185 protein-coding genes, 1 tRNA gene and 2 pseudogenes (1 of these 188 running past the window's edge) are annotated in these 230,686 nt (G+C 43.9%); 95 read left to right on the plus strand and 93 right to left on the minus strand.

Features of this window, described 5'->3' with window-relative positions:
- Both BK026_RS06100 and BK026_RS06105 read left to right on the plus strand, forming a co-directional pair.
- Positions 1-498 carry the end of a TonB-dependent receptor domain-containing protein gene (locus tag BK026_RS06100; protein WP_071815034.1) on the plus strand. The gene continues 1,866 nt to the left of window position 1, outside the view, so the window shows 498 of its 2,364 coding nt (coding positions 1,867-2,364); the start codon falls outside the window, past its left edge; it ends in the stop codon at positions 496-498.
- Between the two features lie 182 nt (positions 499-680).
- Positions 681-2,957, plus strand: coding sequence for a CehA/McbA family metallohydrolase (locus BK026_RS06105; protein WP_083575151.1), 2,277 nt, complete (start codon positions 681-683; stop codon positions 2,955-2,957).
- A gap of 76 nt (positions 2,958-3,033) precedes the next feature.
- Here the strand turns inward: BK026_RS06105 and BK026_RS06110 are convergent, their stop codons facing one another.
- Entirely contained in the window at positions 3,034-3,906 is an 873-nt protein-coding gene (locus BK026_RS06110; protein WP_071815036.1) for a sterol desaturase family protein, read from the minus strand.
- A 204-nt stretch (positions 3,907-4,110) separates the two neighbouring features.
- On the opposite strand from BK026_RS06110, the gene BK026_RS06115 reads away from it, so the two are divergent.
- The 4 genes from BK026_RS06115 (at position 4,111) to BK026_RS06130 (ending at position 10,523) form a co-directional block, all read left to right on the plus strand.
- A complete protein-coding gene (locus tag BK026_RS06115) occupies positions 4,111-4,689 on the plus strand; it encodes a GrpB family protein (protein WP_071815037.1) in 579 nt (192 codons plus the stop codon).
- A 161-nt stretch (positions 4,690-4,850) separates the two neighbouring features.
- Entirely contained in the window at positions 4,851-5,828 is a 978-nt protein-coding gene (locus BK026_RS06120; protein ID WP_071817520.1) for a DUF1852 domain-containing protein, read from the plus strand.
- Positions 5,829-5,931: 103 nt separating this feature from the next.
- On the plus strand, positions 5,932-6,972 hold the full coding sequence (locus BK026_RS06125; protein WP_071815038.1) for a methionine synthase: 1,041 nt from the start codon (positions 5,932-5,934) through the stop codon (positions 6,970-6,972).
- Positions 6,973-7,682: 710 nt separating this feature from the next.
- Complete coding sequence (locus BK026_RS06130; RefSeq protein ID WP_071815039.1) at positions 7,683-10,523, plus strand: TonB-dependent siderophore receptor; 2,841 nt, start codon at positions 7,683-7,685, stop codon at positions 10,521-10,523.
- A gap of 52 nt (positions 10,524-10,575) precedes the next feature.
- Here BK026_RS06130 and BK026_RS06135 read toward each other — a convergent pair whose 3' ends face one another.
- Entirely contained in the window at positions 10,576-11,418 is an 843-nt protein-coding gene (locus BK026_RS06135; protein ID WP_071815040.1) for a hypothetical protein, read from the minus strand.
- Between the two features lie 217 nt (positions 11,419-11,635).
- Complete coding sequence (locus BK026_RS06140) at positions 11,636-12,136, minus strand: GyrI-like domain-containing protein (RefSeq protein WP_256253695.1); 501 nt, start codon at positions 12,134-12,136, stop codon at positions 11,636-11,638.
- A gap of 149 nt (positions 12,137-12,285) precedes the next feature.
- Here BK026_RS06140 and BK026_RS06145 point away from each other — a divergent pair, with 149 nt between their 5' ends.
- The 3 genes from BK026_RS06145 (at position 12,286) to BK026_RS06155 (ending at position 14,392) form a co-directional block, all read left to right on the plus strand.
- On the plus strand, positions 12,286-13,170 hold the full coding sequence (locus tag BK026_RS06145; RefSeq protein WP_083575031.1) for a DMT family transporter: 885 nt from the start codon (positions 12,286-12,288) through the stop codon (positions 13,168-13,170).
- Between the two features lie 375 nt (positions 13,171-13,545).
- Positions 13,546-13,764, plus strand: a complete 219-nt coding sequence (locus BK026_RS06150; protein ID WP_071815042.1) for a DUF2945 domain-containing protein — start codon at positions 13,546-13,548, stop codon at positions 13,762-13,764.
- A 28-nt stretch (positions 13,765-13,792) separates the two neighbouring features.
- The gene (locus tag BK026_RS06155) at positions 13,793-14,392 is read left to right on the plus strand and encodes a DNA-3-methyladenine glycosylase (protein WP_071815043.1); all 600 of its coding nucleotides are present in this window, start codon (positions 13,793-13,795) and stop codon (positions 14,390-14,392) included.
- A gap of 16 nt (positions 14,393-14,408) precedes the next feature.
- Here the strand turns inward: BK026_RS06155 and BK026_RS19415 are convergent, their stop codons facing one another.
- The 4 genes from BK026_RS19415 to BK026_RS06175 form a co-directional block, all read right to left on the minus strand.
- Positions 14,409-14,744 carry a hypothetical protein gene (locus BK026_RS19415; protein ID WP_083575152.1) on the minus strand — a complete coding sequence of 112 codons (336 nt, stop codon included), beginning with the start codon at positions 14,742-14,744 and terminating at the stop codon, positions 14,409-14,411.
- Between the two features lie 37 nt (positions 14,745-14,781).
- Entirely contained in the window at positions 14,782-15,162 is a 381-nt protein-coding gene (locus tag BK026_RS06165; protein WP_071815044.1) for a VOC family protein, read from the minus strand.
- A gap of 39 nt (positions 15,163-15,201) precedes the next feature.
- Complete coding sequence (locus BK026_RS06170; RefSeq protein WP_071815045.1) at positions 15,202-15,540, minus strand: nuclear transport factor 2 family protein; 339 nt, start codon at positions 15,538-15,540, stop codon at positions 15,202-15,204.
- An 84-nt stretch (positions 15,541-15,624) separates the two neighbouring features.
- On the minus strand, positions 15,625-16,245 hold the full coding sequence (locus BK026_RS06175; RefSeq protein WP_071815046.1) for a LysE family translocator: 621 nt from the start codon (positions 16,243-16,245) through the stop codon (positions 15,625-15,627).
- A gap of 257 nt (positions 16,246-16,502) precedes the next feature.
- On the opposite strand from BK026_RS06175, the gene BK026_RS06180 reads away from it, so the two are divergent.
- Positions 16,503-17,930 (plus strand): PLP-dependent aminotransferase family protein, encoded by a 1,428-nt coding sequence (locus BK026_RS06180; protein ID WP_071815047.1) that lies wholly within the window; start codon positions 16,503-16,505, stop codon positions 17,928-17,930.
- 107 nt (positions 17,931-18,037) lie between these two features.
- On the plus strand, positions 18,038-18,445 hold the full coding sequence (locus BK026_RS06185; RefSeq protein WP_071815048.1) for a hypothetical protein: 408 nt from the start codon (positions 18,038-18,040) through the stop codon (positions 18,443-18,445).
- Between the two features lie 55 nt (positions 18,446-18,500).
- On the opposite strand, the gene recD is transcribed toward BK026_RS06185, so the two are convergent.
- The 3 genes from recD to recC are packed head-to-tail and all read right to left on the minus strand — an operon-like array spanning position 18,501 to position 28,288.
- On the minus strand, positions 18,501-20,684 hold the full coding sequence (gene recD, locus BK026_RS06190) for an exodeoxyribonuclease V subunit alpha (protein WP_071815049.1): 2,184 nt from the start codon (positions 20,682-20,684) through the stop codon (positions 18,501-18,503).
- A gap of 33 nt (positions 20,685-20,717) precedes the next feature.
- Positions 20,718-24,668: an exodeoxyribonuclease V subunit beta gene (gene recB, locus BK026_RS06195; RefSeq protein WP_071815050.1), complete on the minus strand. Its 3,951-nt coding sequence runs from the start codon at positions 24,666-24,668 to the stop codon at positions 20,718-20,720.
- A complete protein-coding gene (recC, locus tag BK026_RS06200) occupies positions 24,665-28,288 on the minus strand; it encodes an exodeoxyribonuclease V subunit gamma (RefSeq protein WP_071815051.1) in 3,624 nt (1,207 codons plus the stop codon). The genes recB and recC overlap by 4 nt, the downstream gene beginning before the upstream one ends.
- A 634-nt stretch (positions 28,289-28,922) precedes the next feature.
- Between recC and BK026_RS06205 the strand changes: the two genes are divergently transcribed.
- On the plus strand, positions 28,923-29,576 hold the full coding sequence (locus tag BK026_RS06205) for a dUTP diphosphatase (protein ID WP_071815052.1): 654 nt from the start codon (positions 28,923-28,925) through the stop codon (positions 29,574-29,576).
- Positions 29,577-29,759: 183 nt separating this feature from the next.
- On the opposite strand, the gene BK026_RS06210 is transcribed toward BK026_RS06205, so the two are convergent.
- From BK026_RS06210 to BK026_RS19630, 6 genes are all read right to left on the minus strand, one after another.
- Entirely contained in the window at positions 29,760-31,439 is a 1,680-nt protein-coding gene (locus BK026_RS06210) for an AMP-binding protein (RefSeq protein ID WP_071815053.1), read from the minus strand.
- Between the two features lie 205 nt (positions 31,440-31,644).
- Complete coding sequence (locus tag BK026_RS06215) at positions 31,645-35,823, minus strand: EAL domain-containing protein (protein WP_071815054.1); 4,179 nt, start codon at positions 35,821-35,823, stop codon at positions 31,645-31,647.
- A 116-nt stretch (positions 35,824-35,939) separates the two neighbouring features.
- Positions 35,940-37,322, minus strand: coding sequence for a ribonuclease J (locus BK026_RS06220; protein ID WP_071815055.1), 1,383 nt, complete (start codon positions 37,320-37,322; stop codon positions 35,940-35,942).
- Positions 37,323-37,452: 130 nt separating this feature from the next.
- Entirely contained in the window at positions 37,453-37,803 is a 351-nt protein-coding gene (locus tag BK026_RS06225) for a DUF2750 domain-containing protein (protein ID WP_071815056.1), read from the minus strand.
- 38 nt (positions 37,804-37,841) lie between these two features.
- Entirely contained in the window at positions 37,842-38,672 is an 831-nt protein-coding gene (locus tag BK026_RS06230; protein ID WP_071815057.1) for a LysR family transcriptional regulator, read from the minus strand.
- A gap of 124 nt (positions 38,673-38,796) precedes the next feature.
- Positions 38,797-38,964 carry a hypothetical protein gene (locus tag BK026_RS19630; RefSeq protein ID WP_177247885.1) on the minus strand — a complete coding sequence of 56 codons (168 nt, stop codon included), beginning with the start codon at positions 38,962-38,964 and terminating at the stop codon, positions 38,797-38,799.
- Positions 38,965-39,371: 407 nt separating this feature from the next.
- On the opposite strand from BK026_RS19630, the gene maoP reads away from it, so the two are divergent.
- Positions 39,372-39,728, plus strand: a complete 357-nt coding sequence (gene maoP / locus BK026_RS06235; RefSeq protein WP_071815058.1) for a DUF413 domain-containing protein — start codon at positions 39,372-39,374, stop codon at positions 39,726-39,728.
- 153 nt (positions 39,729-39,881) lie between these two features.
- A complete protein-coding gene (locus BK026_RS06240) occupies positions 39,882-40,664 on the plus strand; it encodes a PRC-barrel domain-containing protein (protein ID WP_256253697.1) in 783 nt (260 codons plus the stop codon).
- Between the two features lie 44 nt (positions 40,665-40,708).
- On the opposite strand, the gene BK026_RS06245 is transcribed toward BK026_RS06240, so the two are convergent.
- Positions 40,709-41,029: a helix-turn-helix transcriptional regulator gene (locus BK026_RS06245; protein WP_071815059.1), complete on the minus strand. Its 321-nt coding sequence runs from the start codon at positions 41,027-41,029 to the stop codon at positions 40,709-40,711.
- A gap of 409 nt (positions 41,030-41,438) precedes the next feature.
- Between BK026_RS06245 and BK026_RS06250 the strand changes: the two genes are divergently transcribed.
- Positions 41,439-42,359 carry a LysR family transcriptional regulator gene (locus tag BK026_RS06250; RefSeq protein WP_071815060.1) on the plus strand — a complete coding sequence of 307 codons (921 nt, stop codon included), beginning with the start codon at positions 41,439-41,441 and terminating at the stop codon, positions 42,357-42,359.
- Positions 42,360-42,365: 6 nt separating this feature from the next.
- Here BK026_RS06250 and BK026_RS06255 read toward each other — a convergent pair whose 3' ends face one another.
- On the minus strand, positions 42,366-42,971 hold the full coding sequence (locus BK026_RS06255) for an exopolysaccharide biosynthesis protein (RefSeq protein WP_071815061.1): 606 nt from the start codon (positions 42,969-42,971) through the stop codon (positions 42,366-42,368).
- Between the two features lie 474 nt (positions 42,972-43,445).
- Here BK026_RS06255 and BK026_RS06260 point away from each other — a divergent pair, with 474 nt between their 5' ends.
- The 13 genes from BK026_RS06260 to BK026_RS06320 all read left to right on the plus strand — a co-directional run bounded on the left by BK026_RS06260 (position 43,446) and on the right by BK026_RS06320 (position 53,263).
- The gene (locus tag BK026_RS06260; RefSeq protein WP_071815062.1) at positions 43,446-44,777 is read left to right on the plus strand and encodes a sigma-54 dependent transcriptional regulator; all 1,332 of its coding nucleotides are present in this window, start codon (positions 43,446-43,448) and stop codon (positions 44,775-44,777) included.
- A 15-nt stretch (positions 44,778-44,792) separates the two neighbouring features.
- Entirely contained in the window at positions 44,793-45,017 is a 225-nt protein-coding gene (locus BK026_RS06265) for a hypothetical protein (RefSeq protein ID WP_071815063.1), read from the plus strand.
- A gap of 3 nt (positions 45,018-45,020) precedes the next feature.
- Entirely contained in the window at positions 45,021-46,535 is a 1,515-nt protein-coding gene (locus BK026_RS06270) for an ATP-binding protein (protein WP_071815064.1), read from the plus strand.
- Positions 46,525-46,977 (plus strand): response regulator, encoded by a 453-nt coding sequence (locus tag BK026_RS06275; RefSeq protein ID WP_071815065.1) that lies wholly within the window; start codon positions 46,525-46,527, stop codon positions 46,975-46,977. The genes BK026_RS06270 and BK026_RS06275 overlap by 11 nt, the downstream gene beginning before the upstream one ends.
- Positions 46,978-46,988: 11 nt before the next feature.
- Entirely contained in the window at positions 46,989-49,055 is a 2,067-nt protein-coding gene (locus BK026_RS06280; protein WP_071815066.1) for a response regulator, read from the plus strand.
- Between the two features lie 175 nt (positions 49,056-49,230).
- Positions 49,231-49,560 (plus strand): DUF883 domain-containing protein, encoded by a 330-nt coding sequence (locus tag BK026_RS06285; RefSeq protein WP_071815067.1) that lies wholly within the window; start codon positions 49,231-49,233, stop codon positions 49,558-49,560.
- A gap of 15 nt (positions 49,561-49,575) precedes the next feature.
- On the plus strand, positions 49,576-50,100 hold the full coding sequence (locus tag BK026_RS06290) for a hypothetical protein (protein ID WP_071815068.1): 525 nt from the start codon (positions 49,576-49,578) through the stop codon (positions 50,098-50,100).
- 40 nt (positions 50,101-50,140) lie between these two features.
- Positions 50,141-50,398, plus strand: a complete 258-nt coding sequence (locus tag BK026_RS06295) for a hypothetical protein (RefSeq protein ID WP_071815069.1) — start codon at positions 50,141-50,143, stop codon at positions 50,396-50,398.
- Between the two features lie 33 nt (positions 50,399-50,431).
- Positions 50,432-51,001, plus strand: a complete 570-nt coding sequence (locus BK026_RS06300; protein WP_071815070.1) for a hypothetical protein — start codon at positions 50,432-50,434, stop codon at positions 50,999-51,001.
- Positions 51,002-51,147: 146 nt separating this feature from the next.
- Positions 51,148-51,792, plus strand: a complete 645-nt coding sequence (locus BK026_RS06305) for a phosphoribosyl-AMP cyclohydrolase (protein ID WP_071815071.1) — start codon at positions 51,148-51,150, stop codon at positions 51,790-51,792.
- Between the two features lie 168 nt (positions 51,793-51,960).
- Positions 51,961-52,608: a DUF2490 domain-containing protein gene (locus BK026_RS06310; RefSeq protein WP_256253698.1), complete on the plus strand. Its 648-nt coding sequence runs from the start codon at positions 51,961-51,963 to the stop codon at positions 52,606-52,608.
- A gap of 245 nt (positions 52,609-52,853) precedes the next feature.
- The gene (locus tag BK026_RS06315) at positions 52,854-53,030 is read left to right on the plus strand and encodes a DUF1328 domain-containing protein (protein ID WP_014949832.1); all 177 of its coding nucleotides are present in this window, start codon (positions 52,854-52,856) and stop codon (positions 53,028-53,030) included.
- 38 nt (positions 53,031-53,068) lie between these two features.
- Complete coding sequence (locus tag BK026_RS06320; RefSeq protein WP_014949833.1) at positions 53,069-53,263, plus strand: hypothetical protein; 195 nt, start codon at positions 53,069-53,071, stop codon at positions 53,261-53,263.
- Positions 53,264-53,400: 137 nt separating this feature from the next.
- Here BK026_RS06320 and BK026_RS06325 read toward each other — a convergent pair whose 3' ends face one another.
- The 12 genes from BK026_RS06325 to malQ all read right to left on the minus strand — a co-directional run bounded on the left by BK026_RS06325 (position 53,401) and on the right by malQ (position 71,368).
- Positions 53,401-53,616, minus strand: coding sequence for a hypothetical protein (locus tag BK026_RS06325; RefSeq protein WP_071815073.1), 216 nt, complete (start codon positions 53,614-53,616; stop codon positions 53,401-53,403).
- Positions 53,617-56,463, minus strand: coding sequence for a DUF349 domain-containing protein (locus BK026_RS06330; RefSeq protein WP_071815074.1), 2,847 nt, complete (start codon positions 56,461-56,463; stop codon positions 53,617-53,619).
- On the minus strand, positions 56,453-56,746 hold the full coding sequence (locus tag BK026_RS06335) for a YeaC family protein (RefSeq protein ID WP_071815075.1): 294 nt from the start codon (positions 56,744-56,746) through the stop codon (positions 56,453-56,455). Before BK026_RS06335 ends, BK026_RS06330 begins: the two co-directional genes overlap by 11 nt.
- On the minus strand, positions 56,747-57,073 hold the full coding sequence (locus BK026_RS06340) for a zinc ribbon domain-containing protein (protein WP_014949837.1): 327 nt from the start codon (positions 57,071-57,073) through the stop codon (positions 56,747-56,749).
- A gap of 219 nt (positions 57,074-57,292) precedes the next feature.
- Positions 57,293-58,951 (minus strand): sodium:alanine symporter family protein, encoded by a 1,659-nt coding sequence (locus BK026_RS06345; RefSeq protein WP_071815076.1) that lies wholly within the window; start codon positions 58,949-58,951, stop codon positions 57,293-57,295.
- Between the two features lie 113 nt (positions 58,952-59,064).
- Positions 59,065-60,201, minus strand: a complete 1,137-nt coding sequence (locus tag BK026_RS06350; protein WP_071815077.1) for a M14-type cytosolic carboxypeptidase — start codon at positions 60,199-60,201, stop codon at positions 59,065-59,067.
- A gap of 191 nt (positions 60,202-60,392) precedes the next feature.
- Positions 60,393-61,838: a glyceraldehyde-3-phosphate dehydrogenase gene (locus BK026_RS06355; protein WP_071815078.1), complete on the minus strand. Its 1,446-nt coding sequence runs from the start codon at positions 61,836-61,838 to the stop codon at positions 60,393-60,395.
- A gap of 593 nt (positions 61,839-62,431) precedes the next feature.
- The gene (msrB, locus tag BK026_RS06360; protein WP_177247935.1) at positions 62,432-62,836 is read right to left on the minus strand and encodes a peptide-methionine (R)-S-oxide reductase MsrB; all 405 of its coding nucleotides are present in this window, start codon (positions 62,834-62,836) and stop codon (positions 62,432-62,434) included.
- A 122-nt stretch (positions 62,837-62,958) separates the two neighbouring features.
- The gene (gene gndA, locus BK026_RS06365) at positions 62,959-64,512 is read right to left on the minus strand and encodes an NADP-dependent phosphogluconate dehydrogenase (RefSeq protein WP_071817525.1); all 1,554 of its coding nucleotides are present in this window, start codon (positions 64,510-64,512) and stop codon (positions 62,959-62,961) included.
- Positions 64,513-64,713: 201 nt separating this feature from the next.
- The gene (gene glgX, locus BK026_RS06370; protein ID WP_083575033.1) at positions 64,714-66,804 is read right to left on the minus strand and encodes a glycogen debranching protein GlgX; all 2,091 of its coding nucleotides are present in this window, start codon (positions 66,802-66,804) and stop codon (positions 64,714-64,716) included.
- A gap of 30 nt (positions 66,805-66,834) precedes the next feature.
- Positions 66,835-69,024: a 1,4-alpha-glucan branching protein GlgB gene (glgB, locus tag BK026_RS06375; protein ID WP_071815081.1), complete on the minus strand. Its 2,190-nt coding sequence runs from the start codon at positions 69,022-69,024 to the stop codon at positions 66,835-66,837.
- Positions 69,025-69,166: 142 nt separating this feature from the next.
- Positions 69,167-71,368 carry a 4-alpha-glucanotransferase gene (malQ, locus tag BK026_RS06380; protein ID WP_071815082.1) on the minus strand — a complete coding sequence of 734 codons (2,202 nt, stop codon included), beginning with the start codon at positions 71,366-71,368 and terminating at the stop codon, positions 69,167-69,169.
- Positions 71,369-71,606: 238 nt separating this feature from the next.
- On the opposite strand from malQ, the gene gap reads away from it, so the two are divergent.
- Both gap and BK026_RS06390 read left to right on the plus strand, forming a co-directional pair.
- Positions 71,607-72,602, plus strand: coding sequence for a type I glyceraldehyde-3-phosphate dehydrogenase (gene gap, locus BK026_RS06385; protein WP_071815083.1), 996 nt, complete (start codon positions 71,607-71,609; stop codon positions 72,600-72,602).
- A gap of 188 nt (positions 72,603-72,790) precedes the next feature.
- Entirely contained in the window at positions 72,791-73,642 is an 852-nt protein-coding gene (locus BK026_RS06390; protein WP_071815084.1) for a D-hexose-6-phosphate mutarotase, read from the plus strand.
- A gap of 89 nt (positions 73,643-73,731) precedes the next feature.
- Here the strand turns inward: BK026_RS06390 and BK026_RS06395 are convergent, their stop codons facing one another.
- Genes BK026_RS06395 through zwf form a run of 5 tightly spaced genes read right to left on the minus strand, consistent with a single transcriptional unit; the run spans position 73,732 to position 79,356 of the window.
- A complete protein-coding gene (locus tag BK026_RS06395) occupies positions 73,732-74,376 on the minus strand; it encodes a bifunctional 4-hydroxy-2-oxoglutarate aldolase/2-dehydro-3-deoxy-phosphogluconate aldolase (protein WP_071815085.1) in 645 nt (214 codons plus the stop codon).
- Positions 74,377-74,379: 3 nt separating this feature from the next.
- A complete protein-coding gene (locus tag BK026_RS06400) occupies positions 74,380-75,333 on the minus strand; it encodes a glucokinase (RefSeq protein ID WP_071815086.1) in 954 nt (317 codons plus the stop codon).
- On the minus strand, positions 75,333-77,159 hold the full coding sequence (gene edd, locus BK026_RS06405) for a phosphogluconate dehydratase (RefSeq protein WP_071815087.1): 1,827 nt from the start codon (positions 77,157-77,159) through the stop codon (positions 75,333-75,335). Before edd ends, BK026_RS06400 begins: the two co-directional genes overlap by 1 nt.
- 9 nt (positions 77,160-77,168) lie before the next feature.
- Positions 77,169-77,861 (minus strand): 6-phosphogluconolactonase, encoded by a 693-nt coding sequence (gene pgl, locus BK026_RS06410; RefSeq protein WP_071815088.1) that lies wholly within the window; start codon positions 77,859-77,861, stop codon positions 77,169-77,171.
- 1 nt (position 77,862) lies between these two features.
- Positions 77,863-79,356: a glucose-6-phosphate dehydrogenase gene (gene zwf, locus BK026_RS06415; RefSeq protein WP_071815089.1), complete on the minus strand. Its 1,494-nt coding sequence runs from the start codon at positions 79,354-79,356 to the stop codon at positions 77,863-77,865.
- 283 nt (positions 79,357-79,639) lie between these two features.
- Between zwf and BK026_RS06420 the strand changes: the two genes are divergently transcribed.
- The gene (locus BK026_RS06420; RefSeq protein WP_071815090.1) at positions 79,640-80,491 is read left to right on the plus strand and encodes a MurR/RpiR family transcriptional regulator; all 852 of its coding nucleotides are present in this window, start codon (positions 79,640-79,642) and stop codon (positions 80,489-80,491) included.
- 262 nt (positions 80,492-80,753) lie between these two features.
- A complete protein-coding gene (gene pyk / locus BK026_RS06430) occupies positions 80,754-82,190 on the plus strand; it encodes a pyruvate kinase (RefSeq protein WP_071815092.1) in 1,437 nt (478 codons plus the stop codon).
- A 125-nt stretch (positions 82,191-82,315) separates the two neighbouring features.
- Here pyk and BK026_RS06435 read toward each other — a convergent pair whose 3' ends face one another.
- Positions 82,316-82,693, minus strand: coding sequence for a hypothetical protein (locus BK026_RS06435; protein WP_071815093.1), 378 nt, complete (start codon positions 82,691-82,693; stop codon positions 82,316-82,318).
- Between the two features lie 617 nt (positions 82,694-83,310).
- Here BK026_RS06435 and BK026_RS19770 point away from each other — a divergent pair.
- A pseudogene (locus BK026_RS19770) lies at positions 83,311-84,405 on the plus strand (polysaccharide lyase family 7 protein); the annotation flags it as partial.
- A gap of 1,335 nt (positions 84,406-85,740) precedes the next feature.
- Positions 85,741-86,916: a hypothetical protein gene (locus BK026_RS06445; protein WP_071815094.1), complete on the plus strand. Its 1,176-nt coding sequence runs from the start codon at positions 85,741-85,743 to the stop codon at positions 86,914-86,916.
- 496 nt (positions 86,917-87,412) lie between these two features.
- Here the strand turns inward: BK026_RS06445 and BK026_RS19945 are convergent, their stop codons facing one another.
- Both BK026_RS19945 and BK026_RS06455 read right to left on the minus strand, forming a co-directional pair.
- Positions 87,413-87,622 (minus strand): transposase, encoded by a 210-nt coding sequence (locus tag BK026_RS19945; RefSeq protein ID WP_083575035.1) that lies wholly within the window; start codon positions 87,620-87,622, stop codon positions 87,413-87,415.
- Between the two features lie 161 nt (positions 87,623-87,783).
- Positions 87,784-88,392, minus strand: a complete 609-nt coding sequence (locus BK026_RS06455) for a BON domain-containing protein (RefSeq protein WP_071815095.1) — start codon at positions 88,390-88,392, stop codon at positions 87,784-87,786.
- Positions 88,393-88,783: 391 nt separating this feature from the next.
- Here BK026_RS06455 and BK026_RS06460 point away from each other — a divergent pair, with 391 nt between their 5' ends.
- A complete protein-coding gene (locus tag BK026_RS06460) occupies positions 88,784-89,767 on the plus strand; it encodes an endonuclease/exonuclease/phosphatase family protein (RefSeq protein WP_071815096.1) in 984 nt (327 codons plus the stop codon).
- Between the two features lie 15 nt (positions 89,768-89,782).
- On the opposite strand, the gene BK026_RS06465 is transcribed toward BK026_RS06460, so the two are convergent.
- Positions 89,783-90,331, minus strand: a complete 549-nt coding sequence (locus tag BK026_RS06465; protein WP_071815097.1) for a hypothetical protein — start codon at positions 90,329-90,331, stop codon at positions 89,783-89,785.
- 542 nt (positions 90,332-90,873) lie between these two features.
- Here BK026_RS06465 and BK026_RS06470 point away from each other — a divergent pair.
- Positions 90,874-91,857 carry a glycosyltransferase family 2 protein gene (locus tag BK026_RS06470; RefSeq protein WP_071815098.1) on the plus strand — a complete coding sequence of 328 codons (984 nt, stop codon included), beginning with the start codon at positions 90,874-90,876 and terminating at the stop codon, positions 91,855-91,857.
- Positions 91,858-91,989: 132 nt separating this feature from the next.
- Here BK026_RS06470 and BK026_RS06475 read toward each other — a convergent pair whose 3' ends face one another.
- The 3 genes from BK026_RS06475 to BK026_RS06485 form a co-directional block, all read right to left on the minus strand.
- The gene (locus BK026_RS06475) at positions 91,990-93,702 is read right to left on the minus strand and encodes a hypothetical protein (RefSeq protein ID WP_071817529.1); all 1,713 of its coding nucleotides are present in this window, start codon (positions 93,700-93,702) and stop codon (positions 91,990-91,992) included.
- 64 nt (positions 93,703-93,766) lie between these two features.
- Positions 93,767-95,605, minus strand: coding sequence for an alkaline phosphatase PhoX (locus tag BK026_RS06480; protein WP_071815099.1), 1,839 nt, complete (start codon positions 95,603-95,605; stop codon positions 93,767-93,769).
- 450 nt (positions 95,606-96,055) lie between these two features.
- A complete protein-coding gene (locus BK026_RS06485; RefSeq protein ID WP_256253701.1) occupies positions 96,056-97,288 on the minus strand; it encodes a DUF4861 family protein in 1,233 nt (410 codons plus the stop codon).
- 175 nt (positions 97,289-97,463) lie between these two features.
- Between BK026_RS06485 and BK026_RS06490 the strand changes: the two genes are divergently transcribed.
- The 11 genes from BK026_RS06490 to BK026_RS06540 all read left to right on the plus strand — a co-directional run bounded on the left by BK026_RS06490 (position 97,464) and on the right by BK026_RS06540 (position 109,379).
- Positions 97,464-98,222, plus strand: a complete 759-nt coding sequence (locus tag BK026_RS06490) for an SDR family oxidoreductase (protein ID WP_071815101.1) — start codon at positions 97,464-97,466, stop codon at positions 98,220-98,222.
- 93 nt (positions 98,223-98,315) lie between these two features.
- Complete coding sequence (gene kduI / locus BK026_RS06495) at positions 98,316-99,161, plus strand: 5-dehydro-4-deoxy-D-glucuronate isomerase (RefSeq protein WP_071815102.1); 846 nt, start codon at positions 98,316-98,318, stop codon at positions 99,159-99,161.
- 30 nt (positions 99,162-99,191) lie between these two features.
- Positions 99,192-100,175, plus strand: a complete 984-nt coding sequence (locus tag BK026_RS06500) for a TRAP transporter substrate-binding protein (protein ID WP_071815104.1) — start codon at positions 99,192-99,194, stop codon at positions 100,173-100,175.
- 2 nt (positions 100,176-100,177) lie between these two features.
- The gene (locus BK026_RS06505; RefSeq protein ID WP_071815106.1) at positions 100,178-100,663 is read left to right on the plus strand and encodes a TRAP transporter small permease; all 486 of its coding nucleotides are present in this window, start codon (positions 100,178-100,180) and stop codon (positions 100,661-100,663) included.
- Complete coding sequence (locus tag BK026_RS06510; protein WP_071815108.1) at positions 100,663-101,958, plus strand: TRAP transporter large permease; 1,296 nt, start codon at positions 100,663-100,665, stop codon at positions 101,956-101,958. Before BK026_RS06505 ends, BK026_RS06510 begins: the two co-directional genes overlap by 1 nt.
- A gap of 146 nt (positions 101,959-102,104) precedes the next feature.
- A complete protein-coding gene (locus BK026_RS06515; RefSeq protein ID WP_071815109.1) occupies positions 102,105-103,121 on the plus strand; it encodes a LacI family DNA-binding transcriptional regulator in 1,017 nt (338 codons plus the stop codon).
- 190 nt (positions 103,122-103,311) lie between these two features.
- A complete protein-coding gene (locus BK026_RS06520) occupies positions 103,312-104,802 on the plus strand; it encodes a UxaA family hydrolase (protein WP_071815111.1) in 1,491 nt (496 codons plus the stop codon).
- 11 nt (positions 104,803-104,813) lie between these two features.
- On the plus strand, positions 104,814-106,229 hold the full coding sequence (gene uxaC / locus BK026_RS06525; protein WP_071815113.1) for a glucuronate isomerase: 1,416 nt from the start codon (positions 104,814-104,816) through the stop codon (positions 106,227-106,229).
- Between the two features lie 2 nt (positions 106,230-106,231).
- Positions 106,232-107,773 (plus strand): mannitol dehydrogenase family protein, encoded by a 1,542-nt coding sequence (locus BK026_RS06530; RefSeq protein ID WP_071815116.1) that lies wholly within the window; start codon positions 106,232-106,234, stop codon positions 107,771-107,773.
- On the plus strand, positions 107,773-108,411 hold the full coding sequence (eda, locus tag BK026_RS06535) for a bifunctional 4-hydroxy-2-oxoglutarate aldolase/2-dehydro-3-deoxy-phosphogluconate aldolase (RefSeq protein WP_071815118.1): 639 nt from the start codon (positions 107,773-107,775) through the stop codon (positions 108,409-108,411). Before BK026_RS06530 ends, eda begins: the two co-directional genes overlap by 1 nt.
- A complete protein-coding gene (locus BK026_RS06540) occupies positions 108,408-109,379 on the plus strand; it encodes a sugar kinase (RefSeq protein ID WP_071815120.1) in 972 nt (323 codons plus the stop codon). The genes eda and BK026_RS06540 overlap by 4 nt, the downstream gene beginning before the upstream one ends.
- A gap of 144 nt (positions 109,380-109,523) precedes the next feature.
- Here the strand turns inward: BK026_RS06540 and BK026_RS06545 are convergent, their stop codons facing one another.
- Both BK026_RS06545 and BK026_RS06550 read right to left on the minus strand, forming a co-directional pair.
- The gene (locus BK026_RS06545) at positions 109,524-110,459 is read right to left on the minus strand and encodes a rhamnogalacturonan acetylesterase (protein ID WP_071815122.1); all 936 of its coding nucleotides are present in this window, start codon (positions 110,457-110,459) and stop codon (positions 109,524-109,526) included.
- A gap of 202 nt (positions 110,460-110,661) precedes the next feature.
- Positions 110,662-113,361, minus strand: coding sequence for a TonB-dependent receptor (locus BK026_RS06550; RefSeq protein ID WP_071815124.1), 2,700 nt, complete (start codon positions 113,359-113,361; stop codon positions 110,662-110,664).
- A gap of 681 nt (positions 113,362-114,042) precedes the next feature.
- On the opposite strand from BK026_RS06550, the gene BK026_RS06555 reads away from it, so the two are divergent.
- The 4 genes from BK026_RS06555 (at position 114,043) to BK026_RS06570 (ending at position 120,186) form a co-directional block, all read left to right on the plus strand.
- Positions 114,043-115,248, plus strand: coding sequence for a glycoside hydrolase family 105 protein (locus BK026_RS06555; RefSeq protein ID WP_071815125.1), 1,206 nt, complete (start codon positions 114,043-114,045; stop codon positions 115,246-115,248).
- Positions 115,249-115,281: 33 nt separating this feature from the next.
- Complete coding sequence (locus BK026_RS06560) at positions 115,282-116,748, plus strand: glycoside hydrolase family 28 protein (protein WP_071815127.1); 1,467 nt, start codon at positions 115,282-115,284, stop codon at positions 116,746-116,748.
- Positions 116,749-116,761: 13 nt separating this feature from the next.
- The gene (locus BK026_RS06565) at positions 116,762-117,949 is read left to right on the plus strand and encodes a pectinesterase family protein (RefSeq protein ID WP_071815129.1); all 1,188 of its coding nucleotides are present in this window, start codon (positions 116,762-116,764) and stop codon (positions 117,947-117,949) included.
- A 113-nt stretch (positions 117,950-118,062) separates the two neighbouring features.
- On the plus strand, positions 118,063-120,186 hold the full coding sequence (locus tag BK026_RS06570) for a response regulator (RefSeq protein ID WP_071815130.1): 2,124 nt from the start codon (positions 118,063-118,065) through the stop codon (positions 120,184-120,186).
- 20 nt (positions 120,187-120,206) lie between these two features.
- Here the strand turns inward: BK026_RS06570 and BK026_RS06575 are convergent, their stop codons facing one another.
- From BK026_RS06575 to BK026_RS19775, 3 genes are all read right to left on the minus strand, one after another.
- A complete protein-coding gene (locus BK026_RS06575; protein WP_071815131.1) occupies positions 120,207-121,091 on the minus strand; it encodes a WYL domain-containing protein in 885 nt (294 codons plus the stop codon).
- Positions 121,092-121,208: 117 nt separating this feature from the next.
- Positions 121,209-123,128: a methyl-accepting chemotaxis protein gene (locus BK026_RS06580; RefSeq protein ID WP_071815132.1), complete on the minus strand. Its 1,920-nt coding sequence runs from the start codon at positions 123,126-123,128 to the stop codon at positions 121,209-121,211.
- Positions 123,129-123,326: 198 nt separating this feature from the next.
- Positions 123,327-123,578 (minus strand): hypothetical protein, encoded by a 252-nt coding sequence (locus tag BK026_RS19775; RefSeq protein WP_071815133.1) that lies wholly within the window; start codon positions 123,576-123,578, stop codon positions 123,327-123,329.
- A 168-nt stretch (positions 123,579-123,746) separates the two neighbouring features.
- Here BK026_RS19775 and BK026_RS06590 point away from each other — a divergent pair, with 168 nt between their 5' ends.
- Positions 123,747-124,151 carry a phosphate ABC transporter substrate-binding protein gene (locus BK026_RS06590; protein ID WP_071815134.1) on the plus strand — a complete coding sequence of 135 codons (405 nt, stop codon included), beginning with the start codon at positions 123,747-123,749 and terminating at the stop codon, positions 124,149-124,151.
- A gap of 46 nt (positions 124,152-124,197) precedes the next feature.
- On the opposite strand, the gene BK026_RS06595 is transcribed toward BK026_RS06590, so the two are convergent.
- Entirely contained in the window at positions 124,198-125,106 is a 909-nt protein-coding gene (locus tag BK026_RS06595) for a LysR family transcriptional regulator (RefSeq protein WP_071817531.1), read from the minus strand.
- 109 nt (positions 125,107-125,215) lie between these two features.
- On the opposite strand from BK026_RS06595, the gene BK026_RS06600 reads away from it, so the two are divergent.
- From BK026_RS06600 to BK026_RS06615, 4 genes are all read left to right on the plus strand, one after another.
- Positions 125,216-126,082, plus strand: a complete 867-nt coding sequence (locus tag BK026_RS06600; RefSeq protein ID WP_071817532.1) for a type 1 glutamine amidotransferase domain-containing protein — start codon at positions 125,216-125,218, stop codon at positions 126,080-126,082.
- A gap of 14 nt (positions 126,083-126,096) precedes the next feature.
- Positions 126,097-127,251, plus strand: coding sequence for an iron-containing alcohol dehydrogenase (locus BK026_RS06605; RefSeq protein WP_071815135.1), 1,155 nt, complete (start codon positions 126,097-126,099; stop codon positions 127,249-127,251).
- Between the two features lie 96 nt (positions 127,252-127,347).
- A complete protein-coding gene (locus BK026_RS06610) occupies positions 127,348-128,454 on the plus strand; it encodes an NADH:flavin oxidoreductase/NADH oxidase (protein ID WP_071815136.1) in 1,107 nt (368 codons plus the stop codon).
- Positions 128,455-128,645: 191 nt separating this feature from the next.
- Positions 128,646-130,514, plus strand: a complete 1,869-nt coding sequence (locus tag BK026_RS06615; RefSeq protein WP_256253705.1) for a bifunctional diguanylate cyclase/phosphodiesterase — start codon at positions 128,646-128,648, stop codon at positions 130,512-130,514.
- Positions 130,515-130,524: 10 nt separating this feature from the next.
- Here the strand turns inward: BK026_RS06615 and BK026_RS06620 are convergent, their stop codons facing one another.
- Entirely contained in the window at positions 130,525-131,196 is a 672-nt protein-coding gene (locus BK026_RS06620) for a nitroreductase (RefSeq protein WP_071815138.1), read from the minus strand.
- Positions 131,197-131,424: 228 nt separating this feature from the next.
- Between BK026_RS06620 and BK026_RS06625 the strand changes: the two genes are divergently transcribed.
- The 6 genes from BK026_RS06625 (at position 131,425) to BK026_RS06650 (ending at position 137,487) form a co-directional block, all read left to right on the plus strand.
- Positions 131,425-132,927 (plus strand): catalase, encoded by a 1,503-nt coding sequence (locus tag BK026_RS06625; RefSeq protein ID WP_071815139.1) that lies wholly within the window; start codon positions 131,425-131,427, stop codon positions 132,925-132,927.
- Between the two features lie 177 nt (positions 132,928-133,104).
- A complete protein-coding gene (locus BK026_RS06630) occupies positions 133,105-134,631 on the plus strand; it encodes a DUF3369 domain-containing protein (protein ID WP_071815140.1) in 1,527 nt (508 codons plus the stop codon).
- Positions 134,631-135,980 carry a sensor histidine kinase gene (locus tag BK026_RS06635; RefSeq protein ID WP_071815141.1) on the plus strand — a complete coding sequence of 450 codons (1,350 nt, stop codon included), beginning with the start codon at positions 134,631-134,633 and terminating at the stop codon, positions 135,978-135,980. The genes BK026_RS06630 and BK026_RS06635 overlap by 1 nt, the downstream gene beginning before the upstream one ends.
- A 142-nt stretch (positions 135,981-136,122) precedes the next feature.
- Positions 136,123-136,740, plus strand: coding sequence for a peptidoglycan DD-metalloendopeptidase family protein (locus tag BK026_RS06640; RefSeq protein WP_071815142.1), 618 nt, complete (start codon positions 136,123-136,125; stop codon positions 136,738-136,740).
- Between the two features lie 207 nt (positions 136,741-136,947).
- Positions 136,948-137,199: a type II toxin-antitoxin system ParD family antitoxin gene (locus BK026_RS06645; protein WP_371264962.1), complete on the plus strand. Its 252-nt coding sequence runs from the start codon at positions 136,948-136,950 to the stop codon at positions 137,197-137,199.
- Positions 137,200-137,487 carry a type II toxin-antitoxin system RelE/ParE family toxin gene (locus BK026_RS06650; RefSeq protein ID WP_071815143.1) on the plus strand — a complete coding sequence of 96 codons (288 nt, stop codon included), beginning with the start codon at positions 137,200-137,202 and terminating at the stop codon, positions 137,485-137,487.
- 562 nt (positions 137,488-138,049) lie between these two features.
- Here BK026_RS06650 and BK026_RS06665 read toward each other — a convergent pair.
- From BK026_RS06665 to BK026_RS06680, 4 genes are all read right to left on the minus strand, one after another.
- The gene (locus tag BK026_RS06665; protein WP_071815145.1) at positions 138,050-138,595 is read right to left on the minus strand and encodes a hypothetical protein; all 546 of its coding nucleotides are present in this window, start codon (positions 138,593-138,595) and stop codon (positions 138,050-138,052) included.
- A gap of 131 nt (positions 138,596-138,726) precedes the next feature.
- Entirely contained in the window at positions 138,727-139,686 is a 960-nt protein-coding gene (locus BK026_RS06670; RefSeq protein WP_071815146.1) for an alpha/beta hydrolase, read from the minus strand.
- A 132-nt stretch (positions 139,687-139,818) separates the two neighbouring features.
- Entirely contained in the window at positions 139,819-140,271 is a 453-nt protein-coding gene (locus BK026_RS06675) for an NfeD family protein (RefSeq protein WP_071815147.1), read from the minus strand.
- Positions 140,272-140,273: 2 nt separating this feature from the next.
- On the minus strand, positions 140,274-141,218 hold the full coding sequence (locus BK026_RS06680) for an SPFH domain-containing protein (RefSeq protein ID WP_071815148.1): 945 nt from the start codon (positions 141,216-141,218) through the stop codon (positions 140,274-140,276).
- Between the two features lie 288 nt (positions 141,219-141,506).
- Between BK026_RS06680 and BK026_RS06685 the strand changes: the two genes are divergently transcribed.
- Positions 141,507-142,364, plus strand: coding sequence for an alpha/beta fold hydrolase (locus tag BK026_RS06685; RefSeq protein ID WP_071815149.1), 858 nt, complete (start codon positions 141,507-141,509; stop codon positions 142,362-142,364).
- 1,320 nt (positions 142,365-143,684) lie between these two features.
- Here BK026_RS06685 and BK026_RS06695 read toward each other — a convergent pair.
- The 3 genes and pseudogenes from BK026_RS06695 to BK026_RS06705 all read right to left on the minus strand — a co-directional run.
- A complete protein-coding gene (locus BK026_RS06695; RefSeq protein ID WP_039218518.1) occupies positions 143,685-144,158 on the minus strand; it encodes a (2Fe-2S)-binding protein in 474 nt (157 codons plus the stop codon).
- A gap of 3 nt (positions 144,159-144,161) precedes the next feature.
- Complete coding sequence (locus BK026_RS06700; protein ID WP_071815151.1) at positions 144,162-146,483, minus strand: molybdopterin cofactor-binding domain-containing protein; 2,322 nt, start codon at positions 146,481-146,483, stop codon at positions 144,162-144,164.
- A gap of 493 nt (positions 146,484-146,976) precedes the next feature.
- Positions 146,977-147,510: pseudogene (locus BK026_RS06705) on the minus strand (IS3 family transposase); the annotation flags it as partial.
- A gap of 35 nt (positions 147,511-147,545) precedes the next feature.
- On the opposite strand from BK026_RS06705, the gene BK026_RS19635 reads away from it, so the two are divergent.
- The 4 genes from BK026_RS19635 to BK026_RS06720 all read left to right on the plus strand — a co-directional run bounded on the left by BK026_RS19635 (position 147,546) and on the right by BK026_RS06720 (position 149,609).
- Positions 147,546-147,686, plus strand: a complete 141-nt coding sequence (locus BK026_RS19635; protein ID WP_177247886.1) for a hypothetical protein — start codon at positions 147,546-147,548, stop codon at positions 147,684-147,686.
- A gap of 84 nt (positions 147,687-147,770) precedes the next feature.
- A complete protein-coding gene (locus BK026_RS06710) occupies positions 147,771-148,595 on the plus strand; it encodes a helix-turn-helix domain-containing protein (RefSeq protein WP_071815152.1) in 825 nt (274 codons plus the stop codon).
- 48 nt (positions 148,596-148,643) lie between these two features.
- Positions 148,644-149,096, plus strand: coding sequence for a carboxymuconolactone decarboxylase family protein (locus BK026_RS06715; protein WP_071815153.1), 453 nt, complete (start codon positions 148,644-148,646; stop codon positions 149,094-149,096).
- Between the two features lie 180 nt (positions 149,097-149,276).
- The gene (locus BK026_RS06720; RefSeq protein ID WP_071815154.1) at positions 149,277-149,609 is read left to right on the plus strand and encodes a hypothetical protein; all 333 of its coding nucleotides are present in this window, start codon (positions 149,277-149,279) and stop codon (positions 149,607-149,609) included.
- 290 nt (positions 149,610-149,899) lie between these two features.
- On the opposite strand, the gene BK026_RS06725 is transcribed toward BK026_RS06720, so the two are convergent.
- Entirely contained in the window at positions 149,900-150,463 is a 564-nt protein-coding gene (locus BK026_RS06725; RefSeq protein ID WP_071815155.1) for a hypothetical protein, read from the minus strand.
- Between the two features lie 961 nt (positions 150,464-151,424).
- Positions 151,425-151,931, minus strand: a complete 507-nt coding sequence (locus BK026_RS06735) for a hypothetical protein (protein WP_071815157.1) — start codon at positions 151,929-151,931, stop codon at positions 151,425-151,427.
- A 527-nt stretch (positions 151,932-152,458) separates the two neighbouring features.
- Here BK026_RS06735 and BK026_RS19485 point away from each other — a divergent pair.
- From BK026_RS19485 to BK026_RS06760, 4 genes are all read left to right on the plus strand, one after another.
- Entirely contained in the window at positions 152,459-152,662 is a 204-nt protein-coding gene (locus tag BK026_RS19485) for a hypothetical protein (RefSeq protein ID WP_143142092.1), read from the plus strand.
- Between the two features lie 23 nt (positions 152,663-152,685).
- Positions 152,686-153,057 (plus strand): hypothetical protein, encoded by a 372-nt coding sequence (locus BK026_RS06740; protein ID WP_071815158.1) that lies wholly within the window; start codon positions 152,686-152,688, stop codon positions 153,055-153,057.
- A gap of 100 nt (positions 153,058-153,157) precedes the next feature.
- The gene (locus tag BK026_RS06745) at positions 153,158-154,177 is read left to right on the plus strand and encodes a phage major capsid protein (RefSeq protein WP_071815159.1); all 1,020 of its coding nucleotides are present in this window, start codon (positions 153,158-153,160) and stop codon (positions 154,175-154,177) included.
- A gap of 1,649 nt (positions 154,178-155,826) precedes the next feature.
- Positions 155,827-156,264, plus strand: a complete 438-nt coding sequence (locus tag BK026_RS06760) for a hypothetical protein (protein WP_071815162.1) — start codon at positions 155,827-155,829, stop codon at positions 156,262-156,264.
- 64 nt (positions 156,265-156,328) lie between these two features.
- On the opposite strand, the gene BK026_RS06765 is transcribed toward BK026_RS06760, so the two are convergent.
- The 6 genes from BK026_RS06765 to apbC form a co-directional block, all read right to left on the minus strand.
- The gene (locus tag BK026_RS06765; protein ID WP_071815163.1) at positions 156,329-157,264 is read right to left on the minus strand and encodes a hypothetical protein; all 936 of its coding nucleotides are present in this window, start codon (positions 157,262-157,264) and stop codon (positions 156,329-156,331) included.
- 180 nt (positions 157,265-157,444) lie between these two features.
- Positions 157,445-158,815 carry a DUF6538 domain-containing protein gene (locus BK026_RS06770; RefSeq protein WP_071815164.1) on the minus strand — a complete coding sequence of 457 codons (1,371 nt, stop codon included), beginning with the start codon at positions 158,813-158,815 and terminating at the stop codon, positions 157,445-157,447.
- 100 nt (positions 158,816-158,915) lie between these two features.
- A tRNA-Pro gene (locus BK026_RS06775) sits at positions 158,916-158,992 on the minus strand.
- Positions 158,993-159,128: 136 nt separating this feature from the next.
- Positions 159,129-160,565: a DASS family sodium-coupled anion symporter gene (locus tag BK026_RS06780; RefSeq protein ID WP_071815165.1), complete on the minus strand. Its 1,437-nt coding sequence runs from the start codon at positions 160,563-160,565 to the stop codon at positions 159,129-159,131.
- 138 nt (positions 160,566-160,703) lie between these two features.
- A complete protein-coding gene (gene dcd, locus BK026_RS06785) occupies positions 160,704-161,297 on the minus strand; it encodes a dCTP deaminase (protein WP_071815166.1) in 594 nt (197 codons plus the stop codon).
- 215 nt (positions 161,298-161,512) lie between these two features.
- Positions 161,513-162,619, minus strand: a complete 1,107-nt coding sequence (apbC, locus tag BK026_RS06790) for an iron-sulfur cluster carrier protein ApbC (protein WP_071817534.1) — start codon at positions 162,617-162,619, stop codon at positions 161,513-161,515.
- Between the two features lie 108 nt (positions 162,620-162,727).
- Between apbC and metG the strand changes: the two genes are divergently transcribed.
- Entirely contained in the window at positions 162,728-164,755 is a 2,028-nt protein-coding gene (metG, locus tag BK026_RS06795) for a methionine--tRNA ligase (protein WP_071815167.1), read from the plus strand.
- Between the two features lie 186 nt (positions 164,756-164,941).
- Here the strand turns inward: metG and BK026_RS06800 are convergent, their stop codons facing one another.
- Entirely contained in the window at positions 164,942-165,775 is an 834-nt protein-coding gene (locus BK026_RS06800) for a class I SAM-dependent methyltransferase (protein ID WP_071815168.1), read from the minus strand.
- Between the two features lie 86 nt (positions 165,776-165,861).
- Here BK026_RS06800 and gloB point away from each other — a divergent pair, with 86 nt between their 5' ends.
- From gloB to BK026_RS06815, 3 genes are all read left to right on the plus strand, one after another.
- Complete coding sequence (gloB, locus tag BK026_RS06805) at positions 165,862-166,653, plus strand: hydroxyacylglutathione hydrolase (RefSeq protein WP_071815169.1); 792 nt, start codon at positions 165,862-165,864, stop codon at positions 166,651-166,653.
- Positions 166,654-166,717: 64 nt separating this feature from the next.
- Positions 166,718-168,382, plus strand: coding sequence for a LysM peptidoglycan-binding domain-containing protein (locus tag BK026_RS06810; RefSeq protein WP_071817535.1), 1,665 nt, complete (start codon positions 166,718-166,720; stop codon positions 168,380-168,382).
- Positions 168,383-168,461: 79 nt separating this feature from the next.
- Positions 168,462-169,493 (plus strand): hypothetical protein, encoded by a 1,032-nt coding sequence (locus BK026_RS06815; RefSeq protein ID WP_071815170.1) that lies wholly within the window; start codon positions 168,462-168,464, stop codon positions 169,491-169,493.
- A gap of 63 nt (positions 169,494-169,556) precedes the next feature.
- Here BK026_RS06815 and BK026_RS06820 read toward each other — a convergent pair whose 3' ends face one another.
- Complete coding sequence (locus BK026_RS06820; protein WP_071815171.1) at positions 169,557-169,991, minus strand: Lrp/AsnC family transcriptional regulator; 435 nt, start codon at positions 169,989-169,991, stop codon at positions 169,557-169,559.
- Positions 169,992-170,206: 215 nt separating this feature from the next.
- Between BK026_RS06820 and ctlX the strand changes: the two genes are divergently transcribed.
- Positions 170,207-172,213 (plus strand): citrulline utilization hydrolase CtlX, encoded by a 2,007-nt coding sequence (gene ctlX, locus BK026_RS06825; RefSeq protein WP_143142093.1) that lies wholly within the window; start codon positions 170,207-170,209, stop codon positions 172,211-172,213.
- A 116-nt stretch (positions 172,214-172,329) separates the two neighbouring features.
- Here the strand turns inward: ctlX and cysS are convergent, their stop codons facing one another.
- The gene (gene cysS, locus BK026_RS06830; protein ID WP_071815173.1) at positions 172,330-173,712 is read right to left on the minus strand and encodes a cysteine--tRNA ligase; all 1,383 of its coding nucleotides are present in this window, start codon (positions 173,710-173,712) and stop codon (positions 172,330-172,332) included.
- Between the two features lie 188 nt (positions 173,713-173,900).
- Between cysS and BK026_RS06835 the strand changes: the two genes are divergently transcribed.
- The 9 genes from BK026_RS06835 (at position 173,901) to BK026_RS06875 (ending at position 183,797) form a co-directional block, all read left to right on the plus strand.
- A complete protein-coding gene (locus BK026_RS06835; RefSeq protein WP_071815174.1) occupies positions 173,901-174,392 on the plus strand; it encodes a peptidylprolyl isomerase in 492 nt (163 codons plus the stop codon).
- Between the two features lie 128 nt (positions 174,393-174,520).
- Positions 174,521-175,258, plus strand: coding sequence for a UDP-2,3-diacylglucosamine diphosphatase (gene lpxH / locus BK026_RS06840; protein ID WP_071815175.1), 738 nt, complete (start codon positions 174,521-174,523; stop codon positions 175,256-175,258).
- 157 nt (positions 175,259-175,415) lie between these two features.
- The gene (locus BK026_RS06845) at positions 175,416-176,018 is read left to right on the plus strand and encodes an OB-fold-containig protein (RefSeq protein WP_071815176.1); all 603 of its coding nucleotides are present in this window, start codon (positions 175,416-175,418) and stop codon (positions 176,016-176,018) included.
- Between the two features lie 21 nt (positions 176,019-176,039).
- Complete coding sequence (locus tag BK026_RS06850; RefSeq protein WP_071815177.1) at positions 176,040-177,800, plus strand: flotillin family protein; 1,761 nt, start codon at positions 176,040-176,042, stop codon at positions 177,798-177,800.
- Positions 177,801-178,329: 529 nt separating this feature from the next.
- Positions 178,330-178,512: an oxidoreductase-like domain-containing protein gene (locus tag BK026_RS06855; RefSeq protein WP_071817536.1), complete on the plus strand. Its 183-nt coding sequence runs from the start codon at positions 178,330-178,332 to the stop codon at positions 178,510-178,512.
- A 323-nt stretch (positions 178,513-178,835) separates the two neighbouring features.
- On the plus strand, positions 178,836-180,335 hold the full coding sequence (gene gtfA / locus BK026_RS06860; protein ID WP_071815178.1) for a sucrose phosphorylase: 1,500 nt from the start codon (positions 178,836-178,838) through the stop codon (positions 180,333-180,335).
- Between the two features lie 645 nt (positions 180,336-180,980).
- On the plus strand, positions 180,981-181,394 hold the full coding sequence (locus BK026_RS06865) for a phosphate ABC transporter substrate-binding protein (RefSeq protein ID WP_256253709.1): 414 nt from the start codon (positions 180,981-180,983) through the stop codon (positions 181,392-181,394).
- Between the two features lie 10 nt (positions 181,395-181,404).
- Entirely contained in the window at positions 181,405-182,547 is a 1,143-nt protein-coding gene (locus tag BK026_RS06870) for a topoisomerase IV (RefSeq protein WP_083575039.1), read from the plus strand.
- Between the two features lie 155 nt (positions 182,548-182,702).
- Entirely contained in the window at positions 182,703-183,797 is a 1,095-nt protein-coding gene (locus BK026_RS06875) for a hypothetical protein (protein ID WP_071815180.1), read from the plus strand.
- 721 nt (positions 183,798-184,518) lie between these two features.
- Here the strand turns inward: BK026_RS06875 and BK026_RS06880 are convergent.
- Together BK026_RS06880 and BK026_RS06885 are read right to left on the minus strand one after the other, a co-directional pair.
- Positions 184,519-188,217 (minus strand): PAS domain-containing protein, encoded by a 3,699-nt coding sequence (locus BK026_RS06880; RefSeq protein ID WP_071815181.1) that lies wholly within the window; start codon positions 188,215-188,217, stop codon positions 184,519-184,521.
- 206 nt (positions 188,218-188,423) lie between these two features.
- Positions 188,424-189,437 (minus strand): zinc-binding alcohol dehydrogenase family protein, encoded by a 1,014-nt coding sequence (locus tag BK026_RS06885; RefSeq protein WP_071815182.1) that lies wholly within the window; start codon positions 189,435-189,437, stop codon positions 188,424-188,426.
- Positions 189,438-189,534: 97 nt separating this feature from the next.
- Between BK026_RS06885 and BK026_RS06890 the strand changes: the two genes are divergently transcribed.
- Complete coding sequence (locus tag BK026_RS06890; RefSeq protein ID WP_071815183.1) at positions 189,535-190,467, plus strand: LysR family transcriptional regulator; 933 nt, start codon at positions 189,535-189,537, stop codon at positions 190,465-190,467.
- Between the two features lie 22 nt (positions 190,468-190,489).
- Here the strand turns inward: BK026_RS06890 and BK026_RS06895 are convergent, their stop codons facing one another.
- Together BK026_RS06895 and BK026_RS06900 are read right to left on the minus strand one after the other, a co-directional pair.
- On the minus strand, positions 190,490-192,076 hold the full coding sequence (locus BK026_RS06895) for a S10 family peptidase (protein WP_071815184.1): 1,587 nt from the start codon (positions 192,074-192,076) through the stop codon (positions 190,490-190,492).
- Positions 192,077-192,290: 214 nt separating this feature from the next.
- On the minus strand, positions 192,291-192,872 hold the full coding sequence (locus tag BK026_RS06900) for an ACP phosphodiesterase (protein WP_071815185.1): 582 nt from the start codon (positions 192,870-192,872) through the stop codon (positions 192,291-192,293).
- Between the two features lie 160 nt (positions 192,873-193,032).
- Between BK026_RS06900 and BK026_RS06905 the strand changes: the two genes are divergently transcribed.
- Both BK026_RS06905 and BK026_RS06910 read left to right on the plus strand, forming a co-directional pair.
- Positions 193,033-193,824, plus strand: coding sequence for a tRNA-(ms[2]io[6]A)-hydroxylase (locus BK026_RS06905; protein ID WP_083575043.1), 792 nt, complete (start codon positions 193,033-193,035; stop codon positions 193,822-193,824).
- A 250-nt stretch (positions 193,825-194,074) separates the two neighbouring features.
- On the plus strand, positions 194,075-194,674 hold the full coding sequence (locus BK026_RS06910) for a Yip1 family protein (RefSeq protein WP_071815186.1): 600 nt from the start codon (positions 194,075-194,077) through the stop codon (positions 194,672-194,674).
- Between the two features lie 80 nt (positions 194,675-194,754).
- Here BK026_RS06910 and purF read toward each other — a convergent pair whose 3' ends face one another.
- From purF to BK026_RS06965, 11 genes are all read right to left on the minus strand, one after another.
- Positions 194,755-196,278, minus strand: a complete 1,524-nt coding sequence (gene purF / locus BK026_RS06915; RefSeq protein WP_071815187.1) for an amidophosphoribosyltransferase — start codon at positions 196,276-196,278, stop codon at positions 194,755-194,757.
- Positions 196,279-196,292: 14 nt separating this feature from the next.
- Positions 196,293-196,781: a CvpA family protein gene (locus tag BK026_RS06920; protein ID WP_071815188.1), complete on the minus strand. Its 489-nt coding sequence runs from the start codon at positions 196,779-196,781 to the stop codon at positions 196,293-196,295.
- Between the two features lie 141 nt (positions 196,782-196,922).
- Positions 196,923-197,537, minus strand: a complete 615-nt coding sequence (locus BK026_RS06925) for an SPOR domain-containing protein (RefSeq protein ID WP_071815189.1) — start codon at positions 197,535-197,537, stop codon at positions 196,923-196,925.
- 46 nt (positions 197,538-197,583) lie between these two features.
- Positions 197,584-198,879, minus strand: a complete 1,296-nt coding sequence (gene folC, locus BK026_RS06930; protein ID WP_071815190.1) for a bifunctional tetrahydrofolate synthase/dihydrofolate synthase — start codon at positions 198,877-198,879, stop codon at positions 197,584-197,586.
- A complete protein-coding gene (gene accD / locus BK026_RS06935; RefSeq protein WP_071815191.1) occupies positions 198,879-199,724 on the minus strand; it encodes an acetyl-CoA carboxylase, carboxyltransferase subunit beta in 846 nt (281 codons plus the stop codon). Before accD ends, folC begins: the two co-directional genes overlap by 1 nt.
- Before the next feature lie 204 nt (positions 199,725-199,928).
- Complete coding sequence (gene truA / locus BK026_RS06940; protein WP_071815192.1) at positions 199,929-200,720, minus strand: tRNA pseudouridine(38-40) synthase TruA; 792 nt, start codon at positions 200,718-200,720, stop codon at positions 199,929-199,931.
- Positions 200,721-200,800: 80 nt separating this feature from the next.
- Positions 200,801-204,973 (minus strand): FimV/HubP family polar landmark protein, encoded by a 4,173-nt coding sequence (locus BK026_RS06945; protein ID WP_071815193.1) that lies wholly within the window; start codon positions 204,971-204,973, stop codon positions 200,801-200,803.
- A gap of 420 nt (positions 204,974-205,393) precedes the next feature.
- Positions 205,394-206,410, minus strand: coding sequence for an aspartate-semialdehyde dehydrogenase (locus tag BK026_RS06950; RefSeq protein ID WP_071815194.1), 1,017 nt, complete (start codon positions 206,408-206,410; stop codon positions 205,394-205,396).
- Between the two features lie 29 nt (positions 206,411-206,439).
- On the minus strand, positions 206,440-207,642 hold the full coding sequence (locus BK026_RS06955) for a 4-phosphoerythronate dehydrogenase (protein WP_071815195.1): 1,203 nt from the start codon (positions 207,640-207,642) through the stop codon (positions 206,440-206,442).
- A gap of 714 nt (positions 207,643-208,356) precedes the next feature.
- Positions 208,357-209,538: a hypothetical protein gene (locus BK026_RS06960; protein ID WP_071815196.1), complete on the minus strand. Its 1,182-nt coding sequence runs from the start codon at positions 209,536-209,538 to the stop codon at positions 208,357-208,359.
- Positions 209,539-209,704: 166 nt separating this feature from the next.
- The gene (locus tag BK026_RS06965) at positions 209,705-210,460 is read right to left on the minus strand and encodes a class II aldolase/adducin family protein (protein WP_071815197.1); all 756 of its coding nucleotides are present in this window, start codon (positions 210,458-210,460) and stop codon (positions 209,705-209,707) included.
- Between the two features lie 175 nt (positions 210,461-210,635).
- Between BK026_RS06965 and BK026_RS06970 the strand changes: the two genes are divergently transcribed.
- Both BK026_RS06970 and BK026_RS06975 read left to right on the plus strand, forming a co-directional pair.
- Positions 210,636-211,325 carry a Crp/Fnr family transcriptional regulator gene (locus tag BK026_RS06970; protein WP_071815198.1) on the plus strand — a complete coding sequence of 230 codons (690 nt, stop codon included), beginning with the start codon at positions 210,636-210,638 and terminating at the stop codon, positions 211,323-211,325.
- Positions 211,326-211,406: 81 nt separating this feature from the next.
- A complete protein-coding gene (locus BK026_RS06975) occupies positions 211,407-212,315 on the plus strand; it encodes an alpha/beta fold hydrolase (protein WP_071815199.1) in 909 nt (302 codons plus the stop codon).
- A 264-nt stretch (positions 212,316-212,579) separates the two neighbouring features.
- Here BK026_RS06975 and BK026_RS06980 read toward each other — a convergent pair whose 3' ends face one another.
- Both BK026_RS06980 and BK026_RS19645 read right to left on the minus strand, forming a co-directional pair.
- On the minus strand, positions 212,580-213,305 hold the full coding sequence (locus BK026_RS06980) for a hypothetical protein (RefSeq protein WP_071815200.1): 726 nt from the start codon (positions 213,303-213,305) through the stop codon (positions 212,580-212,582).
- Between the two features lie 437 nt (positions 213,306-213,742).
- Positions 213,743-213,886 (minus strand): hypothetical protein, encoded by a 144-nt coding sequence (locus BK026_RS19645; RefSeq protein ID WP_177247889.1) that lies wholly within the window; start codon positions 213,884-213,886, stop codon positions 213,743-213,745.
- A gap of 367 nt (positions 213,887-214,253) precedes the next feature.
- Between BK026_RS19645 and BK026_RS06985 the strand changes: the two genes are divergently transcribed.
- Together BK026_RS06985 and BK026_RS06990 are read left to right on the plus strand one after the other, a co-directional pair.
- Positions 214,254-214,838: an ECF-type sigma factor gene (locus BK026_RS06985; protein WP_071815201.1), complete on the plus strand. Its 585-nt coding sequence runs from the start codon at positions 214,254-214,256 to the stop codon at positions 214,836-214,838.
- Positions 214,839-214,969: 131 nt separating this feature from the next.
- Positions 214,970-217,642 carry a serine/threonine-protein kinase gene (locus BK026_RS06990; RefSeq protein WP_256253932.1) on the plus strand — a complete coding sequence of 891 codons (2,673 nt, stop codon included), beginning with the start codon at positions 214,970-214,972 and terminating at the stop codon, positions 217,640-217,642.
- Positions 217,643-217,707: 65 nt separating this feature from the next.
- On the opposite strand, the gene BK026_RS19490 is transcribed toward BK026_RS06990, so the two are convergent.
- The 4 genes from BK026_RS19490 to fabB all read right to left on the minus strand — a co-directional run bounded on the left by BK026_RS19490 (position 217,708) and on the right by fabB (position 221,590).
- Positions 217,708-217,959, minus strand: coding sequence for a hypothetical protein (locus tag BK026_RS19490; RefSeq protein WP_143142095.1), 252 nt, complete (start codon positions 217,957-217,959; stop codon positions 217,708-217,710).
- Positions 217,960-217,991: 32 nt separating this feature from the next.
- Complete coding sequence (locus tag BK026_RS06995; RefSeq protein ID WP_071815203.1) at positions 217,992-218,390, minus strand: AraC family transcriptional regulator; 399 nt, start codon at positions 218,388-218,390, stop codon at positions 217,992-217,994.
- 453 nt (positions 218,391-218,843) lie between these two features.
- The gene (locus BK026_RS07000; protein WP_071815204.1) at positions 218,844-220,034 is read right to left on the minus strand and encodes a hypothetical protein; all 1,191 of its coding nucleotides are present in this window, start codon (positions 220,032-220,034) and stop codon (positions 218,844-218,846) included.
- A 341-nt stretch (positions 220,035-220,375) separates the two neighbouring features.
- On the minus strand, positions 220,376-221,590 hold the full coding sequence (gene fabB, locus BK026_RS07005) for a beta-ketoacyl-ACP synthase I (protein WP_071815205.1): 1,215 nt from the start codon (positions 221,588-221,590) through the stop codon (positions 220,376-220,378).
- Between the two features lie 369 nt (positions 221,591-221,959).
- On the opposite strand from fabB, the gene BK026_RS07010 reads away from it, so the two are divergent.
- Both BK026_RS07010 and mnmC read left to right on the plus strand, forming a co-directional pair.
- Positions 221,960-223,234: a galactose oxidase gene (locus BK026_RS07010; RefSeq protein WP_071815206.1), complete on the plus strand. Its 1,275-nt coding sequence runs from the start codon at positions 221,960-221,962 to the stop codon at positions 223,232-223,234.
- 3 nt (positions 223,235-223,237) lie between these two features.
- Positions 223,238-225,301, plus strand: a complete 2,064-nt coding sequence (gene mnmC, locus BK026_RS07015; RefSeq protein ID WP_071815207.1) for a bifunctional tRNA (5-methylaminomethyl-2-thiouridine)(34)-methyltransferase MnmD/FAD-dependent 5-carboxymethylaminomethyl-2-thiouridine(34) oxidoreductase MnmC — start codon at positions 223,238-223,240, stop codon at positions 225,299-225,301.
- Positions 225,302-225,342: 41 nt separating this feature from the next.
- Here mnmC and BK026_RS07020 read toward each other — a convergent pair whose 3' ends face one another.
- From BK026_RS07020 to BK026_RS07040, 5 genes are all read right to left on the minus strand, one after another.
- Positions 225,343-226,023 (minus strand): FlgO family outer membrane protein, encoded by a 681-nt coding sequence (locus tag BK026_RS07020; RefSeq protein ID WP_071815208.1) that lies wholly within the window; start codon positions 226,021-226,023, stop codon positions 225,343-225,345.
- Positions 226,024-226,029: 6 nt separating this feature from the next.
- Complete coding sequence (locus BK026_RS07025) at positions 226,030-226,794, minus strand: FlgO family outer membrane protein (protein ID WP_071815209.1); 765 nt, start codon at positions 226,792-226,794, stop codon at positions 226,030-226,032.
- A gap of 4 nt (positions 226,795-226,798) precedes the next feature.
- Complete coding sequence (locus BK026_RS07030; protein ID WP_071815210.1) at positions 226,799-227,464, minus strand: FlgO family outer membrane protein; 666 nt, start codon at positions 227,462-227,464, stop codon at positions 226,799-226,801.
- A 721-nt stretch (positions 227,465-228,185) separates the two neighbouring features.
- Positions 228,186-228,641: a hypothetical protein gene (locus BK026_RS07035; RefSeq protein ID WP_071815211.1), complete on the minus strand. Its 456-nt coding sequence runs from the start codon at positions 228,639-228,641 to the stop codon at positions 228,186-228,188.
- Positions 228,642-228,718: 77 nt separating this feature from the next.
- On the minus strand, positions 228,719-228,985 hold the full coding sequence (locus tag BK026_RS07040; protein ID WP_143142096.1) for a hypothetical protein: 267 nt from the start codon (positions 228,983-228,985) through the stop codon (positions 228,719-228,721).
- A gap of 393 nt (positions 228,986-229,378) precedes the next feature.
- On the opposite strand from BK026_RS07040, the gene BK026_RS07045 reads away from it, so the two are divergent.
- On the plus strand, positions 229,379-230,608 hold the full coding sequence (locus tag BK026_RS07045) for a serine hydrolase (RefSeq protein ID WP_071815213.1): 1,230 nt from the start codon (positions 229,379-229,381) through the stop codon (positions 230,606-230,608).
- Positions 230,609-230,686 lie beyond the last annotated feature (78 nt).

Raw genomic sequence — 230,686 nt, forward strand, 5'->3', positions numbered from 1 at the left:
GATGTATCAGGTATCGACTTCTTAGAAGCCGCCGCCGGAGGCTTTATAAACGATGGAGGTATTGAATCTGATGGTATCGAAGCGTCAATCGACTACAGTATTTCAGATACCCTTGGCCTTTACGTTTCATATACGAAGAATGATTCAACCTATACGGATGAAGACTTTAGCGGAAATACCGTCATTGGCACACCTGAAGACATGGTTGTCGTTAGTTTTGATTATGCAAAAGACGACTTTTATGCGGGTTTCAGCACCAAATATGTGGGCGAACGCTTTTTAGACCAAGCTAATACACAAGAAACTGACTCTTACATTGTTAGCGATCTTTACCTTGGAAAGACCATTTACGACTTAGGTGAAGGATTAGATAGCATTGAACTAAGCTTCACCGTCAATAATGTGTTTGACGAAGAGTACCTTGGCTCTATAGCACCAAACGCAGGCTGGATAGGAGCACCTCGCATTGCGGCGTTGAATGTAAAACTCGTAATGTAATAAAACGTTGAAAAAAGGCCACGGTTAGCTAACTGACCGTGGCTTTTTATTATCACAAACCCTGTATTACATACCCAACACAAAAAGCCAGGCACTATTGCCTGCGTAAGGTAAGGTTCGTGCAAAAAATTTCGCTCAGTTCACGTCTTTTATGTGCATTTACGCTTCTTTCAAGCACTCTCATGGCCTCCGTATCCTTTGCCTCTGTAAGTATTGAAAAAGGCAAAACGAGTATTCCACACGGAAATGCAAGTGCGCCAAACGACTTAACGATAAAAAATGATAAGTTGGCTTTTTCTATCGCCGTGGGTTCTGCCCCACCATGGGGCGTTGCTCCAGGCTGTATTGTCGATATCGCTAATGTATTGCCAGACGGCTCATTAAGTAACGACCGAGTCGCTTTTGCCGACTTCATTCCTAACGCGTGGTCAAGCTGGCCTAACACTTTTCAGAACGTCGACATACTTAAAGACACTAAAGATGAAGCGATAGTTAAGATAACGCGAGATTTCTCTGACATTACAATAAGTACCCAATACACGCTTTCTTCAAATTCAGACTTGATCCAGGTCTCAACAACGATGACCAACCTAGGAGAACGCACCGTATCTTTGACCTCAGGCTATACTTTATGGCCCGATTCAGGGTTTAAATTTGGCGTGCCCAAATTCGCAACCACAGCAAAACAACACAACGAAAATGGCAAAGGCGCCGATCCGGCAAACGTCAGATGGATGTCTGATCGCTTCGTCGGCTACGATGAAAACTGGGCCATTGCGCTGCATGCGCCTTACATGACAGAAGCGCATAACCAATCTCGCGACCTTTATGCGAAACACAATCTTAAAAGCAACCAGAGCATCACCTTTTCTGGCGCCTATCAAGTGCTTAATAGCGGCGACCTAGCGCCCGTCATGGCAGCCGAAATAGCCCGAGAGAATATGCAAAAAGGCACAATCAGTGGCACTGTGTCTTCAGTTTCAGGCGAACCCGTTACATCGGCTGCAGTTGTAGTGCAAAAAGATAACGTTCCTTATATGTGGGCGCTGGCAAAAGAAGGGCGTTATAAGTTTGATTTACCCGTGGGTGAATACCAAGTGTACGCTACAGGAAAGCAATTTTCCGACAGTCCCCAACATGCTGTAAATATTGTAAAGAACAAAACCACATCTTTGTTCTTCAATGAACTAGAAGCACCAGGAACAGTCAAGATCCAAGTAACAGATGCGAGCAATCAATCTGCACTAGACGCTAAGATTAATATCGCAAAAGGCAATCAGCCGCTTATTCAATACTTGGGAGCGCCTTCATTTTTTACTGATTTGGACAATAAAGGAAATGCAGAATTTGCTCTAGCACCTGGCGATTACCAATTTAAAGTGTCGTATGGAGACGGATTTAACGCTCCCGCTCGATTGCTATCTGCTAAAGTTTCGGCGCGAAAAACTACAAGGCTGAATACCACTATTGATGTGATGACCTACCCTACGCGTAAGGGCTGGTATTCCGCAGATTTACATCACCACGCAGATGTACTTGAAGGCTCTACCTCACCTGAATATCTTGTTCGCTCGCAACTTGCTTCAGGCTTAGATGTTCTGTTCGTTAGCGATCACGACTCAACGAAAAACAACCTAGCGGTACAAGCACTTGCTGATGAAAGAGCCGTGCCGTTTATTCCTTCTATCGAGATTTCCCCTTCGTGGGGGCACTTCAATGCATTTCCTATTGATGAAGGTGCCTCGCTATCAGTAGATCCTGGCAAAGATGATATTTACAGCATAATAGAAGATGCCCGCCGTATGGGCGCAACGGTCATTGCATCCAATCACCCTTTTATTCCCTATGGATACTTCAGCAGCTTACACAAAAATACGGCGCCAGGTGGTTTTAATCCCACTATTGACCTACTAGAAATCAACGCGGTTGTGTCCAACGAGCCAACATTAAACAAAGCTTACGCGCTTTGGTCTGAAGGTCTGCCCTATTACCTTACTGCTGGATCAGACACCCACGACGTACTGAACGAAACAAGCGGCTTAAATAGAATGTTTGCCTATACCATCGATAAACCAAGTGCAAAGCACTATGCCAATGCATTAAAAAGGGGAAACGCTTACGTATCGTTTGGGCCAATTATGTACCCGAAAAACTTCATGTTCGGCGAGACACTGAAGCTAGCAACGCAACATCCTTATTCTATTACATTAGATGTTATCGCGGTAAATGGCCTTAAAAACATCAAGCTCATCGGCAATACATTCAGTAAAAAAGACGCTGATACGCAAGACGGCGTCAGTATCATCGAACAACGGGACTTAGCTGGCAAGCAACAAACCGTAACACTCCCTGTTCCATTGATATCTGGTTGGGTTGCCATTGAAGTAGAAGATAGTCAGGGAAGAAAAGCGTTCTCTAACCCAATTTGGCTAAAAATGGTCAAGGAAAGCCAGTTTTAGTTTTTTAGTATGCGTTATAAAACGTGAGTTTCAAAGCCGCCTAGCACTTACCTTTTGCTGCGGCTTTGCTAGCGCTTTATTGACGTTTAAAGGGCATAAGAATAAGCGCTTTATAACCAGGCTGAACATCGCCAATGCCCGTTTCTTTAGTGTCAGCGTCCTTAAATGTGCCAAATAGCCTATCCCAAACAATGCACACGCAGCCATAGTTAGTGTTACTCTCATTTATAACTTGGGAGTGGTGATGGATATGGTAGCGATTGGTAGTAAAGAACCAGCCAACCACCGCTGAGTTAAGGTTTATATTGCTGTGCGCTAATAACGCGGTTACTGACGCAAGTGAAACAAATGCAGCTCCAACTGCTTCCCCACCGAATAGAAAGCCAACAATAGCTCTTGGTAGAATAAGAAAAAAGGCTTCGATTGGGTGATTAGCCACTGCATTGAGACCACTTAATTTCTTAAATGCATGATGCGAACTGTGACCTGAAAGTCTCCATAGCCATTTCCAACGATGCGCCGCTCTGTGGTACCAATAGTTAACAAATTCAAACGCTACAAAGACAAGCAATACCTGCGCGACAACAGGCCATTGAGAAGGCCAAATATCTAAATGCCACGCTTCATTTAAACTTGCCATCCATTTAAAAAGTGATCTTTCATAAAGCGTTTCTATCATCGCATATGCTGTCCCCGCAAGGATCACAAATACCAAAAGTGCAGCAGTTTCACCCGCACTTTTTCGCCAATCTGGGCGCGCCGGAATAGCAATTTCAAAGAGCGTGATAATACAAAATGCTGCTGTGATAAATAAAACATGCGTATCAAGGGAGGCGTTAGTATGTGCTAAGTAAAGAGAAGCGGCTATTAAAACAGGCTGTAACAACCAATAGACTATTTGACGCATTGTGCGCATTAAAAACGTTCTAAACCTAATTTCAACACTCATATCAATTCCTTTTTCTCATTCACTTCCATCTGCGAAATTCGTTATGTGCAATTGCGTCACAAACCGCTCTGGGTTATCGCACCTTACTAGAACAAATTTGATCAATAAACGAGCGCCATGGTTTAAGTTGTTACAATTTGCTACCTTCTTGTTTCTAAATGAAAAACGAGCCGAGTTTTTCAACTAACGCATCAAGGTTGCACTGTGAAACACCGAGAGAGAGATAAAATTGAAATTGTTCCCTATAAAAAAGCGTGGCATGAGCAGTTTGAAATTGCTAAACGCTGCCTATTATCTACGCTAAGCGATATTTGCGTTTGTATTGACCACATTGGCTCTACTTCTATTCCTGACATGCCAGCGAAAGATCGTATCGATATTCAGATTGGGGTTAGAGAAATATCTCCTGCAATTTGCAACACGATAAATCAGCGAATAAGTAAATTAAACTTGCCTAACGCTTACATGAGTCAAGACCATTTACCGCCTAATGAATCATGCCGTGCGGACTGGCGTAAAATATACCTGCAAGGGGTCACAGAACAATGGTCGTTCAAAGCAAATATTCATATTCGAAAAATAGACGCAAAAAACTTTAAGTATGCGCTTTTGTTCAGAGATTATCTTAGCATTGATGACGATACCGCAAAGGCTTACGCGATCTTCAAGCAAACCCTCGCCACTCAAATTCCTGACGATAGAGACTTATATTCACAGCTGAAAGATCCGGTCTGCGACCTAATTATGATTAGTGCTCGACGCTGGCACGAGCAAACAAAGTGATCCTCTCGCCAAACCAAAACATGAGACAAATTCATAAAAAAATGAAATTAAGTCATTTTTATTCATATATAAAACCGCGTATAAATTATTCATGGCTTGTACAGCATGCACAGTACTCGGTTTAATTTTAGGAATAGAAGCGCACTCTCATGAACAACAACGTGAACCCAGATTTCTCTTTTACTATTAACAGCGTTCAGTTTAATGAAGATTATCGCCCTTCAGATAACACGCGAATTACCACTAATTTTGCTAATTTAGCGCGAGGCGAGCGCCGAAAAGAGAACTTACGTGATGCGTTAAGCATGATTAACAATCGGTTCAATGCGTTAGCTAGCTGGGACAACGAACGTGGCGATCGCTATACCGTAGAACTAGAAATAGTCTCGGTTGATATTGATGTAGAAGGTAACGGCAATACCTTTCCTACAATCGAGATTTTACAAACGAATATTATCGATAAACGAACAGGAAAGCGTACCCAAGGTATTGTGGGTAACAACTTCTCGTCTTATGTTCGAGATTATGATTTTAGCATTCGCCTTTTGAATCATAATCGTGGCCAATCTTCGTTCAGCGTACCCAACGATTTTGGCGATCTACACGGTAAATTGTTCCAGTATTTCGTTAACTCAGAAGCTTATAAAGCGCATTTCTCAAAACTCCCTGTTATTTGCTTAAGTGTCTCTGATAACAAAACCTATCGCAGAACCGAAAACCAGCACCCTGTTTTAGGCGTTGAGTATCAACCTAACGAGTCGTCGTTGACCGAGCAGTATTTCAAAAAGATGGGCTTAAACGTTCGTTATTTTATGCCGCCTAACAGTGCCGCGCCTTTCGCGTTTTACTTCTTTGGTGACTTACTGAACGACTACACAAATTTAGAGCTTATAAGCACTATCGCAACGATGGAAACGTTTCAGAAAATCTATCGCCCTGAAATCTATAACGCTAATGCTCGTGCAGGTTCAAGCTATAAACCGAATTTGCAAAATACCGATCATTCGGTAACGCCCATCGTGTACGACCGAGACGAACGCAGTCATCTCGCCGTCGAGCAAGGCAAGTTTACCGAAGAGAACTTTATTAAGCCTTATCAACATAAGCTGGAGCGCTTTACAGCAAGTTATGCCAGATGAATCCTCTGAAACAGATTGTTAGTAAATTGCTCGTTGTCATTGCAATCCACGTCTTGCCCCGCAGGCGTCCCTAAAAATTTTTGACTTAAAGAATACGAATCACATGAAAAAATTACTTCCCACCTCTATTGCAGGCAGCCTACCAAAACCGTCGTGGCTTGCGCAGCCTGAAACCCTATGGTCGCCGTGGAAGCTAGAAGGCGAAGCGCTTGAAGAGGGCAAAAAAGACGCACTGCGCGTCACGCTTCAGGAACAAACGATGTCAGGCATTGATATCGTGTGCGACGGTGAGCAAACCCGTCAGCACTTTGTAACAACATTTATTGAGCACCTTAACGGTGTAGATTTCGTAAACCGTAAGACCGTACGAATTCGCAATCGTTACGATGCAAGCGTTCCCGTTGTAACCCAGGCGGTTACGCGACCTAAATCAGTATTTGTTGACGACGCAAAGTTCTTAAGAAGCCAAACCGACCAGCCTATTAAGTGGGCACTACCGGGCCCCATGACAATGGTTGATACCCTGTACGACGACCACTATAAAAGCCGTGAAAAACTCGCGTGGGAATTTGCAAAAATTTTAAACCAAGAAGCGAAAGAACTAGAGGCTGCAGGCGTTGACATTATTCAATTTGATGAACCCTCATTTAACGTGTTTTTTGATGAAGTAAACGAATGGGGAATAGCAGCATTAGAGCGAGCTATTGAAGGGTTGAAATGTGAAACTGCTGTTCACATTTGCTACGGGTATGGCATTAAAGCCAATACAGATTGGAAGAAAACCTTGGGCTCAGAGTGGCGACAATATGAAGAGAGCTTTCCGAAACTAGCAAAATCTAACATTGATATGGTTTCGCTTGAGTGTCACAACTCTCATGTGCCCATCGAACTTATTTCGCTTCTTAAAGGCAAAAAAGTCATGGTGGGGGCAATTGATGTTGCAAGTGCCAGCATCGAGACACCAGAAGAAGTCGCAGCGACGTTACGTGAAGCGTTAAAGTATGTAGAGGCAGATAAGCTTTTTCCTTGCACAAACTGTGGTATGGCGCCACTTTCTCGAGATATCGCTCGCCAAAAACTGGAAGCTCTCTGTGCAGGCGCAGAAATAGTCAGGCATGAATTAGCACTCAAGCACACTGCCTAGCTACACTTTTGATAAAGCCCACATCGGCCTACCATTATAAAATAAAGCCTGTACTTACAGGCTTGTTGCGTCAACATTCACAGTATCCCTTACAACTATTGTAATTTCTCCGATCTGATGAGTCGTCGTATTTAATTATTTGCTAGTTAAAGTAAAATCATCGTTAATTTGTAACTAACTATTGAATAGATTACGCACTACAACAAGCATTCCGAGAATTTAAAAGAAAAAGACAACTTAACAAACTGGTAACAACTTAATTAACATCTTAATTGTGACGATAGAAAGCCAAATTATTGCGGCAATTTACAAAACAACATTCAAAGCGCTCATAATTTATTCTAAACCTTTTAAATAATAGAATTCTAATAAAAAATCGCAAAATAAATCTGCACATAAATCATTCTAATCATTCAAATTTCAACCATCACGCCTTTAAAAAAACAGTATTTGGATTTTTTTTGACCGCCGGTTTAAGCATATAAATAAAAGCTACTATTTAAATTTATGCTAACACTCTGTAAATCCCCAAAAAGCGGTCTTTAGTTCATCGCAAAAAATTGATTTTGCGTATTCTCGCTCATTAGAATGCGCGCCCCCTTTAGACAAAAGTATAAGTAAGCTCAAAAATTAACCAAAATAAGGTTTGCCTTAAATCTCGACCTTATTAAACAACAAGAAAATAAAATTCAATTTATTAGGAACTATCAATGAAAAACATTGCAACCGCTGTTCGATTAGCATTGGCAGGAAGTGTCGCGCTCAGTTCTGGCTACGCACTAGCACAAGATTCTACTGCCGAGAGCGCCGATGTTGAAAAAATTCAGGTCACTGGTTCACGCATTTCTCGTCAGGGCGCAATTGCTCCCTCACCTGTTACCGCTATTTCTGGTGAGTCACTTCTTAACACTGGAGCGATGAACATTGGTGAAGTGCTCAACGAACTACCATCACTTGCTAACACGTTCTCACTGAGTAACTCAGGTCAGTTCATTGGAACTGCAGGGCTGAACATATTAGATCTTCGCGGTATGGGTACAGACCGGACTCTCGTACTCGTTGATGGAAAACGCCATGTATCATCATCGGCCGGTACAGCGGCAGTTGACACAAATACCATCCCTACTTCTTGGATTGAACGCGTCGAAATTGTCACTGGCGGAGCATCTGCCGTGTACGGTGCCGACGCGGTTACCGGTGTGGTTAACTTTATTCTTAAAAAGAACATTGAAGGGTTTGACATTAGCGCGTCACACGGCTTTGCCCAAGAGAATGGTTACAAAAACAGTAAGTACCAAGCATCTTATGGCTTTAACTTTGATAACGATCGCGGGAATATTGCTTTTGCTGCTGAACATAGTTCACAAGAATCGCTAGATGCGCTTGACAATCCTTGGACGGCGACATCGTACAGCAACATGAGCTTTGAAAGCATAATGGGGTACGAACGTAGTGAAGACCAGCTCAATTCAACTGCATTTCCTGATAATTTCTTCACGCCTAATGCAGGCTACTTTGTATTAAACAACGCGGGTGTATTTGGTGATGGAACCAAAACGTTTAATGCAGACGGCTCAATACGCGATATATACATTGGTGATCAAGTTGATGGTGCGTTCTGTGCAAACTGTGACTTTTTCAATCTTCGCCAGTTTACCCAATTGCAGCCAGAATTTGACCGCACAAACCTGAACGTTAAGGGTCACTATGAGCTTAACGACGATACGACTATTTACGCACAGGCTAAATACGCCCGTACCCGCGCTATATCAATGGCGCAGCCGGCATTTTTCTTCTACAGCGATGAAACTACCATTTCTCGTAATAACGCTTTTTTAGACGAAAGCGTTGTTCAGTATATGGAAGCTAACGACCTAGATAGCATTCAGCTAAACCGTATGATGACCGACCTAGGACGTCGTACAGAAGCGGATGAACGTGAAACATATCGATACGTGCTAGGGATCGAAGGGTACATCGGCGATGAGTGGAATTACGAAGCGTTTGTAAATTATGGTAAGACAGAGTTAGAACGAGCCAATCGCAACAACCTTATTCTACAAAACTTTTATAATGCACTCGACGCGATTAAAGATGACAACGGCAATATCGTTTGCGCATCAGGTAGCGATGATGGCTGTGTACCGCTTAACATAATGGGCTTTGGACAGCCGTCACAAGACGCCATTAACTATGTGAACACCACCTCGGTGGGAACCAGCAAGATTGAGCAGTATAATGCAGGTGCTACGATAGCAAACTCAGGTATTTATGAGTTGCCAGCAGGCTATGTAGGCTTTGCTGCTGGTGTGGAATACCGCAAAGAGAAAAGCGAAATTAATGAGCCAGATAACGCCGCGGGTACCTTTTTTAATGCGCTAGGCGAAGATAAAGGCGAATATGACGTTTCTGAGGTGTTTACCGAAGTCACCATCCCACTCCTTGAAGGTCTTCCTGGTATTGATATGCTTACGTTTGACACAGCCGCGCGTATCGCCAACTACTCTTCTATTGGCAACGCAAAAAGCTGGAAGCTTGGCCTTGATTGGCAAGTTTTTGAAGATTTACGCATAAGGGCAACAAAATCGTCTGCTCTACGTGCGCCAAATATTAGCGAACTATACGGTGAAGCCAGCCAGACTTTTTTCAACGTTGACGACCCATGCCGTACAGACAACCTTGATGACCTTGCCAACGCTGACCAGCGTATTGCAAATTGCGCTGCGTTAGGCGTACCCGCCAATTTTAACTCTGAGTATGACTCAGCAACGTTGGAAGGCGTTAACGGTGGGAACATCGACCTTCAAGCGGAACAATCTATCTCTAAAACCGTAGGTTTTGTATATACACCAAGCTGGTTTGAAGGTTTCACCGCTACCGTAGACTACTGGGAAATTGAGCTTACAGATGCCATCACCAACATCGATGGACAAACTATTCTGGACCGTTGCGTTGACTCTGAAACAGGTGTTAATAACCCATACTGTGAACTTGTCGATCGTGATTCAGAAACAGGCGAAATCACGCAAATTCGCAGCTATGCGCTCAACATCGCAGGGCAAGAAGCTAAAGGTATAGATTTCGAACTAGGTTACGACTTTGACGCAATAGAGGGTGCATTCCGCACAAGCCTAATTGCAACATACCTTAAAGATCGTAAAGAGTTTCCATTCCAGGACAACCCAGCGCTGTTTTATCAAAATGCCGGCACCGCTGGTGAATCTGATTGGCAAGGTGTATTTACCGTTAACTACAGCCGTGACGACTGGGAAGCAAGTTGGAAAACTCGCTACATTGAGCGCGCAAGCCTTTATGATAATCAAGATTTAGCTCGTAACCCTAACCCGAGTGATCGCATGGAACTGCCTTCATATGCAGTAACCGATGTTACCGCCGGCTATAACTTCGCAAACGGTGTGAGCCTAACCGTAGGTATTGATAACCTGTTTAACCGTGTTCTACCACTTGGTACTACGGGTACCGGGTCAACCGACGGTGCGTATGACAACATCGGCCGTTTTGGTTATGTGAACGTAGCATACAAAATGTAAGATTCGTCTTATATAGACAAAAGTAAAGGCCGGCGACGCAGCGCCGGCTTTTTTAAAGAATATCTGATAGTGGCATAAGCTGAACCTCTGCACAGAAAAGCGGAGATTCACTGTTTGCCCATCCAGCACAGGTGAGATGGCTTGAATCATCTTCAACAGCCGCCACCAATATGTTTAAACAGTCATTGCTTTTGAGTTGAGCTAACTGCTGGTTATCGATACACATTTTTTGCGAAACGTAGATCATTGCATTGCTTATCAAGTCATAGCCTATGGCTTTCGCTCTTTCTAACATCGCTGACGACATCAAAGAAAGCGGATAAAACTGCGGGAAGCAAACCTTATTCGCAAACTCATCAACGTACTGCCTTTGGTCGGCAAAAGCGCTCAACAGGTAATTTTTAGCATTGCCCACAATCATCCATTTTCGCTTTAAGAACATGTTCTCATCTAATAATGTACGGTCCGCCATCTTTGAAATCTGGTCTTTATTACACTTTAGGAGTTTTGACGACACAGACAAATAGTCTGACTGTCGATAGAAGCCCATTAAACTTGGTTTTCCCGATGCTTTTAATATCAAGCGTTGTGATTCTTGCTCCCCCATTGGAGTTGTAGAAACGCGTGCAGCTTTAAGCGTTAAGTTTAGTTCGTCCCCTTCTTTCGCAGGGTTCACAAAGTTAAACTCATAAACTGAATACCGCCTTGGCTTTATCGCAGACGCACCTTGTTTTATCTGTGTTTCTACGAACAGGCCGAGTTGAAAACCAAGCGCTATTGTACCTTGGAACGGATTACCAGGAATTTGCTGCCACCGCATGGGGTCGTGAAATAGGTTAAAATCATCCGTCGCATTTCGAGCGATGTCGATATGTAATTGAGTAAGAATATACAATTGCTTTCCTTAAGTAGGAAACTTCAACCGTTAATAGTGACTTAAAACACGAGCACTGAGCACTGAGCACTGAGCGCTTAAAAATACATGGGTTACGTAGCGCAGTACATTAACTCACCTTTTTGTTTATGTTCTAGTATAGAGTAAAAAAAACAAAAACAATGCTTTCTCTCATCGCGCTTTTACGCTATTTGCGCGTTACCCCTTATTCAAAGCGCTACTTTATCGCCATGTATACATCAATATGATTACCATTCACGTAGTGCTCGAAGTCTACGGTAAATGCCCGTTCGTACTCTGTATTTTCTTGCGAAAAATAGCGCCAAATATCTTGCCACGCATCGATAGCTATCTGCGGCATATCACCATATTTAGAGAAAACAAGATATTTGCCTGAAGGAATGGTGATGTGCTCTACTGCTATGCGTTCGGGCACTGACTTACCATTAAACCCTGCTAGTACTGTAAAGTCACCGGTATGATCGGATTCGTAGTTGAAATACACGCCATATACACGCTCGCCGGCTTTGTAATCAACAGGTATCGCAGTGTCAAATCTTTGCCAAAGCGCGGGGATCTTGCCCTGTGGTGAGAATTCAGTGTGGTTATTTGTCACCACCGAAAAGCCTTGAATTTCTATCGGTGAAGAGAGGTATTTAACTTCCATATTCTTATTTCCATTAACCGTTGAAAAAATTGATGGCTTGCCCCAAGCCATAGTACACACCTAACTATTATTTGGCACCTTATGTTCAAAAAAATACACGGTGATAACACGTATCTATTGTAGATTTTTCGTTTTCAACGCGCATTTCATTTCAAGAACAAATATAATTTAGTTTTGGCGTAACAAAGTAGTAATACATTGTGAATCAACGTTTTTTACTCGCTATCGTCGCAGTGCTCTTAGCGATGATAACCATTCAATCTGGTGCATCATTTGCAAAACAACTCTTTCCAATTGTCGGCCCTGAAGGTACCAGCGCACTACGTGCATTTTTCGCCGCATTAGTGTTAACGATAATTTTTAGGCCCTGGCAAGCACGTTTGAGTGCAAAAGGGTGGCGTAACGTTATATTCTACGGCGCTTGCTTGGGCGCAATGAATATCATCTTTTATCTTGCGATTGAGCGCATTCCCCTTGGCATAGGTGTCGCGCTTGAATTCACAGGGCCATTGGCCGTGGCATTTTTTAGTGCCCGAAAAAAACGAGATTTTGCGTGGGCTATTTTAGCTGTTGCAGGCGTTTGTATGCTGCTTCCCGATATTGGCGGCGCTTCGGCTGATAGCTTAGATCCGGTCGGCGTTATTCTAGCACTTATAGCTGGCGCGTTTTGGGCCGGTTATATTGTATTTGGAAACAAAACAGGCAGCGAAGGTTCTGGCGGTATATCGGTAACACTAGGCATGCTAGTGGCAGCGATTTGTGTAGTTCCCATTGGCGCAGTTAGCCAAGGTGGTGCTTTACTCTCTTTGGATGTCATTCTAATAGGCTGCGCTGTTGGCATTTTTTCATCGGCAATTCCCTATACATTAGAGATGAGCGCTATGCGCAACATGCCAAAGCAAACTTTCAGTATTATGATGAGTGTTGAGCCTGCTGTTGCAGCCATAGCGGCATTTATCATTATTGATGAAAGCCTTACGCTTTCACAATGGTTTGCAGTGGCATTGGTTGTTATTGCAACCGCGGGTAGTTCCACTACGCAAAAACAAGCACCAAAAGAAAAACACATTGAAACCCTTTCCTAGGGCCTGTTGACCTTTGGTGTACGAATTTTGGTCTAAATGGAAGCCTTTTAATCGCGAAACAGTCCTGCAAGCCTAGCGGGCTAAGTTAAAGGACTGTGACAAAGAGTAAAAGGCTTTCATAACGACCCCTTCGGGCAGCGCCTTTGTGCCATCTATACTGCGTTGAATGTTCTCGATTTAGAACCACTAAACCGTCAAACATTCGCCTTGTCTAGATGGCACACAGACCGCTGCAAAAATGTACAACAAAGGTCAACAGGCCCTAGGGTTTCACGCTTACTTTCCCTTCTTATTATTCTGCTTTGTGAACTCATACCTTGCCCGTATCGTTTAACTGTTCAGTACATTGTTTAAATAACGCCACAAGGAGTAACGATGAAACACTACGCGGTGAACACCGAAGTGGAATGGGAATGGGGTAACGGCAGTGCCACGGGCAATATCAGAGAAAAATTTACTAGCGACGTGGAACGCACAATTAAAGGCTCATCAGTAAAACGAGAGGCAAGCGACAGCGACCCTGCCTATCTCATTGAACAGGACGACGGTAGCAAAGTGCTTAAATCTCACAGCGAAATTACGAAGTCGTCTTAATCTGTTTATTAATAAACCTAAACCAAAAATGCAGCGTTCTTTTTTCACCGATAGCGATGTCGTCAATATAGCGAAGTCGCTCATTGGTAACTACCTGTTTAGTAATGTCGACGGCGTACTAACCGGGGGAATGATAACAGAAACGGAAGCCTACCGTGGTCATCATGATCTTGCCATGGAGAAACACCTGTTGCGGCGCCCTTCTTCGATAACAACACTTAAAAAGCAAGGCGGCGTTGCTTACATCTACACCATTTATGGTTCTCACAGTATGTTGAATATTGTTACAAATGACGCTGACCACACTGATTCAGTTTTGATCCGAAAAATTAAGCCAACAGAAGGTGTCGACAAAATGCGTGAACGTCGCGGCGTGAACACATCATTGCGTAATCTATGTGACGGTCCGGCTAAGCTGACACAAGCTCTTGCGATAACACCTGCGCTTAATGGTGAGCCTGTAGTGAATAACACGTTGATTTGGGTTGAGGAAAGTGGCCATACCATTGCCAGTGAATACATTACTAGTTCGCCTCGCATTGGCATAGACTACGCAAAAGACGATCAAACTGGTAAGCAAGGTCCACGGGATGACACAACCTTGCCTTGGCGGTTCACGCTTAAGTAGCGCACCTAAATTGAAACTAATTCGCAAAAGCGAAGGTCAGCTTGCAGTCGATGTATTTGAGCAATTTATTTACCACCTTTGGTACAGCAATATCACCGTTAGCAGTTTTTGATTCAACATAAATATCGCAGTCATCATATTGAATTTGCTGGCGAATAACGTAGTCGTTGAGTTCGTCAAACAGGCTTTCTTTTAACGGCACCATACCAATGAACGCATCTGGGCCTTTTTTATCTACACATTCTTCACGCTTAATAAAATAAGCGCCTTCTATTTCTCGTTTTAGCGTGTACGCTTGCATGGCATCTAACGCTGTTAAGCGAAAGTGCACACTTATTTGGGGTTCTGTCACTGGTATTCTCGGTTTTTCTTGAAGTTTATCCAAATGGCTACTGCTTTATTTCCACTTTCCAAGGCGGGTTCACTCTATTCTCTCCTGCCCAGTACAGCTTTATTTTGTTGCCAGATGGATCGCTCAAAATGGCCTCTTTCCAAAGGTAGCGCTGCTGCATTGGCGGCTGCTCAAAACGAATACCTTTTTCCACAAGAGAGGTATACAGCTCATCTAGCGCCTCGTGTTCAAAATAAATCACACTGTGATTTCGAGTACTTTCGTCCTCTAATGACAGCGAAAACGTAGACGAGCCTTGAGGACACGTGAATCTGGCATAATGTGGTGTATCTACAATTTGAGTGAATCCCAGGGTAAGATAAAACTCCACCGCTTCGACCATGTTGGTAACGGGTAACGTAACTTGGTTCAATTCCATGAAGGCCTGCTCCTTGTATTTATATTGTTTGCGCTAGATTTAATCGTCGCGTCCTAGATAAGCGTGAATAGCGGTGATTTTGCCGTTTTCATTAAATGTTAAAACATCAACAACAAACAGTGTTTCAGACTTATCCACTACAATTTTAAGCTCACCACACACCATGTTCTCGTTTGCCATAGTAGACAGCACATCTATTTCTATCGAATCAGCGTTCTCAAAGTTCTTACGTGTTTCATCAACGGCTAACCGTTTACCTTTCACAGAGATTTTCCAGTCCCTTAATGAAATGTTATCGGCAAACATATCGGAGACACGCTCGAGGTCCTTTTGTTCATAGGCGCTTAAGTATTGAATAAAGACGTCGCCCCATTCCATTTTACGTGCTCCTTTTATCAGTTTGTTAAATTCACCAGCCTAGCGGTTTGTTCCTAAAAGGCCAATGTCGAGTTAATATAGTCGCTACACTATCAAAAATAACGTGGCTGCTGTGGCCGCGCCCATTGTCAGGTTAAACTGCCGTCTTCGAATTGGCGAACTCAACCACACGCGTATTTTTGCGCCTACCGCCGCCCACAGCGAGATGCTTGGGAAACCAATTACGGCAAAAGCGATAACAATCGCGACACCTGATTGGGTGTAGTGCTCGCCAGGCAGTGAAAACGTGCCTACACTGGCTAACGCCATCATCCATGCTTTAGGGTTAATTAACTGAAATAATGCCCCTTCCCACCACTTGAGCGGCCCTTGGCGTTTGGTCGAGTTAATTTTATTTTCTACCGGGTCTACTGGCTCATCTACGGGGCCAGTGGCAATTTTAAATGCTAACCATAACAGGTATCCCACGCCAAGTACTTTTAGCACACTGTACAGTACGGGAAATGTGTTGAACAGCGCACCCATGCCCAGCAGTGTGCTTATCATTAAACCTGCAACACCAATTACAATACCCAGCATGTGCGGCAGCGAACGTTTATAACCGTATTGTGCCCCAGAAGCCAATAGCATCATATTATTTGGGCCAGGCGTTACCGTACTGATGAATGCGAATGTCGCAAGTGCGATGAGTAGAGATGTTTCCATGACAGTCCTTATATGTTGAGGTGACCAATGCGTTTCTTTAAAAAAAGGCTCGGTTAACCAAACGCTTGTTTTTCACCAACACAATACAATCATATTTCTGTATGCATCATACCCAAACACGCTTAAAAACAGCCATACAGTTTAGTCATGGTAACGTCTGTATGGTAGTTATTTCACCAATCTGTATGGTTAAAAGCTCCTGTTAATTAAGATATAGTTATCTGTATGCAGATGACTTCATAAGAATAAATATTGCGATGACGCTTTACGAAACATTAGCCAATGAACTTAAAGCCCAAATCGAGCGTGGTGTTTTTGAGGTGGGAAACAAGTTACCTTCGGTTAGGCAGCTGTCAACGGAGCATAAAGTAAGTATAGCTACCGTGCAGGAAGCATATCGAGTGTTAGAGGCGCAGCAACTAATAGAGGCAAAACCTAAATCAGGTTATTTTGTTGCCCGTAGTATATTAATAGATAACACCCCTAGCATGACGAAGCCTCCGCAACGCCCTATGGATGTGTCTCAATGGGAAGATGTGCTAGACACCTTGCTAAATACCTTCAATAAAGATCATGACGCTAAAACCCTGTGTCAGTTTCAGCATGCCATGCCCAACATGACTGCCAAAACCCTTAAACCGCTTATAAAACGCCTGCATGAACTCACCAAACATCGAGCCTTGGACGGCATGATATACGGTGACGTAAAAGGTGATGAAACGCTGCGAAAACAGCTAAGCCGATTGGCCGCAGCATCTGGCTGTGTGTTACAAAGCGATGAATTCATTGTCACTTCTGGCTGCCAGGAAGCCTTATCTGTGTGCCTTCGCGCGGTGGCGAGCGCCGGCGATGTGATAGCGGTAGAATCCCCAGGGTTCTACGGTGCTATGCAAGCTATCAAGGGCGCTGAATTAAAAGCGTTAGAGATCCCCACCGACTCTGAAACAGGACTGAGTTTAGAGGCATTAAAGCTAGCGCTTGACCAATGGCCGATCAAGGCCATTTTAGTTGCCCCAACGGTAAATAACCCTCAAGGATTCGTTATGCCTGAGGCGAAAAAGAAAGCGTTATATGAATTGGCCAGAGAATACGACGTAGCCATTATTGAAGATGATATTTACGGCGATATTGCCTATGCCTACCCTCGTCCCAAAACCATTAAATCGTTCGATAAAGATGGACGCGTTTTGCTGTGTTCCTCGTTTTCGAAAACACTAGCGCCAGGCTTTCGTGTGGGTTGGATAGCGCCGGGAAGCTATAGAAATAAAGTGCTCCACGTTAAATACGTGAGTAGCTCTATGTGCCCGACTCTACCTCAATTAGCTATAGCCAGTTTCATTGAGCAAGGCGGTTATGACAAACATATTCGGGCAATGCGTCACCATTACCTTAGTGCACGAGACGCTCTACGTGCAGACATTAAGCGTTACTTCCCCGCCGACACCTGTATTAGCTACCCTCAAGGCGGCTATGTGCTTTGGGTAGAACTACACAGCCGGTATGACTCCGTGAAGCTGGCTGACGAAGCCAAGCAATTAGGCATTTATGTCGCGCCGGGGCAGCTATTTTCGGCAACGGGGAAGTATCGACATTGCCTGCGTTTTAATTTCATAGATAGCACGCAGGCTGCGCGCACCGAAGCTATTAAGTGCCTTGGCGAGATGCTTGTTGCGCAAGACGCCTAATTGTTTATACAAAAGGCGTAAACCCGAGTGCAGTTGATCCACATCAACGCAGGCTAGCCGTAAGTCCACCACAATGAAACCATCAAAACTAACCTGTGAAACTTTGTATGCTTACGTTGGTAAATAGTACAGATGCGAATGATGACATTGTGCCTGAAGCACACGGACTATACCGTCTGCATTTAAAGCCTAACACGCAAATGGCGATAGAGAACAAGCCCGTTTTCGGTGCGAATATTACGCTACATAGCAGCGTATTGAAGCACGATAATTTTGTGGCAACGCCCGATAATATATTAGGTTGGCTAGATCACTGCGGTTTGTCACACTTTGCAGTGAAAGCCGAGACCGACAATTCAGAAAGTGAAGACACGTCTGTACTTTTGCCTTCACAGTTTTTAAATGCTGAAGGCGGAATTTTGCGTGTCACTGCCCCCACCCGCATTTATCTGATCAGCAAAACCCCTATTGATATTAATAAACGTGGCCTGTGCCTTTTTACGCCAGTGAAATAACCACACAGAAATGTACTCTGACCCCAAAATTTTTGGGGTTAGAGTACATTTTCTTTTATTCGACTTCTGTGGTGGCGTTTGATGTGCTCTCTAGTTGCAAGCTTATTGCCTCAGAAAGCCCGGAATAACGCTTATCCACCCGCTGAACCATATGACTAAATGTTGCGTTGTCAGAGATGATTAAGCAGCCGTCTTTGGCACGGGTTAACCCTGTGTACACTAGGCCTCGATGAAATAAATTGGCGGCTTTCTCGCTATCAGGCTTAGGTAAAATAAGTACGACATGGTTAAACTCAGAGCCTTGAGATTTATGTATGGTCATGGCATACACAGTTTCAAACTGCGGTACTCTTGATAGCGATATGCTGCGCAACGCTTGTTTTTGCGCTAGCGTCTTGTCAGCAATGTCTCCAACGTTTCCCGAAGCTTTTTGACCTGAATCTTGATAAAACCACGCATATAGTTTTCCCTTGCTGTCAGGCCAGATTACACCAACCTCACCGTTTGATAGTCGTTGAGGATGATGATTTTTTACAATCATAATGGGCTGACCTTGATAGAAATGCCCTTCCCGCTTTCTGATCTTGTGCTTGATAGCATCGAACACCAAATTATTCAGGCCTTCTACGCCCATTCCGCCTTGGCGGACCGGGGTTAGCCACCTAACAACATTCAGGCGATTAAGCGCCTCTTCGGCACTACCGGCATCAAAAATAGGCAGGAAGCTTTCTTTGGCCAACTGGTGTAAATCACGGCCGCTAACCTGGTGCTCTGGCCATATGTGAACGCCAGATTGCAGCCGTGATGAAGTATTTGAAACAAGAGTTGAATCGATATTTGAATTAGGGCCAGCAGTTTTATCATTGTCGGTTGCTTTGTCGCTAATAGCGGTAAGTGCGCCGCTTGCATCACCTCGCTGTATGGCCGTTGCAACTTTAGCCACCTGTCCCTTAAAGCGCTGTGGTGCTTGCAGTGTTGCTACATAGCTTTTTGCCTGCTCATCAACAGGTAACAGAGGCAAATGCGGGCACAGCGTAGCAATGTGCTGACGCATTAACGATGGCACGCCACCTAAAGAAAACGCGTTGTCATTGCTGTTTAAGCTATTTGTGCCATTTGGCACATTCTCGTTGTCGTCAAAACTTGCTGTCTCGGTACTAACTAGCTGCTCTAACACGTTGCCTAGCTCAACTGCTGGAAGCTGGTCGGCATCACCGATAAAATAGAGCCGTGCATGGTCTGGCAATGCTCGTACTATACGTGTCATTAGCGCTAAGTCGACCATACTTGCTTCATCGACAATGAGTACATCTGCTGCCAATTGGTTGTGCTGATTGAACTTAGTCGATACACCGTGCTCGCGCAATCCTAGTAATCTATGTAGCGTCACAGCATCGGTAGGCACGTTGTTAAGCACTGCGTCGTCCAACTTGCCGCGAAGTCCGTCTATGCTGTTCATGATAGACTCCGTCATACGCTGTTGCGCTTTACCTGTAGGCGCTGCCAGCACAATTTTTAAGTTTTCATCACAAGCCTGTAGCGCCAGTAATAAACGCAATACGGTATAGGTTTTACCTGTACCTGGCCCACCGTTTATAACGCAAAAGCGCTGCATCAGGCTTTTCGCCACCGCAATTTGCTGCCAATCTTGCTGATCGGTTGTTTCAGTAGGAAAGATTGCGGGCCAAAGTTGCTTTACTTTTTCGCTAGCTTCATCACTTAACGGCGTAAGCGCTGCTCGTTTTACAACATTGCGGGCCACTTCTTGCTCAAATTCATAGTAGCGACGGCTGTACAGCTTGCCGTTGCTATAGACAAACAGTTGAGCCACCTGCTCGTTACTCAGCGCGCTTTTTACAATTCTAAGTAACGGCGTTAGTTGTGGCACGTCAACACCTGCTTTGGGCGTTTTTTCCTGCTCGGTTTGTTCAACCAGCGCCAGTGAAGCAGCGGCCGCCCCGTTGCTGCTATGCTCATTTGTTTCGGCCGTCAAGGCCGCCTCTTTTTCCGCTATTGGTTCTTTAAAAAGCGTCGTACCCGCTATGTCTTTAAGATAGATACAGCTGTGACCATTGCGCTGCATATACGACAAATACGCTAAGACCCCAGCCCAGATAAGCCTTTCTTCTTGATCTAGCTCGTCAACAAAGCCGAATTCTTTTGCGACAAATTTGTCGATCGCCTCGATGCCAAACAAATTATCAAAAAATGACGATACAGAATGTTGATTGTTATTCATTATTTTCCTTTGCTTTAGCCTCTATGATGTTGACTACTCGTCATCGAAACTAAACTGCTGCTGACCAGAAGACTGTTGCTCCAAAGGCTGGTGAAAACTGCCTGAATGCTTTGAACTATCGCTTTGCTGAGCATCGTCTTTGCTCGCAAATATCCCGTCTAGCCGGTTGAGTACAGACGATGGAATATCAGTGTAAAACACCCCTTCTCCGCGCTCGTTTTCTGGGTGCATGCCGCGTAAATACAGGTAATACACCCCACCGAAATGCATATCTGGGTCGTAGTTGGGCAGCGTATTTTTTAAATAGCGATGTAGCGCCAGGCAGTAAATTAAGTACTGAAGGTCGTAAAGGTGATGCTGGTTATTGTGAAACAGCGCTGTTGGCGTGTAGCTATCTAGGGTATCGCCAAGCCAAGTCGATTTGTAGTCTGCTACATAAAACTGACCGTCATGTTCAAAAATCAAGTCAATAAACCCGTGCATCATTCCCTGTAATTTAGCTGTGATTAGTTGAGGCGCTGTTTCCACCTCGCCACCAATAATGTCAGCCACGTTTTTTCGATGAGTCGCGAGTACTTCACGAAGCTGAGCCCATTGCGTGTCGTTCATTGGAAAATAGAATTCTGCTTCGCGCAGGGTTTGCGCTAAGGGTAAATCACTCATACTTAGCTGCATATTGGGATAAAGAGGCGTCTGCAGCACTTCCTCTAGCCACTCATACAGTAGCGGCGTACGCTTTTCATCTAACCCAAACCGGTTAACCAGTTCTTTGCCCGTTTCTTCCCATTCAGGCGCACTAAAGTCACTGTGCTCTAGGATATCGTGAAGTAAATTACCTGCACTCGCGCCTTTCTCAAGAGTAAAACGCAAGTCATGTTTACTTACCGTACTTTCAATACCTGCCGAGGAATTGATGTCTGCATCAATTGAACCCACCTCATCTATAAGGGTGTCGCTTACATACACTTCTTCATCTCGAATGGTTTGAAGCACGGGCACACTAGGAAGGGTTTGACCCAAGGGCTCTGTTGTTGCGCCGGACTCTGCTGCTGTGCCTGTTTCAACGCTTTGGTTAGCACCAACCGTGGTTAAACGGCTCATTGCAGAGAATGAATACAGTCGCCATTCTTCGCTTGCCGTGCCGGTAAATTGCAACGCGGTAAGCTGAGGAAGCTCATCTTCTTGTTCAAAGCCAGTATACAATTCCTCAAACTCATCGCCGTCGATATGGCTGGCATGGGACGCATCTTCTTCAGCAACGCGGGTTAACACACTCGACCAATCGTTGTTGCTGCCGTCACCACCTACACCAAGGGCTCGTGCTAGTGCACTTCTTTCATTGTTAGTTAACGGTACAACGCCCATGTAACAGCGATGGGCAGCTCGTGTTACTGCTACATAGGCCAGTCGCATGTCTTCCGCTTCGCTCTCGCTTTGAACGCGAGCTATGGCCTGTGGCGTCTGCCCAAGCTGCATTTGTAAATCTTGTTTTTCTTCGTCGTAATAGGTAAATATTTGCGACGTAGTGTTGCCGTTTTTAGCGGCGTCTCTGTAGCCGGTGGCAAATGGAACAAACACGATGGGGTACTCTAGCCCTTTCGAGCCGTGTTGAGTAATAAGCCGAATAAGTTGGCTGTCACTTTCAAGGCGTAATGTAAGCTCTTCATCGCTTTCAGGCTTATGAATTTGCTTATTCAACCAGTCGAGTAGCTGCTCTGGGCGCTGGTGAGTCGTGCTGGCTTTTTCCAGCACTTCAGCAAGGTGTTGATAGTTAGTAAGGGCGCGTTCCACGCTGTCAGCATGAGGTTGATAGCTATCTTGCATTAAATACAGCAGCACACTCATGCACCCTTTTTGAAGCCACATATCTCGCAGCGACAATACCTTGTCGATAGCAGCATCCCACTGCGCGTCATCTTCATGGTACAGCAGTTCAATAAGAGTTTGTGCGCTATATCCCCAAAGCGGAGACGCCAAGCTCGACGCCACTTTACTGGTGTCGTTAGCGTGCCAAATACCGTTAAGTAGCCGCAGTACGTCTTTGGCTTCTGCACTGGCAAATAAGTTACTGCGATCGCTTAAATAAACGCACGCCAAACCTTTTTGCTGCAGTACGCTTTTGATAGCGCCAGCTTCGGTCCTGTCTTTCACCAAGATAGCGATATCCTGAGGCTTAACAGGCGCGGTGCCACCATTAGCGGTTTGAAAGTGCGCTTCGTTCAATAAGCGGTAAATCTCTTGCGCAATCCACTGAGCCATTTTGCGACGCATAATGTGGGCGTTTTCTTTGTCTTCCAAACACATGCTAACGTAGTTCATTGCGCTGCGTTTCGTTACAGCACTTTTCATTACACCGCTCTTCATTAGACTATTTTGTTCGGCAGGGTCGATAAGTGGCGTTTTTGCCGCGGCCGCTTTAGGCGTAAATTCAACAGGGTTGTATTTGATATCAAAACCAAACACATCGGCAGGTTTATTTGATGCCACAGGCGCACCGTAGAATAACCGATTATAGGCTTTAACCATTCCCTCTACCGAGCGCCAGTTGGTATTCATCACCCAGCGGTAATCAGCCTGTCTACCCGCCTTTAAATAGGTAAAGATATCGCCGCCTCGAAAGCGATAAATCGCCTGCTTGGGATCACCTATCATTAACAACGCACTTTCGTTAGCATCCGCAAGATTAGGATAAACTGCGTCTAAAATCGCGTACTGCTTTGCATCGGTATCTTGGAATTCGTCGATAAGCGCTACGGGAAATTTTTTGCGAAGTTCAGGCACAAGAGTATTGTTTGGCTTCACCACTTCGTCGGCGAGCATACGAATAAGATCGTCGAAGTCGATAACGCCAAGCTGTTTTTTCTGCTTTTCAACGCGGGATTTGATGAACGCAATGGCTTCAACCACCAGCTTGAATACAAGCACCTTACTAAGCGCTTTGTCTTTTTCACCAAATGCTTTTTTAAGCGCCCCTGCAAAATCTTTTATAGGCGTTAAAATCTCTTTTACACCAGATGAATTTCGCGCATATCGGTTACCTTTAACAAAGGCTTCCGCTTCGGGCGGCGGAAGATAATAACTTTGTTCATCTACACAAGAACGCAACCAAGCTTTAAGTGCAGCCAACTCCTGCGGCCGTTCTTTTTTATGGGCCGGTGTTTTGATGAGCTGTTCTACCAATAGCCCTTCATTGTCTTCTACGCTTTGAAGTAGAGACTTCACGTAGGCTAAAGACGTGTGCGGCACTTCATCTAACTGCTTTTTACACGCCGCCTCAATATCCTCCTCACTAAGCAATATTGGGGTCAGCGTACTTTTAATGCTGGCGTTAAACTCTCGCAGCAGTCTGTCAGGTGTATGCCAACCTGACTCTGCCAGTAGTCTAAACTCGTCCTCGCTTTTGCTAATTTTTCGAATGAAGTCTTCGGCAGCTTCAAGATATAAATCGCTGGTGTCATTGCCCAAGTTAAGTGACATGGCAAAGCCACTGTTAAACGCTAGCTGGGTAATAACATGCTGACAAAAGCCGTGAATAGTAAACACCGAGGCTTCATCAAGTTCGAGCTGCGCCGCTTTTAAAAGGGCCAGACTCTCGTCAATATCACAGCTATTGAATAAATACTGATAAACCGGGTCACAGCCACTGTCTATTTCATTGCCGTTATCTTTGGCTTGCTGCCAAATAAGTAGAGCTTCTCTTAGTGTTGCCGCAATACGCCCCTTTATTTCTTCGGTCGCGGCTTTGGTGAAGGTCATCACCAATATTTCTTTGACGGTGAGTTTTTTTTCAAGCAATAGACGCAGGTACAAGCGCGTAATATTAAAGGTTTTACCTGTGCCAGCGCTGGCCTCAATAAGGTGGCGCCCTTTTAACGGCATAGTGACGACATCGAGTAACTGCGCTTCAGTGCCGCTGTGGTCGTCGGTTTGCGGCTGAGATTGTTCGTCTATAGGGTTATCAGAGGATGTAGGGTTGTAACTCATAGCTTCTCCTCCTGAGACGCATTGTTGACCATGGCGAGCAGCACAAAAGCACTTAAATACGGCACATCGTTCCAACTCACGCCCTGAGGAAACAACCAATGTAAGTAAGGGTTGCTTGCCATATCGGCGCTGAACTGCCCGCTACTTTGCTGCCAGTCGGTTAATGCTCGCTGTAACTCTATCGTGTTAAAAAGTGCTGCGGCTTGATCCACCGCCTGTTTCGCTTTTTCATGTTTTTCATTTGTCGTTTCGCTAGCTAAAGCGTTGCCTTTATCAGTGAACGGGCACATCTCGTCAATTGCATGTTGAACTTGGCGAAGTATCGCTTTGTCGGTTTCACTAGTCCCGTCCGCACTCTCTAGCAGCTCACGCATGATGTCGTTAAACATCTCAGGTCTTACGCTTTCCACTACAGGCTTGGTGTCTGAATTTCTGGTTCCGGGCATAAACGTACCGAACAAACTTAAATGAATAGGTGTCGGCGCTGTATAAACTGCCATATAAAGCTGTTCAATAAATAAAAGTAATCGCACAGCAGTTTCCCTGTCATAAGCGGGGAAGCGCTGCTTTTTCAAAATGGTTTCACCTTTTTCCCAAGTGCACGAATAGATATCTAGCGGATAGTTGCTGTAGCTGGTTGCCTCATCGCTACTTGAAAAAACTAATTGGGAGATGAAGAAACCCAAGGCGCGGTGTGCGTCAATTTTGCCAGCACATAGCTCGACTAGCGCGTCACTGCCTAATAAAGCCGATGAAGTAAAGGTGATGTATTTGCCTTGAAAGTGCGCGTTTTTAGGCTCCGCGTCATGAGGGCCCATGGCCTGATTTAATGCCAACGCCCCTTCTTTCCACATGTCAACTTCATCTCTGGCAACAGGGTTATTGGGAATATCCCCTCTAAGCGACGCAAACGTGACCACTTTTTCACTATAGGAAAGCTGGGTAACATCATCTTTCTCTGGCGCAATGCGCTCCGCAGATGAAAAGATAGCGTCGAGCACCTGGTAACGCAGCAGTGCATTGGTTTCAAACGGCTCGCTATTTTCAAGTAGCGTAAACGATTGAGACAGATTTACGCCCAGCCGTTGGACAGAGAAATACTCCAGCGGATCTTTAAAAGCTCTCGCAATTTGAATACCTGATAGACGAAGCGATTGCGTTGATAGTGCGTCAGATGATGACGCTAACGTTGCCGTATCCGCATCATTGGTAGAGTCATTATCTGCTTCATCGGTATTTAATTTCGTTTTTTGTAACGCGTCAGCTAACCGTAGCCAGCCTGTCTCGTAGCTCGGCAAGGTTCCCGTAAAGCCTTCTTCACTGAACGGGTGTAGCGGCGCGTTAACGCTGTACTTTGATAAATCCAGTGCGTAGCTGTTTGTTAACATATCCATGAACTCAGCCAATACTAGACTGGGTTGTCGCTCACTATTATTGGTAACGTCGTTCCCTTGGTAACTTAAATATAAGCTGTCTCTGGTGGAAATAATGGCTTCTAGGAATAAATACCTGTCTTCCAAACGTCGTGAGCGGTCACCAATTTGGCGGCCAGCACCTGCCATTAAATCGAGACCCAGCGGGCTTGATTTTCTGGGGAATTCACTGTCGTTCAGCCCCAAAATGCACACTTTTTTAAACGGAATGCTTCGCATGGGCAGCATAGAACACACCGTAACCTGACCGGTCATAAAGTGGTTACCGGCATCTGGCGACGAGAATCGATTGAGTAGCAGGTCGCGAACCTGACGAAGGGTGAGTTCGTGTTCATAACCTGCCTCTTCGCATCGTGCAGCAAGATCGGCAGCAACTTTGGCAATAAGATCCCAGCTTTGCTGCTGCTCTTTTATCGGCATAAAACACGCATCTCTAAGCGATATCAAGGCTTTAGACCACTGCGCTGCCGTCCTTGGGGCTGTTAATACTTGGGCAAACTCACCCAACAGCGCCACAACGTCGATAAGCTTGCCTAGCGTAAGCGCACTTTGTCCTTCAACGTCGGGAATAGTGAGTAAGTCACTCACAATGACTTCACTATCTGGCGCAAGCATACCCATAAGTAATCGGCGTATTCCCCACCACCAGCTGTAAGTGTCGTCTAGATCAACGCCTTCTGAAACAGCCGTTTTATGGGCGCTATTAAGCCCCCAATGAATATGGGCTTGTTTTAGCCAAACCACCATTTGCTCTATATCATCTTGGGATACTGAGAAACGCTTTTGCACTGAATCTAGCTGCAGATAATCCATAATATCCGACACGCCAAAACGGCTATCGGGCAACTGTAACAACGCCATAAACGCCGCAATTAACGGCTCTGCATCCATTGGGCTTCTATCGGCAATGGTACAAGGAAGCCTGACCTGTCCCCTGCCAGCCAAAGCCTTAGTGCCTACCCTGTGAAATACGGCATCAACAAACGGGGCGTAGTTTTCGATGGCGGGACACATCACAAGAATATCTGATGGGGTGCGGGTTTTATCTTGAGATAACCAGTGCAACAAGTGGTCGTGTAATACCTGCACTTCGCGAAGTGCAGAATGGGTGCACATGATAGTAACGCTATCGTCTTTTTCTCTCAAAGCGCGAGTAAGTGGTTTAGGTTGAGCGGCTTGCAAGATATCGTTGTGAATATACTCGAGTAGACCACGATCATTGTCGCTGTCAGCGTTTTCGTTTGTTTCTTCAAAATCAGGTGAATCAAACGCACTAATCTCAAAGGTATCCAGTTCAGTGAGTAAGTTGAATAGCTCTCTACCCTGTTTACCTAAGTTTCCAAGCAGCGGGTTCGACTGATCTTCTTCCATCCATTTTTTGAGCCCTTCTAAACGTAATAATTTCGCCTGTTCGCTACTGCTTTTCGCTTCACCCCAATAATTAACGCTAGGATTTAAATGAAATATATGAATATCAATGTGCTGCGCGAGGGCGTCAAAAAACGCGATAAGCTGTGGGGCCATAGTGTTAATGGCAAACACTATGACACGAGTAGGCAACTTAGTTGATGGATCAGTTGGTAAATGACCAGCTTCTAACGCCCCTAAGGTCATTTGATGCAAACGTGCAGGGTGCAAAGGCTGCTCTTTGACCAATATGCGCCAAATTTCGCTTTGCCATATCTCCATGTCATCGAATACAGCGCGTTCGTTCGCTTCCCATTTAAACAACCAGTCTGGGCGGTACAGTAAGTATTGCTCGTACACGTCGGCCAGAGCGGTAGCAAGCTGAAGGCGCTGTAACCCTTGCTCTTGTTCACTTCCCGCATTCTGCCAATATCGGTTAACTTGCTCGAAGGCTTCTGCACTCATCAGCGAGCCATCTTGGAGAATATTGTCGATACGCCATGTCAGTACTTCACGACGATATGGAGATTGCTTGGGTACTTTGTCTTGTCCTAGTACAGTGCGTGCTGTATTCCACATAAAGCGCACTGGTAAAGGGTAATCAATATTCATTGCCACGCCGTGTTCTGTGGCAAGCTGCATGCTAACCCAGTGCTGCATTCCCGGGCTTTCAACCAAGATGGTTTCTGGCGTAAATACGCCCATGGGCTGCTGACGTAAAAGCGTGGTGAGAAGAAAACTTAAGTGTTCTAATTTATTAGAGGGATATAGCGCAAGCAATCGAAAAATCCTTTGTAGAGCGTGCTTTGAAATACTGTGTAAAGACTGTACAGGTATCGTCGACCTTATAATTTAGTGTATCGCATTGAGCTCAGTAGTTAAGTTATTTCTCCAAAATTTAGATAAGCAAATGTCTTAAATTAATAAAACAAATACCGGGGGCATGGCGAAAACAATATCCGGAGAGTTCTTAGCGACGTGATAGGGGTTATGGCGCAGTAAATGAGTGCAAAGAAGCATGTGAGAGCGTTTTTCAGACAAAAAAAACCCACACAGACCTCAGGACACGAAAAATCTGTATGGGTAAGGTTTACGGTCTATTCAGTAACAACGTGAATAAGCGTTGCCTGGCGCTCATTCACGTTAGCGCTACTGAGTAGCACTGTTAACAAATTGAGTTTTGCAGATTAAATGCCAACTTTTTATTCCATAAAATTCAATAACTTGAAAAATACCCAATACTTTAGTTGTAGCGATGCAGTTTTACAGTGGTGCAAGTGCACCACAAGCATGCACTTAACCGCCGAATTAATACTGAGATAATTCTGATGACAATTAGCGGTTTCTCCTGCAACGTCATTCAAGTACAATTTCCTTTTTAGAAAACTCAAATAAATTCACGGCAGGAGCACCAATGTTAACCGCGCAACAACTCGCCACTATGCTTTCTCTTCAAGACAAAATGAACGCCAAAGTAAACCCAGACTGGCTAAATGCTGGTTACGGATACTTACGTGCAGCAATGGTTGAGTCTGTTGAAGCCATTGAACATCACGGCTGGAAATGGTGGAAAGCGCAGCAGAAAGACTTGCCTCAACTTCAGATGGAATTAGTAGATATTTGGCACTTCGCGCTAAGTGCCTGCATCATCGAGTACAAAGGTAATATTGATGAGTCTGCGAAAAGTATTGCTTCTGAACTGGCAAGTGGCAACACCCTGGTGACTTTTGATAGCAAGGATTATGACGCGTCAAATCAGTCGCTTCTTGATAACTTAGAATTAATGACAGGCCTTTGCGCCGCCAAACGCTTTAGCGTTCCACTATTCATGTTTATCGTAAGTCAGTGTGAAATGTCAGCTGACGAACTATACCGACAGTACGTAGGTAAAAATGTTCTCAATTTCTTCCGCCAAGATAACGGCTATAAAGAAGGCACTTACGTAAAAGTGTGGGAAGGTCGTGAAGACAACGAGCACCTGGTAGAAGTAATGGATTCCCTAGATTTAACTAAGCCTGAGTTTAGCGACTTGGTCTATGAAGGCTTACGCTCTCGTTACCCGGCCTAATCGGCATTACGCCTTGCTTGCACAACAGTGTTTGCGCGTACACAAATAGTGCATGCATGCTGCGGTAACGAAACACCCCCGCTCTACTCTCAACGCGACTGTTTCATTCCTTTAAAAACAAAAAGCTCTGTCTGTGACAGAGCTTTTACGTTTTTTCATGACAAAATTAATCTAGCGTCAATTTTAAGCGTCAACCCAAACTAATTTGTCGCTATAGCTACCTTGAATGATATCTACAAAGCGGTCTTCTAAAACATGACGTTTTACTTTGAGCGTCGGAGTCAGCAAGTCGTTTTCAATGCTCCATTCGTTTTTCATAATGACAACGCGATCCATAACTTGATGGCTTTCCAGTTTTGCGTTGATAGCTTCGAATGTTTTCTTAAGGCTTGCTTCAATGCCTGCTTTGTCTTTTTTCTGCGCTTCTTCACTGAGCACGAGTAAAGCCACTGGCTGAGGCAAATTAGTTCCCGTTACGCAGACTTGCTCAACTATAGGGTTTTCCATGAATTTTGCTTCAATCGGCGCAGGCGTAACGTACTTACCTTTCGCAGTCTTAAAGATATCTTTCAAACGCCCCGTTATTTTAACGTAGCCATCTGCATCAATTACGCCTTTGTCACCTGTGCGCAGGTAGCCGTCTTCAGTAAAGACCTCTGCGGTTTTTTCTGGCTCTAGGTAGTATTCCAGCATATTGCACGGCGATTTCACCTGAATTTCGCCTTCCTCTGAAGTACGAATGTCTACACCGTCGTAAGGCTTACCAATACAACCAATTTTATCATGACGGAAAGGTACACTGCCGGTGCCATAAGCACTGTTCTCGGTCATTCCCCATCCTTCAGAAATGTAGATGCCGATTTTTGCGAACCATTCAATAACTGCTGGCGCAAGGGGCGCTGAACCGCTTGCCCACAAACGCGCGTTATTAATGCCTAGGCCGTTGCGTATTTTCTTCGCAACTATTTTGTTTAAAATAGGGATCTTGAGCAAGGTATCGAGTTTCTTCTGGGGCATTTTCGCTAGCACCCCCATTTGGAACTTGGTCCATAGACGCGGAACAGAGATAAACAAAGTAGGCTGGCAATGACCCACATCTCTTTGAAAAGTTGCAAGGTCCTCTACAAAATGTACTTTACAGCCACTGTAGTAGCTCGATAATTCTACCAAAACTCGCTCAGTGATATGTGCCAAAGGCAAATAGCTCATTGTCCGATCGTTCTCGTTTATGCCAAGCTGATCAAGCGAACGACGAGCAGCCCAGCAGGCCGTATTAAAGCTGTGCACCACTCCCTTTGGTTGCCCCGTACTGCCAGAGGTATAAATGATAGTCATCATACTATCCATATCTGGAACCGGTGAATCAGGAATAGGCGCAATATCAATAAACGAATCCCACTGTTGCTTAGTAGCGATATTTGGGTAGGGAAAGGCAACCGTCATATATTCCGTGGGTATAGACGCCACTTGCTCTGCCGTGTTGTCTAACTTTCCTACGAACAATAATTTTACGTCTGCATGTTTAAGTACATACTGTACTGTATCCGGTCCCGCTGTTGAGAAAATGGGAACCGAAACATGCCCTGCCATCATGATACCAAGGTCGCTGATGAACCACTCTGCACAGTTTTTTGAAAAGATACCTATTCGACTGCCAGCGGGTAAATCCATCTCAAGCAGACGGGCCGCTACTTTGCGTGCCATGACCGCAACTTGCGCCCATGTGTAATCGTGAAATTCACCATTTATAGGTTGAGTAAGAAATACGTCGTCCCCACGGCTTTTTTCCCAGTGGTATAACATACTCAATGGCGATGTTATTACTTCCGTAGTATTTGCGTTTGCTGTCATGTCTAGCGGCATAGTTCACTCATATGTTGTTATAATGTAGATCATTTTTACAATGATTTCACAGACTTCTAATAAGCCTTATTTTTTGATGAATGACAAGCTTTTTAAACACGTGTTTACATTCAATGCGATGAATAACGTGCTATACAGCCCCAAATTTAATTTTCTTATAGTTAGGGCTTTTGTTCTATTATGATCCGCAGACCTAGTGAATATGCTACCAATTTTTAAACAGTAAGGGTTTAATATCATTTGCATCAGACGGTTTTGCGTAAAAATACCCCTGATGAAAAAAGCATCCTTTTTCTTTTAACGCTTCAACTTGGTCAGCCGTCTCTACACCTTCTGCAATACACGTCATTTTTAGACTATCCGCCAAACTTATCGTGGTTGCGACCAGCGCTTCATTAGCATTCCCGGGCATCATTTCATTAACGAAACTTTTGTCAATTTTCAGCACAGCTAATGGATATCGGCGCAAATAACTCAATGACGAATAACCAGTACCAAAGTCATCCAGTGCCAATACGAATCCTTCCTCTACAAAGCGTTTAATTTGGCGAAGTGCATTATCACTGTCGTCCATCAAAACACCTTCCGTAATCTCAAATCGAAACGCCGTTTTAGGTAAAGCGAATTCTTCCAACAGCGATAGCACACCGTTTAAGTCAAACTCGGTTTTAAAATGCAATGCTGACAAGTTGATTGAAATGTACCCCTCAAAACCATCTGAGTACCATTCACTCAAGTCTATGGCGGCATTGCGCATAGCAATGCGTGTAACCTCAATAATGTACTTAAGCTCTTCTAAAATCGGGATAAACTGATCTGGATAAAGGGGCTCTTCGTCTAGCTTTCCTCTGAGCAACAACTCCACGCCCACCGTTTTTCCAGTACGAGCATCAATAATTGGCTGATAGTGGTTGAAGAAACAATTGCTCGAAAATGCACGCTTAACTTTGTTCTCAAGCTTCAGTCGGGATTTTGCGCGCTCATTCATGTCGGCGGTGAAATAGGTAAAGCCACTTAACGCATCTTTTTTAGCTGTGTACATCGCTACATCAGCCTGTTTAATAAGCTCTGCAGGTTCTGAGGCATCTTCGGGATAAAACGCGACACCGATAGAGCACGAAACACGAAGTACTTCCTCTGACAAAGAAATGGGCGTTTCTACAGCTTCAATAATCTGCGCTACAAACGAACTGAGATCGTCATCGCTCGTAACTTCCTCGATGACTATAACAAATTCATCACCGCCCAAACGCGCCACGGTACCGGCTTCAGCTACCAGATTACGCATTCTATTCGCAACGATGCGCAACAGTTTATCGCCGTAGTCATGTCCTAGACTGTCGTTGATTCCCTTGAACCTATCTAGGTCAACAAACATAACCGCCACGCGATGTTCGTTATGCCTTGCTAAGCCTATTGCATGCTCTAGTCGATCTAAAAGCAGAGTTCGGTTTACCAAGCCTGTTAAGCTGTCATAAGTCGCAATCTTAAGCAGCTTACGTTCGGCGCTTTTCTGCTCAGATATGTCGGATATGACAATTAAGTAATGCTCTGGAAGCGCAGATTCGCCGCTGACGGCAGTTATGTCGATTAAGACATCGTAACGTTTGCCATCCGCACCATCAATCACTGCTTCATCTTTCCAAAAGTCACCGCCTTGCATAGTAGGTAACTTGCTAGATAAATGCCTGTTTAAGCTTGGATACTTTAAATAGAGTCGCTCGAGTTGTTTTGGTAATGGCTCTTTACTGTTAAAGCCGAAAACCTGCTCAAATGTAGGGTTTGCAGCTACAAGTTGTTTATCTTTATCAAAAATTAAAACCCAATCTCTGGTTTGCCTGAAGGCATCGCTGAACAAAATGACTTGCTGCTGTGCTTGTTGCAAGCGGTCCATTTGTTTTCGCCGTGACATGAGATAAGCAATGAATAAGGCACTGATGAAGCAGGCATACAACGTATACGCTAAAGGAGAGCGCCAAGGTGCATAAGGCATAGACAGAGAAATTTCGGCCGGTATTGTTGTGAAATTAAAACTGCCTGGTGTTGGAGTAACAGAAAATACGTAATCACCCGGCTCTAAATTGGCGAGCGTTATCTTAGCGTCTTCTGTTAATCCTTCGGTGACAACTTTGGTGCCCCTCAGCAATTTAAAATAGTACTTCACTCTTCCCATACCTGACATAGTTAAAGACGAAAACTCAATCGTCAAACCATAGTCTTCGTGCTCTAGGTCAAAGTGCAATCCGTTGAGGTTACCTAAGGGTTGATTTAGCACCCTATTGTCCGTCGATATCGCAGTGATCGCAGTCTGTTTGCTAAGCAGCACAGAAACGGCCTCGTTCGCCTCTAACTGTGCGGCTGAAAACACAACAGCCCCACTCGTCGAACCGTAGACAAGACGGCCGTCTGCAAGCTTTAACGCTGCGCCTTGATTAAACTCAGAAACACTGAGCTCTCTACCATAAACAAAATTCTTAATAGTGCCTAACGAGGGTGAATATTTATGCAACCCTTTGTGAGAGCTAAACCAGATGTTGCCATTTTCATCTTTCTGAAGCCCATAGACGATATTTGAAAGTAAAATGTTGGTATCGTTTAAGTTATAGAGTGGTTCAAACGTATCAGCATCCACACCAATCAATCCAAAACCGTTGTGAGCGAGCCAAAGCACGCCAAGATCATCTATCACCCATGAAGAAATCGAGCGCTCGCGCGCGCGCTGCAATTCTGAAAATCGGTACACTAATTGATGCTTCATAGAGGAAGGATCTATTAACCAAAGCCCGCCCTCAGTTGCCAAGAATATCCGATTGTTATGGTAACTAGATGTACCTAGAAAGCTCACTGCAAAGTGCACGTCAAATACACGACGGTCTAGATTGAGTGTATTGATGTGCTTCGTACTCATGTCGTAAACATAAAAATCAGTCTCTCCGACAAAATAAAGCTTTTCGTCTGCGCTAACAGACAAACCGAAATTATATTGTTCGAAGGGATTGACCGGCACATCATTACTCACCGTTGGTAATGATACTTCTTCTTTCTTGGGGTTAAATACGCGAATTCCCTCATACGTACTTAATAATAGATTGCCGTCTGGCATGGCATAAATGTAATCGATGGCGCCCTCACCTGGGTAAGCAGCGCCATCCTCAATATAAAGAAAAGTGTTTGAAGACTTAGTGTTAAGATCGTAATGATTTAGGCCATTGCTTGTTCCAATCCAAAGCTTACCTTCCGGAGACTCTTCAAAAGACCACACTACATGAGTAGTTAGGGCTTTTTTGTCAGTAAATCTTTCATTTTGGATTAGAAAAATATCCGCGCTCTTAACGCCAAAATAGAGTGCACCAGCATATTCTGAACTCAGCCACAAGTTACCCGCCTCGTCTTTTTCAATATCTGCAATTTTTTTGTCTGCTAACTCTGTAAATCCATTGTGTGGAGCCAAAATGTACTCACTTTCCCATCCGTCTTTTTTTTCAGTGAGAAGGTATAACCCTTTATTCGTGCCCAACCAAAAAGCGTTATCATCTCGTTGGACAACTTTCCAAACATTCTGGTCAGTAATAAGCGGTTTAAATTGGTTTGAGGCTTTATCATCAAACGCAGAGAAAAAACCCTTTTTGTCAGTGACAAATGCACCTTTCACCGTTGAAATCCACACCCGGTCGTTGTTATCTAAAAGTAAGGATTTTGCGTTCGTGTTATCGGAATTCGCAGGTACGTTACCCAGGTAATTTATTTTTCTGTGTTCACTCAACGGCTCTAAGAGCGATTTAGCATAAACACCATTAGTAGTAGCGATGACTAATACATTGTCTATCGTCATTACTGCCCGAATTGATGTTCCATTTTTTAAATCTTCATCAGAAAGGGTCAGTACAGTTTGTAGGTCTTTTGTTGTGATGTCGTAAAGTTGAACTTCTTCAGAGAGCGCTATTAAAAGTTGGGTGTCGCGGTACCAATGAAAATCTATTCCATGTTGAATATAGTCATCAAAATTTCGATAGGTTGTGGACGGTAATTGCATTACCTCTTGAGTTGATAGATTTAATTGATATACGCCTCTTCCGTACACACTAAACCATAAGGCTTCATTGCCCTGAAGCGTTATTTTATTAACAAAAGCACCGGTAAAAGCACCGTCTGGACCGGATATAGGTTTCGCTCTTACGCCATCCCATCTGACCATACCCTCTTCTGTCGCAATCCATACAAACCCATCTGCACCGAGCTCAATATCCGTTACAATATCCTGAGGTAGGCCGTTTTTCGTAGATAAAGATTGGAAGACAGGGTTTGATATACGCGGCGACCCAAAAGCCAAGGAACCTTGGTAAAGAAACAAGAACAACAAGCTGTAGAAGAAATAACGACACATATCGCAAAGGCCACTGCACGATAATTTTTATTATGCCGTTGAGTGTATCAGATTGTTTACCGAAAGTGCATATACCTGCTCATTTACCAAACATTGAAGCATAGTGATGCACTCGCTCACTCCTGTTGAACAGCAATACGCCCTACTTTTATCACGCCCCTGCGAATACTAGGTTGAGGTGCTAGCCTGTACAAATCACCATTTTGTCCGACATAACTTTTAGTAACGCCAGTTTGTTTTGCAATTTCAGCATGCACTTGAAGGTGAATAGCTTCTCCGTGAACGGGTACCGCAATTTTAGGTTTCACCCAATGATACATGAGTTTTAATTCCTCTTGGCATGGGTGCCCACTGGCGTGTATCGGCAACGCACTATCTTCACTGTGCAAAACGTCTACGCCTTTTGCTGATAACGCTTTTGACAATTTCGCCACACTTTCTTCGTTACCAGGAATAACAATCGATGAGAATATAACCGCATCACCTTTGTCCAGCTGCAAATGCGGGTGTGTATCTTTCGCCAAACGCGATAATGCTGTATTTTTTTCACCTTGACTTCCCGTAGCAACAGCAAGCACTTCACGAGGAGGCAGATACCCTAAATGTTGAGGGTCGGCAACGGTTAAATCGTCAGGCCATATGCCTTGCTGTTTAGCAATACCGTACATATTAAGTAGCGACCGACCGTACAAACCCAGGTATCTATTAGTTTTTTTCGCGATTTTAGCAAGAGAGAGAAGGCGCGCTATATTGCTGCCAAAACAACCAACAACAACCCGGCCTTTTTTTGATTTGATGGTACTGAGTAATCCATCGTAACAATTGCGTTCAGAGATTGAGAATCCAGGCTTCGGAGCATTAGTAGAATCTCCCACTAAAGCTAAGATCTTCTCTTCGCCCAACTGTTTATAGAGCGCAGCGTCGAAAGGCTGCCCGGTTATTGGGTTTGCATCTATTTTCCAATCAGCGGTGTGCAGTACGTTACCCACCGCTGTTTCAATTTTCAACGCAAATGGCTCGGGTAAAGAATGCGTAATTGCCAACCAACTTACAGAAAAGGGGCCTATCTGGTGTGCAATCGTTGTATCAACTTCGATAATAGGAACTTTGTTAGCGAGTTTACTTCTGGCGAGCTTTCGTCTGAGCACTTCCGCCGTAAACCCAGTCGTGTAGATTGGTTTTTGAAAACGTTGCCATAAATAAGGTATAGCACCAACATGATCTTCATGTGCATGTGTAATGACAATACCTGCTAATGACTCCTTTTGCTCGGCAATAAAACTCGGATCGGGGGCAACAACGCGGTGGCGAGCGCCTTCACCTAAACGTTGTTCAGTGTCAGACTGCCTATAGAGAGGAACGAGTGGCTCATCAAACGAAACCCCACAGTCTACCATCAACCAATGTCCGTCATGTCCATATAGATTAAGGTTCATACCAATCTCGCCGGTTCCCCCTAGGGGAACAAACCACAAATCATCACTGCTGGGATTCAACAAACCTATCGCACCTCGTTTACACCTGTCTTATTTTCAATAGCACAGGCAAAATTCTTACTGTTCTTGCGTTTAATTCGATAAAGAAGAACACTAAGTCTGGATCACTGACCTGTCACCTAAATAAACGCACTTATAGTTGTTGTGCAAATTCCTCAGGACTAATGACCTCGCCTTCTTCGGCTGGCACAGGACACACAATCACCATCAAGTCATCTTGTGTCATTCCTGGTACCCATTTCTCTAAGAATTCAGACGTAGATATCGCCATTGCTTCACAATCAGACCAATCTTCCGTCGCCCATAGCAATGCCAAACTCGCCTCTGGCCATACTGGTACACCATCTTCTTCATCGGTTGTGAGCATGACACACCCATGCTCGTCTTTAAGTATGTATAGTGTTTGCGACGATTTAATAATGGCTAAGCTTTCTTCTAACCGTTGAAACGCATTTTTTTCAAGTAATGGATGATTCAATGACATATTTACTCTTTTTAAAATTGGTAGACCGTTTGGTGGATTTAGTAAGCACAAGACACGCTGTCAATAATTTGCGATAACCCAACGCGTCTTACTTGTTTCATAGTATGCACGTATACCTTCAATGATACTGAATCAATAGATTGAATTAACGTTAATTTAACTGACGTAGGTAGTTGTGTGGCAACGTTGGTAGGTAAAACAGCTAAACCGCCTTCCCTTTGGAGGTTATTTAATGCAAGGTTAAGCGAATTGGTCCGCAGCTTGGCGTCGCGCAATTGCGGATAAGTAGTCAACAGCCAATCTCGCGCCTTCGTTCCCCAATCTATTGCGACAAAATCATTTGCGTCAATATCATCTGATACATTCCCCACCCTAAATAGCGCAAGCCCCAATTCTAACATGACTTCGCTATTCACTTCTTCTGACTTGAGCGGCTCTGTAGAAAAAGATAAATCTGTAACGCGCTCGTGAAGTTGTCGAGACAAGGCATCAAGTGTTAACACTTCAGCTTTAACCGACCAATCAGGAAATGCGTTATGTAAATGACTTAATATTTTCGGTAACAGAAGTTCACTGGCCAATTGCGTGGCGCCGCACACAACATATTCAGAAGATTGAATCTGCAGCTCTTGTTTCGCTTCATTCAGCGTATCACAAAGCTGCCGTGCGTAGGGCAGCAATTTTTCGCCAGACTGCGTTAGTTGAATGCTATTACGTTGACGAATAAACAGCGTTGTATGGAAATACTCTTCTAGCAGTTTTATCCGCGCACTTACTGCAGATTGGGTGAGATATAAATTTTCAGCCGCTTTACCAAAGTGGCGCGTTTTTGCAACCTCGATGAAGGTGGTGAGAAAGCGTATGTCCATGCTTGTATTAAACCGGTCAGAATGAAATTAACGTGACCTCGATGATACGGCAACTTAATACAAAAGCACAGAAGCGCGCCGTCATAAACGGCACGCTTAATCAAATTTTCACCAACTCGACGGGTTAATAATCTTCGTGTTGCAATCGACGCTGCTTTTCACGTCGCTGCAAATCACGCTTTTGCTTTGCCTTAACATTATTCTGACGTTTGGCATTTGGCTTTCTAGCGTGAATGTCTTCCTCTTCTACCGGGTCCCATTCATCGCGCTGGTAACGATAGTCTTTACTCATTGACTTCTCTTGGTTGTTAACACTCTTCAATTATTGACTTTAGCTTAAAAATAGAAAACGATTTTTAATCATCGTTGCGATAAGAAATTTTGATGGATTGTAAATTTGAGTATAACGAACTCGCAAGGTTAACGTTCATCGGACGTATTTATAAAAAATCTATGTTTTGCCGTACAGCTGAAACACGCACCAGCTCAACTTAAGCCCTTAAAAAATCAACACTTTATTAAATATCAAATCAAAGATTAAGCTAATCGCGCATGCTTATTCCTAGCGCTTTTTGCTTGTTTTGTAAGCGTAACGTGCTAATAAAAAATTTTTTATTGATAAGGAAAAAAACTTTTGTTTTATCTTCCCTTTTATTTCTTTTAAAAGTGCGCTGAACATTACATTTCGTTGGGTACAACATGAAGACATTAGCAATTCGATTATCAGCAAAACCGTATATCGACCGCCAGAAATTTCCTTACGGATTTCGAAAGTCTGGTGACTTTAGTATAACCGAGGCTGATATCCTTACGAATTACGGCAGGACATTACTCGGGTTAGAAAGTGGAGAACTCTCGCCGGAAAGTGAAGATGAATCACATTTTGTAAGTTTTATCCAAGGCAACGTAGAGCCAAGTAACAATTTAGAAAAAGCGTGGGCTAAATATGTGCGGTTAGCTCGCGGTAAAAAACACTTTTACACGCTGCACAGCAGTGCAAGCAATCAGTCAGATTATGATGACGATTTCTCAGATGAAGAATTTGACGTAGCTTAGTATTTCTTTCGTAACAAGCGCTATCTTGTGAAAGCTCGCCGTTGGTGAGCTTTTTTGTTTGTACTGATTATTGATCTCTTACGTGACTCTGATAGAACAAAATGAATAAATGTTTAGGTATGGCTACACTTAACGCTATCAATGATAGCGACTATGCATTCATATTACTTTCAAACCAGCCCAAGCAACGGAGGCGTTGAGATGATAATCAGTTCAAAACAATTGACCCATTACTCAATTCAAGCAACGGATGACGCAATAGGTGGCGTAAGAGACATATTATTTGACGACCAAACTTTTGTTGTTCGTTATTTAGTAGCGGACACAAACACATGGTTGCCTCTCAGTAGAAAGGTTGTAATTTCTCCGATATCAGTATCAAAGATAAATGTCGACGATGAAATGGTACACATCAGCATGTCGGTAAACACGATTAAAAACAGCCCCTCGATTGATGAACACAAACCCGTCTCTCGCGAATACGAAGAAAGTTTGTTCAAGTATTTTGGTTATGGCTATTATTGGGTTGGTCCAGGTGCGTGGGGAGAATTTGCACATCCCAACGAATTGGTGGACGCGCAGCAAACTATTGAAACTAAAGACAATGTCAGCATGGAAAACCACCTTCGTGCTTGCAATGAAATAAATGGTTACGAAATCGCAACAACGAACGGCAACTTAGGTCACATAAGTAGCTTCATCGTCGACACAAAAAGCTGGAAAATCATTCTGCTCATTGTTGATACCAACAATTGGTTGCCAGGAGGGAAACGGCTAGCGCTTCTCCCGTGTGACATAAAACAAATAGATTGGGCTGCTCATTGTGTCGACATTGATTTAAGCCATGATGAACTTGAGGCGAGGCCCCAAATAGAGGAAGAGAAATTGAACGACGCTGATTACGTATCAACAATCTTGCAAGCAATTAGAGACTAATTGGTAGTTATAACCAACGCTCGTTAGCACGAGCGTTGGCGTTATCAATTAGCACCACTTACAAAAAATTCATACATAAGCGCGATTAGACGCTTGACCCTTTCATCGGCAAGACGATAGTAAATAGTCTGCCCATCTCGCCTCGTTGCTACCATTTTGGCTTCACGCAATAACGCAAGATGCTGTGAAATTACTGGCTGTGATACGCTTATAACCTCCAAGAGCTCTGTTACGGATTTTTCTTCCTTGAGCAAGGAACATAGCACCATCAGGCGCGTCTTGTTTGCAAACTGCTTAAGAAATATTTCAGCTTCCGCTGCATGCTCCATTATATCACCTGAACCTATTACCATATCCTCGGACATAAGCACTCCCTATCTGTAAAATAATCCAACAGCAAAATAACTCAGTTACTATACAAAAGTATAAGAAATATTGTTAACTTGCCAATTTATGCGATGAATTTAACGGTAGCGCGTTAAAAGGTTTCAAAAGCGAAGGAAAATGACAGACAGTGACGCTGCATAGAAATGTGAATTGTTGTAGTAAATACAATAGAGAATATCGAGGCAAACCTCAGTGTTGTCAGCCATAGTAAGGCATGCGGTGAGCCAACCATCAGTAACGGTTTAATTGGCTAAAATTGTTGAAATTAGAGCGCATAAGACAAAAACGGACCGCAGCTCGTTGCCGTGTGGTCAATGAAATTGCTGGTAAATAACATCAATTTTTTTTAATGTAGTGACGAGAAATACGTTAAATCAAGGGCGTAAGATGCTTAAGTCAACATTAGAACAGTGGCGAATGTTCAAAGCGGTTGTTGATGCTGGTGGCTTTAACCAAGCTGCCGCAGAAGTACACAAAAGTCAATCAAGCGTTCACCATGCCGTGCAAAAGCTTGAAAGCGCTATCGGTGTAACGCTATTTGAAAATGTTGGAAGAAAAGTAAAGCTTTCTGAACAAGGTGAGTTGATGTACCGTCGCGCCGATTTTCTGCTCAACGAAGCTCATAAAATTGAAGCCGTTGCGTCGAGTCTTCAGGCAGGTACAGAAACCACACTTCGAATTGCCGTTGACATCATTTTTCCATCAGAGCTACTTTATAATGTTCTTGCCAAAGTCTCTGCAGAATATCCTCTTCTTAGGATAGAAATAGAAGAAACGGTGCTAAGTGGAGCAAATTCACTTCTTTCGGCAGGTAAAGTAGATTTAGGGATTTCTCCTTTTGAATTTCCCAACGGCTTCAGCGAAGACTTATGTGAGATAGAGTTCGCGGCTGTAGCACATGCAAACCATCCTCTTCATCAGCTTGGTCGGACACTGACACTTGAGGACTTAAAATCACATCGGCAAATTGTAGTACGAGACTCGTCCGCAGAACGCAAGGCTGATGTCGGTTGGTTAGGCGCTGAGCAGCGGTGGACAGTAAGCCATGTTAGAACGTCTTTAGATATTATTGCTCAAGGGCTTGGGTTTGCGTGGCTCCCTATTGCGATAATAGGGAAACAAATCGAAGATGGAACACTGATCCCTTTGCCACTTGATAACAACGCTGCACTGCGAAAGGCGCTTCTGTACCTTTCATTTGAAGATGGTGATGCGTTAGGTCCTGCCGCAAGGGCATTTATTGGAGAGCTCCGCTATCAAACAATGAACCTTCCGACGTCTGCCTTTATGGATGGCTTAGGGCGCTAAAAAGGGTTAGGCAAGGACCGCAGCGAGCCTTTGCGCTCCGAACACAAATCCCAAAAGCGAGATAGAAACGCCAACCAACGCAACCGCACCATCATCTGTGGTCATTCCTATGGCCATAATAAGAACAGCAAACGCAGGTACCAGCCCCATAAAGGGAACTAACTCCAGCGGAACCATTACAAAACCACAACCAGCACAGCAAAGCGCAATCAGTGAACGAGAAACCGGTTGTTTCATAAAGAAACAGCGAGGTACTAGAAACCGGTCAATACGAACCGCAGTTGGCTTTACTTTTTCCACCATTACTCTCAGTTGGTCTGCGTCGCATTCTAGGTTTAGTACTTTTTGCGGGAGCCACGGATTACGACGGCCGAGTAATATTTGCAAAGCAATGAGTAAAATTGTCCCACCCACTAAAGAAGGAACCCCAGGAATAGCACCAATCGGTGTACACGCAATAAACGAAGGGAGTGCTAACATAGGCCCAAAACCCCGTTTTTCCATCACATCCCAAAACTGGGAGAATACAAAAACGTCTTGACGAGTGCGCGGCTGCATTTTGCCAAGCAGTTCGTACAGCGTCATTGAACGTTCGGATCTTCTAACCCACATGCCAATTCCCTTTCTATATTAAGATTTTAGTCACATAAATAGTTACCCAACAGACTCGCAGCCCTTTTGCAATTACACTTCGATTGAATGTGACTTGTCACCAAGTAACTCAACGCGTTATTGCTTTAAAAGCAAAACGAAAAGGCTAGATTCGCAAGACAGACGCACTGTCTTTGTAAAACAAATCAAAGCGAAATATATGCCACAGCACAATTCTTTGAATTATATAGAAAAAAGGAATGCTTTTTGCTGTACAAGTTTCACAGTATGGTGAAAGGTTTACAATATTCAATCTGAAAGGTTTGATATTTCGTATATTTTCTTCACTAAGTATTTTTTACAGCAAAGAACTAGCAACACCGTCAATAAATTGATTTACAATCAAAAGGTAATGTTAGCAAACGTATATAACAAATCAGACCTACCGGCACATTTACGGTGTGCCTTGGTGAATGTCTAGAAAAGGAAATCAAAGTGCTTACCGTATTATTAGTCGATGACGATACAGAATTTACTGAAGTTGCATGTACCATAATTGAATTTCTGGGCCATGAAGTACTTACTGCCGCGACACTTGCCGAAGCGAGAGATTGGCTAGAAAAAGAAACATTTGACCATGTGCTGCTTGATTTTATGCTACCGGATGGAAGTGGCGCACACTTGTTTAATGAGCTCGACGCACTTCCAAAGCGCCCCCGTATAACCCTTATCACTGGGCATCCGTCAGTAAAAGGGGTAATTAAAGGGCTTTGTGGCCCAAACATCGATTATTTAGTTAAACCGATCCAACGTGAAGAAATTGAAGCTGTTCTAAGTGGTAAGCCAAAGGAACATGCCCACGAGAAAGAAACGATAGAAAAACACTTCGATCTCCTCATTGGAGAATCTCCAATAATGAAAGAACTGTATAAGCTCATTTCTCGGGTGAGTAAAACCAGTGCTAACGTAATGCTTTTAGGGGAAAGCGGTGTTGGTAAAGAAGTTGTTGCAGCGGCTATTCACCGCGCGTCGGAAAGTGAGGGTCCTTATATAGCGACGAACTGTGGCGCTTTTTCAAAAGAATTGATAGGTAGTGAACTATTTGGTCACGAAAAAGGTGCTTTCACCGGTGCGGTAGGGCGCAAAGAAGGGGTATTTGAACAAGCTGAAGGTGGCACTCTTTTTCTCGATGAAATAACAGAAATGCCGATAGACATGCAGCCTAATCTTCTTAGAGTACTAGAAAATAAAGTGGTCATCCGAGTGGGGGGTACGAAAACAATTCCAGTTAACTGTCGCGTAGTCTCTGCGACAAACCGTACTATGGAAGAGATTGCGCAAAGCAAGGTGCTACGCGAAGACATCTATTTCCGCCTGGCAGTGTTCCCCATTACCATTCCGGCTTTAAGGGAACGTAAAGAAGATATTCCTTTACTAGCAAAAACGTTTATTGACGAATTTAACAAAGACAATGGTGCGAACTTTAAATGGAAAGAAGGTCAGCTTGATACCCTCCAAGCTTACGATTGGCCAGGTAATGTACGTGAACTTCGTCACTTTGTTCACCGCGCGGCAATAATGAGCGACCCTGAACAAAGTGATATTGAACTGCCAAAAACAATTGAGTCTCCTTTTGCACAAAAACAAAGCACGACCCCTGCCCTTCAGGCAGGTCGAACCATTGAAGATGTAGAAAAAGAGCTCATCTACGCGACATTGGAGAAAGTTAACGGAAACAAAACAATGGCAGCTGATATGTTGGGCATAAGCACTAAAACGCTCTATAACCGACTCCACGCTTACGGTGATTTAAGCAAAGAAGACTAGTTTGGCGAGGTGAGTATGACAAAAGACGAGTTTTCGAAAATGAGTGTTTTTGTGCATGATGCGCGAAAACCTCTTAATAGAATTTCGATGCAAGCTGAGCTGGTTAAGATGGCTATTAACGGCGAAGTACCGCCCGAGAAGGCGCTTGCGTCGTTAGATAAAATAATAAGTAGCGCTAAAGACTGCAGCAACACGCTGACGGAGATGACTTCAGTTTTCGCTGACAATATTTCGGAATAAACGATGATAACAAAGGTACTTTCATCCCTTTACAGCTGGATCATCTTAGTTGTCTTGGTGATAGTCGTCATTACCGCTAATTCGTTTTATGTGGTAAGTACACTTAACGATTTATCTGCCTTAGAGGCACGGTTGTTTACTACCAACCGTGTAATAAATGCAGTGAATCGTCTACATGTTGCGGTGTTAAGGGTTGAGTCTGGACAGCGTGGATATATGCTTACCAAGGACGATAATTATCTTGCTGATTATACCGAAACCCTAGGTGTAATCAGCGAATTGATGGATGAAGTAGAAGTGAGTTCATTTTCTTCTGATATCAACAATCAATCTGAACGCATAGGCGAACTTCTCTCTCTTACTAAGCAAAAAGTTAACGAGGTAATCGAAGTCGTCGAACTCATCAAAGAGGGAAAAGAGCAAACAGCCGTAAATTTGGTTCATAGCGATAAGGGCATTCAGTTGTATCGTCGATTTGAAACTTTGTTTCGCGAAATTGATGAGTCTGAAAGAGACATGCAGGGCACGCATTTAGCAAACTTAATGAGCCTTCGAAGGGATTCTGTCAACACGCTAATCATTTCTGCAGCAACAACTTTGTTACTTATCATAACGGTTTTTCTGTTGTTAAAAATAAATTCCAGAGAACATGAAAAGTACCAAGCAGATCTTGAGGCTATTAACGAAGATTTGGAATCCAGAATAGCGGAACGTACACAAGAGCTCAGCATATATTCCGATGAACTTGCCAGAAGTAACCGAGAGTTAGAAGACTTTGCGTTTGTCGCATCCCACGACCTACAAGAGCCTCTAAGAAAAATCCGTGCCTTTGGCAACCGCCTAGAGTCTGGATATGCAGATGTCATTGATGAAAGGGGCCAAGACTTCTTAGCCCGAATGCTCAATGCGGCTGAAAGGATGTCGATGTTAATTTCAGATCTTCTGGCTTTCTCGCGCGTGTCAACCCGTGGTAAAGATTTTGTTGATGTCGACCTCAATAAAGCGGTCGCAAGTGTCGTCAGCGATTTAGAGATTGCGATTGAAGAAAAATCGGCACAGGTAGACATTGACACACTCCCCCAACTGCGCGGAGACAAGTCACAGCTGGAACAGCTTTTTCTCAACTTAATTTCAAACGCACTGAAGTTTCAAAAAGAAGGTGTTACGCCCAAGGTTTTAATTACTCACTCTACTCCTAGTAACAAAGAAACGTCCGACGTTTTACTTTCAGAAGAATATCAATGGGCGAAAATACAGGTTAAGGACAATGGCATTGGGTTTGATCAAGCATTTGCAGAGAAGATTTTCGCGCCTTTTCAACGTCTACACGGGAGAGCGGAGTACAAAGGCACCGGAATTGGCCTCGCTGTGTGCAGAAGGATTGTAGAGCGCCACAACGGACAAATTACAGCTGCTAGCTCTCAAGGAGATGGCGCTACGTTCACTATCTTATTGCCTATCGATAGCGAACCTTTTGGAACAAACAATAATAATGGAGAAACACAAGATGACGCGTAAACAAACACAACCTATTAATATTTTAATGGCAGATGATGATGAAGATGATCGTTTGCTTACTGTTGATGCGCTTAAAGAAAGCCGCGTGCTGAACAATTTATTTTGTGTAGAAGATGGCGTTGAGCTACTTGAATTTCTGCGTCATGAAGGAAAATATTCAGATCCTGCTACAGCACCTCGTCCCAGTCTTATTCTTCTCGACTTAAACATGCCTCGAAAAGATGGAAGAGAAGCCCTTCAGGAACTTAAAAACGACCCGAAACTTCGCAGCATACCCGTAGTTATCTTGACGACATCGAAAGAAGAAGAAGACATGCTAAGAGGTTATGATTTAGGGTGTGCATCTTACATTACGAAGCCAGTAAATTTTGAAGGATTGGTCGAACTAATGCGCGCGCTGGGTCGTTATTGGATTGAATTCGTAGAATTACCGCACGAATAACGGAGTAGTGGATGTCGGAGGTTATAAAAGTATTATTGATTGAGGATGATGAAGATGACTACTTCTTAACCTCTGATTACCTTGCGCAATGCGAATCACCGAAGTTCGAACTAACTTGGGTGACCAACAGTCGAGATGCTGTGGAATCTCTCAAGACACAGCGCTTTGATTTATGTTTATTAGATTACTTACTGGGCGCCGAGAATGCGATTGACGTGCTAAGCGCACTAAAATCGAATCAGATAAACTTGCCAGTCGTTATTCTTACAGGGCAATCAGACGCCGCCGTCGACGAAATGGTCATGCGAGCTGGTGCAGCGGATTATCTGCAAAAAGCCGAAATTGAATCACCGCGTTTCATGAGAACTATTCGCTATGCGATGGTCAGACGCGACATTGAAAATGAAAGGATAGAACGCAATAAAGTTGAGCAAAAAAATAAGGCGAAAGATAAGTTCCTTGCTCATTTAGGCCACGAGTTAAGAACGCCGCTTACTTCAATACTAGGCTATACAGAGTTGCTTATTGACGATGCTCGCAACAGCCCGTTTCAGCAAGAGCTGTCAATTATTCACTCAAATGGTAAGCATCTGCTTAGCTTACTTAATGATCTTCTCGACATGTCACGCATTATGGCGGACAAACTCGAATTGAACATAAAATCTATAAATCTATCCGCGTTCTTAACTGATATTCATTCATTAATGCAGTTGAATGCCAAAGACAAAGGCCTCAGTTTACATGTTGTTTCAAAAACCAAAATCCCTGAGTTTATTAGCACCGACCCTACTCGACTACGCCAAGTACTGTTGAACCTTATTTCAAACGCCGTAAAATTTACCGACAAAGGCAGCATCACGCTTACCATTGAGCTGCATGAAATGAACCATCATCAGGGCACACCGCCGTTACTTCGCTTCTCGGTAGACGATACGGGTATCGGTATGCCACCTGACAAGCTGCAAAATATATTTCAACCATTCGAGCAAATTGAAGATGTAATGAGAGCAAATCACGGCGGCGCTGGTCTCGGGTTAGCTATTTGCAAAGAATTGGTTACAAAACTGGGTGGAGATATTGCTGTCACCTCTAGAATGGGAGAAGGCAGTACATTCACGTTTGACATACTACCAGGTGATATAACTGAGCAACCCAGAGTAGAGTTAGAACTTGGACAGTTACAGCCGGTCGAGTCGAGCAGCATAAACCTTGATGTGACTGGGCGAGTTTTGATCGTCGATGATTTACGTGAAATTCGGCGTTTAACAGGTCATTTGGTTAGTCAGTCTCAAGCAGAAATCAGTTACGCTGAGAACGGCGTTAAAGCGCTGGAAGCAGTATTGCAGGCAGACGAACATAATCAACCGTTCGACTTGGTGTTAATGGACATTCATATGCCGGTAATGAACGGTATTGAAGCGCTCCATGCTATTAGACGACATGGTAAAAATATTCCAGTTATTGCTGTTACCGCCGCCAGTCGAAAAGGTTTACGGGAGTCTCTCATTCGAGAAGGGTTTAACGACGTTATCGGTAAGCCAATTGACCGTTTTGCACTGGCTAACTTATTAGCACAATATTTGCCACCTGGTGACCATGTGACCTTTACTAATGTCGAAAATCAGATTGCCGATATGCCACTGGAAAAACCATATGCACCTGAATTAAACACACGCCGCTCGGGCGACAAAGACACAGCCTTAGAGAGTGCTCAGCAGGCATCTGTTAAGGAAAGAAACCAAGTTTTGGTCATTGAAGATGACGACGATGCTGCCGAACTGTTGCAGTTGTTTTTATCGCATTTAGGACATCAGGTAACAATTGCCAGCTGTGGCAGCGATGCGCTTGAAATTGCAGCTAACAGTGGTTTTGACAACATTCTAATGGATTTGACCCTACCTGACTATGATGGTTACTCACTCGCAGGGGAAATAAAAAAGGTGCAGCCTGACGCAAAGATTACCATTGTCAGTGGTCATGAAGCAGACCAGGAAAGCATGTCGAAAATAGGTATTCATAATGCGTTACTGAAACCCGTTACAAAAGATGACCTCGCTGAGATCATGAGCAAAGAATAGGTTAAGAAATATTTACAAAAGTATGAAAGAAACGGGCAGCGTTAGCCTCAATCTTTTTTAAAACAAAACACTCACCGAAAATTTATGCATAAATATCAAATCGTTAGGGTTATGGCGATGATTGGTATACGCGTTGCACCTTCTTACTTGAACCAACAATATTAAGGAGAGTATTATGGCTACGCAAACGTCATCGAAGAATCAATCAACGAAGACTAACAGTGCAAATGGTGTTAACCACCCTTCTCACCCTGTTACTGATCAACTCAAAGCTTCGCTCCATGCTTCGGTAGATAAACTTGCAGATAGTGCTGGTATTGCAGAACAGAACATTCGCGAATCTGCGTCTTCGTCGGCACAGAATATGTCAGCAAGGAAGCGTCTAGCCGAGCAAAAATGGCAAGCATCTAAAGTGCGTAAATACGCGATAGAAAATCCCGTTGCAACGGCAGGCATCGCGTTTGCCGCTGGCATGCTTGTAACGTCGTTGCTCCGTAAAAAGTAAGGCGAGTAGTAATCAATGGAATTACCTGATTTTCACAAGGCAAGCTTTAGCTTGAGTCATGAAAATCCCTTCCGCCTGACACCTCCAAAGGAGCAGGCGGAAGGCACAGGGTTTCATAAGGCGTCCGCGCGCGATCATGAGAACGCAGAGCGCGCGCCGTCATCACATGACAACGAATACCCAAACCCTAAATTCAGTGAACTTTTTGAATCAATAAAATACGCCGTAGACCAGCGAAAAGCACAGAGCATCGCATTTTTTGACCTCGCAAACAGCGAAGTTATGCTTATAAAGAAAAGTATTTGTATCACTGTTTTTGCATGCTTAGCAGCATTTGCGGTTGGCACAGTTTGCTGGCTACTTCTAAACTTCTTTATTGGCAGTATTTTGTATGAGATAGGCTTAAGCCTATCACTAACCGGAGCCAGCCTTTTAGTACTTAACTTTGCAACTGCTCTGTCGCTTTTCAAATTTGCAAGAAGCGCCTATCAATACGTTAGCCTACATCGAATAATCAGGCTAATCGAACGTGCGCTCTAGTCCATTTTGAATCACTTTTGCGTTAAGGGAGCAATACACTGTGAATATTTTTCTAACATCGGCTATGCACGACATCGCTCAAAAAGAACATGCTTATTTTGCACAAAAACATCATGCTGACGTTGCGCGTTTACAGGCGAAGCGCCAATGTAAGTTAGCCATGGGAAAACCTGAGGTACTGCTAGCAATTTCCGCTGCAGGTGCTTATAAAGGTGCTGTAGACGCAAAGCCTCGTGCTAAACGTAACCAGGCACTTCTGTCTTTAGGCAGAACCGCATTGTTCTCACTTTTTCAATAAAAATTTGTACCTACTGATGTAAAAGGATGCTTTATGAAGTCTTCACCAACAAAAATAAATGGCAAGCGACTGGCACTGTCTATCACTTTGGCGACCACGCTAGTTCTTACCGGATGCGTGTCGGCTCCTACCGCATCGCCCACCCCCTATAAGTCTGCCAGCACTAAGCAAGGTTATGGGTACTCAAGCGAAAAAATTAGCAAGAACCAATACCGAATTCAGTTTAAAGCAACCGACAAAACACCAGCCGATAAAGTACAGCAATTTACGCTATATCGCGCAGCAGAAATTGCGCAAAGCGAAGGCTTCTCTCATCTTTCAATTGTAAGAACAAACGTAGTTAGAAAGCCCGTCATTGCTAGAGAAATTGTTAACCGAGATAAGCCAACGGTTTCCCTTCCGAGTAATCAGCAGTGCACCATGTCGGGGTGTGAAGAGGTAGCGCAACCCATGGCAGCCAGTACCACCAATGACGTAATAACAAAACAGATAAATGATATTTATTTTTCTATTATTGTGGATATGGCTAACAGTGAAAACGCATTTACTAAGTCGGTATTTAGTGTAAATGAAGTTTTAGCGTCTCCTCCGAAGGAAAAGTAGTAATATTAATGTCCTGTTAATCTGTTTTTAATGTGGCACAAAAGTGCATTTCATCATTGATGTATATCCTTTAAAGCATGAATTGAAAAACATTGGTTTTTCGACATTTTCAACTTAGGCAATCATGCTTTTTAAGGAGTCATACTATGACAACGCTTAACAGAACAGCTAACAAACTAACCGTAGCAATCACTGCAATATTGATGGTGTCGGGATGCAGTGCTGTAGCTAAACCACAAGTAAACAGCGCAACATTGGCAGGAGCTCCAGTGCTCAAGGCAGACGCCTTAGACAATGCTCTGCTCTATTCAGACGAGTGCATTACCGAACGAGAAGTTGTCACAGCACAAAAAATGTGGGGCGACGGAATTGTTCGCATTGGTCAGGTGTACAGTGAAAAAGGGAATTACTCAAACGAAGCGGCTGACTTCATACAGGACATGTACGGATACGACTTAAGCAGTGTACTTTTCAAACCTACCCTAGCGGCTAACGACCAATTTAGATCGAGCTTTGACGCGGCGCTCTCGTACTTTGTGGGTGGAAACGATGCCTACGCGGAAGATAAAGGCTTTGCTATTAAACCTTACACCAACGTCAAATTCGACAACGTTGGTATTATAAACAATAGCTGTCGCATGGCGGTCGCGATGGGTAATTACTTTTTCACCGACACAAAAGGCAGTGAAACGAAGGTCGAATACACGTTTGCCTATGTGAAAGATAGCGACGGCGACTTACGCATTGTGGCTCATCAATCATCACTTCCTTACAACCCGAACGGCAACTAAATAGACTATTGCCCCTCTTTTTAAAGAAATGTGAGGGGCGACAACCTCTCCTTTTACAGGCAAGGCGTTCTTTTCCTTTTCGCCTTGCCTCTTTTTTATTTTCAATGAGAAAACATTATGTGCGCAAAACGAATTTTGACGCATTGCGTCTTACTACTTGTGGTGACAATGACAACTGGCATTGTTAAATCACATGCCGATTCAGATTTTCAATCGTGGAATGCCCTTGCACTTGCTGGAGATGCCGATGATGATGGCAAATGGCAATTTTGGTTTGACGGTCATTTACGCTTTAAAGATGACGCATCCCGTCTAGGCGTCTCTATTATTCGTCCAGGGGTCGGCTACAAATTATCAAGAGACACGACATTGTGGTTTGGTGTTGCAAGAGTAACAATAAACTCAGACAACGGTTCCATTGAAGAAGACAGGGTATGGCAGCAAGCTACTTATTCGTTAAACCAGTTTATGGGCGGAACCGTTTCTGGAAGGAGCCGTTTGGAGCAGCGATTCAGAAACGATGAGGGCGATGATACCGGCTATAGATTTAGACAATTTATACGATGGTCAAAACCGTTAAACGAGCAATGGTCAATGGTCATTTGGGACGAGGTATTTTTTGGTTTGAATGACACAGACTGGGGCCAAAATAGCGGGTTTGATCAAAACAGACTTTACGTGGGGCCGGCCTATCGCCTCTCCAAAAATTGGCGTGTCGAGATGGGATACTTAAATAACCACATTGCATTGCCAGGAAACAACCCCGACGCCATAACAAACCACAACCTCGCTCTCACGTTCTTCGGCAGCTGGTAAGAACTAAAATTCCCCACAAGGCCCTTAAGCACACTCTCAGCAAAAGTATGTGGCAAGAAGGGCCTTACTCAGTCATGTAAAAAATGCATTCGTACGTGTAATCGTGACGTTCACTTTCTGCAGACACAGCCTAATAAAAACCGTAAACTCATATAAATAACCATATATTTCAATCACTTGAAAAACAGGCACAGAGTTAGCATATTCTACTTCGACAGTAACGGAAGCAATACGAGGATTAAGTTATGTTAGGTTGGGCAATTACATTTTTTATCATCGCCATTATTGCAGCAGTTTTTGGCTTCGGCGGCATCGCAGGTGCAGCAACAGGTATCGCACAGTTTCTTTTCTTTGTGTTTATCGCGTTGCTAGTAATCTCACTTATCGCAAACGCGTTACGTGGTAGAGCACCAAGAGCCTAGGACATATACAGTTTTAAGTAGGAAAAAGGAGTAAGGATATGTTTTCATTTAAAAATCTTTCTAAAGTATTAGTGGCATCTGCATTTGCACTTTCACTTGCGGCTTGCGGAGACGGCGAGGCGGAAGATGCTGGTGAAGAATTAGACGAAATTGTTACCGATGCGGGTAACGCTGTAGAAGACGCTTGTGAAGATGTAAAAGAAGGCGTTGATGCAGAAGATAAAGATTGTTAAGCAATGCTAGATACAAAAAGGTCATACACTGACGTGTATGACCTTTTTTATTTGTATTCGCGCACCAGCGCTCTATTGGCCCGCGTAGATTATTGCCCACTCAAAAGAGCGAGTTGGAATACCTGTTCGGACTGTTTTCAGACCTCTTCCCCACCCAATTCTCTTGCCAAATCGTCGAGTGTAGACAGTGTACTGTCAAACTCACTAACCACGTATCGATATCTAATGGCGACATGATGATCTGTGCGTCCAAATTTTACTTTTAACCCATCAGCATCGATGTGTTTTACTGTATTTAAAAACCGATACGCCAACATTTCTGTGTCAAATTTAAACTCAACACTGTTCTCCATTTACGCTACCACCTCTGGATACTTTTCGATGACTGCGACCACGCGGCGCGCAAAGCTATCTTCAATGGTGTCTAGGGTGTCAACAGTTAACCATTGAAAGAGAAGTTCATCAGGCGCTAATGCCTCGCCTTTTTCTAACTTGGCGGTCATCATTTGCAGTTGAACACTTGAACGAAGTGATGTGTCTGAAGAAGGACTAGGTAAATCGACAGACGCTTCTAGCGCGACTGTCAACCAATGTCTGTCGTACCCATGCTGACTGGACGCTGTCGCTTGCGCAACGGCATTTGCCCAGCGTCGTCCAAGCACATCCTTTAACCCCTGACTTTCATCTACAATACTGTCATCACGGCTTAGAATTATTTGCGATAGTGCATTCACTCTTTCGCGTAAACTGCGCTTTTCTGTATTACTTTTAAGCTCGTAACGACGACTTTCAAGCCGCGCTATTTCTCTTTCTACTTTTTTATGTAGAGGTTTTGGCAGCGCTTCAAGCTGTGATTTAACATCATCAATCTTTGCTTCGTAGTTGTCATGTTCTTCATCTGGACTTATTGCTTTAACAGTATCAATTAAGCGTTCCACTAAATCATTTGTAGCTTTGTTGCGTTCGTTGCGCTCTAATTTTAATCGCGAGAACACATCATCGTTGGCACGCTTGAACGCATTCCAAAGCTGGCTCTCCTCGCGCTTTCCTGCATGTCCCACTTCTTTCCACTTAGTCTGAAGCTCTTGCGCCTGTGCTGCAGCAGAAACAATATCATCGTTTGATTTTAAGGCATTGGCTTGGTCGATCAGTTCACGTTTTATGCGTTGATTTTCCATTTGCCAATGGTTAATTTTCTTTTGGATGGGTAAAGAAACGGACTTCCAATCTTGCTTTAGTGACGCATAGTGTTCTTTGTCGACGTGCCCCGCGCTATGCCACTTTTTTGTTGCCCGATCGAACGCCTTCGCTAACTCAATCAATGGCTGTTCAGTATCGAGTCTTCGAACAGACTCAATCACACTTTTTCGGCTATCGATTGCTTCTTTACGTTGTGCATCAAGCATGGCGTAGTGCTCTCGGCAAGGCTCAAAGGCCCGTTCAAGCGCATCATCAAATTGCCTTTGCAATGCAATATCATTTTCGTCATTTAATGATACTGAAGTTAATGACTGCCACTGCTTACGCAATACTTTTATCGCGTCGCTACGCTGTTTAATATTCGCCGCGTTTTCTTGTGAAAGCGCATTAGCCTCTTCAATCAAGGCGGGTTTTCTCGGCGCAGCCAAATAAGTCTGCCACCCTTCTAGGCGCTCCACCGATTCTTTTGTTTGCTCATAACGCTTGGCCATTGCCTGCTTTTCAACGTCGCTTAACTGTTCATAGCTCTCGCTTAGTTTTGCAAACTTCGACAGTGCTATACGAAACTTTCCTTGTTCAATAAGTCTATCTACAACATTGATGTTCTTTCGAAACTGCTTTACCAACGCCTGGCTTTTCGCTTTTCTTGCGCGTACCACTTCGCTTACACGGTCAACTGCACTTTTAAAACGTCTTTTCAAGTCTTTTGGCACAACGAGTAGCTCTGCGCAAACACGGTTGTATTGCGCTTTTGCGCTTTCAAAGGCGTCCCACAAGTTTGCGTCCGGTTCACCATCGTCTTGTTCACTAGCTTCTACTATAGCTTGAGAAGCCTTCTCCAGCGCCTCTACCCCAAACGACAACTTTTGACCAAACTGCTGCTGCGCTGAAAAATCATCTAGCTTTTTATTTAACGCATTAATTGCTGTTGAAACACCGTCTATTGCTTGTTTAGCAAGTTTGTCGTCAGTCAAACTCAATAGACGCTCACACGTTGCTTCAAGCTCTCTTACCGTTTCATTGGCCATAGCGACATCGTTAAGCGTTGCCTCACACAACCTTTCATTGAACAGCCAATTTACTTGTTCTGTAGCATTAACTAGTTGTTGTTCACAGAGGGCTTTAGTAGTGTTAAGTTCAGCAGCTTTTTGCTCTGCTTGCCACTGGGGACGCAATCGCTCTACATATCGCGACACCTGTTCAGCAATGCGTTGATGCTTCTGGTCAAACTCCACGCGTTCAGCAGCAGATAGGATTGCGCTACGCTCATGAAGAAGGGTTAACTCTTTCTCGTATGCTTGCTGTTTTTCTTCTAATAAACCAATGTCAGACTTCTCCAACAACGCCTGATATTTCGATAAACATAGCGTAAATTGCTTTTTTAGCTCTATTGGCTGTTGCTGAAGCTGTTTAATGGCTTCTATTCTACTTGCAATGCTTTCAGCTAAACTATGCTCGGTCACTTTTTTAGCGAGTTTTGTAAGGAACGCGGCATTTGTTTCTTCATTCACCAACTTAAGATTGAAGTCGTTATTACCTACATTCAAGATTACCCACTGGGTAAAGCTCGGCTTATTTATCTTTGCTATTAGAGCGCTTAACAACGATTCATCGCTTGAAAGAAGCGAGTCATGTTCAAGGATCTTTGGCCCCCATTCACCCAAGATTTCGAGCGAAGCCGTTTCAGTTAAAAAAGAGACTTTTTCTTGCGACGAGAGCTGTAACGCCCCTTTTCCAATAAGAGCATCATAAACCCGACCTTCAGCCACTTTTTTTAACCTTGCGTTTTTAGCAAGCTGTGACATTTTTAGCCATAAAACGAAACTATTCAATTTATCTAGCGCAGCAATACTAACGTCTGCGTTGTCATCATTGAATGCCAGTTCGTGAAGGATAGTTTTTTCTTGGGCTTTGTCTGGCGAAAGTGTTTGTATTGCCTGCATCCGCTTTTCAGGCTTGGAACTCTGGTGTGAAGGCGTAAATATACGACTAAATATCATCCTGTTTAAACCGCGCTATTGTATTTTCACTGTCTAGCTCACTGTTAAGAGAGCGTTTAAAGTCGGCTTTACTTTTATGTACGATTTCGCCGCTTTCGCCTACCGTCATATGCTCAGAAGACTTTTCAATTTTTGCTTGATAAAGCATAACGGCCTGCATACTGCTTGCTTTCTGCTCTTCATTTAACGGAGTGCCGTCAGGCCACTTACCCGTTTCAACGGCCTGACGCAGACGCTCGTAAATCTCCGGCGTCATACTAGTTAATAATGCTTCTATATTCATTTAGGAAAAACGCTTAATGTAAACAATTCGCGCACGGTTTACTAAGTACCATACAAAGCCAACCACAGCGCCCAAAATAGCTAGATTGTGTTGCAAATCACCTGGGCGTGTTCCGCCCCAATACATAAAGCCAAAACTGGCAACGAATATAAGCATAGCAAGAAGAGATTGGTTCTGGATACTCGCTAACTTTTTAAATCTTTGTAAGCTTTGTTTACGCTCTATATCTTCTGAGGTTGCGTCACCGATTTTAAAATCGCAGTGAGGACATGTCTTCGCCTTGTCAGACGTTTTCTTGTTACATGAAGGACAGTCAACTAATGCCATATGTTGCTCCTATATTTCTTGGATGCGAGATGAAAATGCGCTATTGAGCGAGTGAGCATTTTTACGCGGACGGGTATCATACTTAAGTTCATCTCAACAATGAAGTCGATTCTGTGGATTATCCCTGTCGCTATAAAGCAAAAAATGCGCAGGGTGTTAACTTTTGTTCAAAGTGCACCGCTACGCATTTTTATAGAGCCTGTTTATCTATGGCCCACCTTATTTTTTATGTCGCGTCCAATAGTCGTTAACGGTCTCTTTCATCTCTTTGCAAAGTAACATAATGCCGAACAGATTTGGCAACGTCATTACTACAATAGCTACAGCTGAAAGTGCCCAAACGAGCGTAGTGTCAGAAAACGCAGCCCAAACAAAACCGGCAACGTAAATAACACGGTATGGCATTACTGAACGAGGACCAAACAAATATGTCATCGCGCGGTCGCCGTAATAAGACCATGCAATGGCTGTTGAAAAAGCAAACAGCATAAGGCCAATCGATACGATATACTGGCCGAAGTCGCCAAAGAAACCACGAGTAAAGGCAATGGTGGTAAGCGCAGCTGAGTGAACCAGCGACTTGCCGCTCACTTCAAGGTTCTCTTTGACTGGTTTACCATCTACAACTTTTAGCGTGCCGGTGAACAAATCTTCACTGCCTACTGCATACTTCACGTCTTCTGCTACAGAACGAGAATTAAGTAGCGTAAAGCCATCACTAACCGCTGTGCCGTTAACAACCGTAATCGAGCCAGTATAAGGCTCTACACTGTTACCTTCAATCTCGTTCAAATAACCATAAAGCTGATTTACATCGTCTTGGTTCGAATCGTCATATTGCCCTGCAACAAAGTACATGTCTGAACGGTCGAATACATTTTCGTGTTTTTCTTTCCACACGCCAGATGACAAAATAACTAAACCTGTAACAGTACAGATTAGAATAGTGTCAATAAAGGGCTCAAGCAGTGAGACCATGCCTTCTGACGCAGGCTCTTTTGTTTTTGCTGCAGCATGAGCGATAGGTGCCGAACCTTGACCAGCCTCGTTAGAAAACAGACCTCGGTTAACACCACGGTTAAACGCATAAGCTAGCGACGCTCCCAAAAAACCACCTGCGGCAGCCGAGCCTGTGAACGCATCACCAATAACTGCAGCGAATGAAGGCCCAATGTTTTCTAAGTTTGCAAAAATAACGGCAAGTGCACCTATAAGGTAGATAACCGCCATAACTGGTACAACCCGCGCTGTAAACGCTGCAATACGTTGAATACCACCAAGAATAACTAAAGCAAGAAGAATACCCAGCACACTGCCTACCATCCAAGGCTCGAAGCCAAAAGTGGCCTCTATACTTTGCGCGATACCGTTACTCTGCGGAAGGTTGCCTGTACCGAATGAACTTACTACAGTTGCAATAGCAAACGCGACGGCTAACCACTTCATGTTAAGACGACGGTCCATGTAGTACATGGGTCCGCCAGCCATAGTGCCGTCTTCTGTCTTCACGCGATATTTATGTGAAAGGGTAACTTCTACAAATTTGGTTGTCATACCCAAAAAGGCCGTTACCCACATCCAAAATAGTGCTGCTGGACCACCCAGAAAGATTGCAAACGCTACACCTGAAATGTTACCCGTACCTACGGTACCAGACAACGCAGTTGTGAGTGCACGAAAATGGGTGGTGTCGCCTGGATCGCTTTCTTTATCAAACTTACCGGTAACAACCTGCCAAGCGTGCTTAAAGAAACGAATTTGTGGAAATTTAAGATAAACCGTAAAGAAAAGACCTACGCCTAATAGAACGTAAGGAAACCAGAACGCGCCTCCTAAAAATCCATCGAGCATAGTTAGAAAACCATATAAACCTTCCAACGTTATTCCCCTTTTTTATTATGTTTAATTGTTGTTTTATTTTAAATAACTAAAAGGCCTCATGTTGTCGAGGCCTCTTACGCGAAAGCTTACGCTCTCTGTTTATACTTTTATTACGCTAACGTTGTCAGCTTTTTAACAACGGCATTTACACCAATGAGTAAATCTTCACCTAATTGACGGCTGCGCTGTACCGACCAACCGTATATATCGTCTGGTACATCTGCGTTGTCTTTAAATGGCATTTCAACCGTATATGCCATACATTTGAACTTCTCACCCACTGCATTTGACGCTACGGTTAGGTTAGCCTTGCCCGGCTCGTCTTTATCATAACCAAACTCGTCTTGGAACTCAGGCGTTGCATTTAATAACGCATCTTTAAACGTGTTTTCTAGCATTTTGATGGTGTCATTGTAGCTAGGATTACCTTCACTTCCTGCTACAAAGTTGTACGGCAATGCCTCATCACCGTGCAAATCAAGGTACATATCTACACCAATTTCGCTCATTGCGTTAAGTACGTAAAGTACTTCCGGGCTTTTTTCTTTCGATGGAGTTGCCCACTCGCGATTAAGATTAGTTCCTACAGCGTTAGTGCGCAGGTGACCGCGAGCACTGCCGTCAGGGTTCATGTTTGGCACAATGTAGAACACAGCGTTATCAAGCAACTGTCGCGCCAAACCATCTTGCTCATCAAGCAAACGGTAAATTATTCCCTCTGCACACCACTCGGCCATGGTTTCGCCAGGGTGTTGACGTGCCGTAATCCACACCTTTTTCTTTTCTGGTGTTTCTTCACCGATAACCAGCATAGACATATCACGGCCATCTAGCGTAAGGCCCAAAAATTTATGCTCACAAAGCAATGACATTTGTGCGTCGTGAACAAGATCGAGATGCCGTTCATAGCTGTAAGGAATGAAATACGCGAAGTAAACGCTGGGCTGCTCTAGTGTCAGTGAGAACGTAAGGTTATCACCATCAAATTCGCTTGGAATTCTAAACCATGTTTGACGGTCGTAAGACGCTAAAACATTATATCCCTTCCAACCTTCTGGATACGCTGATTTTGCCAGGTTACCAATAGTCATTGTGTGCGTAACAAACGTTTCACCCACTAAACGGAAATGGAACCACTGTGCAAATTCAGATTGGTTGTCATTAGGGATGGCTAGACGAATATCGTCAGGTGATTGTGCGCTAACTACTTCAATGTTACCGCTGTCGAATTGACTGGAAATATGCATAAACTGTCGTTTTCCTCATTATTTGCGCGCTAATTTAGCATAGACGTAAACACAAATTCCACGCACTCAGCGGTTTTATTCTATTTGAAGTATACTAAAAGTTTACACCACTAAAAAACCGACCACTTGGGTCGGTTTTTTATACAGCAGAAATTGCGCTGTCAGAGAGGCGTTACCAACACTGCGCTGCGTTATAGTGGTAAGGTTGGGAAACTTAACCCGGCCATATCACGAACCACGCGCAACACCTGACAGCTGTAGCCAAACTCATTGTCATACCACACGTATAACGTAAGTCGGCTGTCTGCAGCAATGGTTGCCTGAGAATCAACCACAGAAGCAGCGCGAGAACCGACTAAGTCTGTAGATACAATCTCTTTACTTGCCGTGTAGTCTATCTGATGCTGAAGTTTAGAGAATAACGCAGTGTCGCGTAAGAACTCGTTAACCGCAATGCGGTCTACCGGCGTTTTAAGGTTTAGGTTTAAAATCGCTAGCGATACGTTTGGCGTAGGTACGCGAATAGCATTACCGGTCAGTTTACCCGCCAATTTAGGATACGCTTTGGCTACCGCTTTCGCTGCGCCCGTTTCGGTGATAACCATGTTAAGCGGTGCGCTACGTCCACGGCGGTCGCCTTTGTGGTAGTTATCAATAAGGTTTTGGTCGTTGGTATAAGAGTGAACGGTTTCAACGTGACCGTTTTCAATGCCGTACTCTTCGTCTAGCGCCTTGAGCACTGGCGTTATCGCGTTAGTCGTACAGCTTGCAGCAGATACAATTGTATCTTCTGGTGTGACTTCTTCATCATTCACACCGTGCACGATGTTTTTAATGTCGCCTTTACCTGGTGCAGTAAGGATAGCTTTCGCCGCACCTTTGGCTTTAAGGTGAAGACCAAGGCCATCGCGGTCACGCCAAATACCCGTGTTGTCTACGATAATGGCGTTATCGATACCATATTGAGTGTAATCAACCTCATCCGGGCTGTTAGCATAGATAACCTGAATGTATGAGCCATTTGCTTTTAGCGCATTGCGTTCGTGATCCACGGTAATGCTGCCATTGAATGGTCCATGCACTGAGTCGCGACGCAATAAGCTAGCACGCTTTTCTAAGTCGCCGTCGCGTCCACCTCGAACTACGATGGCACGCAAGCGAAGCTTGTTGTTTTTCCCTTGACGCTCAATAAGCAAACGAGCGAGTAAACGACCTATACGGCCAAAACCATAAAGTACAACGTCCTGAGGTTTCTGATCGTCCTCTTTGTCGGCAACGTCGTTTAGTTTTTCGTTGAGGTAGGCCGTAAGGTCGTTGTTGTCGACCGCTGAACCGTAGTGAAAGTCGAATGCGAGTTTGCCAATATCAATTTGTGCAGGCGCAAGCTTCATGTTGCTTAACGCTTCTAGAATTGGAAAGCTTTCGCGTAGGCGTAACTTAATACCTTCATGCAGACGCACTTTGCGATGTGCTTTGATAATATCAATCGCACTAGCGTTCAGTAACGAGCGTCCGTAAACCGAAATTTCAACCGCTTTATTGCGGTACAGTTTACCAATAAGGGGCAACATCATTTCCGCGTATTCCTGACGCTCCTGCCAGCTACTTTGTAATTCCTGCTCAAACTGTTGATTCATGCTTCTGCCTTCATCGATATTAGTTAACTTTGTGGTGCTACTGCACCGCTAGTCCACGCCAGCTGTATTATTGTTGTAGGGCACATACGGTGAGTATCCGTCCGGCGATGACGAGCATTATTCTAGATAAACAACAGAAGATGACCAAATTGTTGATAAGTTTCAAAACCCTGCTGAGTTTGCGGTTAAGCTTCAATTTATTTGGTAATTTTCCAACAAATGTGAGTAGCAATGTCGTGGCCTGTTTTAAGAAACGGTCACAATGCAAATGAATTAATCATGTTCTACGCATTAATAAAAGTATATTAGGGACATTATTTTTCAATTTAGCGTATCGTGACGATACTGGCGTCACCGCTACGCCCTTATTGTCCGTCAAACATCGGTATAACCTTGGGAAGTAGCTTGCGCTCTCCATGTTTTATTTTGAAATGAAATTACACTTTTCTTTTATGAATAAAAGCAAAAAAGCCGTCATATTTAGACGGCTTTTCGCTTCAGGCTGAGTTTTACAGCCCTTAAAGGTTATTTTTTAATCAGATGTTTACCTTTGAATGAGCTCGGTTCTCTGAGGATCTACTATTGGCAAGCCATTAACCTTTAATCACTGAGTCATCCTCACCTTTAAACGTCATCGATAATGAATTTACGCAATAACGCTGGCCCGTTGGCGCTGGACCATCGGGAAAAACGTGTCCTAGGTGTGAATGACACTGCTTACAGAAAATTTCTACACGTCGCATACCGTGTGAGAGATCTTCTCTGTAGTCTACATTTCCCTCGTCAAGCTGCTTGTAAAATGAAGGCCAACCACAGCCAGCGTCAAACTTTGTCTCTGATGGAAACAAAGGCGCTTCACAACATTTACACACATAAATACCGTCTCGTTGCTCATCAAGCAGCACGCCAGTAAAAGGGCGTTCTGTGCCTGCTTCTCTACAAACCCGATACTCGTCATCAGAAAGTGTTGCTCGCCAGTTTTTATCTGTATCACTCATTGTAAGCCCATCAACTTTTGACATAAATTACCTCACATAACCAAAAAAGGTGTATTTGTTTTCAAATACACCTTTTCAACGTACTTTGGCACAGCGGTTCGCGTTTCGTCCGCTGCCAAATATTATTTTTTGATAGCAGTTTGAGGCCTTGCTGGATCACTCCATTCAATGTGATACTTTTTACCTGCCGGCTTATCTACACGCTGAAAAGTGTGAGCACCAAAATAATCTCGCTGCCCTTGCAATAAGTTAGCAGGCAATACCGCTGTACGATAAGAGTCGTAGTAACTTAATGCAGACATCATTGCAGGACACGGCACACCTGCAAGCGTCGCCTTGGCGATTGATTCGCGCCAATCCGCCTGAAACTGTGTAATTTGCTCGGCAAAGTAAGGGTCTAGAAGCAAATTGTCGAGCTCTTCATTTTTCTCGTACGCCTTCGATATAGATTGCAAAAAGACTGCGCGGATAATACAACCTGCTCGCCAAATTTTCGCTATCTCGCCAAAATCAAGTGTCCAACCGTGCTCTTTGCCGGCCATTGCCATCAGTTGAAAGCCCTGCGCATAGGCACATATTTTTGAACAGTAAAGAGCTTGCTCTAGTTTATTGATTATAGATACTTTTTCATCATCGCTAAACGTTGTTGCATCAGGGCCCGAAAGCACTTTGCTTGCAGCTAAACGCTCATCTTTCAAACTTGAAATACTGCGGGCAAAAACCGCTGAAGTGATAGTCTGAGCAGGGCTGCCTACCTGCAAAGCACTCACTGCGGTCCATAAACCCGTCCCCTTTTGGCCTGCCCTATCGAGTATCACGTCGACGAGTGGCTGTTGGGTTTCCGGATCCATTTGGTCAAGTACCTCAGCGCTAATTTCCATTAGGTAACTGTTCAGCTTACCTTCATTCCATCGGCGAAACACCTCAGCAATTTCTGCGGGTGCCATATGCAGCGCCTGACGCATTACGTGGTAGGTCTCGCATATGAGCTGCATATCGGCGTATTCAATTCCGTTGTGCACCATTTTCACGTAGTGTCCCGCGCCAACCGGTCCAATATAGGTTGCGCAAGACTCTCCGTCTGTTACAGGCTCTCCCGGTGTGTGGCTTTCTAACGGCTTGCCTGTTTCAGGGTCGACTTTCGCTGCAATAGATTTTAGCACCGGCTCAATACGTGTCCATGCATAAGGATTGCCTGACGGCATTAGCGATGGTCCGAACCGTGCACCTACCTCACCGCCAGAGACAGCGGTAGAGAAAAAGATAAATTTCCCTTTATACTGCTCTTCTCGCGCAACTGAGTCTGTCCATAGGCTATTACCCGTATCAACCACAATATCATCAGCATGAATGCCAGCATCGATTAAATGGTTACAAACGTGGTCAACCGGGTCACCGGCAGGGACAGAAATAATAATAAGATGAGGGGCTTTAAGTTTGCTTAACAACTCCGTGTAAGAACTACAGCCTTCGACTCGGGGCGCTCTGCCCTCTGCGCGCTCACTGGCATCTTTAGCTAGAATAGCGTCTACTTTATTTTGGTCTAAGTCGAAGCAAGCTACGCGATAGCCATGGTCGACAAGGTTCATGGTAAGGTTGCTACCCATTACCCCTAAACCAATAAAACCAATGTCACACTGCGTATTATCGTGCGAATTACCACCTTTGTTTTGCATAGGAACACCCTCACATTTCAGATGGCTGGGCATGATACCACCTGATAGAATAAAGAACAGTCATACCACTTAATTAAGCAAGGTATGCTGTAATTGCCATCACTGGTGAATGTTTACGCCCAAGATAGCCATGATTATCACTCTTCTTTAGCGACGACATTTACAGCCTGGTTAAAATTTAACCGCCGGTAAACGCAACACTCAATTGATGTATTCAGCAAAGCTAAACAAGGTAAGCGATTTGCTAGCTTGTAAAAATACTTTTTGGATACATATTGAAGGCTGCTCTTCTAAAGACGAATATCGTGTATCTAGATGCATTGTCCACCCCCCTTTTGTTTGCGAAGAGGGAAGATGAAAGCGAACATCACTGTCACTCGCATTCACACACAAAAACCAATGTTCTGGAGTCTGATCCGCAACGCGACACCCTTTGATCTCAACACCAAACGCTTTATTGTGCTGTGCATTCCAATCTTCAGATGCTTTATCTGAACCATCAGGCTTATACCAGTTAATTTCTTTTACATTGCGAGATAGAGTAAACCCGTCGTCGTGGAGCTTTAATTCGCTGAGTAACAATGATGACTGCCTCAAACGGATAACGTACTGGCAGTACTTTAAGAAGTCGTGTTTACGTTTATTGAGTTCCCAGTTTATCCAGCTAATCGGGTTGTCTTGGCAATAGGCATTGTTATTCCCATTTTGCGAACGACTAAGCTCGTCACCGCCGAGAACATGTGGTGTACCTTGCGAAAAAATCAGCGTAGCAAACAGGTTTCGCTTTTGACGTTCTCGCATCGATAAAATTGCTGGGTTGTTTGTCTCACCCTCAACGCCGTAGTTGGCTGAAAGGTTGTGACCGTGACCATCATTATTGTTTTCTAAATTATCCATGTTATGACGTTCGGCATACGTCACCAGGTCGTGCAAAGTAAAGCCATCATGATAAGTTATGTTATTCACGGACGTGCTTATATGACGCTTTCCTTTGTGAAATATGTCTCTAGACCCCATTAGCCGCGTAGCGAAGTCTGCTGTCACGCCGTCATCACCACGCCAAAATGCTCTAACCGTATCGCGGTATTTGTCGTTTACTTCTAACCACGGGACAGGAAAATTGCCTACTTGATAGCCGTCGGGTCCTATATCCCATGGTTCGGCAACTAACACTTTTCCACGCAATACCGGGTCACTATTTATCGCACGTAATAGACCCGATCTATTGTTATATGCGTGAGGTTCTCTGCCTAAACATACCGCCAAATCAAAGCGAAAACCGTCAACCCCAATAATCTCCACCCAATGGCGCATCGCGTCTAAAATTAGCGCCATCATAAATGGATGCGAAGTGTTGATTGTGTTACCGCACCCCGAGTAATTCGCATAAAGGAGTTCACCGCTTTTGGTTTGCTCAAGTAAATAAGCTTGATAGGGGCAAAAGCCCTTAAAAGATACTACAGGGCCGCCATCCCCTGCTTCCGCTGTATGATTAAAAACGACATCAACAATAACTTCCAAACCAGCCTCGTGATAGGTATTTACCATATTTTGAAGTTCTTGCAGTGCGTCTTCAACGCCATACCTTGGCTCTGGCGCAAAAAAATTAACCGGATTATATCCCCAGTAATTGGTAAGGCCTTTATCTGTAATAAAAGGTTCAGGCATAAAGGAGCATAGCGGCATAAACTGAACCGTAGTAACGCCAAGTGACTTTAGGTGCTCAATGACACTTGGGTGTGATGCACCTATGAACTTGCCTCTGTGCGGTGCTGGTACGTCTGGGTGTAACTGAGTCAGTCCCTTTACATGCGCCTCATAAATAATTCTCTTATGTTTAGGTATTGTTGGCGCTTTCGTTTTGTTTTCAGCGTATTGCGACTCATCAACGACAATACATTTTGGGATCATAAACTGGGAATCATGCTTGTACTGTCTGGGGTCCCACTTTATTGCGCGACTAATTTTTTTAGCGTAAGGATCGATGAGCAATTTATCCGTTGGCACGCTATGAAGCTCGTTCTTTCCTCGTTGTACACGATATCCGTAGTACTGCCCCGCTTTTATGTTTGCGAAGAAGCCGTGCCACACGTCACCAGTTTTCTCTGGCAAAGGGTATTCGTCGGTTGCTTCTTCCGTGTCTTGGTTAAAAAAACACAATATGACAGCCGTAGCGTCAGGCGCATAAACAGCAAAATTACAGCCACCAACGCTAGCGGCACTCCCTAAAGGAAATGGGCTTCCAGTGGAAATGAATCTCGAATTATCAGACGTCACTCGTTTTTCGTCCAAAATGGCCTCGTTCAACAAATCGGTTCATGCCTACTCTACGTTGGCGATGTAAAATAAGGTAGCAAGCGGAGGCAAATGAATTAATGCTGAATTTGGCCTCTCGTTCCACGGTAACAGCTCGGTCTCTACACACTGCTTCACTTGATAACCACTTCCCCAGAATTTTGAGTCATCAGTATTGAGTGCGAGTGAAAGCTGATATGCATCATCCACGCCGATCCTGTAATGTTCGCGGGGAATAGGCGTAAAATTACTTATCACATACACTTTTTGCTTTTTATTTTTAGACAGGCGAACAAATGAAACAACACTTTGTTCAGCATTGTTGTGATCAAGCCAAGCAAATCCGTCTGACACGTGGTCTTGTTCGAATAACGCTGGCGTTGACGTATAAAGTTCATTTAGCGCTTTGTATAACAACTGAATACCACTGTGGCGCTCGTAGTTGAGTAAATGCCAATCAATACTACTATCGTGATTCCATTCACTCGACTGACCTATTTCATTTCCCATGAAATTCAACTTTTTACCTGGATGGCCATACATAAAGCCTGCGTAGGCACGCAGATTTGCTGTTTGTTGCCATTCGTCACCCGGCATTTTCCGAATTAAACTGCCTTTTCCGTGAACTACTTCATCGTGAGATATTGGCAACACAAAATTTTCATCAAAGGCGTACACCATGCTAAAGGTAATATCATTATGATGGTAATGCCGATAAGCAGGATCTTTCGCAATGTAATGCAATGAATCATGCATCCAGCCCATGTTCCACTTAAAACCAAATCCCAAGCCTCCCTCAAATACAGGGCGAGACACCTTGGGAAATGATGTCGACTCTTCAGCAATGGTCATGGTGTCAGGAAAGCGGCCATACACTTCTTCGTTCATCCATTTTAGCAAACTTATTGCTTCGTAATTTTCATTACCACCGTCGACATTGGGGATCCATTCACCGTCATTGCGTGAATAATCGAGATAAAGCATAGACGCAACTGCATCAACCCGAAGCCCATCAATATGAAACTTATCTAACCAATATAGTGCATTTGCTACTAGAAACTGGCGCACGGTATCTTTGCCAAAGTCATAAATGCAAGAATTCCAATCCGGATGCCAGCCTTTTCTAGGATCCTCATACTCATAAACGCACGAACCGTCGAACCGGGCAAGCCCATGTCCATCCTCTGGGAAGTGCGCTGGCACCCAATCGATGATAACGCCTATTCCAGCTTGGTGGCACCGGTCAACGAAATACTTAAAGTCATCAGGATCACCAAACCGGCTTGTGGGTGCGAACATTCCCACGGGTTGATAACCCCATGATCCATCAAACGGAAACTCTGATATGGGCAGCAGTTCTACATGGGTATAACCCATTTCGCTCACGTATGAGATAAGGTCGTCAGCTAACATTCTGTAGGACAGGTAACGTGCATCAACATCAAGACCAGGTCGCTTCCATGAGCCTAAATGGACTTCATAAATGCTCATTGGATTGACATATTTGTCTTTTTTACGTTGCTGAAGCCACAGTTCGTCATTCCATTGATACGTGTCGTGATTGTAAATTATTGACGCATGAGAGGGGTATTGCTCAGCACTAAACCCCAAAGGGTCTGCTTTATGGGGTAATTCATGGCCACTCGCATCTTTTAATTGATATTTGTACCGCTCGCCTTTTTTTAATTCCGGTACAAACAGAACCCAATATCCCATTGATGTTTTTTGCATGGGATGACAGCGTCCATCCCATTGATTAAAGTCGCCAATTAACGAGACTGATTTTGCATTCGGAGCAAAAACACAAAATCGAACCCCTGTTACACTCTTCGCCCCTCTAGCTGAAAAATTAACGAGTTGAGCGCCCGCTTGTTGATACAGATTTTCTGGTTTTGCATCAATATAATGAACCGCGTGGAAAGCCTGCTCGTCAAACTGATACGGGTCGATATAACACGCTGTACCATTGTCTGTTTCAACATCTAGCCTGTATACAGCTTCTGCCTGTTGCGCTGACACTTCAGCCTCAAACAAGCCACTTTGCGTGAGTGCAGTCATCGCGATACTTTTTAGCGCGGGATCTTCCCATGACGCAGTAATAGCATTGGCACCTGGACGCCATACCCGGATTAACTTCGTCCCTTCTCCTTCCACTACCCCTAGCTGAGAAAATGGGTGTGAACTTAATACCTGTTCCAACTGCTGCGCTAAATGCATTCGCTACTCCTACTAAAAACCCGCTATAGAGCGGGTTGGTTCAAGGAGGTAGGTTTCTTCAATGTAAACCTGCCTCCACAAAAAGTACCGCCGAGGTACTTTATATTAACGGTTTGTGCCTACTAGGCAATAACTCTGACTATCACTTGTTAGCGCTTGCGTGCTTTCTCGACTGGGTTAGCTTAGCAGCAAGTTCATTGATATCTTTTCTTTCAAACAACGACTCAATGTTCTCAGTCAGCTTTCGCTTCCAATTAGGGTATTCGTTAAACGTACCCGGTACGTTTACAGGTTTATCCATTTCTAACCAATCTTCAAGTTGAAGGCTTAACAAAGCGCTGGAGCCACCGGCCATATGCACCTGCATACCATGGTTGAGCGCCTTATCCATCCCAGTATAGTTTACGTCTCGACCTACCTCGTGGCCTACGGAACCATGGCCGTGTAATGTATCCAGAATTGCCTGCTTATTTTCGTGACGGTCTGTATACAAGGTCTGTAAAATCTCTTCGGTCGGATACAATCCAATATCTTTGCCCAGTTCGAGATCGAGGCAGTGCCAATAGCCAATTAACGTGGGCATGTCATGTGTGGTGAGTGTTGACATAGACTGAACAGGATAGTGACTTGGTGAAAAGAAACCGCCATCTTCAGCCTGTTCAAAGAAAAACACACGATAAGAGTACACCCCGTTATCGGCCAACTTGCTTCGAATTTCCTCTGGCACAGTGCCTAGGTCTTCCCCTATGACCAAGCTTTGGTTGCGATGACTCTCAAGCGCTAAAATACCAAGCAAATCATCAACCGGGTAATATACATATCCACCGTCTTTCGCATTGTCGCCTTTCACAACCCACCATAAGCGCAACAAGGCCATAACATGATCAATACGAAGCGAGCCTGACGATGCCATGTTCGATGCAAATAAATCGATAATTGGCTGGTAACCTTGTTCGTAGAGTTTTCGAGGATCCATAGGAGGAAGGCCCCAGTTTTGTCCCAACGGCCCAAGAATATCGGGTGGCGCACCAACACTTGCATCAGTGCAATATAAATCTTTGTTACCCCAAATCTCTGCACTGCCCTCACTCACCCCGACGGCAAGGTCGCGATACAGGCCAATCGTCATACCGCACTCAATTGCTTTACTACTGGCATTTTCGAGTTGCTGTGAAGCAATCCACTGAAGAAAAAGATAAAACTTCACCTGACGCTTATTCGCCTTCTTAAATTTCTCGACCGCAGGGTTGTAGTAATCTTTATACGCTTCAGGAAAAACAGGCCAGCCCCAGCTCTCCTTCCCTTGTGCATGCAAATCGGATTGAAGCGCATCATAGGTAGCCAGCATGTCCAGGCTTTCTCCCCCCGCTTCGATAAACGCCTTGAATGCTTTATTTTGCTTAGTATTGTTACGAAGATACTTTTCTTCGTAAACGTCAAAAACGGCCTTGAGCGCTGTTAACTTAATGTGTGCAACAGCTTCATAATCGACGTAGTCTTCGCTTCGCGCGTGTTCAAGAGTTTTCTTAAACGTTTCATTATTTACGATTTCTTGTACAGGATCTGATTCATAGCCATCTACCGCAGTAACATCAATATAAAGGTAGTTAAGCCAACGACGTGAACTCGGTCCATAAGGCGAGCACGCATTAGGATTGGCCGGATAAAGGGCATGAATAGGATTTAAACCAACAAAATCAGCACCAACAGCAGCGGCTTTTTCGACCAACAACGCGAGGTCGGAAAAATCGCCTATTCCCCAATTCTTCTCGCTGCGAACACAATATAATTGAACGCTGAGTCCCCACGTTTTCTTGCCTTGTTGAATTTCACTAGGCGTGTAGCACGCTTGAGGTGCGACAATAATACGCGAAGTCCCAAGCTGGTCATTATCCGCAGAAAGCGTCACGTCGTGATAACCCAACGGCAACGAAAACGGTAACGTTACGACATACTCATGAAATTCCACGTCATCAATATGTGCCATCGTCATCATTTCTTGATCAACGGGTATAAAGTTATGTTCAATCGCTTTCCCGTCTTCGCACGTGATCGTAATCACGTGTTCATCGTTAACAAGTTCAATAGGAAGTCTTACAGGAAGGTTGATTTGTTCAGTACTTCTTACTACTGAGACAGGATTCAGCGGTGATAACCAAACGGATGCAATATCCGCAGATATTTGTGACTGAATCTTTTCGTCATTACTGGTGTCATAACCTAGAACGTTGAGCAATTTAGCCTTGCTTTTTTCTGCGATGGTTGCCGGATTTCCCCAAGCGTCGACATAACGGGTTTCAATGCCCCGCATTTCAACCAATTGTTGCAGAAGTTGTTGTGTCATCGTAAGTCGTTCCTGTTTTTTAGTGAAAGACGCATAGCGGCAAATCGCACCTATGGTCTACAAACAATTTTTTAACATTATTCTAGAAACAAAGGCTCGGCGAAATCTGAATACGATTGCAAAGGCAACTGTTTGTAATTTTGCAACACAATCGTAATTAATTTTGCTAATTATGGCATTTTGATCCATACTTTACGTAATTTATTTTCATTTTATTTAGAAATAATCGGGGTACGTTATGACAATTCGCATCGGTATCAATGGTTTTGGCCGAATAGGCCGTCTTGTAATGCGCGCGGCAGCAGAGCGCCAAGACATTGAAGTTGTTGCTATCAACGATTTATTAGACACTGACTACATTGCATATCTATTAAAGTACGACTCGACTCATGGTCTTTTCGATGGTGATATTTCTGTAGACAATAACAGTCTCATCGTAAACGGTAAAACTATTCGCATCACTTCTGAAAGAGATCCTGCGGCATTAAAGTGGGATGAAGTGGATGTTGACGTTGTCGTTGAGTCTACAGGACTATTTCTTACCAAAGAAACCGCAGCGAAACACATTGAAGCAGGGGCGAAGAAAGTTGTTATGTCTGCGCCTTCTAAAGATGACACACCAATGTTTGTTATGGGTGTTAACCAAGATAGCTACGCTGGCGAAACAATTGTTTCTAACGCGTCTTGCACAACGAACTGCCTTGCGCCACTTGCCAAAGTACTTAACGACAAGTTTGGCATTGTGGACGGCCTGATGACGACTGTTCATGCAACTACTGCGACACAAAAAACAGTAGACGGTCCTTCTATGAAAGACTGGCGCGGTGGTCGCGGTGCGGGTCAGAACATTATCCCATCGTCAACGGGGGCTGCAAAAGCAGTAGGTAAAGTAATTCCTGAGCTTAACGGTAAACTAACAGGTATGGCTTTCCGCGTTCCTACGCCAAATGTTTCAGTAGTCGACTTAACTGTTAACTTAGCGAAGCCTGCTAGTTACGAGGAAATTTGTGCGGCAATGAAAGAAGCGTCAGAAGGCGAGCTTAAAGGTATCATGGGTTACACTGAAGATGCAGTTGTATCTAACGATTTCCTTGGCGACGCGCGTACTTCAGTGTTTGACGCAACGGCAGGTATCGCACTTACCGATACATTTGTTAAACTCGTGTCTTGGTATGATAACGAGTGGGGCTACTCAAATAAGGTTCTTGACCTGGTAGCTCACATATCTAAGTAATTAACTAAAGCTTGCAAAAATAGTTAAACTATTTGCGCTAAAGTTGGGTTAATCTAAGGGTGTAAACACAGTGTTTGCACCTTTTTTGTTTTTCGTGGTCATAAACACGCAGAATAACGATATTCCAACGACGTCCGCTTCATCGTCGTGTACGCTTTTTTCCTTTATTATTCGTCCAAGGAGGGCTTATGCCATCTGTTAGTTCAGTCACTGTGAGTGAGTCCAACGGACTTACCTTTCTAGACGTTAGTAATGCGTTTGCTTCTGCACGCATCAGCCTATTTGGCGGTCATATTCTGTCGTTCATCCCTAACAGTGATGGCAAGGAAAGGCTTTGGGTAAGCCCTCACGCGTATTTGAATGGAGAACGTCCTATTCGCGGTGGTATACCGGTTTGTTGGCCTTGGTTTAGCGATGATCATGGCCGAGAAAAAGGTGCCCTTCCCGCTCACGGCTTTTTAAGAACCCAAGTATGGAAACTGATTAATTCAGCGGAAACGGAAAACAGTACTACCATCACATTGTCACCTAGTTTTACCCGAGCTGAAGGGTTTGAAAACGATTGTAGCGTGACCATGATAATTGCTGTTGGTAAGACGATGGAAGTGTCTTTAATCACTGAAAATACTGGCGTCGCACCGATTGAATTTAACTGCGCGCTGCACACTTATTTTCATGTAGATGACATACAGAACACGCAAATAAATGGTATTGAAGGCCAGTACAAAGATAAACTTGATGACTGGGGGCTAAAAGAAACACCACACCCCTACACCATTACTGGTGAAACAGATCGTATCCACCTTGTGCCCGTCAAAACGGCTGAAATTGAAGTAGACGGCACTATATATACTGAGGTGATTTCGAAGGGTAATGACTCGCTCGTAGTATGGAACCCATGGCAAAGCGCAGCGTCAATTTCAGACATGGACCCATTTGGCTACAAACATATGCTGTGTGTTGAAACCTCACTGACACAAGGAAAAACACTTGCTCCTGGTGAGAGTTTTGCACTTGAGCAAATTATTGTTCCACGATAGAGATTAATACATCGTGGCGTACTAACCTAATACCAAAAAAAAACCTGCCAACGGCAGGTTTTTTAATTGCTTTTAAATCGTTAACGTAATTACTGTTTAGCGCCTTCAACGGCCTCTTTTGCTAGCTGTGTAATACGCTCCCAGTCACCTGACTCAATAGCGTCATCCGGTGCCAACCACGAACCACCTACACATTTAACGTTGTTAAGCGCTAAATAGTCATTGTAGTTGTTTGGACCAATGCCGCCCGTTGGGCAGAACGTCACATCAGGGAATGGACCACTGATAGACTTGATAGCTTTAACACCACCTGACGCTTCTGCAGGGAAAAACTTCATGTGGGTATAACCCGCATCTTTACCTTTCATTAAGTCAGACGTTGAAGAAATACCAGGGATAAGTGGAATGTCTGAATCCATACCCGCTTTTAGCAAATCAGCCGTCATACCTGGGCTGATAGCAAACTTAGCGCCCGCTTCAACAACCGCTTTTAGCTGCTGTGCGTTGGTAACTGTACCTGCGCCAATCAGGGAATCAGGCACTTCGTCGGCGATACGCTTAATTACATCGATAGCAGCAGGAGTACGCAAAGTCACTTCAAGTACTTTAATACCACCTTCCATCAGCGCTTTTGCCAGAGGTACGGCCTTTTCCACGTCGTTGATTACCAACACAGGTACAACTGGACCGGCTGCAAAAATTTCCTCTGGAGAGGTTTTCCATTTCGTTGTCATAATTTAGCTCGCTGTATTTTGATTCAGATATGCAGCCGCACCTAATAAACCGTGATCAGGCTCTGCAATTAAATAGGTGGGAATGTCTTTCACGTAGTGCTTCATTTGCCCTTTTGCCTCGAAACGCGCTCTAAAATCGCTGTTTTGAATAAATTCGGGGAAACGATTAGCAATGCCACCACCAATGAAGATGCCGCCCGTAGTTGCCATATTTAGTGCTAAATTACCCGCAAAGCTTCCCATAATTCGGCAGAATTGGGTAAGCGTCGCCTCAGCAATTTTGCAGGTACCATTTAGCGCAGCATCAGTTATTTGAGCGGGTTCAGTAAATACAACCGGCGCTGATGCATGGTTAGCTAGCGCAGTGTAGATATTGTTCAGGCCGCGACCAGACATGACTTCTTCGGCAGAAGCACGTCCTAAGGTAGATTGAAGATGGCGCCATACAACAACGTCGGTTTCATCTACTGGTGCAAAGTCTACGTGACCGCCTTCTCCATCTAGCGTCTGCCAGCCAGATGAAGTCATCGTAATATGCTCAACACCTAATCCTGTACCTGGCCCGAAAACTGCGATATTGCCATTTTCTTTCGCTGAACCTTCGCCAATTTGTACGACTTGCTCTTCACCTAAAACCGGTAAAGAGTGTGCCACTGCGGTGAAGTCATTTATAACGAACAACGCATCGAGTTTAAGCTGCGAGCGCAGCGCATTTTGAGAAAATGCCCAACTGTGGTTTGTCATTTCGACTTGATCACCCAATACTGGACACGCTATTGCAATACAGCCCTGCGAAAAGCTGTGTTCAGGCATGTCACTAAAATATTGTGCGATAGCAAGGTCAATGCTGGCAAAATCGTTACACATATATTTTTTAATGTCGGCTATACCTGACTCGGTTACTCTCGCAACGCGAATGTTTGTACCACCAACATCAGCCACAAACTTCTGGCTCATTATGCTTGCTCCTGCGTGTAAAACAGTGAACATGCACCCTCTTCTGCACCGGTTAGAATAGCGCGCATACCCGCAAACATTTCACGTCCCATTCCAACGTGATGTTTCGCTAAGTTCGCAGGCGCTGCTTCACGTGCAGCCAGTGTTTCATCGTCAACATGCAGCGTTAGTGCACCCGTTTGCGTATTTAGCTCGATAATGTCGCCCTCTTGCACTTTAGCAAGTAGACCACCTTTGTATGCTTCTGGAGTGACGTGAATAGCTGCAGGCACTTTGCCCGACGCACCAGACATACGGCCGTCAGTAACAAGCGCGACTTTAAATCCGCGATCTTGAAGCACACCAAGAGGTGGCGTTAAACGGTGAAGTTCAGGCATGCCAATCGCTGATGGCCCCTGGAAGCGAACGACTACAATACAGTCTTTGTCTAGTTTTCCAGATTTGAACGCGTCGTCTAGCTCAAACTGATCTTCAAACACAACCGCAGGTGCTTTGATATTACAATGAGGCGTGCGAAGCGCTGACGTTTTAATAACACCACGACCAAGGTTGCCGTCAAGTACACTCAAACCACCATCCGGTTTAAATGGCGCATCAACCGTTGCAAGCACTTCTTTATCGAGCGATTCAGTTGGGCCGTCGCGCCATTCTAATTCGCCGTCTTTAAGCACAGGCTCTTTAGTGTAGAAATCTAAGCCTTCACCACAAATGGTCTTAACGTCGTTATGTAATAGACCCGCATCAAGCAACTGTCTAATTAGCAACGACATACCGCCAGCTGCAACAAAGTGGTTAATGTCAGCGGAGCCATTCGGGTAAATGCGAGTAAGAAGAGGCACTGCATTTGAAATATCTGAGAAGTCGTCCCAATTCACGATGTAACCTGCGGCCCGCGCTACCGCAATAAGGTGCATGGTGTGGTTAGTAGACCCCCCCGTGGCAAGAAGACCTACCAGGCCGTTCACAATGGCTTTTGCATCTACAATGTGGCCAATTGGCGTATAGTTATCGCCAAGATCAGTTAAGCGTGTCGCTTGAACCGCTGCAGCTTTAGTAAGTGCATCGCGTAGCGGTGTACCTGGGTTAACAAACGAAGAACCCGGTAGGTGCAGTCCCATCATTTCAACCACAAGCTGATTTGAGTTGGCCGTGCCGTAGAACGTACACGTCCCCGCCGAGTGATAAGATTGAGATTCAGCTTCAAGCAGCGCGTCGCGGCCAACTTTACCTTCTGCAAATTCCTGACGTACACGCGCTTTTTCTTTATTCGGTAAGCCTGATGGCATCGGACCGGCGGGAACAAAAACCGTTGGCAAGTGACCAAACGTTAACGCGCCCATTAGAAGTCCAGGAACGATTTTATCGCAAATTCCTAGCATTAGCGTACTGTCAAACATGTTGTGTGAAAGCGCAATCGCTGCACCTTGAGCAATGTTATCACGGCTCATTAGGCTTAAGTCCATGCCAGACTGGCCTTGCGTAACGCCGTCACACATAGCAGGTACACCGCCAGCAAACTGTGCAACGCTGCCAACTTCTTTCACCGCTTCTTTAATTAGCGCAGGATACGTTTCATAAGGCTGGTGTGCCGAAAGCATATCGTTATAAGCAGACACAATAGCCACGTTGGCTTTGGTCATTGAACGAAGGTCAGCTTTTTCGCTTGTTCCACATGCTGCAAAACCATGCGCTAGGTTGCCACATGACAACACACCACGATGGGGGCCTTGACGACGGGCAGCTTCAATCTTTTCTAAATACGCTTTACGCGTTTCTTTACTACGCTCGATAATTCGTTGCGTAACTTCAGCAATTTTTGGGTTCATTCTTGTCTCCTATGGCGCCCACATCAAAGTCACCGGTGCTCTATTTACAACGGCAGTGATGGGCTTTTGCGCTTCGGTAGCATTTTCAATAGCGTCTAGCAGTACTTGCTTTTTCTTTTCACCTGTTAAATGCAAAAAGATATTACGGCTATTGAGTAGCGCAGGTAGCGTTAATGAAATTCGTTGATGAGGTGCTGTTGTAGGTTGAACAGCAATGCAGGTTCTGCCGCTGCTCATATCTAAGCCGTCTAGCACTTGTTCTGAGCAAGGAAAAAGCGATGCAGTGTGACCGTCTTCCCCCATGCCAAGAATTAATGCGTCGAAGGGCTGCGACATGCTGGCTAAATTTGATTCTGCTGCATTAACACCTTCGTTTGCATCGTCAGCATCGCTTTTCAATTCGATAAAACGAGCCGCTGCGGCTTTATTTTGAATGAGATTTTTTTTAACTAAACTGGTATTGCTTGCCTCGTGACCTTCTTCAACCCAACGTTCGTCGGCAAGGGTAATATCAACCTTGTCCCACTCTAGTTCGGTTTCACTTAGCTGCTTAAAAAGCGCAAGCGGTGTACGGCCACCGCTCACCACAAGTGATGCACGACCGCGCGTTTTAATACCCGTGTTGAGAATACTCACTAAGTCTTGGGCGAAAGCGTCTGTCAGTGCTTCTGGTGTTTCAAATGATAATGTTGTTAAAGCCATATTACTTTTTCTTCGCTATTTTGCTTTCGTACCAGCTGCGATTTTCGCGAGCTAGAAGACCAATAGAATCTACAGGCCCCCACGTTCCAGCTTGATATGGTTCTGGCGGCTCACTTGATTGTTTCCATGCTTCTAAGATTGAGTCGACCCATGTCCACGCCTGTTCAATTTCGTCGCGACGTACGAAAAGTGCTTGATTACCTAGCATCACTTCAAGCAGCAATTTTTCGTATGCATCAGGAATTCGCTCATCGGCGAACGCTTCCGAGAAACTCAAATTGAGTTTAGATTTTTGAAGATCCATCGAACCAGAGCTGGTTAAGCCAGGGACTTTGTTCATTACCGTAATTTCTACGCCTTCATCTGGCTGCAGACGAATAACGAGCTTGTTAGGCGGAAGATTTTTGAAGCTGTCGCCGAATAAGTTGTGCGGCTGGCGTTTAAAGTAGATTACAACTTCACTCACCTTAGTTGGCATACGTTTACCTGTACGCAAATAAAAAGGTACGCCCGCCCAACGCCAGTTATCAATTTCCGCTTTAATTGCAATGAACGTTTCCGTCTTACTTTGCGTGTTAGCGCCCTCTTCTTCCAAGTATCCCGGTACTTCTTCACCTTTCACGAACCCAGAGGTGTACTGACCGCGTACCGTGCTCTCATTAATATTAAATGAGTTAATTGGACGAAGGGCTTTAAGTACTTTGAGTTTTTCGTCACGAATGCTGTCAGCGTCCAACGTGGTAGGTGGCTCCATCGCTACCAAACTCAAAATTTGTAACAAGTGGTTTTGTACCATGTCACGCATCTGGCCTGCATCGTCAAAGTAACCCCAGCGACCTTCGATACCTACCGACTCAGCAACAGAAATTTGAACATGGTCAATACAGTTGTGATCCCAATTGGTCGCAAAAATAGAGTTAGCGAAACGAAGCGATACCAAGTTAAGTACCGTCTCTTTCCCTAGATAATGGTCGATGCGGTAAATTTGTTTTTCATCGAAGTATTCTGCAACTTGTTCGTTGATAACTTTTGACGATGCCAAATCATGACCGATTGGCTTTTCAAGCACAACGCGTACGCTTGAATCTATGATTTTGCAGCTGTGTAGGCCGCGACAGATATCGCCATAAATGGCTGGTGGCGTTGCTAAATAGCATACCATGGTGCGAGTTGGGTCAACGTGATCGTCTAGAACGCAATAGCTCTCTACGTCTTTCATGTCTACGCATGCATAGTGCAAACGCGCTTTCATTTTCTCCCAAGTAGCTTCACACAAGTTCTTCTCACCAAATTTGATGAGATTAGCATGAACTTCTTCTATATAAGCATCTAGCTCCATCTCTTGACGCGCTACGCCTACTATAGTGGTGTCTGGATGCATTAAGTTCGCTTTTTCAAGCTGATATAAAGAAGGCAACAACTTGCGGCGTGAAAGATCTCCCAGTGTTCCGAAAAGCACAAAATCACAGGGTTCGTAGGAATTATCCAATACCATATTCATCGACCTTTTTAATTTAATTATTCGCGGAGTATTGTACAGCTATTTACAACACTAACGACTATTTTTACCGTATAGTTAACACCAAATGTAGTAAAATTACAACTTATACCCACTATACGAGGTTATTCTTTATTTTTCCCTTGATTTTACCTCGGTTTCCCTCCCCACTATCAACAAAAAATGTCAAAAAATTACATTTTTCTTGTCACAGCCGTCACATTGGGTACTATTACCCGTGTACCTTACAATTAGATGTGCGAATTAGTGTTATATTTGTATGAACATATTAGAAAAAATTACGCAAAACCAAGCAGCGTTCAGTAAATCTGAGAAAAAGGTGGCCGAAGTTATTCTTGCCAACCCGCAAACTGCAATACACTCAAGTATAGCAACCCTTGCTAAGATGTCGGACGTAAGCGAGCCAACGGTAAACCGCTTTTGCCGTCGACTGGACACAAAAGGATTTCCAGACTTTAAACTTCATTTAGCGCAAAGCCTAGCGAACGGCACGCCGTATGTTAATCGTCACGTTGATGAGAACGATAGCCCTGACGAATACACCAACAAAATTTTTGAGTCGACAATGGCTTCCCTTGAAGTTGCGCGTCAATCTGTAGATGTAAATGTGGTCAACCGTGTCGTTGACTTACTTACACAAGCTCAAAAAATTTCATTTTTTGGACTGGGTGCTTCGGCATCAGTGGCACACGATGCATTGAACAAGTTTTTTAGATTTAATGTACCCGTCGTGTATTTCGAAGATATATTGATGCAGCGGATGAGTTGTATGAATTGTTCTGACGGCGATGTGGTCGTATTAATTAGTCACACTGGAAGAACTAAAAGCTTGGTCGAAATCGCACAAATCGCGCGGATGAACGATGCCACCGTGGTTGGGATCACCTCTGCCGAAAGTCCACTTGCGCAAGAATGTACGTATGTTTTATCTCTTGAAGTGCCTGAAGATACCGACATGTATATGCCTATGGCATCACGCATAGCGCAGCTAACATTGATTGACGTTTTAGCAACCGGCTTTACACTGAGACGAGGAAACAAGTTCAGGGAAAACCTCAAGCGAGTAAAAGACACATTGCGTGGCTCGCGTTATGAAAAACGAAACGACTAGTTCCCTTGCCCTAACGATAATATTAAGGCAAAAGCGATTTTCAAGACGACTAGTAGATGGTTGGCTCTAGCGAAAAGCGTTTACAAATCACGCCTAACTGGTCGAGCCAGTTAGGCTTTTTTATTTGTTCCATTCACATTTTTGTCAAATTCAACTACTATTCTGTAATAAAATTACGTAAAACGATTACAGGCAGCGTTATTATGTTCACTGCCCCACACTTACTTATCTTTTATAACGAAAGAAATAGCGACGGAATAATATGACCAGAAGAACCAAAATTCTTGCCACTCTCGGGCCTTCAACAGACTCCCTTGAAAAAATTCAAGCGCTTATAGCCGCAGGCGCAAATACAGTGCGTATGAACTTTTCACACGGACAAGCTGAAGATCACATCGAGCGAGCAAAGCGCGTTCGCCAGGCTGCTAAAAATTTAGGTAAATACGTCGCTATTTTGGGCGATCTTCAAGGTCCTAAAATTCGGGTTGCTCGATTTGTAGAAGGGGCTGTTCACCTAAAGGTGGGTGCCAAGTTTATACTAGACGCCGAGCTAGGTCGTGATGAAGGTGACAGTGAAAAAGTTGGCATCGACTACAAAGCCCTTCCAGACGATGTTTCTGCAGGCGATATTCTTCTTCTTGACGATGGCCGGATCCAGCTTCGTGTAACCGGTGTCGAAGGGCGCAAAGTGCTCACTGAGGTTACTGTAGGTGGTAAACTTTCAAACAATAAAGGTATTAACCGACAAGGCGGTGGTCTATCGGCTGACGCACTTACTGAAAAAGACAAAGAAGATATTAAAACGGCAGCTAAAATCGGTGTCGATTACCTCGCCGTTTCATTCCCACGTAGTGGTGCAGACTTAAACTATGCAAGAGAGCTTGCTGAAGCTGCCGGCTGCTATGCAAAAATCTGCGCGAAAGTAGAGCGAGCCGAAACGGTTGCCTCCGACGAAGCCATGGACGATATCATTAGTGCTTCAGACGCAGTAATGGTTGCTCGCGGTGACTTAGGCGTTGAAATTGGCGATGCAGAACTGGTTGGTGTGCAGAAAAAACTCATCGCCCGCTCTCGCCAATTAAACAAGGTAGTTATTACTGCTACGCAAATGATGGAGTCAATGATTGACAGCCCGATGCCAACACGTGCAGAAGTTATGGACGTGGCTAATGCCGTACTAGATGGAACTGACGCAGTAATGCTTTCCGCTGAAACAGCGGCGGGTAACTACCCCATCGAAACTGTAGCCGCCATGGCCCGTGTTTGTGAAGGTGCAGAAACACACCCCAGCATAAAAATTTCTAAGCATCGCATGGACCAGCAATTTTCGTCGACTAGCGAATCTATAGCATTGTCGGCGGTATACGCTGCGAACCACCTTCCCAGTGTTAAGGCTATCGTAGGCTTAACAGAGAGCGGAAGTACGCCCACGCTAATGTCACGTATTACAACATCTTTGCCTATCATTGCGATGTCTAGACATGAATCGACGCTTAACACAATGGCGCTGTGCCGCGGTGTAAAGCCTATCTTCTTTGACTCTTCAAATAGTGAGCCTGGCAAGTTGAAATACGACGTTATTGCCTCGTTAAAAGATAAAGGTCTGATAAAAAGCGGAGACAGCATCATCTTGACGTACGGCGATGAAATGGAGAAAGTCGGCGCGACAAACACACTTAAGATAGTCGAAGTCGAATAATCACATGAAGATAAAAATGTTCCCCTAAATGTTCGTTGCTCCATAAGAACGTTTAGGCTGCACATAAACAAAAACGCCCCTATCGTTTTAAACGCTAGGGGCATTTTTTAAAGTTTATTCACTGTTTAAATTGCTTGTGCCGTATACGTTTTTGCTTCTTGAGCCGCGTCATTAGCATACTGGGTAAGGTGGTGGCTCAAAATATTTTCAGCGCGTTCAACAAATTCATCACGCTTAAATTTCCACCCCCTTAAATCTGCCTGTTTGGCTTGTGCAATATAGAAGTCTAATCGCGTTTTTCTAAGAAGGTGATTTTTTCTAGACATATCGAAATCGGCTAATAAAACAGATTTTTCAACATGAGCGATATCAGCATGCACGGGGCGTTCAACATCGTCGGCCGTTGCTTGACTCACAAACAGTTTACCTTGCCCTAGCGCACCAATTAACACAATAATAACTGACACAAAAATAGCCGAATAAACCCATTTTAAAACGTTCATGTCTCACTCCCTGAGCACCATTGAAATGCCCATAACTCCAGTTAAAGAATCAATATTAAAATTAACGCCTGCTTGTCAGATAACTACTTAGCTTTCACAGATTAACTTTCACAATCTACAAAATGCAGCTTCCGTACCAAAAAGCATTCTCTTTTTTATCAGGTACATACAAGCAATCGGGATTACTGAAATAAGCCAGTGGCAGTATTTTCTACACACTACAAGAGCAAATATTCCCGATATTTCTGATAGCGCTTGAACTGACTTTTAGGCACACCGTATGTGCTGTAGAGGCTTAACTCAGACGGAGAGAAGAATATAATAGGTATCGCATATCCGGTATTACCAAAAAGTTTATTTTTTGGGTCTACAGATGTCTTATTCATTGTTCTTTAGTCGAATAAAAAGAGCCTACAACAATTAAATTACGGCTTACGCACTAATCAAACCACGCCAAAAGCCATAAATATTAACGCTTTCGTAACATTTTGCTATTGTTTTACAATAATGATAGATTGGCATTACAAATAAAACTTAAAACCCAAAACTGGACTTACCAAAAACGCATACTTAAGTCTTTATTAGGTAAGTTAATGTTTGTTTATCAAGAGGTTTCGATGTTTCTAAAAAAAGCCACTGCTTCCCTGCTCCCCTTAAACAAAGGTACTCTCGATACAATTCCAAAGTATTTCATTGCTTTTCTGACACTTGTGTGCGGTTCAAACGTTGTTAATGCAACAGTATTGCCAGCAGAAAAGTTTGATTTAAGCGAATGGAAAATCACAATCCCTACCGATAAAGATAACAATGGGAAAGTTGACGAAGTTTCCGTCAAGGATATGCAAACCTTCGAGCACAAAGATTTTTTCTATGTTGACGATGAAGGTAATCTGGTTTTTGCCGCCCCTAATAAAGCACTGACGACAAAAAACTCATCTAATACCCGCAGCGAACTTCGACATATGCTCCGCGGTACCAACACTCGAATAAAAACCCATTCGCCCAAAAACAATTTTACGGTTGCCAGTAACCCAATTTCGGACCGCTTTGCTCAGGTTGGTGGCAAATTGAATGCAACACTTAAGGTTCAACATGTAGCAAGACGGGCAAAGTATCCAAATAAACCACCTGCTTTTTCGGTAGTTATTGGTCAGATTCATGCCAGCAAATGGGAAAAAAAAGTCAAAGGGTTTGGTTGGGGTAATGAACCACTTAAGATTTATTATAAAAAGTGGCCACAGCATGAAACAGGGTCCGTATTCTGGACTTACGAGCGCAACTTGCCCAAAAATGATAAGAACCGTACTGATATTGCTTATCCAGTTTGGGGAAATTTGTGGAACAACTCCGAAAACCCGGGTAGCGAGGGAATTAAACTTAACGAAAGCTTTAGTTACGAAGTGAACGTTCACGGCGATGTGATGTACCTAAGCTTTAAATCAGACGGACACAAAACTGTTAATTATGCTATCAATCTTGCCAATGGAGTGAATGCCTATGGTGAGTTGGACCAGCACGATCACCCTTACGGCTATACGCTAGATTGGAATTATTTTAAAGCGGGCGCTTATAATCAGTGCAGTACTAAAGATGATGACGGCTTTTGGTACGCTGCATGTATGGGCACGGGAAACTGGGAAGAAGATAAGAAGAATGGCGACTATGTACAGGTCGCGTTTTCCCACTTGACGGTAGGAGAAAGCAGCGAACCGACTGAAACCTTCAAAGCCAACCTTGTCATGCAAAGAGCTGTGGCAAAAAGCGTCAGTGTTAAGATTGGCGGCACGCTAAACGAAAAAGAAGCGATACCCGTAGATGCTATTCCTACTTCCGCGTTAACGGCAATAAAAAATGTTGATCCTAACTTTGTAGTACAAGACGTTGAGAAAGAATACAAACACGATCATGTATATCTTGATGTAGAAGGTAAAGACGCTAACGGAAGTGAGATAGAATTCGATATGCTGCTAGATGGCGAGCAGTGGAAAATTGTTGAAGTGCAGCGGGATATGGCTATGGAAGATTTACCGTCCGCTGTAAAAACACTTATCAAGAAGCAGGAAAACTCTGATCAAATTAGGCGTATTATTGAAAGTAAGCAATACGGAACTGACACAACGATTTATGAATTTTATTTTGTAGCAGAAAATGGCACTGAATTCCGTAAAGAAATTAAATCTGCAAACGATGATGTTGTTTTATTGAGTGAAGAGTGGAAACATTAGTTATGTCGATGTGCTGACAAGACGACCTTACTTAAAATAAGCAAGAAAAAAGGGGAGAATGCCCCTTTATTTGGTTAAGTTGTACAACACACGTTCAACTAGCCTTAAATACATCTGACACGGTGGGTAGTACATAGCGTTAATATTTCTTATACTCGCAAGTCATTTTCGAATATTATTGTTTATCGTAATTTTTATATTATTACCAAAGTGACTTACCCCGATGGTAAGACAACGATAACTGTCACTCCAGATGGCTCTGAAGCAATATACGGCGCCCCAACTGTTAGCTGGACTACTCAATAAGAACATAAGCGCACCACTTCGGTGGTGTTCTTTTTTGTATGTGTTGATGACCTTCTTTGACTTCGAATATGCTTGCATTGTGTAAGTACTTTTTGGTTAAGCTATCTATCGACAAGTCAAATGACAACAGGATTATTGCTGTTGTCAATTTCTTTGTTAGGGTATTTTTATGCACCCATGTTCAATTTTGCGGCGGCGTTTATTGGCTGTGGATTAATATTTGCCGGAATAAGTTGGTTTTGTGGCGTTGCTCGCATTTTAGCCATGGCACCGTGGAACAGATAAACGCTAAACTAACTGTCAAATTAAGGAGGGAGTCATTAATTACTTCTACCCTTCGTCTTCTTGCACCGCTTTTTCAACTAGACTAAAGTATTAATGTTGAGTAAGGAAAACTCACAACAACTTTATATTTAACTAATATTTCATTACCTGTAGCAAAGGATTACTCTATGATAAAAATCAGTTTTCTTAAATCAAATCAAATCAAATCGAAAAATTAAAAACCGTAAAATTATGATGTCAAATGCACAAGCTCTCATGCTGTGTTTGCTTTTCGCATTACTTGCTTATGATTCTCCTAAGGTGTGTGCACAAGTAAATTTTGATAATGGAGCAAACGCTACTGCGGTACATAAAGAACTCTTAATTTGTAACACGGCAGACCCAAATAATTCTGCATTATGCACTCAATATAGTGAAGAGCGTCTTAAAGAGCGCGCTACAACAATACTGTTTCAACAATCTTGCGGCGCAGGTGAAATGGGAATAGCTTGCTCAGACGACCGAGCAGTATCTGAAGTTCGTTATCTTGTAGTCGATGCGCAAAACGCCCATGGCGAATATTTTTCGATTTCAAAAGATGGTTTTGGTACCAGCTTGATATCTAACCGTATCTCGATTGGGACTACAGAGCGCTCTATTCTTGATTCGCTTTTAACGCTTGAAGAATTGTTTGAACAACTTCCCAACGAATTCAGATTTAGTATTTCAGACGATGGTGTCGTCACCAATGGGTTTTCTGAGGTAATACAGACAGAAAAATACATGCCGACAAAGTCTAATAACATTGAGATTGGTTCAGCACAAAAAATAAACAGCAGCTCAACGCCTGGTGGGAGGTTCAAAGAGGCCTGTCCTAGCGCCGTCGCTTTCGTTGTTAGTTCTCAGTGTAACGCAGAATTGGTAACATTTTTAGACGGCATGAATGAAAAATCTTCAAGTTCTTTTTTACGTAAGTTAACTGACGCATTAGATGGAACGAGCATTCAATTAACGGTTGGCGGATTTGCACTAGCGAGGGCGATATCGAATGAATTTCCTATTTCATTTACGTGGCCTGATGGTTCATATCTTTTGCTCGATTTAGATTTAGGCGAGGCTTTAGGGATAGCTCCAGATTATACTAAAAGTAGAGGAGCTAGAAATAAAGATGGGAAGAAACCTCTATTGTCTGTTGCAGCTAATGATCTACAAGCAGGTTCAGCATTACCAATAGCCGGTAGCGAAGTTCAGTCGTATTTAAGAGGCTTATCACAAAATTGCCGATCATTTTCGAATATCATTGGTTATCGTAATTTTTATATTATTACCAAAGTGACTTACCCTGATGGTAAGACAACGATAACGGTGACTCCAGATGGTTCAGAAGCGATACACGGCGCCCCAACTGTAAGCTGTACTACTCAATAAGAACATAAGCGCACCACTTCGGTGGTGTCCTTTTTTGTAAGTTTTTTTACTTAAAATTTCGAGCCCGTAGGCTTTTTCCTTTGACGCGGTTTTCGCGAAAATGCGCTAGGGCTTTTTGGACAAGCACAATTTCTTCACAAGCCTTTTCTTTTCGAGCACCTAAAACAACGGCTTCATCAATTAGAGAGGCGTAATGCTGCCTATCTGAGAGTGAGGTTAATTGTCCTCGTCTTCCCCCCAGTAGGCATTTAACTTTTTTCTTAGCACCAACAAGGCTGCTGTTTCAGCCAACGCGGCATCTTTGCGCTTCAATTCTTTTTCCAGCTCTTGATCCGTTTGCGATCTGCCTTTCGCTCTTGAGTTAGTTGCTTACGCTGCTGCGCCTGTGTTTGAATACCCGCAATACAACTGAGCATCCACTCTTTGATTTGCTCAGGGTAAAGACCTTTTACTCGGCAATACTCACTTAATTCGATTTCGCTTTATGCCGCTGTCTCTAGCACAATTGAGAATTTTGTTCTGGGGACCAACTATCTGCGTTAATGCTATCTTTCAAACTAGGGCCTACCTTTAAATACTTATCACGCCAAGAATACAAAGTAGATAAATTCATACCTTCTAGCTTTGCGAATTGACGTAATGATAAGCCACTTTCTATCAGCTTTCTAACAACTGCTTTTTTATGCTCTTCTGGGTAATGCTTCATTCATGACTAACTTACCGCTCCCTGTTTTACTCTTATGAAAACCTGAGGCGACAACTATCCTGACGCAGGGGGCCTGTCTTGATGACAAGACAACTTTACTTAAAATAAGCAAGAAAAAAGGGGCGAATGCCCCTTTTCCATTAAGTTCAATAAAGAAACTTTTAGTTCATTGCAGTTTCAGTAACTACGCGGAGATTACTTTCAACGTCTTTTACGTCAGACGCATTCTTTGCAATTTCTACAGCCAAATCGCGCTCCGCATCAGAGTCTACCTCACCCGTTAGCATCACTACACCGTTTTCTACGTCAACATCAATATCAAAACCTGAAATATCAGTGTCCATCAAAAGACGTGTTTTAATAACGGTGGCAATTTTGGCATCCGTCAGCTCGCTGGTACCCTCGTCAACCGAACTCTCTATGTCATCTGACATGTCGCCATCCATGTCGTCATCAGCAACAACAGTCAATTTGTTGTCAACAGACATTACGCCGTCGATATTTGCGACTAGCTCTTCTGCTAATTTTTTATCTACGGTGTTCTCTACCTTGCCCGTAAGAACAACGTTTCCGTCTTTCACGTCAGTATTAATGTCGAATGAATCAAGGTTGCCATTAAATAGCAATGTTGCTTCGGCTTTACCGTCAATCCATGCGTCCTTGGCACCTTTCTCCCATTTATTATCTGTGCTGTCAGTGTCCATATCACCTGCGTATGCAGCTGTAGTCAACGTGGTAGCAACAATCATAGAAATAAGTGAACGTTTCATAACATTTCTCCTTTGTCGAAACTCACAATGTATGATGCCAAATCCTTGCCACAACGTAAGCATTTGAATTTAAACATTAATATTCTATACGATTTTCATTACAACCAATGTCACCTTGCAATCTTTGCCTGTAATCGAGAATTTTTTACTTAATTTAATAAGCGTATAAGTGAGGACTTTTTTATTGCGGGTAAGCAGTCTGGTGCTTACACGTAGAAGGCACTTCACTCAACATATTGTGAGCGCTACGCTAAGGTTAAACTTAATTTAGAAAGCTGTCGTATTTAAGTACGGATTGTCTAAATTTGACAATTTTTTCGCCGTTATCAACGCAGCGATGGTTTCAGGCAAAGCGCTTCTTCATTAAATAAAATTCAAGGAACAACCGGACATGGACTCTGCACTCACTGTCGCTTCAGTTTTATTTATAGCCCTAAGTTGGGCGCCACTACTCCCCTCTTCTCATTGGCTGGTAAGAGTTTGGGAATTTCCACGTCTACAAATAGCCGTCGTTATTGCGCTATTACTTGCAGGGTATGTTTTTAAAGCCACCTATTACACACCATTAACTGGCTTCACAATTGCTATCGTCGCAGGATTAATAGTAAGCCTGATATACCAAGTCATTTGGATAATTCCTTACACGCCTTTATATAAACGCGAAGTAAAGCGCGTTGGCGTTGAAAATGCTACAAAAACACTCAGTGTACTTTCTAGCAATGTGTATATGCCTAATAATGACTTTCGCAAACTCATTGAGCATGTAAGAAATAAACAGCCTGATTTTCTGGTGACGTTGGAATCTAATGAAAAGTGGCAAAAAGGAATAAGTGAAATAGAGTCACAATACCCATATCGCAAATATTGCCCGTTAGAAAACCTTTATGGCATGCATCTTTACAGTAGAATTCCACTCAAAGAGGTCATGCTGCGATTCTTAATTGAAGACGACGTTCCATCTATGAAAGTGAAGATAAATCGTCACGGGCAAGATGTAACGCTATATTTTCTGCATCCGAAGCCTCCAAGCCCCACAGAAAACACTTATGCTAAGCCAAGAGATGTAGAGCTTACATTAGTGGGACATGAAATTGCGAAAACTAAAGGACCTATCATCGTAGCGGGTGATTTAAATGATGTGGCGTGGTCACCAACCACACGAAAATTTAAAAAGATAAGCGGACTGTTAGATCCACGAGAGGGACGCGGTTTTTTTAATACATTCCATGCTAAATACCCACTTGTGAAGTGGCCTTTAGATCACGTGTTTCATTCGAAACATTTTGCATTGGTGAACATAGAAAAATTAGAGAGTGTTGGCTCAGACCACTACCCGCTATACACAGAACTGGCACTAATTGAGAACGATGCATAGGCGGGTACGCACTTATTACCGAGAACCGCGGTGCTTTACACACCACATAAGGCTATCGCAAGCCTCTTCACGCTTTTTGAAATGAGCCAGTCCAATTAGGCTGCCTTCGCGTGGCCACACAGCTTGGTTGAGCACTTCTTGATCTTCTGGCGAGAGTTGCTCTTTGTCTAAAACGATTTCAACAGCTTTCTTGTTGGGCTTAATCAGCGCAGGTCTCGCGTCTTTGACCAAAGCCGAGCGAACGCAAATGTATTCACGCTTCATCGGGTCACGCACCACGCCAATATAGTCGTTATCACATATAATAGCTGGCCAACCTTCTGCTATTCTGCTCTGTCCGAACATGATCAAAGTAAAAGCAACAAGGACAAAAAGCGTTAAACCAATGAACTGCGCACTTAAATCTGGTGCCACACTTACAATCACACCAACTACAGCAACAAAAAAAATCCAGCCGCCAAATACTCTGCGCATAGCATTGGGTGATATACCTGATATAACGTCAACCACTCTTATTGATTGTTTGTCATAGTTTCGAATCATTACAGAAGATTGTGATCCCACAGCCTTTATCCACCAAAGAAAAATAAGAAATACATAAATTAATACGTTACGAGTAAGGCTGAAGATTTACTTACACGCTAGTAAAACAAACCCTCATCACAAAGGAGAGTTTTACGCTATTAAAACCGTGTTAAGTAACCATTGCAGGCACCTTTAAACCATTGAATTGTAATGTTTAACCTACCAAGTAAGCATAACAAAATATGTGGCCAGGGCAAAGCTATTACGCGCAAAATACGCGGTAACATATGAACAGCAATCGACCAGTTAACGTTTTCACAAATCAAGCCTTGTTATGAATAAAATGCGGTTCAGCTGCATAAGCCTCCCACTTCATTTTTCAATCTGTAAATTTTTCTCTCACCGTGCACCTCTTGCCCGATCTCAGTCTGAATCAGTCGACAACCTATGAGTAAATTATACAAAAACCAATAAAATCAAAAATTTAAAATTCAGGAACACTACTTGCTTAGACGAAAGTATAGAGTTCACTTATAGAGTAGAACACACCTTTAGTTAACGGGTATGCAAGGGAGGAAAGTATGCGTTCACCAATTAGTGCCGTCACTATTGTAAAAAGCCGGACGGAGAAGCTCAGCAATTTGATTGCTCAACTCGAACAATGCTTTCCAACGCCTGACGAGCTGGTAATAGTGTGGATGGCACCACCTTCTGATTTATCTCTCGTCCGCAGCGACAAATTTGACATCGTTCATAAATTTGTAACGCAAGACGCGCTTCCCATTGCAAAAGCGCGCAATAAAGGAATGTTAGCAGCTAAGCACGCAAGCTTAGTTTACCTAAACGTAGATGCAGTTGTTGCACCATCACTTTTTAAAGATGGTTTGTTAGCGCTTTGCGACAACACTGTTGTATTCACGTCAGTCGTTTTTTTACCCAACGACCGATGCGGTAAACCTTATCGGCAAATTTCAAAAGACGAAAAGGCAATTGGTTACTTAGCAAGTAATGACGATACGTTACCCGAAGACGACAACAACGAAATACCTTCAAGAGATCAGGAAATCAACCATGGAAAGTTTAGTAACGATAGTATTTGTTCTACAGTGTTTTTTATTCGTAAGGCAGACTTTCAGAAAACCGGCGGCTTCGATGAAAACTACGCGGGTTTCGGACTAAACGACGAGGATTTCTTTACTCACTGCCGATCGTTGGGATTTTCACTAGAGCAATTACCAACGCGCACATTTGCGCCACATCGCCCCAACTATCAATGCCCGATAAATCACCTTTTGGACTTTGTTCACAATGCGCAGCGCTTTCATTCGAAATGGGGTTTCTACCCGTGCACGAATGTACTGAATGCCTACGCGGACGAGGGCTTTATTAACGCTGATTACGAGCAAAACGGTATTAAAGTTAAGCAACTACCACATCAACAAGATGAAGACTTATCATCGACTATGGTTGAGAAATCATTGGTGAAAAGCGAACATAATACTATTTCATTCACCTCTTTTCGTTCCCCAGATAAAGAGTCGGGCCTCTTGAGCACCACAGCATAAGTCGCCCATTTTTGATACTCCGTATTCTAGCGGAAAAAACCATCACGCTAACGTCTCGCGAGCATTTGCACGCTCGCGAGCAAAGTGACAAAGAGTAAAAAACTTACGCTAGCAATAATCTGTAATCGGCTTCTAGTGACGCGCATCTGAAATGGCGCTTGGCTTTTCTCGTTGCCAATTGAGTCGCATATCCCATTCAAAACGATGTTCTGGCTTCAGCGGAGGCTGCTCGGCATCAATAGTACTTAACACATTAGTCGCCTTAGTCAGCGTTGCATCGCGGCCAAACAAATAGCTTTGTTCTTTCACTATGGTTAAGTATGCCTTATTTAACGCATAGGCGCGCTCTGGAGAAGGCGTGATGATATCGTACACTGACTTAGCACGCTGCACTTCTTTCGCCTTAATCATGCCGTTTTCATCGAACCATTTAGCCAGCATTTCGCCGTTTTGACGAAATTCATCACCACCACCCACGCGCTCCATGTAAGTAAGGAACTCGCCTTTTTCCTCATTAATATTTGGCACATCTTCAATTTCACGCAGGTTTATATAGCCCCAGCCCGCTTCTCCAGGTACTTTGCGGGCAAATGAAAAGGTCTGGTCGAAGGTTGACCCTACTGTCTTGTGACAGCCGTTACAAAACGCGAGTTCTTGATCGTGCTGCGCGCGAAGTTCGCCTTGTTCATTTTCAATAAAGCCGTTTATCGTCCAGCCAAAGCCGTTGTCTATCCCTTTTTCACCTAAATAGCGGGTTTGAGGCAGTTTTTCAAAATGCTTATCTTTTGCTTCAGCATAGTAGGCAGAAGCTAAGCTTTCTCTGCTTCTGAACACATGTTTTTTCATATAGCGCACTTCTTTCATACGCGGCGCATTGTATATATTCCCGTGTTCATCTACACCAATGTAGCGCACGGTATGTAAGAACTCTGTACCTTCGGGGTAAAGCATATGTGCCAACGGAATTTCACTTGCATCACCAATATAGTGAGAGGAACGGGCAATTTCAGTGACGGATTGTGACAGCCTACCATCTTGGTCGATGTCTATATTTAACGCAATCTCATTCACGGGTGCGACAGTTAACGAGTTTAGCTCTTTTAGCGCCATCTCAACCAAGCTTAGGTTCACTGTATAAACTGCTTTATTGTATTCACCATTTAGCGTTTGAAAGTTTTCAGGGAGCCTTATCATGGCGTCTCCCGTTGAGCCGTTAGTCGGCCAAAAAGTACTTGGGAAAGGCTTGTAATTGTATGACACCCACCCGCTTCCATCTTTAGCAAAACCTTCGCTATCAAACGCAGTGACCGCTGCGCCTAGATTCTCAATGCGCATATATTCTGGCATTACGTCATTTTTAAGCGAAGCGGTGTAGTTATCTTGTGCTACGTATTTTTTTATAGTGGCATCGTCAATACTCGCAATAAGCGATGTTCGGTCAATAAACAGGTTTTTCCAACTGTTGGTTAACCCTACGTCAGAAAATTCATAGTTGCCTTGCAATGTACCATCACCCATTTGGTTGGGGCGCTTTTGTGCTGAATCGTAACTTTGATGGCATGCATAACATGGGTTGTTAACGCCTTCTGTTTTGGTGTAGCACTGAGGAGGAATTACTGACTCAGGGTTATACACTTCATTGTGCTCAATGTAAGCCAATGCAGGGATATCATCTCCCTCCTTGTATGGGTAGGTGCGCGTGTTATCTGCTGCCTGCTGCGCCTCTGTATAAGCAACATCACTGGATACTTTGCTTGAAATATCATCTGTGTTTTCAGTACACCCTGCACTGATAAGTAGCGCAAGCAGAATGCCTGCACCTGAAGTAATTTTTAGCATTTTCATAATCGTCACAACGGCAAAAGCCGGGCACATAAGTGCCCGGAATAATTTTAATTCAAAAGAAAACTTACTTATCCGCTGGCTCATACATCCACAGCGTATTGTTTTCTTGGAAACCGTCTTCACCAATAAGAATACGGCCGTCATTCATCACCACAACGTTATCTGGTTGCGACAGCTGCTCAACATCACAACGCTCAGCACCAGTTAGGCTTGAACGATACGTGCCGCCCATCACCACAGGCTCAATGCGCGAAATGTTGTAGCCTTCTTCCAGCTTGGCACGGTATACACCACCACAGTCTTTAACACGTGTTGACAGCTGCATATCGCCCTCGCCATCCGTCATTGTGTTATCGATATCAGCAATGCCGATATACAGGTATGCATTTTCAACTACTTCACCTTCGATCGTATCAACACCTTCCACAGCTTCTTTCGCGCGCTTCTGGTTAATAGAAATACCTTCTAGCTTTCTCCACTCAGCAGTTGCTCCTTTTAAACGGGCCGCTGCACGACTTTCAAGAAACGCCACACGGTTATCCATTGGCTGTCCTGCTGTTACGCTGGAGCCACCTTCCTCTACCGTTGGGTATGTCGCATCACCATCGACCCATGCTTGAACATCGGCCATCGTGATGTAAGAACTTTGCCCATCTACGTAGTCGTCTGTACCAATACCATTGTATTCATCGATCCAAGCGCGAATGGTCAAGTTGTCGCCGCTGGCTAACTCAACCCATTCAACTGCAAAACCAGTGGTGGCGGGGTCGTTTTGACCTGCATCTTGGGTAAGCTTGGCTCCGTAAAGAGTACCTGCCGATAAATCTTCTGCTGTGTCTGCAACAAACTTAAACAGCACGCCACCTGTATCATCTTGCGAAAGATAAACCGTTTTTCCGTCAGGCATAACCGTTGAGTTTTCATGCTCGTAACGGCCCATCGTGAAATGCTTAACAATCACCGGCTCATCGGCCAACGGCTCTGTCACTTCTGCAATGTAGCCATAATTATAAGGGTTTGGCGCGTCTGGTGCGGTCATCTGCCACATACGCCCTAAGCGCGCATTTGTAGATACAGCTTCCGGGTTATTCCAGTTAGGTGATGTAGTCGTATTTACGGCCGAGTCAACCACCCACTCTTCAGAAGTAAGCGGAGTACCCCACGGTGACATTGAACCAAAGCAGTTTGCCGCTGTTCCCCACACAGGCGAGAAATCTAGCATCATAGCTTCTGTGACTTCCCACATGCCGAAGTCGTCTTTTTCTACTTTCATGCGGCTCATGCCGCCAGGCAGCTCTTCCCAGTTCGAGAAAAGATAACCTTCGCCTTCTGCGGTAGAGAGGAAACCGTTAAAATCTGGCATGTCATTTTCAAGAACTAGCTCTTCACCATCAAGCGTGTAGATATGGCCTAGGCCCTCAGGTAATTTCGTACCGAAGGTATCACCCGTTTGTCCTAGTACTTGGTATTGACCGATTGCAGAAGTAACTAACTGTTTTTCTTCCTCAGAGCTTGGTACCGGAGAGTTAGGTAATGTAACAGGAAGATTGTTGAAATTAGCGCCTGCAAGTACACCCACCGTGCCAGTGTTGATTGGCATTGCATTAACTGCTGTTGTGGCAGCATTTGTGCCAGACGGGTGCTGTACGTTGAAGAACAAATCGCCCTCGTCAGTTAAGAATATACCGGTTACTTCCGCACCTAGTGGAACTGTAGCAATACGTGTTAACGTGCCGGCCGTATCACCCACAGGCCCAGGTTCTCCCGCTGGCCCTTGTTCGCCTACTGGCCCTTGAACACCGTCTTCGCCGTCGTCACCTTCTAGTGAACAGGCAGTCATCCCTAGTGTTACAGCCAATGCTATCGCTGAATACTTAATTCCACGAAGAGTTTCGCTTTTCATTATGGTTCCTTGCTTATACTTGTTTTCGATGTTGAGTGGAGGTAAGCAGACGACTTACCTCAGTAACGGTCTTAGCGGGCGAAAGTCTGGAGGACATTTGTGACATTCCGGTGACAGTGAATTGACACCAAAATGAAGCTTTATTGACACAAGGGTCTGAAAAAACGAATAAAACAAATGCGAAGGTTTACGAAGGCGCTGTAATCATTGGGGTTATTGAATGCTCAATCAAGAAAACCTAAACCACTCAGTCAGTTTATGAATTATTTGTTGCACCGCACTGGTCGGAGCTTTAAGCGCGTGAACATCACAGGACATAATTGCTTAATAATTCGATAGAACAAAATGGCAATAGCGGGTAGTTGAGGAAGGCAATTAGCGAAAGTCATGTTATGAGCTAACGGGCTACGAATTTCGCCAAGGCCCGCTAGCCTAATCAATAGGTGATAATTAATCGACAACAGTAAGCGGTTGATTATACGCCTTTAACTTATTAACCAGATAATCTTCGAACTGTTTTGTAGTTTGTATATCGCTGCTGCGCTTCGGCCAAACCGCGAGAATTTTATAGTCTAACGCGGTTAAAGGTTTAAATAATGCAAGGTGGTCATGTTCACCCTCAAAAATCTTTTCGACCTGATCTAACCGGTAAACAAGAGCCAATCCTAGGTTGTCATTATCTGCCAAGATACTTTGAGCTCCCCAAGTAGCAATCACGCCCCACTCTCCGCGTTCAGCTTTAATCACCTGCATTCCATCATGCGCCACTAGACCTGCGACAATATTATCCGAAGGCTCTGATACAGAAACACTGATGTGGGTTGTGGGGTCGAACGCATCTATTCGATAGTGCGTGGTAACGTCGATGCTGTCCGCTTTCACATCAGACGATGACCACCCTTCGTAGTCAACCTCGAACTCAGCCCGCAACTGAGAATTCGATACTAATTGGTATTGCGTATTCTCTACATGCTGAAAATGCATGACTGTCTGCGTTGAGGAGTCTTGGGTTTCCTTTTCTATTAATCGACCTAGCGCACCCACGCCCAACGATTTACCAACTTTAAGCGCATCTCCTCCCCACGAAGATAAATTGTGATAGCTTTCGTAGCCGTCTTGCCCCACCTCAGGTAATACTACACTGTCGTTCGCTTTAACAAAGACATCAATAGCGTTACGCCAGTCAAGATAAAGGCGATACCCTATTTGATCAGACTCCCAGCCTGGTCCTTCATAACGCAAAAAGTAAGAATGATCGGTCAATTGTGGAGGCGATGTGAATGAGGTAATTTCTTCAAAAGAAAAACCCTCGGCGTGATATGCTGCGTCTTGCCACTCACCTCCTGTTCTTACCGAAAGTTCTGCGTGCGCTCTATCTTTAACGTTAGAATTTATTACTTGCTCCGGAGGAACAAGTTCTAGTGACATGCTTTCACCTGGCGCAATGGATGCGGCACCTAATAACACCGCTTGCCCTTCGCCATTTTCAATCCACTCTGATGGGTATTTCTTTAACTTCCAACCTGTATATTGTGGCGGCAAAGATATTTCGAAAACTTGCTCACCAGTGCCACCGTCTGCCGAATTTTTCACCTTAACAGAAAAAGCCGAACTTATATCCCCTTGTGAGCAACTTGCTAAAAACGGCACCAAAATTAGACCTATCTTACTAAATTTTTTCACTTTTATGCTCTCCATCGGTTGTTAACGTATTTAACTAATTAGCAATATTTTCAAACAATATATTGACAAATGCCACCGGTGGCAATTATTTTAAATTTTGTTAACGAGATTTTTCATTTTAGTATGTCGAAAAATTCGGCGTGCCAATGAACCATTTAGTAAAAAGGTAAATTACATGGTTAACTTTAGCCTAGAAGGTAAAACCGCATTAGTGACCGGAGCAAGCAGAGGTATAGGCCAAGCGCTAGCTTTAGCACTTGCCACTTCTGGCGCCTTTGTCATCTGCGCCAGTTCTCGACCAGGTGGATGTGACGAGACACTACGTAAAATTCAAAGTGAAGGTGGTCAAGGGATGGCTTTAGACGCCGACCTCGCCAATGCCGACGCGGCAGTTAAACTAGCCCAAGATGCGCTAGGCATTAAAGGGCACATCGACATCCTGCTAAATAATGGCGGCACTATTTTTAGAGCACCTGCTACCGACTTTCCTTTTGACAACTGGAAAAATGTGCTTGCGGTCAACATCGATTCAGCTTTCCTACTCAGCCAATCTATTGGCAAAACGATGGTAGAACGTGGGCAAGGCAAAATCATCAATATTGCATCAATGTTAAGTTATACAGGTGGCATCACCGTTCCTGCCTACACAGCGAGTAAACACGCCATTGCCGGCCTTACGAAAGCGCTCGCAAACGAATGGGGGCAATACAATGTGCAGGTGAACGCAATTGCGCCAGGTTACATCAAAACCGATAACACCCAAGCACTGCAAGATGATGAAACGCGCAGTGCTGAAATTTGTGCCCGCATTCCCGCTAATCGCTGGGGGGAAAGTGATGATTTAGCCGGTGCGGCGGTATTTCTTGCAAGCGCAGCGAGCAATTACGTAAACGGCCATATCCTTGCTGTCGACGGCGGCTTTTTAGCACGCTAATAACTAACAAGGGTCACAGCCCTGAGCGGTAATATAGCCCTGAGCGGTAATATAGCCCTGAGCAGCCAAACAACGAAGAATGAGAAGAAAGTCATGAACGAAAAAATAGACACACGATACGCCATCGGCCGTAAAGAGGCCAATGCTTACAACACGCAAGAACTGCGCGACGCCTTTTTGGTCGACACCCTTATGACAGAGGGTAAAGTCGTATGGATATACACCCATTACGAACGTTTTATGCTTGGAAGCGCCGTACCTACTGCACATGCATTGACACTAGAAACCATTGAAGATCAGTTAAAAATGCCTTTCTTTACCGCCCGTCGCGAAGTGGGTGTGATAAACATCGGCGGTCCAGGCACCATTACCGTTTCAGGCACGACTTACCATTTAGATAACGAAGAAGCCCTATACATCGGCCAAGGCAATGAAGACGTCATTTTTGAGTCAGACAACGCCTCTAACCCCGCCAAATACTACTTAAATTCAGCGCCGGCACATCACGCCTATCCCTGCAAAAAAATAGGTAGTGCCGACGCAAACGTACTCCATTTAGGTAGCCAAGAAACATCAAACCAGCGCGATATTAAACAGTTGCTTATCAATACTGTTGTTGATACTTGTCAGCTTCAAATGGGATTAACGCGTCTACATACCGGTTCAGTCTGGAACACCATGCCAGCTCATCAACATGACCGACGCAATGAAGTGTACTTTTACTTTGATATGGACAGCGAAAGCCGCGTGTGTCACTTCATGGGCGAACCTCATGAAACTCGCCATATTTTTGTAGCGAATGAAGAAGCCGTGGTATCGCCACCTTGGTCAATTCACTGTGGTGTCGGTACAGGAAGCTATGCATTTATCTGGGGCATGGCGGGTGAGAATTTAGATTACGATGATATGGATAAGTTTCCGCCGTCAGAGTTGCGCTAAGCAGCCCTGTTCTAAGTAGGTGTAAAGATTATGTTGCGGTATATAAAACTCACACTTTCTGCTACAGCCATGTTGCTTGCATCGGCGTGCTCTCAAAATGAATTGCAAGGGGAAATCACCGTATTGCGCTTAGGGCATACGCTGGATACGCAACACTCAGTACATAAAGCAATGGAATATCTTGGAGAGCGCTTAGATTACTATTCTGACGGTACAATGAGCGTGGTTATTTACCCGAGCAGCCAGCTCGGAACCGAAAGAGAGATGGTAGAACTGCTGCAGATTGGCTCACTCGCTATGACGAAGGTGTCCGCAAGCCCGCTAGAGGGGTTTGCTCCCGAGATGAAGATTTTTAGCATTCCCTATATCTTCCGCGATAACGAGCACTTCTGGCGTGTATTAAACAGCGATTTAGGCGATGAGTTGCTATCTGGTGTTGAAGACTTCCGACTTAAAGGTCTCGGCTATTACGATGCGGGAAGCCGTAGTTTTTACACCAACGACAAACCAATAGAAACACCAAGCGATCTGAACGGGCTCAAAATTCGCGTGTTGAACAGCCCTACTGCGGTTGCAACCGTTCGCGCACTTGGGGGAGCCGCAACCCCCGTTTCTTGGGGAGAGCTATACACGGCACTTCAGCAAGGCGTTGTGGATGGTGCTGAGAATAACCCGCCTAGCTACTACCTTTCACGTCATTATGAAATTGCCCGTTATTACAGCCTTGACGAGCATACTAGTGTTCCAGATGTCATGCTGGCATCGCTTCCGGTATGGGAAAGTTTGAATGAACAGCAGCAATCGTGGTTAACCAAAGCAATGAAAGACTCTGTTGAATACCAACGCGAACTTTGGAAAACATCTACGCAAGCCTCTTTAGAAAAGGTAAAAGCTGAAGGCGTCACGGTTATTACGCCTGACAAAGCGCCTTTCGTTGAAGCGGTAAAGCCTTTCCATAAGAGCTTTGAAGGCACGCCAATTGGCGACTTAATTACGCAAATAAAAGCGATGTAACAATGACAATAATACGCCTCATCGATAAAGCCTTAGCCGGCACCCTTATTATTGCCATGGTAAGTATTTTACTTACCGTAATTTGGCAAGTGGTCTCGCGTTATGTTCTTAAAGATCCAGCATCAATCACCGAAGAGTTGTCTAGATTCATACTTATTTGGATTGGCATCTTAGGTGCGGCCTATGCGTATCGTCAAAATGCGCATTTAGGCTTCAACTTAATTGTTGAGCGTCAGTCTCGTAAAGTGAAACGCCTTTTGCTCACCTGCGTTGAAATTATCGTCATTATTTTTTGTGTTTTAGTGATGGTATATGGTGGCGCCGAACTGGTTTCTCTTACATTAGAGCTAGAACAAATTTCCGCAGCGCTAGGTGTTAAAATGGGCTTTATCTACAGCGTGCTTCCTCTATCTGGAAGCCTTATCATTGCCTATGCACTGGTAAACATTACTGCGTTGTGGCGAAACAATAATAAGGAGTCAGCGTAATGGAACTGACCGGTATTATCTTAGTCGTTGCCTTTTTCGTACTCCTTCTTTTAAATGTGCCAATTTCAATCAGCATTGGTGTAGCCACGCTGCTTGCTATGGTAATGAGCATGGACATTGCACCGGCTACCATTACTATTGCCCAGCGTATGGCAGGTGGCCTTAATAGCTTTGCGCTGCTGGCAATTCCATTTTTTGTTTTATCTGGCCTTATCATGGGACGTGGCGGGATAGCCAAACGATTAATAGAGTGCGCAATGGCGCTTATTGGCGCCCTGCCAGGCGGTCTAGCCTTAGTTAATGTTGTTTCCTGTATGCTTTTCGGTGCAATCTCGGGGTCTGCGGTAGCAACCACATCTGCTATTGGCAGCTTCATGTTACCCGAAATGAAAAAAGCCGGCTACGAGCCGAATTTTAGCGCCGCGGTCACTGCCGCTGCATCAACTACGGGTATGTTAATTCCACCAAGTAATATCTTAATTGTATACGCAATCGCTAGCGGTGGCGTATCCATCGCCGCCCTCTTTATGGCTGGCTATATTCCAGGCATTATGGTGGGTCTAGCGCTCATGCTGGTGTGCTTTATCTACGCAAAAATGAAGGGATACCCGCTATCGCCGCGACTGCCTATTAAAATAGTTGTCGAAAAAACTATCGCAGCACTCCCTTCCCTATTCCTCATATTCTTAGTGATTGGCGGCATTGTGGGCGGCGTTTTTACCGCTACCGAAGCTGGTGCCATTGCGGTGGTTTACTCATTGCTGTTAGCTGTGGTGTTTTATAAAGAAGTGGATGCGAAAGCCCTACCTGATATTTTCTTGAAGGCGGCAGAAACGACGGCAATTGTAATGCTGCTTATCGCAGCCTCAACGGCGATGTCTTGGCTACTGTCGTTCGAGAACATTCCGCAAACCTTAAGTAACGCACTATTGTCGATAAGCGATAACCCATTACTAATTCTTCTCTTAATCAACCTATTACTTATCGTAGTTGGTGCATTCTTAGATATGACGCCTGCTGTACTTATTTTTACGCCCATATTTTTGCCGGTGGCCTTAGAACTTGGAATGAGCGAACTGCAATTCGGCATCATGCTCGTGCTCAACCTGTCTATTGGTTTGTGCTCACCGCCCGTTGGCGCAGTACTTTTCATAACCTGCGCCATTGCCAAAACCAAACTTGAGAATATTATTCGACCGCTAATACCTTTATATGTGGCTATGTTTGTTGTTCTTATGCTGGTCACGTATGTCGCTTGGTTCAGCGAAGCGCTGCCACGTGCACTTGGATTTTAATAAGGCAGTATCATCAAGGCTAAAAGGTGTGATCATGCGCTGTTTAATCACACCAACTTTTACTTTTTAATATCAGAAACATATTGTCCGTATTTGTATGGTAATATCGAAAGTAACGACACAATAGCGCGGAAAAACAGAGAATTATGAATAAGCGCCCGACTATCAATGATGTTGCAGCCCTAGCAGGGGTATCAAAACGTACCGTATCACGTGTCATTAACGGTGCTACCAATGTGGGTAAGGCAACCCGTGAGCGCATTGAAACTGTCATCCAAGAAACGGGGTTTGCCCCTGACAAACAAGCGCGAGGTTTAAGTACTAGCCGCTCTTACTTGATAGGTTTGATTTACGACAATCCCGATGCCTTGTATATCGACCAGGTACAAAGGGGCGTGTTAAGCATATGCTCTCAAAAGGGTTATGAGTTAGTTGTACACCCTTGTAGTTATAACGCCGAAGGATTTGTAGAAGACTGCGTCAACTTCGTCCGTCGTTCAAACATAGATGGTGTTATCATATTGCCACCGGTATCTGAATCTAAGTTATTAGCAGACGCGCTGCAGCAAAAGAGCATAAACTATGTTCGAATGGCGTCAGTAGATTTGGATGACCATCAAAATATAGTAGTGAGTGACGACAGAGCGGCGCTGAGCGATTTAGCGCGCTACATGGTGTCACTGGGCCATAAAGATATTGGTATTATCAGCGGTCCTCAACAGTATTATTCATCGAAAGAGCGTTTGGAAGGCTTTGTTGAAACGCTTAACGGTTTAGGTGTCGATGTTCCTAAAAACAGAGTAATTGAAGGTAAAAACAGCTTCGAAAGCGGTATTGAATGCGCTCGCCAATTACTCATCCAGTCGCCACGAGTTAAAGCTATTTTTGCGAACAACGATGAAATGGCGGCAGGTGTGTTAAAAGTGGCCCACGAGATGGGTATTACCGTGCCAGACGAATTGTCCGTCGCGGGGTTCGACGACAACTTACTCGCCGCTCGCGTCATCCCTGCCCTTACCACTGTTCAACGTCCCGTTGGGGACATGGCAGCTATTGCAGCACGTAAAATCATTGCTCATATTGAAGGCAGTGAAATCAGCGAATCCGAAACCTATTTGGTTAAGCCTCACTTAATTATTCGAGATTCCATCAAAAAAGTGTGATTTTTTACAATGAAGTGTTGCTTACACTTCTTTTTCGACCTATTATGCCACCGGTGGCACGACAATAAATAATTTGTAAACAGAGCGTAAAAATAAACGTTTTCTAATTTATCGCTCTTTTTAAATGCTCAGTGCTTATTTACCAACGCTTAGCGATTAAGTAAGCCGTAGAGATAAAGCAGGACTTGTAATGGACGTTAAAACACAACTAGTTAAAGTGCATAATAACGATAACGTTGCGGTTGCAACCTGCCCTATCGTGGCTGGCACTTACATCGCTGAATATGACGTTACCGTCAGCCAAGACATTCCTGCCGGCCATAAAGTTGCCTTAGTTACCCTGTCAGACGGTGGCGACATCGTAAAATATGGCTTCAGCATTGGTGCTGCAACAAACCAAATTAATGCTGGTGAACATGTTCACAGCCATAACGCAAAGACCAAGTTACAAGGCTCTGAACAATACGTTTACGCGCCGTCGAATATCCCATCGAAGCAAACACATGCTAGCTCTGGACTACAGTTTATGGGCTACAGAAGAGAGAATGGAAAAGTAGGTATTCGAAATGAAGTGTGGATAATCAATACCGTAGGGTGCGTAAATCGTACAGCAGACCGTATTGCCAACGAATGTAATCGTCGTTTCGCTAGCGAGTGCGACGGGTTCCGCGCATTTACCCACCCTTTTGGCTGTTCTCAGCTGGGCGATGATTTAGATGACACGCGCACTATCTTAGCTTCACTGGCTTCTCACCCGAACGCTGGTGCGGTGTTAATTGTAGGTTTGGGTTGCGAAAACAATCAGCTTAAGAGTTTACTGCCTCACGTTGATAAACCGGCAAATCGCGTTCGCTTCTACAACGCACAAGAAGTGGTAGATGAACTGGAAGAAGGCGTCAATGCGGTTTATGACTTGTTAAAAGTAATGGCTAATGACAAACGTGAGCCCATCGACGCTAGCGAATTAACGTTGGGCATGAAGTGCGGTGGTAGCGACGCTTTTAGCGGTATTACTGCCAATCCAACAGTTGGGCGCGTTACCGATTTAATGTGTAATCTAGGTGGCTCGGTCATTTTAACCGAAACGCCAGAAATGTTTGGCGCCGAACAGCTCTTAATGAATCGCGCTAAAAACAAAGACGTATTCGAGGCGTTTAACTCGCTGATTGATGAGTTTAAGAACTACTTTATCGCCCACAACCAACCTATTTACGAAAACCCGTCCCCAGGCAATAAGGCAGGCGGTTTAACCACGCTAGAGGAAAAGTCTCTCGGCGCGGTTCAAAAAGGTGGAACGTCTACTATCCAGTCCATCTTGCAGTATGGCGAGCCCAAGCAAGATAAAGGCTTAAGTTTATTACAAGCACCTGGTAACGATGCCGTTAGTTCAACGGCGTTGGCAGCATCGGGGGCACATATCGTTTTATTCACCACAGGCCGAGGCACGCCCCTTGGTTTTCCTGTACCCACAGTCAAGATATCGTCAAATTCAGATATCGCTAATAAGAAGCCACATTGGATAGATTTTAACGCTGGACAAGTTCTGGAAGGCGTCTCTATCGATAAGTGTGCCGAAGCGCTACTCCAACACTGTTTGGCAGTGGCATCTGGTCAACAAACCTGCAACGAGAAGAATGGCAGCCATGAGATTGCTATTTGGAAACGTGGCGTCACCCTCTAAAAGAGAGCGTTATGGAATCGATATTATTACATGAAGATAGACTTTTTCCTGCCGATGAAGCAACCCGAAGTGTTGCAAAGGCGCTGTATAAGGAAATTCGAGATCTCCCTATCATAAGTCCACATGGCCATACTGACCCACGTTGGTTTGCACAAAACAATAATTTCACCAATGCAACCGAGTTGTTTATCACCCCTGATCACTATGTGTTCAGAATGCTGTATAGCCAAGGTATTAAATTAACCGATATTGGTGTGCCACGTTGGGACGGCGGCGAAACGGAAACAGATCCACATAAAATCTGGAAACTTCTGGCAGATAACTATCACCTGTTTGCTGCCACACCATCGCGTTTGTGGTTAGACACTGTATTTCACGATGTATTTGGTTTGCGAGAGATGTTGTGTAGCGACAACGCAACGCATTATTACGACCACATCACTGCGCAGCTTCAAGGGGATGACTTTAAGCCCCGCGCACTGATGGACCGCTTCAATATTGAAGTGATTGCTACCACCGAAGGTGCGCTTGATGCCCTTCCCCATCACGCGGCGATTAAAGATACGCCGTGGGCAAAGCGGGTTATTACCACCTTTAGACCTGATGATGTAGTCGATGCTTCACGCGAAGATATTGTTTCAAACATTGAGAAACTTGGTAAGCTCACCGGTGAAGACACGGCAACCTGGCAGGGCTACCTGAACGCAATTCGTGCACGACGTGCCGTCTTTAGAGAACACGGTGCAACAGCAACAGATCACGGACACCCAACGGCGAACACAGCTGATTTAAGTGAAGCTGAGTGTATGGCTTTATTCGATAAAGTAAGAAGTGGAAACAGTAACCCTGAAGAGCAAGAGCTATTTAGAGCGCAAATGCTTACCGAATTAGCGGGAATGAGTGTAGAAGACGGCATGGTGATGCAAATTCACCCTGGTTCGTTTAGAAACCACAACAGTCAGCTCTTTACGCAGTTTGGTCGAGATAAAGGCCACGACATTCCAATGCAAACAGATTTTGTTAAAGCGCTTCGCCCGTTACTCGGTAAATACGGTAACGAGCCTAACCTTGACATTATTCTATTTACATTAGATGAAACCACGTACAGCCGAGAATTAGCACCACTTGCAGGCCACTACCCTTGCCTGAAACTTGGTCCTTCTTGGTGGTTCCACGATAGCCCTGAAGGCATGTTGCGCTTTAGACATCAAGTGACAGAAACCGCAGGTTTCTTCAATACTGTTGGTTTTAATGACGATACGCGCGCGTTCTTGTCTATTCCTGCACGTCATGATGTTGCCAGACGCATTGATTGTCGCTTCCTTGCCCAGCTAGTTGTGGAGCACCGCATCAGTGAAACAGAAGCGGCCAGCATTGCAAGAAAACTCACTTATGATTTTGCTAAACAAGCGTACAAACTGGGGTAATCATGACAAAGCCGTTATCAATTTCAACGCTACCTCTTTTAAGTGACAGCGTAAGTAAACCAAACTACGATCTGGAAGCAACCGGTTGTGGCATTGTGCATATTGGTCCAGGCGCCTTTCACCGTGCGCACCAAGCGTATTACACCGAAAAGGCGTTGGCTTACGGTGGTGACTGGCGTATTCACGGTGTATCAATGCGCAGTGCATCACTTAAAGAAGCGTTGAATACACAAGACAATCTCTATGCGCTGTGTATTGTTGATAACGAGCCTGAAACCCACATTATCGGCGCAATTAAAACCCTGTCTACATTAGCACATGATCGTGAAGACATTGTTGCTGCGCTGGTAAACAAGCAAACTAAAATAGTGACGCTTACCGTGACAGAAAAGGGCTATTGCCTTAATGCGCAAGGTCATCTGGATACCGACCATCCAGATATCAAAGCTGATTTAGTCACGCCTGAAACACCGGTAAGCGCTGTTGGCCTTATTGTGCAAGCGCTGTCTCAGCGAAAGCAGGCAGGCCACGCAGACATCACCATTATTAGCTGTGACAATGTGTCAGATAACGGCAAGAAGCTTCAAAAAGCGGTAACCGAATTTGCTAATAAAACTGACGAGTCATTGGGTCAGTGGATCAGCGACAATATTTCCTTTCCCTGTACTATGGTCGACAGCATTACGCCTGCAACTGAAGACAGCTTTAAAGCTAATGTTGCCGATGAACTGGGTCTAACCGATAACTGGCCTATTCAGCGCGAGACATTTACTCAATGGGTAATTGAAGATAAGTTTTCTGGCCCAAGGCCCGCATGGGATAAAGTGGGCGTTACCTTTACCCATGATGTAAGCTTCTTTGAAAAGGCGAAGCTTCGCATCTTAAACGGTAGCCACTCAACATTAGCCTATTTAGGCTTACTACTTGGCAAAGAGACTGTCTTTGATGCGATAAGCACCCCAGCCATCAAACAGCTGATTCAAACCATGTTACAAGAAGAAATCGTTCCATCTCTAAGTAGTGGTTGTGAAGATGACGCTCGCGGTACACAAAATTTCGACCTAAACGCTTATTCTCAAGATATTGTGAAGCGCTTCGAAAATAAGCATATCCGCCACCTTTTGTCGCAAATCGCTTGGGACGGCTCACAGAAAATCCCATTTCGTATTCTCGACACAATACGCGATAACCTAAAAGCAAAACGAAATATTGATTTGCTCTGCACTGCCGTTGCTGCTTGGTGCCTATTTGTAAACAACAAGGCACGTTTAAACGAAACTATCACCGACCCGCTAGATAGTATGTTAAGGGCTACAGCAAAATCGGTAGACTTTCAGGCAATAGAACTTGCAAAAAAATTGCTATCTCTTGAAACCATGTTCGCCGAACTGTCGGTAAACATTACGTTCAAAGAAAAAGTGCTCGAAAAAGTTAATCAGCTGCTTAACATTTTATCGCACGAAAACAGCAACGAAGGTCAGCAAGGTTCTGCTCCCACTACGTTAACAGAAAGTTCGCTAGATTCACTAAAAGGAACCGCGTGATGAAAAGTACCTTTTCTATGCTTAAAGGCGCTCCATTACTCCCTATTATTCAGCCTAAATCTGCTGACGAAGGGCTTCACCTAGCAGAAGCAATTGCAAATAGCGGTCTGTGCAACATAGAAGTAGTGAAACGCAGCGACGCTGCCTTTGAAGCCCTGTCAGCCATTAGAAAACAGTTTCCTGAACTCGTTGTGGGTATGGGCACATTGTTAAACCGCAACCACGTATTCGAGGCGCTAGATGCTGGCGCACAATTTTTGATAACGCCCACAAGCTCAGAGACTTTGCTCGATACACTGATTGCGTCTAATGCACCCTTTTTGCCGGGCGTCGCTACGCCTGCCGATATTCTTTTGGCGCACCAAAAAGGCATTCGCGAGATGAAGTTCTTTCCTGCGAGTCTTAGCGGCGGAACACCCTTTCTTAAAGCTATTTCAAGCGTATTTAGCGATGTTTGCTTCTGCCCTACCGGCGGCATTAATGGCGACAACGCGAATGAGTATCTCTCGCTTGGCAATGTTCGAGCAGTAGGCGGTACATGGATGATGCCCAAGGCAGCCATTGAAGCAAAAAATTGGCAAGCTATAACTTTGGCATGCCAGCAAAGCCTAACATTGTTTGATGAGGCGGCGGCATGAGCGTAGTTGATACCAAACAAAGAATGGTTATTTTTGGCGAGTGCATGGTAGAGCTTCGAAGCACTCAGCGTGAGTCATCAGTTACTACGCGCGAAGAAAAAACAGATAATAACCTGATGGCGAAAAGCTTTGCTGGCGACACGTACAACACTGCGGTTTATTTAAAACGCTGCTTGCCTTCATCTTCCATTAGTTACTTAACGGCTATAGGCGCAGACTTTTTAAGCGATGAGCTGCTGTTTAAAATGGGGGAGCACGAAATTAACACTGATTTAGTATTTCGCTCGTCGTCGCGTAACCTTGGCCTGTATATGATCCGCAACGACAACGAAGGTGAAAGAACTTTTGCATATTGGCGTAACCAGTCTGCGGCAACACAGACGCTCAACATTATGAAGGGCGCTGAATTTGCGTGTGATTGGTTTTATTTGAGCGGTATCTCTATTGCCATTTTAGATGACGAACAGCGCGCTTCACTTTTCGAACTGATTTCGTCCCTCAAGGCCAAAGGCAGTAAGATTGCCTTTGATCCTAATTATCGAGCTCGCCTTTGGTCATCTCAAGAAGATGCCAAATACTGGACGGGTAAGGCATATGCTGAAGCAGACTTGGCGTTCCCAGGTGCAGACGACCATTTAATGCTGTTTGGCCACACTAATGCTGATGAAATATTTAGCTATTTAGCCGACAAACAGATTGAAGAAATCGTGATGAAAAACGGGGCGGTTGGCGTTCATATACTCAGTCAACAAGAACAATGTATTGTGCCTGTTGAGCGTGTTGAACAGGTGGTTGATACAACGGCTGCTGGCGATGCATTTAATGGCGGTTATATGGCCGCTCGACTTGCAGGTAGAAAGCCTGTTGAGAGCGCGAGCTATGGGGCAAAAGTGGCAGCGACTGTGATTACCTACCCCGGTGCCATTATATCAGGTGATGCCTTCACTAATCACATACCGTCGCTATAGTCGGTATGTGACATTCCTCTTTCTTTTCTCTTCTATTTCCTGCCATTGTAACCATAAGCAAGCACGCTATTTAAGATGAAGGCGATCCCCCACTAAAGAACGCGGCACGCCCAGGTTAACGCGCCACTTCATTTTTAGGTAAGCTTACAACGTGTCTCGATATACGTATTTTGCCAGTGGATGCGCTGTCGCTTTTAGCTCTCGCACGAATATTTGCGCCATTTTAGCCGCCCCTACTACGTTCAAGTGAGTGTCGTCCGTTTTGCCTTCAGGGTAGCGCGCATAAAGGTCGGCGGGCACCTTAATGAAGTAATGGTTGCTGTTAGGCTCGCCTACCTGAGCAAGAAAATCGCAAGTTAAAGCGTTCATAGGAATAAATGGCACGTTATTTTGTGCTGCCACTTTCTTCGCTGCATCGGCATACGCCAGCAACGTCCGTTTTAACACACCTTCCTCGGTGAAATGACGCCTGCAAATACTACTTGCGATAATAACTGATGCGCCTCTCGCTTCAACGTCTTGCACAAACTGTTTCAAATAAGCAGGATAGGCATTTTCCGGGTCGGCATAGCGAGCGGGGTCTGACTGTTTTTGATCGTTATGACCAAACTGAATAACCACAAAATCACCTTCAGACAGTTCGGATAACAAAAGCTGCCAACGTCCCTCATCCACAAATCGCTTTGTGCTTCTTCCGTTAGCCGCGTGGTTTTTAATATTAAGATTGGGCAGCATGAATTCAGGAAGCAATTGCCCCCACCCGCGCTCTGGATATGACAACATTGGCTTGTCTGACATGGTTGAATCGCCGACCAAATGTAGGGTAACTGGCTTTTTGTAAGGTGGAGCTTTTACAGACTCTTCACCTCCTTTATTAGTAGCGCTTTGGATTGAAGCACTATGGGAACCCGAACTGGTAAGTGCATAAGCGCTTGAGTGCGCCGCGTAACTAATGTGAAGTGTACTTGTGCCTTTTTGGTCTGCCACTGCAAAAGTACTCGACACAGCAAAAACACTTGCAAGACTGTAGCGCAGCGCGGTGAATATTTTCCCTGTGGTGGGTTTACTTGAAGTTTTCACACCTTTTTCCTTTTCACTATTTCTATTGTTGCGATGCAAATTGCTCAAAAAGTCAGGTAGAGGCGTGCTGAACTCCTCCCGACCTACATTTTTTGCACATAAAAAAGGCCATCATTACGATGGCCAAACACACCCGACTTCACGGAACACAACATTTAATTATTATCTCAGGCCGGCCAACATAATTGGTCGGCCTGTTTTTTTACATAGTATAACGAGCGCCCAAGAAGAACTGACGGCCCGTGTGGTTGTACTCTCGTACCAAGTTCAAAGAGCCATCACCCGTGGTAAACAAACGCTCGTATTCATCGGTAAGATTAATGACTTCAAAGGTCAACGTTAGCTCGTCGTTTACGTTATAAAATGACGAGAAATCTACCTGCGTAGGTCCTGTCGTACCGTGCGCAACGTTACCATTGCTGCCAGTAAAGTCTGTCAGGTAATCGTCACGTTTGTTAACTGACACACGCGCACCGTATTGGTCTGTTTCGTAATACACCGTAAAGTTATACGATGTTTCACTCATACCTTCGATGTCGTCAGCATTAACGTGCGTATAGTTCGACACGATACCCATGTTTTCGAACAGGCCTGGTAGAAAGCTTAGCGGCTGCTGATAAATTAGCTCATACCCGCTTACACTTCTGTCTTCAGCATTAATTGGACTGCTATGCTCGTATGGAATAGTGCGTGGATCTAGCGCAATTACAGGGTCAAACTGTGCATCGTTGTCGATAAAGTCGTAGTAAGCGCTGTCGACTAGACGCTCTTCTGATGCGCGAACAATCCAGTTATCAATGTCTTTGTAGAACACGGTTGCTGCTAGTAGTGCTTCGTCGTCGAAGTACCATTCAACACCAAAATCTACGTTATCAGACGTGAACGGATCAAGGAATGGGTTCCCCACGCTCACCGAGCCGTTAATATAATCAAAGCTAGGGTTGCCAGGGTTTAAAGAGTTCAGGCTTGGGCGCGTCATAGACTGGGTTAAGCCAAGGCGAACAACCACGTCATCAGTTGCTTCAAGCGCTAAGTTAACTGCTGGTAAAAAGTTATTGTAGTCATTTTCAATTTGTACCGTTTCGCCTTGAATAAAGCCTTCAGAGGTGGTGGTTGTTTTCACATAGCGCACACCGTAGTTAGCGCGAAGCAGCATATCGCCAATCTCGTAGCTAGTATCCATCTCGATGTAAGCAGCAGAGGTTTCCTCACCTACTTGCCAGCTTTGTGCAGAGCGTGGTGTCCAAACAACGTCTAGCAATTGGCTGTTAATAGCGTCAAAGTCAGCCACAAGGAACGGTTCTAGTGGTCCATCAAAGCCGCTACCAAAGTCATCTACAGGCATCATTTCAGCAAATCCCACCGCCGAATCTTGGTCTGGGAAGCCATTAATTTGCTCTTCGCTGTAGGTTACAACACGATCGTTGTAGGCGAAGCCTGCCTTGATCGTCACTTCATCACCAAGATAAGTGGCATCAAATTTAACCGTGTCGTTTTCACGCAACACATCGGTGGCACGTAAGCGACCGTCGCTTAAATTATAGTTACTTGCATCGTTTACATCATAGCCGTATGTAAGTTGCGGAGCATTGATATTGTTGCTGAAATCAAAGCCATAGCTCGTTTCTTCAAGTAGCGTCATATTGTAACGATATTGCTCCGAGCGTGCGTCAGATTCAGCAGTACCAGCCATCATATCAAGTTTAAGGTTTTCACCGATAAACCACTCGCCTGAGATAACAAATTGGCTAAAATCAGTGGTTGATTCTTGTAAACGGCTCTCTATGCGAGATTTAATACCCTCGTAAGTACCAGCCAGCACCTGTTTGCCGTTTGGATGTACTGTAATAGAGGTAGGCGTAATTTCGTCGAATGTACTTCTAAACATGTGGAAGAAGTTATACATGGTACGGGTGTTATCAAGCTTAGACACTAAACCGTCTAACGTTAGTGTGAAATTGTCTGTTGCAGCCCACTGAATAGACCCCGTAAAACCAGTACGCTCTTGGTCATTGCCAAAGTAATCAGGTCTTGGAAGGCGAGGTGTCCATAAACAGTTAACAGGATCTACAGATTCGCCCTGATATTGGCAGTCGCCGACGTCTGGCGTGCCGTTCACAACAGTATCAGACGTGTCGGCAAAGATGCCGCCCCCGTCGCGAACCGGTGTTGTCCAACGAACCGTTCCGAAACCTTCCTGCCTTACTGTGCGCTCAGAAAACGCAGCAGAAAACAATACGCCCACTTTGTCATCAGCAAAGCGGTTGCTGATCATAAAGGCTGCACGTGGATCGGTCTCTTCAGTAATGCTGTTATATCCGCCCTGAAGAGACGATACGAATTTAAAACCGTCATAATCGAACGGTTTTGCTGAATAAAGATCAACGGTACCTGCAATGCCGCCTTCTTCCATTGAAGCTGTAGGCGATTTTTGAATATCTACGCGGTTGAACAATTCAGACGCGAAAATGTTAAAGTCAAAGCCACGTCCACCGTTTACGCCGCCACCTGAGTCTGTACCATCTGTACTTGCTGGCACTTCCATGCCATTAAGTGTTGTACGGGTAAATGAAGGGCTCAAACCACGCAAGGTAATTTGACGCCCTTCTCCACCTTCACGAGAAATGGCTACGCCGGGTACGCGTTGAATTGACTCAGCAATATTTAAGTCCGGGAATTTACCAATGTCTTGCGCAGCAATTGATTCTTTACTGTTAACTGATGTTCGCTTTTCCATCAGTGATTTATTAAGTGATCCACGAAAGCCTGATACTTCAATGACTTCCATATTTTGCGCTTCGGTTTCACTGGCTTGTTCGTCTGTGGCTTCCTGCGCATGAATATGTGCGCCTGACAACGCTAGCGTAACAAGAACAGCGAGTTGCTTTTTCTTTGGTAACATTGTTGTTTCTCCGGTTTTTATATTTATAAGAGACGCGCATACTGACAAAAAGTGAAAATGCTTTTGAAACGTGTGTGAACAATTCAAATTTACACAAATTCAACATTTATCGTATTTAACCATTTCACTCCCCTTTATGCCACCGGATAACATTTTGGTGATTAACACCTTAAATGCTTTACAGCTATCCGATAGCACGTCTTGGCTGTTAAGGAAGCGAAAACGCGTCAATGCTAATTCATTCTCTGTAGTGGTCTCGTAAACCACCAAAACCTTGAATAAGAAGCTTTGCAGGGTACAGCTATGTTTTCTAATTAACGCAAGACTTCTCTTCGGCATTAATGTAAACCTCGAAAACAACACTCAAGCTTTACATTTGATTTACATCCTAAACAGTTATGCTACCGGTGGCAACAAGTTTGTAGAAAAAATTTACAATAAGTAGAAATTTGGTAGTCAATAATGAGAAAGGAATATACTACTGGTGTTAACCTATCAAATAGAAAAAACAGGTATTAAACCATAAAATACAGTAACTTATTAAGTTCAAGACACTTTATTGGCACGTAAAAGAAAAGTTAAAAAATGTAAACAATACCATTGACATATGAGCAAATAAAAACCATTATGCTACCGGTAGCACAGAGTGTATTTACAATGTTATAAAAATAAGGGTTGGTTATGCTAAAAGGTATTCTACGCGCAGCTTCCGTTGTAGCTTGCACGGCGTTTGTTTCTTCCGCTGCTAATGCAAATGATTGGGTACAAATGCCTCTCGACAACACACAATCATGGTCAATGAGAATGATAGAGTCTGAGATGGTGCGTTTCCCAGAAGCTTGGCAAATCGATTGGGATGAGAAGCCCCAGTGGGATTACGTTCACGGTCTCAACCTCCTTGCCATAACAGAAGTCTATCAAGATACTAAAGATCCCCGTCTGCTTTCTTATGTAAAAGGTTACTACGACATGTTGGTTCAACAAGACGGAAGTATCAAAACCTATGATATCAATAAGTTTAATATTGATATGGTTAACCCTGGCAAAGTGCTGTTTTTCCTTTATGAAGAAACCGGCAACCCTAAATACAAAAAAGCCGCTGACCTACTTAGAACTCAGCTTACTACTCACCCACGTACCGAGCAAGGTGGGTTTTGGCATAAGAAACGCTATCCAGACCAAATGTGGCTTGACGGCCTGTACATGGGTGCTCCCTTCTACGCTGAATACATTGTTAAGTACGGCGATATGAAAGAGCTAGACGATGTATTTTTGCAATTTGAACTCATTGAAGAGCACCTTTACGACGAAAAAACAGGTCTCCCCTTACATGGCTGGGACGCATCTAAAAAGCAAAAGTGGGCTGATAAAGAAACAGGTCTTTCTCAACATCACTGGTCTCGTTCGCTAGGTTGGTATGCTATGGCAATGGTGGATGTGCTAGAAGTTGTCCCTGCCGAACACCCAAAAACACCCTGGCTACAAGCGCGCTTTAAAGCGTTTATCGACGCTACGCTTACCTATCAACATAATTCAGGCACCTGGTATCAGGTTACTGACTTGGGAAGCCGTGAAGGAAACTACCTTGAAGCATCAGGTACAGCTATGTTGACCTACGCTATGGCTAAGGGTGCAAGCCTTAAGTTTCTTCCAGAAGAATACAAAGCGCACGCAGAAAAAGGGTTTGCCGGACTTCTTGATCAAATGATATCGGTTAACCCAGAAACTAACGTTATCAGTCTTGAACAAGTTTGCGCTGTTGCTGGTCTTGGTGGAAATCCATATAGAGATGGTTCATTCGACTACTACATGAGTGAACCAATCAGAGCAAACGACGCGAAAGGCGTAGGTCCATTCATTCTGGCTGCACATTATTTGAATAAGTAAAAAGCGCTAAATTGTAAATAAAAGGGGTATATGATGGTCCGACCTAACTCACCGAATGCCAGACGTCACTTCTTAAAGTCTGGTCTCGCCACCACTGTTGCAGCTTCTGGGATGGCTGTAGGTGTTCCTACATTCCTGTCTGGATGTGCAAATGTGACCGAAACGGGAAGGACTCAACGCCAGTGGGACGCCGAAGCAAACCTTATTAAAGGGATGATAAAGCGCCCCACCTTTGCAAAGCGCGAAGCTAATGTTACCGACTTTTTAAAAGAAAATGGCAGTGACTTTAAGCAAGCGTTACATGCAGCTATCGACCAAGTCGCACGCCAAGGTGGTGGCAAAGTGGTTGTGCCAAAAGGCGACTGGCTATGCAGAGGCCCAATTCACTTACAGTCGAATATAAACTTGCATATTGAGGCAGGCGCAACCATTCGATTTTCTACCAACCCTGATGATTACAAACCATACGTTTTTACGCGCTGGGAAGGTATGGAGTTGATGGGTTACTCCCCTCTTATTTATGCTTTTGAGCGAACTAATATCGCAATTACCGGCAAAGGTACGCTTGACGGTAGCGCGGCAAAAGACAACTGGTGGCCATGGAAAGGTAAGTGGAAGGCTTCAACATGGGGTGACGACCCGGTTGAGAACCAAAAATATACCCGAGACACGCTGCAAGAAATGGTAGAAAACGGGACGCCTGTTAGTGACCGCGTTTTTGAAAATAATTACCTTCGCCCTCCGTTTATACAACCTTACCGCTGTGAAAATGTACTTATCGAGGGTGTTACCATACTGCGCTCTCCATTTTGGTTAGTTAACCCTGTGCTTTGCAAGAACGTCACCGTTAACAACGTGTACTGTAAAAGTTTCGGACCAAATTCGGACGGTTGCGACCCTGAAAGCTGCACGAACGTTCTTATCTCTAACTGCACGTTTGATACAGGGGACGATTGCATCGCCATTAAATCTGGACGCAATGCAGACGGCAGAAGGGTCAATGTTCCCTGCAGTAATATCGTCATAGAACATTGCGAGATGAAAGCTGGCCATGGCGGTGTTGTAATCGGCAGTGAAATATCCGGTGGTGTAGAGAATCTCTATGCTCAGTATTGCACCATGAGTAGCCCTGATTTAGACCGCGGCATTAGAATTAAAACCAACAGTATTCGAGGTGGTCACCTAAAAAACCTAAACTATCGCAATATCGATGTTGGGACGGTGAAAGACGCCGTTGTTGTAAATTTCTTCTACGAAGAAGGTGATGCTGGTAACTTCCCTCCTCTACTGGAAGATATCACCATAGAGAACTTAAACGTTGCGTCAGCTAACCGGGCCTTTGTGCTTCGCGGGTATGACCATACGCCTATTTCTGGGTTGACGTTAAATAACATAACGATAAAGCGTGCACTTAAAGATGCCGTTATCGAAAACGTAGCGCACCTTTCAACTAACAATGTGTTTATTAATAGCCAACCATTTAACAAGAACGGACTGTAGAAGAATAAATGCTATGGAATTTAATAAAGCACGTGTCAGTCTTCATTTAGCCTTTGTGTTGCTGGCGGGTATACTTTTAAGTGGATTAAGCGCGGCAATGCCAGCAACGACGGATATAGTGGTAGCTAAATCACATGACAGTGACGATGACAGTGGCGTAAGTACGGACGCTTTACCTCGTTTTAACTCTGTGTCCCAAGCTGTTGCTTATATCGAGTCTCACGAGCCACAAAAAGATAAAGTATGGACCGTCTTTATTAACGAAGGCATGTATCGAGAGCGTGTCGTCATTAACGTTGATAACGTTCACTTGATAGGCCAGTCGCAAGAAACAACGACTATCGTTTTCAATCGATATGCAGGTCAAAAAGTCGCAGAGAATTCTGATGAAAAATGGGGAACTCGTCGCACCGCCACTGTAGAGATTTTAGGTGATAATATCACTCTGGAAAATATCACTATCACCAATGATTTTGATTATCCCGGTAACGAGGTCAAAGCAAAAAACGACCCTACTCGATTATCAGGTACGCAGGCAGTAGCGCTTAAAACCGACGTGAATTCAGATCGCACTTACCTTAAAAATGTCGCACTCTGGGGTTACCAAGATACCCTCTATTTAAAAGGTGATCGCGCTCTTGTTGAAGGTGGAACAATTGCCGGACACATTGATTTCATTTTTGGTGAGGGCACCGCGTTTTTTGAAGGCGTTTCTATTGTTTCCCGTACACGTTATTCTGGCGGTGATAGCGAAGGACTAACAGGCTACATTACCGCCCCAAGCACTCATTTACAGCGTCCTTATGGATTAACGTTCAATAACTGCAGACTTGAAAGAGAAAACGGCGTTCCGGATGAAAGCGTGGCACTGGGAAGACCTTGGCATCCAACAACCACCTTTTCAGATGGCCGATATGCAAACCCTTACGCCGTAGGTAAATCTACATTCATAAATACTTACATGGACAGCCACATTGCAAACTTTCGCTGGGCTCCAATGAAGGGAAAAACAGCAGATGGAGTAACAAGGTTATTTAGTCCTCACACAGAGGCAAGATTTGCTGAATACGGCTCATACGGCCCTGGTACACCGCAACCTGCGGACTTACCGGATTATTCCTCCCACTTTTTATCTGCTCCCAGCGCTAGCTTTTATAGAAAAAGCTACATACTAAAAGGATGGGATCCCGTAACGGATTAATACCTTTATATCACCTTAACCTACCTTTATTGGCACAATTAAGCGTATACACTCATTGCGTAACGCTATGACATCTATTATCTTTTAATCACAACAAAATAACTTTTGTGGTTATGTCAATACGCTTTCGATACGTAATTGCACTATTCCTCACTGGCTCATTAATAACGCTTTCGTTTGTCGTTCTTTACGGGTTAATTGAAGAGCAAAAACAAGATGCGGAAATCATCAATATGGCGGGGCAACAACGAATGTTGTCCCAACGTATCACTCTGCTTGTCTCAACGCCAAACATCTGCGATGACGAGTCAAGCCGAACAATGCTCGAAAACGCGATAACTATTTTTCAAGCAAATCATACAACGCTTACTTCATTGGCAAAGTTGCCCCAAAAAGTTCAGGATACCTATTTTGGCGCTGGTAACTTGGATGAAAAAGTAACGCTGTTTATCGAAAATGCAAAGCGCGTAGCCGCGTTGGAATCTTGCGCAGAGCCGCCCATCACTATCACAGACGCCACGGTTCTGTTGGCCGCCCTAGATGATGTAGTGACTTTATTTGAAATTAACGCAATGACAAGCGTTGACAGAGTATTAAACATTGAAACCTATCTTTGGTTAGCCACCCTTGCTCTCTTACTCTTGGAGGCAATGTTTATTTTTACTCCTATGGAAAAATCAGTTAAAAGTGCCTTTGAAAAACTCACTTCACTAAAAGAGACCGCAGAACAAGCCGCATTACAAGCTCAAAAAGCGAGCAAATCCAAGTCTGAGTTTTTGTCCAGTATGAGCCACGAGCTTCGTACGCCAATGAACGGGTTATTTGGAATGATTGAACTTGCCATCGATCATCCTGAAAAAAGCAATATCTACCTCAAAAAGGCGAAAAGTGCTGGGCGTCAGCTGCTTGTACTAATTAACGACATACTCGATATATCAAAAATTGAAGCTGGAAAAATAAAAATTGAGCAAGCGCCGGTGGACTTGTTGCAAGTACTCGATGATGTTGTTTCTCTTCAACGTGTTTATTGCCAACGCAAAGGGCTCGCGTTTTTCTATAATAAAGATCCAGACCTCCCACATGTGATTAAGGGTGATGTGACACGGATTGCTCAAATTCTTCACAACTTGCTAAGCAACGCAATAAAATTTACCTCCAGCGGCTCAGTAACGCTTGAGGTTTTATACAAAAGCTCAGATGTTGGCAATGAAATTCGTTTTAATGTTATCGACACAGGTATAGGGATTGAAGCATCTAAAATAAACAGGGTGTTTGAAAAATTTGAGCAAGCAGACCAAACTACCACAAGAGAGTTCGGCGGTACTGGCTTAGGTTTAAGCATTGCAAAACAACTTGCCAAATTGATGCAAGGCGACATTACACTCGAGTCGGTGGTAGGTGAAGGCAGTGCGTTCAGCTTCAGAATGCCGGCACACAAATCCGAGCTCCCAAAAATAGAGGTTAAGCCTTGTACAAGTTTGCGCTGCGCCATAGTTGATGACCTGCAGACTAGCCGGGAATATTTTGACCATGTCGTCACTTCGCTTTCAATCTCTTCTGATTGTTACGAAAACGCACAATCATTTTTAGAGGGCGATCCACTCTCTTACGATATCATTCTCCTTGACCTTTCTATGCCGGAGGTAAGCGGAATAGATTTACTTAAAGCACTCAAAAAATTGAACCCTGAAAGGTTTCCGTTAGTCATTTTGATATCTGCAGAATTAGAAAGGCTGGAAGGAGAGACTGACGTTATGTCACTCGTATGGAAAACCCATGCGAAGCCAATCAACCGACGAGAGCTTGAGAACGATCTCAATAACTTGGTAGAAAATAAGCAGATTGAAGATAAACCAGATAGAATTCAGAACAAGAAAAAGCGGATTCTACTCGCTGAAGACAACGAAATAAACGCAGAAATTGTTAAGGCAATTCTACAAGAACAAGGTTACACGTTCTTGCACGTAAAAAATGGGCAAGATGCGATAACTGCATGTAAAAACCACCGATTTGACCTTATTCTGATGGATTGTAATATGCCGGTTATGGGGGGTATAGAAGCATCGATTTACTTGCGTAACACGCTTAAAACAAGCTTACCTATCGTTGCTCTTACAGCGAACGCTTTTGCAGAGGACAAGGAAGAGTGCCTAAAAGCAGGTATGGACGACTTCCTTGCAAAACCTCTCGAAAAAGAAACGCTGCTTCTATGTCTTAAGAAACACCTGACGGTATAAAGAAATAAAGCTTTCTACAATTATTGGTATATTGCATCGTCTACCGTGTAGCCTGGGGCAATGGCTAGATTGTCTGCATTTATCAAGCCTTGCTGGTTTCTCAACCAAAGCTGATATTCACCAGTGCGTAAACTCGCATGTTTTGTGCAATCAACATTCCAGCGGCGTAACAAATAACCTGCCATGGCAGCTCTAACACTGAGTGTTAATACCCCGCCCTCCATGTTGTAATCAAGCTCGATAGCCGTCGGGTATTTAACGTTTTTTGGATGAGGAACAACCTCCAGAGGGATCATACGCTGCCATTGCTCGTCATTATCTATGGTTTCGTGTTCATCAGGGTTTGACTTCAACGAAACTTTGCTAATGCGGGTTAACACAAAGTCACGAAAACTCTGTGATTTACGGTCAAAAGCTCTAACGTGCCAACGTTGACCGTTATCTACAATACTATGAGGAACAAGTTCACGCGCACCACTTCCGCTAGAAAGCGACGTATAAATAACGCTGATCGCTTTTTTGTTGACTATAGCTTGCACCACTTTAGCTACAACAAAGATATCTGGCACATTCAAAGAAGAAGCGCTTTCAACAGGAAAGTGAATATCTCCAATAGCATCAAAGCCATCAGAAATCTCATTTGCCAATTTTATAAGGGTTTTTCTAGCATCATGTTCAAAAACAGGGATGAAGTCTTCAGTTTGAAAATAACGCTTTTCTCTTGGATCATAAATAAGGTTGTAAGGGGCGAGCTCTTTATACAAGGTGAAATCACGTGAGCCCGCCGACAGGCCTACTTCAAAACGACTAATAAGATCCTGACGATATATTGCGCCTTTAAACATCAAGCAGAAGTCGATATATGCAAGCCGCTGACGTTGAGAAAAAGAAATGGTTTCAAGCATAGTTGTTTGTACTTATTAATTTAAGGTTAGTGTGGTTTAATTTAACTCACATGTAAACACTTAAATAAAAAGCACCCATCGGTGCTTTTCCATAAAACAGTAAAAAGCGTAATGCGCCTAAAAGTGAAACTTTCTCAGCTGCATTTGCATTTGTTTTATCTGCGAAACAAGTTCTTCGCAACTACTTGCTACCTCTTGAGCATACTCGCTATTATCAGCACCTACGCCCTGAATACTCGCTAAACCCGATGTAACATTATTGGTTACGGATTTCTGACCATCCGCCATTTCGGCTGCATCTTTATTCAACCTTGTGATAAGCGCAACTGCATTTAACGCCTCTTTTAAAGATTCGCCAGCATGCCTTGTAGACTCTACTGTTTTGTAGGCCGTTTCTTTGTTTTGCTGCATTTTTTCAGAAGCAACCCGACTCCCTTGCTGAAGCCGTTCAATCATTGTTCTTATTTCTTCAGTCGAACTTTGCGTTCTGCTCGCAAGCGAACGTACCTCATCGGCGACAACCGCAAACCCTCTACCCTGCTCGCCTGCTCGTGCAGCTTCAATTGCAGCGTTTAACGCTAATAAATTAGTTTGTTCCGCTATGTTGCGAATAACTTCCATCACGCCACTTATCTCTTCACTTGCTTGGGCAAGTTCGGTTATTACCTGTACTGACGTGTCTACGTCGTTTGCTTGTGACTCAATGTCTTTCATTGTCTCAGAGAGTACTTGCACACTTCGACGCGTATCCGTATCTGCAGTCAACGCGGCCTCACTCGAACTGCGAATATTCGTCGATACCGTCTCCGCGTTTTGTTGAAGCATTGTGATGGCACTATCAATATTTCGCGTTTCACTACTTAACCGTCTGACTGATTCATTGGCTTGGCCTGCAGTTGTATTTAAAGACTCAGATTTAGCGAGCATTCTATCGGTTGCTTCGTCAACGCTCTGTAGCGTTTCTTGTAATTGCGCTAAAAGAGCGTTGAACGCTTTAGCCATTGCCCCAAACTCATCTTTACTAGACGCTTGAAACCTAAACGTAAGGTCTCCATCACCGGAAGACAGGTTATTTACTACACCAATAAACTCTTCAATGGGCTTGCCAACAATATATTTGACAAGAAAGAAGACAGTTAGAAGGACACCCGCACTTGCTACCACAATTTTTAAAACTACGCCGAGAACAGCACTCGCCACCATTGACGATTTTTCGGACACAGACGCGGCAAGTACAATGTCGTAACCCCATGGCGAATAGCCAACAATTTCAATGTCCCAATTGCTGTTATTCGCTAAAGCGTCTGTGACGTCTTGACCATTTACGTGAGATGAATGCATGCGAATGTTGCCTTTAGCATCGCGTAATGCAACAAAACCATCTGTTAATACGTGGCTTTGCTCAATTGCATTTTCAAGCACGTTCAAATCTGCAGAATAACCTACGTACCAAATGCCAATGACTGAACCCGATGCATCGTACATTGGCTCATAGCCCGTTAAATAAGGGCTACCAAGAATGTCTACTGCACCATAGTATGCTTGCTGTTTAAGAATTTTTTGTATGGCTTTACCCGTGGGGGCGAGTTTGGTCCCTATCGCGCGTTGCTCATTTTTAATTACGTTTGTGCTAACACGTATAAAATCACTACCCGTTTTACTAAAAAGTGTCGCCGTCCCACCCATAATATCAGTTAACCCGTCAACCAAGGAAAACGCATTAGCTTGTGGAGTGTCACCTAAAAATAATTGATTAGCCTGGGTATCTTTTACAAATACAGCCTCTCCAAGTCTCGGTGTACCCAGCGCTTCTCCGCGCTGTTTTAGCAGTGCCATACTGCTCTTAACTCGCTCTAACATGATTGAGTCAGTTACGGTGAGAATATTTACCAGCCGATCAGCCGTATTCTTCTTTTGCTCGCTAATCTGAGAAGAAACATCTGAGGATGTTTTAAATACAGTGATAACAGCAATGATAAGCGCCAAAACACCAATGACTGCCGACGTGTAAATCAAAAACTTTCGCTGAATTGACATTGTAGCCCTCTAGAGACAAGTAAAGCGGTTAACACTTCCCTATTACTTTCATGCTTGTCGAGCATGAGCTACCACTTCCAGTTGAATGTGTAGTCCCAAACAAACCTTGAGTGATTCCATGTTCTTCTTAATTTAGGCTTTTTTTTTGATAGCGCAACTTTTTATTGGCTTTAATTTAATCAGAATCAAAACGTTATGTTATTTAAAGTACACTTTTTTACCTATTATTTTTAGTGAAGGAACCCCTCGAATCATTGTCGCTCTCGCAAAACTTTGATCACATGAAGGACAGATACCGGGCTCGCTTGTATTATCTTGTGTAATGCGTTCGATGAAACATTTAACAAGTGCGCCTTTGCCTCCTTTTCTATACTTCAACAAAAGGTATCGACACGAGGAACAATAAATTGAAATAGTTTGCGTTGGTCCTTTAGGGTTCGGTTTTGACATGAGCTCCTCGGTTGATTTACAAGCACAAGGTTGTTTGCGTTTATATCGTAACGCCTCAAACTATTGTGTAAATGCGACAAATGCGCAATCTTGGTTATACTTCAGCGTGAGTGGGAAAGACGGGCTTTCCAACACTGTGGATACGTTCAATTTTCAAGGCATCTAACTATGAAGACTCTTTTGGCACTTTGTTTTTTATTTCCAGCTTGCGCCTTCGCTGGTACCGCCGTTATTGTAAATTCGAATAACAGCTCAGGCATAGACATAGATACGGTAAAGAAAATATACCTTGGTAAAGCAAAAGCTTTTCCTGACGGAAGTAGAGCCATTCCCCTAACCTTCGAGCAGGGCAACCCAGTGCGCGATGCGTTTAACATGAACATCCTAGGAAAATCAGAATCTCAATACTCGGCATTTTGGTCAAAATTAGTTTTTACAGGCCGCGGCACACCGCCAGAAATGATTAGCTCAGAAGATGAAATGCTTGAGTTAGTTGCTAAAAATCCAAATACTATCGGCTTTATTGACGAGTCCAAAGTCAATGCAAATGTGAAAGTCATCGGTACTTTTTAAAGCGACAATAGAGGGAGTGTTTCTCCCTCTTTTTACGTTCTTTTTTCTAATCTGGATAGGTTGCCATGGCGTTTATATTAGCAAACGCCATAATAACATCTTTCGCAAAATCAATTCTTGGGTGGCGAAGCGCCCCTTTTTTCCACACCAAATATATTTCATTTTCCGGCCCATCAGGCCCTATTTGTATTAACTCACCCTGCTTTATACCGTCCTTGCACAGGTAATCAGGTAGCACAGAATACCCTATTCCAGCCTTTATTATACTGCTTATTGCTCTGATATCGGGGCATACTGCTGCCACCGTTGATTCGCAAGGCGCGTTGAAGACTTCAGAAAAATAACTTCGGATTAAAGGAAGTTGCTCGTCGTAGGTGACAACTTTAAAGTCATTTAAACGTGCTGCCGTTACGTCTTCACTAAGTAGCATTTTACCCTCAACACGGTTCATCACTAGAAGTAGACGCTCTTTGTCTAGTTTCAGGTACTCATACATCGGGTCAGTAGGTTCAGACGCAGTAATCGCAAGCTCAGCCACATCATTATTTAAAAGCTGATACGTATTGGTTTTATTCCCTGTATGGATGACAAGGTTTACTTTGTCTGCCTGCAGCAAATTGGCTAAAGCTGGCCCCGCAACAAAACTTAAATATTCAGCTGGACCTGCTAGATGTAGCGTACCGTGTACTGTTGAAGCTTTGCTGCGAATTGATGCTACTTTTTGCTCCAAGATATCTACATGGTGAGAAACCTGTAGGGCCAAATCGTCTGCTGTTGGCGTTGGCTCTACCCCTCTTGCTTTTCGAATAAATAGTTCCTTTCCAACAATAGCTTCCATTGCCTGAATGTGTGAAGTTACGGCTGGCTGAGACATATGAAGACGCGCAGCAGCCCGCGTAATGTTGCCGCTTCGATAAACTTCTACAAAGGTTTTTAGCTGTGTTAGGTAAGACATAATTCTCCACCCATCAGATTTTTGATGACTCATCATAATTTATCTGACTTCTGCTTTTAAACCAACAACTCTAAGATGCACGCACTTTCAATTGCGACAGGAAATGCACATGAAAACATCATCATCAATTCTATCACTTGCGATCATCGCGGGGTTATCACAGTCAGCGTATGCTGCAGACACTCAGTCGTCAAAAGCCAGTAAAGGTGAAATACTGGTACTCCTTTCCAGCGAAAATGTAATGCAGCTTGCAGAAGGAAAAACAGAACCAACAGGTTACTACCTTAACGAGTTTGGCGTGCCAGCTAAAGCGCTGGTAGACGCGGGTTACAAACTCGTATTAGCAACACCAAAAGGCAATGCGCCATCAGTTGATGAAAAATCCGTAATTCCGCAATACTTTGACGGTGGCGAGTCACAAATGCGCGATATTCAAACGTTTGTGGCGTCGATAGATGGCATTAACGACACGCTGTCACTAAGCCAAGTGATTGCACAAGGGCTTGATGAATTTGAAGGCGTATTTATTCCCGGTGGTCATGCACCGCTTATCGACCTGGCAAATAACCCTCAAGTAGGCGAGATTTTGTCTCACTTTCACAGTGAAGGAAAGCCCACTGCCGCTATCTGCCATGGTCCAATCGCCTTACTTTCTGGGCAATCCAACCCACAGGCATTTGAACTGGCATTGAAAACCAAAGAGCAGGCCACATCTGACAGTTGGATATACGAAGGCTACAAAATGACAATCTTCTCTACCCCAGAAGAGGAGTATTTTGAAAGCACATTAGATGATGCAACTCTTTTGTACTACCCAGCAGATGCCATGGCGCAAGCGGGCGGAGATATGGAATACAAAGAAATGTGGGCGCCTAACGTAGTGGTAGACCGTGAACTCATTACAGGCCAGAACCCCTTTTCTGATGAACTACTCGCTGAAAAGCTTTTACAACAGTTAAATTCACAAACTAATTAAGGACAGGCAACACGATGCTTAATTTTACATTTAAAAATCAAACCGAAATTTTGTTCGGCAAAGGTCAACTAAGTGAAGTATCTTCACGTTTGCCGAAACAAGCAAAAGTGCTCTTCCTATATGGCGGCGGATCAATTAAGAAAAATGGTATTTACGACAAAGTAAATGCCGCATTAGAAGGTGCCGACATCATTGAATTTCAGGGTGTTGAACCCAACCCAGAATTCGAAACATTGATGAAAGCGGTAAATGTGGCCCGTGAAAACGACGTGAACTTCATTCTTGCTGTAGGTGGCGGAAGTGTTATTGACGGCGCGAAATTTGTAGCTGCAGCAGTAAACTTTGAAGGCGATCCTTGGGACATATTAGTTAAAGGGGCTGCGTTTGAAAACCCATTGCCTATTGGCGCAGTGCTTACGTTACCTGCAACAGGCTCTGAAAGTAACGGCAACTCGGTAGTAAACAGAAAAGAGACGTCACAGAAACGCGCGTTTTCATCGGAAACTGTACAGCCAGTGTTTGCTGTGCTTGATCCTGAGTTCACGTATTCACTGCCGCCTCGTCAGGTTTCCAATGGTGTAGTTGATGCATTTGTACATGTCATTGAACAGTACTTAACTTACCCGGTAAACGCACCGCTTCAAGACCGCTTTGCAGAAGGTATTTTACAAACCTTAATTCAGGAAGGCCCTAAAGCCCTAGCGACACCTGAAGACTACGACGTACGAGCAAATGTAATGTGGTCCGCAACCATGGCGCTAAATGGGCTAATCGGCAAAGGTGTACCACAAGACTGGGGCACACACATGATTGGCCACGAGCTAACAGCACTACATGGTTTAGACCACGCCGTAACCTTAGCTATCGTATTGCCATCGTTAATGTTCGTTCAGCGTGACAAAAAACAGGAAAAAATACTACAGCTAGGCGAGCGCGTGTTCGGTATTCAAGAAGATGACAAAGAAAAAGCCATCGACTTAACCATTAAAGCCGTTCAAGACTTTTTCGAAACCATGCAGATAAAAACCCGTTTGTCTGATCACAACATAGAAAAGTCTGCAATTGATGGGCTTATCGACAACCTAGAGCGCAACGGTTTAACCGCGCTTGGCGAGCATGGTGATATCGACCTTGAAAAAGCGCGCGAGATTTTAACTCTAGCAGCATAAGCGTGGTTGCATATGGCACAACGCACCTATGCTATTTCAACATTTAAGTGCCCAGCATAGTCTGGGTACTTTTTATTAATTATATTAGAGAGAAATATGACTGCACTATTTGAACAGTTTTCGTTAAAAGACGTAACGCTTCGCAATCGAATTGCCGTACCTCCTATGTGCCAATATTCGGCAGAAGACGGCTTTACAAACCAGTGGCATGAAGCTAACTATCAGTCGTTCGCCCGCGGTGGCGCAGGACTTGTTATCGTTGAAGCAACAGCAGTCTCTCCAGAGGGTCGCATTACCCCTAATTGCTTAGGCATTTGGAAAGACGAACACGTCAGTGGCTTAAAGAACATCGCAGAGCGCATTAAAAGCCAAGGCGCGGTTGCCGGAATTCAAATCGCTCACGCAGGGCGAAAAGCCAGTGCTAACCGACCTTGGGAGGGCGATGACCACATTCAGCCAAGTGAAGAAAAGGGCTGGCAGCCTATAGGCCCTTCCGCAGAAGCGTTTGGCGCTCACTTACCAGTAACGCCTACCGAAATGACTAAAGCCGACATTGAGCGCGTTAAGGCTGACTTCGTTAAGGGCGCCGAACGCGCACTAGAAGCTGGGTATGAATGGCTTGAACTCCATTTCGCACATGGTTATTTAGCCCAAAGCTTTTTCTCGAAACACGCGAATAAACGCACCGACGAATACGGCGGTGATGCTCAAGGTCGCGGACGCTTCTTACTTGAGACACTAAGCGCAGTGCGTGAAGTATGGCCAGAAAACCTGCCACTAACCGTACGTTTTGGCGTTATCGAATACGACGGTGAAGACGAGCAAACACTTAGCGAATCTATTGAGCTTATAAAACAGTTTAAAGAAATTGGTGCTGATTTTGTAAGTGTTAGCGTAGGCTTCAATACCCCTGAGGCAAATATTCCTTGGGGCCCTGCTTTCTTAGCGCCTATCGCCAAACGTGTACGCGATGAAGCTGGTATTCCCGTTGCGACGGCCTGGGGTGTAGACACACCAGAGCTTGCTAACGAGACTATCAAAAACCAACAGCTTGATGTTGTTATGGTAGGCAGAATGCACCTTACTAACCCGCATTGGACGTACTATGCGGCAAAACAGTTAGGCGTTGAGAAACCATCTTGGGTAATGCCTGCCCCCTATGCACACTGGTTAGAGCGCTATGCACCATCAGATGAACGGTAAATTTACGCTTTGACAACAGCAGAGCTTGAAGCGCTCTGCTGTTAAACAATATTCGACTTGTATAACAGTACTGCACTGCTCTCTTATGCCCAAAAACTAACGTCAACAATTGGCTAAACTTGCTTTTTCACTCGTTATGTTTAAGTTTGTATTACAATAACCAACATTGTGAAAAAACATAGATTAACAACGTGAATTCTTCCGCCGTTGAAGCAAATGATTTAACCAAAATTCGCAGACGTAGAGTCATTCAAATAAGTGCAGTAACGGCTATTGGCCTTTTTGCATCGCTGCTTGTTGCTCGCGGCGTAACCTATGACATTTTTTTATTTGGTATCATAAGCTTAGCGCTCACGGCTGCGCTAGCCTACAAGCATTACGTGACTACAAGCAGTTATTTGCTGCTAAGCGCAATGTCATCTATGCTGTTTGCGCTTGCTGTTACCGGTGCAGGTGCGTTTGATATTGCCATGCTCGGCTATCCCGGCGTCATAATTTTTGCAGCATTGCTGGGTGGAAGAACGTTATTTGGTAGCGTGTTGTCCTTAGTTATCCTTCAGTGTGTTGCGCTAACATGGCTAATCATGCACGACATAATATCACCCAACCCACCCAATCTGACTTGGTCGCATGTACTATTTATTATCGTTATTTTCGTTGTTACAGGCTTCAGCGTTTTTATACTGGTGCAAGACATTCGACGCCTGATGCAATCACTGCAACAAGAAAATGCTAAAGTTGAAAAAAATCGTGAGTATATACATCACTTGGCACATCACGACCCTTTGACGAATTTACCCAACCGGATCAAGGGAGAGCAACTTTTCAATAAAAAGTTGCGCGATAGTGAAGCAGAGGGCCATCAACTTGCACTATTATTCATAGACTTAGATAATTTCAAACCGGTTAATGACGCCCTGGGCCACGCTGCCGGCGACAGGTTCCTTCAAAAAATATCGCAAACCATCAGCGATAACCTTACTTCAAACGAATCTCTGATAAGATTTGGCGGCGACGAATTTATCGTATTAGCCTCACACATTGAGCATAAGTCACAAATTGACACGTTGGGCAGCAACATTGTCGCTTGGTGTGCTACCGAGTTTGAATTACTTCGTTCAAAAATCGTAGTGTCGAGCTCTGTGGGCGTCGCATTAGCGCCGAAAGACGGCACAAACTTTAAGCAGCTTTGCCGAAAAGCTGACGTCGCTATGTATGAAGCCAAGCGAAATGGCAGAAGTAGAGTTGAATATTACGATGTTCAGCTTGATGAAGAAAGCGATGAAAAATTTACGCTTTTGCAGCGTCTTCGTCCTGCTGTAAAAAACAACGAGTTAGAGGTGTATTATCAACCTCTTGTTAATTTAAACTCGGGCGAGGTTTACGCGGCAGAAGCATTACTTCGCTGGCCGCAGAAAGATAATACAACCATCTTCCCTGACAAATTCATATCGATTGCTGAAAATAGCGGCTTGATTAATAACTTGGGTGCCTGGGTACTAAATGAAGCCTGTGCTTTCTGTGCCAGGCAGCAAAAAAACGGGCATGCTGAGTTTACCGTTGCAGTTAATTTATCGTTCGTGCAGTTCAAAGATGGATTGTTGCCCAGCATAGTAGAGCGCGCATTGGAGCGCGCCCAACTAGCGCCTCAGTATTTAGAGCTTGAATTAACAGAGACCATTCTTGCCGAAGAAGGCAGTAGTATTAACCAACAGCTTGAAAGTATTAAATTGCTTGGTGTTCAGTTTGCTATTGACGATTTTGGCACCGGTTATTCAAACTTAAGCTACTTACGAAGATTTAGTGCACGCAAGCTAAAAGTTGACCGCGCTTTTGTTCACAGTTTAGGCACTGATAACACCAATGAATCTCTCGTTTTAGCCATTATCAACATAGCAAAAAGTTTGGGTATGCAAACCGTCGCTGAAGGTATAGAAAATAAGGCAACGCTTGAGAAACTGAAGGAACTGGGATGCGAATTCGGCCAAGGTTTTTACTGGAGCAAGCCTATAACAGCTACCGAGACCGAGCATTTTTTATCTCAACATAGGGCGTCTTAGCCGAGCACCATCAAAAACCGTGATAGGTTACAAATTCTTCGTTATCGGCGCGTGTTGAACGAACGTCATTCGCGGGAAAGTCTGGATCGGGATATCCCAACGCTATACAAATCATTATAGCTTCGTCATCCGGAATGTTGGCATGCTTGTGCACAACGTCAGACTGCATTATGCCCTGGCCGTTAATAACGCAACCAAGCCCTAGATCCCATGCGGCTAACACAATGCCATATGCTAACGACCCCAAGCCAAATTGCGTAATCCCCGCAGGCTCTAAAGACTTGTCGTAAGTAAGCACAAGAGATACCGGCGCATCAAATTGCCTGAAGCCTCGCATCATCCAATCCATGCGCTTTTCTTTGTCTTCGCGGGTTATCCCCATCACGTCGAACAGCTGAATAGCTACATCAATTTGACGCTGACGGTGAATCCCCTCGTAGTCTTCTTTGTAAGGAAAATCTCGAACGTGCGGTTTGCCTTCGAGCGTGTTTTTAGTGTTGCCTTCACGAATTTTATCAAGCACATCGCCCGTGACTGCATGAATTTTCCATGTCTGCGTATTGTAAGACGACGGCGCCCACTTCGCTGCGTTGATAATTGCCTCTACCGTTTCTTTAGTAACAGGCTGGTCGGTAAACCCTCTTACACTCTTTCTTGATGCTGCAAACTCGGCAAAATTCATACACTTCCTTAAACGCTATTTAAAATTTTGTTAAATCAGATTAAACATGACGAGTTTGCTCTTCAATAGGGAGTACTGCGAATTCGGATTGTTTGTTTTTATAGATATATATACAAGTTTGTAAACCCTTTTATATAGCAGTGCGTAGCAAAAATAATTCATGAGTCAGGCACACATGATGTTTATGGAAGTTTGGCTTTCAAAAAAGCAAATGAAAGGAGTTTTATAATGGCTAAGAAACCGCAACTAACCACGTCGGCAGGCGCCCCTGTAGTAAGTAATGAAACGACTAAAACGGCCGGAGAGCGCGGCCCAGCCCTCTTACAAGATTATCAACTTATTGAGAAGCTTGCACACCAAAACCGCGAACGCATTCCAGAGCGCGTAGTACACGCAAAAGGCTGGGGTGCACAAGGTACGTTTACGGTCACTCACGACATTACCAAATACACATGCGCAGATCTATTCTCAGAAGTGGGTAAACAAACCGAAGTCTTAAGTCGCTGGTCTACGGTAGCTGGGGAGTCTGGTGCAGCGGATACTGAGCGTGATGTGCGTGGCTTTAGCTTGAAGTTTTACACCCAGCAAGGCAACTGGGATATGGTAGGCAATAATACCCCTATCTTCTTTATTCGCGACGGCTACAAATTTCCTGACTTTATTCGTACGCAAAAACGCCACCCGAAAACTAACCTGCGCTCACCAGAAGCCATGTTCGATTTTTGGGCTGCACAGCCAGAAAGCGTGCACCAAGTGACTATTTTAATGTCGGATCGCGGTATTCCGGTGTCTCCCATGCACATGAACGGCTATGGAAGCCATACATTCAGTATGTGGAATAAGGAAGGCAAGCGTCATTGGGTGAAGTTCCATTTTAAAACGCAGCAAGGCATTAAAAACTATACCAATGAAACGTCTGAAAAAATCATTGGCAACACCCGAGAAAAGTACCAAGAAGAGCTGTATAACGCCATTGAAGAAGGCAACTTTCCAAAATGGACCATGTATATTCAAGCTATGCCAGAAGAAGAGGCAGGTCAACAAAACTACAATCCATTTGACCTGACAAAAGTCTGGCCGCACGATGACTATCCGCTTATTGAAGTTGGCGAACTGGAAATGAATAAAAATCCAGAAAACTACTTTCAAATGATTGAGAATGCAGCCTTTAGCCCGTCAAATGTTGTTCCTGGTATTGGCTTTAGCCCTGACAAAATGCTTCAAGCGCGTATATTTTCTTATGCTGACGCCCACCGCTACCGATTAGGCACTCACTATGAAGCGCTTCCAGCCAATGCACCCAAAAATAGTAAGGTAAACCACTACCACAAAGACGGCGCAATGCGCTTCTTTACTAATGACTTTGGTAACCCTGACGCTTACTACGAGCCGAATCAGTACGAGGGGCCGGTAGCTGACTTTTCAATAAAAGAGCCACCGCTTCGCATTGATGGAGATGCCGACAGATATCATCAGGATGAAGCAGATGTGGATTACGTGCAGCCGCGAAAACTGTATGAGATGTTTTCTGATGAACAAAAAGAACGGCTATATAAAAACTACGCGGCTGCTATGGGCCCATGCTCAGACAGCGTTAAAGCGCGATGGTACGCCGTGCTGGAAAAGGTACATCCAGACTACGCCGCTGGTGTTAAAAATGCTGTAGAAAGCCTAGATACTGATGTAAACACTGTGCCAATTACAGAAAATACACCTATTGAAGACAGCTAATTGCGAAAAGCCCTCTGATAATTATAGGGTCAGGGGGCATGCTTTTGCAGGGCAAAACCATGCAAAAACATAATAAAATCCAAATATTAAACTTTAGGTCAAATGTCATGTTCTTAATTTGCTAATCGCTGATTTGTGACTTAACTTAAACTCACACAGTTGTGAGTTTTAATTACTATGTCGCTATTCAAAAAAACAAATTCGAGTGCAAAAACCCCTGCCCTTGCTCCATGGAAGATTGCCATCATTGACGATGAAAGTGGCATTCATGATGTCACCAAACTAACACTTCGGAAATTCAAATTTGAAGGACGTGGGGTTGAGTTTTTACATGCTTACAGCGGTAAGGAAGGGCTGGCTTTATTTAAAGAACACAATGACATTGCTCTGGCTTTTGTCGACGTGGTTATGGAGAACGACGAAGCAGGGTTAACCTTAATAAACGACATTAGAAACGAGCTTAACAATCACACATCTCGCCTAATTTTACGCACTGGGCAACCGGGCCAAGCCCCTGAAGAAGAAGTTATACGCCGCTACGACATCAACGACTACAAGGCGAAAACCGAGCTTTCGTCAATGAAGCTAAAATCATGCGTCTACACGGCAATCCGCTCTTACAGAGATATCCAGACTATTGAGAAAAGCAAGCGAGGAATGGAAGATGTATTAAAGTCTTCATCATCTGTACTGGCAAGCCAGTCACTTGTGCAATTCGGAAGCGCAGTGTTGAAGCAGATCCTCACTTTATTGAATTTAAACAACTCGGTGCTGTACCTTTCCACACAACACACCGATTTGTATGGCGACACAACCATGACAGTGCTTGGGGCAAGCGGAGATTTAATAGGTCTATGCGAGCCGGGTATTTCGTCAAAAATACCCGAAGCTATTGAGACCGAAGTAAAGCAAGTGTTGGAAAACAAAACGCACTTTCAATCTGACGAGCTTTTTATTGGCTATTACCCAACGGGAAAAAACAGCCACAACATTCTTTACGTAAAACTCGAGTCTCCCCTTGATAAAGTTCAATGTAAAACGTTGGAGATGTTTGCGTCTAACGTAGCCGTAATATTTGAAAACTTAACGCACAAAGAAGACATTCAGCAAACCCAAAAAGAATTGATAATGGTGTTAAGCGATGCCATTGAAATGAGAAGCAAGGAAACCGGTGGTCACGTACGACGCGTAATTCTCCTGTCAGAGTTTCTTGCTGAAAAGCTACATTTAAGCCAAGAGTTCATCGAAACCATACGCTATGCTGCCGCGCTTCACGATGTTGGTAAAATCAGTATTCCTGAATCAATTCTTCATAAGCCCGGCAAACTAGACGCTGAAGAGTGGGAAATTATGAAAACTCACGCTCAAAAGGGCTATGAATTGCTTGCTGGGTCGGATAAAACTGTTGCTAAAATGGGCGCTATTATTGCAAAAACGCACCACGAACGATGGGACGGAAACGGCTACCCTGACGGCCTAGCAGGCGATGACATTCCGCTTGAAGGACGCATTATGGCAATAGTAGATGTGGTTGACGCACTGCTGTCTACACGCTGCTACAAGCCAGCATGGAGCGCCGAACAAGTCATAGACTACTTAAAAGAAAACGCCGGTACACAATTCGACCCCGTAATCACTCACGTTTTAATTGAACACTTTGATAAAGTGTTAGAAATTCGTGCGCTAGAGCCGGATGAAGAATAATGAAAGAAAATCTAGAGAACATTCTTCTGCATGTAAGCCAAAGCCCTGATATTGATAAAGGGGAATTGGAAACAGCAACTCGCCTTATCATCAATTCAGTAAGTGAAGGATTGGCAATTACGCGCGCAGGCATTTGGCTTTATGATGAAGCGCATACCCTGGTTCAATGTAAGCTGTTAATTGATAAGGGAAACGATTTAGACAATGAAAGCCTTATTTTAACCAGAAAAGACTTTCCCCACTATTTTAAAGCATTAGATAGCGGCAGAACGATAGCCGCACATGACGCCATTACCGACCCAGCCACCTTCGAGTTTGCTGAAGTCTATTTAACCCCATTAGGCATTTCTTCAATGCTTGACGTTCCTATCAGGCACCGGGGAGAAATGATTGGTATCATATGCTGTGAACACCAGGGGCCGCAGCGGGTGTGGGATGCCGATGAAATAGTATTTGCAGCGTCGCTGGCTGATTTATACGGAAGAGCGGTAAGTGCAAACGAACGATCAGATTATGAAGCGCGATTGTTGGAAGCTAACCAAACGTTAGAAGAAAAAGTAAAAGCGCGAACTGAAGAGCTTGAAAACGCACAAGAAAAACTTGTCGAATCTGAAAAGATGGCAGCGCTTGGCAATTTAGTGGCAGGTATCGCTCACGAAGTGAATACACCATTAGGCATAGCGCTCACCTCAGTCAGTAATTGTAAAGAAGAACTTAAGCACATTTATCGAGACTTCGAAGAAGGAGAGCTTACGGAAGAAAGCTTTAAAGAATTCGAAGAAGTTTGCAGCGAAGGCCTACAACTTGCCGAATCAAGTTTAATGAGGGCCGCAAACTTGATCCAAGATTTTAAACGCACATCTGCAGACCAAACCTCTTTGGAAATAGAAGACATCGCGCTTGACGAGTACATACCGCGCATTTGTAATCCTTTAAAGCCGATGTTGAAGAAGGAAAACATTGCAATAGATATTGTCGTTTCCTCATCAGTTGTGCTGACTACGTGCCCTGGTGTAATAGCACAGCTACTTACCAATTTAATCTCTAACGCACAGCGACATGCGTTTAGTAAAATTGACGACACTCGACAAAACAAAGTAAAAATTGAGTGTCGTGAATTTGAAGGCGAGGTTATTATCAGTGTTTCAGATAACGGAAAAGGTATCCCACGAGCACTACACAAAAAGGTTTTCGAGCCATTTTTCACTACTGCGCGAGATAAAGGCGGTACGGGTTTGGGCTTAAACATTCTTTACAACCTTGTTAAGCAAAAGCTCAACGGCGACATTATGCTTGAATCTGAAGAAAATAAAGGCACTACAATAACCGTTGCAATTCCGTTGCACTGATGTGCACAACAAGTGAAATATAAAGCCACAAAACCGAAGTCGAGCGCATTTTATTGCTACGTTCGCTAGGCAATACTCAGCAAAGTAACTGCATGAGTTCAAACAATAAAAATATAATTCAATTAAAAAGAACAGGAATGTTATGGGTGTTTTAGATAAACGCATTTTCGACAAATTAGCGTTTGCTGACGTTGTCTCACTACCTTCAAGCTATCATGTATTCGATTTGTCATCAGGGCCAATGGTTATGCCTGAAGACCAGCAATATGCTGTAGGCAAATACAACGAACTTCGCCGTGATATATATAGCGCCGACCAATATAAAAATACTGACGACCCAGAGTCTGTCCGAAATATTCACATCGGCGTTGATATATTCGGACCGCGAGACACTCCCATTCACAGCTTTTATGACGGAGTAGTTTTTTCAAGAAAATATAACCACCTAGAGCTTGATTATGGTTATACGCTTATCATTGAATACGACATAGAAGGCCATAAGCTTTACGCTCTCTACGGTCATTTGAGCAAAGCGTCATTCGACAACAATCCACCCGGAAAAATTGTTTCAAAGGGCGAAGAGTTTGCCTGGATGGGCGGCGTTAACGAAAATGGTGGGTGGACTCCTCACCTTCACCTTCAGCTTTGCACAGAAAAGCCTAATGAATGCGATATGCCTGGGGTTGTTAGCCAAAAAGATATCGCTACAATGCTTGAGGTGTATCCAGACCCAAGGTTGGTTTTAGGTAATCTTTACTAGAGCGCGCAGGCCCTCAGCGTAACGATCCCGTGTGTATAGAAACGCCCTATGACTGGATCATAGTATCGTGCCTGCATATAAATTAGTACAAACTACGATCTTGAAGGTGTCATCATTCAAGTTGTCTGTGATAATTTCCGCCCTTGTCGTCTTTCAATTAAAAAATACTGATGCTGAACCGAATCTGGTGTAATACTGCACCACCTAATGTCTATTGGAGTAAATGTCATGCCTCGTCAAAGTATTACTCTGACTGAAAAAAACGATGCGTGGCTCAAGAGCCATGTTGACGATACGCGAGAATATGCAAACAAAAGTGAACTCGTGAATGATTTGATTCGCAGGGCCAGACGCGCTGAGGAAATAAATCAAAAGCTCGTCAGTGCAGAGAGAAGTGGGTTCATTGAACAATCGCCCGAAGATATGCTGAAAGAATTCAAGGCTGAGTTAAAAAGATAAATGGAAAGCTACAAGCTATCGCTCAATGCCAAGGAGGATCTCAGGCGTATTTATACATATGGATTTATAGAATTTGGCGAACTCCAAGCAGATAAGTATTTCGAAGGTTTTTTTCAGGCATTTGAAAAAATTGCAAGTAATCCATCCGCATATCGATCAGTTGATCATATTCGAGAGGGATATAGACGCTGCGCTTATGGCTCAGACAGTATTTACTATCGATACAGTGGTATTGAAGCTGAGATAATGGAAATTCTGGGTGGGCAAGACATCGTTGACTGGCTCTAAATCAAGCCAACTAACAAAAGCTAGCCTTTGAATAGCGGCTAATCGTTTCGTGGCGTTCTTCTTTAAGTAACCCTTTAATTTTTTTTTACGTAAAGCCTCAACTTGTTATTTCAGACTTAGGTACTGCGCTTTAAATTATGCCTGAGTATAAAGCGTCTACTCATTAACGACCATTGGCCTCGTTTTTTTGCAAACGTTCTCCCCCATTAGTCAACAAAGCCCAGCTTGATGGTGGGCTATATTTAAATGATATATAACGCTAAAAACAAACCACTTGGGCTGACATTCTCTCTTCATATCCAGTAAACGTAAATTTATACTTCGAGGCCGCTACACCAAACAAACCTGAGTTAGCGCTGACATTGAGAAACTCTCTAAGTTGCGCCATGGAAGCGAGCTCTATATTAAAAGACGCCGTAAACTCTGCCTTCAACCCATTGCTACCGTTACTATTGCCAGGTAGAGTAAAGTCGGTCACCGTTTTGAAATTTTCTTCGTTACTGTCCCATGCAAGAATAAACTTTGGCGCATCATTTTCATCAAGTACAAATGTGAAACCGCCTTAGTTTCTACCGCTTTGTGAACTCCCAAATGCCCCCATTAGCTCTGTAAGCTGAGCCCTAATATCTAGCGCACTCTCCGCATTATCTAAAGTGGCAGACCAGTCGCGACCATTATTTCTGTTGGCTCTACCACGTTGAGCGGTACCATTTAGCATCGTCAACGTTGACGTATACCCTGAATTTGCATAGGCAGAGGTCATCATCTCAACAATGCGAGATTTAACCTCACTAGCTGAGTTACACCCACCGTTACACCGAAGGGTAACGTTATTATGTTTATATTTTTTTATTCCATCGCCCGCTTGAATAATGTCTGTTTTAAATTTCAGAACGTCGCCAGATCGACTTTGAGCTTCAGTTTCAATGGTTTTATATGTAAACCCATACGGTGTACAGAAGTCGTAATCTTCGTCATTAAAATTCTCAAAACATCGGTCAATAATATTTAGAACAGTGTCAAATTCCTCTCCAAAACCCGAACCAAGTGCATGTGCGGGTTTTGCTAACATTAGTAAGCCTATAATAATCATTGCGATGTGCTTCATTTTATTCCCTTTAAATTGAAACGTTGCTTTTTTAACAGTACAAAAACTTCACAAACGAATATATCAAAAAAAACTATAAACAAGATAACGTGGTACTGAGCCATAGGCTGTTTCTCAAACCTATGCACATGCTAAAGAATATGGGTTCTATTTCTTTTATCATCTACGCTAACGCGACCGGTTTGAATGGACATAAACATGTGCTCAAACACTTTCCCCATCTGTCCATCATCTCCCGCTAAAAAGTACGAATGTCCTTTGGGATAATCATATCGATTATTCACATCATCACAGTCAATTGCATAAACATTTGATTGAGTTTTATGCATATCTTCTGGCCCAGAATGCCCCAAACGCCTAGACGCTATTTTGTTCTTTAAATTCGATGCTTTACTCGCCCGCAGTGCTAAGTCATCGCTTGCGTGGTAAATTGATACGTTACGCGATGACTGAGAAATTAAACGGCCCGCGCCCCCCTGCTCCATTGTTTCATTAACAACGTCCGCAGCCATCATTATGCTATTTCTAAAAAGCAGCGGTACGCCATTTGCTAAATCATATCGGTTCCATAGCGCCAGCGTTTCACGAAAAACACGATTACCCATGCTATGCGCAAGCACGTTAATTCGTTTAATACAGGGGCTGTCAGAGGCTTCTTGGTCGCGCCATCTCATGAAAAATTGTAGTGCACGCGAAAACGCAAAGGCGCTCATATCGGCAGATTTTTGATCGTCCCAATAGTCCTTTACTATGCCCGGGTCGTCATCGCACGGCCAAATAATAGGGACGACAAGCACGCATTTATCTTCTTTTTGATCAAAATACCTTTGCAGTTCTTGTGCACAGGGAAATATGTCGGGCTCTGGCAAATTGGAAAAACCGTGGATGTAAAAAAGAAGCTGTTTATAGTTACAATCTTTAAGCCTTCCTAGCCACTGTTTATGGCCGAGCTCTACGTAATTTGCATCGCCTATCCGCTCACAACAATAGATAGAGTTTGCAGGTGCATTTTTACGTAAGTCGAAGGTGAATTTGCGGTTTTTTTTAAATCGGATAGAGCCTAAAGGTTCGCGGTTGGTAAGAAATAACATGCCATGTTTTCCAATTTGCTATTGAGTTTAAGGAATACCTCAATGCACAACATTCCCTGATAATTTGGCCATTATGCGACCAAATCATCAACGAATGCAAAAGAAAACGCGACTCGCACTTAGCTTGAGGTGCTAATTGCTTGCTTGAACGTGAAGCACACCGACTTCCACTTTAACAACCTCAACCGTGGTTCCCTTTGCCAAGGTTGAAGCAGATTTAATGGTCCACATAACGCCAGAAAACTTTGCTTCGCCAGGCATACCCGGCGCCACATCTGTTTCCAAATCAAACTGTGTTCCAATCCAATCAGACTTCACCTCCTTTGGTGCTCTATCTCGCTGTAAAAGCTTCAGTGGTCGCCACAACACTAAAGTAAGTACGGCGTCAATCACGGCTATGGCAATGAACGCGTCTAATACCGCCTCTTCAAGCACACCAATATAGATAAGGCCAGACGTCAGTAACATCGACAGCCCTAACGTAAGTAAAAGAATGGTGGTAAAGCCCATTAATACTTCAATTATGAGCAGTACCAAACCGATACCCAAAAGGAAATGAGGTAGGTTGGTAAACATATTGTCCATAATTACGCCTTCTTACCAATTGAATTAGCGATAGTCATCGCTTGCGCAACCACGTTGCCAATTTCTGTGCCGCTGTCAGGCAGTAAAACCACAGATGACTCTTTTGCTATCTTCTCTTTTGCTTGAATAGCGCCTTTAGCCAATTCTAGCTGCACCGCTTTTTGCCCTTCATCTGTGGCGGCCGCTTTACCCACGGTTTCAATGGCTTCGGCCTCAGCTTTAGCCACGCGAATAATGGCCTGCGCTTCACCATCAGCTTTCAAAATTTGCTCTTCTCTATCAGCTTCAGCCGCAAGAACGATGGCTTGTTTGTCACCTTCAGCGCGGTTAATGGCAGCCTGACGATCACCTTCTGACTCAAGAATTTGCGCACGTTTTAGACGCTCTGCTTTCATCTGTTGTTCCATGGCGTCTAGTACAGAGTTTGGCGGATTAATATCTTTTAGCTCATAACGCAGTACCTGAACCCCCCACGGCGCAGCTGCTTCGTTCAAGGCTGAAACAATGTTTGTATTTAGCAAATCACGTTCTTCAAAGGTTTTATCCAGCTCCATTTTACCTAGCTCAGAACGCATGGTGGTTTGCGCTAATTGCGTAACCGCAAACACATAATCTTCTACGCCATAGGTCGCTTTGTAAGGGTCAACCACTTTAAAATACAACACACCGTCAACGCTTAACGTAATATTGTCTTTTGTAATAGCAGATTGCTCTGGAACATCACCCGCTTGTTCTTTCAGTGAACGGTCGGCTGCCACAGTATCGATAAATGGCACAATAAAATTAAGCCCCGCTTCTAAGGTTGTATTGTATTTTCCAAAGCGTTCGATAATGAATGCACGATTTTGAGGAACAAATTTTATCGACGACTTCAGGCCGATAACAATAAGAACCAATAAAATGATCTGATACGAGAAGATATAGCCAAATAACGTTTCTAATTCCATTTAGGTGCTCCTAAGCTGTTAATAAATAACCCAAGTTAGGTTATATCACATAAAAACTTTGCGGTAGTGTATTTAAATGTTAAAAAACGTTACTGCCGTAACAAACCTATTGCACGCTATTGCAGCAATACACGTAATATTGCAGCTAACACGCCATCGCTTGTACTCAGCCTCATGGTTTATTGTTTTTGAATGTTAGGCGCAATGTTTGAATGTCGTTTATACGACAGACGCAGTTGCGTGCAGTGGGCATGCTTTTCACTTTAGTAACAGCGAGAACCCACACTCATGCTCATTAATCAATGGCGCGAAAACGGCCAATTCTTGACGATAGATGGACAGCAAATTTTTTATAGAAGTGAAGGTGAAGGGCCTGTGCTTCTCTTCATTCATGGCTACCCTACAGCAAGTTTCGACTGGGTAAAAATCTGGCCGGCACTAACATCTCAATATCGCTGTGTAACCCTTGATATGCTCGGGTTTGGGTTTAGCAGTAAAGCGCCAAAAAAATATCTGATAAAAGAACAAGCAAGCGTAATAAACTCACTATTAAAGCACCTTCATATTTCACGCGCGCACATTTTATCGCACGACTATGGCGACACTGTCGCGCAGGAACTGTTAGCGCAGCACAATGAAAATACACTGTCGTTTACCATTGAATCGCTTCATTTATTAAATGGTGGCCTTTTTCCTGAAACACACTTGGCACTGCCTATTCAAAAGCTGTTACTTTCTCCGTTGGGTGGTTTATTAATACGTTTTCTTAATAAAAATGCTATCAGTAAGAGCATGCACAGCATATTTGGCCCCAATAGGCCCCCTACTGCACAAGAAATTGATGATTTTTGGTCATTGATCAGCGAAAACAACGGAAATCGATATATGCATTTGTTGCTGGATTACATGAAGCAGCGCAAAAAATATAGAGAAAGATGGGTAGGCGCACTTCAAAACACAACCGTACCAATTCGATTAACAGCGGGCATGGCCGACCCCATTTCTGGTGCGCATATGGTGGCGCGCTATAAGGCGCTAATTGCCAATGCTGACGTCATTGAACTCAACGATATCGGCCATTATCCGCAAATTGAAGATGCTCAGGCGGTGTTGGGCTCGGTACATACATTTTTCAAAGCACATTAACTAGGTAAAAAACCTTTCGTATGGTATTACGCTTAATAGACAGGTACTCGCTAACAAAACGCATGAAGACCCCTTCAATCGAGCCTACCAAGCGTATTATTCCTGCCGCTAGCTTAAAGCACCTTGATATTGGTTTTGTAACGCCCGCGCTAAACTGGTGGATGCTTTATTTGACCAACTAGTCGCGCTCCCTGTGACCATTGGTATCGTCAGTATCGATGATTTTGACGATGCTGCGTATTCTCAAACAAAAAGAATCACAGGGGCTGAATGCAACTAATGGAACACCGTTGTGTAAGCAGCTGAGAAAAGTCTTTTTTTGTAAAGCCAGCCAGATAGATCGCGCCGAAATTCAGACGCGTCCCATCATCAGTAATCTCACAAATGAAGCGCTCATCCTCATTATTCCCTTTTTCAAAGGAAATACATCTGGCCCTAATGTTGCCGCTTCTCTTATCTCCAATCACAACGACCGCATAAGGGTCTATCGGCACAATAGGTGTAGACATCCTAATTAATACGGCTATTGAGCCTTCTGGCTCTGTTTCTTCAAGAGAAAATAAGATGCTTCAAGCTCACTAGATTCCTCGTGGTAGTAATTTGCGCACACTTGCTGCCATATACGGACAATATATTCATCTGGACTTCGACTACCGTCGGAAAAAATTTAGCCGAGCCACTATGAGTAAAAGACGGAATAGCCGTTTGCGCGAAGCTGTAGTGATGCCCTCTTGGCTCGTCGGAGATAAGAAGGTCCTCTAGAAATTCATTCTTCAGCAACCTTAGTGTGCTGCTCTTTGCTTTGATTGTTTGATTTACTGAAGAGCTTTTTTACCATTCCATTATCTTTCCCTTATTCCAACTTGATAACAACAAAGGTACCTTGCGTAATTGAAAGCCAACAATTCATACTCGTTTGATGCACTCAACTTGGTTTACTTACTGTGCAAGCGAAAAGCGATTATTGAAACCACAGATTGGTAACGCCCAGTAAAGTAATCACTTGTGAGGAAAAGCGCGAAACTGCATTGCCAAAGCCAGTAAACTACAGTAAGAAATGGTCATCAATCAATCTGCTACCTACGATAGCCATCTTCTTTTTCTGAGTTGTGCCAAAAGCTGCCGTTCAATTATTTGTGATTAAACGGCAGAGGGGTATGTGAAGCAGCCCTACAATTAAAAGCAGTTAAATTCCTGCAATTCGCTTTAAGCAGCCTACAAGAATACAACCCCTGTAGGCGAGATACTCAGATTAGACCTGAGCTTGTAAAAAATTAGGTGTTCTTCTCAGCCCAACCCGTTTTCCCAAAAATTAGCCTCTTAGGTCGTCTGCTGAATCAAAGCTGCAGCATGTTTAATGGCTTTTCGAATTCTATGATAGGTACCACAGCGGCAGATATTGTCGCTCATAGCTTCATCAATGTCACGATCGTTGGGATTGGGATTAGACTCCAATAGTTTGACGGCGGTTAAAATTTGTCCCGCCTGACAAAACCCACACTGAGCGACATCTTCGTTAATCCATGCTTCTTGCACCGGATGCAGAATGTCATCGACCGCAAGCCCTTCAATAGTGGTTAGCGATGCACCCTCCACTTCTTCCATCGGAACAATGCATGGGCGAACTAGCTCACCGTCTTTAAAGATAGTGCAAGCGCCACACACGCCAACACCGCAACCATATTTTGGGCCAGTAATACCAAGTCGATCACGCAAGAGATACAGAAGCTCGTCATCGTTTTCAGCGTCGATAGAAACCGGGTTATTGTTAACATTAAATGTAATTTGTGGCATGAATTAACCCTCTGGATAGAAATCACGAAGTGGAAAACGACGTGGTGCAATACCCGTCGCCCTGGCAAATGCGTTGGCTATCGCCGCTGCCGCCGCAGGCACTACTAACTCGCCTGCACCTCCCGGTGTTTCTCCGTTAGGCGGCATAAAATGCACTTCAATCTTTGGTGGCGTGTTGCGCATTCGAGCAATTTCAAAATCGCCGTAACTGCTCTCGCGTATTGCGCCATTGTCGAGGTGTAAACTGGTGCGAATCATGTAGGTAATGGCATCGGTTGCCGCACCGATAACTTGCGCCTCAAGGCCGGTTGGATTCAATACTCGGTTCACATCCAGCGCAACAACAATCTTAGTGACTTTACATTCTTTCTCCGGATTTTTGAACGTTTGTAATTCAACAAGCACTGCGGCTCGAGACTTATACTCTTTATGTAACCCGAGGCCCTGGGCACGTCCTCTTTTCATTCTCCTTCCCCACTTGCCCTCTCGAGAAACTTTCCGCAGAACAGCTTTGGAGCGCTCATCATCAAGCATTTCTAATCTGAACTGGCATTCGTCTTTGTTCATTGCGCGTGCCAATTCGTCAACAACTATCTCGTTTGCGACGGCAGCTGTGCCGGAGTAGATGCCGCGCCAAGAGGAGGTTGGCACAACGAATTTTTTTTCATTTAGTAGCAAGGAAGTTACACCAAACTTATATTGCACTAGTTGCGTTGAGTGCCAGACTGTCTGGCTGAAAGCAGCGGGAGCTAATTCTCCTCCCAATGCAGTAATACCCTCGCCAAAGCCATGTTCGAGATCCAATTCAGCGGTCGCAGCGCGATGGTCAAACGACAACACTTTTTTGCTAAATAAAAAACCCCTAGTGTAAGTCGCTTTTACGTTATGCAAGCTGAGCGGTCGTGCGCGGCCAAACTTTGTGTCGTCCTGTCGAGTAAACATAAGTTTGATGGGGCGATTTACAATTTGTGAAATACGCGCGCCTTCAACTGCTGCATCAAAAAATAAGCGACGGCCAAATGAGCCGCCGCTCTGAATTACATTCACCTCAACGTCAGTAGGTAAGACTCCAAGTTCACGCGCAATTTTGGCTTGTGCTGCAAGTGGCGTCTTGGCGCCAGTCCATACCCTGATCTTTGAGCCGGTTGCATCGGCAACTGCTGTCATGGTTTCCATAGGGGCATGCGCCAGATAAGGAAAAATGAACTCGCCGCCAACCGAATCGGTAGCCAGAGGAATTTTAGGTAAGGTTGGCAGGTTTATCGCACGTAACTGCTCAATGACCTCGGCGTCAGATAGATGTTCGGCAGCACCCTCACTCCATGTAATATTAAGTGCATCACGCGCCCGAAATGCTTCGCCAAAGGACCGCGCAACAACGGCCACGCCAGAGGAATTTGCATCAACATCCAACGGAACTTCTTTGATGGCAAGGACACCGGGCAGGCCTATTGCCTCAGAATCGTCATACGTGATCACGCAACCACCTAAGCTGGGTGGCCTAGCGACCACAGTGGGCATCGCGTCTGGTATGTCGAGATCCATCGCGAAATCTAATTTGCCGGTAACAATATCGCGCGCGTCAGCGCGCTTTTGCGGCGTACCGATAATTTTGTATTGTGACGGATCTTTAGGCTTTGCCAGTCGAGCTGCATCGTTGCGTCCCTCAACACCTGCGGTGAGCTCAGAGTAAGCAATGCGGCTGCCATCGTTACCAATTGCAAAGCCATTTTCTGTACTAATTTCGTTCACAGAAATCCCGAAATGCACTGCGGCTGACAATTTTATCTTATGTAACAGCGCTGCCGCGACCTTGCGCAACGGGTCCCAAAGAGAGGTTACCGCGTGAGAGCCTCCTGTAATTTGACCAGTCGCTCGTCTGATCTCTGCCGGAGATAAAGTCGCATCAATTGAGGACATTTCGACGTCTAGCTCTTCAGCAAGAATCATCATTGCTGCAGTTAATATACCTTGCCCTACTTCCATTCTTGGAAGCTCAAAACGGACACGGTTATCACTCGTTATCTTAATTAAATAATCATAGTAGAAAGGGTCACCGGAGATAAGCAACAGATCTGTTAAATCTAATTCATCTGCAAGTTCCGGTATTCCTAACAACCGGGCGTTGGCATCCTGAGGACGTATAGCGCCGCTAGTTATATGTAACGCAACAGCAAAACTCGACCCTTTAAGCATGTAACCAATAAACTTTCTTCGTCCGGTGTTTTCCAACTCGACAATGTGTTCGTCATTACTACCTGATTGGTCATGTTTCTGTGAGGAGGTAATCGTCTCTATTTGTTCTGCATGGTTGCTTTTTGTCATAAATTCTCCGTTTCAGGTCAAGACCTTCAATCGTTAACTTAAGCTTAAGAAAAGTCGTTTATTTAACGTAGAAATTTGCAGCTTGCTACATAAATGTTAATGAGATGCTAACACTTCGTACGCTTTATTAAACATTAATAATAAATAATGCTAAATAGGGGGGTACCCCTATTGTAATAGCGACTTTACTCACTGCGAACGCGACTTTCTTGCTCAAAAGGGCAGAAGCTCACCACGGCCCGTGCTGGCTAATGGATAACTATCTGCTAGGGCATTGCTGGCTGCCATCAACGTGCCATCGCTGATTAAGGACGGAGCATAAGAAACATTAACGCTATAGGCCAGCCATAATGGCACCTGCATTAGAGTGTGATATGTTTTCTTGATAGATGTTTTGACGAAAATATAAGATGATTTGTGGTCAAGATGAGTAAGTGAACTGAGCTCTAATACTGAAACTCGAAATGAGATTTGAATCGACACCAATAATGTAGACACTTCTCAGCCGTTTTTGATATCGCTTTTCACACGCTACTGGTGAAAGCAGATCATTGGAACCATGTTTTCGCTTATTGTTATAAAACATCTCGATGTAATCAAAAATATCGGTTCTAGCGTCATCCCTTGCGGAATAGATTTTTTGCTTTACTCGCTCCCGTTTCAGCAATTGGAAGAAGCTTTCCGCCACCGCATTGTCATGGCAGTTGCCGCGTCTGCTCATGCTGCCTTCAAGACCATTTACTTCAAGAAAGTGTTGCCAATCATGGCTTGTGTATTGACTGCCTTGGTCTGAATGAACTGTAACCATTTTCTTAGGATTGCGCCGCCATACAGCCATTAAAATGGCATCTAACACGATTTCCTTCATATTACGTTATTGCATCGACCAACCGATAACTTTGCGTGAGAGCAAATCGACAACCACAGCCAAGTAAAGCCTGCCCTCATGAGTACGGATATGGGTGATGTCGGTTACCCATGATTCATCTGGCGACTCAGGATTAAATTGACGGTGTAATCGACTAGGCACTATCATCTTAATATCGCTGTATAACCCTTGATATGCTCGGGTTTGGGTTTAGCAGTAAAGCGCTAATTGCCAATGCTGACGTCATTGAACTCAACGATATTGGCCATTATCCGCAAATTGAAGAAGCTCAGGCGTTGTTGGGCTCGGTACAAACATTTTTAAAAGCACATTAACTAGGTAAAAAACCTTTCGCTGCGTTGAGCATCTGCACTAAGATGGTGTTACGCTAAATAGACAGGTACTCGCCAACGAAACGTATGAAGAATCCCTCAATCAAGCCTACCAAGCGTATTATTCCTGCCGCTAGCTTTAAGCACCTTGATATTGGTTTTGTAACGCCAGCACGTTGTTTACAAAAGTTTGTGCAATCTATTTGGGTTATCGACACCACAAAAGTACCGTTACCTGCTACACAACGAGAGAAATTCTACCCTGATGCGGGTACAAGTTTAACCTTCTTTATTAACGGTACCCAATGTGAAGCAAAGTGGTTTTATCACACTCAAACCTGCACTGTGCCCTGGGAATTGTACGGCCGACAAATTAGCATAAGATTCTGGCCGGGCGTGTCGAAACGGTTATTTGACGTAAAATTTAGCAATAGTAAGAATCAGCTTATCGATATCGCATTATTGATGACCAAACACCTCAACAGTTATCAACGATTACAAGCCAAGCTCATTGATAAAAGTCTCGACGAGCAGCTAATTGCTATACAACATTGGTTGAGCATCATTGCAAAAGAAAGTGATCAGGGCGCACATAAATGGGGCAGCCTACTACATCAATCGACTAGCTTATTGGTCCCTCCACAACGCCTTGCTGACCAATTTGGTATCGGTCGAAGAACACTGGAACGCCAATGTCGAAGCCACTTTGGCTTTTCACCAAACAAACTGTACCAATATGCACAACTACATCAAGCGAGGAAATTATTATCAACGAATACAGAAAGCTTAAGCCAGATAGCTTTAGCCTGTAACTACTATGATCAAGCGCATTTTACACATGCTTTTAGTAGCTTAGCGTTAGAAACTCCTCACCAATATAGAAAACGCAAGTTGTCGCAAATTTACAATTAAATCACACATAGGGCGCTTATATTTCTCCTATTACTTAAGGAGATAGCAATGAGCAACCGTATTACACAACATGAATTCTATTCTGAGTACCCTCACATTCTTGAACATTTAACCGAACTTGTGAACACCAATGACACAAGCATATTAAGTCATCGGCTAATTCACTTGGTGAGACTGCGCGCCTCGCAAATTAATCAGTGTGGGTTTTGTCAAAAGATGCATGCCGACGAAGCAAGGGGTTCTGGTGAAGCACAAACCAAACTAGACGTACTTTCGGCTTGGAAAGAAGTGGACTGTTTCAGTTATGAAGAAAAAACCGCGCTGGCCTGGACCGAAGCCCTGACGCTTATTCATAGGTCCGGGATCACTACCGAACTTTACAATCGCGTAGAAGATGTATTCGGTAGACGAGAAATGGTAGCGTTAACAACGATTATTCTTCAAATTAATAGCTGGAACCGTATCTCCGTAGCGCTTCGCTTTCAACCTGCCGTAGATTAAAGCGTTTACGGTTTAACACGACCGACCTTTTGCGCGCTTAAACCGCGCGCTCTTGGTTCATTACTCTTAAGAAGCACTATAGTTTCTTAGTTGAAAAAAGACAGTTTGCATTTACTGCTGTTAATTGGGTTAATGAAGAAGAATTGGACAATATGTTAAATCACGTGGCTAGGATGCGAAATGAAACAGAATGAAAAGCGCAAGTACAAACTACAAAAATGTAACCGAACTTGGGCCTCGCTAAATAAAATAGAGGGTGAAGCTGATGTTAGGTATTGCAACTTATGTTGTAAAACCGTGCATTGGTGCGACACAGAAGAACAAGTTGCCAACGCTGCCGAGAAAACATGGTGCATTGCGGCAGAAAATAGATTGGTATTCTCGACACCACCCGAAGCCAACCTAATTAAATCTGCCGAGCACTTTCTTGGTAGTGTTGGTACTTCGTACAGGGTAGAAGCATCTGACGGGGAACCCAATGGCAAAGGCTTCTTAAGCATTGACGAATTGTAATTAGGGCACAAAGCGACCGCATTTCAGTCACAATAAAAGTGGACCTTTTTGTGGACCTGCTGATTTGCTATGGATAAGAGTTGAATTGCCGTACAGGCTAGAAGTCAAGCGGGGTAAGGAATTGGTCGGTGTGAGAGGATTTGAACCTCCGACCCCTGACACCCCATGACAGTGCGTGAAATGCGAAATCAAACGTATAAAAATCAATGACTTAAAAAATAAATGTGCCCCTTTATGTGCCCCATAGAGTGCCCCCAAAGTTATGTAAATTCATACAAAAAAGTTTTATTTCACTCTTCAGGCGGCGGATCTAGACTCTCTCCCTGTTCGTCACCCACACCGAGCAAGGGGAGATATTTATTACCCAAGCTCATCCCCATATTCTCTACCTCTTTTGCAACTCGCTCAATCTCACTATCTAATTCGCCAAGACCAACAGTTCCAGTCGCGGATTGTTGACGATAAAACGAAACTTTCAACTCAGCGGCTGACGCTTTGACCTGAGCAATCATTATTTCAGCTTGTGCTTTCTGAATCTGGTTCTGTCGTTCCAACTCACCTCGAGAGTCTCTCATCTCTTGACGTTGCATAGCGAGTTCTTCTCTCTGAAGTTGAAGCTCTTTCCTTTGCATCATTATCGTGTAAATAAGTCCAGCAAAAGCTAACCCACTGAAGAGCGCATTGACTGCCCCGAATGAATCTCCGACCTGAGCTCTCGTCGCGAGATTCTCTACACTCAGAGGATATAAGTACCCGTTAAACAACCACATGGCTAAGACGATAAAAACAGCACCTATAAACCACCAAATACTTGTACCTTTTATCTCTCTTTCGGTTTTCTTCGGTTCGCTCACGCTCTCTCCTTGTAAATGCTGAGACTAAGTTTCACTGAAGGTAAAAGAAATTCACCAGGAGAACAACACTAATTAACATCAAGCACGCGAAACTGAATGGTCTCACCTAATAAGCAACTGAGTGTTTCTCTCGGCAAGTTGTCTAAAATTCATAAAGTTAGGGGTGTTGACGACTCTCTTTCCGTCTATTTAGGATGTCTCCCGACACGATAAAACAGGAGACGTAAAACGATGGAATTCAACACAAACAACAACCACTTATTCAATAACCTCGTACTCGACTCTCAAGCTGTCATTAGAGCGTCGATGGACTCTCAGTCATCACCATTAGATTAGATTACATCACTGACCTTCCTCCCGAACTCCAAGACATGCTCATGGATTATCTTTTAGAGGACGAACGGTTTGATGCGAGAGGAGTCTGTCCGGAAGACTTCCCCGACTTACTCTTCGCCGCTCGTCCTGGGGATGTCTACAACATCAAACTGAAAGATATTCTCTACTATCACTGGGAACCCACTGGCAACATAAGGAGCATCAAAGCGTTGATCGCTGAAGGATGTCCCTTTGTGCTTCTCTCGCCTAACCTTGTTTACCTGAGGAACCGAAGATAAGCGTCGTGTTTGCAGGAGATCGCCAAAACGCTGAAACCCACGGCTAACGCGGTCTCCAGAATTGTCGCCTCACTTAGAAGAGAGAACACCGTACCGACTGCTCATAGTTGAGGCCAAATTCTTGGAGATCGCCGAAACGCTGAAACCCACGTCTGACGCGGTCTCCAGAATTGTCCCTCTACATAGAAGAAAGAACACACGGAAATGAATCCCTAAGACTATCGAAAAGGGCTAAATCTCAGAGATCGCCGAAACGCTGAAACCCAGGCGGGACGCGGTCTACAGAATTGTCGCGTCACTTAGAAGAAAGAATACACGGAAATGAATACTAAAGACTATCGAAAAGATCAATCCTTGAAATCATCGATATTTGCAATATTACCTGAGAGTTTTTTCAAGAGGTGTCTTCGATTTGGGTGAGGAATTTCATTCCAATAGAGAAGTTTGATTCCAGCTTTCGAGTAGTCTCCGGAGATATCTTTACGCTTTAACAAGTCATTTTCGCTCTTGACGACGATATGAACTTTTTCGAGACGCTTGACCTCTGAGACGAACTCTTCGACATTTTCGCCTTGTTCTATGTGTTTGGAAATTAGCTGAGTAAGCGTTGTTTGTATTCGATGAGGGTGCTCTAATACTAGCCCGACCGTTTGTCCATGCGCAACCGCTGCCTCACTTACATATCCAGAGAAGTACCTAACGTCCTTGCTAAGTTCACGAGCGAACCAATGAGTGTAACCAGTGCGGGCTCCACGAGCATTCAGAAGTCCGACTCTAACAGTCTGCATGATTATTTCATAAACAAACTCAAGTTTCTCTTCGATAGTCGCGAGTTTAAGTTCAGTCTTGCTCATAAGATTCACCCTAAAAAACAGATCTTAGTTTAACTAATGATATCTGATACTGCATCACAAACCCACGGCTAGCGCTGTCTCCAGAATTGTCCCCCCACTTAGAAGAAAGAACACCGTATCGACGGCTCAAAGTTGAGGGCAAAAACACGGAGATCGCCGAAACGCTGAAACCCACGTCTGAAGCGGTCTCCAGAATTGTCCCCTCACTTAGAAGAAAGAACATCGCATCGATTGTTAAAAGTTAAGGACAGAATCGAGAAGATCTCAGAAACGCTGAAGCCCAGCTCTGACGGGGTCTCCGGAATTGTCCCTGCACTTAGAAGAAAGAACACTCGAGTTTTTCGAAGAAAACACAGGCAGGTCGTCATGCTTGTAGCCTTCGAGAGTAAAGCCCTGACGTAAGACCTTGCCCTTAACCTCACAAGGCTGTCAGGCAGCCTCTTTTCATTCTCATCGATTCACTCATCAGAATATTTTTTTGCGAATTTACATAACGATTCACCATCAACGATACAGGAGTAAACACCATGTCACACATAGCAACCCGAAATGAATACGGTACTTCAAGACGCCGTTTCGCCTTCAGCGCAGACAGAACGACGGAAAGTCGAATTTTGGACGCACAGAAACGCCTCTCCGAAATCACCGGAGTTCAACCGAGTGTCTCAGCGGCAATCGCTTACCTCGTTAAACAAGGTCACGAAGCAACATCGCGAAAGAACTCTATTTAAAAACATCTCAAAGGAATATACCAATGACACCAAATGAAGCAACGGAGTTACCTCCAGCAATAAACAAAGCCCTGTCCAATGCAGCGGCTCCTACTCGCACCTATACACTGAAAGTTCACAAGAATGTTTCTGAACTTTTCGAGATACTCAAGGATGACCTCGAGTCTGTCACAAAGACCTCGCTCTCACGCTCAAACGTGCTTAAACACCTAGTTCTTTTCTGGTTCGATATGGTCAATGAACATTCCAGCGACAGAGAATGTCTTGCCTACTACATGAATAGAATCATGGAGAAAAATCGACGCGCTGTCATGGCGAAAGACTACAAGCATTTTAATCCTGAAAGTTCAGCCGTTAAGACTCACTCCCAAACAACTCCCCAGGTAAACGACTAATCACTGTAAATCCAACGCTCATGGCGCTGGTCTTCTCGACCAATTAGGGCAACGACATGAGTGCAACCTCCGCCCTTTATCATCAATACAAGGAAACAACATGGAACTACCAGTTCAAAACCGTACCTTTAACGACCTTATCGACAACGCTCAACCAGAGCAGATCCCCACGTTTGACAAGGAGTCTAATTTTAAAGGATTCCGTCAAGCCGCCCCCTCAACTATGAGTCTCTCAATCAACGCACCTCTGATTCAAGGCGATGAAGAAAGCAAACTTCTGGAGAACTCTCGTTCACTTCTTCGAGACCTAACCGTTGCGAATAGCCCTAACATCACAAATTCGAAGAAGAGAAACGATGTGACGTGGAGACACATCATCATTAGTGCAAACGTGTTGTCAAAAGCTGGGATGACCATCGACACGAGTGGACAGTTCGAAGGAACACCGTTCATCGCTGGATTCGATAGCGCGGTCAGTGCGACATGGCTAGGTGAGAATGCCGAGATCCCCGAGTCAACTCCAACGACCATCAATTTCCCCTATGAGATACACACTATCGGTGCGTTCTCGATGGTATCTCGACGCATGAGAAAACTTGTTCCGGCATTAAACAGTGAGTTGAGTATAGCCCAGGCTAATGCTATTCGAGAGGCGCTTGAAGTCGCTTTCCTGACGGGAGACGCTTCGACTAACCCTAATCAACCTGATGGACTATTGAAGTCTATTTCGCAATCCCTGACGCCAAAGTCCAATATTACAGGCACAATCGCCGATGTTCTTGAGGTATTGGAAACGAAGAAACTAGGCGTTGACTCTCTTTCGACAATCGTATCGGTAGACGTAGCTAAAAAGATGCGCCTGGAGACAGCTTCGCGAGTATTCAAAGACCTTGATATTCAGAATATACAGGTCTCTCCTCACCTTCCAAACGGCACTCTCATCGCTGGGCGCTTCGCTGACTTCATCGGCATTACTGGCAATCAAATCGAGTTCCTCGCTCACAGCTTCACGCCTGAAGGCGAACCAGAAACAGGAGCGACTCGAATCCGTTCAATGTTCGACGCTGACTGTAAAATCTTAAATCAAGACAGCTTCGTGAAAATCGAAGGCATTGTCTAAATGACTCGCCCTGGGGACTCCCTCGGGGCAACACTCCCCACAAACAAAGGATTCAATCAATGAGCAAACTTCAATTTGAAATCGCTATGCAACACGCGAAAGGCGCTATCTTTTCGACCCGAGCTGGAGACATCGATCAGGACTTTAACCTCGAGGGAGCCGGAGCGAGGATCGTCGTTCAAGACTTCGGAAACTACAATCCATTTATCCTAAACGACAACACGAAAAACTGGTTAAAGCGAGCATACAAACTCACCGAAAACGAAGCGACCCAAGTATATCGATATCTCGTTTCGTGTGCTCGAGAGGATATCCTGGAACGTCGTCGAATGATGACAAGACAGAGCCAACGTTCCTCTTTCTCTCATCCATACATCGAATGGTTGAAGGGTCAAACCAGACATTGATCTTAAAGATTGTCCTTTCGATGAAGTGACAAACGAAAAGACAGGGAGGTTCTTTGTTTTCATACCTCCCATTCTCTCGAACTTTACTTAAAGACTCTCGTCGAGCCCTACACGAAAGGACACTCTTTTGGGGTTTGTCGAAAGCGTTCACTCGACGACTAACTTTAAGACCGCTAATCCATTATTTCATTGGAAGAAAAAAGGTCTCTCGCTCGTCTCTTCGGGTCGTTTCGATCCCCTCGTTTCGTCAGTCTTTAAGTCCCCTTATATATACAAGACATATTAAAACTATGGAAAAACAACTCGAATTTTTCACTCTCTTAGATTTTGAGGAGTGCTTCTTAGAAAATGAAGTCCCCCCCTCCCCACGAGGTCGAGGGAAACCCCCAGTTTCGATAAAGAATCCCCTCAATGGGATCCCAGCGTCTAGCTTCATGAGTCTCGAAGGACGTCCTCATGTCTGGCTCGATGACTGTCTCATGGGCGCAATCCGAACGCTCGGAATAAAAGACAGCCGAGCGACCTCAACGAAGAACTACGTCAGTCTGAACAAGGTCTTCACGGTTCTTTGTTCGATGCCTGGTGAGATTACAACGCCACGAGTGAGAGACGCGCTGGGAGTTAGCCGAGACTATGCCTGGCGTATTGTAAAGGTAATTGAGTTTGCCTCCTGGTCAATCGAAAGAGCGTTAAGCGCCCCCTCGAGGATCAAGGAGTACCGCTCCCCAGGATGTTTCTCACTCCCTGCACACGTTCCGATTGAAACCCGAGAACAGAATTCCACGCCTTCCGATACATGAACTGAAGGAGCCCCAGAAGTAAGCGCGACGACCCTCTCTAGCTAAGCCAATAAGGGAGCACATTACTCACTCGTTTTGACAGCCGAAGAACAGAGTCACCGTTCCCCCCTGGAGAAAGCTTAGCATGGCTGACCATCGGTACACCTCGGTGAGAGCGCATCGCCAAAAGCTGTCTCCTCGAATTCATTGACGTTCGAGTAACTTACTTCTTTTGCAGTCTCGAGAGCAAAGAGATGACCTGAAGTCCAGTCGCAGAGAGCGTAGGTACTTTCCAGGCTCTAGCTCGAGGGTGATTCGCGCCGCGTTCTTTCATTTGTGGGAGGGATCCTGGGGACAGCCTTTATGTTGTTACTCCTCGGGAGACCGCCATACATCCACCAATCGCATTATTTGAATGTAAAGCATAATTCCAATTCAATTATATAATCAAAGGTATACTGATATGAAAACTACTTCTTACAACGAACTGATGAAGCGTTACGCTGACCGCTATTACACCAGGAAAAACACCGATAGGATTCACGTCCTGGTTAATCATGCCGCATGGAGTGTGCTGAAAGGCCGCCCTCACGACGGAGCACAAGTCCACATCGAAAGCTACGATGAGACAGGCGAAAGACTTCTTTTAACGATGACTCATGGGTCAGTTCGTCTTTTCAATTCTCGCCTTAAATCGGTGGATAAACTCGACGGAGACTGGGAGAAATCTCTAGCCGACGACGGAGGCTTCCTTGTGTTTAACTCAGAGGAAATCGACAAGGTTGCAGAAGCGTTCGGCATCAAGAAGAAGCAACAACGGGAAGCGCTGACGAGCGCTCAAAAAGATGAACTGGTAAAGCGACTAACTCATTCTGAGAATGACCGGAAAATTCTACCCTAGCTCATGGACGGTCAAAGTCTCCAAATATCATGATGTCTTTATGTGTCACAAGTAGTGACTATACCTAAAAGAACTTGATCTTTCTCGTAGGCAGCGACTCAACACATCTTGACTCTCTGCCGCCTCTAAAATCAGGAAAGGCAGTTTTTGCGAAACTTTCACACTTGCTATAATCGGAAAAACCAATCTCATTTTGGCATTTACTAATCACAGCGTGAAATCTGCGCTCTAGATCCACATAGTCAGCGCCGCAGTGCTTTATTTTCAATGCTTTTCTGTATTCTTTCGCTGCTATGTTGTCGGCTCCTAACCCGTATTCATTGCGCTGCCGCAAAGAGAGGATTTTAATTTCATCTGAGGGAATAACGTTCATGTCATCTATCAGTTTAGGAGATACACCAAACTTTACTAAATAGTCTTTCAACGTGGGAGTTAACGTTTTATAAATACTTAGGTATTCGGAATATGAAGCGATAGATGGGTCCAATTCATGAGTGAATGGTCTATGGATACCTACTTTTCCGTACACATTTCTAATTTCAGCCGCTGCATATATGAATATACACGAGCTAAAACAAACACTTTCCTCGGGTACCTCTAGGGCAAAAAAAGCGGGCGAGTTGGCAACCATCTCCCCGATTTTAAGAGCAGGTTCTATTAGGCCGCCATTACTATCAACTACGAAATTCATATAATCTTGTGACTCATGAAGTAGATAGAATCGGTTTGCTGTATTTAATGTTTTTCTGAACGTCTGAAGGGTTTCCCATGTAATTTCCCCTTCAATGTGAAGTGCTTCTATATTGCAGCCTTCTTCTAAAATCGCAGTCCAATTTAAGACATCCGATATTGACTCTTCCGTAATTTCCGGAAACCTACCGTCACCATTGAAACAGTGCTCTTTGTTCAGTTTTAAATATATCTGTGCATCAGAAGCAAACAAGCCAAACGACGTAACCAACAAAAAGACTGTAAACAACGCACGCGATAAGTTCGACATATAAACTCCCTTTAATAATGTCAATAATAGTGGGGTTGAAGGTACCTTAGAGATATAAATCACTCAGCTTATAAACATACCCTAGATTTTTCACAAACAAAACCATTAGAGGTGTCATCAAACTTTTTAACAAAACGACTTTCTTTTTGAAAATTGGTCTGTAATTAGCCAACGACTCGACTAACTGCTGACCCAAGCCTGCATACACTTTGCTCGATGTATTTGCTCAATATACTTCCATAGCTCGCTTTTGTTGCTGTACTTACTGTAAAGGCCATAAGTGAGAGATATACGTTTATGTCCGGCCAATGTAACAGCGAGGTCTTCGGGGCATCCAATCTCCTCAAGCGCTGTTGCGAAATGACCTCTCAAACTGTGTAGACTTACCTTGTAGCCCTCAATCTTAGCGAAGTTTCTCGTGATAGATGAGACTTTACTCGAAATTGAATTGAGGGCTTGCTCTGGAGTCAAGCCTTCAGCCTCACCAACCTCAGGAAACAACCAGGGAGAACTCCCAGATCTCGCGATAGCGTCAAGCAACAAAGGTTCAATGACTGGACTCACTGGAATGATGCGTTTCGCATTCTTTGTCTTTCCTTTTCTCACCTCAAAGAAATAATGCCCATCATGTTCCTGAACTTGGTCTTTTAGAGCCGTACCGAGCTCACTTCGACGACACCCCAAGAATGGAAGTAGACGAGGAAGCGCATAAGTGGCGAAAGGATAAGGCCAAGACTCAGAGTTCATAGCTTCAAGACGCGTTTCTTTTAAAAGGGTCTCGGCCTCTTCTGTGGTTAAATTCCTGAAATGGGACTGCTCCTTCTGCTCAACGGGAGCCTCCACCTTGACGTCTTTCCATGAGTTTGAACCAGTGAACCTTTCTCTCGTTAGTCCCCACCTCCAAACTTCAGCGAGTTTACTTTTGTAATGTGAGACAGTGCCAGCAGAGAGACCTTTGGCGATTAAGCTGTCCAAAAAGCCTTGTGCATAACCTGGAGAAACGTTTTCCGGCAACTCATCGCCTCCTAGGAATTCAATGAGAAACTTTGAGGCAGTCTCAACAGTACTGCTGTATTTGGCGTTCTTAATCCCTTTGTTTGCTTTGAGCCACTCTTGAGTTAGTTCAGAGATAGTTAAACGGTACTGTTCAGGTACGTCCTCATGAACAATTGAATAGTACGCCGCCTTATATGTTTCGTCGTTTTCCTTCCGCTGGAGATCTGGGTCGAAAGAATCGAGAAAATAATTGTCATCCCATTTCCCTTCTCTTACCTTCCGGCGTCCTTCATCGTAGTGAGGTTTCATTTCAGAATATAAAGCTTGAAAACGGTTCTTCAGTGGCAACCCAGACTTTTCTTCCTCCAACTTCAAGTCGATCTGAGCGTTGAGAGCGTCTCGCTTCACTCTGGCCTGCGTCAGACTCTTAGTCTCCAACGATTGCTTTAAGAAGGTTCCGCTATTGAAGTATTTACGTAGTTTTTCAGGTATACGACGACGAAACATCCACACGCCGGAATCGTTACGAGTGAGATATTTAGTATCAGATTTCATGAAATGTGCCCCTCAATGTGCCCTGAATTGTGCCCCAGAGTTTTTCGTTGAAGAGATTTTATATTGCCGTACAGGCTAGAAGTCAAGCGGGGTAAGGAATTGGTCGGTGTGAGAGGATTTGAACCTCCGACCCCTGACACCCCATGACAGTGCGCTACCAGGCTGCGCTACACACCGACCGAAAGAGCCACCAAGTCTACTCATATTTGTTCACAATGCAACGACAATTAACAATAAGCGCGTTCAAGCGCTCAATTGCTAACCACATAGGCTGATTTCTGCTTTAAATCACAAGGTTATATATACATTTGGGTTAAGCCAGCGTTACATAACACACCGCAGTTACTACCAGTGCCACCAGCAAGTTTAGCATGATACCCTCTCTTGCCATGGTTTTAATATCAAACTTTTCTGTTGAATAAGCGATAGCATTAGGCGCTGTTGCTACTGGTAACATAAATGCGCAACTTGCACTAATAGCCGCGGGGATCATCAATAACTTGGGGTCTACTCCTACTGCAGTCCCCGCTGCAGCAAGAATTGGCATTAGTAACGTTGATGTTGCCGTATTGGAAGTAATTTCCGTCAAAAAGGTCACGAACAGGCAAATACCAAGAACCAATAAAAGAACAGGAAGCGTAGAAAGTCCTGTTAACCATGTTCCCATAAGAACACTTAAGCCTGATGACATAAACGCTTTGGCGATACAAATACCGCCAGCAAACAATAACAGCATGCCCCAGGGAATATCGTTTGCGGTTTTCCAATCAAGTAGTTTGTCGCGATTGCCTTTTGCATCTACCTTACCGCTATCGTTTCCGCTATTGGTGAAAAACATGGCGGCAACACCTGCAACGGCTATCGTGCTATCACTGATAGTAGTTATGCCTATCCATGCAGTCCAAAAAGGTCTGAATATCCACGCCATCGCAACCGTGCCAAATATAGCTAATACACGCTTTTCGGCTTTCGTCCATGTGCCTGGTACGGGCAAATCGATATTTCCAATTTTTGTAATACCGCGAGCTAACCATAAGGCCATAATAGGCACGCCCAATATGACAATAGGTACACCTGTTTTCATCCAGTCGATAAAGCTGTATTCAATGCCTTGCGTCTCTTCATACACACTCATGAAGATGATATTAGGCGGTGTACCGATAGGCGTACCTACCCCGCCCAAACTTGCCGAATAAGCAATACCCAGAATAAGCGCCACGCCAAATCGTGGGTTGTCTACAGCATTAATAATGGCGATAGCCATGGGTAACATCATGAGAATTGTTGCCGTATTGCTGATCCACATACTGAGGATCGCAGTTGTTAACATGAAGCCAAGTACCAACTTAATTGGACTTCCACTGCCTGTTAAACGCAGCATGTAGATGGCGAAACGTTTATGTAAATTTGCGCGCTCCAGCCCTTTTGACAGCATAAAAGCTGCCATTAGCAAAATTATGACATGACTTCCTAACGCCGACGCAGCCTCGCTGTGCGACAGCACACCGAACAGCGGAAATAGCGCGAAGGGCAAAAGTGAGGTGGCCGGAATGGGGAGCGCTTCTGTAACCCAAAGTACCGCCACAAATAATGTGATTGCGGCCGTAAAAATGATCTCATTGGGCTGGCCCACAACCCACAATCCCGTGCCACTGAGAACAGAGACAATAAACGCAAAAAGGATAATACTATTTTTTTGTGTTGGCGTTCGCTGTTGAATATCTGAAGAACGTTCAGGGTTTGTGTGCATTGCGCTTCCCGTTACTAATCGCTTTATTATAAGTGCTAGAGCCTTAGCTATTGGCCCTTTTTATTGCTCTTATATTTTCTATCAGTAATTAGCGGGAAACGCACGAGGCTTTTCCGAAAAAGTTGTTTTTAGGTTGATTTACTTACTTTCGTCGTCAGACGAGATTCGGCTTGCAACTGCGCCCGCTTGCCCCTTGTATTTTGCATCTACTCTCGCGTTGTACGGCTTTTCAGCCGGCGCTGAAAGTACCTCAAAGCTAAGTGCCCCTATCTTCATTTTAGGGCGAAGCGCTAGCGGTAACTTACCACTGTTGTAAAACTCAAGCACGATATTGCCAGACCAACCCGGATCGATTCTATGCGCCGTCACATGAACCATTAAGCCCAAGCGCGCGAGTGAAGAACGCCCATCTAACCAACCCACAATGTTGTCTGGTAACGTTACTGACTCGTGAGTAATGGCAAGTGCAAGCTCACCGGGGTGTAGAAAGAAAGCTTTGCCCTCTTCTAGTTCAATTTCATCACTCATTACGTGGTCGAGCGCTTCTTGAACTTGCGCTTTCGGGCCACTTAAATCAATAAACGGTGCTTGATGGTCTTCGAACACGCGGAATTTATTACCTAAGCGAATATCTACCGTAACACCACTTATTTGGTCATAGTTAGGGGTAGGCTCAATTTTAATTTTCCCATCTTGCAGGTGTTGGTAAATATCGCGGTCGCACAAGCGCATGGTATATTCCTCATTTCATTAGGCCGCTATTATGCGTATGTCGCGGCATGCATTCAACTACTCAAAGGCTTGTTTTACCTGCTTTTGCGCAATTTTTATTAAGTTTGTGGCGAATTTGAATTCAAGCGCTATAACTTGGCTCAATTTTTTCCCGGCTAAGCGTCGACTTTTTCAAACTTGCACGCCATGCGTTAGCGCCTAACGCTATTTCCTTTTTAATTTTTACCTACAATGCCAATCGGGTTTCCCTTAATGTGTTTAGTTGCCCCCTTGCGTGGCGCAACATTAAACGCCAATTGCATCGACACTGCTCTAGCTGCCTCGCGGTAGCTTTCACTCAAAGTACTTTCAGGCGTGGAAATTAACAAAGGCGTGCCGGCATCGCCATGTTCGCGAATATGAATATCAAGCGGTAGCTGCCCTAACAGTGGCAAACCATGGCGCTCAGCAAGCGCCTCGCCCCCACCCTTTGAAAACACATAGTCCTTGGTGCCACAGGCTCTGCACTGGTAATAGCTCATGTTCTCGATAAGCCCCAGCACCGGAACATTAACTTTTTCAAACATACTTATACCCTTTTGGGCGTCAGCCAATGCTAAGTCCTGTGGCGTAGTCACTACCACAGAAGCGGTTAGGGGCACTTGTTGTGCCATAGTAAGCTGAATGTCGCCGGTACCCGGTGGCATATCTACGATTAAATAGTCGAGTACAGGCCATAGGGTTTCATCTAGCAACTGCTTTAACGCCCTGCTTGCCATCGGCCCTCGCCATACGGCCGCGTCTTCTTGGGGCACTAAGTAACCAATTGAGTTCGCCACCAGCCCATGTGCCATGAGCGGCTGCATGTGCTTATTATCTTCACTCTCAGGGTGTGCATTGGGGTTGCCCAACATGATGGGAATAGACGGCCCATAAATATCGGCATCTAAAATCCCAACTTTCGCGCCTTCTTGCATAAGCGCAAACGCTAAATTAATACTGGTTGTCGACTTACCTACCCCGCCCTTGCCTGAAGCCACTGCTATTATGTTTTTAATGTTGGTGACCGGGGCAACTTCTGTTTCTCCACTGGCTACGTTTTGTTTGAAGGTAAGCTGATCATCACCAAGCGTACCTTCTAGCTGTTTGAGTACCTCTTGTTTAAGCGCGCCTAATTGAGTAGCTATACAAAATGGCAGTGTGACTGTAACACCGGCATCTTCATTTTCTGGCTGGCTAAAAGCACACCATGGCACGGTATCTTCAACATCTAGCGAAAAATACTTGGCCAAAATTACAGCAACTTTTTGAGTTACCGGCTCTGCTTTACGAGAAAAGAACATAAAATGCCTTACTAGTAGTAGAATTGTGTGAATTACGTAATGCAAAAAACGCGGTTTTCCGCTAGTATTTGCAACCATTTTGAAACGCAAAGAATCAATAACGTCATTATGTCAGAAAAACGCCGAATTCTGGTAACCAGTGCGTTGCCATACGCAAATGGCTCTATTCACTTAGGCCATTTGCTAGAACACATTCAAACCGACATCTGGACCCGTTTTCAGCGCCTTCGCGGAAACGAATGTTACAGTGTTTGCGCCGACGATGCACACGGTACGCCAGTTATGCTTAAAGCCCAAGAGCTTGGTATTACACCAGAAGAAATGGTGGCAAGAACGCGTGCTGAACATCACCAAGACCTTGTTGATTTTCACGTAGATTACGACAACTACTACGTAACCCATTCGCCAGAAAACAAGGCGCTGTGTGAAGAAATTTACACCCGTTTGGATAACGCGGGTTACATCAGCAAACGCACCATTAACCAGCTGTTCGACCCTGAAAAAGAAATGTTCTTGCCAGACCGTTTCGTTAAGGGTACCTGCCCTAGCTGTGGCTCAGAAGATCAAAACGGCGACAGTTGTGACGTATGTGGCGCAACGTATAGCCCAACAGAAGTAAAGAACCCGCGCAGCGTTGTGTCGGGTGCTACACCAGTACTACGCGAGTCTGAGCACTTCTTCTTTGACCTGCCAAAATTTGAAGGCATGTTAAAAGAGTGGATCCGCTCTGGTGCTCTGCAGGAAGAAATGGCTAACAAGCTGCAAGAATGGTTTACTGAAGGTCTTCAACAGTGGGACATCAGCCGTGATGCGCCTTACTTCGGCTTTGAAATTCCAGGTGCGCCGAACAAGTTCTTCTACGTGTGGGTAGATGCGCCTGTAGGCTATATGGCGAGTTTCAAAAACTTCTGCGATCAGAACAATCTAGAGTTTGATGATTTCTGGAAAGCCGACTCAGACGCAGAGCTTTACCACTTTATTGGTAAAGATATTACCTACTTCCACTGCCTGTTCTGGCCTGCCATGCTAGAAGGCGCGGGATACCGTAAGCCGACCGGCGTAAACATTCACGGTTTTGTGACGGTGAACGGTGCGAAGATGTCTAAGTCGCGCGGTACGTTTATCAAAGGCCGTACCTACCTAGACCACCTGAACCCAGAATATCTGCGTTACTACTTTGCGTCTAAGTTAGGTGATGGTGTTACCGACATCGACCTAAACTTTACTGATTTTGCTCAAAAAGTGAATTCAGACCTGGTTGGTAAAGTGGTTAACATTGCTAGCCGCTGTGCAAGCTTTATCACCAAGCGTTTCGACGGCAAATTGTCTGACAATGTGATTGAGCCAGAGCTTATTGCAGAGTTCCAAAACGCATCTGAAAGCATTGCTGCACTTTTCGAGAAGCGTAAGTACCATCAAGCTGTGCGTGAAATTATGGCCTTGGCCGATAAAGCAAACCAGTTTATCGACAACAACGCACCTTGGGTAACCATTAAAGACGAGACTAAGCAGCAGTTCACACACGATGTGTGCTCGCTAGGTATTAACATGTTCCGTCTGTTGGTTATTTACTTAAAGCCTGTACTACCGGTGCTTGCAGAAAAAGCAGAAGAATTCTTAAACGACAAGTTCGACTGGAATTCACTGCAAACCCTATTGAAAGGCCACGCTATCAACAAATTTAAGCCAATGATGCAGCGTGTAGAAATGGAGAAAATCGACGCCATGGTTGAAGATTCAAAAGAAAGCCTAGCGCCAGCAGCACCAGCTATCGACCCTGACAGCCCGCTTGCAAAAGATCCTATCAGCGACACTATCTCGTTTGATGAGTTCGCCAAGGTAGATTTACGTATTGCACGTATCGCTAAAGCTGAACACGTAGAAAAAGCTGACAAGCTTTTACGTTTAGAGCTCGATTTAGGCGGCGAAACTAAGCAAGTTTTTGCCGGTATTAAGTCGGCCTACTCGCCTGAAGCACTCATTGGTAAGCACACGGTAATGGTAGCGAACCTCGCCCCGCGTAAAATGCGTTTTGGCATGAGTGAAGGTATGGTTCTGGCGGCAGGCCCTGGCGGTGACGAGCTATACATTCTTGAGCCGCACGAAGGTGCAAAGCCAGGCATGCGCGTTAAGTAATGTAATAACGACTAAGCCAATTTGTTTTAGGCGAGGTTAACCTTACTTAAAATATAAAGCCACGGCGGGAAGCTCCCATCGTGGCTTTTTTATGGTTTTCGTATTTTTGTATTGCGAGTTGTCGTCGGTTACCACGTGTTTTGGCTACCCTCGCAACGGTCCAAAATAAAGGCCCATATTAAGAAATTAGCGGCCGGAACGATTCACGGTAGACGTTCTTACACTTGCCCCAACAGCAGAAAAACGCGGCTTTACATTGCGTTTAGGTTTTATTGCCGTCATAGGAATAACGCGTTTTTTCGCGAGAATAACATATACCGCGCTGCACCACGGCAGGTAGGAAGCTAGATACTCTTGAAGCTTGACCGCCCCTTTCCATTTTTGTTGAAAAAAAAGCGTTGAAAACATCACTTGGCGTTGTTCAACAATCTCAAACCCAAGCAGCTGAAGCCAATCTTTAATACGATACGACGTAAAGAAGCGCGCATCGTGCAAAATATTGCCGCGCTTAACAGGTAGAAACTTTGCAATACCGGCTAAGCTTAATGGGTTAAAACCACTAATTATTACATAGCCATTTTGGGTAATAACGCGGTCGACCTCTCTTAGTATTTCATGCGGATCTTGAGCGAAATCTAGTTCATTAGCGAGTAGAAAGCCATCAATGCTATTTTCCGAAAAAGGCAAGCTGTGAGATTGTCCTACCACAAAGCTTGGCTGACATTGTACAAAAGGATCACGATGGCTACTGCTGCTGTCGTGTCGGTCACGTTCGTCACACACGTTCGCTTTTTTTAACGTCTTTTCATCAGGCACAAGATTAACGTGATGACGAATAGGGCTGGCTTCAAGAGTAATCGCTGAACTGAGTGACCCGAGTTTAGCAAAATGATAGCCAAAAACCCGTTCTGCGTAGTCATTACATACGCTATTAATGGCCTGACGAATTTGTTCACCTGCGGGGAACTCGCCCCAAGACTCTGGATAACGCGGGGGGATTTTTTGAAACGCTGATCTCATTATTACACGTTTGCTCTTTGGTTGCCCTGCCGTAAACAAGCCCCTATAGTAACGCATAAATCTACCTATACAAGCAGGTAACCAACATGACGAATGACAGGCTTCCTTCAGGTATAACGGTATTCCCTATACCCGCATTTACCGATAACTATATATGGTGTATTCACGATAAGAACAATGCGGTGGTCGTAGACCCAGGTGATGCAGAGCCTGTGTTTACGTATTTGAAGTCAAATGGGCTTCAGCTTAGCGCAATTCTTATCACCCATCACCACAGAGATCACACTGGTGGTATTGCAAAGCTTGTTTCGGCCATTCCCGAGCTGCCCGTCATTGGACCAAGGGGCGGCCATATTCGCGGTATAACAAAGTCGGTTTCACAAGGCGACACAGTAACATTGCCTGTACTTCAAATGGCGCTTCAAGTAATGGAGGTACCAGGTCATACGCTTGATCACATTGCATTTTTCGGACACGGTGTTTTGTTTTGTGGGGATACATTGTTTTCAGCAGGGTGTGGACGACTTTTTGAAGGCTCACCAGAGCAGATGCACCACTCGCTAAATAAGCTAAAGCGCCTTCCCGACAGCACGAAAGTGTATTGCACACATGAATATACTCAAGCAAATGTCGCGTTTGCGCTCGCTGTTGAACCCTCAAATACTAAGCTGCAACAATATTCTGACTGGGTCAATACACAGCGAAAAAACAACCTTGTTACGCTACCGAGTACGCTAGAACAACAAAAAGATATTAACCCCTTTTTACGCGCCCATGAACTTTCTGTTAAATCGGCTGCCGAAGCCTACAGCAAAAATAGCCTAGCCGACGATGTAGCAGTATTTGCCGCAGTTCGCCGCTGGAAAGACGAGTTTTGATGCAAAAGTAGGCCAATTACCGTAAAATGGTAGGTTTGCAATGCCCAATGAGGTTTCTTCATATATGCAGTTGAAGTGTTTTCCTTTATCGCCGCTAATATTAGCGATAGGTTTAAGCGGTTGCCAACTAACCGGTATCAATAGTGACGAAGCACAGTTAGAAAGTAACGAAAATGCCTCATTAGAGGCGTGCAGCGACATTCATACTAACGAAGAGTCAATTAGTGATTGTGAAATAGCTCGTGACGGTGTCATCGAGGTTATTCATCCGCACGACGATGCTTTAGAAGAGATAGCGCAAATTACCGAGACGCCAGAGGTACACACGCAAGCGGTGATTACAGATGTATGGAAACGCGCAAGTAACAACTTTGCGTTATCTATACCGGATAACAAACGCATAGATGCGCAACGAAAGTGGTACCTTAAGCATCCAGAATATATGGCTCGCGTAGTAAAACGCGCAAAACCTTTTCTTTACTACATTACCGAAGAAATTGAAAAACGCGGTATGCCAATGGAACTGGTTCTTTTGCCTATTGTAGAAAGCGCGTTTGATCCCTTTGCCTATTCTCACGGTCGAGCCGCCGGCATGTGGCAGTTTATTCCGGGGACCGGAAAGCGATTCGGCATGCAACAAAACTGGTGGTACGACGGACGCAGAGACGTGATAGCCTCCACCAAAGGAGCGCTAGATTATCTTACCTATTTGAACAACATGTTCGACGGAAACTGGCTACATGCACTCGCTGCGTATAACAGTGGCGAAGGGCGGGTTTTAAAAGCGATTAAAGCCAATAAAAGAGTAGGAAAGCCTACTGACTTTTGGAATCTCAATTTACCACGAGAAACCCGTGCCTATGTACCAAAACTTCTCGCATTAGCGGATATCTTAAAGAACAAAGATAGCTATGCCTATGCATGGCCGGAAGTTGAAAACGTGGCGGTTATTGAGGTTGTCGATATTGATTCACAGGTCGATTTAGCCTTTGCTGCCGAACTTGCTGGTATGTCATTAAAAGAACTGCATGGATTGAATCCTGGGTTTAATCGATGGGCAACATCTCCTGAGGGGCCTCATAGGCTTGTTTTACCGTTAAATAAAGCAGCAACATTTTCACAAGCGCTAGCTAAAATTGATCAAAAAGAGCGACTGAACTGGGTACGACACTCGGTGAAAGCCGGCGATAGTTTGGGAAAAATCGCGCAACAATATCACACCACAATCAACGTGCTTAAAAAAGTCAATGAGCTAGATTCGACAATGATCAGAATTGGCCAAGCCCTTATGGTTCCCGTTGCCCTGCAAGAACTAGATAGCTACACGCTATCTCAAGAACAGCGCCTCGCTAGCTTACAAAATAACAGTTCAACGAAACAAAAAATACGTCACACCGTGAAGTCTGGTGATACGCTGTGGGATATAGCCCGTAAGTACAATATAAGCACTAAACAGTTGGCAAAATGGAATGGAATGGCGCCAGGTGATACCCTTCGTCTCGGCAAAACTTTGATAATTTGGCAAAAAGGGGCAGCAAAAAGCGGCGTTACTAAAAAGCTGACCTATACAGTGAAAAATGGCGATTCGCTGTCGCGTATTGCTAACAAATTTAACGTTAAAGTAAGCGACATTGGTAAATGGAACGCGCTAAATACAAAACGTTATTTACAACCGGGGCAAAAGCTAAATCTTTACGTAGACGTAACAAGGTTAAACGCGTCAAGCTAATAACTACAGTGAGATAGCATTAACACGCCGCCTTTTTGTACGTTTAAAAAAGGCGTTAAATCATAAAAGGGATATGAAAATGCTAAGAATTAACCGAGAAAATTTGCGAAATAGTCACGAAACCCCTTGGTTAATTCTAGATCTCGTCATGCTTGGTATATTATTTGTGAATCTAGCATGGCTAATTTTTGATGCCCTGTATGCTACTGACTTCGTTTATGGCTTGTTAGGTACTTATTTTCCAGCGTTTCTAAGTGCCTACGACCCAATCCACAACAACTTTTTGCTGGTAGACCTCGTTTTCATCGCTATATTTTTCACCGAATTCTGCTTCCGGTGGATTGTTGCGATTGTACGTAAAGAGCATTTACGCTGGTACTTTTTTCCATTTCTACATTGGTACGATATCATAGGCCTTATACCTACCGGGCCAACCCGCTTGTTTCGTTTCTTACGCATCTTTTCTATTTTGCATCGCCTGCACAAATTCGAAATCATCGATTTGAATCAAACCGCCGTCTTTCGCTTTTTTGCGTTTTACTACGATGTTTTCGTTGAAGAGTTAAGCGACCGGATTGTGGTTAAAGTGCTCAGCGATGCGCAAAAAGATATTTCAGCGGGTTCGCCTTTATTAGACGATATAAACGCACAGGTACTCGCCCCTCGCCGACCCGTAATAACCCAATGGATGGCTGGCGTTATCAATCATTTAGGCCGGTCTATTCAAAGCGAAGAACATGGCGAGGTAATACGAGAACACGTGCGTAAAAGCGTAGGAAAAGCGGTGAGAAGTAATGCGCAAGTTTCTTCACTACACTACCTACCTGTTATCGGGAAAACCATTGAAAATACGTTAGAAGAATCGGTAACCGATATTGTAACAACATCGCTGGTTAACCTGTTAAGCGACCTAGACGCAGAGCGCATCGACCACTTTATTTCAGTGGGAATGCACGATTACACCCCAACCGCCGACGCACTTGATAAAGAAGTACTTAACGTTGTCAACGAATGTCTGGAGCTGGTCAAAGCACACGTTGCACAACAGCGTTGGAAGTCACACCTCACAGAAAAAGAATCGGCTATTCCCACTGGTAAGCCCGAAATTTAAGTGATGATGTAAATCGTTGGAAAAATAAGAACACTCGCTTTTCAGCGCAATAATGTACAGATGCTATTTTTCAGTCGTTGACAGAATAATACTTGTCTCACTATTAAGTACGCCTTTAACGCCGCGCACCTCTTTTAAAATGCTGTCTAAATGCGCGAGACTTTCGGCGGTTATAACAATAAGTAAATCCCAATTACCATTTGTGGTATGAAACCTCTGTACACCATTAAGTTGCCTGAGCTTACCAATCAGTTGAGTTGTACTTAACCCCTCAAGCTCTACTGACATTAGCGCTTTTATTTTATCTGGTTGCAGTTGCTCATTCACGCGAATTGTAAAGCCGTCGATCACCCCTGAATTTACCAGCCTGTCGATACGTTTTTGCACTGTACTTCGCGATAACGAGAGAACTTCAGCAAGCACAGTAACTGGTGTTCGCGCATCGCGCTTCAATATGTCGAGAAGCTCGCGGTCTTTTGCATCTAAATCCACATACATAAGCGTTTCTCCTACAGATAGAGGAATTGCCGAGTTACTAATGAGTTCATTCAGCTTGGTCAGCAATCTAGCATAATGACAATAATATTGAGCATTATGATTAAATTAAATAACAACTTGCAACATCTTGAGCATAGTTAATTGAAATAGCCAGAGAATAAAATACACGCTCTTTTTACGTGGAAATAACTCAGCTAAGTGCTTTAGGACGTTTTATGCAAGCCAGTTACATCACAAATTCACGCTTAACTACACCAAATACGGTTTTAATGGTACGCCCCTGTGGTTTTCGCCCCAACGAACAAACAGCAAAAGACAATAGTTTTCAGAAACCCCTCGTGGCGACGCAGAAAAGTAGAGAAGAAATATCAAAAAATGCGTGTATGGAATTTGATGAGATGGTTCGCACTTTACGTGCAAACCATATAACAGTAGAGGTGTTTGAAACAGAGAAAGAAAACACACCCGATTCAGTATTTCCAAATAATTGGTTAAGCACACACCCCAACGGTTTACTTGTCACCTACCCTATGCACTGCGAAAACCGCAGGGAAGAGCGCCGAAAAGATATTGTCAGCTATCTGCAGCAACACTACAACGTGCAGCAAGCTACAGATTTATCGTCACTTGAAACCGACGGATATATCGTTGAAGGCACAGGGGCGATGGTGATCGATCACTCAAACGCGTTAGCGTATGTTTGTCTGTCACAACGAGCAGATAAAAAAGCGGTATTGTCGGCTTGTAAAGCGATTGGCTTAACGCCTGTATGTTTTAGCGCCTTTGATACTAATGGTACAGCGGTTTATCACACCAACGTAATGATGTGTGTCGGCAGTGACTTTGCCATTATTGCTACCAGCATGATAGAAGAAAGCGACAGAAATGCGGTGCTTTCAACACTTAAGGAGACGGGTAAAACCATCATCGATATAAGCGAAGAACAAGTGAATAGTTTTGCCGGTAACTGCTTGGAACTTGTGAATAAGCATGGAAAGCGCTTATTACTTTTATCATACACTGCTTTTAATTCAATAAACGAAAAGCAACGCGCTTTACTGCCCCACGATCTTACTTTACTTCCTATCGCAGTGCCTACTATTGAAATGGGGGGAGGCTCCGTTCGCTGCATGGTTGCGGGTATTCACCTTGATCGTAAGACAATCAGCACTGAACAGAGTACGACCAACAGCGTTATCTTCGACACCCGCGTGAGACTAGCAAAAGGTGATGATTTGGAAGGCTTGCTTGCGTTAGCTCAAGCTGCATCGCCAGGTATGACAACCTTCCCCCCTGATAGAGCAACGCTTGATAACAAACTGAAGCGTTCAATTAGAGAAGAACAAAAACTTATGTGCGAAGGTCGTCCAGACTACCTTTTGTTTGTATTGGAGGATCTTTTAACTGGCAAGCTTATCGGCACATCTGCAATCTTTGGTGAATTAGGAAAAGATGACAGTTTTTATAGCTACAAGCGAGAAAAAGTCGCCCAGCGAAATAAATCACTAGGCGTACACTACACCCATGACACACTGCACCTAAGTCACCATTTTGAAGGGTACGCTGAAGTGGCATCACTATACTTACTGCCTGAATACAGAAAACACTTCAACGGAAAACTACTTTCTAAAGTGCGCTACCTTTTTATGGGCTTACATCGGCATATATTTCCAAAACGGGTTATGGCCGATCTTCGGGGCTATGTAAATGAAGATGGAGACTCGCCCTTCTGGAATGCCGTCGGTGATCACTTTTTTCCTATGACGTACGCTGAAGCTGATTTATATGGCGCCGTAAACGGAAATCAGTTTATTGCAGACTTAATGCCTAAACTTCCACTGTATGTAAATATGTTGCCCAAAGAAGCCCAATTAGCTATTGGCAAACCGCATAACGACGGCCGGCCCGCCATGGCGATGTTAGAAAAAGAAGGATTTAAATTCACGAACTACATCGATATTTTTGATGGTGCGCCTAGCATGGAAGCTGAAGTTACAAGCCTGAAAACTGTTAATTCAACTCAGCGGTTAGAAGTAAAGGTTACCGAAGCTAGCGAGCGTACTACTAACAGAAAAATGTCGCTTATCGCCACGTTAAGCCAGCCATTTTATGCAATGGTGGCAGAAACTGAGCAACAAAACAAAACAGTGATTATTTCCCGTGATACAGCACAAGCACTCAACGTAAGTTCAGGAGATACTGTCTTACTTTCAGATATTTAGCCTCGTAGCTGAAAACAGGTTTTTGATTACGCCAGTCCGCGGTACATTCAAAGCCCAACTAAAGAAAAAGCCCGCAAAAGCGGGCTTTCATTCTGGCAAGTAGCTTGGGCTGCTAATTACGCCTTACGCCATGTAGTGCCGCTTGGGCCGTCTTCTAGCACTACGCCTTTTGCGTTTAACGCATCGCGCGCTGCATCTGCGGCAGCCCAGTCTTTGGAGGCACGGGCATCGTTACGCTGTTTAATTAGCGCTTCAATTTCAGCGGCTTCGTCTTCATTGCCGTCACCGCCTTTCAAGAAGGTGTCTGGGTCGCTTTGAAGCATACCCAAAATTGCGCCTAGCCCCTTTAAAACTGCAGCCAGTTTTCCCGCTTCTTCAGCATTATCTTTTTGACGGTTAAGCTCTCGTGCTACATCAAACATTACCGAAAAGGCTTCAGGTACGTTTAAATCGTCGTTCATTGCCGCTTCAAAGCGCGTCAGATAACCACCGTGGCTAAGGTCAGTGCTTCCGTCTACTGTTACCCCACGCAATGCCGTGTACAAACGCTCTAGGGCGGCCTTCGCTTGAGTAATGTTATCTTGCGAATAGCTTAACTGGCTACGATAATGCGCTGACATCAAAAAGAAACGCAACGTCTCTGCATCATGCTCTTTTAGCACATCGCGCAAAGTAAAAAAGTTGCCTAGCGACTTAGACATTTTTTCGTCATTAACCTGAACCATACCAGCGTGCATCCATACGTTCACGTAAGGAGTATCATACGCGCAGCACGACTGAGCCACTTCGTTTTCATGGTGTGGGAACGTTAAATCTGAGCCACCGCCGTGAATATCAAAATGGGCACCAAGATGCTTGTGGTTCATCGCAGAACATTCAATGTGCCAACCCGGGCGGCCCTCACCCCAAGGTGACTGCCATGCAGGCTCACCAGGCTTTGTGGTTTTCCACAATACGAAATCTAGCGGGTCGTCTTTACCCGCCGCCACTTCTACGCGGGCACCGGCTTTAAGCTGCTCTAAATCTTGTTTGCTCAACTTGCCGTAATCTTCATATTTACTTACGTCAAACAACACATCGCCGCTTTGCGCCTGATAGGCGTAGCCTTTGTCCATAAGGCGCTGAATTATCTCAATGATCTCATCCATGTGGCCACTTACTGTCGGTTCAACATCTGGCTCTAGTAAGTTAATCGCCGCAAAATCTTCGTGCATCATGGCAATAGTGCGTGCAGTCAGCGCTTCGAAGCTTTCGCCATTTTCATTGGCGCGAGCAATAATTTTATCGTCGATATCCGTGATGTTACGCACATACTTTACCTCTAAACCAAGGTGTCGCATGTAGCGAACTAACACATCGAAACTTAAATAGGTACGGGCATGACCCATATGACTCAGGTCGTAAACGGTTATACCACACACATACAATCCCACTTTCCCTTCTTGAAGCGGCACAAACTTCGCTTTTTCACGGGTTCGGGTATTGTAAAGATGCAGCATGTTTATATTTCCTATTAGTCATAATTTTCGAACCGCAAAGTTTAGCACTGTCACGATTTAAATGGTACAAGCCTTTTTTCGCAACGCGTTTGCCGGGTTTTGCTACAACCATCTCTTTGCGCTAGCTACTCGTTTTGCGCTAAAATGGAATCACATTTTATGAATGCTAACAGACAGGACAGACCACAATGGTTACGTTAAAAACAAATTTTGGTGACATTACCCTTGAGCTCTTTGAAGATAAAGCGCCTAAAACAGTTGCCAACTTTCTTTCTTACGTTGAAGACGGTTTTTTTGACAACACTATTTTTCACCGTGTTATCAACAACTTTATGATCCAAGGTGGTGGTTTTACGCCAGATATGGACCAGAAAGACACAAAAGATCCTATTGAAAACGAAGCAGACAACGGGGTTGCAAACGAAGTGGGTACCATAGCAATGGCGCGTACTCAAGATCCACACTCTGCAACTGCTCAGTTTTTTATTAATGTGAATAACAACGATTTCCTCAACCATTCTGGCAAATCGGTAAACGGTTGGGGCTACTGTGCATTTGGTAAAGTGACTGAAGGCATGGATGTGGTTGAAAAAATTAAGGCCGTTAAAACCGGTAATCACGGTTACCATCAGGATGTTCCTGTTGAGCCTGTTATCATCGAAAAAGCCGTAGTAGCTTAAACCACCGCATTGAGAAATAGCGTATATAACGGCTGGTATACCACGCACTACAAGACGTGCGTTAGCCTTTAATAATTGCAAGCCGCGTCACTATAACGCGGCTTTTTTACCCACACTTAAGAATATTTATGTCGTTCACCTACTTCATTGCCGATTTACACCTCAGTGCCGACCGTCCGGATATTACAGAATGCTTAATGCGCTTTTTAAAAGAGGACGCCATTAATGCAGATGCGCTTTATGTTCTTGGCGACTTATTTGAAGTATGGATTGGTGACGACAATATTACGCCTTTTAACACCGCCATAGCGGCGGCATTCAAAGAAGTAAGTCAACACTGCCCAATTTACTTTATTCACGGTAATCGTGATTTTGCAATTCGAGAAAAGTGGCTCTCAAAAGCAGGCATGACGTTATTAAACGAACAAGAAGTTGTCGACCTTTATGGTACGCCTACTCTGCTTACTCACGGTGATGAGCTATGTACTCGTGATGTTGCTTATCAAAAATTTCGCAAGAAATCTCGCGGTTGGTGGTGGCCTCGTTTAATGCTTGCGCTTCCACTGTGGTACCGCCAAAGGGTGGCGGATAACGGCAGAGCAGAAAGCAAAGCAAATCAACAAGCCCTGAAACCTGAAATTATGGATGTCACCCCTGAAGAGGTGGTTAACGTGATGGAAAGATGGGGCGTTCAACGTATGATCCACGGTCATACTCACAGACCAAACATACATCAATTACACGTTAATGCGAAACCTGCAACTCGCATTGTCTTGGGCGACTGGTACGAGCAAGGCAGCGTGCTTAAAGTAACACCATCAAATGCTGAGCTTTTAAAACACGATTTCTCTGTGCCAACGCGTTAGCAACTGCTTTTTGTTATTGATGACGCATAAAACGCAATGACAAAATCCATGAAAACAAATTGTTACAACAAGCGCCTCATTACGTTTTGCCCACACTAGCTTAATTTTTCTGCTGTGGTATAACTAGACAATAAAGGTCTCATCATGGATGGTGTAAATGGCAGACATTCTCCTTTCCCCAACTAACTTTTGGTTTAGTGTCGCGCTTATTGCGGTATTTTTTGTGTTTATCTTAGAGCTGATCAGCGTTTTTTTCGGCGTAAGTATGCTTGGTCTAAACGACGATATAGGCGACATAGACAGCAACGGGTTTTTAAGTTCTGCATTTGCCAATTTCCTCAATCTCAATAAAGTACCATTTTTAATTTGGCTTGTTATATTTCTTACCCTGTTTGGACTCGCAGGGCTTATTATTAATGGCCTAACGCCTGTGCAACTGCCTCAATTACTCTCTATAACGCTTGCGATTGCCATAGGCATATTGATAACAAGAAAATGTGCTGTATTTATCGCTGCACTCCTGCCCTCTTCGGAAACCAGCGCTATTAATAATGATGACTTCATTGGTGCGGTCGCTGAAATAACGATAGGCAGGGCATCTAGAGGCAACCCTGCAGAGGCAAAATTCACCGATAGCTTTTCACAACCTCACTTTGTTTTAGTTGAACCATTTGAAAAAGAAGAACTATTTGCACAAGGAGAACGCGTGATCCTTGTTCAAAAAAGTGAATACAGCTGGCTAGCCACGCGCTACCAATAACTTTCTAATAGAGATAAAAGTATGGATACACTTCAAACATCTAACTTGCCGTCAATACTCTTTATTGCAGGTGTAATCGTCGTTGGGCTTATTTTAATCGGCCTCATTTTTGCCAAGCTCTATACGCGGGCGACCAAAGAAACGGCATTCGTACGAACTGGGCTTGGTGGCGAAAAAGTCATCAAAGACGGAGGAGCAATTGTTTTACCCGTTGTACATGAAATCATTCCCGTCAACATGAACACACTTCGCATAGAAGTAGAGAAAATTCAGAAAGACGCGCTCATTACAAAAGACCGCATGCGGGTAGATGTAAAAGCAGACTTCTATTTACGTGTAGCACCAAATGCCAACGGCATTTCAATGGCAGCACAAACCTTAGGAACTCGTACAACACGTGCAGAAGAGGTTAAAAAATTGATGGAGTCGAAGTTTGTTGATGTTCTGCGTGCAGTTGCGGCTGAGATGAGCATGACTGAAATGCATGAACAGCGCGCAGACTTTGTACAAAAAGTTCAGCAAAGTGTGGCTAACGACCTCGAAAAGAACGGCTTAGAGTTAGAGTCGGTTAGCTTAACCGGCTTTGACCAAACCGACCTCCAGTTTTTCAACGAAAACAACGCATTTGATGCCGAAGGTCGCGCACGCTTAACGAAGATCATTGAAGAAAAACGTAAAGAAACCAATGACATTCAGCAAGAAAACCGTATTTTCATCGAACAGCGTAACTTGGCTGCTGAGAAACAGTCGCTTGAAGTTAAACGCGACGAAGAAGAAGCTCGCTTGGCACAAGAGCAAGTGCTTGCTTTCAAACGGCAAGAGCAAAAAGCAGAGATAGCCAAACAGCGTGAAATGAAGGAACGAGAAGAACGTGAGGCAGAGATTGCTAAAAACCGCGCCATTGAAGCCGCTGAAATCGAAAAGTCTCGTGAAATTGAAACCCAAGAAATAGCCAAGCGCCAAGCGCTTGAGCAAGCTCGAATCCGCCAGCAGCAAGAAGTAGAAGTATCTGAACAAATTAAACAGATTGCCGTTGCAACAAAGTCTGAAGAAGAATCAGCAGCTCGGGCAAAAGCGGCAGAAGCGGAAAAAGCGAAAGTCGAAAAAGTAGAAGCAGTAACAACGGCAAAAATGGTCGCTGAAGCTGAGCGTAAAAAGCAGATTGAGGTTATCGACGCACGTAAAGAAGCAGAGCGAGAAGCCGTAAGTATTACAGTTGAAGCACAGGCTAAGAAAGAAGCGGCAGAAAATACTGCAGATGCAATTTTAACTGAAGCAAAAGCGAGCGCAGATGCAAAAATGCTTCAGGCCGCAGCCGATGAAAAAGTACTCGCGGTTGAAGCGCAAGGTAAGCAAGCGCTATATGAAGCAGAAAACACACTTAAAAATGAGCAAATTGAGCTGCAAAAAGCACTTGCGATGCTCAAGGTATTGCCTGAACTTGTTCAACATGCTGTTAAGCCTCTTGAGAACATTGAAGGGATCAAAATACTGCAAGGTTATGGACAAGGAAGCGGCATGAACCAAGAACAAACGGTTGCTACTGCGAATACTGGTTTAGCAGAACAAGTAACGCAAGCGGCACTGAACTACCGCGCCAATGCCCCGCTTGTTGATACTATGTTGCGCGAGGTAGGCTTAGTAGATGCAGATACTGGCACGCTTAACGACTTGGTTACGGGTAAAAGCGATTTGCTTTCCAAAGTAAATACGGTAACGCCAAAGCCAATTACAACGGTGAAGAGCCAGCAGCCTCAAGAAAGCGCATCGAATAAAGAATAAGTATCGGCCTTTTTCCAGCCCCTACCCATAGGGTGAACTGCGTTTATGATAAGGTGCCACCACATATAAAACTTTTCGTTTGGTGGTGGCACTGAGTATACGCAAGATTAGTAATAACCTTAATATCTTCCTTGTTCTCGTACCGCTTTTTCTCAGCACATTTTGTATTATTAACAATGCTGTTATAAGCCCCTACTAGCGTATGAGTCAATCAACACGCCACTGGCAGTGCGTGGTGTAGTGACGAGAATGTAAGGTTTTTATACCAGTACGTGCAAATAATTACTCACTCAACGAGATTCAAAATATTCTTGAGCGGAGCGTGTTACCGCAGGTATAGTGGCGCTACATCAAGGTGTCTCTACAGAGGGTATGTTGTTTAAACGCGCCCTACAAAACGGTCTGGCAAGTCTTCTGGCTTTACTTTGGGAATTATAAAGGAAGCAGCTATTTCTACGCTCCCATTACTTTGCTTTAACACGTGCCCACGCCTGCAAAGAGGACAATTTTCTATGCGTACGGTATTGCTATGAATTCATCTCTCGAAAAACCCGAAAAGCCACTTAGGGACGACTGCTGTGGCGGTGGCTCATGCTGCCCTTGTATATGGGATGTTTATTATGAAAAGCTAGCGCAATGGAAAGAAGCAATGAAAGATAATACAGACCTACACGATGCGGGTAAGAAAGCGCCCCCCCACATTGAAGATTGAAATAATAATGTTAACAGTAATACAGCGCAAACAAAGAAAACGGTAACGCCCCCATTCCAACGCCACGCCAATAACCCCAACTTTTCAACTTCTCATTTACAATTCCGATAACTACTGCTATCTTATCTTAATCGATTAAGAAACAAGTACTTTTGTGGTTTAGTTTTATGCTAAAAAACCACGAAGAGAAAAAGAATTAAGCGGCCTTTGACTGTTCTTTTTTTAAACTCAACGAGCAAACAACGCTTAATTCAAGGTAATGCCTGTTTACAACGCTTAAAGACCAGCGTGAGCAGGTACATACTGAATTTTGGAGAGATATCATGCCTATACGCAATGGCGTTCAATTAATCACGTATGCGGACCGACTGGGAGATGGAAACATTGAAAGCTTAACACGCCTTCTTGAAGGGCCGCTAGCAGGCTTATTTACAGGCGTTCACATTCTGCCTTTTTACTATCCCTACGATGGTGAAGACGCTGGCTTTGATCCTATCGACCATACCACTGTTGATAAGCGTTTGGGCGATTGGAGTAATGTTAAGCAGCTTGGTGAGTCGGTCAATATCATGGCAGACCTTATTGTTAATCATATGTCAGGGCAAAGCGACGCATTTAAAGACGTGTTGAAGCATGGCCGTGATTCAGAGTATTGGCCACTGTTCTTAACAAAAGAAGATGTCTTTAAAGGTAACGACCAAGCACAGATAGACAATCAAATAGCAAAGGTATTCCGCCCTCGACCTACCCCTTTTTTCAGTAACTACGAAGTGGGCACGGAAAGCGGAAAAGTAGAATCAGTACCTTTTTGGACAACTTTCACCTCTAATCAAATTGATATCGATGTGGAATCGCAGTTAGGCAAAGATTACTTGTCATCTATTTTGAGGTCGTTTACAGAAAGTAATGTCGATCTAATTCGACTTGATGCAGCTGGCTACGCAATAAAACGCGCTGGCACCAACTGCTTTATGCTTGAAGAGACGTTTGCGTTTATCGAGGAGTTGTCGAACCGCGCTCGCAATATGGGCATGCAGTGTTTGGTTGAAATTCACAGTCATTATCAAACGCAAATTGATATTGCATCGCGTTGCGACAGCGTTTACGACTTTGCATTGCCTCCGTTAGTGCTGCATACCCTCTTTACTCAAAATGCAAACGCGCTGGCGTATTGGCTATCTATTTCACCAAGAAATTGCTTTACAGTGCTTGATACCCACGATGGTATTGGTATTGTCGATGTTGGTGCAAATGGCGAAAAAGCTGGGCTTCTTGAGGACAACGAAATTGATGCATTGGTAGAACAGATTCACCTTAATTCAAAGAGTGAGTCGAAGAAAGCTACCGGCGCAGCAGCTAACAATGTCGACCTTTATCAAGTGAACTGTACATACTACGATGCACTAGGTCAGAACGACTACAACTACTTGTTGGCGCGCGCAATTCAATTTTTCAGCCCTGGCATCCCCCAGGTGTACTATGGCGGGCTTTTAGCCGCTCACAATGATATGGAATTGCTCGCCCGCACAAACGTTGGACGCGATATCAATCGCCCATATATATCTAGCGCAGACGTGGAACTGGCGTTAAACAAACCCGTTGTTAAGGGCCTAATGACTCTTATAAGCATTCGTAACAACAGCGCAGCCTTCAGTGGTGAGTTTAACGTTAATTTGGAATCTAACGTACTCTCTCTGTCATGGAATGGTGATAAATCACACGCATTGTTGACGATTGATTTCAGCACGATGGAAGGCCACATATTACTAAAAGATGGTGATGAAGAATCAACATATGATATTCAAGCGTTGTTAAACAATTAATCGCAACACGCTTAATCTTCACCATACTAAAGCGGCAAGAATGTAACTCTGCCGCTTTTTACTATGTGCAGTGTGCAGCGCCTCAAGTGTTTTTTAATTAACTTTGTTCACCAATTTCAAAAAATCTGGATCAGCGGACTACCTCTATACAGATAAAAAATCTTACGATTTGAGCGCTAAGGGCACCAAATTATTCAACCACACTTCAACGTTGTTAAAGCGCCCGCACAAGAGCATAAGTAACACATATAAATGAATAACTATTCAACGGTGCCACGTAAAAACTCTCCAATAAAAAACCATTTAACGTAAAGATTGTGTGCTCTATCGCTGGCCTTTAATTCTATAACTTTCAGAATAAGGTATTTTCTGTGCCCTGCTGCACTAAAATTTAATACGCTAACCGTCTATTTCGGCTTGACATTTTAGTAGCAACACGACACTCTTTTATAGTTTTTGGGAGGCCTGATCCGAAAGGCAGAAGTACCTTGTGTGCGCTCACACCCTGTAGGCAAAAACGCTGACTAAAAATAAGAATAAATCGAATACCATAAAAATCACGCTTAACACACACAGCGAGTCGTCGCTAAGACGGGAGCGTTGTATACCCGTATTCGATAGTAACGATTCAAGGAAACGATCATAATGAAACGCACAATTGGCGCAACTTTATTTGGTGCCTTACTAAGCTTGCAAGCCGTTGCTGAAGTCGTTGTTGTAGTTCACCCTGACAATCAGGCAACAATTACTAAGCAAAATGTTCAACGTCTTTTTCTAGGCAAAGAAACCGCATTTCCTTCTGGTGAAGTGGCAACTATCGTTAAACAACCTGCAACAAATCCTTTGCGTGCAGAGTTTGATGGCGATGTGCTTGGGCGCAACACTGCTCAAGTTTCAGCGATGTGGGCGAAATTGGTCTTCACTGGCCGTGGGATCGCGCCGCAAGAAGTAGAAACGGATGCGAAAGTTATCGAGTTTATTCAGGGCGATAAGAACGCGATTGGATACATCGATTCAGCCTCAGTAAACGGCGACGTTAAAGTCGTAAACTTAGACTAAGGATTTTGTCATGAAAAAAGCACTATTAGCAACGGCATTGACTGTAGCCCTTGTCAATACAGCACACGCCAACATTAGAATAAATGGTTTTGCAAACTTTATCGGCGGTATGGCAAGCGACGATCGCGTGGTATCGCCTACGCAAGACCCGCTGTATGGATACGACGATAGAATCAGCTTTCGTGAAGAGAGTTTATTCGCACTTCAAGCAAGTGGTGACGTTAACGACCGAATGTCTGCTACCGTGCAGGTACTTGCTCGCGGTGAGAACGACTTTGACGTTGACTTCGAATGGGCATATCTCACATACCGTGTAACAAACAACATGGCGGTTTCTGCCGGTCGTTTCCGCCTTCCTCTGTTCAAGTTATCAGATTCACTTGATGTAGGTTATTCACACCACTGGATTTCTGCACCCCAAGCGGTTTACGAAGTTCCATTCAATGACTTGGACGGCTTCCGTATTGACTACTCTGACTTTGCGGGAGACTGGGAATATAAATTAGGCGCTGCAATCGGAACCTTTGAAAATGAGATTTCGGCAGGTACTATCGAAGGCGATAATACTTTTATGGTGAGTGCTGAGTTATCGAATGAATGGCTGAGTATTCGTAGCGTATATGGCTCAACAAAAGCAACGTTCGACCAACCTGACTTGAACCAACAAATCAACGGTCAATTATCGGATGTTGCGCCAGGCCTCAGAGATTACCTTCTAATGGAAGACGATACAGGTCGCTTTATCGGTATTGGTGTTCAGATAGATACCTTCGATTGGTTTATCGGCGGTGAGTATACCAATATTGATATTGAAGAGTCGTACACTCCTGAAGACGAAGCTTGGTACGTAACGGCAGGCCTACGTGTCGGAAAGTGGACTCCATCTGTAACGTATCAGTCATTTGAAGGTGACGAAGTTAAAGGTGTCGAGCAACTTGCTAAGCTAGGCGAGCCGCTTCAAACAGCGATAACGCCAAGCCTTTTAGCTATCAGCAGTGTATTTGCGCAAAACTACACGGTAGCATCGGCTACAGTTCGTTACGATTATGACGCAAACATTGCGCTAAAAGCGGAAATAAGCCGCTATTCTGACGACTTAGACGACGCTCGAGATGCAACGCTTGGTCGCATAGCAATTAACTACGTTTTCTAAATTTAAAAAAACGTGTAAAAGCCCACTTTTAAGTGGGCTTTTTTGTTCATAAGCTCGTGAATAACTGTTAAAGTTATCGAAATCAATAATTAAAACAAAACAATTTAAAAGTACTTAGATTGTTCAAGCAGTATAAACGAGGAATTGTCAGATTTATGGAAAGAGTGGTTCAACATGCAGCAAAGTATCTAGGTGCTGTGATTGGATTCTTGGTGATATTGGCACTGTATTTTTTCTTCAAAATGAATCAGTCTCTTTCAGCAGACCAATCTTATATAGATGACATCGTAGAAGAGAATCAAGCGCTCATCGCAAAATCAGCAGAACTCGAGGAAAAAGTAAATTCGTCTTCTGCTGAGATTACTAAACTTCAAGAAGACTTAAACGCTAAACAAGCCACGTTATCTCAGTTGCAGCAAAATGGAAATGGAACCCCTGCCGCGGCGTGTGACTCCCTTCCCTCTTCTGATGAGCTAACAGCGGTTGAGAAAAAATTGCGTCAATCGCAAGAAAAACAGCGCTCATGTGTAGCATCACTTAATAGCCGTAACGATGAAATTCGTTCGCTTGAACAAAGAATTTACGATATTCAAAAAGAGCGTGTCTCATCAGAAAGCAACGACGTGCTAGAGTCATTACGCGAAGAGCTAGCGCAATTGAAAGAAGAAAATCAGCAGCTTCTTGAAAAAATCGATGAGAGCGATGAAAGCCTCGCAGAACTTGATGATGTTCAAGCGCGCAATGCACAATTAACGGCGCAAATCAGCGAGCTGCAAGAACAAATCACGCAATTACAACAAGGTAGTAATAGCGAAGATTTAGAAGCTAAGTTAGCCCAGGCAAACGATGAAAACGCGCGACTTCAGTTACTTGTCAACGAGCTTCAAGGCGTTACAGAGGAGCCAAGTGCTACATCCATTTCTGGCGAGCTACAAATCGTTAACTTTGAAGCTAAGCCTAACTATTGCCGCTTAACTTACCCTGATGGTTCGCGCTGTGTAACTTCAGTTGAGATTACTGCATCGTTTAACTTCAGGCCAGGTGGTTTTATCGCAATGCGAGCAATTAATCCCAATGGCAGTACTATCGATAGGCAGTCGATTGCAGGCCGTACAATCACCAAATTCACAATAGAGTTCGACTCTGATGAACGAACAACACCTGGCGAATACACGGTAGACTTATCTACTAACGACGTACTTAACCCGTTAAAAGTCAGCCAGACTTTTGTAATCCCAGCCGCAAACTAAAAAGCATCTCACGTGTATTAGCCACTATTTTTTATAAATTAGTGGCTAATACATTGTAACCTTCCGACACGCCCAATTAGCGCTTATCACAAACATCAGGGCCTTCAAAACTATATGTAAGAGACTCAGGCACTACACCTGACGACTGTGGCCTTTGTAAAATACAACGAAGGACAGCTTAAAAGCCCCCCCGTCATACGACGAAGAAGATTAAAATGACTTTTGGTAATTAGTTAATCAATTCGCATAGATATTTGCCCACTTAGAAGGCGCTGGCAAGTATCCTAGCGAAGCGTGGCAATGCAAATGGCCGTACTCTTTTAAAGTACCAGAATAAAGCTAGGAAGCTTGCCAGAACTTCCAGGAGAGCGAGTGTAAAATGTCCGTACTCTTTGCTGTGTTACCTTGATGTAGAACCACTATACCTTCGGTAACATGCCGCGATCACGAAAATTTTAACTCTCGCTGAGTGGGTAGTGACCTATGCAGATTGGTATAACATATTGTGCCCGCTGCGTTTACTAGCGTAATGGGCATCGTGTGATTAGCGCTTAGTGCATCAAAATGCGAGGTTAAAAATTGAAACATGGTAAATAGCCTGCAAACTCGACCTAGTGACAACGTTTCTGTCTATCGAAACCTTTACAAGCAAGAGAAACAGTTTTTTCACGAATGCTCAACAAAAAAGCGGAGTAAACTCCGCTTTTAATCTTTAAACATTTTATAGTCGGTGCAGCTGCTGATACACCACTTTTAACGTTTTCTGAAGACCTGTCTTAGTTGGATACCAACGAATTAAAGCGTTATCAAGTAACCCTTGACGACAGTCATTTTCAAGGCTTTGTGCCAAATCAACCAGTGGTTCTGCATTAATGGAACGGGCAAGCTTCATCAGCGCTTGTGAAGTTGAGACCAGCTCGCCTAATTTCTCAGACTCTACCGCTTTTTCGCCTTTGGCAATAACATCTTCTACTTTAACAAGAAGCGATTGCAACGAGGATGAAAGCGTCGCATTTTCATCTTGAGAAGACCAGAAGTAGTTTAGGTCAAAAAACGCTACCGGATTCTCAGGGCTTGGTAGCGCTTCTATATCGCTCCTGACAGGGTACGCTTGTGTCGCGCTCGCGTCAGCAGAAACTTCAGAGGCTGCTGTTTTTGCCTCATTTACCTGTGACTCTAGTTTCGTAAGCTGTTCTTGTAAAACAGATTGGTTTTGTTGCGCTTCTTGTAACGCTTTCTCTGATGCGCTTACCTTTTGTATCTGTTTTTCAAGCTCACTTTCGGCATTCGCCGCTTTTTCTTGTTGTGCTTTGAGTTCGTTCTCAACGGCCTGCTTTTCGTCAGTTATTTTCTGCAATGAAGTAACTGACTGCTGGGCATCGATAAGGGCTTTTTGAAGTTCAGTTTTCGCTTGTTCTAACTGTTTTATCTTATCGGTATTGGTCGAAACGGTTTCAGACGAGCCTTTAAGTTCTTCCTCAAGTGCAGCCTTACTTTCTTTCAAGCCATTCAACTCGCTCTCAATTTCCTCTAAGTGACGCTGCTTATCCTGCCCCATCTGTTGAAGCTGTATTACAGTGGCCTTTTCATCTTCCAAGGCTTTTTCGAGGTCACGCTTAGCCTTTGTTGCTTCCGATAATTGATCACTATTTTTTGACTGTGCTTCCAGTTCGTTTTGCTTCAGCATTTCAACCGTTGCCCGTTCATCGGCCAATGCTTTCTCTAGCTCGCGTTTAGCCTCTTCAAGCTGCGTTACCTGTTCATTTCCGCGTGTTTCCAGAGCCTGTTCATTGTCTTTGAGCATAGCAACCGTCGCTCGCTCATCAGCTAAGGCCTTTTCAAGTTCACGCTTGACGTCTTCGAGCTGTTTAACTTCACTGTTAATTTCAGCCTGCGCTTGCTGGTTGCTCTCCATGAGCGCCGCATTGTTAGATATTTCATCGGCAAGACGTTTTTCTATCTCAGACTTTTCTTTCGCCAGAAGCTGTAGCTGCTCGTTTGCATGTGCAACTGCATCTGAATCTCCTTCAAGGCGCGATTGCAACGCACTGTTTTCTGTTTTTAACGCCTGAATTTGTGATTCTAATTCCTTTCCTTTTGCCTCTGAAGCGTCCGTCGTTTCACTCCACTTCGCTTCGCTGGCATCACGCTCCGCCTGACTACTTTCAACTTCGGCTTTTAGTGACGCAATCTCAGCAGTTAACGCTGCTACCTGATCGGTATATTCAGCGTTTTCCGTGTCTTTTTGTTCAGCTGCCTGCTGTAATGAGAACAAGGCTGCCTGAGACGCTTCTAATTCTTGTCGAAGGCTTGCGTTGGCTTCTTCCACTTGCTTAACTTGTGTATTAGCGTCAGACAATACGCTCGACTCATTAGTCAATTTATCCTGTAGCGCTTGATTGTCCTGTTGCAGCTTGGCAATCGCCGCTTCTAGTTCATCAACTTTACTGCGACTGCTAGTCTGAACACCTTCAATCTCGTTGTTTTTATCGTCAAGCAACTGTTGTTGGCGTTTCGCTTCTTCTTTAAGCTGGTCAATTTGCGCTTCAAGCTCTGTAATTGCTTGATTGCCTTGTTCGCTCTCAGCGCGGTTACGCTTTTCATTTTCAGCGCTTTTCTCTAACTCGCTTGTGAGAGATGCCACCTTGTCATTCGCATCGTTTAATTGCTTTTGCAGCTTATCTTGCTCGTTTTTCAATTTAGAAGATTCAGCTTCAGCATCCGCTTTTAGTGAAGCAATGCTTGATTGAAGTTCTGAAACAAGCTCGTTTTGTGATTTCTCTGAATCTGCCAGTTGTTTTTGAAGCGTTTGTTCGGCGGCAGCCTTCTGGTCCAAATCGTTTTTATATGTGGAAAGTTCATCCTGCAGAGTTTTTACAGATTGCTGCAGTTCAGTAATTTCTGCATTGGCTTCAACTAAGCGGCCTTCTTTTTCAGAAAATTGCTGCTGTAGCGCTTCTAGCTCTGCACTTACTTGCGCAGCCTTCTGTTCATTCTCTGCATTGTTGCTGTCTAACGATGTTAAGGCCTGCTCTTTGTCATCTATTGCCTTTTTGTAACTTTCAGCAAGCGTTTTCAATTCATCTAGAGACTTGGAGAGTTCGTCTTTTTCGCTTGTAGAGCTCGCCAGTTCCTCCGTTAGTTTGGCGACTTGTTTAGTTAAATCAGCCTCATTTGCACTCACTTTATCCAGCGCAGCGCGGGTCTCATCATAGGACGCTTGCAACTTGTTTGCTTCAGACTCTTTTTGCTGTTGCGAAGCCTTTAGTTCAGCTAACAGCTTTTCTTTTTCAGACAGTTTTGACTCAGTGTCGGTTAACGAGCTTTTCGTCTTTTCTAGTTTGGCGGACGTTTCCTGTAATGAGTCTTGTGACTTTTGCCATTCGCTATCTTTGTTTTTCGCCTGCTCAGCAGCGTCTCTTAGTTCAGATTCAAGTGTATTGATCTGCGTTTTAAACGATTCGTCTACTCTCTCTACAATCCAGAACAGGTACTCTTCCTGTTTTTCATCGAGAATTTCGACGTCTACCTGCGCTTCATAACGAACGCTTTTATTCCCAACAATTGTTGCCCTAAAGTTTTCTAAAGAGCGAGATTTTTGTAAACTTTTTTCGGCACTCTCAGCCTCACTTTTTTCAGCAAAAAGAGAAAATAGTTGGCGATTGTTAAGTTCAGCGCGTTTAAATTTAAGCCGTGTTAAAAAGTTGTCATTGACCTCAACGATTTTGAAATCTTTCGTCATTTTACCCACTGCAACGGGCGCAGACGAAAACATCTTACCTGCTTTATCTTGAATACTCTCTAACGCTTTCTTTGTCTGAGATAACTCACCTAATAGTTTTACATTTCGACCGCCATTTTTACTTTCGGAATCAGACAGGGCGGCGTGCACGGTAACAATGCGCAAAGACATTTTGCCCTGGGGTAACATCTCACCAAAATTAACTGACACTTTCTCACCCGACCCCTGAAGCGACGCCTCAACGACATCATGTTCGCTTGAGCATGCACGGGTAATTTTTTGCCTATCACTTGTGGCGAAAAGGCTTGAAAAATCTCTCTTAACAAGCTGTTCTTCTTTGGTTTTAAACAGAGTAGATGCAGTTTTATTGGCTGAAACAATATTTCCATTGCTGTCTAGGTAGATAGCACCGGTATCAAATGAATCCAATATATCATTGTGAGCTTTACGCTCTTGATGAAGCTTTACTGATTCAATAGCGTGCAAGTAAAACTGGTACAAGGGAACAATTAAAAGCACTACCAGAACAAATAACAAAAGATAGATCAATGCGGCCGCATTGTTTGGATTATCCTTTGCAAAATCACTGAATGCGAATGCGCCAGCGGAATAAAAAAACAAAAAAATTGAAACACACGCTGCGCGAATTTTTCGCGACGCCTTAAAGCGTAAATCCATTTATTAAGCCCTACACAATAAATGTACTAGATGTATGGGGAAAACAAAGGTATTTCCCCCAAGATAAGCCTCTAATATATCGGGATATTAGTGCATCGTAAAGCTTATTGGGCTCACAATATATTAAGCTTTAGTGATAAGTCAGCAAAAGCGGTAATTCGTTTTGCCTCCTAACCTTTATTCGCTGACACTGATTAAGTAGGGCGTTAGAAACCCTCTAAAACTATTTTGCCTATAGCGGCCCCCTCTTCAAGCAACTTGTGGGCTTTTATCAAGTTAGAGGCATTAATTGCCCCCAAGTGTTGCCCAACCGTTGTTTTTATTTTTCCCTGGTCGATAAGACTACCAACGTGAGTCAACAGTCTACTTTGTTCAATCATATCCTCCGTTTCGAACATTGAACGTGTAAACATAAATTCCCAGTGAAGCGACAGACTTTTTTGTTTCAATTTCGAGATATCTAAGTGGTCCGGATCATCGATTAACGCAAGCTTTGCTTTCGGCTTCATCACTTCGACATATGCATCGATATATTCGTGTGTACTATTTAGGCTTGCTACATGTGTAACATCACCGATATCGAGTGCCTTCACTTGTTCAGCAATAGGTTTTTTGTGATCTACGACATAATCTGCCCCCATCGCGCTCACCCATTGCTTTGAAGCATCCCGAGAAGCTGACGCAATTACCGTTGCTCCTGTCAGCGTTTTCAACAGCTGAAGCATTATCGAGCCTACACCTCCGGCTGCACCGGTAACCAATACAACATCGTTACTTGGCGATGTTTGCTGCTTTAAACCTAAGTGGTCAAACAAAAGTTCGTATGCGGTAATTGTCGTTAATGGAAGCGCTGCGGCTTCGCTGTCAGTTAGTGTTGCTGGTGCTTTGCCGACTATTCGCTCATCCACAAGCTGATATTCGGCATTGGCGCCGGGGCGTGTTAAATCACCCGCGTAGTAAACCCGGTCGCCAATATCAAAACCGGTGACCTTTTCACCTATTTCTACAACCTCACCCACAGCGTCGTAGCCGAGGATCTTCGGCACACCGCCATCTGGATTAACTCTCTGACGAATTTTGTAATCAACAGGATTCACTGCAATGGCTTTAACTTTCACCAGTATATCTTTACCTGTTGCTCGTGGTTTCTCTATCTCGATATCGATTAATGCATCAGCGTTATCGATCGATAGCGAATACTTATACCCTACTGCTTTCATTTTTTATCTCCTTTAACGATTCACATCATATTACGCTTGATAAACCTGAAATAAACAGCAGAATAATTGAAATATTATCAAACGAAATTTGAAAGTTATGTTGCTAGAAGATTTAAACGTCGTTTTGAAAGTCGCTGAATTTCGAAACATCACCGCAGCAGCGACACATTTAAACATGAGAACTGCAACGGCAAGCGCCGCTGTAAAGCGTGTAGAGCAGCATTTTGGTGCAGAGTTCTTCATCCGAACAACGCGGTCTCTAAGATTGTCATCTGCAGGAGAGCGGTTTTTACCCATTTGCGAACAAGCCATGGCGATGCTTAGTTTAGCCAAACAAAACCTTAAAGCTGACAACGGAGAAATAGAAGGAGAACTTAGGCTAGGATTATCTTCTGATTTAGGGCGCAATGTCATTACGCCATGGCTTGATGACTTTATGGCGAGTCATGAAAAAGTAAGTGTTAAACTTTATTTGAGCGACAGTAATGTTGATTTTTATCGCGATCCTGTCGATTTAGCCCTCCGCTACGGCTCACCTGATGATGCAAACATTTACGGTTTTAAAATATGTAACGTGCCGCGTCTGCTTGTCGCTTCACCTTCGTATGTTGACGCATTTGGTGCTCCGCAAGATTTAAATGATCTTAGAAATCATGCCGGGTTATTTTATCAATTACACGATAAGGTTTATAGCGAATGGGAATTCCTAGGAGCCACAGGTCAGCACAAAATAAAAATGAACGGCACTAGAACCGCTAATGACGGAGAAATAGTTCGAAAATGGGCAGTTGCAGGTAAAGGCTTAGCTGTTAAATCAAGCTTAGACGTATGTGATGATATTCTTGCTAAGCGACTGATAGTGTTGTTGCCTCAAGTTACGGTGAAACCTACTCAATTATGGCTTATCTGCCCAAGCAGACAAGCTATTACACCATCAGTGAGGTTGCTCAGAGAGATGTTAACCACTCGCTGTAACGACTTACTCTCTAAACTGGCGAACACTGGTGCCCTCGACAGGCACCAGCTTTGATAAGCACACAATAGTTAGCAAATTAACGCCTATAAATAGCTGGCTCGCCCTTAGCTGGCATGCTTTCAGCTATGAAAGCGCGAAGGTCTTGATTAGACTGTTTAAGATCGTCACGGCGCAGATACATCATATGGCCGCTTCGATACCCTTTAAAGCTTAAACGGTCTCTCATATTTCCACTTTGGTCAAGCTGCCACATGGTGTATTTAGCGTCGAAGTAATTCGTTGCACCATCGTAATAACCGGCTTGGATCATCACATTTAAATAAGGGTTTTGCGCCATAGCAAGACGGAGGTTCTCCCCCGTGTTGTTATTGCTTCTATCCCAAGGGTGCACATTGCCAAACATATTGTATTTTATGTCGGTTTTGTAATTCAGTTCTTCCCTTAAATAATAGTTAATCGCCGGCGTAAACGAGTGCAGCCATGAGGTTAACTCTGCCCAGTAGTCCGGACGGTCTCCGCTTTGTTTGGCATCAATACCTAAATACCGACTATCTAAGCGTCCAAGCGTTTTTCCTTCATCCCTAAGTAAATCTTTCCAGAAAAAGGCCGTACTTACATCCAAGTTATTTTGTGCAATGGCCGCTTCGCTTAACCCTGAATAACGTGCCATCTTTGCAAGAACAGTGCGCTTCTCGTTCTCACTAACAAAGCCCCCTTTTGCAAGTGCGGGAATCAGTTCGTTTATAGTGAAATCTTCTACTTCTGGCAGCAATTCAAGCAGGTCCTTACTCTGTAAGGCTTCATCCAATCGATTATGATACCAAGCGGTGGCGGCGAAATAAGGCAAGCGATTGGCCGCCTTCACGGGGCCATTACGCTCAATACCAATATCGGTAGGAGACACTAAAACTACGCCGTTCAGGTACATCCATTGACGGTTTTGAAGCTCAAGGGCTAAGCCAGAAACCCGCGTTGTACCGTAGCTCTCTCCGATAAGGTATTTAGGTGAACGCCAGCGATTGTTCCGTGTGACAAAGGTATTGACCCACTCTGCAAGATAGCTAATATCCGCATTTACACCAAAAAACATTTTTTGCTGTTCGTCTTTTGACGGCATCGTACCGTCTGCCTTTGGAAGTACACGGCTATACCCTGTGTTTACGGGATTCACAAAAACAATATCCGCAACGTCTAATATCGAATATGGATTTGTCTGCACACCATAGGGTTGTACCGGATAGCCTTCACTGTCTATATTTAAGATCCTTGGCCCTGTGTAGGCCACATGCATCCAAACCGACGCAGAACCTGGGCCACCATTAAAAGAGATAATCAGTGGTCGAGTAGTATTGTCTTTTACGTCTGTTCTTTGATAGTACGTATAGAACAATGTTGCAACAGGGTCTGAATCACCATTCCAGACTGGTTGTGTGCCTGTTGTAGCACTGTATTTTACGCGTTTTCCTAATATTTTAGTTTCATGCTCTGTTACTACGGAATTGTCTATCTCAATATTCCTTGCATGTGCACTGACATTTTGATCAGCCGAAACTTCTGCGTGCAGTTCCAGAGTAAAAAGCGACAGCGCAAGTAAGCAAAATGTAATAATTGAGGCACGTTTGCGTCTATTCTTTGGTATTCCATGTAAACTTATTTTTCTCATAATTGTGTCTTTATTGTCGTTATGAACGTTTTATGGCCGTGATGTTAACTATGCGCGTTTTTTTCTAAGGTCTCACCCTTAAACAGTCAGTTGTACGACAGATAACCGTTTTTCTCCGATGTATAGCAAAAGCGAAATAAGGTCGTCTGTTTTGAAATACGGCAATATATTAGTAACCGGGTAGCTTAAGGCGCAAACGATTTGCTGAATATTGCTACTCAGGGCCATTGCGTGAAATATGACTAACAAGCTCAGGAAAAAAAGCCAAGAAAAGCGTCTCAATCGTCGACTTGTTGGCTTGTATATCCTCTACGCTTTGATGGAATGTATTTTCAAAACGAATACGCTTGGCAACGTTTTTAATGGCCCTCGCTATACCGTCTTCTGAAGCATAATCGTCAAACCAATTATGATTAATCATATGCCCAATACTGCGCTGCATAGAATTAGGCATCCTTGGAAGGCCCTCTTCAAGTAGCGAGAAACTTCGTTTACGGAATTGTTCAAAGCTTTCTGGCGAAAAGTCATCCCAATGCTTGATCAGTAAATGATCGAAATATATGTCTAACGCAACCGGCGCAAAGCGTCTATGACTTTTGTTAAAGAGTTTTTTAGCGGCATCTATAGCGCGATGCTCATCGGTGAACTTGTCTACGTGATAATGGTTTTGCAGGCCTAATTGCACAGGTTTAGGTAAGAGGCCAATATCGACGCCACGCCGGAAGTCTCCCAGTAAATTACCAATATGAGAATCTACAGTAGGTTTAGCGAAATAAAGGTGCGCAAGATAGTTCATTAAACAGGCTCATTAGGCTTTTTTAAGTTGTTTTTCGGCAACCCTATCGTTAGTATTGCGGCGTAAAGCAATCAACCGCTTTGTGGCGTGACCACTCCCATCAAGCTCGTTAAGCTATGTTAAACACAACGCAATGTAAATAAGTCTGGTAATTCAAATAATGACGGTAATTTCTAGCGACGAAATGTCCTCTCTTTTAACCCCTATTAACGCGTTTTTGCAATGTGAAACGCCACATGCTTGGCTAGAAGAAGCCCAAAAAGAAGAAAACTTACGTATTATTTTAACCGACCACCTTATTTGCGAGTTAAAAGCTGCACAATCTGCAATGTACTTGTTGAGAAGGTACGTAGCAGACGATGCAACGAGTAAAACACTACTTGGCTGGTTAAAGCCTTATGAAGATTTCACCTATCGTCACGAAGGTGATTGGCAATCCCTAAACACAAAACACCTATCAAAAAACGTGTTCAACACCGAAGGCCTCGACCCTTTTAAAAAAGACATGCTCAACAAAATGGTCTTGTTAATAAAAGAAGAACTCCATCACTTCTATCAAGTCTTGGAAATCATGCATGAACTGGGCTTTGAATACAAATCGGTAACATCTAGCCGTTATGCCAACGGATTGCTTCGTCATGTCAGAACATACGAACCCGAAAAGTTAGTTGATAAGCTGATATGCGGTGCGTATATAGAAGCGCGTTCTTGCGAGCGTTTTGCAAAACTTGCTCCTTATGTATCTGAAGCACTTGGTAAGTTTTACGTATCATTATTGCGCTCGGAAGCACGCCATTTTGAAGACTATCTCAATCTTGCTACACAAATATCATCTGTAGATATCACAGAGCGAGTCACGCATTTCGCAAACGTAGAAAAAACCTTGATACTAAGTGACGACAAAGAGTTGCGTTTTCATTCGGGCGTGCCTGTTTTTCAGGAGGCTCCCTAAAATAGCGAGCGCCGCCACAACAGCGACTACGAACAATATTTAAACAATTTTATTGACGCTTAACCAAACATGCTGCACTATCAATTTGTAAACATATTGTTAACGGCAGTGTTTGATCGTATATAGACGCAAAGGCGAGCATATGTAGTAGCGGTGTTCTTGCCGTTTACTCTACACACTTTTAACGTGTTTTCTGCCAACAGCAATATTAAAAATCAAAAATTAGAACATTGTTGAAAAAGGCGGTCTTATGATCTTGAATCATCTCATCGGTATCTACACCCATCCTAAAGAAGAATGGCAAACGATTGATACCAAGCATGAAACCTATTTCTACGCGCTAACTCATATCGCATTTATTGCTCTAATACCTTCTTTAGTGGCGTATTATTCTAGCGCACACATTGGTTGGAGCATTGGCGCTGGCGATGTCATCCGGTTAAGTGAAAAAAGTGCTGTAATGATGGGCATTGGCATGTATTTCGGTTTAGTTGCCGGCGTAGTTGCCCTTGCAATACTCATTCATGAACTGGCGAAGGCCTTTGATGCAGCGCCCACATACACGCAATCGCTTGAATTAGCCGCATATACCGCAACACCTTTGTTTATGGTTGGCTTTGCGGGGCTTTATCCTGAGCTTTGGGTTGTGATGATGGCGATGTTTGTCGGTATTAGCTACTCGGTATATCTTCTTTATTCCGGCGTACCTATTATGCTGCACATGCATGAGGACAAGGGCTTCATCTACTCAAGTTCAGTAGTAACCTGCGGGTTGGTGTTGCTGGTCATATTAATGACCGGCTCTGTGCTTATTTGGGGTTTGTCTGGTGGCCCAGTGTTTACGCACTAACGTGAAACGACGATACAAAAAAACCGCTTCACATTGAGCGGTTTTTTTATTTTTAAAAAAGCGAAATAAGAAAGCAAAAATTAATCGGTTGAATCGATATTGTGCACGTCTAAGTTACTGAGTTCTGCTTGCACTACAGGTGCTTTTCGCGATTTCTCCCCACGCGACATATCTATACGTTCAAGATACGCTTGGTCGATATCCGCGGTAATGTAGTTACCATCAAAAACAGAAGTTTCGAAGCGTTGAATAGATTCGTTCTCTTCGCGAACAGACTCTACAAGGTCAGAAATATCTTGAAAAATGAGCCCATCAGCTTGTATTAGCTCAGCTATTTGATCGATTTCTCTACCGTAAGCGATAAGCTCATTAGCCGAAGGCATATCAATACCATACACATTTGGAAACCGAATTTCGGGTGCTGCTGAAGCAAAATATACTTTCTTTGCTCCAGATTCGCGTGCCATCTCGATTATTTGACCAGATGTGGTACCGCGAACAATAGAGTCATCAACAAGCAACACGCTTTTCCCTTTAAACTCAGAGGAGATTGCGTTTAGTTTGCGTCGCACAGATTTTTTGCGCATAGTTTGGCCAGGCATGATGAAGGTTCGACCAATATAGCGGTTCTTCACAAAGCCCTGACGATAAGGTAACTCTAACGTATTTGCGATTTGAAGCGCTACGTCCATTGAAGTTTCAGGGATTGGAATAACGACGTCGATATCCAGATCTGACCATTCGCGTTTAATCTTCTCGCCTAGTTTACGGCCCATATTTACACGCGATGCATAGACCGAAATACCATCTATAAAACTATCAGGGCGTGCAAAGTAAACAAACTCAAAAATACACGGTGACGTTACTGGATTGTCGGCACACTGCCTAGTGTGCAACTGTCCTTGCTCAGTAATAAATACCGCTTCGCCTGGCATTACGTCTCGCACGAACTGGAAGCCAACCGCATCGAGAGCCACACTCTCTGACGCCACCATCCACTCTTCGCCCAGTTCACTCATACGCTTACCAAGTGCTAACGGGCGGATCCCATGCGGGTCTCGAAACGCGACAATTCCGTGTCCAATAATAGCCGCGACAACAGCATAGGCACCGCGAATTTTTTTATGAACTTTGGTCACTACCTCAAAAATGTGCTCAGCATTTACGCTCAATCCCGCCACTTGCTGAAGCTCGTGAGCCAGGATGTTTAGCAGCAATTCAGAATCTGAAGTAGTATTGATATGGCGTCGTGCTATACGAAATACTTCTTCCTGCAACTCGTGTGCATTAGTTAGGTTTCCATTATGGGCAAACGCAATACCAAATGGCGAATTTACGTAGAAAGGTTGTGCTTCTGCAGAGCTCGACGTACCGGCTGTTGGATAACGTACGTGACCTATCCCCATATTGCCCGAGAGCCTTTTCATATGACGTGTATGGAAAACATCTCGAACCAAGCCATTCGCTTTTCGCAAATTAAACATATTTTGGTCGATAGTCATGATACCTGCAGCATCCTGTCCACGGTGTTGAATAACCGTCAAACCATCGTACAGCGATTGAGCTACGGGCGTTTTACCAACTATTCCGACTATACCACACATGTGCGTTACCTATTTCAAGCGGGATTTAAGAAACTGGAGGAGTCTTTCACATAACTGAAAAACCACTCAATAATGACACCAAATTCAGGTATAAGTACCGAAGATTGCCACCATGCTGCAGAGGCAGCACTCGTGAAAGTGTCCATAAAAAAGAGCAATGCGCTAACAATAAGAACGCCACGCAAAGCACCAAAAACGATTCCCAAGGCCCGGTCAGTACCTGACAAACCGGTTGCTTGTACCAGTTGGCTGACAGCAAAATTTATCATGCCACCAAGTATAAGTGTAATAACAAACAACGCTGCTATGGCAGCACCATTTTTTAAATAGGGGTCGTCTATGGCTGTGAAATAAACAGCTAAATCGGCGTAAAAATTACTTGAAATAAAGAGTGCAGCAAACCACACCACTAAAGAAATGGCTTCTTTAACAAACCCTCTAATGAGGCTTATTAAGGTAGATACCGCAATGATACCCAGTATGGAAAAGTCTACCCAGTTCATCGTCTCTTTATTGCGTTGTTGTTGCCTATAATTCTAAGCAACGAGCCTTTGGCGAGATGGCGCGCATTCTAACAGAAGCTAGAAATATTACTAGTACGTAATAATATTGCTTTAGTCTAAAAGCACGCATGTGTACAAACACTATTCCACTTTGAAGGTTGTTACCTTTCCTTTAAGCCCGGTAAGCTCTTTTAAATGGGGCAACGCAGAATCCAATTTTTGTTTTTCTAGATCAGGCCCTACGAATACTTTGTTCAGGGTTCCGGAACTTGTTGTTATTTTTCTGCTAAACGCTCGATATCCAGCTTTTTCAAGCTTTGTAAGCAGTGCTTGAACATTTTTTTGGTGACGAAAACTACCGAGTTGAACTACCCAACCCGCATCTTGTTCGGCAATCTCATTATTTACATCGACAATCGTTTGACTGGCTAAGTCATTTTGTTCGGCGGCCGCATTCGACACATCAACATCCCCTGATGCCATGCTATCGCTAATTTTAGATGTAATATCAGATGACTTGTCTTCTTCAGCTGTCTCGTTAACAATCTCGACAACAGGTAACGACGCTTTCGCAACCCGTTCCGAAGGAAAAGGTTCGGGCTCTACGATTGGCTTTTTAGGAGGGTTTGCCGGAACCGAAACAAACGGCTCTTTGTTAGTTTGCTTTTTTCCATCAAGAAAGTCGGGTAAAAAAATAACGGCGAGCGCTACAACAATGACAGTCCCTACCAGTCTGTTCTTTAATGCCGATGTCACTTCACTCTCCTGCTTACTGACCGGTTTTACTTAAAAAATATGTTTGCTAACACTGAATAGCCAGCACATCTGCCACGGTAACAAAAGAACCGAATACAAGAATAAGCTCGCCAGATTGATAATCGGTTAAGGCCTGTTTATACGCAGCCTCTACACTTTCATACAAGGCTATATTCTGAATGCTCGTGCCCGCATTAACAAGCGCATTTTCCAATACATCAGCCGAACACCCCCTTGGCCCCTGTGTATTAGCAACATACCAATCAGCATTTAAGTCTGAAAGCGGTGCTAATGTTTCCGCTATCGACTTGTCTTTCAGCATACCCACTACAATACGCAAACTGTCCGCGTTATAGCGTGCTAGCCACTCTTTCATAGCTAACGTTGCTTGAGGGTTGTGTGCAACATCCACAACCACCAGTGGGTTTTGGTTTATAATCTGCTGCCGACCAGGCATCGTTGTATTTTGAATAATATCTTTGAGTACTTTTTCTTCAGGTAATAACTGAAGAAGCTCTAGTGCTGCAAGTGCCGTACTGACATTTTGAAGTGGTATTTTGGGATAAGGAAGCGACGTATAAGAGTGACGCTTGCCTTTCCAGCTCCATTCGCTGTAGTCGCTGGCAATAATCGCCTCAAAATCTTCGGTAGCCCAACGGACATTGGCATTAAGTTCGTTTGCAATATCATACAGCGATGACGGAGGGAATAATTCACCAACAATGGCATTGCCGCCGCTGCGCATGATACCTGCTTTCTCACGAGCAATTTTTTCTCGCGTATTGCCCAGCCAATCTTGGTGGTCTAAATCAATTGTAGTAATAACAGCAAGATCAGGGTCAATAATGTTTGTTGCATCTAAGCGTCCACCCAGACCCACTTCCAAAATGGCAACATCCACATTCCAAGATTGCATCATCTTTATCGCAGCTAACGTGCCAAACTCGAAATAGGTAAGGCTTGTTGTTCCGCCACTAGTTTCATTTCGGGCACTCTCGACGCAGTTGAAAGCCGCGACGAAATCAGTGGCCAATGCTAACTCACCGTTCAGTCGTACACGCTCTCTGTAGTCATTCAGGTGTGGTGAACTGTAAACAGCCACGCGTTTGCCCTGAGAGAGCAAAGCTTGTTCCAGTAACCTACATGTTGTTCCCTTGCCATTAGTGCCGGCAACGGTGATTACAAGCGCATTGCTCAAATCGAGTGACATAGCATGAGCAACTGCTTTTACACGATCAAGCCCCATATCAATGGTGCTTGGGTGGATAGATTCAAGGTAGGATAGCCACTGACTCAAACTCTTTGCGTTTGAGTCAGTCTTTGATGTGTCTGTATTTTTCACTAATTTTGATTATGCAGCTTTACTAACAGGCTGTGTAATCTATCACGCATATCTCTACGGTCAACTATCATATCAATAGCGCCCTTCTCGACCAGAAATTCACTGCGCTGAAATCCTTCTGGGAGTTTCTCGCGTACGGTTTGCTCAATCACGCGTGGTCCAGCAAAGCCAATAAGCGCTTTTGGCTCGGCAATGTTTATGTCTCCGAGCATTGCTAAACTTGCCGACACTCCGCCCATTGTAGGGTCGGTAAGCACCGATATGTAAGGCAAGCCTTTTTTGCTCATTTTAGCTAATGCAGCCGAAGTTTTCGCCATTTGCATAAGCGACATTAACGCTTCCTGCATACGTGCACCGCCACTAGCACTGAAACAAATAAGGGGCATATTGTTCTCTAAACAAGCATTTACTGCTGCAACAAAACGCGCTCCTACAACAGAAGCCATCGAGCCGCCCATGAAAGCGAACTCAAAGCACGCCACTACAACAGGCATACCTTTCAGCTTGCCCTGCATCACAACCAGTGCATCCTTTTCATTTGTCGCTTTTTGAGCTGCAACAATTCTATCTTTGTAGCGTTTAGAGTCTTTAAACTTCAATACATCCTGTGGTTCATGTTCTGCACCAAGTTCAATGCGATCCCCTTCATCTAAAAATGCGTCAATTCGGCGCCTTGCCGTTATCCGCATATGGTGGTCGCATTTAGGGCAAACTTCTTGTAACTTTTCCAGTTCGCTTTTATACAGCACCGACTGACATGAACCACACTTAGTCCAAATGCCTTCAGGCACATTACCTTTTGTCGATGTTTGAGTACGAGGGAGAATTTTTTGAATCCAGCTCATGGAAATTGAATCCTTTGTTTTGATTGCCGGTCGTGGTCGTTAATGTTTGTTCATACTTGTGACCAGCAGCGCATTAATTTTTAGTCTCGTGCTGTATTACAAAGAAAAAATACGTACTACAGCAGAACTGCCACCTAATATAGCGCGCTATTAGACCACATTACAACGAAATGGAAAAAACAAAACTGGTCTTAGAAGTTAACCCTATGCCTCTGGCAAAAACAGCGGCCCTAGCGGTGGTTTGGGTAGTCCATGCTCCTCAGGGTAGGTAACATCGACTAAGTAAAGTCCATTTGGTTTTGCCGTTGCCGCCGATTTACTTCTATCTTTTAAACTAAGAAGGTATGAAACCCAATTCACGTCTTGTTCGCCAGCACCAATTTCGACAAGTGCCCCGGTAATGTTACGTACCATATGGTGTAAAAAAGCATTTGCGCGAATATCAATAATGACATAGCGACCCTGTCGGTAGACACTGACATTGGTAACGTTTCTAAAAGGCGTGTTACTTTGACACAGCGCAGCGCGAAAAGACGTAAAATCTTGCTCACCTAATAAAGCTTGCGCCGCCTCATGCATTTTTGCCTCATCAAGAGGACGATGTATATGCGTTACGCCGTGATGCAAAATTGCAGGCCGCATTTTGGCGTTGTGTATGACATAGCGATAGCGCCTGTGCGTAGCAGAGAAGCGAGCATGAAAATCATTATTTACGGCTTTGGCCCACGTTACAGCAACAGCATCGGGAAGGTTTGCATTCACACCCAGCGTCCACGCTCGCTCAGTACGAGGTGCATCACAATCGAAGTGGACTACCTGTCCTGTTGCATGAACACCTGCGTCTGTGCGACCTGCACACTGCACTTCAATAGGCTCATTGGCCACCTTCGACAGTGCTTTCTCAAGATATTCTTGCACACTCGGCACTTCACGTTGACGCTGCCAACCAAAGACCGAAGCACCGTCGTATTCAACACCTAAGGCAATTCGCCCCATTTTTCTGTTACCCCTGAAAATAAAAGGCGCTAAGTGTAGTCATCTCGTAGTCAACTTGCAATTTACTGTTGACTACGACACTAGGCTAGCGATGACAAAATAGACTGGGCTTCTTCTTTTTGCTGTTGGCTGCCCTCTTTAACCACCTCTTCCAAAAGCTCTTTAGCAGCAGCAACATCGTCCATTTCAATATATGCTCTGGCTAAATCTAAATTCGCGTTTTGCCCAGCGTCTTTATCTATATCGACGATATTGTCTTCGTCTACCACACCTGTAAAGTCTGATAAACTTACGTCTAAATCTAGCGCTTGACTGTCTGGGTCGAAATCACTGTTTTCCCCGCCATCATCAATAAGGGCCTCAACATCTAAAAAATCCTCTGGTTCCGACGGTTTAGTATCAACTGAGTTTGAATCATCCACATCGCTTAAAAGCGCGGCTAAGTCGAGATCGGGATTGTCCAATTGCAAGTCTTCTGCTGTTTCAGCTTCTCGCTTTTCGCTCTCCCCTTCAGCTACTTCTTGTGAATTGGCTGGTGTTTCGTTGTCAGCTTCAATATCAGCTGGCACTGCAATATCTTGCTCAAATGCTTCAGGAATTTCTAAATCGATGTCGTCATCATCTTGTTCCGGATCTTCTAAAGAGAACTCCTCTTCTTCTACCTCATCATTCGAGGTATCAGGTAGATTTGTATCATCTTTATCCTCAGACTCTAAGCTTTGAAGCAGTTCGTCAAACTCAGCACTGTCTAAGTCATTTAGAATATCTTCATCATCAACCGATTTACTGTTCGCTTCTTCTGGAGAATTAGATAACCAGTCATCTAAACCAGGAACGTCGTCAAGCTCATCGATATCATCGGTTTTTTGAGAAGTACTCTTCTTTGTTTCATCGGTATGTGAGGACGGTTCATTGTCTGTGCTATCAATGCCATCGACCTCTTGTTCCAGCTCAAAACTTTCAACTTCATCAAATGCCGCATCAAGCAAACTGTCGTCATATTCATCGCTATCAGGGTTCTGTGTACTGTTCCCATTAGAGGCACCGCTCTCAGCCTCGCTAGACTCTATTTCGCCAAACGATGGAATATCATCCATCATCTGCTTTTCAAATGCTTCAATAGCATCGTCTAGTGGATCAACACTTGAAGCTTCACGTTGAGTCTCATCCTCAGATTCAGCTTGCGGTTCTAACTCAGCTTCCGGCTCTTTGTCTGCTTCGACATCTGGCGCTGACGCCTGCTCTGTTTCAGGCTCGGGAGTTAGATCAGATTCCGTCTCTGATTCAGGTGCGGCTTCTTCCTCAAGCTCAGCGTCAGTTTCTTGTTCTTGCTCCGCAGCTTCATAATGCTCGGGCTCTATCTCAGCCTCCGGCACTGACTCGGGTTCCTGTTCTAACTCAGCGTCCGGCTCGATGTCTGCTTCGAGTTCAGGTTCAGACGCCTGCTCTGGTTCAGGCTCGGGAGTTAAGTCAGATTCAGTCTCTGAATCAGGTGCGGCTTCTTCCTCTAGCTCAGCGTCAGTTTCGTGTTCTTGCTCCGTTGCCTGCTGATGCTCAGGTTCTAACTCAGCCTCCGTCAATGACTCGGGTTCCTGTTCTAACTCAACGCCCGGCTCTATGTCTGCCTCGAGTTCAGGTTCAGACGCCTGCTCTGGTTCAGGCTCGGGAGTTAAGTCAGATTCAGTCTCTGAATCAGGTGCGGCTTCTTCCTCTAGCTCAGCGTCAGTTTCTTGTTCTTGCTCCGCTGCCTGCTGATGCGCGGGCTCTAACTCAGCCCCCGGCACTGACTCGGGTTCCTGTTCTAACTCAGCGTCCGGTTTTATGTCTGCTTCGAGTTCAGGTTCAGACGCCTGCTCTGTTTCAGGCTCGGGAGCTAAGTCAGATTCAGTCTCTGAATCAGGTGCGGCTTCTTCCTCTAGCTCAGCGTCAGTTTCTTGTTCTTGCTCCGCTGCGTGTTCTTCTGTTTCAGTTTCAGACCCAAGTTCAGAACTTTGTTCTATTTCCAATTCAGCATCTTCGGAAACGTCATTATCAGCTTCAAGTTCAGCCAACAATTCATCGCTCAGCGAATCTATTTCCTCACTACTTTGTGTCTCTTCTGCTTCTAGCTCCGCTAGCAGTTCATCTGTCAGTGGATCACTGAAATCACCATCCTCATCAGCAGAAGAAATATTGTCATCCTGCAATTGACTATCAACGGTAATTTCTGGTGCATCTGCCTCAATTTCAGCTTCAAGCTCGGCAAGTAATTCGTCAGTGAACGGGTCGTCTAACGATTCGTTGAAATCCGATGATGAAATATCATCAGACATTTCTTCATCAACTTTATTGCTTTCTTCTAACCCATCATCATCAACGACACCTAGCTGCTCGCCATCTTCTTCAAAGTCTGCGTCATCGAGGCCATCTGCAATTTGATCAAGATCTTGAATGGCTTGAGGGGACGGCGATGATGAAGGTATTTCATCTTGTATTTCATCGTCTTGGTCAGGCTCATCAATGTCCTCAGCCAAGTCTCCCATCATCTCAATCTGCTCTATTTCATTGAGCAACTCATCTGTTATTTTGTCAATTTCTTCATTTTGCGTAGTGATCTCTTGATCAAGCCTACCCAGCATTTCTTCGTTAATGAGGTCATCGTTAGCATCGAGTTCATTGGTAAGCTCAGATTCGACATTATGTTCATCTAAAAGATCATCAATGCTTATTTCAGGTTGTTCTTCATTGTCTTCAACAGATTTTGACGCGGTGACATCAGCGTCGTCATCCTCAACGCTCTCGTCTAATGCTGCTCCGGCAAGGATGGCATCTATATCATCGTCATCGGTGACTTGTTCACCTTGTTCTTGAGCGACTTCATTGAGTATATCATCAGGATCTATACCTTCTTCGTCCTCGCCCGATGCATCAACGCTATCATTCTCTTCAGCTATATCGGTTTCTGAAGACGCCGGATCTGAATCAGTTGACGCTTCATCAAAGACGTCGTCGTCGCCAGACAAGTCAAACCCATCCAAATCATCAACTTTGTCTTCATTCAATACTTTGTCCGACAAGTCATCATCATCAAAAAGGCTATCTAGCTCATTTTGATCAAGTTCTTCTTCACCTGCTTCAAACAAATCGTCGCTGTCGTCGTCAGGAACCAACATGTCGTCTTCAAGGTCGGCAAACGTTTCTAGTTCGTCGTCAAGTGATTCCTCTAAATCAGATGTGAGTACGTCATCTAACAAATCATCGTCATTGAATAAATCATCATCAGAAAGCTCGACATTGTCATCCACGTCGTTTGCTAACGAGCTAGACAAATCGCCAATGTCTTTGTCTGGAATTGGCACATCATCGGTATCTGCCGTAATTGTCGGTGTTGGTGTTGAAGGGACTTCTGACTTACTATTTCGTTTTAGTAGCCAAGTGATGAAACCACCTACTAAAAGAAGCGAAACGATTGACGAACCTATAATTAAGCTAAGTGGGCTTGTGAGTGTTTTAATTAAATCGTTGTCATTAGCAGCTGCTCTTTCCGCTTGCTCGGCCCTTATCATATCGAGGAGCTGTTGTTGCAGCGCTACTTGCGTATCAAGTTGAGATTTCACGTCACCTTCTACTTGATTACGTAACGTTTCAAGTTCATCGTTTACCGATTGAACACGCTCATACAATTTCCGGTTTTCATTCAGCAGAACCTCTACATTTTCAAGCGACGCCGCGAATTGCATCCTAAGTTCGTCAAATTGTCTGGCTTGTTCTTGATCAAGACGTGTAATTTTCTTTTCAATATCAGACTGAGTTTGCGTGAGGTCATTTTGATTAACCAGCGGAGAAGCAGGCTTTATATTTTTCACACTGCTGCCTGGGGCGTTGAGTAATTCCGCGTATTTACGGTCATCTTGCTCTGCCCGCATCTTTGCTTTTTCACGGTCAATTCTTGCAATGTAGCGTTCGGAGGGCAGCTTTAAAACAGAACCATTAACTAATAAGTTGAGATTTCCATTTTCGAATGCAGTGGGATTAAGCTCATAAATAGCGGCCATTACCTGATAAACACTCAGGTTTTGATTTTGCCTATATCTTTCTGCAATTCTCCAAAGCGTGTCTTGTGAGTCTATGGGCCCGTATTCTAACCCAGAGTACTGACTATTAGCATTTTTGGGGCCTTTTAAAAACGTAGCGCGTTCTTGTGCATCAACAGTGATTATTGGGGCAGACCAAAATAGTGTTATTAGAAGTAAGCCCGTTAAATGCAATCTCATAGCAGTCCTATATGCCCTCAAGCGTCTTTACCACCTTTAACTTTAAGGCGGATTTGCAGCCAATCAATTTGGAAAACCATTGGCTTTTCTTTTTATTCTGGCGCTTCGTAATACACAGTAACTAATCAGTGTCACCCAGTGACGTGGCAAATAACAATAAGGTATTAGTGCGCCAAAATATTACCTTACTTTTGTTGCTAAGTGCCTGACTGAATATCGATTTTAGCGTTGTTTTGAATCTATCTTCTCAAACTATAAACCAGTTATGGTAGGTGATCTAGTTAGACCATATATTTGCCAATCACGCTAGCTAAATATCACCAAAACTGGGCTTATTCTTTTCTATCGGCAAACACAGAAAAATGTTTACTTTTTCCTGTGCTTACCCGAGTAACCAGAGACTAACTTCTACGCAACTACTTACAGGTAATCGCGAATAAGTGTCTCAGCAATTTGAATGCTGTTTGTCGCCGCACCTTTGCGAATGTTGTCAGACACTACCCACAGGTTTAAACCACAAGGATGAGTAATATCATTCCTTATCCGCCCCACATGCACAATGTCGTTGCCGCTAGCGCTGCTTACTTGCGTTGGGAACTGGTCATTGCCGTCGTAAACTGTTACGCCTGCCGCATCAGCTAAAAGCTCTTTAACATGCTGCGCATCTATTGGCGAACGTGTTTCTAAGTGAATAGCTTCAGCATGTCCATAGAAAACCGGTACGCGCACAGCCGTGGCGTTTACCAAAATGCTTTGATCGCCCATAATTTTTTGGGTTTCCCACAACATTTTCATTTCTTCTTTGGTGTAGTCGTTGTCTTGGAATACGTCGATTTGAGGAATAACGTTAAAGGCAATTTGGCGACTAAATGATTCCGGCTTTACTTCACGCGCATTTAACAAACCTGCGGTTTGTTTTGCCAGCTCTTCCATGGCTTCTTTACCTGCACCAGAAACTGACTGGTATGTGCACACGTTAATACGGTCAATACCAACAGCGTCTTGAATAGGTTTAAGTGCAACCAACATTTGAATGGTTGAGCAATTTGGGTTCGCAATAATGTTTCTATTGCGAAACTCTGCCAGCGCATGAGCATTAACTTCTGGCACTACAAGTGGGATATCTGGCTCGTAACGAAACTCTGAAGTATTGTCGATAACAATACAGCCTTCCTCTGCCGCTAGCGGAGCAAATTTTGCAGAAATGCTGCCACCGGCTGAGAAAAAGCCAAATTGCACTAATGACCAGTCGAAATCATCAGCATCTAATACTTCAATGTCTTCGCCTTTAAACGACACGGTAGTACCTGCTGAACGTTTACTGGCAAGCGGATACAAACGGTTTACCGGAAAGTCTCGCTCTTCTAATAGTTCAATCATGGTTTGGCCCACTAAACCTGTGGCGCCAAGTACCGCTACGTCAAACGCTTGCGACATAATGCTTTATGCTCCTAATATTAAAATAACTAAACCAGACTTACGTGAAAGCCCAATTTGGTGAATGTATCTTGGATTTGCTTACTGGTGTTCTTTGGCAAGTGTAACGCATAGGCGCTGCACTCACGACGCACTCTATATTGCTTGCGCAATGTAGAGAACGTATTTGTAATGTGTGTCTCTGGCGTTTCATTTTGGCCTGACGCAAACGCGTTTCGCGTTACTTTATCGTCAATAGCTACGTCGTACACATTGTGAAATACGGCAATGAGATCATCAACCGACAGCCGCGATGCCTCTGGCGATTTCAACGCAGCTTTTATCGGGCTGGTTTTCTCTAAGAAATCGCTAAGCACTTTGCTTGGGGCTGTGCCCACTACGTCACAAATTTGTTCGTAAATCATTTGCGTACCGCGAACCTTGCCTTCTACAGAATGCCCCGCGATATGCGGTGTAACGAACCAAACATAGTCAAATAATGCTGTATTTATGGCAGGCTCATTGTCGAATACGTCGAGCACTACCGTGGGCGATTGTTCCCCTTGAAGTACGCTAAGTAATGCCGCTTCATCAATAACCTCACCCCGGCATGCATTGATAAGCAGCTGGTTTGACGTTAATCCTTCCAGAAACGCCTTGTTTATCATCTGATATGTGGGGTACTCGCCACCTTTATTAAAAGGCACATGTAGCGAAATAACATCGCACTTTGCAATTTGCGCTAAGCCTACAAACGACTGACCGTTATGCTGGTTCCTACCCGATTTTGCTAGCGCTTGCTGAAGAGGAGGATCATACAGACAGTGTTTAACGCCAATTGCCGTTAAAATTCTTGATAGTGCGGTCCCCACATTACCAGCACCTACTATCCCCACTGTCGAATTATATAAATCGACTTTTTGGGCCTTTTGTGCGTGCAGCAAAACACTTAACACGTACTCGGCAACCGCAACAGCATTACAGCCTGCTGCACTGCTATGCGCAATACCCACGCTGTCTAAATGCGTTTTATCTAGATGATTGGTTCCCGCCGTTGCCGTAGTAACAAACTTGAGTTTGTTAGCAGCGGTTAAAAGTTCAGGGATAACCTTGGTGGTAGAACGCAGCGCCAGAATATCTACATCGCGCAACATTTCAGGCACAAGAGATTGCCACGCATAGGTTTCAACCTCGCCTACGCTACTAAGGTAATCGGTGCCAAATGGAATGGTATCTTCAAGAAGTATTTTCATGACGCTAAGTGTACCTTAACTTAGGCTTTTAGTAACCCAGCGCCCATGATTTATCTTGTCGGTAACTCTCTTAATTTACGTCATTGATACACGTTTGACCGCCACATGTAAGAGACGGTCGAAGTTCATACATTAGTTTAAGTACAGCGGACCTTCGAGCTAAGCATTTTCCACCCTATTATTCAGACGATTTACATGACAATTATCGACACACTGTGATGCCAATTCATGGCAGGACGCTATTGCTAGCTTCTCACACGTATTCCTATAGATATCACCGACCAGAACATACGCTGTTGTATCAATTGGCTGAACACCATTACCCAAAATTTCTCAAACAGCTTTCAGGCTATGGTAAATCGATGCCCCGGCATGTAGAACAAGAGTGTGAAGAATTTCAACGATGTCGTCGCCTTGAACACGGCTTCTTACACGTAGTATGTGAAAACAGCGAACACAAAAACCGGTAGCGTGTAGCTGCAAGAAGTGAGGCTTTTACCCGAAAGGCTTTAGGCTTTGGTGAGTGCTGAATTTACCCATACCACTGCTAAAAACCAAGGTAAGGATTACCGTCTCAAAATGGGGTAGTGGCAATCTTATTGAGAGAGTGGTTGGGCGATGACGGGAGTGACGTTTGGGTATGTCACTCCACATTGAACGCTTTAAACAAAACCTCAGGTCATAGGACATAGCTGTTTAAAACAATCAGTCCTATCATTCGTAGCAGACTTGAAAGTTTTCTAAATTGGTTCTCTCGCGATAGATAAACCGTGTCTGCTCTGTCCCGTCTGGTTGCCGAATTGTAATTCGCTTAGCAACCACCCATTCTGTTGTGGCCCTTACAGATTGTAAGTTACCACAATGACTCATGGGTAAGCCAAGTGATACGATAGCTTCTGCTTCTGCGAAACTCGTTGAGTGATTCACACCGCCGCTACTAGCAAGCCTAAATGTTCGTCCATCAGACGCTCTCGATGCATCTTCGTTCAGTTTTATCTCGATTGCTCCACCATCGACCTTTACATGAACAACCAGAACAGAACCATCTTTCATTTTGATAATGTAATTAAATTCAGCTAATTTTTCCACAGATGACAAATCAATGTCTGTTGGTAAAACCACTTCAAGAACGACCTCGAGTTTCTCCAGTGCATTGACCGTGCTGTAAAACAGTACCTCTTCTTCAACACCTCGGACAATATCGTTGGATAAATCACCAGCACAGGATGATGCTCGGTCTAGGAAATCTAGCGCAGTTTCGCATGAATCGGCGGACTCCAGTACAAAGTCTGAAGGCGCACCATCTTCACCCACCATTGCGCCATCCGCAAGTTCGGTGATCGTTGTCTTCTTTCGTATCTCAGCTCTGTTTCGACTTACCAAAGCAAATAACTCAGTGACCTCACGCTCGTCCGCAGAAGGTGCTATTTCAGAGGCCGCAATGTAGCCAGATTGCTTCAGACTGCCATTCTGATAGAACACATTTGGCATCACGAGTACTTCGAATTTTACGGTTTGTTCTCTGTCGATATCAAAAATTACAAACTGGTTCTTGACGCCGACAACAAGCTCTTCAGAACAGAGCAAGTCTGTCGGACTCTGGCATTCAGATTCCTCTGTTGGAATTTGACTTTTGCTGATTGCATATTTCTCAAAGTTTGAAGGGCATTCATTAAAATCGCTGCCTAACTCGCCAGAGCAGACTACCCCTCGTTTCTCACCAGGAATGGTCGGCACAAACCCGCTGTTAGAAGGATTTGTTAAAGGTTGAAAATGTGCAAGAGCATGGCTTGAGTAACCACACATTAATAGCACTAAAAGTAATGAAGCTAAAATGAGCTTCATACTAAAATTTGAGTTGAGTTGAGTTGAGTTGAGTTGAGTTGAGTTGAGCATGTTTCATCCTTGTATATTTACTCTATTGATGACGTTAATCAATGAAGTCGTTATTGTCAATGACCTGTTTTAAAACAGAAGCGCCTAAAACAAAGCGCTTCAGCTCGCGTTTTTTGTCCCCCATCCGTTGTGAACGTGGTATTGGATAACGTTAACCTTCACATCATTACTTGTCGTACCCAGGGAAGCGACGCGCTACGCGACGTTTGATACCCGGCCATGCAAGTGAACCACCTGCTTGTCGCGTTACTTGAGCGGCTTGTGTACGAATGCCTTCCAGAATTGCCGAGTGAATAGGAATAAGCGGTTTACCTGTTGCCTGTGCTTTCAACTGAATTTCACAGGCGCGCTGCATAATAAACATAAACAAAAAGGCATCGGGAATATTGTCTGCACAGGTTAAAAGCCCGTGATTGCGCAAAATCATAAATTGAGTATCGCCTAAGTCGCGAACCAACCTTACTTTTTCGTCCGGGTTTAACGCCACGCCCTCGTAGGCATGATAAGAAAGCGACGCCAGCGGAAAAAGGGACTGCTGTGAGTAAGGCTGCAACCCTTCTTCTAAAATGGAAACCGCCACGCCTTCTGCGGTATGCAAATGCAAAACACATTTGGCATCGTCTCTAGCCTCATGAACTGCGCTGTGAATAGTAAAACCTGCTGGGTTAATGTCGTACTCACTGTCCATTACCTTGTTACCGTGTAAATCAACTTTAACCAAACTTGATGCAGTAACTTCGTCAAACATTAAACCGTAGGGATTAATCAAGAAATGATGGTCAGGCCCAGGAACACGAGCAGAAATATGGGTAAAAATAAGGTCGTCCCAACCATACATAGCAACGGCGCGGTAGCATGCTGCTAGATCAACTCGGGTTTGCCATTCTTCACTGCTTACCTTCGACTTTACTGAATCTGTCATAGCTGTACTCTTTTTATATAAAAATCATTTCTTTAGTGGCGAGTGAGCCCAACGTGAAAGGCTCGATGTCGTTAGCGATTTAACGAAACTTACAATTACTTTTTGTTGCAGCCTACATTACGCGCAGTAATTGCTATACACTGTCGGATATACGACATTGTAAGAAATTTGTTAAATGGAAAGATTTAAACCTGTTCTCGCTAGCTCTACATGGTTTGGCGCGCTCCCGCCCTATTTGCAGGAAGCCATGTTCGACAAGATGCGCCTAAAGCACCTAAAAGCTGGGCAGCAACTACATGCCAAAGGTGAGAACGGTGTGGGGTTTTATGGTGTGTGCGAGGGCCGTTTAAGAGTGGTGACTGTGGGCGTAGATGGTCGAGAGATGCTATTCGCGTTGCTTGGACCCGGTACCTGGTTTGGTGAAATATCGATGTTTGACGATCTTCCTCGCACTCACGACAACTTCTGCGAAACAAACTGCACGGTGGCAATTATTCAAAAAAATGCGTTTAAAGCACTGCTTGAGCAATACCCAGAACTCTACCCGCATTTTACGCGCCTTTTGTGCACGCGCGTGCGCAGCGCTTTTCAGTTTATTGATTCAAGCGCGGGGCTTAGCCTAAAGCACCAGCTGGTAAAACGGCTTTTAATGCTCACCACCAGTTACGGTCAGCATTTGCCCAAACACAACGCGATTACGCTAACGCTTTCGCAAGAGTCTTTGGCGCAAATGATAAATAGCAGTAGGCAAACGGTGAACCAGTTATTAGGTGAACTTCAACAAGAAGGTTTGGTAAAACGGCATTACGGGAAAATCACTATTCCCGAGCCAGATACCTTGTTTAGTCGTTATCAGTTTATTTAATCGAAATAGCACGCTTTATTGCTTAAAATTTTGTGGAATACTAATTAAGTTCTGGAAACACTAGGAAAAGGAAAGTTCGCATTGAAAATTTTATCTACCAGCATAGTTTTGCTTTTATTAGTCGGTTTTGGATATCAGTCATATTCAAGCTATGTCGATTCCACCGCTTTTGACAAGCGTGGAGAAATGATAGATATCGGTGACTATAGCCTGTATGTCGAGGACACTGGAGCAGGAAAAGTTACCGTAATTTTTGACGCTGGTATGGGTGACGACTCATCAGTCTGGAACAAAGTGACAGAGGAAGTCTCACAGTTTTCTCGGGTCATTACCTATGATAGAGCTGGCCTTGGGTGGAGTGAAAAAAGCCCGCACAAAAGAGACAGTAAAACTATTGTTGCAGAACTTCATTCGGTTTTAGAAAAGAAAGACATTACTGAACCAATTATCCTTGTAGGCCATTCGTTTGGCGGGGTAAACATGCAGCGCTATGCCCTCACCTATCCCGAACATATAGTGGCTTTGGTGTTGGTAGACTCTGCCCATGAAGACCAGATAAATAGACTGCCTCAAGCAAGCTATCTAAAGAAATATCTTTTTAAATTTGGAATGTGGGCAGCACCTTTTGGGGTACCTAGGCTATATCTTTCCAACGCTAATCCTGAAGAAAAAGCTAAAAAAAGTACAACCAAACACCAATATACCAGCTTAGATGAAGCCGAGCATTTTCCAAGAAGCCTTAGTGAATTAAAGAATTTAACGCCTAACTATGGCGACATGCCCTTGGTAGTTATTGCGCGGAACAAAGCGTCTTCTGAAATCGATAGTACAAAAACCAGAGATTTGGTATGGGCGACCTTGCAAGAAGACATTTCCGCTCGCTCTACCAATAGCACAATTATTTTTTCAGGAGCGCGTCAGCATTCAATTCACAAAATGCAGCCAGATATTGTTATTAACGCAATCCAGAAGTTAGCTGAACGCCTTTGATTCAGAAAAGAATTTTGCGAAATCCCATTTGGTTAATGGTCTGAAGACGTATTACTGACATTGTTGATACACCAGCAAAACGTTACTCTAACAAGTCAGTCTGTCGAGTAGCCCTGTTATCGACCAACCTCCTTAAGAAGGTTTATAAATTACTGGGCTATTCCAACAATGTTTTGACGTAATGAATGCTTCATGCTTTGTGGCCGTCAAGACAATTAAAGTCCAGGCGGCAGCACTGTTGCCGCCTCTAAAGACGCTAGGAATTTAGTGACTGTCCAAGAATGCTTTAAGTGCACTCCGCAGGGCCTTTTTCTTTTCAAAGCCAGCGTACAATAAAGCGATTGCGAAGTTCCGGAGCGTGTAGGTGTTATTCATATGGTTATAGAGCACGTCATCGTTGTTCAGCATGTCGAAAGAGACTTCATAAGCAAGGCTTAGCTGATAACCTGGCACTCGCCTCAAATTCTGTTGGAAATACGTCAAACTGGGTAAATACAATTGGCGTATAAATAGCTCCTGTTCTTTCGCTTGTTCCACTTCCTGAATATAGGCAGAAATCTGCGCCCGAAGCCCTGAATCAGAAATTTGTTTAAATGACCCAGAATTCACGATCTCTAATAAGGAAGGGAGTGTTAATCGAGAAGCGATCACCAATTCACTGTACATATGGGGCAAAAAGCAGTCATCCATAAACGTGTTGGCTTCCTCCTTTGTCAGCGTTTTATTATAGATCTTATCGAGGCATTCCTTACCGGATTTAGCACTGGCTGTAACCTTTGCCAATAAATCATCACTGCTTTCGATAGAAGTGTTAATTTCATCGTAAAGTCGCTGCACCAGCTTGACTTGTTGCTGCTCATCCAACCTAGATTGATTCCATTCACTGGCCAGCAAACCAACAAAAATCCCGCTTACTACAATTAAAAAATCGAGAACGACAGCTATCCAATTTTGCTGTTTCAGATGCGTTGCTAATTGTCTTATACGCATAATATTCACTCTTATTATTTGGCTCTGGTACAAGGTTACCCAGCTATTTTTTTATGTTTCAAAGACTAACAGTCTACTATTTCACTTTTCTAACAGGTCTGGTAAACGTAATTTTTCTAACCACATATAAGAACAACTATAACTTTACCCTATACTTCGTCACTGTATCATCTTGGTGCAAGTTCGTTAGTGATTCAAAGTAATTTTAGCTAAAATCTAACTGCTCGTAGAGATTGAAATATTGACTTTTATCTGTTCAATAGACAAAAAATTGAACGTAAACGCAGGTTTGCCCTGGCTCCTCAAGTCATGGGATTGTAGAAGCTTCGCAGACGCCAAACGCCACCATCTGAGTTTTCTCTCGCTGCGGATATTTCTCAAAAAGTTACTGGTAAACATGTTGGAAGAAAACTTCATCAACTGTATTCGCTGCTTTTTTAGCGAATTACCTTTTGCGTATTCAAGTGATGGTAGGTATGTGTAGCTGATGCACTAAAGTCGAAGTCACCTTGAATGGTATAGTCGCTGAATGTGTCGTGATGGCTTACGTGGTGTAAAGCGTTTAACAGCCATTGCCGCATTAGAGCTGACGCACCCTATCATGCAGTTTAAACGGATAGGCGACATCATATCTATGTTCACCGGCACACCGAGGCGCTGTGCCCCGTTCTATATTTATACAATTAGTCCGTTCTTCATACTTTAGTTTATAAACTCTACAATCTGCATAAAATTCGTGCTACAACTAGATTTTCGCCCCGTTGAAGAATAAAAATAAGCAATATCAGCAATGTATGGAAGATGTTTTAAGCAGGGATTTGCTGTATCCAAATTACACGCAGAGCGCCTCACCCGGTACATACCAGCCAATAATACGCCCTTTTTACTCGTTATACGGATGTCACTAGTACCTATAACTGGTACGAAGTTAACGGTAGTTTGGGTAGTATGAACTTGAATTTAGAACAGCATCAACCTGTTACAGAGCTGATCAATGAGTGGGTTATACATAACGATCTCAACAGTGCAAATCAGCTGAGGAGTATCATTTACTTCCATTTAAAAGGTATTGTAAAAAAACAATTAACCAATAAAAGCCGCTCTGAAACCTTTCTCGAACAACTGCCTAATACCACGTCTTTACTGCATGAAGTGCTGGTTCAACTCTCTCCACCGCAAGAGATATATGATAACCGTGAACAGTTTTATCTCTCGCTGGCTTCGTTTGTGCGCTGGATGTTACTCGATGACATTAAAGCTAAGCAGGCCAAAAAGAGAAGCGGCAATAATGAGCACTTTACTGACATTATCGCTCTGCCGGATGATCCTCAGCCCTACATTAACTTTGATAACGCCCTGTCTGAGCTTTCAAAAATAGCACCGAGATCTTATCGGGTGGCGTTGCTGCACTATTTTCTGGGCTATGACATACCGGCAATAAGTACCGAACTTACTATCGAAAAATCCACTATCTATAACGAACTTTCCGTGGCAAAAGCTTATTTGCGTACCCAGTGCCAAATGGACTCATAATAATAAGGACAACCATGAACTTTGATACCTCTCTGGCGCTGTTTCAGTATTTGTTGATGCTCGATGAGCAACGAATGAGCGAAAATCTCTCCAATTTTTTAGATGAAAACCATGCTTTTTACGCCGACGTTATGGCATTAATCGCTGCGCACGAAGCTAATAAAGAGCAAACCACCTTTAATGCCATCATCGGTAAGCAGGCAGAACTGTTGGTCGACGACAGCGTAATACATAAACTGGTTGGAAAGCAGGTAGGCGTTTATCAACTTACTAAAAAGCTCGGTCAAGGAGGAATGGGCGCAGTTTACCTTGGCGAGCGTAATGACGGCCAGCTTGAACAGAGGGTTGCTGTAAAATTTGTATATCCTTCAATTGTCGCACTGGCCGGCGAAGACTTTTTATTAAACGAAGCACAGCATTTAGCGAATCTTGACCACGTTAATATCGCCAAAATTTATACCGTTGATAAGACAGAGGAAAACCTGCCTTATATGGTAATGGAGTTTGTTGATGGGGTGCCATTGGATGAATATTGCCTAAAGGAAGAAGTATCCCACAAAGCAAGATTAGGATTATTAATCAAGGTTTGTAACGCGGTGGGCCTAGCGCACCAGAATATGATCATACATGCCGATATCAAACCCTCCAATATTCTAGTGAATACCCATGGTGAGCCCAAGTTGATGGACTTTGGTATTGCGCAGTCCTTAAATGAATATGACGACTCGGTAAAATTGAAAGCCGCTAGTCGTGAATTTGCCAGTCCGGAACAACTTGACGGCAAAAAATTAACGGTAGCAACTGATATTTATGCATTAGGCATGATTTCTAAGAAGATCCTTAATAATGGCAAGACACCATCAAAGGAACTTGAAACATTACTGAGCAGTGCGCTGAGCTCAGATAGTCAAACGCAAATTCCTTCGGTTTTTATTCTTGAACAAGAACTCAATTCTTTAAAAAACAATGAGCCATTAGTCACCATGAAGGGCGGTTTTTTTTACAGATTAAGAAAGCTTGTCGCCCGCAACCCTGTTTCAAGCTTAAGCACGGCGGCGTTATTTAGCTTGTCGGTAGTCGGTGCAGTTTTGATCTTCTTTCAAAACAAGCAACTCATCATAGAAAAACAAATTGCAGAGCAAAACATTACCTTTCTGGAAAGTGTTTTTGAATATTCATCACCTTACGAGAATCAAGAAAAAGGCATTTCAGTAGAGGATGTGCTTAATAATGCCCTGACTAAATTGGAAGCCAATACCCAATTGCACACAGAAAGTGAGGACCGGGTAAAATTGTCTTTGGTAAATGCCTTCTTAGGTATAGGTTCGTTTGACAAAGCTAAAGCTCTGTTAGGCAGTGTTGATAGTAACAACCCTTTCATACTATCAGAGAAGCTATTTTTGCAGGCTAACTTGGCTGAGAGGGCTTTAAATTACGATGTAGCACTGAAGAACATCGCTGATGCATTGCTCATAACTGATAAAAGAGGGCAAAAGGAACTCTATGTTGAGATTCGTTTATTAGAGGCAGACACGTACCAAAAATTAAGCGAGTTTGAGGAATCTAAAAATATATATTCAAGCCTGTTGGCGTTTGCGCGGCGTAACAATGATGTGACATTGGAAACCACCATCAACGTTCACCTAAGCATGTTATATTTTCGTGTGCCGAACTATGAAAAATCATTAGAGCACTCCCAAGCGGCGTTATCAATTTACACCACTAACACTCTTGGCGATAAGTCCTTATTGTCTAATATTTATCACAATTATGGCAGCGCAATGGAGGAGTTAGACAGGTTTGATGATGCAGAAGAGATTTATCTCAAAGTACTCGAATTAGATAAAGGCATGTTTGGTGATAACCACCCTGCTACCGCAATAAATTATAATTTGATGTCGTATTTTTATCATACGATGGGTACTTACCCTTTAGCGTTAGAATATGCCGACAAAGCCATTGAAATCCATAAGCAGTTCGCACCTTACAGTGGCTCAGAGTATGTCGATTCTCTTTTTAATAAAGCGCATGCGCACAAAGCGTTATCTGAACCAAGAGAAGCCATTGCAGCGCTTCTGGAAGCCGATGACATTTTTAAAACCTTTTTACCGGAAGGTCATGCTAATTATATAAATTTATACAATGGGCTCGGGGTTCTCTATAAACATATCACGGAGTTTGAAAAAGGTAAGGAGTACCTCAATAAGGCACTTGAAATTGGGCTAACCAATGAACTTGCAAATAAAAGCAACCTGGCGACGACCTATGGTAATTTAGCGAATATAGCGGTTGAACAGGGAGACTATCAGTTAGCAGAAGATTATTACTATAAGCGGCACGATATTAACGTTGCCATTTTTGGTATGAAAAGCCGTCACGTTTCCAAAAGTCTGTTATCGATAGCGAGAATGAATCGTTATAAAGGCGATTATGAGAAAGCCCTTGAACTGACTGATGAAGCGCAAAAAATAGCATTGAAAGCCTACCCTCAAGATCACACATCTCTGACTGGTTTTTACTCCCAGAAAGCGCTGACGTATAAACATCTCAATAGAATTGATAGCGCTGTTTTGGAAATACAAGAGGCACTACGCATTGCCAAGAAGGGGTATGGCGATGAGAGTTTTTCGACCCAAGGGTTTAATCGGATTCTGGCAGACCTTTATTTACAGCAAGGCAAATATCAACAGGCTCATGACCTTGCTAAAGTCGCTTATGAATATCAGCTGGGTCTGGTAGGAGAAGAACACTTAGAAACTCAACGAGCAAAGACTGTACTTGTTGAAGCCTCAAAGTATCTATAGAAGCAGTTATTTCAGCAGTATCAGATATAGCAGCCTCAAGTGGAAAGGCTGCTATATTTTACCGATTAACTGCAAAGGTATTTAGCGACGTCATTCTTCGACCATGAGTCATATTTATTGCCCATGTGGCCGATTCCACCGCTATACCAGGTGCCGTTTTTCTTATAAATGACATAACTGCTACCAGAGGAACATTCAACAAGATAGGAAGGTACGCCGCTGATATTGCCGTTACTTCTTATGTTAGAAACACCAGCGTAGACTGATAAGACGACAGAAGATAGGATTAACCCAAGAGTCAAAGCTTTTTTGTTCATTTTAATTTCCTTACATGCCCTGTTAATTACATTTAGTTCGGTCGGACTAGGCCAGCACTAAACAAAGAATTCGCGAAATTTGATGGGGTTTTATGAGCATGACGCTTAAACAAAGCTGAAAACGTTTTGTGTTCAGTAAAAGCAAGCTGGTGAGCAACATCAGAAGATTTGAAGCCACTTTTAAGTAGTAATTTTGCTTTCTCTACGCGATAGATAGCCAAAAACTCTCGCGCTGAAACGCCAGAAAATTCTTGGCACCAGCGCCTGAGCGTATTGGTTGAAACATCAAGCTTCTCAGCGATTTCTGAAACCTGTATGTCCTTTTTTTCTAGCTCCGGCAAACGACTGTGGTAGTCAATAAGCCCTTCAATAATAAGGTTAAGCTGCAATTCAAAGTCTTGCGCTGTACTAAAGCGTTTTGACTTGGCCATAGAAAATACACTGTTATTAAATGAATACTCTCTATTGTTGGCATGTAGCAAATCTTAACTACCCAGAAAATGGCGTTTATTTTTCCAATAAAAAATTTTTTATTCGATATAGAAAAGCATTGATTTCTCGGTCTGATGTTTTAATAGAAGAAAAATTCAGCGGCACGGATGAATGATCAAACATCGATTTTGGATAACGCTATGACTTAGCGCTTTAACGCGCTTGAATTTGGTTTGCCCGCGTTCTTCTGTGAGAACGTCCTTGAGAAATAACATATAAAAGTGAAAATGAGAGAGATTGTGGCGCTCTGCTACACCCATATCGGCTGCGATACGTCTAAAGACGCCTAGCCGTGCTATGGGCACATGCCAACCAGGACAAAGGTATCGGTTTTAGCGAGTCTGTTGGAAAAAAACGCGCATTATTTATCGCTTAAAGATATGCACGGTATCTTAATGATTGAGGTTGTTTTTAGCATTCGCTAGCAATAAATTTATTTCTTCTTGAACTTTTGGTAAGTACGTATCAAAAAAATGTTCGCTTGCCAGTTTGCGTTCAACACAACTATTTTTCAGTAAATAACTTTCTTTCCAATGTGCTGGGATAAGTGATGTGTTTGCTTGATTGTTATAGCTAGAGTAAAGAAAATATAGTTCTTCGTTGTACATATCTTCAAGTTCTCGACCCTCATCTATATCCGAAAGCGAAGAACGATTCTCATTTAATCTTAGTTGATTAATTATATCGTACCGCTGTGCAGCTCTAGTCTTTATCTTTTCTATTTCGTTCGGGTCGATTTCAGAGATAAACTCAAAACCTTTTCTAGGCCTACCGCTTTCGTCAGTTATCGTGAGCAGAAACCCCCTAAACGCAGATGTACTTTTGCGCAATAAACCATACTCAACCATTTCCAGAGCATTTAAAAAATTTTTCTGCTTAAATTCTATGTCATCGTAAACGCTTGCTAACGCAAGGAAAGAACCCACAACACTAACTAAGCCGCGACCAACATCGCCAAGTATTATTAATCTTTCAGATGCCCAATGCTGGGTTTCCCGAGAACTGTCACGTCTCAATATTTCAGCTAATGCCGAAACATCATCTTTCTTCGCCAACTGCATAAGTTCTTCAGCATTCATCTCTGAATAGATATAACTTGTCCCAGAGCCGTCTAATACATCACTAGGAACATCTATCCCTCTAAAAATATTGTGCTCATCGTTTGGTGTGCTATACGTAAATGTATCTCTCCGGCCCTTAAACTCACGCTGTTGCATCATTGCATACTGATATTCTTCTTTGCGCAAATCTACGTGAGCATCACACCATTCGTCCTCATAAGATAAGCTCTGATATTCAGAGTGACCAGTAATCGCAACTATATCCATGTATTTATTAAGCGTTTTTTCTGCCAGAGACTTAATTTGTTTTTCCAATGCCTGTGATGGTACTGCGGTAATTTCGGCTTCAATGCTTTTAAATAATGCATCTCGAAAAGTTGGCTGAGCTTCCGAACTACTCAACGGCTTTTCATTTAACATTTCCTCATCGGAATCTCTTTCTTCGAACGCGTTTACGTTCAAAAATACAATGGCACTGATGCCGATAATAAACGATAGAATATAAATTTTGTTTCTGCCCATGATGCTGTCCTAAAACGCTCCCTGCATATTTTTCCCTAATCACCAAACACAAGCTTTCGCAATCATGTCAGGTTTAAGCCCTGCAGACAAACAACCATCCCATATCTAGAAATCAAAAGAAACATTAGATTGCATTGAATCTAGATATGATGCATCTGAGGTTTCGCAAAACCGTCGATTACAATTACGTAACTAGTCGCTTTTAACATGCAAATTTAATTGAAAAATAGCAATAAAAAAGGGCGTAAACACAAACACCCACGGTGCTCAGTTTTACGCCCTTTTGTTTTTTAAAGCTTCTTACAGAAGCAAAAAAAGCTTACCGGTTTAAGCGGTTTGAATTAACCGTTGTAACGCTGCATAACAAGCGTTGCGTTAGTACCGCCAAAGCCAAAGCTGTTTGACATAATAGTATTCAACGTTGCTTCACGTGCTTCGGTAACAATATCTAGCCCTTTTGCCGCGTCGTCCAGCGTGTCGATATTAATTGATGGCGCAATAAAGTTATTCTCCATCATCAACAAGCTGTAAATAGCTTCGTTAACACCTGCTGCACCCAATGCGTGACCGGTTAGCGACTTGGTTGCACTAATTGGCACACCTGCTTGACCAAACACTTCTTGAATAGCGGCAAGTTCTTTCACGTCACCTACTGGCGTTGATGTGCCGTGGGTATTCAAGTAATCGATGGGTGCATCGATATTTTGCATTGCCATTTTCATACAGCGAATTGCGCCTTCACCCGACGGTGCAACCATGTCAAAACCGTCTGAAGTAGCGCCGTAACCTACAACTTCACCGTAGATCTTTGCGCCGCGTGCAAGCGCGTGCTCAAGTTCTTCAACAACAACCATACCGCCGCCGCCAGAACTTACAAAGCCGTCGCGTGCTGCGTCATAAGTACGTGATGCCACAGCTGGATTGTCGTTATATTTAGAGCTTAGTGCGCCCATAGCGTCAAACTGGCTTGATAGTGACCAATGTAGCTCTTCACCGCCACCGGCGAATACTACGTCTTGCTTACCAAGTTGAATAAGCTCTAGCGCATTGCCAATACAGTGAGCACTGGTTGCACAGGCAGAAGCAATTGAATAGTTCACGCCGCGAATTTTAAACGGTGTAGCTAAGCAAGCCGATACCGTAGACGCCATACAGCGAGGTACCATGTATGGTCCCACACGCTTAACGCCCTTTTCGCGAAGAATGTCTGCAGAAAGCACTTGGTTTTCAGAAGACGCGCCACCTGAGCCAGCAATAATTCCTGTGCGCTCGTTTGAAATGTCGCTTTCTTCTAAACCAGAGTCTGCAATGGCTTGCTGCATCGCTACGTATGCGTAGCCTGCCGCATCGCCCATAAAACGCATGGCTTTACGGTCGATGTGCTCTTTTAAATCGATGTCGATGTTGCCCCAAACCTGGCTGCGAAGGCCCATTTCGGCGAACTGTTCTGAAAATGTAATTCCAGACTTACCCGCTTTAAGTGAAGCAAGTACGTCTTCTTTATTTACGCCGATGCTTGATACAATACCAAGACCGGTGATAACTGCTCTTCTCATAGTTTACCCTTTGCGTTGTTGCGGCTTATGGTAACGATTTTGAATGGTAAAGTGGTCTGCTCTGCCGATTGCCCCACAGGAATTAGTTAAACGTCAGCGTTGCAGCAACTGCCTTAGTACCGGGCTTATGTTTACAAACAGGAGGTTTCCCAGTTCCTTTCTTTTATCATTTTTACCGTCTGCGGCTACTTATTTTTTATTCTAATAAGTCCAATGTACCACGAATGCACAGGGTCATGACCAGCGTTAATTTATACCTTCACAAAACATTCAAATTGGCCTTAACATAAACTTTTGCGGAAAAACAAAAAGGCGACAGGTAGAATACGCGGCCAAACGTTCGAAATTTAGATAAAACTGAAGACTGCTGTGTTATTAAAAAAGCCAAGAACCATTGCTCTACGCATTTTCCAAAGTGCGGTACCGCGACTTTCTTTTGTGGTGGCTGCCTTTATCATTGCTTGTACAGCGACTGTCGCAGCAACGGCTGCGCCTGTTAGCCTTCCCGCACTTCCAGAGCCAGTTTCAAACAATGCGGTAGCGTCTATAACCATAAACGACACGCAATATGTAGTTAGTTTCATGGGACTGAGCAAAGGCAAAACCTATAAAGACGTGCATAATCGTGCTTGGCAGCTTGTTATCAACAACAAAGATAAACCTTTGCAGTGGCAAGCCCTTCCCCCAGTTCCATCCAGCCTTGCGCTGAAAGGCCGTTTAGCCTCAGTAGCAGTGGGCGTTGATGACAGCATTTATATTTTTGGCGGTTACACGGTTGATGAAGACCATAATGAAATTAGTACGCCAGATGTTTATAAATACGCTCCTGTAACTGGGCAATATACGCTATTGGCGCCTATGCCCGTCCCTGTTGATGATGCAACTGCGTTGGTCTATCAAGACCGCTACGTATACTTAGTTTCAGGCTGGCACAACGATGGCAACGTAAATCTTGTACAGGTTTATGATACGCAAACTAAAAAATGGCAACAGGCTAGCCCATTCTTAGGGAAACCGGTATTCGGTCAAGCTGGCGGTATCGTCGATAATATTATGATAATTTGTGACGGCGTTTCTGTAACACCGCACAGTGATAAACGCCGTAGCTTTGCTGCAGAAACGGCCTGCTTTAAAGGCGTAATTGATAAGCAAAACCCTTTTAAGATTGATTGGCGTACACTTGACCATCCAACAGGTACTGCGCGCTATCGCATGGCCGCTGCTGGCGATGAAGCCACTAACAAAATTCATTTTGTGGGCGGTTCAACAAATCCGTATAACTACAATGGTATTGGTTATAACGGTGAGCCTTCAACTGCTGATGAAGCCATATGGACCTTTGATTTAGCCGAAGGCACTTGGGTTATCTCGAAAACAGAAGCTGAAGCGCCTACGATGGATCATCGCGGATTAATTAACGTTAACGGTTCTTGGGTTACCGTAGGCGGTATGCTTGGCACACAGCGCGTGACGAGTAAAGTTACCTCGCACTTTTCAACACTCACAGAAATGTCTTGTTCATCAACACAGCGAAATCCCCCTGACTTTGCAGAGCAAGCATCGAATGGGCAAGGTGTTGAAGTAGTAAACACTGCCCTCAATTTAGGGTGCCAACACCAGAACGGCAAAAAAGGAGAAAAATAAACAGTGAAATCTAAGCATGCACAGGTTCATTTTAATGAGAGCGGTACGCCTGTCGCCGACCATTTTGACGACGTTTATTTTTCTAACGACAGCGGAATTGACGAAACCCAACACGTTTTTATTGCAGGCAACGACCTTCTTGAGCGCTGGCAACAGTGGCACACCCCTACTTTTGTCATCGCTGAAACAGGTTTTGGAACTGGGCTAAATTTCTTGGTTGCCATGCGCGCCTTCAACGAATTTAAAGCCGCGAACCCTGACCACCCGCTAAAACGCTTGTATTTTATCACTACGGAAAAGTTTCCTCTGCCTCAACAGGATATGCAGCGTGCGCTAGAAGCATTTCCTGCCCTTAAAGAAGAGGCGGATGCACTCGCTTCACTTTATCCTATGGGCCTTGAAGGCTGCCATCGCCTAAACTTTGATAGCCACTCAACCACGCTCGACTTGTGGATTGGTGATGTTCACGAGCTCTTACCTCAGTGGCATTCCCCTGTAAGTGGACTAGTCGATGCCTGGTTTTTAGATGGCTTTGCACCTAGCAAAAACCCCGATATGTGGACCGATGCTTTATTTAGTCAAATGGCTCGCTTGTCAAAAACAGGTACAACCTTTGGCACATTTACCGCTGCAGGCATCGTTAAACGAGGGCTTGCAGGTGTGGGTTTTACCATAAAAAAACGTAATGGTTTTGGCCGAAAGCGCGACATGCTGACAGGCGTTTTTGACCAAGACAATGAGAATGTGCAGCATAAACTTCGCCTACCCGCTGGCCCCTATTACAGGTACGCTGACGACAGTTTAGATAAAACAAGTAAAGTTGTAGTAGTAGGCTCTGGCCTTGCAGCAGCTACAGCATGCCTGGCGTTAGTAAAGCGCGGCATTAGCACCACGTTATATTTTGATGGTGATTTACTTGCAAGCGGCGCATCTGGCAACCCACAAGGCGGCTTTTATCCACAGCTTCATAGCGAAGCAAGTATTGCCAGCCGCATTCAGGCGCACAGCTTTTTGTATGCTAGACAAGCATACAACCACGTTATTGCACATGCACAAGCTAATGGCCTAACCAACGTTGCCCACGATTTCTGTGGTGTTATTCAGTTAAGCTTTAACGAAAAAGTAGCAGAGCGGCAAAGTAAACTAGCAGCAGCCGACGTATGGCCTGAGGCGTTGATTAAGCCCGTGAACAGCAAAGAAGTGAGCGATATTGCTAACCTGCCCCTTCCCTATTCAGGGTTATACATTGGCTTGGGCGGATGGCTTTCTCCACCTCAGTTAGTAAACGCAATAATTGAACAAGCATTGCAAAGCGGCAAACTCGAATTGAAACCCAATCATACTTATGTCTCTCATGAGGCAATTGAGACAACAAAGCAGCGGGTTCAGATTCGTTTTGACTTAGGTAGCGCTGAGAATGAAGAAGTTATTACGGCCGATCACCTTATCCTTGCCCTTGGTGCAGGTGCGGTAAACGCTAGCGATTTTGACAGCCTCTCCCTTCGCCCTGTTCGCGGTCAGGTTGAAGCTGTACCAACCCAAATGCCAATAAAACAGCTTAACACTGTATTGTGCCACAAAGGGTACATGACTCCGGCATTTGAAGGTAGGCATGCTTTAGGGTCAACCTACGTTAAAAACGACTTATGTACCGATGTGCGAGGCGATGAAACCGCAATGAATCTCGCCACACACGAACAGGCGCTGGCGAACACCGACATAGTGCAGGCTTTACAGCACGACGGTAACGCCAGAGCAGCAACGCGCTTAGGTTCGCCCGACCACCAGCCTGTTGTTGGCGCGCTACATAACTTTCATTTAATGAAAGAGCACTACACTGTACTAGGTGTGGGCAAGCCGTTGACGAGCGCACCGGTGTTGCCAAGCAGCGTAGTTTCTACTTTAACCTGCTTGGGCTCACGAGGGTTAACCACAGCGCCGTTAATGGCAGAGGTGTTGGTGGGCAGTTTATGCAAAGAGCCGTTGCCTTTAAGTAATGATTTGCTCAATGCAGTCAACACAAGCCGCTTTATGACTCGCGAAGCGATAAGGGGTCAAACCGTATAAAGCCTGACACCGATACCGTGCATAAAGTGCCCCTATGATGGCTAGTTAACGCTAGCCATCTTGTTTAGATCCATAACAACGAAAGCAGGGATGAAGACAGCAGCACTTGCAACTACTTGCTTGTTTTTTAGCGATACAATGCGCGCATTCACCCTTACGCCACGCTCGCCTTCAATAATCGTTCCCGTAACTACGTGATCCATTTCTACTTGTTTAGCTAAAGCCTCGCCACTGCGCGTTAACACAAAATCCCCTACTGGGGTTACCGTGATGCCGCCCATCAGTTTGAAGTCTACAATTGCAAGGCCAAAATCTTGCAGTTCGGTGATAAGGTATTCAGAGAGTTGATTTCCCAACACGGTGCTCTCACCGAGCGATTGATTTAGCCTCACAAAGCTCGCGACTCCAACCATGTCTTGCTGGGATAGTCGAGTCGCGTTTTCCATAAGCCCCATAGCCAATTGAGACGCATAATCGTTTAAGCGTTTATGTGTTTGGGCGGGTGAAAAACCATAGTGAAGCGGGTCTCTGTAGCCAGGATCTACATCGACTATTTGACTTGCTGCCCTGTCTCTTGAATCAGGCCGATATACAAGACCAGAAGGATTTACTGGCTCTACATATTCAGCGTTGTCAGAAAAGCTAGCGCACCCGCCTAATGCCGCAATTGTTGAAATCAACAAACACGGGAGTACGTTTTTAAACACGTTAGTAATCAACATAATGCCCTACCCTCGGCTGAGACGAACGCCATCGCGCATATCACCACTGTGGCTGCCATCGCTTGGAATAAGTGCATCTACTACATAAAAAGGAACTAACATCTGCGCAGTCGCGACCACTGCACGAGATTCAACGCCAAGTATGCGCGCATTAACCAAAACGCCACCTTGATGCTTTGTCATTGTGCCGGTTAACACATATTCGATAGGTAAACTGCTGCTTAGCTCCAAATAGTCTCGGCTGAGCACAAAATCGCCCTCTTCGGTGATCCTGATGTATTCTGTCGCTTTAAAGTCTATTACAGGTACACGAAACTTATGTAACTCATGAACAAACGATTCAGCCATTTGCCTGCCTAACAAGTCCGTTTTTTTCAAGTCAGTATCTAGCAATGCAAAGTGAGTGATCCCAATAGGCGTTTTGTCGTTAACGTATTCCATATTAGAGATAAGATCTTGCGTCATGTTTTTTACATAATCGCCAATATGCTTAGTTAGCGGTCGCCCTTTGTAAGCGCCCTGAACACTGGAATACATCGGAGGCTGACCCATTGCGCCGTATGCATCTGCTTGTTCGTTTTGGCTCTCTTTACTGCTGTTGCTAGTATAATTCGAATCACGATCGGCTGCGGTAACATCAATAACATTCATCGCAGGACGCTCAACAACGCTCTCTGTGACTTCTTCGTCATTTACCATCATCGAACACCCAGTCATCGTCAACAATGAGGCACTAAATGTAAGCGCCATTTGCAAATTACGTGTTTTCATGGAGTTACCTCATACCTTCTGTTCTATATAGCTTGCCGTTTCTGGTTGTTACTCGTTCTTCTTGCCAAAACAATTCGGCCGGAAAAAAGCGTGTTGCCGCGGCAACCACGTCTTTTGTTCTCGAATCTATAACGCGAGCATTAACGATTGCGCCCGCTTCTTGATAAAGCAGTGTACCTGTAATGTAAAAATCGACCCGTTCCACATCTGAGAGCTGCTCTAGGTTACGAGTCAACACTCTGTCACTCTCATCATCCACAATAATGTTATTCGAGAGCTTGAATTCTCGAGTAGAAAAACCTCTTTTTGTAGCTTCTGTAATCATGCCTTGCTCTAGTTGATGGCCGAGAAGCATTAAAGGATGTTGATGTTCTGCGTCATAACGCAAAGTATCTACCGGTACAAAACCGGCCACTGCGTACCTTGATTGACGTGCTGGGCGAACACCGGCAAACAACTCATTAGCGAGCATATATGTATGGTATTCAACATTGCCTAACGCCGCCACGTTGTCTACGTCAAACTGAGTTGATTGACTTTGCGCTTCATCAGATGAAGAGCACCCCGCCAGTAATCCAACAGTTAGCATGGTATACGCTAAGGTCTTCATTATCCGGCGACTATTTTCTGACAGTAAAGCGTGAGTGCTATGTTTTGTCATACTTTTCATTACACATATCCAGTGAAAAACGTCAAATTTCTATCGGAAAGCCGCATCAACCACCCTAAATACAATGTACTGGTTGTACGCGGACCGACGTCTGAACTGCTCACTGCAATATTCACACCAAACGATTACCACAAGCTAAATATTGAAAGCGATTGCGTAAAAATCTCGCTAAATAACGCTAATAGCGTGTGCGGGTAAACACCCCTTCGGTTGATAGTTACTGATATTAAGCGGAGGCGAGTTGCCACCCTACTGACAGGATGCTGCCGATAACACTAGAAAAGTAGCACTTTAGGTTAAATTTGCCATAAGGCCCTTGCGCTAGTCTTTGGTTGTCTTATTGGTACGTCATTTTTTATTCAAAGGTTACTCGTTTTCTACATCGTTTTTGTGAATACAACTTACACAGCGAAAAAATGAGAAAAAACGGAATGATGTCTCCATCAAAAACAAGCGCGAATTTAGACGTCTGAACAAAGTTAATGGCGTTGACGTAAACGATGTACAACCCGAAAGAAAATGTGAACTCAGACAAAAAATCAGTAAAAGAAATATTCATGTTAACCTCAAAAAATAAGAAAGCGGAAACACCGGTTGTATCAAAAATACCATTTCTCCCACAGCGTTTACATACGGACCTTGGTACAGAATTTATTGCGGAGAATGTTTAAAAAGAAGCAGCTGTGAAGAGCTCGTACATTTGGAAAGTAGCTTTAGTTCGCTAATTATCGATTGTTTCAGGGGGAGGAGTGACAACAGGAGGCGTAATTAATGTCCGTCTAATGGCAATAGTTACCCAACCACCAATGTATATTTGATCGTATTCGGTTCTGACGTTGCCACGTTCTTGTACAACGGTCCTGGTATCACCGTCTTCAGGCATATCGGGCAAGGGCAAAGAGTTTATAGAATTATCGCGCGACAGACTGCAGCGCTCTATCTCGTAAATCACTTGAACTGGAAGAGTCCGGTCCAAGTGACTTAGAGCTGTTGTTTCCATTGTAGTATCGAATTCTACAGAATCGTAAATTTCTGAATCTTTCGATATAAACTCATAACTTACAAGTGAGCAATACTTATCTTTACTGTTGGAAACCTTTACCTCACTTTTCGCTGTCGTACTTACAACCAATAACAGTACAAAAACAAATGCTAATACTCCGTCAACTATCTTCATGTTTTTTCCTTATTTACTGTTTTACAAACCTAAACCATTTAGGTTAAAAACAGTTACCCCTTTTTTTTAAAAGTCAATTAAAAACGAGCTAGAACGGTCCTATCCTTGATTACACGATTTGGATGATCGTACACAATTTCATTATTTCCGTTCACGAGCCCAACTGCATTTTGCGACCAATATTTTGCCACTTTAAATTTTGGGCCATCCTTAACTTCCCATAGAAAGTGAATAGGCTCACGAAGGGCTTTCGAATAAGCGGCTGAAGGCATCCCCATATCTCTAACTTTCTTACAATAATTTACAGCTTCAAGGATTAAATTTAGTCTTTGAATCTCTTCCATAATCATTCACTTGCATGACAGCTTATTACTGAGGCTTCATAGTAATACCCGTTTCCCCATGAAAAACCATTATCTCTGTTTTCATAGGAAGAGTGTTAGCCGTCTAGTTTACGTACAAACATTCCCTTAGTATGCGTGTTCGTGACCGCCAGATTTTGGCACTCATCGGCAGCCGGGAACAGAAACCCTTGGATATTAACGCGTTTAAACCAGCTGATAGCGGGAGCGGATATTGGATATTTTCTACTCGCATGTCCGCTTCAAACAATACGCGGACACTCTCTTGGACCAAATTTGCTATTTCTTTCATTGGGTTGGCGACCGAATAGTTTACAGATATTGGTAATCGCGTATTATTTTGATGGGACAAAAAGAGAGTAATAGGGAATGTTTATGAGAAAATTAGTAATGTCGTTAACGATATTCTTTTTTGCTTTTGTCTGCGCATTTGCATTACTGCTCTCCATACAATATTCACCAACGTATGTTTTTCGTTTAGTAACAATGCATGTTGCAGATATTAACGATTATCAATTCTTCCCTAAGCGTTCGATTGAAGAGAGTAGTTCACCATCAAAATTCCAATCGAAATCCCGAGAGCAATATATTGAGTCGCTATTTGACAGACGACTAGAAGTATCTGGTTTTGATTCTTTCGACGACTGGGTTCTGAAGTCTCAAACTACGTCTCTTATCGTCATTCGTAACGACGAAATTCTCTACGAGAAATACTTTAATGGTTTTTCAAGGGAATCCTATTTTCACTCTCAATCAATGGCTAAGTCATTTATATCGTTTTTAATTGGGGTAGCGATTGATGAAGGCGTTATCGAAAGTGTTGATGACTCAATTGTAAAATACATACCGATTTTGGCTGAGCGAGACATTAGGTTTAATAGCATCACTATTCGCCATTTATTGGAAATGAGATCAGGATTGAAATATACGACTCACTATATACCTTTTACCAATATTCATTCACCTTGGCACGACGAGGCTATTGGATATTATCACAATCATATGCGAGATAGGCTGCTCAACGATATCGAAGTTGAAAATGCCCCCGGAGAGCTTTTCGAATACAACAATTACAATACAAGTTTTCTAGGAATGATTATTGAAAATGCTACGGGTAAAACCGTTTCTAATTACCTGGAAGAAAAATTATGGCAGCAAATCATGGAATACGATGCATTTTTCTCACTAGACAGCAGGGAGTCTGGTTTTGAATACATGCCGAGCCGATTGATAGCTAGAGCTATTGATTACGCGAGGTTTGGTATGTTGTATCTTAATAACGGCGAGTTGCAGAGAAAGCAGTTAGTATCAGCATCGTGGGTAAAGCAAAGCCTTTCTGAAATTTCTAGCTCTTCGCCGGACATCTATCCAGACTGGTTCAATAGCAATAAGTGTGAGAGAACATATTACAGTTTTCATTGGTGGGGCCATGTTAATTGCGATGGCACAAAGCAGTTTTTTGCAACTGGTAATCTTGGTCAAAATATCTACGTCATACCAGACTTGCAAATAGTAATAGTTCATACGGGAAATTCGTTAAAATATTACGGTGATCAGGATATGTGGCACATTGCTAAACTGTTAAGAAAAGATCTAATTAAGTGAAACAAAGATAACTGGAATGGCTAAGCATTCCTGTTCAGAGGTGGGTATCTGTTCTTTCTGCCGTTTAATTTCAAATAT

Origin of the sequence: Alteromonas sp. V450, from assembly GCF_001885075.1 — a bacterium.
GTDB lineage: Bacteria > Pseudomonadota > Gammaproteobacteria > Enterobacterales > Alteromonadaceae > Alteromonas.

Coding starts and splice junctions, on each gene's coding strand:
- BK026_RS06105 (WP_083575151.1), top strand. CDS start 681: ATGGCCTCCGTATCCTTTGCCTCTGTAAGTATTGAAAAAGGCAAAACG.
- BK026_RS06110 (WP_071815036.1), bottom strand. CDS start 3,906: ATGAGTGTTGAAATTAGGTTTAGAACGTTTTTAATGCGCACAATGCGT.
- BK026_RS06125 (WP_071815038.1), top strand. CDS start 5,932: ATGAAAAAATTACTTCCCACCTCTATTGCAGGCAGCCTACCAAAACCG.
- BK026_RS06130 (WP_071815039.1), top strand. CDS start 7,683: ATGAAAAACATTGCAACCGCTGTTCGATTAGCATTGGCAGGAAGTGTC.
- BK026_RS06140 (WP_256253695.1), bottom strand. CDS start 12,136: ATGGCTTGGGGCAAGCCATCAATTTTTTCAACGGTTAATGGAAATAAG.
- BK026_RS06150 (WP_071815042.1), top strand. CDS start 13,546: ATGAAACACTACGCGGTGAACACCGAAGTGGAATGGGAATGGGGTAAC.
- BK026_RS06155 (WP_071815043.1), top strand. CDS start 13,793: ATGCAGCGTTCTTTTTTCACCGATAGCGATGTCGTCAATATAGCGAAG.
- BK026_RS06165 (WP_071815044.1), bottom strand. CDS start 15,162: ATGGAATTGAACCAAGTTACGTTACCCGTTACCAACATGGTCGAAGCG.
- BK026_RS06170 (WP_071815045.1), bottom strand. CDS start 15,540: ATGGAATGGGGCGACGTCTTTATTCAATACTTAAGCGCCTATGAACAA.
- BK026_RS06175 (WP_071815046.1), bottom strand. CDS start 16,245: ATGGAAACATCTCTACTCATCGCACTTGCGACATTCGCATTCATCAGT.
- BK026_RS06180 (WP_071815047.1), top strand. CDS start 16,503: ATGACGCTTTACGAAACATTAGCCAATGAACTTAAAGCCCAAATCGAG.
- BK026_RS06185 (WP_071815048.1), top strand. CDS start 18,038: ATGCTTACGTTGGTAAATAGTACAGATGCGAATGATGACATTGTGCCT.
- recD (WP_071815049.1), bottom strand. CDS start 20,684: ATGAATAACAATCAACATTCTGTATCGTCATTTTTTGATAATTTGTTT.
- recB (WP_071815050.1), bottom strand. CDS start 24,668: ATGAGTTACAACCCTACATCCTCTGATAACCCTATAGACGAACAATCT.
- BK026_RS06205 (WP_071815052.1), top strand. CDS start 28,923: ATGTTAACCGCGCAACAACTCGCCACTATGCTTTCTCTTCAAGACAAA.
- BK026_RS06210 (WP_071815053.1), bottom strand. CDS start 31,439: ATGCCGCTAGACATGACAGCAAACGCAAATACTACGGAAGTAATAACA.
- BK026_RS06215 (WP_071815054.1), bottom strand. CDS start 35,823: ATGTGTCGTTATTTCTTCTACAGCTTGTTGTTCTTGTTTCTTTACCAA.
- BK026_RS06225 (WP_071815056.1), bottom strand. CDS start 37,803: ATGTCATTGAATCATCCATTACTTGAAAAAAATGCGTTTCAACGGTTA.
- BK026_RS06230 (WP_071815057.1), bottom strand. CDS start 38,672: ATGGACATACGCTTTCTCACCACCTTCATCGAGGTTGCAAAAACGCGC.
- BK026_RS19630 (WP_177247885.1), bottom strand. CDS start 38,964: ATGAGTAAAGACTATCGTTACCAGCGCGATGAATGGGACCCGGTAGAA.
- maoP (WP_071815058.1), top strand. CDS start 39,372: ATGAAGACATTAGCAATTCGATTATCAGCAAAACCGTATATCGACCGC.
- BK026_RS06240 (WP_256253697.1), top strand. CDS start 39,882: ATGCATTCATATTACTTTCAAACCAGCCCAAGCAACGGAGGCGTTGAG.
- BK026_RS06245 (WP_071815059.1), bottom strand. CDS start 41,029: ATGTCCGAGGATATGGTAATAGGTTCAGGTGATATAATGGAGCATGCA.
- BK026_RS06250 (WP_071815060.1), top strand. CDS start 41,439: ATGCTTAAGTCAACATTAGAACAGTGGCGAATGTTCAAAGCGGTTGTT.
- BK026_RS06255 (WP_071815061.1), bottom strand. CDS start 42,971: ATGTGGGTTAGAAGATCCGAACGTTCAATGACGCTGTACGAACTGCTT.
- BK026_RS06265 (WP_071815063.1), top strand. CDS start 44,793: ATGACAAAAGACGAGTTTTCGAAAATGAGTGTTTTTGTGCATGATGCG.
- BK026_RS06270 (WP_071815064.1), top strand. CDS start 45,021: ATGATAACAAAGGTACTTTCATCCCTTTACAGCTGGATCATCTTAGTT.
- BK026_RS06275 (WP_071815065.1), top strand. CDS start 46,525: ATGACGCGTAAACAAACACAACCTATTAATATTTTAATGGCAGATGAT.
- BK026_RS06280 (WP_071815066.1), top strand. CDS start 46,989: ATGTCGGAGGTTATAAAAGTATTATTGATTGAGGATGATGAAGATGAC.
- BK026_RS06285 (WP_071815067.1), top strand. CDS start 49,231: ATGGCTACGCAAACGTCATCGAAGAATCAATCAACGAAGACTAACAGT.
- BK026_RS06290 (WP_071815068.1), top strand. CDS start 49,576: ATGGAATTACCTGATTTTCACAAGGCAAGCTTTAGCTTGAGTCATGAA.
- BK026_RS06300 (WP_071815070.1), top strand. CDS start 50,432: ATGAAGTCTTCACCAACAAAAATAAATGGCAAGCGACTGGCACTGTCT.
- BK026_RS06305 (WP_071815071.1), top strand. CDS start 51,148: ATGACAACGCTTAACAGAACAGCTAACAAACTAACCGTAGCAATCACT.
- BK026_RS06310 (WP_256253698.1), top strand. CDS start 51,961: ATGACAACTGGCATTGTTAAATCACATGCCGATTCAGATTTTCAATCG.
- BK026_RS06315 (WP_014949832.1), top strand. CDS start 52,854: ATGTTAGGTTGGGCAATTACATTTTTTATCATCGCCATTATTGCAGCA.
- BK026_RS06320 (WP_014949833.1), top strand. CDS start 53,069: ATGTTTTCATTTAAAAATCTTTCTAAAGTATTAGTGGCATCTGCATTT.
- BK026_RS06325 (WP_071815073.1), bottom strand. CDS start 53,616: ATGGAGAACAGTGTTGAGTTTAAATTTGACACAGAAATGTTGGCGTAT.
- BK026_RS06330 (WP_071815074.1), bottom strand. CDS start 56,463: ATGATATTTAGTCGTATATTTACGCCTTCACACCAGAGTTCCAAGCCT.
- BK026_RS06335 (WP_071815075.1), bottom strand. CDS start 56,746: ATGAATATAGAAGCATTATTAACTAGTATGACGCCGGAGATTTACGAG.
- BK026_RS06340 (WP_014949837.1), bottom strand. CDS start 57,073: ATGGCATTAGTTGACTGTCCTTCATGTAACAAGAAAACGTCTGACAAG.
- BK026_RS06350 (WP_071815077.1), bottom strand. CDS start 60,201: ATGCATATTTCCAGTCAATTCGACAGCGGTAACATTGAAGTAGTTAGC.
- BK026_RS06355 (WP_071815078.1), bottom strand. CDS start 61,838: ATGAATCAACAGTTTGAGCAGGAATTACAAAGTAGCTGGCAGGAGCGT.
- msrB (WP_177247935.1), bottom strand. CDS start 62,836: ATGAGTGATACAGATAAAAACTGGCGAGCAACACTTTCTGATGACGAG.
- gndA (WP_071817525.1), bottom strand. CDS start 64,512: ATGCAAAACAAAGGTGGTAATTCGCACGATAATACGCAGTGTGACATT.
- glgB (WP_071815081.1), bottom strand. CDS start 69,024: ATGCATTTAGCGCAGCAGTTGGAACAGGTATTAAGTTCACACCCATTT.
- malQ (WP_071815082.1), bottom strand. CDS start 71,368: ATGACACAACAACTTCTGCAACAATTGGTTGAAATGCGGGGCATTGAA.
- gap (WP_071815083.1), top strand. CDS start 71,607: ATGACAATTCGCATCGGTATCAATGGTTTTGGCCGAATAGGCCGTCTT.
- BK026_RS06390 (WP_071815084.1), top strand. CDS start 72,791: ATGCCATCTGTTAGTTCAGTCACTGTGAGTGAGTCCAACGGACTTACC.
- BK026_RS06395 (WP_071815085.1), bottom strand. CDS start 74,376: ATGACAACGAAATGGAAAACCTCTCCAGAGGAAATTTTTGCAGCCGGT.
- BK026_RS06400 (WP_071815086.1), bottom strand. CDS start 75,333: ATGAGCCAGAAGTTTGTGGCTGATGTTGGTGGTACAAACATTCGCGTT.
- edd (WP_071815087.1), bottom strand. CDS start 77,159: ATGAACCCAAAAATTGCTGAAGTTACGCAACGAATTATCGAGCGTAGT.
- pgl (WP_071815088.1), bottom strand. CDS start 77,861: ATGGCTTTAACAACATTATCATTTGAAACACCAGAAGCACTGACAGAC.
- zwf (WP_071815089.1), bottom strand. CDS start 79,356: ATGGTATTGGATAATTCCTACGAACCCTGTGATTTTGTGCTTTTCGGA.
- BK026_RS06420 (WP_071815090.1), top strand. CDS start 79,640: ATGAACATATTAGAAAAAATTACGCAAAACCAAGCAGCGTTCAGTAAA.
- pyk (WP_071815092.1), top strand. CDS start 80,754: ATGACCAGAAGAACCAAAATTCTTGCCACTCTCGGGCCTTCAACAGAC.
- BK026_RS06435 (WP_071815093.1), bottom strand. CDS start 82,693: ATGAACGTTTTAAAATGGGTTTATTCGGCTATTTTTGTGTCAGTTATT.
- BK026_RS06445 (WP_071815094.1), top strand. CDS start 85,741: ATGATGTCAAATGCACAAGCTCTCATGCTGTGTTTGCTTTTCGCATTA.
- BK026_RS19945 (WP_083575035.1), bottom strand. CDS start 87,622: ATGAAGCATTACCCAGAAGAGCATAAAAAAGCAGTTGTTAGAAAGCTG.
- BK026_RS06455 (WP_071815095.1), bottom strand. CDS start 88,392: ATGAAACGTTCACTTATTTCTATGATTGTTGCTACCACGTTGACTACA.
- BK026_RS06460 (WP_071815096.1), top strand. CDS start 88,784: ATGGACTCTGCACTCACTGTCGCTTCAGTTTTATTTATAGCCCTAAGT.
- BK026_RS06470 (WP_071815098.1), top strand. CDS start 90,874: ATGCGTTCACCAATTAGTGCCGTCACTATTGTAAAAAGCCGGACGGAG.
- BK026_RS06475 (WP_071817529.1), bottom strand. CDS start 93,702: ATGAAAATGCTAAAAATTACTTCAGGTGCAGGCATTCTGCTTGCGCTA.
- BK026_RS06480 (WP_071815099.1), bottom strand. CDS start 95,605: ATGAAAAGCGAAACTCTTCGTGGAATTAAGTATTCAGCGATAGCATTG.
- BK026_RS06490 (WP_071815101.1), top strand. CDS start 97,464: ATGGTTAACTTTAGCCTAGAAGGTAAAACCGCATTAGTGACCGGAGCA.
- kduI (WP_071815102.1), top strand. CDS start 98,316: ATGAACGAAAAAATAGACACACGATACGCCATCGGCCGTAAAGAGGCC.
- BK026_RS06500 (WP_071815104.1), top strand. CDS start 99,192: ATGTTGCGGTATATAAAACTCACACTTTCTGCTACAGCCATGTTGCTT.
- BK026_RS06505 (WP_071815106.1), top strand. CDS start 100,178: ATGACAATAATACGCCTCATCGATAAAGCCTTAGCCGGCACCCTTATT.
- BK026_RS06510 (WP_071815108.1), top strand. CDS start 100,663: ATGGAACTGACCGGTATTATCTTAGTCGTTGCCTTTTTCGTACTCCTT.
- BK026_RS06515 (WP_071815109.1), top strand. CDS start 102,105: ATGAATAAGCGCCCGACTATCAATGATGTTGCAGCCCTAGCAGGGGTA.
- BK026_RS06520 (WP_071815111.1), top strand. CDS start 103,312: ATGGACGTTAAAACACAACTAGTTAAAGTGCATAATAACGATAACGTT.
- uxaC (WP_071815113.1), top strand. CDS start 104,814: ATGGAATCGATATTATTACATGAAGATAGACTTTTTCCTGCCGATGAA.
- BK026_RS06530 (WP_071815116.1), top strand. CDS start 106,232: ATGACAAAGCCGTTATCAATTTCAACGCTACCTCTTTTAAGTGACAGC.
- eda (WP_071815118.1), top strand. CDS start 107,773: ATGAAAAGTACCTTTTCTATGCTTAAAGGCGCTCCATTACTCCCTATT.
- BK026_RS06540 (WP_071815120.1), top strand. CDS start 108,408: ATGAGCGTAGTTGATACCAAACAAAGAATGGTTATTTTTGGCGAGTGC.
- BK026_RS06550 (WP_071815124.1), bottom strand. CDS start 113,361: ATGTTACCAAAGAAAAAGCAACTCGCTGTTCTTGTTACGCTAGCGTTG.
- BK026_RS06555 (WP_071815125.1), top strand. CDS start 114,043: ATGCTAAAAGGTATTCTACGCGCAGCTTCCGTTGTAGCTTGCACGGCG.
- BK026_RS06560 (WP_071815127.1), top strand. CDS start 115,282: ATGGTCCGACCTAACTCACCGAATGCCAGACGTCACTTCTTAAAGTCT.
- BK026_RS06565 (WP_071815129.1), top strand. CDS start 116,762: ATGGAATTTAATAAAGCACGTGTCAGTCTTCATTTAGCCTTTGTGTTG.
- BK026_RS06570 (WP_071815130.1), top strand. CDS start 118,063: ATGTCAATACGCTTTCGATACGTAATTGCACTATTCCTCACTGGCTCA.
- BK026_RS06575 (WP_071815131.1), bottom strand. CDS start 121,091: ATGCTTGAAACCATTTCTTTTTCTCAACGTCAGCGGCTTGCATATATC.
- BK026_RS06580 (WP_071815132.1), bottom strand. CDS start 123,128: ATGTCAATTCAGCGAAAGTTTTTGATTTACACGTCGGCAGTCATTGGT.
- BK026_RS19775 (WP_071815133.1), bottom strand. CDS start 123,578: ATGTCAAAACCGAACCCTAAAGGACCAACGCAAACTATTTCAATTTAT.
- BK026_RS06590 (WP_071815134.1), top strand. CDS start 123,747: ATGAAGACTCTTTTGGCACTTTGTTTTTTATTTCCAGCTTGCGCCTTC.
- BK026_RS06595 (WP_071817531.1), bottom strand. CDS start 125,106: ATGTCTTACCTAACACAGCTAAAAACCTTTGTAGAAGTTTATCGAAGC.
- BK026_RS06600 (WP_071817532.1), top strand. CDS start 125,216: ATGAAAACATCATCATCAATTCTATCACTTGCGATCATCGCGGGGTTA.
- BK026_RS06605 (WP_071815135.1), top strand. CDS start 126,097: ATGCTTAATTTTACATTTAAAAATCAAACCGAAATTTTGTTCGGCAAA.
- BK026_RS06610 (WP_071815136.1), top strand. CDS start 127,348: ATGACTGCACTATTTGAACAGTTTTCGTTAAAAGACGTAACGCTTCGC.
- BK026_RS06620 (WP_071815138.1), bottom strand. CDS start 131,196: ATGAATTTTGCCGAGTTTGCAGCATCAAGAAAGAGTGTAAGAGGGTTT.
- BK026_RS06625 (WP_071815139.1), top strand. CDS start 131,425: ATGGCTAAGAAACCGCAACTAACCACGTCGGCAGGCGCCCCTGTAGTA.
- BK026_RS06630 (WP_071815140.1), top strand. CDS start 133,105: ATGTCGCTATTCAAAAAAACAAATTCGAGTGCAAAAACCCCTGCCCTT.
- BK026_RS06635 (WP_071815141.1), top strand. CDS start 134,631: ATGAAAGAAAATCTAGAGAACATTCTTCTGCATGTAAGCCAAAGCCCT.
- BK026_RS06640 (WP_071815142.1), top strand. CDS start 136,123: ATGGGTGTTTTAGATAAACGCATTTTCGACAAATTAGCGTTTGCTGAC.
- BK026_RS06645 (WP_371264962.1), top strand. CDS start 136,948: ATGTCTATTGGAGTAAATGTCATGCCTCGTCAAAGTATTACTCTGACT.
- BK026_RS06650 (WP_071815143.1), top strand. CDS start 137,200: ATGGAAAGCTACAAGCTATCGCTCAATGCCAAGGAGGATCTCAGGCGT.
- BK026_RS06665 (WP_071815145.1), bottom strand. CDS start 138,595: ATGAAGCACATCGCAATGATTATTATAGGCTTACTAATGTTAGCAAAA.
- BK026_RS06670 (WP_071815146.1), bottom strand. CDS start 139,686: ATGTTATTTCTTACCAACCGCGAACCTTTAGGCTCTATCCGATTTAAA.
- BK026_RS06675 (WP_071815147.1), bottom strand. CDS start 140,271: ATGGACAATATGTTTACCAACCTACCTCATTTCCTTTTGGGTATCGGT.
- BK026_RS06680 (WP_071815148.1), bottom strand. CDS start 141,218: ATGGAATTAGAAACGTTATTTGGCTATATCTTCTCGTATCAGATCATT.
- BK026_RS06685 (WP_071815149.1), top strand. CDS start 141,507: ATGCTCATTAATCAATGGCGCGAAAACGGCCAATTCTTGACGATAGAT.
- BK026_RS06695 (WP_039218518.1), bottom strand. CDS start 144,158: ATGCCACAAATTACATTTAATGTTAACAATAACCCGGTTTCTATCGAC.
- BK026_RS06700 (WP_071815151.1), bottom strand. CDS start 146,483: ATGACAAAAAGCAACCATGCAGAACAAATAGAGACGATTACCTCCTCA.
- BK026_RS19635 (WP_177247886.1), top strand. CDS start 147,546: ATGCTCGGGTTTGGGTTTAGCAGTAAAGCGCTAATTGCCAATGCTGAC.
- BK026_RS06710 (WP_071815152.1), top strand. CDS start 147,771: ATGAAGAATCCCTCAATCAAGCCTACCAAGCGTATTATTCCTGCCGCT.
- BK026_RS06715 (WP_071815153.1), top strand. CDS start 148,644: ATGAGCAACCGTATTACACAACATGAATTCTATTCTGAGTACCCTCAC.
- BK026_RS06720 (WP_071815154.1), top strand. CDS start 149,277: ATGAAACAGAATGAAAAGCGCAAGTACAAACTACAAAAATGTAACCGA.
- BK026_RS06735 (WP_071815157.1), bottom strand. CDS start 151,931: ATGAGCAAGACTGAACTTAAACTCGCGACTATCGAAGAGAAACTTGAG.
- BK026_RS19485 (WP_143142092.1), top strand. CDS start 152,459: ATGTCACACATAGCAACCCGAAATGAATACGGTACTTCAAGACGCCGT.
- BK026_RS06740 (WP_071815158.1), top strand. CDS start 152,686: ATGACACCAAATGAAGCAACGGAGTTACCTCCAGCAATAAACAAAGCC.
- BK026_RS06745 (WP_071815159.1), top strand. CDS start 153,158: ATGGAACTACCAGTTCAAAACCGTACCTTTAACGACCTTATCGACAAC.
- BK026_RS06760 (WP_071815162.1), top strand. CDS start 155,827: ATGAAAACTACTTCTTACAACGAACTGATGAAGCGTTACGCTGACCGC.
- BK026_RS06765 (WP_071815163.1), bottom strand. CDS start 157,264: ATGTCGAACTTATCGCGTGCGTTGTTTACAGTCTTTTTGTTGGTTACG.
- BK026_RS06770 (WP_071815164.1), bottom strand. CDS start 158,815: ATGAAATCTGATACTAAATATCTCACTCGTAACGATTCCGGCGTGTGG.
- BK026_RS06780 (WP_071815165.1), bottom strand. CDS start 160,565: ATGCACACAAACCCTGAACGTTCTTCAGATATTCAACAGCGAACGCCA.
- dcd (WP_071815166.1), bottom strand. CDS start 161,297: ATGCGCTTGTGCGACCGCGATATTTACCAACACCTGCAAGATGGGAAA.
- apbC (WP_071817534.1), bottom strand. CDS start 162,619: ATGTTCTTTTCTCGTAAAGCAGAGCCGGTAACTCAAAAAGTTGCTGTA.
- metG (WP_071815167.1), top strand. CDS start 162,728: ATGTCAGAAAAACGCCGAATTCTGGTAACCAGTGCGTTGCCATACGCA.
- BK026_RS06800 (WP_071815168.1), bottom strand. CDS start 165,775: ATGAGATCAGCGTTTCAAAAAATCCCCCCGCGTTATCCAGAGTCTTGG.
- gloB (WP_071815169.1), top strand. CDS start 165,862: ATGACGAATGACAGGCTTCCTTCAGGTATAACGGTATTCCCTATACCC.
- BK026_RS06810 (WP_071817535.1), top strand. CDS start 166,718: ATGCAGTTGAAGTGTTTTCCTTTATCGCCGCTAATATTAGCGATAGGT.
- BK026_RS06815 (WP_071815170.1), top strand. CDS start 168,462: ATGCTAAGAATTAACCGAGAAAATTTGCGAAATAGTCACGAAACCCCT.
- BK026_RS06820 (WP_071815171.1), bottom strand. CDS start 169,991: ATGTATGTGGATTTAGATGCAAAAGACCGCGAGCTTCTCGACATATTG.
- ctlX (WP_143142093.1), top strand. CDS start 170,207: ATGCAAGCCAGTTACATCACAAATTCACGCTTAACTACACCAAATACG.
- cysS (WP_071815173.1), bottom strand. CDS start 173,712: ATGCTGCATCTTTACAATACCCGAACCCGTGAAAAAGCGAAGTTTGTG.
- BK026_RS06835 (WP_071815174.1), top strand. CDS start 173,901: ATGGTTACGTTAAAAACAAATTTTGGTGACATTACCCTTGAGCTCTTT.
- lpxH (WP_071815175.1), top strand. CDS start 174,521: ATGTCGTTCACCTACTTCATTGCCGATTTACACCTCAGTGCCGACCGT.
- BK026_RS06845 (WP_071815176.1), top strand. CDS start 175,416: ATGGCAGACATTCTCCTTTCCCCAACTAACTTTTGGTTTAGTGTCGCG.
- BK026_RS06850 (WP_071815177.1), top strand. CDS start 176,040: ATGGATACACTTCAAACATCTAACTTGCCGTCAATACTCTTTATTGCA.
- BK026_RS06855 (WP_071817536.1), top strand. CDS start 178,330: ATGAATTCATCTCTCGAAAAACCCGAAAAGCCACTTAGGGACGACTGC.
- gtfA (WP_071815178.1), top strand. CDS start 178,836: ATGCCTATACGCAATGGCGTTCAATTAATCACGTATGCGGACCGACTG.
- BK026_RS06865 (WP_256253709.1), top strand. CDS start 180,981: ATGAAACGCACAATTGGCGCAACTTTATTTGGTGCCTTACTAAGCTTG.
- BK026_RS06870 (WP_083575039.1), top strand. CDS start 181,405: ATGAAAAAAGCACTATTAGCAACGGCATTGACTGTAGCCCTTGTCAAT.
- BK026_RS06875 (WP_071815180.1), top strand. CDS start 182,703: ATGGAAAGAGTGGTTCAACATGCAGCAAAGTATCTAGGTGCTGTGATT.
- BK026_RS06880 (WP_071815181.1), bottom strand. CDS start 188,217: ATGGATTTACGCTTTAAGGCGTCGCGAAAAATTCGCGCAGCGTGTGTT.
- BK026_RS06885 (WP_071815182.1), bottom strand. CDS start 189,437: ATGAAAGCAGTAGGGTATAAGTATTCGCTATCGATCGATAACGCTGAT.
- BK026_RS06890 (WP_071815183.1), top strand. CDS start 189,535: ATGTTGCTAGAAGATTTAAACGTCGTTTTGAAAGTCGCTGAATTTCGA.
- BK026_RS06895 (WP_071815184.1), bottom strand. CDS start 192,076: ATGAGAAAAATAAGTTTACATGGAATACCAAAGAATAGACGCAAACGT.
- BK026_RS06900 (WP_071815185.1), bottom strand. CDS start 192,872: ATGAACTATCTTGCGCACCTTTATTTCGCTAAACCTACTGTAGATTCT.
- BK026_RS06905 (WP_083575043.1), top strand. CDS start 193,033: ATGACGGTAATTTCTAGCGACGAAATGTCCTCTCTTTTAACCCCTATT.
- BK026_RS06910 (WP_071815186.1), top strand. CDS start 194,075: ATGATCTTGAATCATCTCATCGGTATCTACACCCATCCTAAAGAAGAA.
- purF (WP_071815187.1), bottom strand. CDS start 196,278: ATGTGTGGTATAGTCGGAATAGTTGGTAAAACGCCCGTAGCTCAATCG.
- BK026_RS06920 (WP_071815188.1), bottom strand. CDS start 196,781: ATGAACTGGGTAGACTTTTCCATACTGGGTATCATTGCGGTATCTACC.
- accD (WP_071815191.1), bottom strand. CDS start 199,724: ATGAGCTGGATTCAAAAAATTCTCCCTCGTACTCAAACATCGACAAAA.
- truA (WP_071815192.1), bottom strand. CDS start 200,720: ATGGGGCGAATTGCCTTAGGTGTTGAATACGACGGTGCTTCGGTCTTT.
- BK026_RS06945 (WP_071815193.1), bottom strand. CDS start 204,973: ATGAGATTGCATTTAACGGGCTTACTTCTAATAACACTATTTTGGTCT.
- BK026_RS06950 (WP_071815194.1), bottom strand. CDS start 206,410: ATGTCGCAAGCGTTTGACGTAGCGGTACTTGGCGCCACAGGTTTAGTG.
- BK026_RS06955 (WP_071815195.1), bottom strand. CDS start 207,642: ATGAAAATACTTCTTGAAGATACCATTCCATTTGGCACCGATTACCTT.
- BK026_RS06960 (WP_071815196.1), bottom strand. CDS start 209,538: ATGCTCAACTCAACTCAACTCAACTCAACTCAACTCAACTCAAATTTT.
- BK026_RS06965 (WP_071815197.1), bottom strand. CDS start 210,460: ATGACAGATTCAGTAAAGTCGAAGGTAAGCAGTGAAGAATGGCAAACC.
- BK026_RS06970 (WP_071815198.1), top strand. CDS start 210,636: ATGGAAAGATTTAAACCTGTTCTCGCTAGCTCTACATGGTTTGGCGCG.
- BK026_RS06980 (WP_071815200.1), bottom strand. CDS start 213,305: ATGCGTATAAGACAATTAGCAACGCATCTGAAACAGCAAAATTGGATA.
- BK026_RS19645 (WP_177247889.1), bottom strand. CDS start 213,886: ATGCGGCAATGGCTGTTAAACGCTTTACACCACGTAAGCCATCACGAC.
- BK026_RS06985 (WP_071815201.1), top strand. CDS start 214,254: ATGAACTTGAATTTAGAACAGCATCAACCTGTTACAGAGCTGATCAAT.
- BK026_RS06990 (WP_256253932.1), top strand. CDS start 214,970: ATGGCATTAATCGCTGCGCACGAAGCTAATAAAGAGCAAACCACCTTT.
- BK026_RS19490 (WP_143142095.1), bottom strand. CDS start 217,959: ATGAACAAAAAAGCTTTGACTCTTGGGTTAATCCTATCTTCTGTCGTC.
- BK026_RS06995 (WP_071815203.1), bottom strand. CDS start 218,390: ATGGCCAAGTCAAAACGCTTTAGTACAGCGCAAGACTTTGAATTGCAG.
- BK026_RS07000 (WP_071815204.1), bottom strand. CDS start 220,034: ATGGGCAGAAACAAAATTTATATTCTATCGTTTATTATCGGCATCAGT.
- fabB (WP_071815205.1), bottom strand. CDS start 221,590: ATGAGAAGAGCAGTTATCACCGGTCTTGGTATTGTATCAAGCATCGGC.
- BK026_RS07020 (WP_071815208.1), bottom strand. CDS start 226,023: ATGTTGATTACTAACGTGTTTAAAAACGTACTCCCGTGTTTGTTGATT.
- BK026_RS07025 (WP_071815209.1), bottom strand. CDS start 226,794: ATGAAAACACGTAATTTGCAAATGGCGCTTACATTTAGTGCCTCATTG.
- BK026_RS07030 (WP_071815210.1), bottom strand. CDS start 227,464: ATGAAAAGTATGACAAAACATAGCACTCACGCTTTACTGTCAGAAAAT.
- BK026_RS07035 (WP_071815211.1), bottom strand. CDS start 228,641: ATGAAGATAGTTGACGGAGTATTAGCATTTGTTTTTGTACTGTTATTG.
- BK026_RS07040 (WP_143142096.1), bottom strand. CDS start 228,985: ATGGAAGAGATTCAAAGACTAAATTTAATCCTTGAAGCTGTAAATTAT.
- BK026_RS07045 (WP_071815213.1), top strand. CDS start 229,379: ATGAGAAAATTAGTAATGTCGTTAACGATATTCTTTTTTGCTTTTGTC.